At 59.9% G+C, this 197,708-nt stretch carries 165 protein-coding genes (1 of these 165 running past the window's edge); 101 read left to right on the top strand and 64 right to left on the bottom strand.

All coding sequences use genetic code 11. From position 1 onward, the window contains the following. Nucleotides 1–276 precede the first annotated feature (276 nt). The gene (gene fabD / locus AC2CHD_RS07730) at nucleotides 277–1,122 is read right to left on the bottom strand and encodes an ACP S-malonyltransferase (protein WP_484553244.1); all 846 of its coding nucleotides are present in this window, start codon (nucleotides 1,120–1,122) and stop codon (nucleotides 277–279) included. A gap of 107 nt (nucleotides 1,123–1,229) precedes the next feature. Here fabD and AC2CHD_RS07725 point away from each other — a divergent pair, with 107 nt between their 5' ends. Continuing rightward, nucleotides 1,230–1,952 carry a 4'-phosphopantetheinyl transferase family protein gene (locus tag AC2CHD_RS07725; RefSeq protein WP_484553168.1) on the top strand — a complete coding sequence of 241 codons (723 nt, stop codon included), beginning with the start codon at nucleotides 1,230–1,232 and terminating at the stop codon, nucleotides 1,950–1,952. Between the two features lie 68 nt (nucleotides 1,953–2,020). Here the strand turns inward: AC2CHD_RS07725 and AC2CHD_RS07720 are convergent, their stop codons facing one another. After that, nucleotides 2,021–6,070, bottom strand: a complete 4,050-nt coding sequence (locus AC2CHD_RS07720) for a non-ribosomal peptide synthetase (protein WP_484553167.1) — start codon at nucleotides 6,068–6,070, stop codon at nucleotides 2,021–2,023. Between the two features lie 191 nt (nucleotides 6,071–6,261). Here AC2CHD_RS07720 and AC2CHD_RS07715 point away from each other — a divergent pair, with 191 nt between their 5' ends. Beyond that, nucleotides 6,262–7,740, top strand: coding sequence for an FAD/NAD(P)-binding protein (locus tag AC2CHD_RS07715; protein ID WP_484553243.1), 1,479 nt, complete (start codon nucleotides 6,262–6,264; stop codon nucleotides 7,738–7,740). A 126-nt stretch (nucleotides 7,741–7,866) separates the two neighbouring features. Further along, a complete protein-coding gene (locus AC2CHD_RS07710; protein ID WP_229448167.1) occupies nucleotides 7,867–8,121 on the top strand; it encodes a phosphopantetheine-binding protein in 255 nt (84 codons plus the stop codon). A gap of 51 nt (nucleotides 8,122–8,172) precedes the next feature. On the opposite strand, the gene AC2CHD_RS07705 is transcribed toward AC2CHD_RS07710, so the two are convergent. Together AC2CHD_RS07705 and AC2CHD_RS07700 are read right to left on the bottom strand one after the other, a co-directional pair. Next, nucleotides 8,173–9,012, bottom strand: coding sequence for a fumarylacetoacetate hydrolase family protein (locus AC2CHD_RS07705; protein ID WP_229448168.1), 840 nt, complete (start codon nucleotides 9,010–9,012; stop codon nucleotides 8,173–8,175). A 15-nt stretch (nucleotides 9,013–9,027) separates the two neighbouring features. Beyond that, nucleotides 9,028–9,774, bottom strand: a complete 747-nt coding sequence (locus tag AC2CHD_RS07700; protein WP_484553166.1) for an SDR family NAD(P)-dependent oxidoreductase — start codon at nucleotides 9,772–9,774, stop codon at nucleotides 9,028–9,030. A gap of 144 nt (nucleotides 9,775–9,918) precedes the next feature. Between AC2CHD_RS07700 and AC2CHD_RS07695 the strand changes: the two genes are divergently transcribed. Further along, the gene (locus tag AC2CHD_RS07695) at nucleotides 9,919–10,953 is read left to right on the top strand and encodes an aldo/keto reductase (protein ID WP_484553242.1); all 1,035 of its coding nucleotides are present in this window, start codon (nucleotides 9,919–9,921) and stop codon (nucleotides 10,951–10,953) included. Between the two features lie 196 nt (nucleotides 10,954–11,149). Here the strand turns inward: AC2CHD_RS07695 and AC2CHD_RS07690 are convergent, their stop codons facing one another. From AC2CHD_RS07690 to AC2CHD_RS07680, 3 genes are all read right to left on the bottom strand, one after another. Beyond that, on the bottom strand, nucleotides 11,150–12,661 hold the full coding sequence (locus tag AC2CHD_RS07690) for a UxaA family hydrolase (protein ID WP_484553165.1): 1,512 nt from the start codon (nucleotides 12,659–12,661) through the stop codon (nucleotides 11,150–11,152). Nucleotides 12,662–12,790: 129 nt separating this feature from the next. Beyond that, nucleotides 12,791–13,120: an L-rhamnose mutarotase gene (locus AC2CHD_RS07685; protein WP_229448175.1), complete on the bottom strand. Its 330-nt coding sequence runs from the start codon at nucleotides 13,118–13,120 to the stop codon at nucleotides 12,791–12,793. Nucleotides 13,121–13,146: 26 nt separating this feature from the next. After that, entirely contained in the window at nucleotides 13,147–13,821 is a 675-nt protein-coding gene (locus AC2CHD_RS07680) for a GntR family transcriptional regulator (RefSeq protein ID WP_229448177.1), read from the bottom strand. 381 nt (nucleotides 13,822–14,202) lie between these two features. On the opposite strand from AC2CHD_RS07680, the gene AC2CHD_RS07675 reads away from it, so the two are divergent. The 6 genes from AC2CHD_RS07675 (at nucleotide 14,203) to AC2CHD_RS07650 (ending at nucleotide 21,530) form a co-directional block, all read left to right on the top strand. Beyond that, on the top strand, nucleotides 14,203–15,675 hold the full coding sequence (locus tag AC2CHD_RS07675) for a sugar ABC transporter ATP-binding protein (RefSeq protein ID WP_484553164.1): 1,473 nt from the start codon (nucleotides 14,203–14,205) through the stop codon (nucleotides 15,673–15,675). Beyond that, nucleotides 15,672–16,670, top strand: a complete 999-nt coding sequence (locus AC2CHD_RS07670) for an ABC transporter permease (RefSeq protein ID WP_229448180.1) — start codon at nucleotides 15,672–15,674, stop codon at nucleotides 16,668–16,670. The genes AC2CHD_RS07675 and AC2CHD_RS07670 overlap by 4 nt, the downstream gene beginning before the upstream one ends. Continuing rightward, on the top strand, nucleotides 16,670–17,662 hold the full coding sequence (locus AC2CHD_RS07665; RefSeq protein WP_484553163.1) for an ABC transporter permease: 993 nt from the start codon (nucleotides 16,670–16,672) through the stop codon (nucleotides 17,660–17,662). Before AC2CHD_RS07670 ends, AC2CHD_RS07665 begins: the two co-directional genes overlap by 1 nt. Further along, a complete protein-coding gene (locus AC2CHD_RS07660) occupies nucleotides 17,659–18,594 on the top strand; it encodes a sugar ABC transporter substrate-binding protein (protein WP_229448183.1) in 936 nt (311 codons plus the stop codon). Before AC2CHD_RS07665 ends, AC2CHD_RS07660 begins: the two co-directional genes overlap by 4 nt. Before the next feature lie 202 nt (nucleotides 18,595–18,796). Beyond that, nucleotides 18,797–19,846, top strand: a complete 1,050-nt coding sequence (locus tag AC2CHD_RS07655) for a MupA/Atu3671 family FMN-dependent luciferase-like monooxygenase (RefSeq protein WP_484553162.1) — start codon at nucleotides 18,797–18,799, stop codon at nucleotides 19,844–19,846. Then, complete coding sequence (locus tag AC2CHD_RS07650) at nucleotides 19,833–21,530, top strand: polyketide synthase (RefSeq protein ID WP_484553161.1); 1,698 nt, start codon at nucleotides 19,833–19,835, stop codon at nucleotides 21,528–21,530. The genes AC2CHD_RS07655 and AC2CHD_RS07650 overlap by 14 nt, the downstream gene beginning before the upstream one ends. Nucleotides 21,531–21,563: 33 nt before the next feature. Here AC2CHD_RS07650 and AC2CHD_RS07645 read toward each other — a convergent pair whose 3' ends face one another. The 5 genes from AC2CHD_RS07645 to AC2CHD_RS07625 form a co-directional block, all read right to left on the bottom strand. Next, nucleotides 21,564–25,667 carry an SDR family NAD(P)-dependent oxidoreductase gene (locus AC2CHD_RS07645; protein WP_484553160.1) on the bottom strand — a complete coding sequence of 1,368 codons (4,104 nt, stop codon included), beginning with the start codon at nucleotides 25,665–25,667 and terminating at the stop codon, nucleotides 21,564–21,566. Beyond that, entirely contained in the window at nucleotides 25,667–27,553 is a 1,887-nt protein-coding gene (locus AC2CHD_RS07640; protein ID WP_484553159.1) for a beta-ketoacyl synthase N-terminal-like domain-containing protein, read from the bottom strand. Before AC2CHD_RS07640 ends, AC2CHD_RS07645 begins: the two co-directional genes overlap by 1 nt. Beyond that, entirely contained in the window at nucleotides 27,550–29,664 is a 2,115-nt protein-coding gene (locus AC2CHD_RS07635; RefSeq protein WP_484553158.1) for an AMP-binding protein, read from the bottom strand. Before AC2CHD_RS07635 ends, AC2CHD_RS07640 begins: the two co-directional genes overlap by 4 nt. Before the next feature lie 175 nt (nucleotides 29,665–29,839). Continuing rightward, nucleotides 29,840–30,679 (bottom strand): amidohydrolase family protein, encoded by an 840-nt coding sequence (locus tag AC2CHD_RS07630; RefSeq protein WP_484553157.1) that lies wholly within the window; start codon nucleotides 30,677–30,679, stop codon nucleotides 29,840–29,842. Nucleotides 30,680–30,733: 54 nt separating this feature from the next. Continuing rightward, a complete protein-coding gene (locus AC2CHD_RS07625; protein ID WP_484553156.1) occupies nucleotides 30,734–31,627 on the bottom strand; it encodes a glycosyltransferase in 894 nt (297 codons plus the stop codon). 675 nt (nucleotides 31,628–32,302) lie between these two features. Here AC2CHD_RS07625 and AC2CHD_RS07620 point away from each other — a divergent pair. From AC2CHD_RS07620 to AC2CHD_RS07590, 7 genes are all read left to right on the top strand, one after another. Continuing rightward, on the top strand, nucleotides 32,303–33,139 hold the full coding sequence (locus AC2CHD_RS07620) for an IclR family transcriptional regulator (protein WP_229448197.1): 837 nt from the start codon (nucleotides 32,303–32,305) through the stop codon (nucleotides 33,137–33,139). 8 nt (nucleotides 33,140–33,147) lie between these two features. Continuing rightward, nucleotides 33,148–33,909: an ABC transporter permease gene (locus AC2CHD_RS07615; protein WP_484553155.1), complete on the top strand. Its 762-nt coding sequence runs from the start codon at nucleotides 33,148–33,150 to the stop codon at nucleotides 33,907–33,909. Nucleotides 33,910–33,961: 52 nt separating this feature from the next. Then, nucleotides 33,962–34,963 (top strand): ABC transporter substrate-binding protein, encoded by a 1,002-nt coding sequence (locus tag AC2CHD_RS07610; RefSeq protein WP_484553154.1) that lies wholly within the window; start codon nucleotides 33,962–33,964, stop codon nucleotides 34,961–34,963. 77 nt (nucleotides 34,964–35,040) lie between these two features. Continuing rightward, nucleotides 35,041–35,862, top strand: a complete 822-nt coding sequence (locus AC2CHD_RS07605) for an ABC transporter permease (RefSeq protein WP_484553153.1) — start codon at nucleotides 35,041–35,043, stop codon at nucleotides 35,860–35,862. 16 nt (nucleotides 35,863–35,878) lie between these two features. Further along, entirely contained in the window at nucleotides 35,879–36,730 is an 852-nt protein-coding gene (locus tag AC2CHD_RS07600) for an ABC transporter ATP-binding protein (RefSeq protein ID WP_484553152.1), read from the top strand. A gap of 9 nt (nucleotides 36,731–36,739) precedes the next feature. Beyond that, nucleotides 36,740–37,594 (top strand): sugar phosphate isomerase/epimerase family protein, encoded by an 855-nt coding sequence (locus tag AC2CHD_RS07595; RefSeq protein ID WP_484553151.1) that lies wholly within the window; start codon nucleotides 36,740–36,742, stop codon nucleotides 37,592–37,594. Next, nucleotides 37,591–38,415 carry a shikimate dehydrogenase family protein gene (locus AC2CHD_RS07590; protein ID WP_484553150.1) on the top strand — a complete coding sequence of 275 codons (825 nt, stop codon included), beginning with the start codon at nucleotides 37,591–37,593 and terminating at the stop codon, nucleotides 38,413–38,415. The genes AC2CHD_RS07595 and AC2CHD_RS07590 overlap by 4 nt, the downstream gene beginning before the upstream one ends. Nucleotides 38,416–38,442: 27 nt before the next feature. Here AC2CHD_RS07590 and AC2CHD_RS07585 read toward each other — a convergent pair whose 3' ends face one another. Together AC2CHD_RS07585 and AC2CHD_RS07580 are read right to left on the bottom strand one after the other, a co-directional pair. Beyond that, nucleotides 38,443–39,255 carry a shikimate dehydrogenase family protein gene (locus tag AC2CHD_RS07585; protein WP_484553149.1) on the bottom strand — a complete coding sequence of 271 codons (813 nt, stop codon included), beginning with the start codon at nucleotides 39,253–39,255 and terminating at the stop codon, nucleotides 38,443–38,445. Continuing rightward, nucleotides 39,249–41,213, bottom strand: coding sequence for an FG-GAP repeat domain-containing protein (locus AC2CHD_RS07580; RefSeq protein ID WP_484553241.1), 1,965 nt, complete (start codon nucleotides 41,211–41,213; stop codon nucleotides 39,249–39,251). The genes AC2CHD_RS07585 and AC2CHD_RS07580 overlap by 7 nt, the downstream gene beginning before the upstream one ends. Nucleotides 41,214–41,306: 93 nt before the next feature. On the opposite strand from AC2CHD_RS07580, the gene AC2CHD_RS07575 reads away from it, so the two are divergent. From AC2CHD_RS07575 to AC2CHD_RS07480, 20 genes are all read left to right on the top strand, one after another. Next, nucleotides 41,307–42,236: a dihydrodipicolinate synthase family protein gene (locus AC2CHD_RS07575; RefSeq protein WP_484553148.1), complete on the top strand. Its 930-nt coding sequence runs from the start codon at nucleotides 41,307–41,309 to the stop codon at nucleotides 42,234–42,236. Between the two features lie 257 nt (nucleotides 42,237–42,493). Then, complete coding sequence (locus AC2CHD_RS07570; protein ID WP_484553147.1) at nucleotides 42,494–45,502, top strand: vWA domain-containing protein; 3,009 nt, start codon at nucleotides 42,494–42,496, stop codon at nucleotides 45,500–45,502. Beyond that, nucleotides 45,502–45,729, top strand: coding sequence for a hypothetical protein (locus AC2CHD_RS07565; protein WP_484553146.1), 228 nt, complete (start codon nucleotides 45,502–45,504; stop codon nucleotides 45,727–45,729). Before AC2CHD_RS07570 ends, AC2CHD_RS07565 begins: the two co-directional genes overlap by 1 nt. Nucleotides 45,730–45,734: 5 nt before the next feature. Further along, nucleotides 45,735–47,480 (top strand): SH3 domain-containing protein, encoded by a 1,746-nt coding sequence (locus tag AC2CHD_RS07560; RefSeq protein WP_484553145.1) that lies wholly within the window; start codon nucleotides 45,735–45,737, stop codon nucleotides 47,478–47,480. An 11-nt stretch (nucleotides 47,481–47,491) separates the two neighbouring features. Then, complete coding sequence (locus tag AC2CHD_RS07555) at nucleotides 47,492–48,142, top strand: SH3 domain-containing protein (protein WP_484553144.1); 651 nt, start codon at nucleotides 47,492–47,494, stop codon at nucleotides 48,140–48,142. A gap of 200 nt (nucleotides 48,143–48,342) precedes the next feature. Next, nucleotides 48,343–50,217, top strand: a complete 1,875-nt coding sequence (locus AC2CHD_RS07550) for a serine aminopeptidase domain-containing protein (protein ID WP_484553143.1) — start codon at nucleotides 48,343–48,345, stop codon at nucleotides 50,215–50,217. A 95-nt stretch (nucleotides 50,218–50,312) separates the two neighbouring features. Beyond that, nucleotides 50,313–51,224, top strand: coding sequence for a hypothetical protein (locus AC2CHD_RS07545; RefSeq protein WP_484553142.1), 912 nt, complete (start codon nucleotides 50,313–50,315; stop codon nucleotides 51,222–51,224). A 7-nt stretch (nucleotides 51,225–51,231) separates the two neighbouring features. Next, entirely contained in the window at nucleotides 51,232–52,929 is a 1,698-nt protein-coding gene (locus AC2CHD_RS07540; protein WP_484553141.1) for a hypothetical protein, read from the top strand. A gap of 344 nt (nucleotides 52,930–53,273) precedes the next feature. Then, the gene (locus AC2CHD_RS07535; RefSeq protein ID WP_484553140.1) at nucleotides 53,274–59,093 is read left to right on the top strand and encodes an autotransporter outer membrane beta-barrel domain-containing protein; all 5,820 of its coding nucleotides are present in this window, start codon (nucleotides 53,274–53,276) and stop codon (nucleotides 59,091–59,093) included. 41 nt (nucleotides 59,094–59,134) lie between these two features. Next, the gene (locus AC2CHD_RS07530) at nucleotides 59,135–59,746 is read left to right on the top strand and encodes a L,D-transpeptidase (protein ID WP_484553139.1); all 612 of its coding nucleotides are present in this window, start codon (nucleotides 59,135–59,137) and stop codon (nucleotides 59,744–59,746) included. Between the two features lie 207 nt (nucleotides 59,747–59,953). After that, nucleotides 59,954–60,901, top strand: coding sequence for a sugar-binding transcriptional regulator (locus tag AC2CHD_RS07525; RefSeq protein WP_484553138.1), 948 nt, complete (start codon nucleotides 59,954–59,956; stop codon nucleotides 60,899–60,901). Between the two features lie 114 nt (nucleotides 60,902–61,015). Further along, complete coding sequence (locus AC2CHD_RS07520; RefSeq protein ID WP_484553137.1) at nucleotides 61,016–62,323, top strand: ABC transporter substrate-binding protein; 1,308 nt, start codon at nucleotides 61,016–61,018, stop codon at nucleotides 62,321–62,323. Between the two features lie 94 nt (nucleotides 62,324–62,417). Then, a complete protein-coding gene (locus AC2CHD_RS07515) occupies nucleotides 62,418–63,287 on the top strand; it encodes a carbohydrate ABC transporter permease (protein WP_484553136.1) in 870 nt (289 codons plus the stop codon). Between the two features lie 10 nt (nucleotides 63,288–63,297). Then, nucleotides 63,298–64,128, top strand: a complete 831-nt coding sequence (locus tag AC2CHD_RS07510; protein ID WP_484553135.1) for a carbohydrate ABC transporter permease — start codon at nucleotides 63,298–63,300, stop codon at nucleotides 64,126–64,128. Between the two features lie 12 nt (nucleotides 64,129–64,140). Further along, on the top strand, nucleotides 64,141–65,142 hold the full coding sequence (locus AC2CHD_RS07505) for an ABC transporter ATP-binding protein (RefSeq protein WP_484553134.1): 1,002 nt from the start codon (nucleotides 64,141–64,143) through the stop codon (nucleotides 65,140–65,142). A gap of 44 nt (nucleotides 65,143–65,186) precedes the next feature. Continuing rightward, entirely contained in the window at nucleotides 65,187–65,963 is a 777-nt protein-coding gene (locus AC2CHD_RS07500) for an SDR family NAD(P)-dependent oxidoreductase (RefSeq protein ID WP_484553133.1), read from the top strand. A 14-nt stretch (nucleotides 65,964–65,977) separates the two neighbouring features. After that, nucleotides 65,978–66,673, top strand: coding sequence for an HAD family hydrolase (locus tag AC2CHD_RS07495; protein WP_484553132.1), 696 nt, complete (start codon nucleotides 65,978–65,980; stop codon nucleotides 66,671–66,673). Beyond that, entirely contained in the window at nucleotides 66,673–68,274 is a 1,602-nt protein-coding gene (locus tag AC2CHD_RS07490; protein WP_484553131.1) for an FGGY-family carbohydrate kinase, read from the top strand. The genes AC2CHD_RS07495 and AC2CHD_RS07490 overlap by 1 nt, the downstream gene beginning before the upstream one ends. Before the next feature lie 174 nt (nucleotides 68,275–68,448). Beyond that, nucleotides 68,449–68,730 carry a metal-sensing transcriptional repressor gene (locus AC2CHD_RS07485; RefSeq protein WP_484553130.1) on the top strand — a complete coding sequence of 94 codons (282 nt, stop codon included), beginning with the start codon at nucleotides 68,449–68,451 and terminating at the stop codon, nucleotides 68,728–68,730. Continuing rightward, nucleotides 68,730–70,043, top strand: coding sequence for an MFS transporter (locus AC2CHD_RS07480; protein WP_484553129.1), 1,314 nt, complete (start codon nucleotides 68,730–68,732; stop codon nucleotides 70,041–70,043). Before AC2CHD_RS07485 ends, AC2CHD_RS07480 begins: the two co-directional genes overlap by 1 nt. A 17-nt stretch (nucleotides 70,044–70,060) precedes the next feature. Here the strand turns inward: AC2CHD_RS07480 and msrA are convergent, their stop codons facing one another. Next, on the bottom strand, nucleotides 70,061–70,567 hold the full coding sequence (msrA, locus tag AC2CHD_RS07475; RefSeq protein WP_229448247.1) for a peptide-methionine (S)-S-oxide reductase MsrA: 507 nt from the start codon (nucleotides 70,565–70,567) through the stop codon (nucleotides 70,061–70,063). Then, on the bottom strand, nucleotides 70,564–71,010 hold the full coding sequence (gene msrB / locus AC2CHD_RS07470; protein ID WP_484553128.1) for a peptide-methionine (R)-S-oxide reductase MsrB: 447 nt from the start codon (nucleotides 71,008–71,010) through the stop codon (nucleotides 70,564–70,566). The genes msrA and msrB overlap by 4 nt, the downstream gene beginning before the upstream one ends. A 258-nt stretch (nucleotides 71,011–71,268) precedes the next feature. On the opposite strand from msrB, the gene AC2CHD_RS07465 reads away from it, so the two are divergent. The 8 genes from AC2CHD_RS07465 to AC2CHD_RS07430 all read left to right on the top strand — a co-directional run bounded on the left by AC2CHD_RS07465 (nucleotide 71,269) and on the right by AC2CHD_RS07430 (nucleotide 81,448). Then, nucleotides 71,269–73,812, top strand: coding sequence for a heavy metal translocating P-type ATPase (locus AC2CHD_RS07465; protein WP_484553127.1), 2,544 nt, complete (start codon nucleotides 71,269–71,271; stop codon nucleotides 73,810–73,812). A 96-nt stretch (nucleotides 73,813–73,908) separates the two neighbouring features. After that, on the top strand, nucleotides 73,909–74,988 hold the full coding sequence (locus tag AC2CHD_RS07460) for a LacI family DNA-binding transcriptional regulator (protein WP_484553126.1): 1,080 nt from the start codon (nucleotides 73,909–73,911) through the stop codon (nucleotides 74,986–74,988). 33 nt (nucleotides 74,989–75,021) lie between these two features. Then, nucleotides 75,022–76,044 (top strand): ABC transporter substrate-binding protein, encoded by a 1,023-nt coding sequence (locus AC2CHD_RS07455; RefSeq protein WP_484553125.1) that lies wholly within the window; start codon nucleotides 75,022–75,024, stop codon nucleotides 76,042–76,044. A gap of 73 nt (nucleotides 76,045–76,117) precedes the next feature. Further along, nucleotides 76,118–76,945: an ABC transporter permease gene (locus AC2CHD_RS07450; protein ID WP_090328023.1), complete on the top strand. Its 828-nt coding sequence runs from the start codon at nucleotides 76,118–76,120 to the stop codon at nucleotides 76,943–76,945. After that, nucleotides 76,942–77,721, top strand: coding sequence for an ABC transporter permease (locus AC2CHD_RS07445; protein ID WP_007008938.1), 780 nt, complete (start codon nucleotides 76,942–76,944; stop codon nucleotides 77,719–77,721). The genes AC2CHD_RS07450 and AC2CHD_RS07445 overlap by 4 nt, the downstream gene beginning before the upstream one ends. Next, complete coding sequence (locus AC2CHD_RS07440) at nucleotides 77,714–78,739, top strand: ABC transporter ATP-binding protein (protein ID WP_484553124.1); 1,026 nt, start codon at nucleotides 77,714–77,716, stop codon at nucleotides 78,737–78,739. Before AC2CHD_RS07445 ends, AC2CHD_RS07440 begins: the two co-directional genes overlap by 8 nt. Nucleotides 78,740–78,755: 16 nt before the next feature. Further along, nucleotides 78,756–79,673, top strand: a complete 918-nt coding sequence (locus AC2CHD_RS07435; protein WP_484553123.1) for a nucleoside hydrolase — start codon at nucleotides 78,756–78,758, stop codon at nucleotides 79,671–79,673. Next, nucleotides 79,670–81,448 (top strand): adenine deaminase, encoded by a 1,779-nt coding sequence (locus tag AC2CHD_RS07430; protein ID WP_484553122.1) that lies wholly within the window; start codon nucleotides 79,670–79,672, stop codon nucleotides 81,446–81,448. Before AC2CHD_RS07435 ends, AC2CHD_RS07430 begins: the two co-directional genes overlap by 4 nt. 149 nt (nucleotides 81,449–81,597) lie before the next feature. Here AC2CHD_RS07430 and AC2CHD_RS07425 read toward each other — a convergent pair whose 3' ends face one another. Next, nucleotides 81,598–82,767: a M20 aminoacylase family protein gene (locus AC2CHD_RS07425; RefSeq protein WP_484553121.1), complete on the bottom strand. Its 1,170-nt coding sequence runs from the start codon at nucleotides 82,765–82,767 to the stop codon at nucleotides 81,598–81,600. A gap of 145 nt (nucleotides 82,768–82,912) precedes the next feature. On the opposite strand from AC2CHD_RS07425, the gene AC2CHD_RS07420 reads away from it, so the two are divergent. The 7 genes from AC2CHD_RS07420 (at nucleotide 82,913) to AC2CHD_RS07390 (ending at nucleotide 91,353) form a co-directional block, all read left to right on the top strand. Then, nucleotides 82,913–83,623 (top strand): phosphoribosyltransferase, encoded by a 711-nt coding sequence (locus AC2CHD_RS07420; protein ID WP_484553120.1) that lies wholly within the window; start codon nucleotides 82,913–82,915, stop codon nucleotides 83,621–83,623. A 64-nt stretch (nucleotides 83,624–83,687) separates the two neighbouring features. After that, nucleotides 83,688–85,469 (top strand): sugar phosphorylase, encoded by a 1,782-nt coding sequence (locus tag AC2CHD_RS07415; RefSeq protein ID WP_484553119.1) that lies wholly within the window; start codon nucleotides 83,688–83,690, stop codon nucleotides 85,467–85,469. Further along, the gene (locus AC2CHD_RS07410) at nucleotides 85,466–86,260 is read left to right on the top strand and encodes an HAD-IIB family hydrolase (protein ID WP_484553118.1); all 795 of its coding nucleotides are present in this window, start codon (nucleotides 85,466–85,468) and stop codon (nucleotides 86,258–86,260) included. Before AC2CHD_RS07415 ends, AC2CHD_RS07410 begins: the two co-directional genes overlap by 4 nt. A 14-nt stretch (nucleotides 86,261–86,274) precedes the next feature. Next, the gene (locus AC2CHD_RS07405) at nucleotides 86,275–87,498 is read left to right on the top strand and encodes a glycosyltransferase family protein (protein WP_484553117.1); all 1,224 of its coding nucleotides are present in this window, start codon (nucleotides 86,275–86,277) and stop codon (nucleotides 87,496–87,498) included. 174 nt (nucleotides 87,499–87,672) lie between these two features. After that, the gene (gene ftsZ, locus AC2CHD_RS07400) at nucleotides 87,673–88,686 is read left to right on the top strand and encodes a cell division protein FtsZ (protein ID WP_229448266.1); all 1,014 of its coding nucleotides are present in this window, start codon (nucleotides 87,673–87,675) and stop codon (nucleotides 88,684–88,686) included. Between the two features lie 227 nt (nucleotides 88,687–88,913). Then, nucleotides 88,914–90,164 (top strand): glycoside hydrolase family 5 protein, encoded by a 1,251-nt coding sequence (locus AC2CHD_RS07395; protein WP_484553116.1) that lies wholly within the window; start codon nucleotides 88,914–88,916, stop codon nucleotides 90,162–90,164. 25 nt (nucleotides 90,165–90,189) lie between these two features. After that, nucleotides 90,190–91,353 carry a Gfo/Idh/MocA family protein gene (locus AC2CHD_RS07390; protein ID WP_484553115.1) on the top strand — a complete coding sequence of 388 codons (1,164 nt, stop codon included), beginning with the start codon at nucleotides 90,190–90,192 and terminating at the stop codon, nucleotides 91,351–91,353. Between the two features lie 4 nt (nucleotides 91,354–91,357). Here AC2CHD_RS07390 and AC2CHD_RS07385 read toward each other — a convergent pair whose 3' ends face one another. Together AC2CHD_RS07385 and AC2CHD_RS07380 are read right to left on the bottom strand one after the other, a co-directional pair. Beyond that, complete coding sequence (locus AC2CHD_RS07385; RefSeq protein ID WP_484553114.1) at nucleotides 91,358–92,428, bottom strand: Gfo/Idh/MocA family protein; 1,071 nt, start codon at nucleotides 92,426–92,428, stop codon at nucleotides 91,358–91,360. A 79-nt stretch (nucleotides 92,429–92,507) separates the two neighbouring features. Continuing rightward, on the bottom strand, nucleotides 92,508–92,945 hold the full coding sequence (locus AC2CHD_RS07380) for an Lrp/AsnC family transcriptional regulator (protein WP_484553113.1): 438 nt from the start codon (nucleotides 92,943–92,945) through the stop codon (nucleotides 92,508–92,510). A gap of 129 nt (nucleotides 92,946–93,074) precedes the next feature. On the opposite strand from AC2CHD_RS07380, the gene rocF reads away from it, so the two are divergent. Together rocF and AC2CHD_RS07370 are read left to right on the top strand one after the other, a co-directional pair. Then, complete coding sequence (rocF, locus tag AC2CHD_RS07375; protein WP_484553112.1) at nucleotides 93,075–93,995, top strand: arginase; 921 nt, start codon at nucleotides 93,075–93,077, stop codon at nucleotides 93,993–93,995. Nucleotides 93,996–93,997: 2 nt separating this feature from the next. Then, the gene (locus AC2CHD_RS07370) at nucleotides 93,998–95,083 is read left to right on the top strand and encodes an ornithine cyclodeaminase (RefSeq protein WP_484553111.1); all 1,086 of its coding nucleotides are present in this window, start codon (nucleotides 93,998–94,000) and stop codon (nucleotides 95,081–95,083) included. Here the strand turns inward: AC2CHD_RS07370 and nadE are convergent, their stop codons facing one another. Genes nadE through AC2CHD_RS07345 form a run of 5 tightly spaced genes read right to left on the bottom strand, consistent with a single transcriptional unit; the run spans nucleotide 95,084 to nucleotide 101,023 of the window. Further along, nucleotides 95,084–96,067, bottom strand: a complete 984-nt coding sequence (nadE, locus tag AC2CHD_RS07365) for an NAD(+) synthase (RefSeq protein ID WP_229448275.1) — start codon at nucleotides 96,065–96,067, stop codon at nucleotides 95,084–95,086. Beyond that, complete coding sequence (locus AC2CHD_RS07360) at nucleotides 96,064–97,605, bottom strand: class I adenylate-forming enzyme family protein (protein ID WP_484553110.1); 1,542 nt, start codon at nucleotides 97,603–97,605, stop codon at nucleotides 96,064–96,066. Before AC2CHD_RS07360 ends, nadE begins: the two co-directional genes overlap by 4 nt. Nucleotides 97,606–97,621: 16 nt before the next feature. Continuing rightward, complete coding sequence (locus AC2CHD_RS07355; protein ID WP_484553109.1) at nucleotides 97,622–97,894, bottom strand: acyl carrier protein; 273 nt, start codon at nucleotides 97,892–97,894, stop codon at nucleotides 97,622–97,624. A 17-nt stretch (nucleotides 97,895–97,911) separates the two neighbouring features. Further along, nucleotides 97,912–99,858 carry an asparagine synthase (glutamine-hydrolyzing) gene (asnB, locus tag AC2CHD_RS07350; RefSeq protein ID WP_484553108.1) on the bottom strand — a complete coding sequence of 649 codons (1,947 nt, stop codon included), beginning with the start codon at nucleotides 99,856–99,858 and terminating at the stop codon, nucleotides 97,912–97,914. A 55-nt stretch (nucleotides 99,859–99,913) separates the two neighbouring features. Beyond that, entirely contained in the window at nucleotides 99,914–101,023 is a 1,110-nt protein-coding gene (locus AC2CHD_RS07345; protein ID WP_484553107.1) for a hypothetical protein, read from the bottom strand. A gap of 190 nt (nucleotides 101,024–101,213) precedes the next feature. Between AC2CHD_RS07345 and AC2CHD_RS07340 the strand changes: the two genes are divergently transcribed. Beyond that, nucleotides 101,214–102,107, top strand: coding sequence for a LysR family transcriptional regulator (locus AC2CHD_RS07340; protein ID WP_229448286.1), 894 nt, complete (start codon nucleotides 101,214–101,216; stop codon nucleotides 102,105–102,107). A 14-nt stretch (nucleotides 102,108–102,121) separates the two neighbouring features. Here the strand turns inward: AC2CHD_RS07340 and AC2CHD_RS07335 are convergent, their stop codons facing one another. From AC2CHD_RS07335 to AC2CHD_RS07300, 8 genes are all read right to left on the bottom strand, one after another. Then, nucleotides 102,122–103,570, bottom strand: a complete 1,449-nt coding sequence (locus AC2CHD_RS07335) for an N-acyl-D-amino-acid deacylase family protein (RefSeq protein ID WP_484553106.1) — start codon at nucleotides 103,568–103,570, stop codon at nucleotides 102,122–102,124. A 27-nt stretch (nucleotides 103,571–103,597) separates the two neighbouring features. Next, a complete protein-coding gene (locus tag AC2CHD_RS07330; protein WP_484553105.1) occupies nucleotides 103,598–104,998 on the bottom strand; it encodes an amidase in 1,401 nt (466 codons plus the stop codon). A gap of 169 nt (nucleotides 104,999–105,167) precedes the next feature. Further along, nucleotides 105,168–106,394 (bottom strand): amino acid ABC transporter substrate-binding protein, encoded by a 1,227-nt coding sequence (locus tag AC2CHD_RS07325; RefSeq protein WP_484553104.1) that lies wholly within the window; start codon nucleotides 106,392–106,394, stop codon nucleotides 105,168–105,170. Nucleotides 106,395–106,432: 38 nt separating this feature from the next. Continuing rightward, a complete protein-coding gene (locus tag AC2CHD_RS07320) occupies nucleotides 106,433–107,176 on the bottom strand; it encodes an ABC transporter ATP-binding protein (protein ID WP_484553103.1) in 744 nt (247 codons plus the stop codon). 2 nt (nucleotides 107,177–107,178) lie between these two features. After that, the gene (locus AC2CHD_RS07315; RefSeq protein WP_229448297.1) at nucleotides 107,179–107,886 is read right to left on the bottom strand and encodes an ABC transporter ATP-binding protein; all 708 of its coding nucleotides are present in this window, start codon (nucleotides 107,884–107,886) and stop codon (nucleotides 107,179–107,181) included. 4 nt (nucleotides 107,887–107,890) lie between these two features. Beyond that, nucleotides 107,891–108,772, bottom strand: a complete 882-nt coding sequence (locus AC2CHD_RS07310; RefSeq protein ID WP_229448298.1) for a branched-chain amino acid ABC transporter permease — start codon at nucleotides 108,770–108,772, stop codon at nucleotides 107,891–107,893. 22 nt (nucleotides 108,773–108,794) lie between these two features. Further along, entirely contained in the window at nucleotides 108,795–109,691 is an 897-nt protein-coding gene (locus tag AC2CHD_RS07305; RefSeq protein ID WP_484553102.1) for a branched-chain amino acid ABC transporter permease, read from the bottom strand. A 314-nt stretch (nucleotides 109,692–110,005) separates the two neighbouring features. Further along, complete coding sequence (locus AC2CHD_RS07300; RefSeq protein WP_484553240.1) at nucleotides 110,006–111,391, bottom strand: aspartate aminotransferase family protein; 1,386 nt, start codon at nucleotides 111,389–111,391, stop codon at nucleotides 110,006–110,008. Nucleotides 111,392–111,661: 270 nt separating this feature from the next. Between AC2CHD_RS07300 and AC2CHD_RS07295 the strand changes: the two genes are divergently transcribed. The 7 genes from AC2CHD_RS07295 to AC2CHD_RS07265 all read left to right on the top strand — a co-directional run bounded on the left by AC2CHD_RS07295 (nucleotide 111,662) and on the right by AC2CHD_RS07265 (nucleotide 120,151). Continuing rightward, nucleotides 111,662–112,243 (top strand): cupin domain-containing protein, encoded by a 582-nt coding sequence (locus AC2CHD_RS07295; protein ID WP_229448301.1) that lies wholly within the window; start codon nucleotides 111,662–111,664, stop codon nucleotides 112,241–112,243. 105 nt (nucleotides 112,244–112,348) lie between these two features. Then, entirely contained in the window at nucleotides 112,349–113,962 is a 1,614-nt protein-coding gene (locus AC2CHD_RS07290) for an ABC transporter substrate-binding protein (RefSeq protein ID WP_484553101.1), read from the top strand. Nucleotides 113,963–113,985: 23 nt separating this feature from the next. After that, on the top strand, nucleotides 113,986–114,975 hold the full coding sequence (locus tag AC2CHD_RS07285) for an ABC transporter permease (protein ID WP_484553100.1): 990 nt from the start codon (nucleotides 113,986–113,988) through the stop codon (nucleotides 114,973–114,975). Beyond that, nucleotides 114,972–115,805, top strand: a complete 834-nt coding sequence (locus tag AC2CHD_RS07280; protein WP_484553099.1) for an ABC transporter permease — start codon at nucleotides 114,972–114,974, stop codon at nucleotides 115,803–115,805. Before AC2CHD_RS07285 ends, AC2CHD_RS07280 begins: the two co-directional genes overlap by 4 nt. Beyond that, nucleotides 115,802–116,599, top strand: a complete 798-nt coding sequence (locus AC2CHD_RS07275) for an ATP-binding cassette domain-containing protein (protein ID WP_484553098.1) — start codon at nucleotides 115,802–115,804, stop codon at nucleotides 116,597–116,599. Before AC2CHD_RS07280 ends, AC2CHD_RS07275 begins: the two co-directional genes overlap by 4 nt. Further along, nucleotides 116,592–117,377, top strand: coding sequence for an ABC transporter ATP-binding protein (locus AC2CHD_RS07270; protein WP_484553097.1), 786 nt, complete (start codon nucleotides 116,592–116,594; stop codon nucleotides 117,375–117,377). The genes AC2CHD_RS07275 and AC2CHD_RS07270 overlap by 8 nt, the downstream gene beginning before the upstream one ends. A gap of 98 nt (nucleotides 117,378–117,475) precedes the next feature. After that, complete coding sequence (locus AC2CHD_RS07265) at nucleotides 117,476–120,151, top strand: bifunctional acetate--CoA ligase family protein/GNAT family N-acetyltransferase (RefSeq protein WP_484553096.1); 2,676 nt, start codon at nucleotides 117,476–117,478, stop codon at nucleotides 120,149–120,151. 31 nt (nucleotides 120,152–120,182) lie between these two features. On the opposite strand, the gene AC2CHD_RS07260 is transcribed toward AC2CHD_RS07265, so the two are convergent. From AC2CHD_RS07260 to AC2CHD_RS07230, 7 genes are all read right to left on the bottom strand, one after another. Then, a complete protein-coding gene (locus AC2CHD_RS07260) occupies nucleotides 120,183–121,328 on the bottom strand; it encodes an iron-containing alcohol dehydrogenase (RefSeq protein WP_484553095.1) in 1,146 nt (381 codons plus the stop codon). After that, complete coding sequence (locus AC2CHD_RS07255) at nucleotides 121,325–122,713, bottom strand: aldehyde dehydrogenase family protein (protein ID WP_484553094.1); 1,389 nt, start codon at nucleotides 122,711–122,713, stop codon at nucleotides 121,325–121,327. Before AC2CHD_RS07255 ends, AC2CHD_RS07260 begins: the two co-directional genes overlap by 4 nt. Nucleotide 122,714: 1 nt before the next feature. Beyond that, nucleotides 122,715–124,082, bottom strand: coding sequence for a glutamine synthetase family protein (locus AC2CHD_RS07250; protein ID WP_484553093.1), 1,368 nt, complete (start codon nucleotides 124,080–124,082; stop codon nucleotides 122,715–122,717). A gap of 69 nt (nucleotides 124,083–124,151) precedes the next feature. After that, nucleotides 124,152–125,204 carry a TRAP transporter substrate-binding protein gene (locus AC2CHD_RS07245; RefSeq protein WP_229448310.1) on the bottom strand — a complete coding sequence of 351 codons (1,053 nt, stop codon included), beginning with the start codon at nucleotides 125,202–125,204 and terminating at the stop codon, nucleotides 124,152–124,154. A gap of 91 nt (nucleotides 125,205–125,295) precedes the next feature. Then, the gene (locus tag AC2CHD_RS07240) at nucleotides 125,296–126,618 is read right to left on the bottom strand and encodes a TRAP transporter large permease (RefSeq protein ID WP_484553092.1); all 1,323 of its coding nucleotides are present in this window, start codon (nucleotides 126,616–126,618) and stop codon (nucleotides 125,296–125,298) included. Further along, nucleotides 126,615–127,124 (bottom strand): TRAP transporter small permease subunit, encoded by a 510-nt coding sequence (locus AC2CHD_RS07235; RefSeq protein ID WP_484553091.1) that lies wholly within the window; start codon nucleotides 127,122–127,124, stop codon nucleotides 126,615–126,617. The genes AC2CHD_RS07240 and AC2CHD_RS07235 overlap by 4 nt, the downstream gene beginning before the upstream one ends. A 65-nt stretch (nucleotides 127,125–127,189) precedes the next feature. Further along, a complete protein-coding gene (locus AC2CHD_RS07230; RefSeq protein WP_484553090.1) occupies nucleotides 127,190–127,990 on the bottom strand; it encodes an N-formylglutamate amidohydrolase in 801 nt (266 codons plus the stop codon). A 125-nt stretch (nucleotides 127,991–128,115) separates the two neighbouring features. On the opposite strand from AC2CHD_RS07230, the gene AC2CHD_RS07225 reads away from it, so the two are divergent. Then, on the top strand, nucleotides 128,116–128,967 hold the full coding sequence (locus AC2CHD_RS07225) for a MurR/RpiR family transcriptional regulator (RefSeq protein WP_229448314.1): 852 nt from the start codon (nucleotides 128,116–128,118) through the stop codon (nucleotides 128,965–128,967). Nucleotides 128,968–128,976: 9 nt separating this feature from the next. Here AC2CHD_RS07225 and AC2CHD_RS07220 read toward each other — a convergent pair whose 3' ends face one another. From AC2CHD_RS07220 to AC2CHD_RS07190, 7 genes are all read right to left on the bottom strand, one after another. Beyond that, nucleotides 128,977–129,741 carry an isocitrate lyase/PEP mutase family protein gene (locus tag AC2CHD_RS07220; RefSeq protein WP_484553089.1) on the bottom strand — a complete coding sequence of 255 codons (765 nt, stop codon included), beginning with the start codon at nucleotides 129,739–129,741 and terminating at the stop codon, nucleotides 128,977–128,979. A 110-nt stretch (nucleotides 129,742–129,851) separates the two neighbouring features. After that, entirely contained in the window at nucleotides 129,852–130,532 is a 681-nt protein-coding gene (locus AC2CHD_RS07215) for a GntR family transcriptional regulator (protein WP_484553088.1), read from the bottom strand. 202 nt (nucleotides 130,533–130,734) lie between these two features. Next, nucleotides 130,735–131,745 carry an ABC transporter ATP-binding protein gene (locus AC2CHD_RS07210; RefSeq protein ID WP_484553087.1) on the bottom strand — a complete coding sequence of 337 codons (1,011 nt, stop codon included), beginning with the start codon at nucleotides 131,743–131,745 and terminating at the stop codon, nucleotides 130,735–130,737. A gap of 9 nt (nucleotides 131,746–131,754) precedes the next feature. Next, nucleotides 131,755–132,819: a Gfo/Idh/MocA family protein gene (locus AC2CHD_RS07205; protein ID WP_484553086.1), complete on the bottom strand. Its 1,065-nt coding sequence runs from the start codon at nucleotides 132,817–132,819 to the stop codon at nucleotides 131,755–131,757. After that, entirely contained in the window at nucleotides 132,816–133,655 is an 840-nt protein-coding gene (locus tag AC2CHD_RS07200; RefSeq protein WP_229448322.1) for a carbohydrate ABC transporter permease, read from the bottom strand. Before AC2CHD_RS07200 ends, AC2CHD_RS07205 begins: the two co-directional genes overlap by 4 nt. A gap of 12 nt (nucleotides 133,656–133,667) precedes the next feature. Next, nucleotides 133,668–134,591 (bottom strand): carbohydrate ABC transporter permease, encoded by a 924-nt coding sequence (locus AC2CHD_RS07195; RefSeq protein ID WP_484553085.1) that lies wholly within the window; start codon nucleotides 134,589–134,591, stop codon nucleotides 133,668–133,670. A 64-nt stretch (nucleotides 134,592–134,655) separates the two neighbouring features. Continuing rightward, nucleotides 134,656–135,912, bottom strand: a complete 1,257-nt coding sequence (locus AC2CHD_RS07190; RefSeq protein ID WP_484553084.1) for an ABC transporter substrate-binding protein — start codon at nucleotides 135,910–135,912, stop codon at nucleotides 134,656–134,658. Between the two features lie 403 nt (nucleotides 135,913–136,315). Between AC2CHD_RS07190 and AC2CHD_RS07185 the strand changes: the two genes are divergently transcribed. The 6 genes from AC2CHD_RS07185 to AC2CHD_RS07160 all read left to right on the top strand — a co-directional run bounded on the left by AC2CHD_RS07185 (nucleotide 136,316) and on the right by AC2CHD_RS07160 (nucleotide 143,349). After that, nucleotides 136,316–137,206: a glucosamine kinase nucleotide-binding domain-containing protein gene (locus AC2CHD_RS07185; RefSeq protein ID WP_484553239.1), complete on the top strand. Its 891-nt coding sequence runs from the start codon at nucleotides 136,316–136,318 to the stop codon at nucleotides 137,204–137,206. Beyond that, a complete protein-coding gene (locus AC2CHD_RS07180; protein ID WP_484553083.1) occupies nucleotides 137,206–137,964 on the top strand; it encodes a GntR family transcriptional regulator in 759 nt (252 codons plus the stop codon). The genes AC2CHD_RS07185 and AC2CHD_RS07180 overlap by 1 nt, the downstream gene beginning before the upstream one ends. Before the next feature lie 25 nt (nucleotides 137,965–137,989). Beyond that, nucleotides 137,990–139,150, top strand: coding sequence for an N-acetylglucosamine-6-phosphate deacetylase (gene nagA, locus AC2CHD_RS07175; protein ID WP_484553082.1), 1,161 nt, complete (start codon nucleotides 137,990–137,992; stop codon nucleotides 139,148–139,150). Between the two features lie 85 nt (nucleotides 139,151–139,235). Next, nucleotides 139,236–141,482 (top strand): heavy metal translocating P-type ATPase, encoded by a 2,247-nt coding sequence (locus AC2CHD_RS07170; RefSeq protein WP_484553081.1) that lies wholly within the window; start codon nucleotides 139,236–139,238, stop codon nucleotides 141,480–141,482. Nucleotides 141,483–142,060: 578 nt separating this feature from the next. After that, nucleotides 142,061–142,969: a LysR family transcriptional regulator gene (locus AC2CHD_RS07165; protein ID WP_484553080.1), complete on the top strand. Its 909-nt coding sequence runs from the start codon at nucleotides 142,061–142,063 to the stop codon at nucleotides 142,967–142,969. 122 nt (nucleotides 142,970–143,091) lie between these two features. Continuing rightward, complete coding sequence (locus AC2CHD_RS07160) at nucleotides 143,092–143,349, top strand: hypothetical protein (RefSeq protein WP_229448331.1); 258 nt, start codon at nucleotides 143,092–143,094, stop codon at nucleotides 143,347–143,349. 50 nt (nucleotides 143,350–143,399) lie between these two features. Here the strand turns inward: AC2CHD_RS07160 and AC2CHD_RS07155 are convergent, their stop codons facing one another. Continuing rightward, nucleotides 143,400–144,206, bottom strand: a complete 807-nt coding sequence (locus AC2CHD_RS07155; protein ID WP_484553079.1) for an IclR family transcriptional regulator domain-containing protein — start codon at nucleotides 144,204–144,206, stop codon at nucleotides 143,400–143,402. A 56-nt stretch (nucleotides 144,207–144,262) separates the two neighbouring features. Between AC2CHD_RS07155 and AC2CHD_RS07150 the strand changes: the two genes are divergently transcribed. From AC2CHD_RS07150 to pcaF, 3 genes are all read left to right on the top strand, one after another. Then, the gene (locus AC2CHD_RS07150; RefSeq protein ID WP_484553078.1) at nucleotides 144,263–145,117 is read left to right on the top strand and encodes a CoA transferase subunit A; all 855 of its coding nucleotides are present in this window, start codon (nucleotides 144,263–144,265) and stop codon (nucleotides 145,115–145,117) included. Then, nucleotides 145,117–145,893 carry a CoA-transferase subunit beta gene (locus AC2CHD_RS07145; RefSeq protein WP_484553238.1) on the top strand — a complete coding sequence of 259 codons (777 nt, stop codon included), beginning with the start codon at nucleotides 145,117–145,119 and terminating at the stop codon, nucleotides 145,891–145,893. The genes AC2CHD_RS07150 and AC2CHD_RS07145 overlap by 1 nt, the downstream gene beginning before the upstream one ends. 68 nt (nucleotides 145,894–145,961) lie before the next feature. Then, nucleotides 145,962–147,167 (top strand): 3-oxoadipyl-CoA thiolase, encoded by a 1,206-nt coding sequence (gene pcaF, locus AC2CHD_RS07140; protein WP_484553077.1) that lies wholly within the window; start codon nucleotides 145,962–145,964, stop codon nucleotides 147,165–147,167. 492 nt (nucleotides 147,168–147,659) lie between these two features. On the opposite strand, the gene AC2CHD_RS07135 is transcribed toward pcaF, so the two are convergent. From AC2CHD_RS07135 to puuE, 4 genes are read right to left on the bottom strand one after another with little or no spacing between them, the layout of a single operon-like run. Continuing rightward, a complete protein-coding gene (locus tag AC2CHD_RS07135; protein WP_484553076.1) occupies nucleotides 147,660–148,259 on the bottom strand; it encodes a nucleoside deaminase in 600 nt (199 codons plus the stop codon). Further along, complete coding sequence (locus AC2CHD_RS07130; RefSeq protein WP_484553075.1) at nucleotides 148,256–148,756, bottom strand: ureidoglycolate lyase; 501 nt, start codon at nucleotides 148,754–148,756, stop codon at nucleotides 148,256–148,258. The genes AC2CHD_RS07135 and AC2CHD_RS07130 overlap by 4 nt, the downstream gene beginning before the upstream one ends. Next, the gene (locus tag AC2CHD_RS07125; protein ID WP_484553074.1) at nucleotides 148,753–149,589 is read right to left on the bottom strand and encodes a bifunctional allantoicase/(S)-ureidoglycine aminohydrolase; all 837 of its coding nucleotides are present in this window, start codon (nucleotides 149,587–149,589) and stop codon (nucleotides 148,753–148,755) included. The genes AC2CHD_RS07130 and AC2CHD_RS07125 overlap by 4 nt, the downstream gene beginning before the upstream one ends. Before the next feature lie 16 nt (nucleotides 149,590–149,605). After that, nucleotides 149,606–151,042 carry an allantoinase PuuE gene (gene puuE / locus AC2CHD_RS07120; protein WP_484553073.1) on the bottom strand — a complete coding sequence of 479 codons (1,437 nt, stop codon included), beginning with the start codon at nucleotides 151,040–151,042 and terminating at the stop codon, nucleotides 149,606–149,608. A 182-nt stretch (nucleotides 151,043–151,224) separates the two neighbouring features. On the opposite strand from puuE, the gene uraH reads away from it, so the two are divergent. The 6 genes from uraH to AC2CHD_RS07090 are packed head-to-tail and all read left to right on the top strand — an operon-like array spanning nucleotide 151,225 to nucleotide 156,801. Beyond that, on the top strand, nucleotides 151,225–151,590 hold the full coding sequence (gene uraH, locus AC2CHD_RS07115) for a hydroxyisourate hydrolase (RefSeq protein ID WP_484553072.1): 366 nt from the start codon (nucleotides 151,225–151,227) through the stop codon (nucleotides 151,588–151,590). Next, nucleotides 151,590–153,053: a xanthine dehydrogenase small subunit gene (xdhA, locus tag AC2CHD_RS07110; RefSeq protein WP_484553071.1), complete on the top strand. Its 1,464-nt coding sequence runs from the start codon at nucleotides 151,590–151,592 to the stop codon at nucleotides 153,051–153,053. Before uraH ends, xdhA begins: the two co-directional genes overlap by 1 nt. Before the next feature lie 2 nt (nucleotides 153,054–153,055). Then, nucleotides 153,056–155,398: a xanthine dehydrogenase molybdopterin binding subunit gene (gene xdhB / locus AC2CHD_RS07105; protein ID WP_484553070.1), complete on the top strand. Its 2,343-nt coding sequence runs from the start codon at nucleotides 153,056–153,058 to the stop codon at nucleotides 155,396–155,398. 29 nt (nucleotides 155,399–155,427) lie between these two features. After that, a complete protein-coding gene (gene xdhC / locus AC2CHD_RS07100) occupies nucleotides 155,428–156,231 on the top strand; it encodes a xanthine dehydrogenase accessory protein XdhC (protein WP_484553237.1) in 804 nt (267 codons plus the stop codon). A gap of 38 nt (nucleotides 156,232–156,269) precedes the next feature. Then, nucleotides 156,270–156,578: a BrnT family toxin gene (locus tag AC2CHD_RS07095; RefSeq protein ID WP_484553069.1), complete on the top strand. Its 309-nt coding sequence runs from the start codon at nucleotides 156,270–156,272 to the stop codon at nucleotides 156,576–156,578. Beyond that, nucleotides 156,544–156,801 carry a CopG family antitoxin gene (locus AC2CHD_RS07090; RefSeq protein ID WP_484553068.1) on the top strand — a complete coding sequence of 86 codons (258 nt, stop codon included), beginning with the start codon at nucleotides 156,544–156,546 and terminating at the stop codon, nucleotides 156,799–156,801. Before AC2CHD_RS07095 ends, AC2CHD_RS07090 begins: the two co-directional genes overlap by 35 nt. 3 nt (nucleotides 156,802–156,804) lie before the next feature. Here the strand turns inward: AC2CHD_RS07090 and AC2CHD_RS07085 are convergent, their stop codons facing one another. Continuing rightward, the gene (locus AC2CHD_RS07085) at nucleotides 156,805–157,725 is read right to left on the bottom strand and encodes a LysR family transcriptional regulator (RefSeq protein ID WP_484553067.1); all 921 of its coding nucleotides are present in this window, start codon (nucleotides 157,723–157,725) and stop codon (nucleotides 156,805–156,807) included. A gap of 126 nt (nucleotides 157,726–157,851) precedes the next feature. Between AC2CHD_RS07085 and AC2CHD_RS07080 the strand changes: the two genes are divergently transcribed. From AC2CHD_RS07080 to AC2CHD_RS07070, 3 genes are read left to right on the top strand one after another with little or no spacing between them, the layout of a single operon-like run. Continuing rightward, nucleotides 157,852–159,066: a urate hydroxylase PuuD gene (locus AC2CHD_RS07080; protein ID WP_484553066.1), complete on the top strand. Its 1,215-nt coding sequence runs from the start codon at nucleotides 157,852–157,854 to the stop codon at nucleotides 159,064–159,066. Nucleotides 159,067–159,069: 3 nt separating this feature from the next. After that, nucleotides 159,070–160,377, top strand: a complete 1,308-nt coding sequence (gene guaD / locus AC2CHD_RS07075; protein ID WP_484553065.1) for a guanine deaminase — start codon at nucleotides 159,070–159,072, stop codon at nucleotides 160,375–160,377. A 14-nt stretch (nucleotides 160,378–160,391) separates the two neighbouring features. Continuing rightward, nucleotides 160,392–161,663, top strand: coding sequence for a glycerate kinase type-2 family protein (locus AC2CHD_RS07070; RefSeq protein ID WP_484553064.1), 1,272 nt, complete (start codon nucleotides 160,392–160,394; stop codon nucleotides 161,661–161,663). A gap of 33 nt (nucleotides 161,664–161,696) precedes the next feature. Here AC2CHD_RS07070 and AC2CHD_RS07065 read toward each other — a convergent pair whose 3' ends face one another. The 5 genes from AC2CHD_RS07065 to AC2CHD_RS07045 all read right to left on the bottom strand — a co-directional run bounded on the left by AC2CHD_RS07065 (nucleotide 161,697) and on the right by AC2CHD_RS07045 (nucleotide 165,722). Further along, a complete protein-coding gene (locus AC2CHD_RS07065) occupies nucleotides 161,697–162,086 on the bottom strand; it encodes a VOC family protein (protein ID WP_229448350.1) in 390 nt (129 codons plus the stop codon). 15 nt (nucleotides 162,087–162,101) lie between these two features. After that, the gene (locus AC2CHD_RS07060; protein ID WP_484553063.1) at nucleotides 162,102–162,773 is read right to left on the bottom strand and encodes an RNA polymerase sigma factor; all 672 of its coding nucleotides are present in this window, start codon (nucleotides 162,771–162,773) and stop codon (nucleotides 162,102–162,104) included. Nucleotides 162,774–162,860: 87 nt separating this feature from the next. Beyond that, nucleotides 162,861–163,835 carry a WD40 repeat domain-containing protein gene (locus AC2CHD_RS07055; RefSeq protein ID WP_484553062.1) on the bottom strand — a complete coding sequence of 325 codons (975 nt, stop codon included), beginning with the start codon at nucleotides 163,833–163,835 and terminating at the stop codon, nucleotides 162,861–162,863. 3 nt (nucleotides 163,836–163,838) lie between these two features. Then, a complete protein-coding gene (locus AC2CHD_RS07050; protein WP_484553061.1) occupies nucleotides 163,839–164,921 on the bottom strand; it encodes a CobW family GTP-binding protein in 1,083 nt (360 codons plus the stop codon). 63 nt (nucleotides 164,922–164,984) lie between these two features. Beyond that, on the bottom strand, nucleotides 164,985–165,722 hold the full coding sequence (locus AC2CHD_RS07045; protein ID WP_484553236.1) for a creatininase family protein: 738 nt from the start codon (nucleotides 165,720–165,722) through the stop codon (nucleotides 164,985–164,987). Nucleotides 165,723–165,921: 199 nt separating this feature from the next. Here AC2CHD_RS07045 and AC2CHD_RS07040 point away from each other — a divergent pair, with 199 nt between their 5' ends. From AC2CHD_RS07040 to AC2CHD_RS07025, 4 genes are all read left to right on the top strand, one after another. Continuing rightward, entirely contained in the window at nucleotides 165,922–166,398 is a 477-nt protein-coding gene (locus AC2CHD_RS07040) for a MarR family winged helix-turn-helix transcriptional regulator (RefSeq protein ID WP_484553060.1), read from the top strand. Nucleotides 166,399–166,625: 227 nt separating this feature from the next. Continuing rightward, on the top strand, nucleotides 166,626–167,645 hold the full coding sequence (locus AC2CHD_RS07035; protein WP_484553235.1) for a LacI family DNA-binding transcriptional regulator: 1,020 nt from the start codon (nucleotides 166,626–166,628) through the stop codon (nucleotides 167,643–167,645). Nucleotides 167,646–167,686: 41 nt separating this feature from the next. Further along, on the top strand, nucleotides 167,687–168,685 hold the full coding sequence (locus tag AC2CHD_RS07030) for a 2-hydroxyacid dehydrogenase (RefSeq protein WP_484553059.1): 999 nt from the start codon (nucleotides 167,687–167,689) through the stop codon (nucleotides 168,683–168,685). Nucleotides 168,686–168,774: 89 nt separating this feature from the next. Beyond that, nucleotides 168,775–169,182 (top strand): hypothetical protein, encoded by a 408-nt coding sequence (locus AC2CHD_RS07025; protein ID WP_484553058.1) that lies wholly within the window; start codon nucleotides 168,775–168,777, stop codon nucleotides 169,180–169,182. Here AC2CHD_RS07025 and AC2CHD_RS07020 read toward each other — a convergent pair whose 3' ends face one another. Continuing rightward, the gene (locus tag AC2CHD_RS07020) at nucleotides 169,183–169,956 is read right to left on the bottom strand and encodes a gamma-glutamyl-gamma-aminobutyrate hydrolase family protein (protein WP_229448359.1); all 774 of its coding nucleotides are present in this window, start codon (nucleotides 169,954–169,956) and stop codon (nucleotides 169,183–169,185) included. Between the two features lie 268 nt (nucleotides 169,957–170,224). On the opposite strand from AC2CHD_RS07020, the gene AC2CHD_RS07015 reads away from it, so the two are divergent. Further along, a complete protein-coding gene (locus tag AC2CHD_RS07015; protein ID WP_229448360.1) occupies nucleotides 170,225–171,331 on the top strand; it encodes a TRAP transporter substrate-binding protein in 1,107 nt (368 codons plus the stop codon). A 65-nt stretch (nucleotides 171,332–171,396) separates the two neighbouring features. Here the strand turns inward: AC2CHD_RS07015 and AC2CHD_RS07010 are convergent, their stop codons facing one another. Next, complete coding sequence (locus AC2CHD_RS07010) at nucleotides 171,397–173,244, bottom strand: TRAP transporter large permease (protein ID WP_484553057.1); 1,848 nt, start codon at nucleotides 173,242–173,244, stop codon at nucleotides 171,397–171,399. Next, entirely contained in the window at nucleotides 173,237–173,845 is a 609-nt protein-coding gene (locus tag AC2CHD_RS07005; RefSeq protein ID WP_229448364.1) for a TRAP transporter small permease subunit, read from the bottom strand. The genes AC2CHD_RS07010 and AC2CHD_RS07005 overlap by 8 nt, the downstream gene beginning before the upstream one ends. A 343-nt stretch (nucleotides 173,846–174,188) precedes the next feature. Between AC2CHD_RS07005 and AC2CHD_RS07000 the strand changes: the two genes are divergently transcribed. Continuing rightward, on the top strand, nucleotides 174,189–175,283 hold the full coding sequence (locus AC2CHD_RS07000) for a TRAP transporter substrate-binding protein (RefSeq protein WP_229448366.1): 1,095 nt from the start codon (nucleotides 174,189–174,191) through the stop codon (nucleotides 175,281–175,283). A gap of 67 nt (nucleotides 175,284–175,350) precedes the next feature. Here the strand turns inward: AC2CHD_RS07000 and AC2CHD_RS06995 are convergent, their stop codons facing one another. Both AC2CHD_RS06995 and AC2CHD_RS06990 read right to left on the bottom strand, forming a co-directional pair. Next, the gene (locus AC2CHD_RS06995; protein WP_484553056.1) at nucleotides 175,351–176,742 is read right to left on the bottom strand and encodes a TRAP transporter large permease; all 1,392 of its coding nucleotides are present in this window, start codon (nucleotides 176,740–176,742) and stop codon (nucleotides 175,351–175,353) included. Beyond that, nucleotides 176,742–177,314, bottom strand: coding sequence for a TRAP transporter small permease subunit (locus AC2CHD_RS06990; RefSeq protein ID WP_484553055.1), 573 nt, complete (start codon nucleotides 177,312–177,314; stop codon nucleotides 176,742–176,744). The genes AC2CHD_RS06995 and AC2CHD_RS06990 overlap by 1 nt, the downstream gene beginning before the upstream one ends. 461 nt (nucleotides 177,315–177,775) lie before the next feature. On the opposite strand from AC2CHD_RS06990, the gene AC2CHD_RS06985 reads away from it, so the two are divergent. The 14 genes from AC2CHD_RS06985 to AC2CHD_RS06920 all read left to right on the top strand — a co-directional run bounded on the left by AC2CHD_RS06985 (nucleotide 177,776) and on the right by AC2CHD_RS06920 (nucleotide 196,410). Then, nucleotides 177,776–181,255: an indolepyruvate ferredoxin oxidoreductase family protein gene (locus tag AC2CHD_RS06985; protein WP_484553054.1), complete on the top strand. Its 3,480-nt coding sequence runs from the start codon at nucleotides 177,776–177,778 to the stop codon at nucleotides 181,253–181,255. Nucleotides 181,256–181,304: 49 nt separating this feature from the next. Next, the gene (locus tag AC2CHD_RS06980) at nucleotides 181,305–183,653 is read left to right on the top strand and encodes a putative bifunctional diguanylate cyclase/phosphodiesterase (RefSeq protein WP_484553053.1); all 2,349 of its coding nucleotides are present in this window, start codon (nucleotides 181,305–181,307) and stop codon (nucleotides 183,651–183,653) included. A 169-nt stretch (nucleotides 183,654–183,822) separates the two neighbouring features. Next, nucleotides 183,823–184,602: an N-acyl amino acid synthase FeeM domain-containing protein gene (locus AC2CHD_RS06975; protein ID WP_229448372.1), complete on the top strand. Its 780-nt coding sequence runs from the start codon at nucleotides 183,823–183,825 to the stop codon at nucleotides 184,600–184,602. A 61-nt stretch (nucleotides 184,603–184,663) separates the two neighbouring features. After that, nucleotides 184,664–185,338 (top strand): Crp/Fnr family transcriptional regulator, encoded by a 675-nt coding sequence (locus AC2CHD_RS06970; protein ID WP_484553052.1) that lies wholly within the window; start codon nucleotides 184,664–184,666, stop codon nucleotides 185,336–185,338. Nucleotides 185,339–185,585: 247 nt separating this feature from the next. After that, the gene (locus tag AC2CHD_RS06965) at nucleotides 185,586–187,562 is read left to right on the top strand and encodes an AMP-binding protein (protein WP_484553051.1); all 1,977 of its coding nucleotides are present in this window, start codon (nucleotides 185,586–185,588) and stop codon (nucleotides 187,560–187,562) included. Continuing rightward, on the top strand, nucleotides 187,559–188,383 hold the full coding sequence (locus AC2CHD_RS06960; RefSeq protein ID WP_484553050.1) for an ABC transporter ATP-binding protein: 825 nt from the start codon (nucleotides 187,559–187,561) through the stop codon (nucleotides 188,381–188,383). Before AC2CHD_RS06965 ends, AC2CHD_RS06960 begins: the two co-directional genes overlap by 4 nt. 19 nt (nucleotides 188,384–188,402) lie before the next feature. Then, nucleotides 188,403–189,362: a branched-chain amino acid ABC transporter permease gene (locus AC2CHD_RS06955; protein WP_065815812.1), complete on the top strand. Its 960-nt coding sequence runs from the start codon at nucleotides 188,403–188,405 to the stop codon at nucleotides 189,360–189,362. A 3-nt stretch (nucleotides 189,363–189,365) separates the two neighbouring features. Continuing rightward, entirely contained in the window at nucleotides 189,366–190,442 is a 1,077-nt protein-coding gene (locus AC2CHD_RS06950; RefSeq protein ID WP_484553049.1) for a branched-chain amino acid ABC transporter permease, read from the top strand. A 72-nt stretch (nucleotides 190,443–190,514) separates the two neighbouring features. Further along, nucleotides 190,515–191,834 carry an ABC transporter substrate-binding protein gene (locus tag AC2CHD_RS06945; RefSeq protein WP_484553048.1) on the top strand — a complete coding sequence of 440 codons (1,320 nt, stop codon included), beginning with the start codon at nucleotides 190,515–190,517 and terminating at the stop codon, nucleotides 191,832–191,834. A 77-nt stretch (nucleotides 191,835–191,911) separates the two neighbouring features. Continuing rightward, the gene (locus AC2CHD_RS06940; protein ID WP_484553047.1) at nucleotides 191,912–192,745 is read left to right on the top strand and encodes an ABC transporter ATP-binding protein; all 834 of its coding nucleotides are present in this window, start codon (nucleotides 191,912–191,914) and stop codon (nucleotides 192,743–192,745) included. 214 nt (nucleotides 192,746–192,959) lie between these two features. Further along, entirely contained in the window at nucleotides 192,960–193,187 is a 228-nt protein-coding gene (locus AC2CHD_RS06935) for an aa3-type cytochrome c oxidase subunit IV (protein ID WP_229448380.1), read from the top strand. Nucleotides 193,188–193,272: 85 nt separating this feature from the next. Then, a complete protein-coding gene (locus AC2CHD_RS06930) occupies nucleotides 193,273–194,586 on the top strand; it encodes a Re/Si-specific NAD(P)(+) transhydrogenase subunit alpha (RefSeq protein ID WP_484553046.1) in 1,314 nt (437 codons plus the stop codon). Then, entirely contained in the window at nucleotides 194,586–195,011 is a 426-nt protein-coding gene (locus tag AC2CHD_RS06925) for a proton-translocating transhydrogenase family protein (RefSeq protein ID WP_007008832.1), read from the top strand. The genes AC2CHD_RS06930 and AC2CHD_RS06925 overlap by 1 nt, the downstream gene beginning before the upstream one ends. A gap of 1 nt (nucleotide 195,012) precedes the next feature. Next, on the top strand, nucleotides 195,013–196,410 hold the full coding sequence (locus AC2CHD_RS06920; RefSeq protein ID WP_229448384.1) for an NAD(P)(+) transhydrogenase (Re/Si-specific) subunit beta: 1,398 nt from the start codon (nucleotides 195,013–195,015) through the stop codon (nucleotides 196,408–196,410). A 74-nt stretch (nucleotides 196,411–196,484) separates the two neighbouring features. Here AC2CHD_RS06920 and AC2CHD_RS06915 read toward each other — a convergent pair whose 3' ends face one another. Further along, nucleotides 196,485–196,970, bottom strand: a complete 486-nt coding sequence (locus tag AC2CHD_RS06915) for a DUF992 domain-containing protein (protein WP_484553045.1) — start codon at nucleotides 196,968–196,970, stop codon at nucleotides 196,485–196,487. Between the two features lie 140 nt (nucleotides 196,971–197,110). Then, nucleotides 197,111–197,708, bottom strand: partial view of a tetratricopeptide repeat protein gene (locus AC2CHD_RS06910; protein ID WP_229448386.1) — the 3' portion only. The gene runs 251 nt beyond the window's last position; only the last 598 of its 849 coding nucleotides appear in the window; its start codon lies beyond the right edge, outside the window — the gene reads right to left on this strand; it ends in the stop codon at nucleotides 197,111–197,113.

Here is a 197,708-nt window from a genome sequence, read left to right as displayed (position 1 = left end):
CTCTCATATAAGCACTCACTTACCCAAACGCTTCGCATCACCCCGAAGCGATCCAGCCCCCCTGGGTAGCCTCACGCCAGCTTCATTCAACCACGTGCAACAGTGAATTGCTCACCTTGTGCTCGATCCTCCATGCCTCCACGCCCAGGGGCAGCTGCAAGACAAATGATTCCGAACACACGCATCGCGAAGGCGGCGCATGCCGTGACTATCCCTTCCTCCCCTTCCATGTGAAAGCCGAGTTTTCGACGGGTGTTTGGTGTCGATGGGGCGGTTTCACGGCCGCCCTGGAATTTTCTCCACCAAACGGGTCAGCACATTGCCGGGGCCGACTTCGATGAACTCAACGCCGGTTCTGGCCTTCAGGCGGGCAATTGCGGGCGCGAACAGCACTCGGGAGGCAAGTTGGCGCACAAGAAGCGAGCGAATTTCCTGGTCCGGTTCTTTCGGATAGGGAAGCGCGGTCACATTCGATATCACCTCAACGCGCAGGGCGCGAAAGGGAATATCACGCAGGAACTGCGTTAAAGCGGCAGTGACCGGTTCCATGAAGCGGGAGTGGAAAGCAGCTCCCACAGCCAACGGGATACAGGCCATGGCCCCAGCTTCGATCAATCGCTCCGATGCTTCCTCAAGCGCTGCAACCGCACCTGAGATGACGATCTGATCCGGCGCGTTCACATTGGCGATCTGAGCGTCCGGGAACGCCTCGAGGCGCCGGCTCACCGCTTTCTCATCGAGCCCGATGACAGCCATCATCCCGCCTTCACTCTGCTCCGCCATCAATTGTCCGCGCCGGGTCACCATGCGCAAACCGGTGAGCAGGTCGAAGGCCCCGGCGGCCTGAAGAGCGTTGTATTCGCCAAGGCTGTGACCAATAAAGCAGTCCGGGCGTCGCCCCGCCGCCAGTGTTTGTTCAAGGGTGAGGGCGTTCACGATATAGAGGCAGGGCTGTGTGATCTCGGTGCGCTGGAGCGTGCTCTCATCTGCATTCAGACAGGTATCGCGAACGGAAAAGCCGGCGATCTGGTCTATTCGGCTTTCAAGCGCGCCGAAGATCCGGCTCATGTCGAACAGTTCCTTGCCCATTCCGGGGAATTGTGATCCTTGTCCTGGGAACATGAATACGAGCATGCGCGGGTTCTCTTGTGTCAGAGGGGAGAGATTTGCGGGATGACGCACGGTTTCCAGCGCAAGCGGTGCGTCACGAGCGGAAAGCAGAAGGTGCCTTGAATCCTGCATCGAATGTTGTTGATGTCTGGTGGGCGCCTCTCGAGGGTTTTGACCTGCCATCCCAGGGGACTGCGCTTGCACTTCTCGACGAAACCGAGATGTCGCGCTACCACGCTTTCAGGGCTGATGGCGCCCGTATACAGTTCCTCGCGGGTCGCGCTCTCGTGCGGCAGTGTCTGTCCCGTTACCGCGCTCTCCAGCCCACGGACTGGCGTTTTTGCGAGAATGCGTATGGCCGCCCTTATATCGCTGATGCTTGCGGGGTGGATGGCTTGTTCTTCAACCTCTCCCATACGGATGGGCTTGTGGCCTGCGCCATTGGATCGTTTCGCGAAATTGGCGTGGATGTGGAACGGCGCGACCGGCAGACCGGTATCGAGGAACTGTCGGAAACGGTCCTGGCTTCTTCGGAGAAAACGCAATTGGCGGGGCTTTCTGGCGCTGCGTACCGCGAGGCTTTTCTTAAGTACTGGACGCTCAAGGAATCCTATCTCAAGGCGCGGGGCGTGGGTCTCTCGTTGCCGATGAGCAGTGTTCGTTTTGACCTTGCTGGATCGCCACCTGCGGCCCTGTTCGACCCCGAAATTGGGGATGGCACCGACCATTGGAGCTTTCGCCTGCTGACGCTCACAGGCGAGCATGTTGCTGCTGTGGCAGCATCCGCCCCTGGCGGATCGCTTACAGTGCGTCCAATTGAGACTTCGCTTGTCCAAGCCTGATGCGCAAGAGCGCAGGGTCCGCTGATCGGACGGCGGAAGCAAGGTGCTGCGTGGGTCCTGCCGGTTCATTACCGGCTTCCGACTGTTATGCCCGAAGCTCTTCCGTCCTTAGGCCGAGGCTTTGGGGCCTTCATTTCGCCCGGAGGCCTCTTGCCGCAGTCGATCCGCGCCATGTCGTTACACAGTTGCAGCCCTATGGTTTCGCTATTGGGCGGCTGCATGATCGAATAGTGATCAGCGTCCAGATCAATAATCTCTATTTCAGGCGCCAGTGCGCGCCATTCCTGTTTGACGCGCTCAAGGTCTGGTCGCCGGGCGGCAGCAAAAAGCAGGAGCCGCGACGCCATCGTAGATGGAACGTGGTCTTCGAGAGCCGTGCTCCCAGCGTCGAAAACGCGGTAAATATCGTCAAGACCGGATGCCTCGATCGGCACCCCTGCCGTTTCCAGCCGCGCCGCAAGAAGTTTCATCCTTTCGTTCAAAGGAAGGGAAATTTGTTCTTCGCTCCAGTCATTGGGGCCGACGCCGGCAATTGCCTCGATGTCTCTTGCGAAATGGAGAAAGCGCCTTTGATCGCCTGGACCGCTGGGCTTTGCGCGTGGAACAGCGCTGTCAATCATCGCCACCGTCCCCAAGGTTGCGCCCTGACTGAGAAGGACGCGCGCCATCTCCTGCGCCACAAGTCCGCCAAGCGACCAGCCGGCAAGGTGATAAGGACCGTGCGGCTGAATTTTTCTGATTTCTGCCAGATAGTGGTCAGCCATCTTCGGGATCGAGCAAAGCGGCGTCTCAGAGCGCGAGGAAAGCCCCGGCGCGCGCAGGCCGTAGATCGGCCGTTCATCCGGCATGGAGCGTGCAAGCGCGAGATAGCACATAACGTTCCCGCCGATCGGATGGATGCAGAACAGCGGTGTCTCGTCCGGGTCCCCTTTTCTGATCGTCACCAGCAGCGCTTCGGTCTGGCCTCGGTCGTCTGCGCTTATCGCTTGCGAGAGCCCAGCGATGGTGGGGTGACTTGCAAGCATCGCGAAGGATACCGGTTTTCCAAACCGCTTCTCCATACGCGCCATAAGGCGCATTCCGGCAAAGGAGGAGCCACCGAGTGTGAAGAAGTTGTCATCTCGGCCGATCGGGCCGGTATTGTCGAGCACGTCGCGCCACATCGCCGCTATCTCAGCCTCCGCTCCCTCGCGTGGTGGGTCATACGCGCGGGTCTCTTGCATCGATGCGCCGAAATCGGGTGCTGGAAGGGCAGAGCGAACGACCTTGCCATTGTCGCTCAACGGCAGTTTTTCCAGAATTTTGAAATAGGTGGGCACCATATAGGCAGGCAGAGTTGCACGCAGCCGAACGCTCAGGGAGGGAATGTCAGGCTCAGATCTGCCGTCCGTCGGCACAATGTATGCCACCAGGTGACGGGTTCCTCGACTGTCGCTCGCTGCGGAAACGATCGCGCCGTTTATTTCCGGGTCCGAGAGCAATGCAGCCTCCACCTCCGCGCATTCCACACGGTAGCCCTGGATCTTCACTTGAAAATCCGCGCGTCCCAGAAACTCGATTTCGCCGTCGGAAAGGTAGCGGCCAAGGTCGCCGGTTCTGTAGAGACGCTCGCCGGTTCTCGGATGGCGGATGAAGCTGGCCTCGGTCTTGGTCCTGTCATTCAGATAGCCTAACGCCACGCCGATGCCGCCAATGTAAAGTTCTCCTGGTACCCAGGGAGGAGATAGCTGCAGATTTTCATCCAGAACGTGGATCGACTGGTTTTTCATGGCGTGGCCATAAGGGATGGAACGCCATTCAGGTTCGATGCGGTCGATCGGATAGAGCACAGACCAGATCGACGCCTCCGTTGCCCCGCCGAGGCTGTGGATTTGCGAGCAAGGTGCAGCGATCCGAACCTGGTCTGGGAGCGTGAGCGGAATCCAATCCCCGCTGAGCATGACGAGGCGGAGCGGTTCCAGAACAGGCCCGGTGGTGCCTTCAACGGCCAGCTGCATCAGGGCGGGAACAGAGTTCCAGACCGACACCTGATGGGCGCACACAAGTGCGCGCCAGTGCGCAGGGTCGCGCAAGGAATCCGGGGCCGGCATGACAATGGTGGCCCCGGCGGCGAGAGTGCCGAAGATATCATATACGGAAAGATCAAAGCTGAGCGACGAGAGGGCGAGAACTTTGTCTCGTGGCGTGAGAGCGAAGCGTTGGTTGAGATCGGCGATCGTGTTCCAAGCTCCTCGGTGATCGATCATCACGCCTTTCGGTGTGCCGGTCGAACCCGAGGTAAAGATCACATAGGCCAAATCCGTTGCTTTGCCGGAAGGCTGCCGCACGTTTTTCTGATGCACGGGCAGGCGGTCAATCCTGATGGGTTCGACAGTCTCCGGCCAATCGAGTTCGGTATAGAGTGCCTCACTGGTTACGGCATGGCGCGCACCGCTGCTTTTCAGAAGAAGGGCGCGCCTCTCATCCGGTAGATCCGGATCCACCGGCACATAGGCGGCACCTGCGTACAGGATGCCGAGTACTGCGGCTACCTGTTCCCAACCCTTGCGAAGCGTTACGGCCACCAGCATGCCGGGCGCGACCCCGCGGTGGACGAGCTCGGCGGAAAGGGCCAGTGCCTTCTCGCGAAGCTTTGCATAGGTGATGCTGCCTGCGGGTGAAATGATTGCTGTCCGGTCGGGCGCTGCTATCGCCTGCCGGTCGAACATTGCTTCCAGACGTTGAGGCGCCTCGGGAGATATGGAGGTGGCAGGGTCCGGGTCACGAGATGTGCCGGCGGTTGGATCGGGAAGGTCCCAGCATGCCTCATCGCCGGCAAGAGCGCTGATCAGCTCAAAATGGGCCTCACTGACGGTTTCGATAAAACCTGCCGGAAACATTTCAACGACGTAGTCCCAGTTGAACACTGCCGTTCCATCTGGTTCGAAGTGCAATTGATGATCCAGGTGAACCTGAGGCACTTCGAGGCGCGCGGTTTCATGGTGGACCTTTGCGGGGTGTGCGCCGGTGAGAGTGTCCGCAGGTGCATTCACCGCGGTGAATGTGACAGGGATGCCGATGCTCGCACCGCTTCCGGAGCGCTGTTGCAGAGCACGCGTCACGTCGATGCCGCTTACCTCAATGTGCTCGCTGTCGTGCCAAAACTGCATCTGGAGAGCGCGGGCTCGTTCCATGAAGGACTTGTCGGCCGCTGCATCGACTTCAAGCGGTATGGTTGTGCCGAAATTGCCGAACACGCGTTCGGCCTGCGGAAGGTGCTGGAAACGGCCGGAATAAAGCAAGGTGACCGCGAAATGACGGCTTCCGGAAAACCGTGAAAGCACTTCGGTATAGGCGGCGCAGGCCAGTAGGCTCGGCGTGATGCGCCGCGAGGTCGCGATGCGTGTGATCCTGTCCCAAAGATGGGCAGGGAGTTTGTGGACAAGATGACGAAAGCTCGGACGCTGACCTTGTTCGAGCCGGGGGCTGAGGGGGAGGGAGGGCGGTCCTGGAAAAGTGTCAAGACGCGCTCGCCAGTAAGACCATGCCTCCTGTCGTCTTGAGACGGCCTCCTCTCCGTGCCGGTCCTTGAGATAGTCCGAGAACCGCATTTCCAAAGGCGGCAAGGAGGCAGACGGATCAGCGGTAAGCGCAGCAAGCTCCTGGATCAGGATGTGAAAGCTCCATCCGTCCATCATCCACAATGCGATGGAAAGGTGCAGGCGCAGGCCGTTCTCTTGCTTGGTGGCGCGAATATCAAACTGTGGCCAGCTGTCTGATGCCAGTTCCTGCATCTTCATGCTCTCACGAAGCTTACGGAGGCGGGTTTCCGTTTCCGCAGGGCTGCAGTTTTCGAGACTTGTGCAATCCAGACGATAGGTCGGAACGTCCTGAAGAATATGCTGTTCGCCGTTCTCGGAGATGATTGCGCGGAGCATTTCGTGACGCTCGATCAGCGCATTCAACGCTCGCTCAACAGCGTGGTGGTCATGGCAGGCAAGATCAACCTCGACATAGTAGCGTGCCGGAATGCCGAGCTCGAGCGCGCCGGATTGGCCAACCCAGTAGGCCTGCTGAATTCCTTCCAGAAGGAAGCTTTCCTGCGCCTCTTCCGCCGTGTTTTCTATCTCCTTCGCCATGCACCGCTCCTCCCCTGTTTCCTCCATGGTCCACCCGGCTACCGCGTTGTAGCTTCGATGGATGAGGCTTGCTATGTACTAATATATTAGTGTAATTATAGCTGCAAGCTTATGGACAGCCAGACGACATCGCGATTGGGGAGGAGCGAGGAGTGCCAGAGGGAGTAGATGACCGTACCGCGCAGACTCTGATGGCTCCCTCTGCGAGTGGAGCCGCCGCTCATGACGAGGTGGCTGCTCAGGCTATAGCCTTGCGGGGCGGGTTCCCTGAAAATTGGGTTCCTGTACACAAGGGTACGGACCACGATGTCGTGATCGTGGGGGGCGGACAGTCCGGGGTCGCGATTGCTTTTGCACTCAGGAGAGCGGGTATCGCGCGGGTCAGTGTGATCGATGCAGCCCAGCGCGGGTCAGAGGGTATCTGGCGCACCACCGCCCGCATGAAGACGCTGCGTTCACCCAAACAGCTTCCCGGCCCCGAACTGGATATACCCGAGTTGAGCTTCCGCGCCTGGTACTCCGCCCGCTTCGGAGACGTGGCCTACGAAAACCTTCAAGCAATCCCCCGTCTCGACTGGGCCGATTATCTGGACTGGTTTCGGGCTATCACGGGCGTAGAAGTTCGTTATGAACACCGGCTTCAGAGAATTGAGCCCGTGCCGGAAGGATTGCGGCTTTGTTTGGAGGCCGCTGGAACGCAGCGGGTCGAGACTTGTCGCAAATTGGTGCTCGCCACCGGTTTTCCCGGAAGCGGCGGCGTGAAGATGCCGGCATTTGTGAAAGATGCGTTGCCTCAAGATTTCTACGCCCACTCTGATGCAGCTATCGACTTTTCGGCTTTAAGGGGCCGGCGCGTAGCAGTTTTCGGCGCTGCCTCGTCGGCCTTCGATGCAGCTGCTTCCGCACTGGAGGAAGGGGCAGATTCAGTACACCTGTTCTGCCGTCACGAAGATCTGGAGCGGTTCTCGCGTATGCGGGTTCTTTATTATCCTGGCTCGGTCGAACATTTCCGGCTGCTTCCGGATGACAAGAAATGGCATATCATGAACAGGTTCTGCCGCAGGGCGCAGGGGCCGGTTCCCGATACCGTTCGCCGTGCCACCCGATTCAAGAATTTTCATCTCCACCTGGGCGCGCGCGATCCTGTGCTTTGTTTCGACGGTGGGTCGGTGGCCGTGAGCGTAAACGGTCGTTCTACTGGTCTCTCCTTTGACTTTGTTATTGCCGGTACAGGCTACCGGGTCGACCTCGCCCAACGCCCGGAACTCGCAGACATTGCTGAGAGGATCGCACTGTGGAGCGATCGCTACCGCGCTCCGGAGCATGAGCGGAATGAGGAACTTGCGCGCTATCCTTATCTGACACCTGGCTTCGCTTTCACCGCAAAGAGGGAGGGTGAAGACAGTTTTGTCAAAGACATTCACCTCTTCACTGCCGGCGCGATGCTGAGCAACGGCCGCAACCCTGCCGAGGTCAGCGGATTTGGCCATGGTATTCCGCAGCTCGTGTCAGCCATTGGCGGTGATCTTTTCACTGCTGATGCCGAGCTGCATGTTGATCGGGTTATGAAGCCGGTCAAACCCATACTGAGTAGTGCTGAATTCAGGCACAGCATTCGGATGATGGACGAAAAAGGACATGAGCGGGAAAGGGCAGATGCGGGTGCGTGAGCGACCGAGGCGCTGCATAGACTTGAAGTGCGAGCTGCGCTTCGAAAACCCGGTTTAAGCATTTGTGCAGATGCGCGCTCGACCTTGTCAGCCTGCGGCAGGGGTGAGCCAACAAGGGAGAAGACCATGACCGGAGCCACCGCCATAGATGAGGCCGAAGCGCTGCGCCGGATACTCGACATCGCGGCTGCGCTGCTTAGGGCGGAAGACGTTGGCCCGGAAGATCATTTTCTTGCGTTGGGTGGTGATTCCCTGCTTGCACCAATGCTCGCTCGCAAGATCGAGGGGGTCACGGGAACAAGGCCTGCACTGGCCGACATTTTCAGCTCTTCTTTCAAGGATTTGGCAAAGATCGTAGCCTCTCGCACCCCGATCGGGTGATGGCACGCAAAAAGGGCCGCTTATGGCGGCCCTTAGTGGTCTTGGCTTCGATTACCCTTCGGAGCGCACATCCTGGCGCTGCTCACCAAGACCTTCAATGCCGAGTTCCACCACATCTCCGGCCTTCAGGTAGCGAGGTGGTTTCATGCCCTGGCCTACCCCCGGCGGCGTACCGGTCGAGATGATGTCGCCCGGATGAAGTGTCATGAAGTCCGACAGATAGCTCACCACATGAGCGACGCCATAGACCATGGTGGCAGATGATCCGTTCTGCATCGTCTCACCATTCACCTTGAGCCACATTTTGAGGTTTTGTGGATCGGAGATGTCGTCACGCGTCACGAGCCATGGCCCGACCGGGCCGAACGTGTCGCAGGATTTTCCTTTGGTCCACTGGCCTGAACGCTTTGTCTGAAAGTCGCGCTCGGAAACGTCGTTGATCACGCAATAGCCGGCGACATGGTCGAGCGCCTCCTTCTGGGAGACATGCTTGGCGGGCTTGCCGATCACGATCCCGAGTTCGACTTCCCAATCAGTGGCGGTGGAGCCGCGGGGAATGACGACGTCATCATTGGGGCCAATGATCGCTGATGTGGCCTTCATGAAAATTACCGGCTCGGGCGGGACCTCCATGCCGGACTCGGCTGCGTGGTCGGCAAAGTTCAACCCGATGCAAATGAATTTTCCCGTGCCTGCAACACAGGGGCCGAGGCGCGGTGTGCCTTCCACTAGGGGGAGGGTAGAGGGATCGAGGCTTTCGGTCCAGGAAAGGTCCGCCAGCCACTTGCCCTCCAAATCATCAACGATGCCGGAGAGATCGCGGATCTTGCCTTCACTGTCGAGAATGCCCGGGCGCTCCTGCCCCACAGGTCCGTAACGCAGTAGTTTCAATGTTGCTCTCCAAAATCAGTAGGTGGTTCGTCCGCCAGAAAGGTCAAAGGTTGCGGCGGTGGTGAAGCTGTTCTCGCGGGAAACGAGCCACGCGACCATCGCCGCTGCCTCGTCCACCTCGAGCAGGCGGCCGCGTGGAATGCGTGAACGCATGTATTCGATATGCTCTGCTGTCAGCTGTTCCAGAATCCGTGTCTGGGCGGTGGCCGGCGTGATGCAGTTCACCGCGATATTGTACTCGGCGAGTTCCTTGCCGAGCGATTTTGTCAGGCCCATCACCGCAGCCTTGGATGCCGAGTAGGCGGCCGCGTTGGGGTTGCCCTCCTTGCCGGCCACCGAGGCAATGTTGACGATCCTGCCATAGTTGCGCGCCTTCATGCCCGGTATCACGGCGCGGTTCACATGAAATGTGCCGTTCACATTGATGTCGATCACCTTCTTCCAGGCATCGATATCGTAAGTGTCGAGCGGAGCAGCAGGACCTGCAATGCCTGCAGAATTGACAAGAATAGAGATCTTGCCGCTTTCCTTTTCGGTGGCCGCGCATGCTGCCTTTACGGACGTCCAGTCGGCCACATCGGCTGTCTGTACCGTCGCTGCATCACCGAGTTCCTCACGTGCCGTTTGAAGCAGTGTCTCATCGATATCCCACAGCGTGACCGTGGCACCGGACGCTACGAAGCGGCGGGCCATGGCGAAGCCCAGACCCTGAGCCCCGCCGGTAACGACGGCATGCTCGCCGTTTAGATCAATCTTGTTCATTCACTGGTTTCCTCCGATGCATTGGTCGAGGGGCGGCAGCACTGCGCCGACCGGGCGCATGTGAAAATATGCCCCTTGAACGCATTCATTATATTAGTGTAACAGATGGAGCAAGGCTTGGTTCTTGCCGGCCGGCGTTCAGGGATGGAGGACTTTGTGAAAGCAACTGAAAGACGGAAGGTGGGGCAAACCGGCCTTGAAGTGACCAGACTGGGCATGGGGTGCGCGTCGCTGGGTGGCCTTTATGCGCCGGTCGACGCGTCGACATGCCTTGCCACCCTTCAGGCGGCCTGGGATCTGGGGCTTCGCTATTTTGATGTTGCGCCGATGTATGGACGCGGACGCTCCGAGCATATGCTTGGACATTTCCTGCGCGAGCAAGCGGCTTCCGATGACGTCGCGATCAGCACCAAGGTGGGGCGTCTTATGGTGCAGCAACGTCCGGGCCGTGAATTGCCGCCTGTTCGGGAGAAGAACCGCCTGGATTCGGGGTGGCGCAATGGGCTGCCCTTCACTGAGGTTTTCGACTACTCATATGACGCGATCATGCGGAGTTTCGATGATAGTCTTCAGCGGCTCGGCCGCGGCGGAGTGGATATCCTGTTTGTCCACGATATCGGAAAAGTCACCCATGGTGAGGTCGCTGAGGCCCACTGGGCTGACCTGACCGACGGAGGTGGTTTCCGCGCTTTGTCCGAGCTGCGCGATGCTGGAATCATCAAAGGCTTTGGGCTCGGTGTCAACGAAGCGGAGATCGTGCTGGAGGCTATGGATGAAGTCCAGCTCGATTGCACGCTGCTTGCTGGCCGCCACACCCTGCTCGAGCAAAATGCGAACGCGCTGATGCAGCGGGCGGTCAGTGACGGAATGAGCATCATGATTGGCGGGGTGTTCAATTCGGGGATTCTCGCCGCTCGGCATGGGGGGCGGAGCAAGTTTGACTATCAGGATGCGCCCGAATCCGTCATCCGCAAGGTCGAAGAACTGGAAAAGGTTTGTCTTTCCTTCGATGTACCGCTTGCCGCAGCAGCGATTCAGTTTCCTTGCCGACACGAGGCCGTGACCTCGGTGTTGATCGGGGCCAAGCACCCCGACCGGGTCCGTCAGAACGTCGGCTGGTTTGAGCAGCCGATCCCCGATGAACTCTGGCAGGCGCTCGCTGAAAAGGAGCTGGTATAGGGTCGTGCAGCCCTCATGGGCCCTGTCAACGTCCCTCGCATCATTCTCTCACGTGCCGGTTACAAGCCGGCACGTGGGATCGAGCCGTTGGCCGGTCGAGATCGGCACTGTCCAATCTTTCCCGGCGGCATTTGTCACCGTGATCAGAGCGCCGGCGGTTCCGAGAGGCCTTGCCGCAGACCGGCACAATACCTGACTACATCGTGGCTCCGAGGCTCCATGGCACAAATTCATTGTCGCCATAGCCAAGTTCTTCCGATTTCGTCCTGCCACCGGAAGCAACGCGGAGGATTTCGTTGAAGATTTCCTGACCTTTCTCGGCCAGTGACACACCTTCAAGAACGTCCCCGCAATTGATGTCCATGTCGTCGTTCATCTGCTCGAAGATGAAGGAATTGGAGGCGAGTTTGATCGAAGGGGTCGGTTTGCAGCCGAACGCCGAGCCGCGCCCGGTCGTGAAGCACAGGACATTTGCCCCTCCCGCAACCTGCCCCGTGGCCGAAACGGGATCATAGCCGGGAGTGTCCATGAAAATCAGACCATGTTCGCGTACCGGCTGGGCATATTCGAGCACCGCTCTGAGATTGGTGCTGCCCCCTTTGGCAGCCGCGCCAAGCGATTTCTCAAGGATCGTCGTCAGCCCCCCAAGCTTGTTGCCCGGAGAGGGGTTGTTGTTCATTTCCATTTCGTGCCGGGCGGTATACTCCTCCCACCAGCGGATTCGCTCAATGAGCTTCTCTCCCACTTCTCGCGTTTCAGCACGGAGTGTCAGAAGGTGCTCTGCACCATAGATTTCCGGGGTCTCCGACAGAATTGCCGTGCCGCCCTGGGCAACAAGCAGATCCACCGCAGCCCCCAGGGCCGGGTTGGCGCTGATGCCGGAATATCCGTCAGAGCCGCCGCATTGGAGCGCGAGGATGAGTTCGGAGGCCGGCTGAGGCGTGCGTTCGGCAGCGTTAACTGTAGGCAGCATGTCGAGAATCGCCTGAACGCCCGCCTCGACGGTTTTCTTCGTGCCGCCAGTCTCCTGGATTGTCATGGTGCGGAAGGTGCCGCTTTCCTGGATGTCGTAGGATTTCATCCAGCGCGGAATCTGGAAGGCTTCACAGCCCAGGCCCACCATCAGAACCCCGCCCACATTGGGGTTGGTGGCAAACCCCCATTGGGTTCGTTTCAGCACATCATAGGCCGGGCCCTTCACATCGATTCCGCAGCCGGTGCCGTGAACCAGTGAAATGACGCCATCAACATTGGGATAATCGTTGAGGACACCCGACCGGTTGATCTCTTCAGCGATGAACCGAGCGACGCTCGCCGAGCAGTTCACTGAGGTGAGCGTGGCAATATAGTTGCGAGTGCCTACCTTGCCGTTGGCCCTTTTGTAGCCCTGGAAGACCGCGCGCTGATCCTCGGCGATAAACTCCGTCGGGTGAGCGCTCGTTCCAAAAGCATAGTCGCGTTCGAATGCGCGGACATAGACATTGTGTTCATGGACCCAGTCACCGGCTGCAATGTCTTCGCGCGCGAAGCCGATCGTTTGGCCATACTTCACAATCGGATCATCCTTGCGGATTTTCCGAACCGCCATCTTGTGTCCGCGAGGGACCCTGGCCATGGCTTCGACCCCCACAAGGGTTTCGCCGGGCTTTAGCGGTTCCAGCGCCAGAACAATGTTGTCGGCATCGGATAGCTTTATGAAACGTTTCATTATCCAACTCTGCGTGAGGGGCCGGATGGATCATCCAGAATATGAAGAGATGAGTATACTAATATAATAATACAAGAGCGCGCAAGGCCTGACGCGATTTCTTGGGGTAAGGATATCAACCGGGACATATTAAGGGTGGTGAAACACCTCTTCCATGCGGGCCCACCACTCGTGGGTCGCCCGGCTTGCGAGCGGTTCCTGCATTGGGTCACACAATTCCCACCACTTCTGCATGGCCGGGGCCGCGGCCATTCGTGCTGCGTCTGCGGCGAAATCGGTGCCGTGGTATTCCCAATAGGCAAACAGCAGGTTTTCAGGTTCGCGCAGGAAAATCGAGTAATTGCGGATGTTGGCCTGGCTGATCAACTCGAGCACTTCCGGCCAGACCTCTGAATGAACGCGCTTGTAAATCTCGATCGCATCCGGCTTCAGGCCGATGCAATGGGCCATTCTCTGCATGCCGATATCCTCGTTCGGCTGGAAATTCAGTCGGTGAGATCGATCGCGACTTCGAGCGTGTTTTGCAGCGAGGTGTTCAGGTGGCTTTCCATCGCCTTGGCCGCGCCTTCGGCATCGTGTTTTTTGAGAGCCTCCAGAATAGCCTCGTGCTGCTCGATCGTCTGAGTGCCGTAGCCAGGCTTGGGAATGGCGATATAGCGGCCGCGGTCCATCTGGGCTTTCGAAATGTCAACCGCACGCCAGATTGAAGGATAGCCGCTGATCTCTGCAATGGTGCGGTGGAAAACATCATCCAGCTGGATGGCGGTCGCGTATTTGCCGCGCGCAATGGCGCGGCGGTGCGCGGCGATGTTGTCCTCAAGAGCTTCGGCCGCTGAAGCCGTAAAGTTCGCGGAGGCATGGCGGGCGCTTTCCATTTCAAGCGCACGCCGTATTACATAGGCTTCTTCCAGATCCTTGCGGCTGATCGGCGCAACATATGTGCCGGTCTGAGCGAGGATTTTGACCATCCCTTCGTCACTGATGCGCTTGACCGCTTCCCGCACCGGTGTTCGTGAAACACCGAGCGCCTCAGCGATGGCGATTTCGTTGATCGGTTCGCCAGGTTTCAGCTTTCCGCCCACAATCATGGTACGGATCATCTGATAAATCTGATCCCTGAGCGGCAGGGCGCGGTTCAGGGTGGAGGGATCGAAATCCATAGGTTCGTTCCAGTCTAGGCTCGCCTACGGCCATTATTATATTAGCGTGTCAAACACCTTATAGTATGTCAAACACATTGTTCCAGTTTGCAATGGTCGGGGACCAAAGCGCTGCGCTGCTTAAATGCGCTGTCAAATTCCACTTGTCAACGCTATTATATTAGTGCAATAGAGGCCGCGAGAGGCTGGTGGCATCTCCATTCCAAATGGGCGACGAGGGTGGTTTGGGCCACAATTGAATCTTGGACGTTGGCAAACGCGCTTGAGTTAACTGTTATACTAACATAACATGCGCTAGTCAGAGTGTTGTGGAGGCGACGCTCTGGCTTTCAAAGGGAGGGGACCAAACCGGTCATGACGGAAGCTCACTGTGCATTGGATATGCGAGGCATCACCAAGACGTTTCCCGGCGTCAAGGCGCTCTCCAATGTCAACTTCAAGGTCAAGTTTGGCACTGTCCATGCTGTGGTGGGAGAGAATGGTGCTGGCAAATCGACCCTTATGAAGGTGTTGAACGGGACCTATGCTCCGACCAGCGGCACCATCCACATCGCCGACAAGGAAGTGCGTATGAGACGACCGGCGGATGCCCAGGCTCTCGGCATCCGAATGGTGCATCAGGAGATCAACCTGGTGCCCGATCTCAGCGTCGCGGAGAATGTCTTTCTCGGGCGCATGCCGGGGCGGATGGGATATCTGCACCGCAGTGAAATGATCGCGAGAACGACCACCATACTTGAAGAGCTTGGTGCTGTTGTAAAGCCCCGCGAGCGGCTGGGCGATCTTTCGATCAGCCAGCAGCAGCTTGTCGAGATCGCAAAGGCCTACGCAGCCAATCCACGCATCATCGTTCTGGATGAGCCGACCTCCAGTCTGAGTGACCATGAGACGGCGGCACTGTTCCGGATCCTCCGCAAGATGCGGGATGACGGGATCGCGATCATCTATATCAGCCATCGTGTGAAAGAGGTCCTGCAGATTGCCGACGAAGTGACCGTTCTGCGCGACGGCGCAATGATCGAGACACGCCCCATTTCCGGCATCACATCGGCTGAAATGATACGGCTGATGGTTGGACGTGACGTCAGCAATGTTTTTCCCAAGACGCCAGCCACCGTTGGAGAGCCGGTCCTCAAGGTCGAGAATATCAGCGACGGTGTACATTTCCGTGACGTCAGTTTTGAGGTTCGCGCAGGCGAAATTCTGGGGCTCACCGGCCTTGTCGGTGCCGGACGAACCGAGGTGGCGCAGACGATCTTTGGCCTCTCGAAGCTTGTCGAAGGGAAGGTCTCCCTGAATGGGCGGACATTATCGATAGCAACACCCGCAGATGCGGTCCGGGCCGGCATCGCCTACGTTCCTGAAGATCGCAAGGGTGACGGCATCATTCCGGAAATGACGATCCGCGAGAACATAAGCCTGCCGATCCTGCGCAAGCTGAGTCGGATTGGACGCATCAGCGGAAGCGCTGATCGCGCCCTCGCCGGCAAGTATGTGAAGCAGTTCGCAATCTCTCCACCTGACGGGGAACGGCGGATCAATCTCCTTTCAGGCGGCAACCAGCAGAAAGCGGTGATCGCGAAATGGTTGGCGGCAAAGCCAAGCGTACTGATTCTGGACGAACCGACGCGCGGCGTTGACGTGGGCGCCAAGGCGGAAATCCACAACATCATCGGACGACTCGTCGGCGAAGGCATGGCGGTGCTGATGATTTCCTCGGAATTGCCGGAGGTGATGGGCGTCTGCGATCGCGTCGTGGTCATGCGGGATGGGCGTGCTTCCGCGCCGCTGTCGCGCGAAGAATTGAGCGAGGAAAAGATCATGACCCTGGCGACGGACGAGGAGGCGGCATGAGCGATCTTGTTGCCGCTGCTGAAAGCATGAAGAAGACTGAACGTTTTACCCGCGCAAACTGGGTGGCGGAACTGGCATCGCGCGCAGGTCTTCTGATCGCGATCCTTGCCGTGATCGCCTATGGTTCGATTGCCAATCCCGCCTTTTTCTCGACCGGTAATTTCGTGAATGTGCTGACCTCGATGTCCATCGTCGGCATCGTGGTGGTGGGGATGACCTTTGTCCTGGTTGTCGGCGGCCTCGCGGATCTTTCCGTGCCCGCCACCATAGCCTGTGGTGCAATCCTGTCGCTCGGCCTGCAGCCGATGATCGGGCCTGTCCCGGCATTTGTGGTCGCGATCGCGCTCGCCGGCGTCATCGGCATGTTGAATGGTGCGTTGGTTGGATATGCGGGCGTCAATCCGATCATTGCGACGCTTGGCGTCGGCACGGTCGGTCTGGGCATTGTTCAGGCGGCTGTCGGCGGCGTCATCGTCTATGGAACCAATCCTGCCTCAGCCGAACTGGTGAAAGGGCGTATCCTGGGAATTCCGACGGTGGTCATCATCTTTGCCGTGATCGCTCTGATAGGGCATTTCATCCTTTCACGGTCGTATTGGGGCCGTTGGACAACGGCGACCGGCGGCAATTATTCCGCCGCTCAGGCGAGTGCGGTTCCGGTGCGCGCGGTCAAAGCGGGTGCGTTCGTCATCACCGGAATTGCAGCAGGCATCAGCGGCGGGCTTCTTGGGCTGACCTTGCAAAGCGCGCGGCCGCTGGTGGGAACGGGATATGAGTTCAGCGCGATCACGGCTGTCGTTGTCGGCGGGGTGTCCATCATGGGGGGCTTCGGCTCGGTTCCTCGAGCGATTGCCGGGCTGATCTTCGTTCAGCTTTTGACCAATGTCATGGTGCTTGAGGGCGTGCGTACGCCGGTTCAGGGCTTCGTTCTGGGGATTCTGATTGCCGGCGCGGTTGGTATGGATGCCGCGTTGCGCAAACGAGGAGGCGGTTGATGCGATATCTTGCACTCGCTTTGCAGTATCGGGTTGGTATCATTCTTGGCCTGACGCTGTTGATCTCGGCGCTCGTTGTTCCCGGCTTTCTCGGCCTGACAACGCTCAACCTCGGCCTCGACCGAGCTTCCACCATTGGCATTATTGCCATCGGGCTCACGGTCCTTCTGATCGCCGGGCAGATTGATCTGTCGGTGGGCTCGGTCTTTGCCCTGTCGGGAGTCGTATCGATCATACTTCAACCGCAGCTCGGTATTCTACCGGCAGCCGTGGTGGGCATTCTGGCGGGAATGCTTGCGGGGGCTGTCAACGGCCTGCTCGTCGTGGGGCTTAAGGTGAATTCGCTCGTTCTCACCCTGGCCACGATGCTCATCTTCCGCTCGATTGCGCATTGGATCACCGACAGCCAGCCGGTGAGCGGTATAGACATCATGTTCTCGCTCAAGGTGTCGCAAACCTACCTGGAAATATTCTCTATTCGAAGCGCACTGTTCCTGGCGGCGATTGTCCTTCTTCACGTTTGGCTTACCCGGACGATCCCTGGCCGAAACGTGTTTGCAGTCGGTTCGAATGCCGTTGCCGCGAAGGAAAGTGGCATCGCCTCGGGGCGCATTATCTTTCTGAGCTTCATGTTCGCTGGCGGCATGGCCGGCGTGGCCGGTGTGCTCCAGAGCCTGGTGACCAATACCGGCTCTCCCGTATTCGGATCGGAACTCACGGTCATGGTTATCGCCGCCGTGGTTGTTGGCGGTACCCGGTTGGAAGGAGGCCGAGGTTCCGCGCTTGGGACACTCGGTGGTGTGCTGACCATCGGCTCGCTGACCGTGGCCATGGAGTTCCAGTCGGTGCCGGCATACATCCAGCAGGTTGTGTCAGGGTGCATCCTGATCCTGCTCGTGGTGTTGGACCGCACCGTGCATATCAGACCTGGCACGGGCCGGGAGCCCGCCAGAGCTGTTCAACCCATCACTCAAGGAGGAGGAAGTGCATGACTGGGAATAAATTCATTCTTGCCATGGCTGCAGCTGCAACGCTGGCGAGTGCCGGCTGGGCGAATGCCAAGACCGTCTGTTACGTTAACGCGGCGGATTCGCATGCCTATGCGACGCCGGCCAACGAAGCGCTGCAGGCCCGCGCAAAAGAATTGGGACTGGAAATTCTGAGCCTGAGTCAGGATTTCGACGTTCAGAAGGGTACGGAGCAGCTCAACACCTGTGTCGCGCGTGGTGTCGATGGCATCATCCTTTGGCCTCTTGATCCGCAGGCCTATATTCCGGGCCTTGCCCGCGCTCAGCAGGCCAATATCCCGGCCATCATCATCAACTCGCCGGTGAGCGATGACGCAAAGCCGTTCCTCAAATCCTTCACCGGGCCTGACGTGTACGAGGAAGGCGAGATGGCCGCGGATGCGCTCAATGAAGCCATGGGCGGCGAGGGGTCAGTGGTGGTCATTGCCGGTCAGGCCGGCAACGGCACGACGCTGGGCCGGGTCGGCGGTTTCATGGACCGTTTGAAGGAGACCGGTTCCAAGATCGAAGTTCTGGATACGGTCAATGCGGATTTTGATCAGCAGAAGGCTCTTGTGATGAGCCGCGACCTGATCACCCGTTTCGGCGACAAGATCCAGGGCGTCTACGCCAATGATGACACGATGGCGCGCGGCTTCATCGATGCGTGGAAGGAAGCCAAGCCTTCCGAGAAAATGCCTCCGATTGTCGGCATCAACGGACAGAAGGATGCGTTTGAATCCATTCGCGTCGGCGACATGTATGCAACGATCGTGCAGTCTCCTGCCGAAGACGGGAAACTGGCTGCGGAAACCATCGCCAAAATCCTCGACGGTGAAGAGGTCGATGATCGCCTGCCCATACCGTTGACCGTGGTGACTTCGGAAAACGTGGATTCGGTCGAGCCGGCATTCTGATCGGGTTTTGCCGGCCCGGTTTTCCGGGCCGGCATGTCCCGGAGCGTTGCTCTCCGGGCGCAAAAGGCTCTCTCACATTCCCTTTTGCTCGTCCGGCCAGACGAAACTTGTTCTTGTTGCATCTGCCTGTCCCGGATGGCCGATGCAGTTTCATCGGGTGTATCTGCACGCCTGAATTGCGCAACTCCTTTGGAGGGCGACGATGAAATTCAGTCTCATCTTCTTCTCGAATTCCTATCCAGAAGACGCCAGTGGCGCCTATGGGGCAATTTCCGAATTTGCGCGTTTTGGTGATGCGAACGGCTTCGAGGCCGTGTGGATCCCGGAGCGGCATTTTCATACGATGGGCGGCATCTACCCGAACCCGGCGGTAATGGCGGCTTATCTGGCCTCTATTACGGAGAACATCCGCCTGCGTGCGGGGAGTGCTGTGGTGCCGCTGCATCATCCCGCCAGCATCGTTGAATCCTGGTCCATGGTTGATCACCTGTCCAATGGCCGTGTTGATCTCGCACTGGCGAGCGGCTGGAACGTCAATGATTTCGTTCTGGCACCCAATGCCTATTCGGATCTGCGGAATATCTGGCTGGAGCGTATCGAGGAAATACGAAATCTATGGCGTGGGCGCCCCCAAAGTTATCCTAACGGCGCCGGTGCTGAAACGGAAGTGATCACCTATCCGCGTCCGGTGCAGCCCAATCTCAATCTTTGGCTCACAGCCACCAAGCAGCCTGAGACCTTTCGGAAGGCTGGCGAAATGGGCATGAACGTGCTGACCATGCTTGCCGGAATATCTCTTGACCAGCTGGCGGAAAAAACAGCGCTTTACCGTGAAGGCAGGGTCTCGGCAGGACTCGACCCGGATGCAGGGAATGTGACCCTGATGCTGCACACCTATGTGCACAACGACATTGCGACCGTGCAACGCGCCGTTCGCGAACCCTTCCTGCAATATATCCGAACCAGCCTTCTCAGCCATCTTCAGGGCGGTGCAGTCAGTGCAGGGCGGAGCCTCTCGGAAGAGGAGATTGATGGCATGGCGGAATATTCATTCGAACGCTACTTCCAAACCGCCGCCTTGTTTGGGACTGTGGAGGACACGCGCAGGTTCGCGCTCAATGCCCGTGAGGCCGGTGTCGACGAAATCGCCTGCCTTCTGGATTACGGACCCTCGCTTCCCGATATCCGCATGAGCCTCCCATTTCTGGCCGAGTTGAAAAAGAGCTTTGAAAGCGTCGATGTCTCTGCCTGATATGACGGACGCCATGGCAATCATCGGCCTGTCTTGCCGGTTTCCCGGCAGCCGGGATGCCGAGGCGTATTATCGCTCGCTGATAGGGGGGGATGCGCTCTACGCACCGCCCCCAAAAGAACGCTGGAACTGGTGTTCAGAAGATCGTGTGGCCGTACGCAGCATGGGGGTGCTCGATGACGTTTTCGATTTCGACAACGCGCTCTTCCAGTTGTCGCCGCGCGAAGCAGAAACCATCGATCCCCATCAGCGCCTGATGCTGGAAGAGGTCTGGCTGGCAATCGAGCACGCTGGCTATAGACCGGAGGCGTTTCGCGGCAGCGATACCGGCGTCTTCGTCGCCATGTATAATCAGGATTTTCACTTCTACGCTCGTGCAGGCGATTGGGACGAGATCTCGCGCATGTATCTCGCCATGGGGGGCGCGCATTCGCTCGTACCCAATCGCGTTTCCTATGCTTTCGACCTCCACGGGCCCAGCGAGGTGGTTGATACTGCCTGTTCGAGTGCGCTAGTGGCCGTTCACCGCGCTGTCGAGGCGATCCGCCAAGGCGAGTGCGATCAGGCGATCGTCGGCGGTGTCAGCCTCCTGCTGGAGCCCGGCAGGCTCGTCATGCTGCAGGACCTCGGCTTGCTGGCGGAAAATGGCGATTGCGCTCCCTTCGATGAGCGTTCTGGCGGGCAGGTCCTTGGCGAGGGAGCTGCGGCGATCCTCATCAAACCGCTCGCTCGGGCGATCGCCGATCATGACACGGTTCACGCCGTTATCCGCGCCACCGGTGTCAATCATCAGGGCGCACGGTCCGGCGGGCTGACACGACCAAGCGCAGCCGCCCAGGCCGAGCTCATCAGCAACACATATAGCCGCCATGGTATAGACCCGGCTGCGATCGGATATGTGGAGGCGCACGGCAATGGCGGTGGCGGCGATGTCAGCGAACTGCTCGCCTTTCAGCATGTGTTTCCCGCCGGCATTGCAATTGGTTCGGTCAAGGGCAATATCGGCTTTCTGGAGGCGGCAGGTGGTTTGTCGCAGATCGCGAAGCTTGTGCTTTCGATGCGCCACGAAGTGATCCCGGCAACGCGAGCCCATCGGCAAATGATCCAAAACGACGAACTTGATCCCGCCTCTTGTCGTGTCCTCACGGTCAACACGCCGCTGGATGCACTTCGGGCCCCGGAAGATCAACCATTCATGGCGGGTGTTCATGCCTATGGGCTCGGCGGCTGCAATGCACATGTCGTTCTTGCCGAAGCCTTGCCGACTGCAGACATCCCGGAACCGACTGATCCGCTTCCGCTTCTTTTCTCCGGTGAAAGCCATGTGGATCTTCGCGCGCGCGTAGAGCGTTTCATCACTTGGTATGGTGGCGAACCGTATGCATCGCTCAGAGATATCGCCTACACGCTCGCGACCTGCGGTTTCCATGAAGCACACCGCGTGGTGGTCTTTGCCTCGACGAGGGAGGAGGCTATCGCACGTCTGTCGGAATGGATGCAAGACAGTGAGCCGGACCAACACATCCTCTCCTTCGCCGATGATCACGCCCTTCTTCGGGATGCTCGCGCATGGTGCGCCGGGGAGAAACGAGACTGGAGCCGTCTCTTGGACGGGTCCAGAGTGGCAATGCCGCTGACCACCTGGCGGCGTAGACACTTTCCATTGCCTCCGCTGCGCTTGTGAAGGCCGCTTTCGCGACGTGGAAAACGGCCAGCTTCACACCCGCTCAGATCTGCAGCGCTCGATTTCTTCAGCCATGCTATCCACACTCGGATAGCGGACAAACCACTGTGGCGATATTCCGATATTGAACTGCCGCTTGAGCTCGGCGGCCAATTTGACAGCCATGATCGAATCCACCCCGATTGCGGCGAAGCGCGCATCCGCAGCAATGTCCTCGGAACGCAGCATCGCCTTGAGTTTGGCGATCAGGATTGCCGCAGTGTTGTCGTCTGATGGCGAAACTTCAATGTTGTCGGAGTTCTTGTCACCCAGAAATGCAGCCAGTTCAGCCACACTTTGATGCCTCAGCATTTCTTTTGGTGTCAGCGTGTAGCCGAGTTCCTTGTCGATCAGCACAATCAGGCGGATGGCCATAACGGAGTCGAGCCCGATGGCGGAAAATCGCGCATTGGCATCCAACGTTTCGATTTTCAGCAAGTCGCAGATGATGGTGATCAGGAGACGTTCGAGCGATTCCTCATGATCTCTTCCCCGCTTTGCGTCGCCGTCGGTTGATGCGTTGAGCGAGGCTGTCGGCAGCGAGGGCAGGCCATCGCCCTTTTCAATGGGCTGCAAGTCGGAGGAAATGGGAGTTGTGTGCGGGCTCTGTCCTCGCAGAAGGGCCCTGTCACGGTCGAGGGATGTCCAAATACGATCTTTCGCCCCATGGAGGATCAGGATCTCGCAGCCCTCGTGGATCAGTGCCTCCTGAAGGGCGGTCATTCCGGTGTTCAGGTCAATGAATGTGAAGCCAAGGTTTTCGAACCATGCATCAAACGCCGGGGTCACGTATTTGTCCCATTTCCAGCGAGACCAGCACAGTGACTTGCTTTGGCCGTGTCGTTGCCCCGCTGAAACCGCCTTCGCGCGCCATGTCGTGAAGGCATTCTGGAAGGCGCAACCATACGCATAGTCGGACCCGCCGGCCAGACCGAGCGAGGCCAGTGAAGAGAAGGTCATGAAGAAGTCGAGCTTGAGCGTTGAAGTTGCTTGATCGAGATTGACCGTGCCTTGAACCTTCGAAGCCGCTACGCGCGCAAAGTCCTGCCAGCTCTTGCGAAACAGATAGGCATCGTTGTGGGCTGTCACGAGATTCAACACCCCGTCGAGATGCCCGTGCTCCTTCACAATCTGTTCGATCAGACGCCTGGTCTGTGCGCCATCGGTGATGTCGCACTGAAGATATATGAACCGGCTTGAGTTACCGGCTGCGAGGCCTTGGATCCTCTTATGGAGGCCTCGTTCGGGGGATGTCCGTCCGCACACAATGAAAGTGGCTTCGACCGTGCCTCCCAGTTGCTTCAGAAGACGGAGGCCAAGTTCGCCCGCGCCGCCCGGAATGAGGTAGACACCGCCGTCGCAAAAGCAGGTAGGCGCGGGATTCTTCGCGGTTTCGCGGGTGATTTCAGAAAGCGATTGGACAGAGCGGGAGGGGCTATAGCGCACCGTGACCGGAGAGGCAGGCGGGCGAGCGTTGATCTCCGCCAGAAGTATCGTCAGAGCTTCTGCTCGTGTCGTTTGCCCCGGATACAGAGTATGGATTCTCAGATGCTCATTTTCCAGGAAGGCTGATTTCGCCAGAGCTGGGATGGCGTCGAGGGCCGGGTGGGCGCCGAAGTCCTCTGGCGCGACATAGAAGACATCGATTTCGCGTCCGAACGCTCTGTCCATCAGCTCCTTTGCGAGCGCAAACACCAGTTCTGTCTCACTGAGACTGTGGGCCGATGCAATTTTGCCCTCGGATGGCAAGATGATGATCACTTCGGGCTCGGCGCCCGAAAGGTGCCAGACGTCCAGCGAGGGCTGAAAGCCTGCGTTCGGTGCACGGAAGACAGAAGTGACGACTGAAGCTTTTCCCGCACACTCTCTTTCAAGATCGGGAACGAAGGCGGCGAGCTGTTCATCGCTGCGCCCGATCACCCACATGCATTTGTGCTGCCAGTTGCGCGATTGCGGATCGGCCGGTTGTTCCGTCCAGGACGGTTCAAGATAAATCAGTTCGGCGTGCGGGTGCTCGGACGGCTGTTCGTCCGAAGGGCGGGGCTCGAACCAGCATTTCCGGTCCGGCCATGGAGCAATCGGCAGAGAGAGACGCCTTGCATCAGGCATATCCGGCCAGGCGCAGTGTGCTCGATCGAGCCACTCCGAGACGTGCTCGGGCAGTCCCAACCGTGCAGCCGTCGCCGCATCGCCCACGATCGCTTCATCGGTCAAGCTTCCGGACCGGAGAGCTTCCAGTCCCGCCTCAAGCTCTTTGAGGCTGGATACGGGCAACACAATACGGCAGGGCCATTTCTCGCCGCGCTGCTGGAGTGTGAAGGCGATATCGGCCAGAAGGGTCACAGGATCGGCGGCTGCTTTCAAGGATCCTATCGCATCCGCCAATTTTGCTGCGTGGTTTGTCAGCCGAGCCATGGTTGGCGCGGCGAGAGGGACAAAGACGGGGGTAAGGTGGGCAGCATCGTGCACCCGATCTGCGGTCTGATGTTCCTGAATCACGAGTGAGGCGTTCGCGCCGCCGAAGCCAAAGGAATTGACAATGCCTGCCAACGGAAGGGAAGGGTCGTTCACAGGCCAAGGACCTGGAGCGGCCTGAAGTGTCAGTCCGTCTGTCAGAACAATATGCGGATTGAGTGACCGAAAGTTCGACAGGCCCGGCAGCATCCGGTGCCGCATCGCCATAACGACGTTGATGACACCAGCCACACCCGCAGCGGGTTCCAGATGCCCGATATTGGTTTTTACCGACCCCACAGCGCAGGGTGTCGGGGCGAGCGCCTGCGCAGTACGGCTTGCGCGAAAGGCGCTCTTGACGGCTTCGATCTCGATGGGATCGCCAAGTTCAGTGCCGGTGCCGTGCATCTCGACGTAGGAAATCTCATTCGGTGTCATCCCCGCATCCCGCAAGCCAGCTTGCATGAGCTGCGCCTGTGCGCGGCTGTTCGGGGCAGTCAGCGAGGCGGCCTTGCCACCATGGTTGACTGCGCTTCCACGGATCACGCCGTAGATATGATCCCGATCGCGCAATGCGTCGCCGTAAGGCTTGAGGAGGATCACGCCTACGCCTTCGCCCCGGACATAGCCATCAGCTTTTGCGTCAAAGGTGCGGCATTGCCCCGTTGGCGATAGGACGCCCAGCTGACGTCCCATGATGAACATGTCCGGTGAAAGCAGGAGGTTGACGCCACCTGCCAGCGCCATGTCGCACTCTCCGTGTCGGATCGCCTGGACGGCATTGTGAATGGCAACGAGGCTGCTGGAGCAGGCCGTATCGATCGCAGCGCTGGGGCCATTGACATCGAGCAGAAAAGAGACCCGATTGGCGATCATCGCATGGGCGTTGCCGGTGCAGGCCTGAGCGCTGGTGAGACCGCGCGCGTCGAGCAGTTTTTGGTAGTCCTGAAACTGGACGCCTGCAAAAACGCCGACGGATTGACCGGCAAGTTTGGATGGGTCGCGGCCCGAGTCCCAGATTGCCTCCCAGGCACTCATCAGAAACAGTCGATGCTGTGGATCCATGCACTCGGCTTCATACTGGGAGATGCCAAAAAACTCAGGCGCAAAGCACTCCTCATCCTCGATGAACGCGCCCCATTTCACGTCTGTACGCCCGTCTTCGCGCAGGGGATCGCCATCGATATCGCGCCAGTTCCATCGGCGACGTGGTATCTCGGTGACCGCATTGCGCGAAGCACGCTGATTTTCCCAGAACGCTTCCTTGTTGGCTGCGCCCGGCAGACGACAGGAGATTCCGACGATAGCGACATCATGGCGAGATGTCTGCGCCGGGCCAATTTCCTCTTCCGGAGCGGCGGGGATTTCCTGTACCCTGCCGCTTGCCGCGCCCTCCTCGCTAAGGTGGTCAGCCAGTTCGCCGAGTGTGGGAAAGGTAAACAGGGTCACCGTGTCTACAGGGTGACCAAAATGCTCGGTTATGCGTTTGGCGAACAATTTCAGGGAAGCGGAATCAAATCCCAGATTTCCGAGAGGCTCGTCTGTGTCGAGGTTGGTCTGTGCCGACTCTAGAACTGTTGCGGCAAGGCGTTCGATCTCCTGCAGGATTTGAGCCGACCGGGCGCATGACATATCGGTATTCATCAACGGTCTCCTGCCGTGAAGTGGATGCTGCTTTCGGAAGGCGCGACATCCATTTCCTCTCTTTGGTGATCGGATGAGGTTGCCTCGCCTTCTGAGAACCAGTAGCGGCTTCGCGAAAACGGATAGACAGGGGCGGAAACGCGGCCCGCGCCCCGGCCATCGTATAGCGTGCTAAAGTCTCGTTTCTGCCCAGCGACCCATTGTTGGGCAAAGGCGATGGCAAGTCTCTCCAACTCGTCATCCGACGGCGTGTCGACGTCAGGCGAAATGATGCGCGTGTCTTCGCGGCCATCGAGCCATTGGCGTAGAACTTCGTGCAGTGATGTCCATGTTGTGCCTAGAAAGGCAGCGCGCCGCGGGAGGGCAATACGGCCGACCTGAAAGGTGAACAGAAAATCCTCGAGGAGAACGGTCTTGCCAACGGCAGTGCCGGGTTCTTCCTTGCGCGCGGGGCAGCTTTGCCGTTGGGCGAAGTCTGCAAGGCTACGCACGTAGTGAGTAAGTTCTGCCTCGCTGTTGGCAGAAACTGGAAGCACGGGCAGGATATGGTCTCGGCCTGGACCGGCTGGAGGTGCCGGTGGCTCCTCCAGCACCACGTGACCATATGCACCGCCGAAACCGAATGCGCTAACCCCTGCACGCCGCGGCAGGGGAGACCCGGTTTCGTCCGTGACGCGCGGCCAATCCTGCGTCCGGTGGGCAAGGCGCAGGCGACCGCCGGCAATCTTGCACAGTGGGTTGGGTGTGGTCAGGTAAGGGTTGCCGGGGATTTTTCCATGTTTCATGGAAAGGAGAACCTTGAGAACGCCTGCCAGCCCGGAGGCTGCTTCCAGGTGGCCGACATTGGGTTTTACCGAGCCAACCAAACAGGAAGGGTGTTGCGCGGATGTCTCGCCGACAAGCAGAGCGTCGTCGGCTTTGCGGATCGCATTGAACTCGATGGCATCCCCGAGCGATGTGCCTGTTCCATGCGCCTCGACATAGGTTATCGTGTGTGGTGGGACGCATGCCCGTTGCCAGGCCTTTGTCACCAGATTCTGCTGGGCGATCGCATTGGGAGCAGTCAGCCAATTGGCGCGCCCGCCATGGGAGATTGCCGAGGCGAGCAGTAGGCCGTGAATATGATCGCCATCCGCTTCGGCTGCCCTTAACGGTTTCAACAGCAGGAAAATCACCCCTTCACCGCGGGCATATCCATTTGCCGTCGCATCGAAGCTTCGTGTCTGGAAATCGGGGCTCACCGTCCCCTCATGCGCCAGCCCCTCGGTAAGTGTGTCACTCAAGATTACATTGGCGCCGCCGACCAGTGCTGTTGAACAATCCCCATTGCGGAGGGCCTGGGCGGCAAGGTGAAGAGCTGTCAGCGAGCCGGAGCACGCGGTGTCAAGCGTGATACTGGGGCCCGTCAGCCCGAGAGCGAAGGATATGCGGTTCGCGATGATGGCGCTGGCGACACCGGTAGGCAGAAATCCGGTCGGGGTGATCCCCGCCCTGTGAATGTGTTCTTCGTAGTCCGATTTGCCGGTGGCGACAAACACGCCGGTTTCGCTTTTTGCAAGGTCACTGGGGCGCCATCCTGCTTCTTCGACACAGTGCCAAGCTGTTTCCAGAGAAAGCCGCTGCACAGGATCCATGAGCCGGGCTTCTTCCTCCGTGATGGCGAAGAAGCCGGCATCAAAGCCTGTCACGTCGTCCAAAAAACCGGCATTTGCCAGTTTGGGATGCTCCGTTCTGGTCGGGGGCAGTGGCCCCACACTGCTCTTGCAGGCGACAAGATTGTCCCAAAAAGCATCCAGGTCCGAAGCGCCGGGGAGCCGCGCGCTGCAGCCGATAATGGCGATCGGCTCGGTCGCGGTTTGGCTTGTCGGGTCAAAGGCGGTGCTCATTCAGGTTCGCTCTGACGTTCGCGGATTTCACCACCAAGAGCGTTTTTCAGGGCCTGAACCATGTCCTGTCGCGCTGAACCATCCGGCGTCTTCGGTGGGGCGATGTGATTTGTTCCAGATGCGGAAAGATGACGCGCGAGAAGGGCGGGTGTTGAGTGCTCCCAGACAATTGTCGGATCCAGCGCCAGATCGAGATCCGTATTGAGGGCGGTGACAAAGCGGGCGGCCAGAACCGAATCGATGCCGATCGCACCAAAGCTGTCCTCGGCGGAGAAACGGCCAGCCTGGTCGCCCAGCAGGGCGCGAAGCTGCTGCATCAGACCCGCCTCTATTTCACTGGCGCTCTTTGCGTGGCCCGCTGCTGGATGCGTTTCTTCACACCGTCCCTTTTTATTGGGGAGCGGCTTGATCTGACCTGCCAGATAGAGAACCCGGGTGAGGCGGCGCTGGACCTTGCCGCTCGTGGTTTTCGGAAGGGAGGCCGGGGGTATGAAAATGATGTCGGAAAGCGTGACGTCATGGTTGCGCCAAACCGCATCGCGTACCACACGCTCCAGCTCGCCAAGATCGGTCGTATGACGCGCGGTGCGCTCGATCTCGTGCACAACGGCAATTGTCTCGCCATCGTCGCCATCGATGGCAAAGGCTGCGCCGTTCACGGTGCGGAAAGCGGGGTGGCAGTCTTTCACCGTCAGTTCAATGTCCTGCGGATAGATGTTCCGCCCGCGCATGATGATGATGTCTTTCAAGCGTCCGGCAATGTAAAGCTCACCATCTTGAAGGAAGCCGAGGTCGCCGGTGCGCATGAAGTGCGGGTTGTCTTCTCCGGCAGGGCTCTGGCCAAACGTCGCTGCGCTTGCCTCGGGCGCTTGCCAGTAACCGGTGGTAATGCTGTCACCGCTGACCCACACTTCGCCGATCTCGGCGTCCTTGCAGCGCAAGTGGGTATCCGGATTGACGATGGCTATTTCCATATCGCTCGCCGGGCGACCCGAACTGACCAGTTCGACCGCGTTTCCTTCCTGGCCAACCGGTTTCAGACGGCCGGCTGCCAATGCCTCCTTGTTCACGGATAGGAGGACCGGGGGTTCCCCCACACGCGACGTGGTGCTGAGAAGTGTCGCCTCAGCAAGTCCATAGGCTGGAAAGAAGGCTTCAGGCGAAAAGCCGTAGGGGCCAAACCGATCCTGAAAGCTTCTGAGCGTGGACGCATAAATCGGTTCGGCGGCGTTGAGGGCGTTGCGCCAGCAGCTAAGGTCCACGCCGTCGAGCTGCTCGGGTCGGATGGACTTGACGCAGAGCCTGTATCCGAAATCGGAGGACATGCTTGTGGTTGCGCGGTATCGACTGATCGCTTGAAGCCAGAGTGCCGGATTGCCGCTAAAGGCGGCGGGGCTCATCATGTAGCAGGTGGCACCGACAAACAGCGTCTGGATGACAATGCCGATCAGCCCAAGATCGTGAAACAGCGGCAGCCAGCTGACGATGACCGTTGTCTCGTCATGGCCCATGTGGCGCGCGGTGAGACCGGCATTGTGCATGAGATTGCCGTGACTGACCATCACCCCCTTCGGGCTGCTCGTGGAGCCGGATGTGTATTGCAAAAAAGCGATGTCCTTCTGCGCCGGCCAAACCGGCGTCCAGTCGCTGGCTTCGTGTTCCTCCGCGAGGTCCTCAATGCACAAGAGGTCGAGCGCGCGAATGGAAGGATAGGGCTGGGACCATGCCACGATGTTGTCGCGGATCGAACGACAGGTGAGGATATAGCGAGGCTGGCAATCCGCCACGATCGCTTCGAATGTCGCCCAGCTCCGCTTGTTGGGTTTCGGCGTATGAGCCGGCACGGCGATGGCCGCCCCGAACAAGGTTGCAAGGAACCCCACCACAAACTCGGAGCCCTGTGGAAACAGGAGCATGATCCGCTCGCCGGCTGCGTTTCGCCTTTGAAGCGCCGCACCAATGCGACGGCATGTGGCGTCAAGCTCTTCATACCCAAGATGGCCCTGTTCCTCGACACCGTTTTTCAGATTCACATAGGCGGTTTTTCGACCGAGCTTTTGTGCGTTGTCGCGAACCACGTGAACGACGGATTCAGGCAAGCTGGTCTGCATGCGGTCTTCTCCTCCTGTGACCGGCCGGGCTCTCCCGCTGTCGTCCTCGCTACAGCGGGGCTTTCGGCCGCTTGACCGATCTGCCCATCAATTACACTAATATAATAGAATTATTGTTGTAAACCGCATGCATGCCGTCGGCTTGTTTTGCGGGCGGTATTCTTGAATGAGCGGGTTAGGTGACCTCGTGCTTGAGGTCGTAGAACCGGATCGCGTTCTCTCCGAAGATGCGGCGATCATGCGCCAATTCCCGCGGGAGTGCCGCCATCGTTGCAGCCAGCACGTCTGAGTAGTTTCCAGCCGTCAGACAGACCGGCCAGTCGCTCCCGAAGATGAGCCGCTCGGGACCAAACATCTTAACGGTGTGAGCAACAAAAGGGCGCAGATCGTCAACGGTCCAGCCATCAGGATCCGCTTCGGTGATCATGCCGGAAATCTTGCAGTAAACGTTCTTGAATGCCGCCACCTTTTCGATGCCGTCGCGCCAGCTGGTGCATATGCCTTTGGCGATGGGTGGTTTTGCAAGATGGTCGATGACAGCGCGCAGTTCGGGTAACTGCTCGAGCATTTTCACGATCTGCGGCAGGTGCCTTGGATAGATAAGGACATCGAAAGCGAGACCGTGCTTTGCCACCTCCCTCAATGCCCGCATGACTGCCGGGCTCAGGATCCAGTCGTCGTCGGCAATATCCTGAAGCATCGGCCGCACCCCGACGAATTTCGGTTTCCTGGCATAGTATGCGAGCCGTTCGGGGAAGGTCTCGTCTTCCATGTCCAGCCAGCCCACCACGCCGGCGATAAAATCTGTCTCTTCCGCAATGTTGAGTAGAAAATCGGTTTCCTCCTGGGTCGGTGCCGCCTGTATGAGCACCGACCGCTCGATGCCGAACCGCCCAAACAGCGGTGCAAGGTCGGCGGCCAGGTAATCCCTCTGGAGAATTTCAGGGGCGCCGTCCATCCAAGGATAGTCGCCGCGGGCCTTGGCCCATAAATGATGATGTGCGTCGACGAACATGGTCTCTCCGGGAAAACTGCAGACAGGCTGACAATTTCAGCGTTTATCCTCCTGCTATCCCCCGGCGCTGCGTTGCTCCGCCAATGCATCGTTAAGGTCGAACGATTGCACGTCGATCAGCATTTCCGTTTCCATGCGCTGGAACTTGCCATGGAGGTAGATCTTGTTTGGCCGTGAAGAGGTTGAATTGACTTCGTGGGATTTGTTGTGGGGAACATGTATGGAACTGGCGTCGCGGCAGAGCCTGAACTCAACTCCTTCCTGGAAGAGAGCCAACGCGAAATCGAGATCTTCAGCTCCCCAGGTTTTGAAATTCTCGTCAAAACGGAAGCGCTGGCCCAGTGTCTGACGGTGGATGGAAAGGTTGCAGCCCCAGGATATGGCCCATGGCGCGGGCAGATCCATAAGTCGTTCACCGAACTTCTGGTAGGTGCGCTCGCGCATATCCGGAAAGAGCCCCTGCGAGCGGAAGAGCTGAAGCGTGGCCTCAACATTGTCGAGATCGAGTGAAGCCTCCAGCGCCTCGCTTAGTTTCTCGTCGTCGTCGCCCGTGTTGCTGAAGCCAAAGACATAGCCGAGGACGAGGCGGCCAGGCTCGGAATGCGCCTCGATATGAGCCCGGATACATCCTTGCGAAACAATGACCCCGCAATCCAGAAGAACGCAGACATTTCCCTCTGCCATCTGGATGCCGAGATTTCTTGCCCGTGACAGCCGGTACCCCTCATCTTTCTGGTAGATATAGCGAATCTGGCAGTCTGCCTTCCCGATGAACTCGTGAACGAGGTCGTAGGTGCCATCTGACGAACCATCATCAACGATGATGATTTCGAAGGCGTCACTGGGCAAATCGCTCGCGAGCAGAGACTGGATTGTCTTGGAGAGCAGCTCCCTGCGATTGTAAGTCGGCACGATGACGCTCGCAGCGAATGTCTTGTTGTTCTGCATGTAAATTCTGTCCTCCCACGAACGATGATGCAGTCCTTCGCGGCGTTGATCCGGAAGGTCTCATATTGAAATTCTAATATATTAATGTGCATTTTGTGGTGCGTGTCAACGATCCTCGGGAGAGGCACACCCCCGCCAGGTTCTGCTGCACCATCGATCGGGTGGGCGGTGGTGAAGCGTTTTCGCTTATGTGGCCGCCGCGTGTGCATCGATCCGTGGAAGTGCCATCGAAGGGGTGTCAGTCCTGCCTCTTCGAACTGGTGACCACTCTTGAAACTGTTCGCTGTAGCGCGCTCTTCCCGCCGGAACACACGCGATCCCCATGACATCAAGCGGACGCAGGTGGTGTTTTCTTTTTCTTGGAGCGGAGGGAGGGCATTTCGCGAGAACGTGGCGCCGTTCGCGGCCTGTTTCGTGTTGTGGAGAAAATGCTCTGAAACGTTGAGATCTGGGGTAAGTGCGTGCGGCGATCGCTAACAGCAAACCTTCAAAGTCATGTGGGGTAGGCGTTAAACTCTCTCCCGACGGAATTGCGAATCTTCAATATGGAGCATTCTGTCGCCGTCGGAGACACATGGAAGCATCAAGTGCGCACCCATGGTTGTTTGAAAAATGGAATCGTATTCCAATTTGGAATTTGATGTTGTATAATCCAATTCGACCTGGGAGGAATGGTTGACTGTAGCCGCTATAGATCGTTGCTTGACGATGCTGGAAGCGCTCGCTGGCGAGCGCGATCCGATCGAACTGACGGATCTCGCGAACCGGCTGGGCATGCCGGCAAGCGCGGTTCATCGCACGCTGACAACACTTGTCTCTCGAGGATGGGTGTTGCAGCACAGCGGAACCCAACGTTATGCGCTCTCTCTCCGCATGAGCACTCTCGCCTTCCGCAATCTTGATGTGCGCGCGGTGCCTGACGTGGTCCAGTCGGTTCTGGACAAGCTGGCACGCGAGACGCGCGAATATTGCCGTCTGGCGATTGTCGAGGGCGAGGACCTTGTCTGGGTCGCTCGTGCCCAGGGTGCGGTCACGGGGCTGCGCTACGACCCCGAGATGGGGCAGGAGATCGTTTTGCATGCCACCGCCAACGGCAAGGCCTGGCTTTCCACTTTGCCGGAATCGGAGGCGCTGCGCATAGTCTGCTCCCGCGGGTTCGGCGCACGGCGGCCGCTGGGGCCAAACAGCGCCACCAATGTTGATGAATTCCGCGCCCGCCTCGCAGAAACGCGCGAGCGCGGATACGGGGTCTCCGTGGAAGAAGCCGAAGCGGGGACCGGCGCTGTGGCCGTGCCCTTCTTCAACGGGGTGGGGCCTGATGCGCCGGTGGCTGGAACGATGAGCGTCGCCGGCCCTCTCGTGCGCATCACGCCCGAGCGTTATGAAGAGCTTGCGACCGCTCTGAAGAAGGCTGCCGTCGAGGTTGCTGAAATCTGGTCTTTGCGCAGCCGTCAGCGCGGCTACCAACCGGCTGTGGCTGCACCGCGCTCGCCGGTCCCTGCGGACGTTTGAGGCGGAAAATGATGCGACGCAACCCGATATCGCAGCGCGTTCTGGAGCCGGTCCTCTGGTTCGCCGGTCTTTTGCTGGTGTGGGAGGTGCTGGTCAGGGCGCTGCAGGTTCCGGTTTACGTCTTGCCCGCGCCATCGCAGTTTCTCTCGCGCATCGTGGAGGATTATCAGAGACTGGGATACCACGCGCTCGTGACGACGAGGCTCATCGTCTACGGATTTGTCGCTGGTGCCATACCCGGTGTCGTGCTCGGTTACCTGATAGCGAAATTCCGTCTCGCCGAGCAGGTGCTTTATCCGCTGGTCGTGTTCATCCAGGGGTTGCCGAAGATCACTTTGGCTCCGCTGATGCTGGTCTGGTTCGGCTTTGCCGATTTCCCGAAGATACTGCTCACAGCGTTGATCACTTTCTTTCCGATTTTGGTCGACAGCGTGACCGGTTTTAAGTCGATCGATCCGCGGCAGTACTATCTCAGTCGCTCGGTCGGGGCCTCATGGTGGCAGACATTCCGGTTGTTCGAACTGCCTTCGGCGGCACCCAGCATTTTTTCAGGGTTCAAGATCACCGTTGTCATTGCGGTCACAGTGGTCATCGTCGTGGAGTGGATGAACTCGCAGAACGGGCTTGGGTATCTGGTCCTGCGTGGCATGGATGATTCCGACACATCACTCATCTTTGCGGTGCTTGTGGTCGGTTCGATGATCGGCGTTCTGCTCAGTTGGGGGATGGAACTGGCCGAACGGGCATTGCTGCCCTGGCAGCGTCGCTGAGCGGTTCGTGGTCGGCAGGCAGTCATCACGATAAACAAAAGGGAGGAAGAAAATGCAATTCAGATTGAAGCATGTGGCGGCGGGGGCGATGTTCGCACTGCTCGCCGGTGGGGTTTCCGTGTCGGCGCAGGACAAGCTGCAGATGCAGATGAACTGGACGGCGGATTCGGCCCATCTCGGTTTTGCGGTGGCTCAGTCCAAGGGAATCTATAAGGACCATAATCTTGATGTCACCTTGACGGAGGGGCGCGGCTCCGCTGTTGCAGCGCAGCTCGTGGCGACCGGGCAAACCGAGCTTGGCTATGCCGATACCGGCGCGACACTGAATGTGGCCGCCCAGGGGGCGCCGATCAGGATCATCGCCACCATCTGGAAGTCCGGTCAGTTCGGTATCCAGTATCTGGCCGATTCAGGCATCAAGGAACCGAAAGACCTTATCGGCAAAAAGCTGGCGGTTTCTGCCGGATCCGCCATGCTTCCGCTCATCCCGGTCTTCCTGCGGGCAAACGGTATCGAAGAGTCTCAGGTAGAAATCGTCTCGGCGGCTGAAAGCGCATTTATCGGCCTTTTGACATCCAAACAGGTCGACGCGGTGTCGCAAACGCCGGAAAACATTGTTGTGCCTCTTGCCGCCCAGGGCATCGAGGCGGGCAATATGTATTTCTACAACAATGGTGTTCCGATCGCGAGCCTCGCCTTGGTGGCCCGTGAAGACAAACTTGAAGCCAACCCTGATGTCTACAAACGCTTTGTCGAAGCAACGGCGCTGGGCTGGCAGGAAGCAATGAAGGATCCGGAAGCCGCCGTCGATGCGCTGCTCGAGATTTTCCCCGAGACCGCCCATTCCAAGGAGAACCTCCTTCAGTCGGCCAAGTTCAGCTTTGCCTCGGTTTGTCCAGGCGGGGCCGGTGACGCCATCGGTGTGACGGATGCGGAAACCTGGGAAACCATGTACGGGGTCATGACCTCGGCCATGAACCTTCCCGACACCAAGCCGGTAACCGATTACTATACGCTCGACTATCTGCCGGAAACGCCGGTGACCTGCCCCTGAGGCATGTCGTTCGTAACCTCCGGTCCGGGCGTGTGAGGCGCCCGGACATCACTCTCACGCGGAAAGTTTCATAAGGCATGTCGCAAACAGCTTCTGCCATGGCACCGGCACGGTCAGGTACGCGCGCGCGCTTGATGGCGGCGTTCGGCGGTTCCTATTTGTCGTCCGTTCTCATCGGAACGGTCGCGGTGTTGTTTCTGCTCGGCGCGTGGGAGATAGCGCTCCGCTTCTTCGAGGTGCCCATATGGCTCGCGCCCAAGCCTTCAGATTTCCTGGCGCGGCTTTATACAGATCGGGTGTTGATCGCCGGACATGCATTCTGGACTTCACTCACAATCGTGGAGGGTTTTGCCCTTGGTGTGGTGGTGGCGATCCCACTGGCCCTGGCGATTGTTTCGGTCGGTGCGCTGGAGCGAGGCCTCTATCCCGTCATCGTGTTTTTGAACATCATGCCCAAGACGGTGATCGGGCCCATCCTGATCATCTGGTTCGGGATTGGCCCGCTGGTGGCCGCGCTGATCGTTTTCCTGATGAGTTTCTTTCCGGTTCTGGTCGACTCCATGTCGGGCTTCCGGTTGGTCGACCGTCGCCTTTTCTACATTTCTCGGTCCATGGGCGCGAGTTCATGGCAGACGTTCTGGAAGGTCAGGCTGCCCGCCGCCATGCCTCACATTTTTTCAGGCATGAAGATCGGCGTGGTGAAGGCGGTGGAGGGCGTCATCATCGCCGAATTCATCGCTTCGAACAAAGGTCTGGGCTTCATGATCGTGCGGGCCTCGGCCTTTATGGACATGACACTGATGTTTTCCGGGCTGGTGGCTGCAGCGATCGTCGCGCTGATCTTCAACGGTGCAATGAGCATGATAGGGCAATGGCTGATGCCGTGGTCCAGACACTGAACCCGGACAAAAGACAATGACGGACACGACCATGGCAGACATGAAACCCAGCACTCCTTCCGGGCTGGTGCATCCGGTTGGCGAGGCGAACGCCACGGGCGTCTCGATCCATGCCAAGGGGCTGACAAAAGTCTTCGGAAGCGGGGAAAACGCATTCCACGCGCTCGGGCCCATTGATCTGGATATAAAGCCGGGGGAGTTCGTATCCATCATCGGACCCTCCGGCTGCGGAAAGAGCACGACCATGCTTCTCGTCACCGGGCTGGAACCACCGAGTGCCGGTTCGGTGGAGATCGACGGGAAACCGCTTACGGCACCCATTTCGGAGATCGGGATCGTCTTTCAAGATCATCTGCTTCTGGATTTTCGCACTGCCATCAACAATGTCATGCTGCAGCAGGAGATCAGGGGGCTCGATAAGGCCAAGTTTAGAGAGCGGGCTGATGCGCTGTTTGCGCGGCTCGGTCTCACAGGGGCGGAAAACCGGTATCCGTGGCAGCTCTCCGGCGGTATGCGTCAACGCGTTTCCATTGCGCGGGCACTCGTTCACGATCCCTCGATGCTGCTGATGGACGAGCCTTTCGGCGCGCTCGACGCGATCACACGCACCCAGATCCGGCATGATCTGGAAATGCTTTGGCTCGAAACACGCAAGACGGTGCTGTTCATCACCCACTCCATTGAGGAGGCGGTTGGGCTTTCGGATCGTGTACTGGTCATGTCGAAGAGCCCCGGCACCATCGTCGAGGAGATCGTCATCGATCTGCCGCGTCCGCGTCCGGCCCATCTGGGCGAGTATCCCGAGTTCTCGAAATATGCCGAAAGAATCTATCGGATCTTCGAGAAACTCGGCGTTTACAAATTCTAGCGCGGCGTCATGGTCGAAGCTTTGCAATTGCCCGAGTTCATATTCAATGAAGCGACCATCCGCGAGAAGTGGGGCCTGGAGCCGTTTCTCGAAGGATGTGCGCAGCGCGGTCTGTCGCGCGCCTCCTTATGGGGTGATGAAATCGAAAAGGTCGGCCTCCGGGAGGCGCGGCGTATGCTGTCCCGCACGGGGGTATCAACTTTCGGCTTCAATCGGGCCGGGCCTCTCCTGGGAACGGAAGGGGCCGGGCGCGCGGAATCCCTTGATCGCGCGCGTCGCGCAGTGGACATGGCTGCCGAGCTTTCAGCCGACCATGTCCTTGTCTTCTCGGGAGGGCTCCCGCACGGCAGCCGCGATCTTGCTGCGGCTCGGGGCGAGGTGGAGGAGACGATCGGGATGCTCCTCGATCATGCCCGCTCCGTTGGCATGACCCTTGCGCTGGAGCCGCTGCATCCCATGGTCGCCGGTGACAGGGCGGTGATTTTGACCCTCGGTCATGCCAATCGACTCTGTGATCAGCTGGGCGACGGGATCGGCATCGTGGCGGACGCCTATCACATTTGGTGGGATGAGCGCCTGGAGGTCGAACTCGCACGCGCCGGTTCTGCCGGCAAGATACTGGGCTTCCACGTCAGCGACTGGCTGGTGCCGACGAAACACGTTCTGCGTGATCGGGGTATGATGGGTGATGGCATCATCGATCTGGCCGGCATGTGGCGCCAGGTGCAGAGAGCCGGCTATGCCGGCCCGATCGAGATCGAGATATTCTCCGATCGCTGGTGGGGCGAAGATCCTGATCTGGTGCTCGATACGGCGCTTGCCCGATGCCGGAACATATTTTCCGGGGGGATGATCACATCATGAGCGACAGCATTCCAAATCTGGGCGGTGGATCGCGCGTCTATGCGGTGTTCGGCGATCCTGTGGCTCAGGTGCAGACACCCACTCTCATCAATCCGCTTTTTGCCGCAAGGAGCCTTGATCTCTACGCCTTTCCGTTTCATGTCACCCGGGAAAATTTCGAGGCCGCATGGGGCGTTTTCGCAGCGATGGACAATGTGGCCGGCATCGGCGTGACCGTGCCGCACAAGATTGCAGCGGCTCGTCTGTGTGACGAACTGACACCGGCCGCAGAGGCCGTCGGCGCAGTGAATTCCATTCAGCGACGAAGCGACGGCTCCATGTATGGTGCGCTTTTCGACGGGCTGGGTTTCGTGCGTGGATTGGCCGCCAATCGCAGCCGTCTGGCGGGAGCGTCGGTTATGCTCGTCGGCGCTGGCGGGGCGGGACGTGCCATCGCCCATGCCTTGTGCGGTGAGCAGATCGGCCGGCTCTCCGTGATCGACCTCGATGAGGATGCACTGCAATTCACCATCGGCATGGTCAATCGGGAGATCGGTGGGCCGGTGGCGCAACGCGGCTCCGGCGATCTGGCGGGTATCGATGTGCTGATCAACGCAACGCCGATCGGGCTGAAATCCGCAGACGCCTTTCCTGTCGATCTCCGGGATTTGAACTCTGAAATGCTGGTGGCCGACATTGCCGCCTTGGCGCGGAACACCGAATTGCTGAAGCTCGCGCGGGAGCGTGGCGCGGCTACAAGCGATGGCCGTGACATGCTTGAGGCGCAGATCGCGCTGATCGGTGGCTTCGCGGCCGGACGGGATGCTGGAACACCGCTTTGAGATCGGGTTTCGGCCGTTGCCGGTTTGTTAAGCGGCCATGTGAGCCGCAATGAGATCGATCTGCCCGTGGATCATGTGAATGCCTGAATGGATTTGCGCACCCCGCCTGCGTGCGGCCTCGAGCAGAGGTGTCACCTCAGGCTTGGCGATGACCTCGGCGATCAGCATCGTCTCGTCGATCAGACCTGCATCGAAGGGTTGCGGGTCGCTCGCCGAAAGGCCAAGCGACGTCGCGTTTATGACGATCAGGCCCGATGCGGTATGCGTTTGGCCGGACATTTCGGCGCGTGCGAAAGACCGCCCAGCGGCGCGGTTCACAGCCTCTGCCAGTTCCTCGGCTTTTTGTCGGGTGCGGTTTGCGATGATCAGGGATGCGGCGCCTTCCTCGGCAAGCGCGAACGCTATCGCGATCGCTGCCCCGCCGGCGCCGATCATGAGGCAATGCCTGCCGGTCACCGTATGGCCCTGGCGCTTCAAGCCGCGAACAAAACCCTTGCCGTCAAACTGGTAGCCCTTGAAGGAACCGTTGGATTCCCGCCGCACGAGATTGACCGCTCCGACCCGCTCGGCGAGAGGGTCCAGGCTGTCACAGAGCGGGAGCGCGGCCTGCTTGTGTGGAAGGGTGATACCGAAACCGATCAGGTTTCTGAGTGCCTTGAGCCCCGCCCATGCGGTCTCCAGCTCCTGCGCACCGATATGGAGGGGGAGGCACACAATGTTCGCCCCACGGGCCGCAAAGATGGGGTTGATCTCCGTCGGGGTCATCACCTGGGCGATGGGGTCACCAATAACACCCATGATCTTCGTCGAGCCATCGAGCGTAGCGGGAAGATCTACCATGAGAGTTCCTCCCGCTTCAGCCATACGAGACTGCCATCTTCCACGCCAACCACGAGGCCGAGCTTGCCGCTTCCATCCCAGTCCACGGCTTCCGGTGAAGCGACGTGCATGGCCATCTGGATGGTTTCGCCGCGAAACTTGAACGCTTTCGGAAAAGCGAAAACCGGCTTGTCGTTGGAGCCAATGTTCTCCAGCAGAAAGATGCCAGCCTGGCCGGTCGTGTTGCGTGGCTGGCCGCTCGGGCCGGGGGGCACGGACGCACGCGCGTGTGTCCCGATAATGAGATCGATCCGTCCATCGCCGGTCCAGTCCACGGCACAGAGTTTCACGCGTCCGCGCCCGCCGCCCACATCCTGGGTGAAACGCATTTGCGCGCCGTCCTCCCATTGCAGATGCCGTTTGTCGGCAAGTTCCGTGTCTGTTGCGCGGCGGAAATCCGACAACACGCCATCCTCGTCGAGTGCGAGGTAATGGAGCTGGCCGTTGCCCATCCAGTCAACCACGGCCGGTCGCACTCGCCAGACGGTTTTCAGTGGCTTGCCCTGCCAGATCAAGGGGCGTGGCGCTTCGAAACGGGGAGGCACGGAACCACCGTCATTGCGGTAGAAATTGTGCTCGCCGTTGACGTCGCTGACAAGCAGGTCCGGCAATCCGTCGCCATCCCAATCGGCGATGGTGGGGCAGGAATAGCCGAACATTTTCTCCGAAGGCCCCTGTATGGAGCCGGTCAGACCGGCGGCGATGCGCACGGGCTCTCCGCCCGCTTCGATCATCACTTCCCGCGCGAGCGCGGGCGCACCATTTGGGCCAAGGTTCTCGTAGAACAGAAGCTCGCCGGTGCTGTTGCCGACCACAAGATCGGGCAGGCCATTGCCCGTGAAATCGTGAGCCGCGGGTGAGGGCAGAACGCCGGCGTGTATCGATGGCTCTGTGCCCTCGACACGTCCGATCTTTTGAAAGGCTGGCCGCCCGTCAGCGCCGGAGCCGGTGTTCCGAAGAAATGTGACATAACCATCTTCTGCGCCAACCAGAATATCGAGACGCCCGTCGCCATCCCAGTCGACGGCGCAAGGCAGATGAATGCATTGGTCCAGAAGCACCGGTTCGCCGGCGGCGTCGGCGACAAGCGTGGGTTGTTCAAAGGTAAAAGGGCCGGTCTGATCGGCGAAATGCAGGATGTTCCAGAATTCGCCACACACGAGGGCGGTGCGCCCCTCACCGGAAAAATCGCCGAAGGCTGGTGCACATTGACCATACACCTCCAGCGGGGTCTCACCTCCGATGATCGGTCTGCCGCGGCCCAGCACAGGCGCGCTCAGAGTGCCCGTGTTCTTGAATGCATAGAGGAACCCGCGTAGCGGCCCACCCAGCCAGCGACCCGCCGCATCATAGGCGCGGTAGCCCACATCGTTCCATTCCAGCCCGTTCGGCCAGTAGTCATCCCATGAATCCGTGCCCACGACGAGTTCGGGAACACCATCGCCGTCAATGTCATGGAAGCGGGCCATGTGAAAATACTCGTTGCCTTTGACCCAGTCAGCTTCCAGATCCAGCGCGACCGGATCACCAAAACGCGGCTCGCGCGCAGTGCCGATGTTGGGAAACAGATAAATCTGCCGCCGCATGCGTGACACGGAGAGGAGATGAAAGCGGTCGCCATCGGGCACTGCGGTGACATAGCCGCGCACACCTTCGACAATCTGTTCGCGCCCGAGAAGGGGCGTACCATCCGGCTTCGTCCCGATTTGCTGATAAAGAAAAACGCGTCCCTCATAGCATGTATCCCAACTGGACAGGAGGAGGTCGCGTCCGCCATCGCCATCCCAGTCGACCACGTCGACGCAGGTGATGATACGGCCCGCGACCGGTGCCGAAGTCACATCGGGATGATAGCGAATGGCCTGCTCCACATAAGTCGGGCCGGTCCAGACAGACGCATCATCCTCCCATCGGGTCACGCTCAAGATGCTTCTCCTCCATTTTTGGAATCCTATTCCAATTTCATTTCGTATCATATAGCGTGGCAAATGAAACCTGCAGATGGGCAAGAAATGAAAATTGAGATTGATGGCCTCGTGCCGGTGATGCTCACGCCGTTCACGGCGACCGACCGTATCGACCAGGATGGTCTCGCACGGCTGACCGACTGGTATATTGGAGGCGGTGCACAGACCTTGTTCGCGGTCTGCCAGTCGAGTGAGATGCAGAAGCTGCAACTGGACGAACGCGTCATGCTGGCGCGCCGCACACTCGAATACGCGCATGGGCGGCTGCCGGTAATTGCTTCAGGGCACATATCCGAGGCGTTGGATGACCAGCTCACAGAGCTAAAGGCGATGGCAGAAACGGGGGTCGATGCGCTGGTTCTGGTCACCAACAGGCTGGACCCCAACAATGCTGGCTTCGAGGCTTTCCGGAATGCGCTTGAGACGATCCTGCAAGCCTTGCCAGACGATCTGCCGCTCGGGCTCTACGAATGTCCTGCTCCGTATCGCCGCCTGCTCAGTGATGACGAGTTGAAGCTGTGTCTGGATACAGGCCGCTTTGCCGTGCTCAAGGATGTCAGTTGCGATCTGCCGACGGTGGCCCGCCGCGCTGCGATGACTGCGGGGACGTCCTTTGCCATCATCAATGCCAATGCAGCGATTGCGCTTGCCGCCATGCGTGCCGGGTCACGCGGCTTTGGTGGCGTCTTTGGCAATTTCCATCCGGATCTCTATGCTTGGCTGTACGAGCATAAGGACGAGGATACGGAACTGGTGCGTGATCTTGCGGTTTTTCTCGCACTGGCCGGAATGGCTGAGGGGATGGGATATCCAAAGCTGGCCAAGCTATGGCATCTGAGGATGGGAACCTTTGCGAGTGCTCATTCCCGCGTGGTGGACTACGACCCTCTGGAGCGGCATTGGGCCGCCGCTGATCTGCTCGATCATATCGAGCGGGGCACGGAGCGTTTCCGTTCCAGGATTGCAGCAGCCTGAAAACCTGAAAATCCCACTCCATTCTCGCCCGGTGAGGGGCGGCTGGCCGGCAACTGAAACGCCGTTGACGCGAGTAGGTTTCGGGCTCCGCCGCCTTCCGGCGTCATTGACGCTCCAATCCACCGCACCTCATCGCGTAACCGTGTGATGTCACCCAAATGGGTGAGGTGCGGTTGCGAAGCAGGCGATAGTTCTTCTGGGTGTTGGCCTTTGTCCGCTTTCCCGGCGGGTGAAGGCGCACGAGAATGGAGCCCGGAATGCCTGCCAAATCGTCGTCTCGAAGCGCACCCTTTCAGCGTTTCCTTTTCCTGATGTGCAATCTCCTGGCATTCGGTCTGCCCACCAATGTGTATGCTCAGGAGGCAGACACCATCGTCGTTTTCGATGGGTCCGGTTCCATGTGGGGGCAGATCGAAGGCCGCACCAAGATCGAGATTGCGCGTGAGACGCTTTCATCGGTGTTGCGCGAAATAGAACCCTCAAGCCGGATCGGCATGATCGCCTATGGGCATCGACAGAAAGGTGCTTGTTCGGACATTGAAACGGTGGTTCCGGTGGAGCAGGCTTCCCGGTCCGTGCCTCAGATGATCTCTGTGGCCAATGGTTTGCAGCCGAAGGGCAAGACACCGCTTTCAGATGCCGTACGGATCGCTGCAAACGAGCTCCGCTTTACCGAAAATGCAGCGACCGTCATTCTTGTCACAGACGGTATCGAGACCTGCGATGCCGATCCCTGCGCTCTTGCTTCGGAACTGGAAAATCTGGGCGTTAATTTCACGACGCATGTGGTCGGGTTCGGTCTATCGCAGGATGAAGGCCGCCAGGTGCAATGTTTGGCCGAGAACACGGGCGGGCTTTACCTTGCCGCCAGGGATGCGGATGAGCTTGGCGAGGCGCTGCGCCGTACCGTTGCCAACAATGCCATTTCGCCAAATGAGGACGATTTTGGATCTGAGATCTCACTCGGTCGCCCCATACGATTCATTTTCCGCGATACGGATGCGGGAGAACAGATCGGTGTGCGCCAATTGAGCGGTGGCCTTGAGCATGCCGATGGGACGCCCGTGGAGAACGCGCAATTTCAACTCGAATATCCTGAAGCAAAGGGAAACTCTGCGACAGCGGTGCTGGAACCCGGGCAGTATGTGGCAAAACTTCAACGCGAGGGCGCAGGCGGCAGTGGTTACACGGCGCGTTACGCGTTTGAAGTGCCGGAGGGAGAGGGCGAGTATCTTGTTGAAGCCAGCCTGTCTGGCAGCCTGACCCTCAATCTGTTCATCAACCCGAATCTGCCATATGTGAAGGGAGAAGCCTTTCCGACTGCGGTGGGAGGCTCGCGACCGCGTTTCCACTTCGCGATCTATCCGATCGTCGACGGGGCCAAGGCTGAACAGCCTGCCGCAACAATTGCTGGCGCTGACGATCTGACCCGCCCGCTGCCGCCGGGTACTTATCTGATACAGGGCAATATCGACAGCGGGACCTCGGTCGAGCGCGTCGTGGAGGTTAAGCCAGCTCGACCAACCGTCTACGATTTCTCGTTCGACGCCACGCGGGTGTTTGTGGATGCTCGTGAAGCCGATGGTTCGCCAGTCAAGCGTCAGACGACATATTGGTACGACAAGGTGCCTTCAGGGCGAAACTACTGGGTTCACGGTGCGGGCGCCCGCGATGGGGATCTGCAGCCCTTCTACCTCCCGACCGGAGACTGGGTCGTCAATGTGGGTGGGGAGGGCTATGGAAAACGCCGCAGCGAGCTCGTTGTGACGGTGACCGGGGACTTCAGGGACCTTCGGCTTGAGGTTGGCGAGGGCAGGACCCTCACGGAGGCAGAAAAGGCCATGCTTGAAGCGCGTGGCAGCGGTTGTCTGGAAATCCTGCGCGTTGTTCGTGATGGATGTCTGGTCGAGAAGGCTCAGCTTTCTTCCATTGAGCCTTCGGGAGAGCAACCCGCTGCTTCCGAAACTGTGACCCAGAAGGCCAGCGTTGCTCCTTCGATTATCTTCAACAACAGAAGCACAAAGAAAACCGTTCTGTCTTTCCAGGAATCGGATGCAGGGGCGGGCCGCATGATCCTCGGTGATGGCTGGTGTGGGCGTGGTGGTTGCGCTGCCAGGGATGTCGAGGTCCCTGCAGCGCTCATGGATGCCGTTCGCAACGGACAGACCGCCACTTTCGATCTAAGCGAGAACGCCCTGCGCATCTTCACTGCGCCCGGCGGTTTCGAAGACACGTTGACGGTGATTGAGAACCCGGACTCGAACCGGCCCGTCAAAGCCGTGATGGTGCTGGCGCCCGAAGGGCAAACGATGGAACCGGGGAAGCCTGTTTCGGAGCACACCGGTGTCCGTCTCGTGTTTGGAGATGCGTTCACCGGGAAACGTTACGTCGTGATCGACTATCCGCCGGAAGCGGATGGAGCCGCTCGCATCGTGCTTGCTGAAGGCTGGTGCGGACAGGGCCTGGACTGTGCAGGTTCGATCGCCGGCCTGCCCGCAGGCATCATCGATGCGCTGGAGGAAGGGCGCACACAGACTTTCCAGGACTCCTGGGGGATCGGCACCGTGACCGTCAATCCTGAGGGACAACGCAATTTCATCGAAGTAGCGGAGAAGGGTAAGTACGGGAAATTCCAGCTGCTGGAGCGCAACGGCTCTGGTGCCGGCGACAAAAGCAGCGCTGCCCCTGCACCGTCAGGAAATCAAGCGGAGGCTTCGCAAGGAAATGCTTCTGGAACCATGTCGCCGCCGGAAGAGGTCTCGCTAGACGATCAGGTCAACAGGGTCTTCGGTGTCTTCAACATCAATCAGACAGGCGCGTCGGTGGACGAAGTGGTGGGAAACTACGCGCATGTGGATCAATGTCAGAGAGCGCCGACGGTTATCTGGCCCGACGGGACGATGGCGCGGAAGCAGTTCGTGCAACCGCAGGGTCCTGACGAAAACCCGTACAAGACGGTTGCTTCCGGGCAATGTCAGATTTCAGGCACCCAGTTCAATTGCTCCATCACCGATCGTCAGAATGGTGACGTTCAGAACCTCACCTTCAAGTCCAGGCTTCTGGGAAACAATCATTACGCACTGGAGGTGAAAGACCAGGAGAATAGCTGGCTTGCTGTTTCCTGTTTCTTCCCCGATGGCGAACTAAGGGCAGACACGGTCATGCCCAATGGAAGGTCCCTGGCCGAGCTGATCATGGAGCGGACGGATGCCCAGTCTCCAGGCATGGGCTTCGACAGGAACAACATGGCATTCCGGGGTCAGTGATGGGCAGGTTCCTCGAAACGACCTTCGCTGCCGCTGTGGGCTTGGCGGGGGTGCTGCTAACAACGTTGGCACCCCTTGCCGCACCCGCTCAGACACGGTCGGCCGGGCAAAGCCGGCTGTATCAGCAGACAATTGGTGGCGTGAGGTTTCATCCTCTGCCGGAAGGTGACGGGGCTTCCGTCGGCTTCCGATATGTCGACAACGCCACGATCGAGTTTCAGGAGTGAAGCCGATGATCGGATATTGTGTCCATCGGATTTTCCGTGCAGCGGCGTTTGCCGCATTGATGTGCTCGCCCTCCTTGAGTGCTGACTGGAACGGAGACTGGGACTCCACCTATGGTCAGCTCCGGTTGCTTCAAAACGGTGATCGCCTTTATGGAGACTATGCCGAAATCGGCACGATCGAGGGCCGCCTCGGAAAAGACGGGCGCACCGCGCGTGCTTACTTTGTTTATCACGATGGCCGTTGGGGGACTGTGGAATGGCGTATCGCCAATGACCGCCTGAGCGGACACTGGAGCTGGAGTAGCGATGGCCTGCCACAGCCAAAGGGGGGTAAAAGCTGGACTGCTACGCGCAGTTCGGCCCGCACCTCACCCTTGAAATATGCCAGCCAGACGAAGTCCGCTCTACCGAAAGATGACGCCGTAAACCAGGATCCGTTCCGGCCCTGGTTTTCGTTCGCGGCGGACAAGGCATCGCCATCTGTATCGGTTGATCCCCGCGATGGTCTTTCTCGCTGGTATCGTGGCTATGATCTCGTCAACATCGATCCGGCCTTCGAGATCGGTGTCGATGTCATTCACTATGAAGGGGCTGACACAGCCGCCGTCGACCTCAGCATCTATGTCCGGCCGGGCGGCACATGTGCGCAGACCCTCCACACCGGCTTCTGCAAGGAACTGCATGACAAGGCGGACAGCCGCGGCTTCCTCTCGGCGACCGTGACGGGGGCACGTCTCAAAAACCGCGGCTCCGTCGATGAGCTGATCGAAGCCACATTCCGCCTTCCGGGGGACAGCCACGAGCGATTGCTGCGCATCCGAGAAGACGTCACCTATCACAGTGTTTTCATCCATCACCCGCAGCGAGGGGTCGATTATGAGGGGTTCGCGCGTTTGCGTTCGCATCTCTGCGAGCAGACTCGGTGCAGCAATGACATTTTCAATGATCTGAGACAGCGGCCCGGGACCTACCGCATCAAGTTGGGCGAAGCTTACATCGCCCGCATGATCGGCCTGCCAAACCGCATCGCGGCATCGCATCAGACTTCCAAACCGCATCCCGATTCCACCAGACCGCCGCAACAGGCCGGCGGCGGCCGGCCTATGATGTCGGATCCCTGGGCCATTCTCGAAGAGACCGGTGATAATCTCGGCGAGATCTCATTCGACCAGTCTGCCGGCGGCTTGATGGCGAAAGGAAAGTTGCGCGGTTTCTTTGAAACCGACGAAGATCATCAGGTCGAATTCAAACTCGCAGGAAAGACCGATGAAGCGCTCGCCTGGGAACTCACGGTCTATTCGGGTCAATCGGGCGAACGCAAACATGGGCGCATGCTGACTGAATTGCCTTCTCATGCTCGCAGAAATCCGCGGGGCACCCTGATCGTCGGTGAGGATATCCTGCTCTTCGAGCTTGTGCGTCCCGTACGCGGACTTGATGCCTCGGAGGCCGGCGATACGCCTGCGATAGGCATTTACAGCGTGAGCTACCGGCTGCGCGATGTTCCCTTAAACCGCACCATGAACCTGCGCCAGAAGCCCAGCCGTTCGTCCGCTGTCATCGGTTCGATCTCGCCCCGCGCAACGGGTCTGCAAATGCTCAAATGCGCCGACGAGATCAATGCACAAGCATTTCAGGAGGCTGGTTTCGAGCGCCGGCTTTCGATGTTGTCAGCGACCTGGTGTCAGATCACCAACAATCAAGTGTCCGGATGGGTGCCCGGCATCTATCTCGCGCCTGAAACGTACTGAGGAGCACGCCGATGCAGCGAGTTTTTTCATATATCGTGACCGTTCTGCTCACCGGGTGGATACTGATCGCAACGGCATCTGCAGCCGACTATCTTTATGACCACAACGGTTCGCGTATGCGCGTCAATGTCGAAGGCAACAAGGTGAAAATCTACTACCAAAAGCCCAGGCAGGGGCTTGCTGGTGCCGGCGTGCGGGCAGGAACGCTCCTCTTTGATGGCAAGGTCTCAAACGGCTATCTCGAAGGCATGAGCCGGATCTTCAATCCCAATTGCGGGGAGGTCGATTACTTTGTCTATGGGGATTTCACGCCCGGCCGATCCTTCATGCTGAACGGGGCAGCTCCGGTATTGTCGAATATGAGCTGCCGGATCGTGGACAATGTCTATGAGGGGGACAATGCCAATCTGCGCTTCTCCGCAATCGGCAAATCAAGCCAGACACCTTTGTCAAAAACCAATCAGGGCGGGGCAAGCTGCGTGGTGGGTGTCAATACAAGCTTGAACGTAAGGGTGGGCCCTGGGGCAGACTATGGGCGTATTGGTGAACTGCCGGCCAATGTCTGCGGCTTGAAAATCCTCGACCGCTGTCAGGACGATTGGTGCGTGGTCGCATTCAACGATCTCACGGGCTGGGTTTCCATGCGCTACATCCGACGTTGACACTGTCGCGTGACGGAATGGTTCTTCTCGCAGGAGCCTAAAAAATCTGGTGTTCCTTTCGCCTGCAAACATTCTTCTGCAGCAACACTGCCTGTTGCATCGCGGTGTTGCGAATGTAATCTTCCCCACCGTTAGCTGAACAAGACTTTCATGGGGCATTCATGCGGGCGGGGGAAGAATGTGCGCGAAAGGAGTCGGTCATGCAGAACCGAAATCTCGTCGCGCCCGATGGTACACCGCTGATGCACCGCACTATTGTCGGTGAAGACAGAACCGGCAGGGTTGCCTATGTGACGCATTCGCAGGCACAGCATTCGCTCAATTTGCGGCCAACTCTGGAAGGAATCGCCGCCAGGGGATGGACGGTCCATTCGACCGATCTCCGTGGACATGGATTTTCCTCGGGCCCGAGAGCGCCGCTTGCCCATATGGACATCGATCAAGGATGGGAACGCCTGGTCGGGGACCTGGTTTTGGGCTTGAGTACGGCTTTCGAAGGCGTGCCTTGGGGGGATCGAATGGTCGTAGCTCCCAATATCGGGGCCGTTCTTCTGTTGGAGGCTCTCAAGGAGTGGCCGGATCTGGCGCGGAGTATTGTGTTTATTGCTCCGCCACCCAATCAACCGACCCTCCTGAAACTTGCCCGCAGCATCGTCAAGGCTCGCAGTCTCTTTCACCCGCTTGATGAGCCGGATGAACTGACACTGCATCAACTCTACACATTTCTCGGCGCGCGGCTTTCGGATCGCAAGCGCCTCATCGATGTTATCTCCAGTGACCGCGAGCTCACCGATGCTCTACTGGAAGACGAATACGCCTGGCCCACCCCGACGACCGGTTATTTCTATGAAATGTTCCGCGGAATCGAAAAGGCCTGGAAGTGGCCACAGGATCTTCAGGTAGCCGAGGGCACGCGGCTCCTCATTCTCTATGGAGGGGATGATCCGATGACGGCCAATGGAAAGTTTGTCGGGCCGATGCGCCGTCAGCTCGACACCATGGGTTTCAGGGAGATCCAGGTTCATTGCGTGGAGCAAGGCAGATCGGGCCTGTTCATAGAGGAAAAACGCCTAGGCATCTCAGAGATCATCGAGAACTGGATTTCGGGTGACGGAAACGCATTCAACCGTGCGCCAACGGCCGAACATGAGGACCTGTCGGGCATCTCCACCGGTGTTCTGAACAAGCTCGGCCTGACCGACGTCAACAGGGAGTTGAGTACCGAAGAGCTCGTCGAATTGTGCTACCACGCCATTGACGACGAGAGCCGCTGGATCGAGATGCTCTATCGTGTCACCTACGCACTGTCCGCAGATGACACGATCGACGACGGTCATCTGGAGGCGCTCGTTCACGCTCTGATGCCCCATTGGGACCGCTCGTTCCAGCTCAATCGTCAGATTATGCAGTCCGCGGCAATCGGTGCGGTGCTGCAGAATGTCCTGGACCGTTTCAATCTCGGCATGGCGATCGTATCGCCCGATATGGCTGTGACGTATTCGAACCTTCTGTTCAACCAGCGTTTGGCTTCCCTGCTCGGGGATGAAACCCTCGCTGCCGGCAATGTCGATGCTGTGTCTCGGTCACTTCGTGATTGTGTGGGCCCGGATTTCGTTTCTCGATGTCATTCAGGTTCCGGCGAAGTCTTGCTCGTCATTGGCGGTGAGGTCGTTGGCTTTCACTTCCGTCCGAAGGCTTTGCGCCAGACGGCTCTGCAGCGCGGCGGCGCTTCGGGTGTTCTTATTTTGCGCACGCGGACGCAGATGGAAGATTACCCTGCAGATCAGACGATCGAGCTTTTGCAATTTGCCTACGGGTTGACGAACAAGGAGGCCGAGGTCGCCCTTTGCCTTCTGGAGGGGTTATCCCCTGATGCCATTGCAAGGCGCAGCGATGTGACCGTCAACACCATCCGCACTCATCTAAAGCGAATCTACGAGAAAACAGGGGTTCAAGGGCAAACCGAGTTGGCCGCGCGTCTGCTCAACGGTCCGGTGGGCCTTATATTCCGGAGCGCAGGGACGACCTCATCGCCTGCCGAACACCTTCACATCGAGACCAGCGAACCGCGATAGCGTGCCAACTCACCCAAATGGGTGACGCGGGATGGTAACCCTCATGTCAGCTTGCCGGCATGGAAAGAACCGTTTGCCTTGTCCTCCGAGCCTGCTTGATCACGAGTCTGCTGTTCAGCCAGCTCGTTTCCGCTTTCGCGCAATCTGGCGGCTTCTATACAATGACCGAGTCCTACAGCACGGTCACCGCCATTGAGGAAGGTTCCCCCACCGATGGCTGGCCGGACGGCAAACCAAATGTGGTGGCGGATCCGGATGATCCGGGAAACGTGATCCTTCACAGCGGTTGGTCTGGCGAAGCGATGTTCGGCAGAGGCTGGATCAGGCTGGGGGAAACGACATTCGTCCAGCGCGACCTGACATTGCCGGAGGTCAATCTTCTTTTTCCCTATTTTTATGTGGCGGGCGACGGTTACGACCCGGATATCTTTCCCCTGGACAAGCGTTTCATTGGTCCCAGGGCACTGACATTGCTCTCGCGACGGCCTGACTTTCCGAGCGCAAGGCTTTTCTTTGAAGCCGAGCCAAGATTCGGCGAGTTGCGCGCGCTCCTGCCCATCGACGAGCATCTGGTTCAGATCTCCTTCCAAACGGTTTGGATTGAGGAGGACCTTGTTGGTGAGGCGCTCGCCACAGTGGCCGTTTTCGAGCCAGACGAGCCAGGGTTGGTTTTTTCGGAGGCTGAAGCTGATCCCTCGCTTCTCGGTGATGATCTGGAATTTACCGAGGAAGAGGCGCTGGAAGCGCTTGCAGGAGGCCCTCGTTCAGACGCGCGAGCCGATTCCCAGGATGAGGAGGGTCTGAATTTCACCGAAGATGACGTTCGCCGCTTCATCGATCAGGAAAACGACGACTACCTAAAGATATTGGGCTGTGCAGCCGGATGGCGTGCCTGCCCATACGACCTCGACCCGGAAGCGGTTCGTATCTGGATGCAAATCGAAGAAGACCCTGCCGAACTTCTCGCTGAGATCGTCAATGAGCGGCGCGCAGCGGAAGGTCGATAGAGGAGACATGACAACAATGCTCGTTCACCAGCTCAAAGCAAAATTCTGTGCGCCGCTGCGGCAATGGTCTGCTTGTTTCGCCTTGGGTTTTGGCGTCCTGTCGATCCTGTTCGCATTTGGTGCATCGGCTTCCGCTGAAACCACCGGCTATAAGGTGTTCGGGGAGGCCGGTATCGCGATATCCATCGCCGACAATCCGCTTAACGGGCGGCATGACACCAGCTTTACAGTGGTGGCCCGAAATGCCGAAGACTGTTTCAAGCTGGGTGATGGCGTTGAAGCGTTGGAACGCATCTGTGAGAAAATGGGTAAGGAGGGCCTGAGCCGTCTTGTGTTTCAAGGCAAGCTGCGCCGCGTCGAGGCGCAGACACTGGAAGGGGCGATGGCCCTGCCGGACGGTGGATTCTCCTTCGATGTGCGTTTGATGCTCAGGGGAGGCCGTGTCGCGATTGCGCAGCTCTCGTTCAATGGCGGACCGATGAGGAGCCTGCTGACAACCCACGAGGCGGCGATGTTTGAACGCCTCTCCGGCAATGTTCCGCCAGCCAACCTGCCTGCCGAAAACTGGCGCTTGCCACAGGAAAAGCTCCCGACGATCGGATTTGATCTGGAAGCCAGCTTTGTGGCCGATGGTGCGGGCTACCGCGCCACGGCCGTCCTCTGGTTTCGTGCGGAAACCGATGAGGTAAGCGGTTTTTGTCCTGATACGGATGCGTTGCGCCGCATCTGCGAACGCATCTACAAGGACGGGCCTCTTGAGATGCGCGTGAGCCTGGATAAGCCGGCGCCACATGGCACGGCTGGTTGGCATGGCACTGTCAGCTCGACGGGCTGGCCCGCAGGAACGTTTGAAGTCGATCTTTACCGTGGCAGCGCAATTGCTGATTGGGGCGATGAAGAGCCCGGTGCCTTCTACCTGCGCTTTCGCTCCCCTGGTGTTCTGCCGGGCGGTGAGGAAGTCGGTTGGTTGAAGATCGAACCGATGGGACGTGCGCCGGTGTCACTTGATGAACTGGCTGAACGGGGCACTTTTGATCGCCCACCAGCGATGCCTCCGGCGCCTCCATCCGGTGCTCAGGGCTTGGCCGGCGATGCATGCGCCGCGCTGCGGGCGCGCATGTCCGGTCTTCCGGATCGAGAGGCGCGGGAGAGAGCGGCTCAGGTGCTCGGCGAAGCGGGCTTTTGGGGTGGTATTCTACCGGGCGATCCGGAGGGGTGCCGGCGTGCCGCGGCAGCTCTTGACGCTGCAGGTGTCGCGCCTGCCGAGGGGGCTGCCCGTGACAGCGCCGAGCGGGCCAACAATCCTGCCTGGAGACATGTGAACGGTTCTGTTTGGCCGGGCCTTGAAAACGCCTTCCATATCCGCACCAATGGGCCGAACGGCCCGAAGCTGGAGCTTTCAACAGACAGAAGCGGGCGGCCAATCATTCGTATCGCACCCTTCGACGGCTGCACCCGGCAAAGTGACCGGCAAAGTGACCAGCAAAGTGAATTGTGCGCGTTGCTTCAAAGAAACCCGGGCGAGCATGCGATACAGGATGCCGCATCCAGCCGTGACATCCTTTATGGCAGGTTCAGCCTTGAGGGTGCTTCATTGCTGCTTCGCGTGACAAAATCGGCGGATGGTAAAGTTTTGGCAAATCTCTCCTACCTCGACACGCGGGCGGCCCTGACGTTCGGTGATTTCGCTGGTGGTGCTCAGTAAAGACAGGTGCCCGTATCGGCTCGCTCGGTTCCGCCCGTCCGCGGTCTGAAGGTCGTTTTAGGGCCAAGCCGCTTATCCATCGGCCACCCCGCTTGTAGTAAATGTTCTTTTAACGCCGCCCTCGCGGTAAACCCCTACTTTTCAATATCTTTTGGGTTTCAACGCCAGCAACGCGTCCAATTTTTCTGGTTCAACTCTGCAATTTACCTTTGATCACAAAAACAAGCGGTATTTGGATAGTAAAACGATACCGTTCTACTAGCCTGCCAGCTTGTTGATCGAGTGGGCGGCTGATCAAATCAAGGACGCATGCCCGCTTTCCAGGGTGGTAACCGGGGGTGCGGATGACAGGGTGCAGCAAGATCGGTCCCAGCGGCAAGCGCCGTCGAAAATTCAGACTTACCCTTCTTCTTTCCGGCACGTCCTTGCTATGCGCTCCAGCTGCAGGCCTGGCAGCCGACTTCACCCTCGGGAATTATGCTCCGGGTCACTATCCCGTTGGCGATTATGATGGGGATCCTGCGGCAGTCGTCGGGGGTCAGAACGATGATCACGTCGGCCAGACGGAGGTCAACAACGGTGTCACCAACACGCTGCAGGGCAGCTACGATACGATTGAGGGCGGTGTTCCGAACTGGACCCAGATGACCCTGGACCAGATCGAGGCTGATGGCCGCGTTCTGAACGGGGCCATTTTGCCGGATGGCGTGCTTACCACCGGCCAGCAGAATCAGACCGTCACCTATTTCGACGAGACCAACCAGGAAAACGTCACGGTCAACGTCTACAATTCCGGCAATTTCAATGTGGCGCCCGATGCCCGGACCTTCACCATCTGGGACGATGTGGACGATCAGGAAGCCTATCTGGACCCGCGTCTTGCAACCGTGAGCAATGGTTCGAGCCTTTCCGTAGTCGTGGGTACGCCTGGAGGCGACACTTCGGCTGCGGGGAACCAGCTCAACATGCCGATGAAGGCAAGCCCCAACACGGGGGGAAACATCATCAGCGCCTACAAGGTGGAGGGCAATTCCAGCCTGTCATACGACACGTCCACGCGGTTCGATCTTGGAGAATACGCAACCCCAGGCCAGGAGAACAACACGGCCCGTGTCTCCGGCGTGAATTTTGATCAGGGCGTGGTGGTTCCTGAAGGCGCCACCTGGATCAATCCTGTTTCAGGGGTGGAGGAAGCCATACCGGCCGGGCCCGTCGTCGACGTCGCTTCCTTTCAGAACTACAACAATTACCTGATCGGTCAGATCCAGAAGGGCGAGTTTTCAGTGCCCGAGGGTGTCGCTCTCGAACAGGCTTACAAGGATAAACTGGCCACCGCCTACAGCACGCACACGGTCGATGTCGAATATCGTCAGGCGGTGAAGCCGAAATATGTGCAGGACATGCCGCTTGGCCAACGCACGCTTATCCATGGAACCGACACGGCAGCGATCACCATCAAGGCAGGAGAAACCATCGAGGACGTGACCGCTGGCGGTTCGCATTCCATTGCCAATCTTGAAGACAACGCAACCCTCCAGAACAACGGCACGCTTTCCAGCCGGTACAGCGCCCACGCAATCATCGGCAAGGATGATACCGACATCCACAACACCGGAACGGGCGTGATCTCCAATTTCATTCCCGACGCATCGGGCAATGTGGATCTGGCAGGTCCCTATTCACGGGGCGTGGTGATCGATGGCAACGCCAACTTCACCAATGATGGCATCGTCAATGTCGCGGCTTCCACCAGTCTTCCCCACTGGCTTTCCCGACCGGAGAACAACCCTGACAGTCAGCGACAGGACGAGGACACCGGGTTCTGGAATGCCGGTGTGGTGATGGGGGGGAATTCCACCGCAACGAACACAAGCAGCGGCATCATCAATGTCGGCACGAATGGCGCGGGAGGCAATGTAAGCCTCGTCGACGGTGTGTTCCTTCAGGGGCAAGCGTCTTTCACCAACGAGGGTTCCATCAATATCGGCAAGACCGCGCAGCTCGAAAAGGCGGATTCGCAGACCGATACCAGCAACAACTCTGCGATACTCACGGGCATTCGTGTGCTCGGTGATGCAAAGGCCGAGAATGCGTCCGGCGCAACGATCACGATTGGTGCGAACACCGGACGGGCAGCCGCCATGTATGCCGGATCGGGTACGGCCGGAACGGAAGCCGAGGGCACGGGTGCTCTGGAGCTCATCAACAATGGTACGATCATCATCAACGGCAATCGCGGCGGTTCGCCCAACGTAAATTACGCGATGGCCGCCGAGAATGTCGAAGGCACAATCACGCACAATGGTGACATCCAGCTCAATGGTGTGAATGCGCGCGGCGTCTATCTTTATGGTACCCGCGTGGACACCCACGCCGATGTGACCGACACGTCGACCATTCTTGTTGGCGGTGGCTTCAATGCCGGAACCAACACCCGAAATTATGGTGTTTGGGTTCAGGGCAGTCACGCAACGGCCAATGTCGACGGTATCGTCAATCTGGATGGTGTTGGCGGTATCGGCGTTCATGCGCGACAGGGCGGCGTGATCGATCTTGGCAACACAGCAGAAGTCAACTTCATCGGCGGCTCGGACCAGATCGGCTACTTCATCCATGGCAACGGGTCGGCGATCAACAATGTCGCCAATGACCTTGATGTCAGCACCGATAATTCGACGCTGTTCCGCATCGAGGATGGCGCCTCTTATGATGGTGTGGGCGGTGGCAACGCCCGCACATTGACTGCTTCAGGCGCGAATTCCACCATCCTTCAGGTCACCGGCAACAACACCAACGCTGAAACAGGCGCAGGCACCTATAGCCTTACCGGCGACGGTGCTGTGGCTGTTCGCTCCGAAGGCGGTGCCCATGTGGACGTCAACGCGAACACGCAGATTGGTCTCGACGGCGACAACACGATCGGCGGTATCGTGGATGGGCGTAAGATGGATCTGGCCGGCAATGTCACGGATACGGGCCGCAACTCCGTACTGGTCAATCAGGCGACCCTTTCTTCCGCGAACAATGGTGTAACGGGTCTCATCACCCGGCACGGTGGCAATCTCACCAACGATGCCGCGATTGCCTTCACCGGCACCCAGGCCACGGGCATTATCGCTGAATCCAGCGGTCGCGGCGTGAACAATGGCGCAATCTCCATCTCGGATGGCACCGGCATTCTGGTGCGCAAGTCCGGTCGCATCACCAATCAGAACACGATCGACATTACACAGGGGCAGGGCGCGGTTGTTCAGGACCGGGGTGTGTTCGACAATGCGGATGGCGGCAACATCACGGTTCAGGATGGGACAGGCATCCTGGTTGAGAACACGGACGGAAAGACGTCCACTGCTCAGGTGACCAATGCCGCGAACATCGTGGTGAATGACGGTGTCGCAGGCATCCATGTTCGCAATGGCGCCGCTCTGGATGGGGCCGGTCTTGCCGGCACGATCACTGCTCGCAATGCGGCCCATGGCGTTCTGATCGGCAACAATGCTTCAGGGCTTTTGCTGGGTGCCACGCGGATCACCACAACCGGTTCCGGCAATGGTATCGAGAATGCCGCCGAACTTGGAAATGTCGAACTCCAGAACACGGAAATCCGGGTCAACGGATCAGGTGCGGGCATCCGCACTGGCACGAGTTTCACGGCGGCATCGAAAGCACAGATTGATGTAAACGGCACCTCGGCGACGGGTTTTTTGTTCGAACTTGCCGGTGGCGGTGCCACCAGCAAAGATCTGCTTATCACCGACAATTACACGATCAATCTGAACCCATCGACCAATGGGGCCCGCGGTGTCGACGCCAATACGTCGGGCGATGTCGAGGTGCGCAGCACACTCAACGATAAGGGAAATGGAAACACCGCAGTACATCTGACACAGGCCGGCACAGCGCATGTCGGCGGTGCCATCTCCGTCAACACGGGCTCCGGAGCAAACGGCACAGGCGTCTATGTGGAGAATGCGGAACGCGTCATTCTGGACGGTACGATCGATGTCGGCCAGGCGGGCGGCTCGGCTCTCGCTGTGGAAAGCGTCGCCACCGAAGCCGTCAATCTTGGATCGATGGTCTCCGCGAGTTCCGCGCCGGTGGTCGATCTTTCTCCCTCATCCGGCACCGCATTCAGGAATTTCGGCACCGTCAAGGCGAACGCTTTTGATGCGACAGCCGTCCTCGGCAGCAGCGGTGCCGATACGATCTCTTTGGGGCGGCTTGCAGGTTTTTCCAGCGCTGTAACCGGTATTATCAATGCCGGCGCTGGTACGGACAGCGTCCTCTGGAATGCCGGCTCGCTCATCGGCAGCATCGAGATGGGCGCTGGCAACAATGAGCAGCTCACGATCGTGGGTCGTGACTTGTCTACCGTCTACCACCTGGATGGTGGGGACGGCACCGGCGACACGCTCAATCTCGCCAATATCACCTATCACGGCGGCTCGTTCGCCCAGGATGATGCCTTCGGCCAGCGCATAAAGGGGATCAATCTCGGTCAGGATTGGGAGACCATCAACATGACCGACAATACAGATTTCACCCTGACCGGTGATCTTCTCTATGGGAACATCCTCTACCTCGACAATTTCAGCGTTCTGCATGTCGGAGACAACGTCAATGCGCGCCTCGGCCTTCCCGGATCAGTCTACCGAAACCGCGGTGTGCTCGATCTGACGAACGGGGCTTACTCGCTGACCGACACGTCCACGATATCCGGAGACTATATCGGGGCCGGCCAGAGCCAGTTATGGCTCAACACGCGGCTTTACGACGACTTCTCACCGACCGACATGCTGATCATCAACGGCTCCTCCGAGGGAACCACGTCGATCAGGGTCAATGTGGATCCGGGCAGCCCCGGCGCGCTGACATACAACGGCATCAAGGTCGTGCAGGTTGATCAGGACGCCCGATCGAACGCGGTGTTCACCCTTCAGGGTGACTACGAGTTCCAGGGCGATCCGGCTGTTGTCGGTGGTGCGTTCGCTTACCGACTGTATAAAAACGGTATCACCGATCCCACCGATGGCGACTGGTACTTACGTTCGACCATCGAAAACCCACAGGTGCCGCCGGGCGGCGGGCCGCAGATACAGCCCTCACGGCCGCTTTATCAGCCAGGCACGCCGATATACGAAAACTATGGGAATGCCCTGCTCGGTCTGAATTCCATGCCAACCCTGCAACAGCGCGCGGGCAATCGTTATTGGAATCGCAACCAACTACCCCAGACCATTTTCTGCAAGGATCCCGAGCAGAACTACCGCTGTGTGGTGAGCAGCGAGCAGGAAAGCTACTATCAGCAGGACAAGGTCATCGTCGGCGACAATGGTGTTTGGGGTCGTATCGAGGCTTCGCACGGCTCCTTTGATCCGGGCGGCTCAACCACCGGCTCGAGCTATTCGCTGGGACAGTGGAAGATGCAGGCAGGCGTAGATGGCGCTGTGGCGGAGACCGAGCATGGCCTACTGGTCGGCAGCCTTGGCGGCCACCTCGGCACCGGGCATGCTTCTGTCGACTCCTTCTTTGGTTCCGGCAAGATCGATACATTTGGCATTGGCCTTGACGCGAGCCTGACCTGGTATGGTGAAAACGGTTTCTATGCCGACGCCCAAGGAAGCTTGAATTTCTACGACACCAAACTCAGCTCCGATTTGGCGGGTGAGCTCGTCGGCGGTGCCGGGGCGTTCGGCTATGCCGCATCTCTCGAACTGGGCAAGCGGTTCACGCTGAACCCGCACTGGACCGTAATACCGCAGGCCCAGTTGCTCTATTCCTCGGTAAAGATTGACCGGTTTGAGGATCGTTTCGGTGCGGTGGTGACACCTGATGACGCCGACAGCCTGCGCGGGCGCATCGGGCTGGCTCTGGAGTACCAGACCGAGTGGACCACAGAGGACGGTCAGGAGCGCCAGGCAGCAATCTACGGCATTGCCAATCTTCATCGTGAGTTCCTCGACACACAGGCAACCACTGATGTCGTGGGGACGAAGTTCAGCAACGGCTCAGCTGATCTCTGGGGTGAAGTGGGCGTCGGTGCTTCCGTCAAGGTTTCCGAAACGATGGACGTGTTCGGCGAAGCCCGCTACGGCGCTTCTTTGCACGGTGAGGGCTCGGACCAGAGTTTCGGTGGCAATCTCGGGCTGCGTGTTACCTGGTGAACCCTTTCCTGTTGCATGGTCGGAACGGACCAGGGCCCCGCATGGAGGCCCTGGTTTCTTGGCGCGTGTTCGTTGCCTTGTTCTGTGTGGCGACGCTCACTGCCTGCAATTCAGCCCGCATCGAGTCCACGGTCCCCACAGAGAGGGCGTATGCTGGGGAGCAATTTCCCGTTCGGCTGGTTGATCGAAGCAAGTTCGACAAGTCCTATTGGCCAAAGGACGTGGTCAATGAGACGGGTCTTCCTGCCGGGACGATCCTGGTCGATACCGAAAGCAATTTTCTTTATCTGGTGAAACCCGACGCGGTCGCACGCCGCTACAGGATCGCGGTGGGTGCCGCAGGCAAGGCCTGGAAGGGCGAGGCAGTGGTGGCACGCAAAAGCAAATGGCCGGCCTGGCATCCCACGGATGACATGCATGCCGAAGCCCCCGGGCTCCCGCAGCGCATAGAGCCCGGCCCGCACAACCCTCTGGGTGCCAGAGCGCTCTATCTATACCGCGATGGCCGCGACACGCTCTATCGGATCCACGGAACCTCAGAGCCGTGGACGATCGGCACCAAGGCGTCTTCTGGCTGTATTCGTCTCTTCAATGAAGATGTGATCGAACTGTTCGATCAGGTGCCTGAAGGCACCAGGGTCATCGTTCACTAGAGCGTGGATCCACACCCGTTCTCTACGGGACCAGTGTCTTTGCCTTCTCCCTCTGCTTCACTCTGACCCGCTGATGCTGGCTGTGAAGGCCGTGTCAGTCCAGCATGTCCGAAGATGCTACGCTTGAATCATGCTGCTGGTTGTCTGCCCGATGCTTCGCTAGAGTTATGATAACTCGAGTGACAAGCAGGGCATGAGTAAAGACGTATGAGCGCACGCGGAAATCGACTGGATGACGCCGCACGGGCAGGATGGCTCTATTACGTGGCAGGGAACACGCAGGATCAGATTGCCGCGGCGCTGGGTGTTTCACGGCAGTCGGCGCAACGTCTGGTTTCTCTTGCTGTGTCGGAGGGGCTTGTTCGGGTGCGGATCGACCATCCGATTGCTGCTTGTATGGAATCGGCGCGCCGGTTGAAGGAGCGCTTCGCTCTTCAGTTCGCTGAAGTGGTGCCCAGTGATCCTGAATCGAATTCGACCACTGTGGGCGTGGCGGAGGCGACAGCGGCCCAGATTGAGCGTCATCTGCTTTCGCCGGAGCCGATTATTATGGCAATCGGTACAGGGCGAACGCTCAAGGCTGCGATCGAACAGCTGCCGCCGATGGAATGTCCTCAACACCGCATCGTTTCGCTGACAGGAAACATCGCGCCCGATGGTTCGGCGGCCTATTACAACGTCATCTTCACCATGGCGGATACCGTAAAGGCACGCAGTTTTCCCATGCCCCTGCCGGTTATCGTTTCATCCTCCGAGGAGCGAAATCTCCTTCACGAGCAGCCGATGATTCGTCCCGCGCTCGAATTGGCGAGAAGGGCGGATGTCACGTTTGTGGGTATCGGCGACATGACTGACAAGGCACCGGTGTTTGAAGACGGCTTCGTTTCTAGGCCGGAGCTGGAAGCTCTCCAAAAGGCTGGTGCTGTGGGGGAGATCGTGGGGTGGTCTTTCGGCACAGACGGTACCTTCATCGAGGGCGGTCTGAACGAGCGTGTTGCAAGCGCGCCATTGCCGTCGTCGGAAACCTCGCTCGTCATTGCAGCCGCGATGGGCGCGCGGAAACTTCCCGCCATCAAGGCTGCCGTCAGTCGCCACATCGTCAATGGGCTGATCACCGATGAGCGCACAGCGACAGCTCTGCTGGAGGCTGGCTGAGCCGAATTTTCGGGCGCGCACTTCTGTTTCGCCAGGACAGAAGGGCTTGACTTTGTGGTGAAGTGAGTATTTGCTCACTAACATAGCATTTGCTCAAATCTTTGGGAGGAGACCATGAGGGCGAAGCTTCTGGCCATGATGACGTGCTCGGCAATAACCATTGCTGTCGCGGCGCAGGCGGAAACACTGACAATCGCGACCGTGAACAATGGCGATATGATCCGTATGCAGAAGCTTGCGGGTGCGTTCACGGAAAAGCATCCCGATATCGAACTGGAATGGGTGACGCTGGAGGAGAATGTCCTGCGTCAGCGCGTCACGACTGACATTGCCACCAAAGGCGGCCAGTACGACATCATGACCATCGGCACTTACGAAGTGCCGATCTGGGCGGCGCAGAAATGGCTTGTGCCACTCGATTTCGGCCCGGAATACGACGTCGATGACCTGCTGCCCGCTATCCGGGCAGGGCTCTCGATGGATGGAACGCTTTATGCGGCGCCATTCTACGGTGAGAGTTCCTTCGTCATGTATCGCAAGGACCTGTTCGAGGAAGCGGGGCTTGAGATGCCGGAGGCCCCCAGTTGGGATTTTATCGGCGAAGCCGCGCGCAAGATCACGGACAAGGACAATGAGGTTTACGGCATTTGTCTTCGTGGCAAGGCTGGCTGGGGCGAGAACATGGCCTTCCTTACCGCCATGGCAAACTCGTTCGGTGCGCGCTGGTTCGACATGGAATGGAAGCCGCAGTTCGATCAGCCGGAATGGAAGGAAGCCCTGCAGTTCTACATCGATCTCATGAACGATGCCGGACCGCCCGGAGCCTCCTCCAACGGCTTCAACGAGAATCTGGCGCTTTTCCAGACTGGAAAATGCGGCATGTGGATCGACGCCACGGTAGCGGCATCCTTTGTCAGCAACCCGGATGAAAGCCAGGTGGCCGACAAGGTGGGGTTTGCACTTGCGCCCGACAAGGGGCTTGGCAAACGCGGAAACTGGCTCTGGGCGTGGTCTCTGGCCGTTCCCGCAGGTTCGCAGAAAACCGATGCCGCAAAGACCTTCATCGCCTGGGCGACCAGCAAGGAATACAGTGAACTCGTCGCGGAGAAGGAAGGCTGGGCCAATGTGCCGCCCGGCACGCGGACCTCGCTCTATGAAAACCCCGCCTACCAGGAAGCTGCGCCTTTTGCGGACCTGACCATTAAATCCATTCAGGCAGCCGATCCGACCAGCCCAACGGTCGAGGAGGTGCCATATGTGGGAGTGCAGTTCGTCGCGATCCCCGAATTTCAGGGCATCGGGACGGCAGTCGGCCAGCAGTTCTCGACAGCGCTTGCCGGGCAATCCAGCGTTGATCAGGCGCTCTCCAACGCGCAGGCTCTGACCCAGCGCGAAATGCAAAAGGCGGGATATCCCAAATAAGCCCGCCAACCCCCGGGATCGCGGCCGGCCCTCTCTCTCGGCTGCGATCCCGGTCTCGCCTATCGGTCAACATTCGGTTTGAAGAGGCAGGCTCATGGCCACGCTACAGACCCGCGCCAGCGCCCGGCTGATGATGACGCCCGCAGTCGTTCTGCTCCTTTTGTGGATGGCTGTGCCGCTGGCCATGACGCTCTACTTCTCGATGCTGCGCTACAACCTCTTGATGCCGGGCATGGAGGAGTGGGCAGGTTTTCTCAACTACCGGTTTTTCCTCACGGATCCCGCCTTCATCACAGGCCTGCTGAACACGCTGCTTCTGGTGGGGGGTGTGCTTCTCATCAGCGTCGGTGGTGGCATTCTGATGGCGCTTTTGCTCGACCAGCCGTTCTTCGGGCAGGGCATAGTGCGCCTGATGGTCATCGCCCCGTTCTTCGTCATGCCAACCGTCTCGGCTCTGGTCTGGAAGAACATGCTCATGCACCCGGTGAACGGGCTGTTTGCCTGGATCGCGCGCACATTTGGCCTTCAGCCTGTCGACTGGTTCGGCGAGGCACCGCTCTTTTCGATTGTCATGATCGTTTCCTGGCAGTGGCTACCCTTCGCAACGCTCATCCTGCTGACGGCTCTCCAGTCGCTCGATACGGAACAGAAGGAAGCCGCGGAAATGGATGGCGCAGGTGCGCTCTCGCGTTTTGTCTATATCGTGCTGCCGCACATGGCGCGAGCGATCACCGTGGTGGTGCTCATCGAGACCATCTTCCTGCTCTCTGTGTTCGCGGAAATCCTCGTGACCACCAATGGCGGGCCGGGCGTGCAAACAACCACGGTGACCTATCTGGTCTATGTGCAGGCGCTGTTGCAGTTCGACGTGGGTGGCGCCTCCGCCGGCGGCATCGTTGCGGTGGTGCTGGCGAACATCGTTGCCATTTTCCTCGTCCGCCTCATTGGCAAGAACCTGGAGTAGGAGAGACCCGATGGCCCGCGCCGTTTCCACCCGCACCCGTCTCACCTTCACAGTCATAGGCTGGCTCGTTGGCTTCGTGATCTTCTTTCCAATCCTCTGGACGGTGTTGACCAGCTTCAAGTCCGAGGGTGCTGCGATCGCAACGCCCCCACAATTCCTGTTCTTCGAGTGGACAGCGGAGAACTATGTCGAGGTCAACAGTCGGTCCGACTACCTGAAGCATTTCATGAACTCGGTGGTGATCTCGCTTGGTTCGACCCTGCTCGGCCTCCTCATCGCCATCCCGGCAGCGTGGGCCATGGCCTTCGCTCCGACAAAGCGAACCAAGGACGTGCTCCTGTGGATGCTGTCCACAAAGATGCTGCCGGCAGTCGGTGTTCTGGTGCCGATCTACCTTCTGTTTCGCGATGCGGGGCTGCTCGACACGCGCATCGGTCTGGTGCTCGTCCTTACCATGGCGAACCTGCCGATCATCGTGTGGATGCTCTACACCTATTTCCGTGAGATCCCCGGAGACATCCTGGAAGCTGCCCGTATGGACGGCGCCTCGCTCGCCAAGGAAATCGTCTATGTGCTGACGCCGATGGCGGTCCCGGGCATCGCCTCCACCTTGCTTCTCAACATCATTCTCGCCTGGAACGAGGCCTTCTGGACGCTCAACCTCACCGCAGCCAAGGCAGCGCCGCTCACGGCCTTCATCGCTTCCTATTCCAGCCCGGAGGGGCTGTTCTGGGCAAAGCTCTCCGCCGCATCGACACTCGCCATCGCCCCGATCCTCATCATGGGCTGGTTCTCGCAACGTCAGCTCGTGCGTGGCCTCACTTTCGGCGCCGTCAAATAAGGAACGACAATCATGGGGGAAATCCGTCTCGAAAAGGTGCACAAGGCCTTTGGCTCGACCGTCGTCATTCCCGAGATCGAACTGGAAATTGCCGACAATGAGTTTGTCGTGTTCGTCGGTCCGTCAGGCTGCGGCAAATCCACACTGTTGCGCCTGATTGCGGGCCTGGAAGACACGACAAGCGGCCGGATCCTGATTGACGGTGAAGATATGACGGCTCGCGCTCCGGCAAAGCGTGGCTTGTCCATGGTCTTCCAGTCCTATGCGCTCTATCCGCATATGAGCGTTTACAAGAACATCGCCTTCCCGCTGAAAATGGCAGGAGCGGACAAGGCGGTGATCGACGAGAAGGTGCGCAACGCCGCGCGCATTCTCAATCTGACGGATTATCTCGACCGTCGTCCCGGCCAACTTTCCGGCGGCCAGCGCCAGCGTGTGGCAATCGGCCGGGCGATCGTGCGCGAGCCAAAGGCGTTTCTCTTCGATGAGCCGTTGTCGAACCTCGATGCAGCACTGCGCGGCTCCATGCGGCTCGAGATCAGCGAGCTTCATCATCAGCTCAACACCACAATGATCTATGTCACCCATGATCAGGTGGAGGCCATGACGATGGCCGACAAGATTGTGGTGCTGAACGCGGGGCGTATCGAACAGGTCGGCTCACCTCTGGAGCTTTATCGCAGTCCGCGAAACCTCTTTGTTGCGGGTTTCATCGGCTCGCCGCGGATGAATTTCGTCAAGGGGGTCGAGGCGGAGAAGATGGGAGCGGCGACAATCGGTGTGCGCCCTGAGCACCTCCAGCTTTCCACCGAAAGCGGCCATTGGAAGGGCAAGGTCGGCGTGGCTGAGCACCTCGGCTCCGACACGTTTCTCCATGTCGACATCGAGGGGATCGGCCAGGTCACAGCGCGCGCCGACGGTGAGTTTGCATTGCGTCACGGTGAGACTGTCTATCTCACCCCATCCTCAGAGCGCCTGCATCGTTTCGACGGCGCCGGCAACGCCCTGAATTGATGGACCGGCACACAGGGTAAGCAGAATGAAGAAGGTGTTTTGAGATGTATCTGGAAAAACTCAGGCTCGATGGACGCGTCGCGGTGGTCACTGGTGCGGGGCAGGGTATCGGTGCCGCATGCGCCCGTGCGCTCGGCGAAGCCGGCGCCCATGTGGTTGTAGCGGACCTGAAAGCCGATCTGGGGGAAGCGAGCGTCGAAGCCTTGAAAAAGCTGGGCCATTCGGCAGAGAGCATCGTGCTGGACGTGACCAAGTCGGACCAGGTCAATGCCGCCGCAAATGCGATTGCGGAACGTCATGGGCGGATCGACATTCTCGTCAACAATGCAGGCGTGGCGCAGAGCGATGTGCCGGCTGAAGACACCAGCGACGAACACTGGCGCTTTCATATGGACGTCAATCTCGACGGGCTGTTCTGGTGCTGCCGAGCTTTCGGTCGCAAGATGCTGGAACGCGGCAGCGGTTCAGTCGTCAACATCGGTTCCATGTCCGGCGTGATCGTCAACAAGCCTCAGCCCCAGGCATTCTACAATGCCTCCAAGGCGGCGGTGCACCAGCTGACCAGGTCGCTCGCCGCCGAATGGGGACGGCGCGGGGTTCGCGTCAATGCGGTCGCTCCAACCTATATCGAGACACCGCTCACGGCTTTCGGCATTCAGGAAAATCCTGAAATGTATGCCACCTGGCTCGAGATGACCCCCATGGGGCGTGTCGGGCAACCCGACGAGATCGCCTCTGTGGTTCAGTTCCTTGCTTCCGATGCGTCCAGCCTCATGACTGGCTCGATCGTCATGGCGGATGGCGGTTATTCCTGCTGGTGAAGGATGTGAGCCAGGTGACAACGAAGCATGATATTGCGCTTGTGATCTTCGATTGCGACGGCGTGCTCGTGGACAGTGAGCCGCTTTCCATGCGGGTGCTGTTGGATGCGGTTGCGGAATATGGTGTGCATATCGATCCGGAGACAGCTTATGAACTGTTTCTTGGGCGCTCATTGACCACGATCAGATCGCTGCTCAGCGCCGATTTCGGCGTGGATCTCGATGAGGCCGCCCTTTCACGCATGCGTGAGAACCTCTACGCAACCTTCCGGAACGAGTTGCAGGCGGTCAGCGGGATCCAGGAGGCGCTCGACGGTCTCGGCCGGCCATATTGTGTTGCGTCTTCCAGCCAGCCGGAGCGTATCCGTGTGTCGCTCGGGGTGACGGGGCTTCTTGATCGTTTCGAACCGAATGTGTTCAGCGCGACGATGGTGCCGAACGGCAAGCCGGCTCCCGATCTTTTTCTCTTTGCCGCCCGCTCGATGGGCATCGAGCCCGCCCGCTGCGTCGTTGTGGAAGACAGCCCAGCGGGGATCGAAGCTGCGCATCGGGCCGGTATGCGGGTCCTGTGTTTTTCAGGTGCATCCCACGCTGGGTCAAAAGCACACCGTGCCATCCTGAAACGCTTGGAACCGGACCTGATTTTTGACAGGATGCAGCTGCTTCCGGAGCTTCTGGTCCGGTTGGAGGACATCCAGAGAGAGAATTGATGCGCAATTTTGTGGTGGCGGTTGACGTGGGCACAGGCAGCGCCCGCGCCGGTGTGCTTGATCGTGAAGGCCAGCTTTTAGGACGAGCCGAGACGCCGATCCGGATGAACCGGCCTGCAGCAGATTTCGCAGAGCAGGATTCGGAAAACATCTGGCAGGCGGTGTGTGCCTCGGTACGGACAGCGGTTGAGCGGGCAGGGGTGGCGCCTCAGGACGTTGTCGGTATCAGCTTCGATGCCACCTGTTCCTTGGTTGTGCGGGATCGTGATGGTGGTCAGGTAAGCGTTTCACCGGATGGAGAGCCGGGTTGGGACACGATCGTCTGGCTCGACCATCGTGCGCTTGCCGAAGCCGATGAATGTACGCAAACCGGTCACCGCGTGCTGGATTACATCGGCGGCGTCATGTCGCCGGAGATGCAGACGCCAAAGCTGATGTGGCTAAAGCGCAATCTGCCGCAATGTTGGAACGCTGCCGGTCATTTTTTCGATCTGGCCGATTTCCTGACCTGGAAAGCATCGGGTTCGCTCGCGCGTTCGCAATGTACACTGACCTGCAAGTGGACCTATCTCGCACATGAAAACTCCGGCTGGCAGAGCGATTTTTTCGAGATGGTCGGTATCCCGGACATGCTTGAACGCGGGCAATTGCCGGGGGAGGCGAGCCCCATCGGTCTGGATCTAGGACCACTGACCCCAGACGCGGCGGATGCGCTTGGTCTCACGGAACAGTGCAGGGTTGGAGCCGGGCTGATCGACGCCCATGGCGGAGCTCTCGGCGTGCTTGGCGGGTTCGCCGGTGACGCCGGCAGCATCGATCGGCATATGGCTTTGATCGCGGGGACCTCGAGCTGCGTCATGGCCTTTTCGCGTGAGGCCCGTCCCGTACCTGGGGTGTGGGGTCCCTATCTTGGTGCCGCATTGCCAGGATGCTGGCTCGCTGAAGGCGGCCAGTCCGTTTCAGGCGCATTGCTTGATCACATCATCCGCTGGCATGCTGCGGGCGGAGAACCGGATGCGCAGATGCACAAGCGCATCTGCGACCGTGTCAATGAATTGCGGGCCGTAGAAGGATACGATCTCGCTGCCCGGCTGCACGTTCTGCCTGATTTTCATGGAAACCGCTCGCCGCTGGCCGATCCCCATGCTGTCGGGGTCATATCGGGGCTGACCCTGGATGCCTCTTTCGACAGTCTCTGCCGGCTCTATTGGCGAACCGCGGTGGCCATTGCGTTCGGCATTCGTCACATTCTCGATGCGCTGAATGACAAGGGCTATGCAATTGACACGCTTCATGTAACCGGCGGCCATACGAAAAATCCGTTGTTGATGGAGCTGTATGCGGACGCTGCCGGTTGCACGGTTGAAGAGCCGGGCGCCGAGGATGCCATGCTTCTGGGGACCGGGATGGTGGCGGCTACGGCTGCAGGGCTCCACGACAGTCTGACAGATGCCTGTGTAAGCATGGCGCAGAAGGGCAGGGCGCGGAGACCGGACCCCGTTGCTCGGGAACGTTTCGATCGTGACTATCGCGTCTTTCTGGAAATGCATCGTCAGCGCAGAGCGCTGGACGCCATTGCCTCAGGGCGAACCGGCACCTGAGGCGCAATCTCCTGTCCCGCTTCTCTAGGGAAACACAATTCGGGGGAGAGGTTTGGATCGCTGAGGGATGCACTGGCCATCACGACTGACTGGCTTGTGATGTGCTCGCCACGGATCGCCAATCCAGCGTCAAAACGCCTTGTCATATCCCCTACAGGGGGATAGCATTTATCAATGTCCACGGAACCCCATCTTCACGAAACACACCCTCAAATCGTCAAGCGGCTCAAACGCGCCGAGGGGCATTTGCGCGGGGTCATCGAAATGATCGAGTCCGGCAGACCCTGCCTCGACATTGCCCAGCAGCTCCATGCGGTCGAACGGGCCATTGCGCAGGCCAAGAAGACGTTTATCCAGGATCATCTTGATCATTGTCTTGAAGATGTGGTCGGGCCGCTCGCGCGTGAGCGGCGACAGGCGCTCGATGAATTCAGGGAAATAGCGAAGTATTTGTGATGCTGGCGATCCTGAAGAATCGAACCTATCGCCATCTGTTCGGCGCGCAGGTGATCGCGTTGATCGGCACAGGGCTTGCGACCGTGGCTCTGGGGCTGCTTGCTTTCGATTTGGCTGGCGACAATGCAGGCGCGGTGTTGGGAACGGCGCTCGCCATCAAGATGATCGCTTATGTCGGCGTTGCGCCGCTTGCCTCCGCCTTCGCAGAAAGAGTGCCGCGCCGCGCAATGCTGGTGACACTCGATCTGGTGCGCGCCGGTGTCGCAATATTCCTGCCCTTCGTCACGGAAGTCTGGCAGGTTTACGTCCTGATCTTCATGCTGCAATCCGCCTCAGCGGGCTTTACGCCCACTTTTCAGGCTACGATTCCCGATATCCTGCCGGATGAGAGAGACTATACGCGGGCGCTTTCCCTTTCGCGTCTGGCCTACGATCTTGAAAGTGTCGTGAGTCCGATGCTGGCGGCCGCCCTGCTTTCCTTTGTCTCTTTTCACAACCTGTTTGCCGGAACCGTGATCGGGTTTCTCGCCTCGGCGGCGCTCGTGATGTCGGTGGCCTTGCCCAGCCCGAAACCGGCGAAACCACGCGGCATCTATGATCGGACCACGCGCGGCATTCGCATCTACCTTGCAACGCCACGTCTGCGGGGGCTGTTGGCGCTCAACCTGGCCGTCGCTTCGGCGGGGGCTCTGGTGATCGTCAACACGGTTGTCTATGTGCAAGGTGTCTTCGCCCTCGACAATCAGGCGACTGCGCTGGCGCTCGCGGCATTCGGTGGCGGGTCGATGGTGGCCGCGCTCAGTTTGCCCAAACTGCTGGAAACCGCATCGGACCGCACGGTGATGCTGGCCGGGGCGTCTCTTCTGGTGGCCGGTACGCTGGCTGCGGCGGCGCTGCCCGGCTTTGGATGGTTGCTGGCTTTATGGTTCGTGCTTGGTGTTGGATATTCAACGGCGCAGACGCCGTCGGGCAGACTGCTCAGGCGCTCGGCCAATTCGGAGGACCGCCCGGCACTCTTCGCCGCGCAGTTTGCCCTCTCTCATGCTTGTTGGCTGATCGCCTATCCGCTTGCCGGTTGGGCGGGCGCGGCTCTCGGCCTGCCCGCCACGTCGATCATCCTCTCAGCGCTGGCCGCGGTCGCCATAGGGGCCGTCCTCGCCATCTGGCCGGCCGACGATCCGGAGATTGTCGAACACAGCCATGACGACCTTCCGGAGGACCACCCTCATCTTGCTGAAGGTGGACATGGGCGCCGTCACGCCCATGTCTATGTCATTGACGACATCCATGTCGCATGGCCGCGTGAGCGTTGATCAGGAAGAGATGATGCTCACTCGGCTGCGTCGCGTTTGGGCAGTACCCAGCCCGGGCGGGGGAAATGACATGTATACCCGTTCGGGTACCGCTCCAGGTAATCCTGGTGCTCCGGTTCGGCTTCCCAGAAATCGCCTGCGGGTTCCACTTCGGTCACGACCTTGCCCGGCCAGAGACCTGAGGCGTTGACGTCGGCAATCGTGTCCTCGGCGATGCGTTTTTGTTCATCCGTCACATAATAGATTGCCGAACGATACGACATGCCGACATCGTTGCCCTGCCGGTTCACCGTCGTCGGGTCGTGGATCTGGAAGAAAAACTCCAGCAGGCGCCGATAGCTCATCTTTTCCGGGTCGAAGATGATCTCGATGCCTTCTGCGTGGGTGCCGTGATTGCGATAGGTCGCATTCGGCACATCGCCCCCGGTGTAGCCCACGCGTGTGCTGATCACGCCGGGCAGTTTGCGGATGAGATCCTGCATGCCCCAGAAGCAGCCTCCGGCCAGTACGGCACGTTCAGTCATGTCACGTCCTCCACCTGGTCGAGATAGGCACCATAACCTTCCGCTTCCATCGCGTCGCGATGGATGAAGCGAAGGGCGGCCGAGTTGATGCAATAGCGCAGGCCGCCGCGATCCATAGGCCCATCTTCGAAGACATGGCCGAGGTGGCTGTCGCCATGGGCCGAGCGCACCTCCGTGCGGATCATCCCATGGGACACATCGCGTCTTTCCTGGACATTGGCCGGTACGATGGGCTTTGTGAAACTGGGCCAGCCGCAGCCGGATTCATATTTGTCGCTGCTGGCGAAAAGCGGTTCGCCGGAAACGATATCGACATAGATTCCGGGTTCCTTGTTGTGAAGATATTCGCCCGTGCCCGGACGTTCCGTTCCGCTTTGCTGCGTCACGTAGTACTGCTCGGGGGTGAGGCGGGCCAAGGCTTCTTCAGTCTTCTTGTAACTCATTCGCAGCTCCGGCTTCCTGATTGTTCGTCTCCATCAAGATCGGGCATTGGTGAAGTGCCCCATGCCCGCAGAGCCTGATGTAGGTATCGCACCTGTGCAATCCCAATCATATTCGTGTGATCCTCAGGGGCAAACGACAATGTGGCTGAGGCTCTGCAGGAAACGTCGGAAAGGCTCGTGAATTTTCCTGCTTGACCTTCCATTGACTGGAAGGTTTAGAAGCGCAATCCTGAACAATAGTCATTCAGGGTGAAAACGATGAATACCCTTTCCGCCGGCGGCTCTCCGGTCATTGTAAAACGGTTCCGCATCGAGGGGCTGAGCTGTGCTTCCTGTGTAAGGCGCGCCGAAAACGCTATGGCAGAAGTCGATGGCGTGACGAGCGCCTCGGTCAATCTGGCCACCGAGACCGCCGAGGTTTCACTTCAGCCCGGCGTTGATTTTTCCAGCGTCGTCAATGCGGTGGAGCGTGCCGGTTACGGCGTTCCGGCCAGCCATCTCGATATCGGCATTGAGGGCATGACCTGTGCATCCTGCGTGCGGCGCGTGGAGCAGGCCATTGCCGCTGTGCCCGGAGTGTCAAAAGTCGCGGTGAACCTTGCCACCGAAAGCGCGTCCATCGATCTCATGAGTGATGAAGCGCGCAGCGGGGTGGAAGAGGCGATCCGCAAATCCGGCTACACGCCGGTTCTGCGCTCCGAGGGCGCTGCCGCGAGCGATGCGCATGAGAAGGCAAAGGCCACGGAGCTGCGCTCGCTCAAGCGCGATTTCACGCTGGCGGCAATCTTCACCCTGCCAATCTTCATTCTCGAGATGGGCAGCCATTTCATCCCGGGCATGCATGCCTGGCTCATGGGCATCGCCGACCGCAGCACGCTCTACATCGTTTACTTCGTTCTGGCGACCATCGTGCAGTTCGGGCCGGGCCTGCGCTTTTATCGCAAGGGATTTCCGGCGCTGATGCGCTTTGCGCCGGACATGAACTCGCTCGTCATGCTCGGTTCCACCGCAGCCTGGGCCTATTCGGTCGTGGCTACCTTTGCGCCCGGCGTTCTCCCGTCCGGCACGGTCAACGTCTATTTCGAGGCATCCGCCGTCATCGTTACGCTCATCCTGCTTGGGCGACTTCTGGAAGCGCGTGCCAAGGGCCGCACGGGCGAAGCCATCAAGCGGTTGATGGGCCTGCGCGCCAAAAGCGCCCGAGTTGAAAGGGATGGCAATTTTGTCGAGGTGCCGCTTGAAGAGGTGGTTGTCGGCGACCGGCTTCAGGTGCGTCCCGGCGACAAGGTGCCGGTCGACGGTCTGGTCGAAAGCGGCTCTTCCTATGTGGATGAAGCGATGATCTCCGGTGAGCCCGTCCCGGTCTCCAAGTCCGAAGGTGACGAGGTCATTGGCGGCACGATCAACAAGACCGGCAGCTTCGTCTACCGCGCCACCAAGGTCGGCTCCGACACGGTTCTGGCGCAGATCATCCGCATGGTCGAAAACGCGCAAGGCGCCAAACTGCCCATCCAGGCGGTCGTTGACCGGGTCACGGCCTGGTTCGTTCCCGCCGTCATGATCGTTGCAGCGCTCACATTCATCATCTGGCTCCTGTTTGGCCCCAATCCCGCATTGGCATTCGCACTGGTCAATGCGGTGGCGGTTCTCATCATTGCCTGCCCCTGCGCGATGGGGCTTGCAACGCCCACCTCCATCATGGTCGGCACCGGTCGTGCCGCACAGCTCGGTGTTCTCTTCCGCAATGGTGAGGCGCTTCAGAGCCTGCGAAACACAAGCGTTGTCGCGTTCGACAAAACAGGCACGCTGACACTCGGTCGCCCCGCACTGACCGATTTCATCGTCCAGGACGGATTTGACCGTGCGGAGGTTCTCTCGCTTGTCGCTTCTGCGGAAGCCATGTCTGAACATCCGGTAGCGGACGCTGTTGTGGAGGCTGCGCAAACAGCCAATCTGGCCCTCAGGACGGTCGTCGAGTTTGATGCGGTTCCGGGCTTTGGCATCGCTGCCACTGTAGGTGGTCACAGGCTTCATGTCGGCGCCGATCGCTACATGCATAAGCAGGGCATCGAGATCGGCAAGGCTTCCACAGCGGCAGAAACGCTCGCCTCCGATGCCAAGACACCGCTTTACGCGGCGGTGGATGGTCGGCTCGCGGCTGTCATCGCGGTCGCCGACCCAATCAAGGAATCGACACCGCGCGCCATTGCCGCTCTTCACGCGTTGGGGCTGGAAGTGGCCATGATCACCGGCGACAACCGGCATACGGCGCAGGCTATTGCCGCAAAGCTGGGCATCGACCGGGTCGAGGCGGAAGTGCTGCCAGAGGGCAAGGTCGAGGCGCTCAAGCGTCTGCGCAAGCAGGCAGGCCCGGTCTCTTTCGTCGGTGACGGCATCAACGATGCTCCCGCTCTTGCAGAAGCCGATGTCGGCATCGCCATCGGCACCGGCACGGATGTCGCCATTGAGAGCGCCGACGTGGTTCTCATGGCGGGCGATGTGACTGGCGTTGCCAACGCCATCGGGCTTTCACAGGCAACCATGAAGAACATCAGACAGAACCTGTTCTGGGCCTTCGCCTACAATGTCAGTCTCATTCCCGTTGCTGCGGGTGTTCTTTATCCCGCCACAGGCACCCTCCTGTCGCCCATGCTTGCCGCCGGCGCCATGGCTCTTTCCAGCGTCTTCGTGCTGGGCAATGCGCTGAGACTCAAGCGCTTTCAGGCTCCTCTTTCTGCCCGGATCACCGGGCAGGGGGCTGTGAAGGCAGCCAATACGAGGGCGGCAGAGGCTTCTGCCTGATCGCACTTTCTGGGGAAACCAAAAAACAGAGTCGACAGATTGGTTCGAGCAAGGCATATTGGTTAAACGTTTAATCTGCTTCTGAACCGGGCTTTGATGGCTTCTCGCGCCAATCTGTCCGATATTGCCAAGGCGCTTGGCGTATCGGTTGCGACCGTTTCAAACGCGATGTCCGGAAAGGGCCGCGTGTCGCAGGAACTCGGCCGGACGATCCGCGAAAAGGCAAAGGAGCTGGGCTATGTGCCGAGCCTCGCAGGCCGGGCGCTCAGCACCGGACGCAGCCATGTGCTTGGCCTTGTTCTGGCCGACATTGCTCACCCGCTCTTTCCTCAATTCGCGCAGGCGATCGAGCACGCGGCGTCCGAGGCGGGCTACGGCGTTCTTATCGGCGACAGTCGGGGTGATGTCGAGGCTCAGTCCCGCGCCATCAACCGGCTGATTGAGCGGGGCGCCGACGGCATTGTTGTGGTTCCCCGCCATGGTACGCGCATTGGCGATATTGGCCGTCCGGTTGCGGTGATCGATTCCCCCACCACGCCGGGCAACACCGTTGCCGCCGATCACTGGAATGGCGGTCGGGAGATTGGCCGGCATTTGCTTGACCTTGGCCATCGATCGGTCGCGATCATAGGTCTCCATTCGGATTCCAATGTGCAAAACGACCGCATTGGTGGCATTCGCGAGGCTTTTGCCGGGAGGGGCGAGACACGTCTGATCTGGATAGGCGAGATGGAGCGCCGCCATGGGGCCGGTTGTTCGCTCGGTCTCGTGCGGCTGGTGGAGGAGGGTGTTACGGCTTTCGCCGCGGTGTCGGATCTTCACGCCCTTCGCGCCATCACCGAACTGCAGCAGGGCGGTATCTCCATCCCGGGCGATGTCAGCGTAACCGGTTTCGATGATCTTATCTGGGCCGGCGTTATAGCGCCGAGCCTCACGACAATGCGCATGGATATGGAACGTATTGCCGAAATCGCCATTGCCGACCTCATTTCCCAGATCGAACAGGATGGTGCCGGGGCGGTTCCGCGCGGACTGAAGGCATCTCAGGGACAGAACTGCATTCCAATGGAACTCATCATTCGTCAGTCGAGCGGGCCGAAGTTGGGGCTCCCCGCTTCTGACGAGAGGACGCCGGGCCTTCGCGGCTCGGCGTCACCCACCGTCGACCAAGTCTAGAAGAAGCACCACCAGAGAAGGAAACAATTAGATATGTTCAAGAAACTCCTGGCTTCAGGCGTCGCGCTGGCCGCACTCAGCGGTGCGGCGCAGGCGGCTGATAAAAAGCTCGTCATCTCCGTCTATGGCTTCGCCCAGGACGCTTTCAAAGAGATCGTCTATGATCCGTTCGAGGCCCAGTGCGGCTGCGAGCTGGTGGTGGAGACCGGCAATTCCGTGGAGCGCCTCGCAAAGCTGGAAGCACGCAAGGACGATCCGGAAATCGACATGGCTGTTATGTCCACCCATGATGCGCTTTCAGCTGCGCGCAAGGGCATCACTCAGTCCATCGATGTCAGCCGCCTTTCGAACTATGACAAGCTCTACGACATCGCCAAGGATCCGGTCGGCGACAACATGGGTGTCGGCTACACCTTCTATGCCACGTCGATCGCTTACCGTGCCGACGAGGTGACGATTGAAAGCTGGGCCGATCTGTTCCAGGACAAGCTGAAGGGCCGCGTTGCATTTCCGAATGTCAGCACCAATCAGGGCCCGCCCGCGCTCTACATGGTCGGCAAGGCCATCGGCGACGATGCGGCAGACCTGAAAGCGGCAATCGGTGAAGTCGCCAAGAACAAGGACGATATCGTCACCTTCTACGAGCGTTCCTCGCAGGTCGCGCAGCTCATGCAGCAGGAAGAGATCCTGGCTGCACCCATTGGCCGTTTCGCCTGGGGCGCATACTCCAAGATGGGCTTCGACATGGCCTGGGCCACCCCGAAGGAAGGCCAGACTGGCGGCATGAACGTCATGATCCTGACCAAGGGCGCCAAGAACGAGGATCTCGCCTATGAGTTCATGGATTTCTGGCTCTCCACCGATATCCAGACCAAGCTTGCCGAGGCGCTGGTGGACAGCCCTGCCAACGCGGAAGTGAAGGTCTCCGACGAGGTCGCCGAAAACCTCACCTATGGCGCCGAGACCGTTGAGAGCCTGCAGCTGCTCGACCCGGCTGTCATTCTCGACAACCGCGAGACCTGGCTCTCGGAGTGGAATGCTCAGATCGGCCAGTAAGCCGTTAAGCTGATGCGATGGCTCGGGGGCGGGCGGAGGGTCCGCCCCCGAACCCAACACAAGGTTCCAACACATGTTTCAGAATCGGATGGAAGGACTGGCGCTGGCGTTGCCCGCGGCGGTCTTCGCGGCGATCGTTTTTCTCGTTCCCGTGGGCATCCTGCTTTCCGAGGGCTTTCGCGCCGAGGGAAGCTGGACGCTGGCGTCCTATGCCGGCTTCTTTGAAAGCGAGCTCAACCGCACCGTCTTCTGGCGCACGCTGAAGCTCGGCGCGATCGTCACTGCCGTGTCGGCGGTCATCGGCTATGCCACGGCCTATTCCATCGTCACGCTGCCGCCCACCGCGCGCGGTCGCATGATCGGCCTCGTCGTCATGCCGTTGATGATTTCGCCCGTCGCCCGCACCTATGCCTGGATCGTCATTCTGGGCCGCACCGGCTTCGTCAACGAGACCATTGTCTGGCTCGGTCTTTCCGACACGCCCATCCGGTTCCTGTTCACCGAAACGGCCGTCTTCATCGGTCTTCTGCAGCTCTTCCTGCCGCTCATGATCCTGTCGCTCATCAGCGCGCTGGAAAACATGCCCAAGGATGCCGTGCCCGCCGCGCGCGTTCTGGGGGCGAACTGGTTGCAGGTCTTCGTCAAGGTCATCCTTCCGCTCACCAAGGAAGGGCTCGTCATCGGCGGCACGCTGGTCTTCACCGGCTCGCTCACGGCCTACATCACCCCCGCCATTCTCGGCGGCTCCAAGGTGCTGATGCTGGAAACGCTGCTCTATCAGCGCGTCACCGTCGCCAACGATTTCGCCTCGGCAAGCATCATCGCCATGATCCTCATGGTCATGAGCTTCTCCGCCAACCTGCTTCTGAAACGCCTGGCCACCGCGAGGAACAAGCGATGACCTCCCGCCTTCTGTCCTACGTCACGCTGACGCTCGTCCTCATCTTCCTGCTCGGGCCGTTCGTCATCATCGTCGCGGCGGCCCTTTCTGGCGGCGAAACGCTCGCCTTCCCGCCGCAGGGCCTGTCGCTCAAATGGGTGATGAAAGTGTTCGAGGTGGAGAGTTTCAGGGCAAGCTTCGCGCTTTCCATGTTCCTCGCCATCTTCGGCACGCTCGCCGCCCTCGTGCTTGGCGTGCCGGTGGCCTATGCCGCCTCGCGTTATCGTCTGCCGTTCGGCGAGACCATCCGCACCATCGTTTCCGCACCGATCATCGTGCCGGGCATCATCGTCGGTCTGGCGCTTCTGCGCTATCTGGTGATCCCGCTCGATGTCAGCGTCGGTCTGGCGCTGTTCATCGCCCACACGGCGCTGATCCTGCCCTATGCAGTGCGCGTGGTTTCGGCCTCGCTCGACAATCTACGCAGCGACATCGAGGAGGCTGCGGTCATCCTCGGCTCTTCGCGGGTCGCGACCTTCTTCCGGATCGTGCTGCCCAACATCCAGAGCGGCATTCTGGCGGCCTTCATTCTGGGCTTCGTCACCAGCTTCAATCAGGTGCCGGTGTCGCTCTTCCTTTCAGGACCGGGCGTGCGCACGCTGCCTATCGACATGATCTGGTACATGGAAATCACCTATGATCCGTCGGTGGCCGCTCTCGCCGCGCTGCTCGCCTTCCTCTCCATTTCCATCGTTTTCCTCGCGGAACGTTTCCTGGGGTTCTCCCGCTATGTCTGATGAAACCTATCTCGATCTGAGCAATCTGACGCTCGCCTATGGCAAGACCGTTGCGGTCGAAAGCCTCAACCTGTCCATCCGCAAGGGCGAGCTGATTGCGCTGCTCGGCCCCTCCGGTTGCGGCAAGACCACCACCATGCGCGCCATCACCGGCCTTCTGCGTCCGGCGTCCGGCAAGATCACGCTGGATGGCGCGGACATCACCTATGTGCCGGCCAACAAGCGTCATGTCGGTCTGGTGTTCCAGTCCTACGCGCTGTTCCCGCACCTGACCGTGTTCGAGAACGTCGCCTTCGGCCTGCGCCTGAAGAAGCTCCCCACGGTGGAGATCAACCAGCGGGTCGAGGCCGGCCTCGCCATGGTCGGGCTCGGAAAATTCCACAGCCGCAAGCCGGCGGAACTCTCCGGCGGTCAGCAGCAGCGCGTGGCGCTTGCCCGTTCGCTGGTCATGGAGCCCAAGGTTCTGCTGCTCGACGAGCCGCTGTCCAACCTCGATGCGCGCCTGCGTCTGGAAATGCGCACCGAGTTGCAGCGCGTCCAGCGCGAGAGCGGCGTCACCATGGTCTTCGTCACGCATGACCAGAACGAGGCGCTGGCGCTGGCCGACCGCATTGTCGTCATGAAGGAAGGCGCAATCGAACAGGTCGGTTCGCCCGAGGATGTCTACAACCGTCCTCGTTCGCGCTTCGTTGCCGATTTCGTCGGCTTTGAAAACATCTTTGCCGTCAAGGACGGGAAGATCGTTACAGACAACGGCGCAGTGGATCTCGCCGGTGCGTCTGCCGTCAATGCGCCGGGGCTTGCCTGGCGTCCGCACATGGTCACCCTCGGGGAGGGGCGCTTTCAAGGCGAGGTGCTTGGCGCTGCCTTTGCCGGTGGCTCGCGCGAATACCTTCTGAAGAGCCCGCTCGGCCCCATCAAGGCCGAGATGGATGCATCCGCCCCCGCCTTTGAACCGGGCAGCACAGTTGCCTTCGACCTGCCGCCGGAGCGCGCTGCCGTTCTCGAACGCATGTAGAAAGGGAGTGTCCGCCTTGGTCTGGATCGACACGGATATGGGCTTCGACGACATTCTGGCGGTGATGATGGTCGCCGCCTCGTCGAAGCCGGTCGCTGGCGTCTCGCTGGTGTTCGGCAACGCGCCGATGGATGCGGTGCGCGCCAATGCCGCCGGAGCCGTATCGCTGCTTGGCTGGCGCTTCCCGATCCACACCGGCGCGGAACGCGCAATACTTGGCGGGGTGGAAACACCCGCCCATGTTCTCGGGCCCACCGGCATTCCGACCCGTGGGCGCAGCCTTCCTCAAGCCGAGGCGTTGCCGCGTACCGATGCGCTTGCGGCCCTGACCGCATGGCTTGAAGGGCTTGATGCGCCGGGCGAAATTCTGGCGCTCGGGCCGCTTACCAACATCGCGATCCTGTCGCTCGCCCGCCCGGACCTCATTTCAAAGATCGACAGCGTGACATGGATGGGCGGCGGCGCAACCCGTGGCAACCACACGGCCTCCGCCGAGTTCAACGCCTTCGCGGATCCGGAGGCCGTCGCCATCGTTCTGGCAAGCGGGATTTCGCTGCGCGTCGCCGATCTCGACCTCTGCCGCCAGGTGCTGGTCGGTCCTGAGGATGTCGACACCGTCCGCGCTGTCGGCACGCCGAAGGCCGAGATCCTGGCCGATCTCTTGGGCGCCTATGTCGACATCGCGCTCAATAGTGGGCGCAACGGCATGGCGCTCTACGATCCCACCGCCGCCGCTGCCTTCGTGGCACCTGACGCCTTCACCTTCGAAGAAGCGGAGGTGACGATGGAGCTTGCCGGCCCGCACACGCGTGGCCGCACTATTGTCGATCAACGCCCTCGCGCAAAGCCCAACGCTCTGTGGGGCATGCGCGCCGATGCCGCCCGCGTTCGCGCGATGGCGCTTGACGCCCTCGTGGAGGCTGCCCGCTCATGACCGCTGAACCCCACGACCTGAACGATCCTACACTGCGCGACCGCGCCGTTGCCGCAGCACGCGGCGATGCGCCGTTTGATCTTCTCATTCGCGGCGGCACGCTGCTTGATGCGGTGACCGGCGAACTGCGCCCCGCCGACATCGGCATTGTCGGCGCGCTCATCGCCAGCGTCCACGAACAAGGCGCGCGCGACGATGCAGCCGAAATCATCGAGGCAGAAGGGCTCACCGTTACGCCCGGCCTGATCGACATGCACATGCATGTGGAAAGCTCCATGATCACGCCTGCCGCTTATGCAGAGGCCGTGCTGCCGCGCGGCGTCACCACCGTTCAGTGGGATCCGCACGAATTCGCCAATGTGCACGGGCGTGACGGCGTCACCTGGGCGCTGGAGGCGGCAGCCGATCTGCCGCTGCGCATGATCGTGCTCGCGCCGTCCTGTGTTCCGGCAGCCCCGGGTCTCGAAATGTCCGGTGCCGATTTCGGTGGAGCCGAGCTTGCCGACATGCTGTCGCGTCCCGGCATTGGCGGCGTTGCCGAGGTCATGAACATGCGCGGCGTCATCGACCGCACCGCGCCCATGCGCGATGTGGTGCAGGCCGGCCTTGAAAGCGGCAAGCCCGTCTTCGGCCATGCCCGCAGCCTCAAAGGCGCAGACCTCAATGCCTTCATGGCCGCCGGCGTCAGCTCCGATCACGAACTCGTCTCCGGCGATGATCTGATGACCAAGCTGCGCGCCGGCCTCGCCATAGAAATGCGCGGCTCGCACGATCATCTTCTGCCGGAATTTGTCGAGGCGCTGAACGCGCTCGGGCATCTGCCTTCCATGGTCACGCTCTGCACCGACGACGTTTTCCCGGATTCACTTCTCAACGAAGGCGGGCTTGACGATGTGGTGCGCCGCCTGGTGCGCTACGGCATGCAGGCCCCCTGGGCCATTCAGGCGGCAACGCTCAACGCCGCGCACCGGCTCGCGCGCCCCGATCTCGGCCTCGTCGCCGCCGGCCGCCGCGCCGACATCGCGCTGTTTGACGATCTGGAGAATTTCCGCGCCGCCGCCGTCATCGCGAATGGCGTCGTGGTCGCGCGCGATGGCGCTTTGACGGCCCCGGTGAAGGCGCATTCCACCGCGCAGCTCAAAGGCTCCATCAAGTGCCCCACCTTCACGCCGGATGATTTCCGCATCCGGGCGGAGGGAGAGCGTGTGCGCGTCGCCACCATTCACCGCCCCCGCTTCACCGAATGGGGCGAGGCGGAAGCAACGGTGCGTGACGGCTTCGTCGTGCCGCCTGAGGGCGCGACGCTGATCAGCGTCATCCACCGTCATGGCCGCGCGCCGGCCATTCCGCGTGTGGGCTATCTCACCGGTTGGGGCTCCTGGCGCGGCGCATTCTGCACCACGGTTTCCCACGACAGCCACAACGTCACGGTCTTCGGCGGCAATGAAGAAGATGTGGCGGCAGCGGCCAACTGGGTGATCGAGGCTGGCGGCGGCATGGCCGTTGCGCAGGGCGGTCGCATCGTCGCCTCTCTGGCGCTGCCCCTGTCGGGCCTCGTCTCCGATGAGCCGCTGGCCGATGTGGCGGCGGGCTTTGCGGCCCTGCGCTCCGCCATGGACGACATTGTCGACTGGGAGCCGCCCTATCTGGTGTTCAAGGCCTGTTTCGGCGCAACGCTCGCCTGCAATGCCGGCCCGCACCAGACCGATCTCGGCATTGCCGACAATGCCCGCCCTGCCGTTCTGGAAACGCCAATTCTTGAGGTGCTGGGATAGGTTTCAGAAGCCGGCGCTCGCCCCTCATCCTCACCTTCTCCCCGTGAACGGGGAGAAGGGGGCATAGACGGGGACACTTCTTCCTTCTCCCCGCAGGCGGGGAGAAGGTGCCGGCAGGCGGATGAGGGGCGAGCGCCCCACGTCCAAAATCAGGCCGCCAGTTCCTGCTCCACCAGCGTCGTCCAGAACTTCACGCCGGTGCCGATCGCCCCGTCATTGAAGTCATAAGCCGTGTTGTGGTGCAGCGCGCCATCAACGGCCGGGCCATTGCCGAGCCACACATAGGCCCCCGGCACGTCCTGCGAGAAGAACGCGAAGTCGTCGCCCGCCGTCGAAGGCGGAAAGTCGGTGCGCACCTTGTCGCCGCAAACGGCCTGTGCCGCCGCCAGCGCACGCGCTGTCGCATCCGCATTGTTCACCACGGGGGGAATACGGCGGATGAAGCGGTATTCCGCCTCGATGCCGAACATCGCAGCAACGCCATTCGCCAGCCGGCCGATCTCTTCTTCCAGCTGGTCGCGCACACGCGGCGTGTAGGCGCGGGCGGTTCCTGCAATGTCCATGAAATCGGGGATCACGTTCAGCGCCTTGGGGTCGCCCGCCTGCACCGAGCAGGCGCTCACCACGGCTGGCTGCAACGGGTCCACCACGCGGCCGACAATCGTCTGCAGGCTTGCAAGAAAATGCCCGCCCGCCGTCACCGGGTCCTTGCCCAGATGCGGCTTTGCGCCATGGGTGCCGACACCGCGAAAACGCACCTGCCAGCTATCGGAAGAGGCAAGCTGCGGGCCGGCCACAACGGCCATCTCGTCGGTGTCGAGGCCGGGCATGTTGTGCAGGCCATAGACCGCATCGCAGGGGAACATCTCGAACAGGCCGTCTTCCACCATGCGCTTTGCGCCGCCACGGCCTTCTTCCGCCGGCTGGAAGATGAAGTGCACCGTGCCGGAGAAATTGCGCGTGCGCGCCAGTTCGCGCGCCGCGCCCAGAAGCAGCGTCGTGTGTCCGTCATGTCCGCAGGCATGCATCTTGCCGGGCACGGTCGATTTGTAGGGGCGGTCGGCGGTTTCGGGCATGGCGAGCGCGTCCATGTCGGCGCGCAGGCCGATGGTGCGCGGGCCGTTGCCCACCGTCAGCGTGCCCACCACGCCGGTGCCGCCAAGGCCGCGATGCACCTTCATGCCGGTCTCTGTCAGATGTTCGGCGACAATCTGGCTGGTCCGCTCTTCCTCGAAGCCCAGCTCGGGATGTGCGTGCAGATCGCGCCGCAATGCGACGAGAAAATCCATCTCCGCGCGAACATCCTCGTTAACAGCCATCAATACGCCCTTTCCATTTATGCGTCTGCCCGGATAAAAGGTGCCTTCCGCAACAAGGCGGCCGGCGTGGAGATATACGCTCTGTCCGGGAACAGAAATCCAGGTGAAAACAGCTCATTCTTAACGCGGGGCCTTTCGGCAGACAATGACGCATTCCGATTTCCAGATCGATCCTCAGGCATTTTGGCAGGAGCTCGAACCGGCAGGAACCTACGAGCGCGCCCCGCGCGGCGGCCACAAGGGTTTCTTCCCTGCAGAGCTGCCCGATGGGCGTCAGCTCGGCCTCCCGATCCGCGTTCTTTCAGGCGGCGAGCGGGCGCTGGCGTCGCTCATCGTCAACCAGGCGAGCTTCTCCGTCTCCGACGCGCTGGCGAAGGCGCTGGCTGAAAAGGCGTCCGCCTTCAGGCCGGATGTCGTCGTTGGCCTGCCCACCCTCGGCCTGACGCTCGCCTCGCAGGTCGCCCGCGCGCTGGGCCACAGCCGCTATGTGCCGCTCAGCACGTCGCGCAAGTTCTGGTACGAGGAAGAGCGCTCGGTTCCGCTGCGCTCCGTCACCAGCCCCGATCAGCAGAAGCGCCTTTATGTGGATCCCCGCATGCTGCCGCTCATCGAAGGGCGCCGCGTGCTTCTGGTGGATGATGTCATCAGCACCGGCAGCTCCATTCTCGCCGGTCTGAAACTCCTCAAACTGTGCAACATCGAGCCCGTCGCCATCGGTGCCGCGATGCTCCAGACGACTCGCTGGCGCGAGGCGCTTTCGGCTGAAAGCGCAGGCATCTGCGAACGCGTGGTCGGTGTGTTCGAAACGCCGGCACTGGCGCCGACGCCCGAAGGCGGGTGGCTGCCGGAAAACTGATGGCCCTTGCCATTGTCGTCGTCGCACGCCATCATGTTGCAATGCAGCATGACCGGTTCGGCACATGACGGTAACGGGAGCAGAGCGCAGGGCGCGAGCGACGACGCCCGTCAGGCTGCACAATGGTCTTAGCCAGCTCCTAGGCTCCATTTATCCTGACCAGGACCCCGTCGCGCTCGCAGAGCGGGTGCTGGCCGCGTTCTTCGGAAAGAAGGGAAAACCGCGCAGACGTGGCAGGGTCCCGGCAAACTCCCTGTGGAGCGAAAAGGACAACTACGTCATCACCTATGGCAACACGCTGGTGGATGGCGAACACAAGCCCCTCGATCTGCTGCACGATTTTTCCGAGCGTTATCTGGCGGGCGTCTTCACAGGCATTCACATTCTGCCCTTCTTTCCGTTCACCTCGGACGATGGGTTCGCCGTTACCGACTATCGCGAGGTGAACAGCCAGTTGGGCGACTGGGCCGATATTTCGCGCATCGCCGGCCACTTCCGTCTCATGTCCGATCTGGTGATGAACCATTGCTCCAGCCAGAGCCGCATGTTCTCGGATTTCCTGCAGGGCCACGAACCCTGGGACCGGTTCTTCAAGGTGGCGAACCCTGATGATGATCTGAGCGCGGTGGTGCGACCCCGTACGCATCCACTCCTGCGCGCCTTTGAGACCGACCACGGCATCAAACATGTCTGGTGCACGTTCAGCCACGATCAGGTGGATTTCGATTTTTCCAATCCGCGTGTCCTGTTTGAGTTTCTGGATATTATCCGCGAGCATATCGAGCGTGGCGTGCGCACCATTCGCCTCGATGCGGTGGCCTTCCTCTGGAAGGAGATCGGCACACGCTGCATCCATTTGCGCCAGACGCATGAGATCATCCGCCTTATCCGGCTCTTGTGCGATTATCGCGAAGAGCCGATCGTTCTCATCACCGAGACCAATGTCCCGAATGTCGAGAACCTCAGCTATTTCGGCAATCGCAACGAAGCGCACATGATCTACAATTTCGCGCTGCCGCCACTTCTTCTCCATGCGTTGTTGGGCGGCACGTCGAAATATCTCAACGCCTGGCAGATGGCGATGCCGCCGGCGCAGCTCGGCTGTGCCTATTTCAATTTTTCCGCCTCGCATGATGGCATTGGCCTGCGACCCGCCGAAGGTCTCATTCCTGAAGAAGAGATCCTGCAGGTCATCGACACGGTGCAGGGATTTGGCGGCCGGGTTTCCTATTATGCTCGCCCGGATGGCGACAGGCCCTATGAGCTAAATGTGGCGCTGTTTGACGCCTTTGCCGGAACTCATGAAGGGACCGACGATCTGCAGGTCGAGCGCTTTCTGTGCAGCCAGGCCATTGTCATGGGGTTGGAGGGCATTCCCGCTTTTTACATTCATTCCCTTCTTGCAACGCGCAACGACTATGACGGCGTCGAAAAGCTGGGCTACAATCGCGCCATCAACCGGAAGCGACTGGACTACGCGATGCTGCGCAAGGAGCTTGATGATCCAAACACGCTCTCCGCCCGTGTGCTTTCGCGGCTGAAGGAGATGGTGCGCGTGCGCTCGGCGCAACCTGCCTTCCATCCCAACGCCACGCAATTCACGCTTCAGCTCGGCGAGGCCTTTTTCGGTTTCTGGCGTCAGAGCCTTGATCGGGCGCAAAGCATCTTTGCCGTTTCCAATCTCACGGCAGAGCCGCGCTCCATTCCCTCCATGGCCCTCAATCTGATTGAGGGCGATGCATGGTGCGATCTCCTGTCGGGTGAGCCGGTGGCGCAGCTTTCCGGTGAGATAGCCTTTGCCCCGTATCAGACTCGCTGGATCTCCAACCGGCAAACGGTTTCATGATCATCAGGCCGCGCCTCGTCGTGTTCAGCGACCTGGATGGTACGCTGCTGGATCACGAGACCTATGATTTCACGCCCGCTCTGCCTGCGATAAAGGCGTTGCGCGCGCGCTATGGCGCACTCATTCTTGCTTCCAGCAAAACGGCTGCCGAAATCGCGCCGCTGCGTCGCGCTCTGGATTTTTCCCACTGTCCGGCCATTGTGGAAAATGGGGCTGGCATTCTTGCTTCCGCGCGGGGCAGTCAAAATGAGAGCGGTGGCCGCTACGAGGAGCTCATCGGCCATCTCGATGCTCTGCCTGCAGAGCTGCGGCGATGCTATTCCGGCTTTTCGGACTGGGATGAGCAGGAGGTGGCCGCGCGCACGGGCTTGAGCCTGGAGGGCGCGCAACTGGCCAAGCAGCGGGAATATTCCGAACCGGGCATCTGGAGCGGAACGGAAGAGGCGTTTGCCGCGTTCTGCCAGGCACTGAGCAGGAAGGGCATTTACATCCAGAAGGGCGGTCGGTTCGTCACGCTGTCGTTTGGTGGCACAAAGGGACAAAGGGTCAGGGAGCTTCTGGCTCGGCTTGAAGACAAGCGCGTGCCAGCGATCAGCATCGCACTTGGTGATGCGCCGAATGACAGGGACATGTTGGAAAGCGTCGACATCGCGATTGAAATTCCCAACCCTGCCCATGCGGGGGTCGGCAAGATTGCCCGTGGTGGAAGCCAGGTGCTGAGAAGAGCGCGTCTTGCGGGGCCTGCAGGCTGGAACGAAGAGATGCTCGCAGTGCTGGAAGAGATCGAATAGCGGGGAGGAACATCATGTCGGATTTCCAGCAGAGCGGCAGCGTCGCCACGCTGCACAATCTCGGCACCATTGCACCCGAAGAGATGGAGCGACAGCTCAACCTCTTCGCCGGCCGCCGCAAGATCACGCTCATCCTGCCCTCGCTGTTTTCGGAGCTTGAAGCCCCGGCGCTTGGCAAGATCGTCGATGAGCTTTGCCAGGTGGATTACATCAATCACATCGTCATAGGTCTGGACCGGGCAGACGAAGAGCAATTTCGCTTCGCCCGGGATTATTTCTCCCGTTTGCCGCAAAAGCACTCGATCCTGTGGAACGACGGTCCGCGCCTCAAAGCTGTTCAGGAGCGCCTCGCCTCTCTTGGGCTCGCGCCGGAAGAGCCCGGCAAGGGGCGCAATGTCTGGTATTGCATGGGCTACACGATTGCCTGCCAGGATAGCGACGTGGTCGCCCTACATGATTGCGACATCACCACCTATTCGCGCGAAATGCTCATGCGGCTTGTCTACCCGCTGGCAAATCCCTCCTTTCCCTATCAGTTCTGCAAGGGATATTATCCCCGTATCGCCGATGGGAAACTGAACGGTCGGGTCAGCCGGCTGTTGATAGCGCCGATTTTGCAGGCGTTGCAGCGCACCTTCGGCCACAGCGATTATGTCGAATATCTGCAGGCTTTCCGCTATCCGCTGGCGGGCGAGTTCGCCATGCGCACGTCCATCCTCCCGGACATCCGCATTCCCTCCGACTGGGGGCTGGAGATCGGCGTTCTTTCAGAAGTCTGGCGCAATCTCGGTCGTCACTCGGTCTGTCAGGTGGATATCTGCGACCGCTACGACCACAAGCACCAGCCGCTGTCGGCAGAAGATGCCGCACGCGGGCTTTCGCGCATGTCGATTGACATTTCCAAGGCGATTTTCCGCAAACTCGCGACCGACGGCATGGTGTTCAGCCAGGAGCATTTCCGCACGCTCAAGGCCACCTACTACCGGCTCGCTCTCGATCTTATCGAGCGTTATTACAACGACGCCATCATGAACGGCCTGCATGTGGATCGCCACAAGGAAGAGAAGGCTGTGGAACTCTTTGCCGCGAATATCGTGGAGGCGGGGCACACCTTTCTGGAGCACCCGATGGAAACCCCTTTCATCGCCAATTGGAGCCGTGTGCAGTCGGCTGATCCGGATGTTTTGAGGCTCCTGCGCGAAAGCGTCATTGCCGACAATGCGGGCAGCCCGTCATGACTTCGCTTGCCGGGGATTACAAAGCGTCATCAGATTTGTAGTCGAGCCGTATTGTGGCGGCATTCGAGATGTAGCGCGCACTTGAACAAGCGTGCGCACTCTGATTCCCTGATGCGGACGCGCGGGCGGAGCGATTCGTTTTCGCCGCCTGCCCCCAGGAAGGACCAAGGCCCAATGACGGACGAAAAGAAGCCCGAAATCTCTGAAATGCGCCCCAAGATCACCATCGTTGGTGTCGGTGGCGGTGGCGGCAACGCCGTCAACAACATGATCGCGCAAAACTTGCAGGGCGTGGACTTCATCGCCGCCAATACCGATGCGCAGGCACTCACCATGTCGAAGGCCGAGCGCCTCATTCAGCTTGGCGCGAACTCGACCGAGGGGCTCGGTGCCGGTTCGCTGCCAGAGATCGGCCAGGCCGCCGCGGAAGAGACCATCGACGAGATCATGGATCACCTTTCGGGCACGCATATGTGCTTCGTTACGGCCGGTATGGGCGGAGGCACGGGCACGGGTGCTGCTCCCATCATTGCCGCTGCTGCGCGCAATGCCGGGATCCTGACGGTTGCGGTCGTCACCAAGCCCTTCACCTTCGAGGGCAACCGCCGCATGGCCATTGCCGAGCGCGGCATTGAGCTTCTGCGGCAGGCAGCCGATACGGTTATTGTTATTCCAAACCAGAACCTTTTCCGCATCGCCGACGCCAAGACCACCTTTGCCGAAGCGTTCGAACTGGCCGACAAGGTTCTTTACTCGGGCGTTCGCTGCATCACCGATCTGATCGTCAAGGAAGGCCTGATCAATCTCGACTTCGCCGATGTGCGTTCGGTCATGCGCGACATGGGTCGCGCCATGATGGGCACGGGCGAGGCGACGGGCGATGCCCGCGCGATGAAGGCGGCCGAAGCCGCTATCGCCAACCCGCTTCTGGACGAAGCCAACATGAAGGGCGCACGCGGCGTGCTGGTCTCCATTTCCGGTGGCCGCGACATGACGCTGTTCGAGGTGGATGAAGCTGCTACCCGCATCCGTGAGGAAGTCGGCGACGATGCCGAGATCATCGTCGGCGCCATCTTCGACGACAAGCTGGAGGGTGTCTTCCGGGTCTCTGTCGTCGCGGCCGGGCTGGCAAGCGAGACAGATGCGCAGGCTGGAGAGAGCGGTCACGCCGAGGCACTGCGCGCCTAGATGACGCGACGATTTTCCGGGCGGCTACGTGCCGCCCGAATTTCGGAATTTGACCGGTTTTCCGTCATTCCAGAGCGAATTTCAGAATTTCAAACCGGAATTTCCAAAATTATACAGGCGCCCTGAAACACGGGTTGCCAACGTCCATCACCATGTTTCGTTAATCTGCGGCTGGTATCCGGAAGGTGCGGTGTTTGCCGCTCGGATCAGGAAACGGGGGCCGCTGGATGGCGAGCAGAACAGCATGGTTGAAGCGCGGGCTGGCAGCGGTCGGTCTTCTGGTGCTGGCCTGCGGACCGCTCGAGGCAGCGACATTCGCACCTGAGCGTGGGCTCAATCTTGACCTATGGGATACCTGGCCGAACGAGGCAGAGTGGTCGCGGGATGGCGTACTCCTGCCATATCCCGAATGGCGGCGGAAACTGAATACGAGCGACCTCACGCGCCTCAAGGAGACGGGGTTCGATTTTCTGCGCATGCCGGTCGACCCCATTCCATTTCTCTCTCCGAAGGCAAGACATCTGCGTGAGCGGCTTTTGATTTCGGTGCTGGAAGCTGTCAGATCCATCAATGCGGCCGGGCTGAAGGTGATTGTCGATCTTCATCCGATTCCGCGCGGTGCCGACCGGTTCGCCGGTGTTGAAGAGCTGCTGCGCGATGATGCGCTGTTCGAGCGTTATCTGGAACTGGTGCGCGATATGGGCCGTACGCTTGCCGGCGAAGATCCAGAGCAGGTCGCATTCGAATTGATGAACGAACCCGTGACGGGCTGCGACGGCTCTGAAGGGGCGCTCTGGGACGAGCAACTTGGACGGCTTTTTGCAGCAGCGCGTTCGTCTGCGCCGCGCACCACACTTGTTTTATCAGGTGCATGCTGGGGTTCGGCCGAAGGGCTTGCGGCCCTCAACCCGAACACCATTCCCGACAACAACATTCTTTGGGCGTTTCACTCCTACGATCCCTTCATCCTGACCACGCAGGGAGCGCTTTGGGCAGGCGATTTCATTCGCTATGTCACGGGCATTCCCTATCCTCCCCATGAACACAGGGCCGAACTGGAGCAGGCGGTGAAGAAAGCGCGGGAACGCATCCGCAACAACGCGCCCATGATGCGCCGCTCCGGAATGTTGGACTATCTCGATGAACAGATTGCAGGCGTCGATACGCCCGAGGAACTGGATGCGCAGATGGATGCACCGTTCAAGACCGTGGCGGACTGGGCGGCGCGCTATGGGGTCGATCCGAAGGACATCCTCCTTGGTGAGTTCGGCATGATCCGTCAGGAGTATCAGAATCCTGATGTGATCCTGGGAGAATGGCGGGCAGCCTATATGCGCGACATGATCGAGAAGGCCGAGGAGCGCGGCTTTGCCTGGTCCATCTGGGGATATGGTGGAGCGTTCGGCATTGTCGAGGAATTTGGCGGAAACCCCGCTGAGGACGATGTGCTGCGCATGATCCGTTCACTCGAGAAATGAGCTCAGGACCTGAGTGAGGCTTCCAATGACGAAAATCGCTTTTGTGGGTACAGGCTTCGTCGCCGACTACTACATGACCACGCTGGAAAATCACCCGGGCCTGCAATTGGCGGGTGTGTGGGACCGTGACGATGAGCGCCTCGCCCAATTCTGCGCTTTCCACAAAGTGCGCGCCTACAACAACATTGAGGCCCTTCTGGACGACCCGGATGTGGAGATCGTTGTCAATCTGACCAACCCTGAGAGCCATTATGCGGTCAACAGGGCGTGTCTTGAAGCCGGCAAGCACGTCTATTGCGAGAAGCCGCTGGCCATGCATTTTGACGAGGCAGAAGCGCTGGCAGCACTGGCCGAGAGCCGAAAGCTCACCCTTTGCTGTGCGCCGGCCAACGCCTTGAGCAAGGCGCATGGTGCCTTTGCGCAGCTGTTGTCGGAAGGCCGGATCGGCCAGCCACGCCTAGTCTATGCCGAGATGGAGGATGGTCCCGTTTTTCGGGCGGACTGGCAAAACTGGCGCAGCCGCTCGGGTGCGCATTGGCCCGGTGCGGAAGAATTCAAGATCGGTTGTACACTGGAACATGCAGGCTATGCTCTGAGCTGGCTGGCCGCTCTCTTCGGTCCGGCCGCGCATCTGTCTGCCTCTTCCGCGCTTTGCTTTCCTGACAAGGGCGTTGCCGATAGCGAAACGCTTGCACCGGACTTCTCCGTTGGGCTCATCACTTTCCAGAGTGGGGTGAGGGCACGGTTGACCTGCGGGCTCGCAGCACCTCGGGATCGTTCGCTGACCGTGCTCGGAGACAGTGGCAGCCTGATCCTGCGTGACCTGTGGGACGACAATTCCCCCATTCATTTGTCTTCGCCGGGAAATGAGAGATCGTTTCTTGAACGCGCTCTCAACTTCATCGAACACAGGTTCGGGCGCACCCTCCCGGTTCGGGTGCTTCCGGGACGGCGTGTATCCAGCCAGCCGGCAGGCAAAAAGCGGACGCTGCCATCATACCCTTCGCAGATAGACTTCATGGGCGGCATCGCTGAACAGGCTGCCGCGCTGGAAGAGGGACGAACCCCGTTTTTCTCCGGGAAAGTGGCATTGCACCTCACGGAGCTTGTCCTTGCGCTCAATGCCGGGGAAAATGACTACACGCCGAAGACCGGTTTCGATTTCAGCCCGCGCTGGAGCGGATCCTGAGAGATCAGGGCCGCCGGTTTTCTTCCCTTAGAACGGTTTCGATGATCTCCAGCGTGCGGGCGCTGTCGAGCGGGTGCATGACGGGATGTGACGTCTTGCGCGCACGGATGGCACTGGATGCCGCTTCGATCTCGAATTGAAGACCATGACCACTATAGGGAAAACTGTGTTTGCGAATGCCGGGCAGAGGCAGCCTCGATACGAGTTTGCGGATCGCACGAGCCGAGGCAGAACGTCCCGGGATCGTGGCGAGGCGCGCCGCAAACCCGGCTGAGCATTGCAAAACGTCCCGCGCAGCGATGAAGGGTGCAGGCAGTACCAGCACTCCCCTGCTTCCCTCGATGATGAAGCTGTTGTCGCCCTCGCGATCGAACGCACAGGAGAGAGTGGCGACGGCGTCATTTTTGAAGCGCAGTGTGAGGGATGCCGCGCGATCCACACCGGTCGGGGCCGCCTGCCATTCCCCGCTGATTTCGACAGGGTCTCCCATCAGAAAGCGGGAAAGCGACACACCGTAAACGCCCAGATCGAGCATTGCTCCACCGCCCCGCTCTTTCGAATAAAAGCGGCTTTCAGGGTCATAGGGATGGTGAAAGGCCAGCATGCCTCGCAGGCTTGAAACCTCGCCGATGGCGCCATTCTCGATCAGCGTTTTTGCTTTCGTGATGGCAGGCAGAAAGCGTGTCCACATGGCCTCCATCAGGAAAACGCCTCGCTCCGCAGCAAGCGCAGCCAGACGCGTGGCCTCCGCGCTCGTCGCAACAAGCGGTTTTTCCACCAGAACCCCTTTGTCACTCTCGATCGCTGCGCTTGCCGCCGCGAAATGCGTGTCGTTGGGTGTCGCCACATAGACGGCTTCCACCTTGTCGTCGGCGAGAAGGTCCGCATAGGTGTCGTGGGCGGAAACCAGGCTTCCGTGGCGAGCCGCAAAAGCGCCGGCCTTGTCTGCATGTCGTGAAGAAACCGCTGAAAGCACGGCACCGCGGCAAAGGCCGAGATCGCTGGCAAATTGCTGGGCCATCGTTCCCGTGCCGACAATACCCCAGCGAACGGGCTCCACGGATTTTTCGGACATTGTCACAGGCTCGCAGTTTACGGGTGGAGCAGGGGATTTCAGGTTAGAAGCATCAGGTTAACGCCCCTATAAGCCGAGCTCACAGCCGGGCGCGCGTGCTGCGGGGCGTTGCGAGCAACAGGCTTGTTTCGCTGTTCACGATGCCGGGGATGAGCCGGATCCGCCGTAGCACCGCATCGAGATCGGTGAGAGTGGATGCCCCAAGTTCCAGGACGATATCCCAGCGGCCATTGGTGGTGTGGATCGCCGAGACCTCCGGAAATCCTTCCAGCGCATGGATTACCCGGTCAGTGGATCGCCCTTCGATTTCCACCATGGTGATGCCGCGCACCGGGGCCTCTACCGTGTCGGCACGCAGGATGACCGTGTAGCCGACAATGTGCCCCGCCTTTTCCAACCGCTGCATGCGCGCACGCACCGTGGCACGTGAAGTGCCCAGATCCATGGCCAGATCGGAAATGCTGCGTCGCGCATCATGACGCAGCAAGATGATCAAACGTTCGTCCAGCTCATCCATGATATCTCAAAACGTTCTACAGATTGATCAAATTGATAAGCCAATATGCATTTTTTGACAAATTGGCTTGTTCGTTCTGCCGGCAATCCGGGCTCCTATAGTGCGGATTTCCGACGGGGCGGTATTGGTATGCATTGCAAGATATTGGGGGTACCGGTCCAGGACGGCGCGGGGCGCATGGGCTGCGAGATGGGCCCGAGCGCATTGCGCACGGCAGGAATGGCTGCTGCCCTTCGCGAGCTTGGCCATCAGGTCACCGATCTGGGAACGGTGGTCCCAAGGCCACAAGAAATACGCGCACACGGCAACCCGGCCCTCAAGGCTCTGCCGGAGATCGTCGCGTGGACGGCTGCGATCAGCGAAGCAGCCTATGAAGCATCTGCCGATGGCATGCCGATCTTTCTCGGCGGCGATCACAGCATGGCGGCAGGGACGCTCTCCGGTGTCGCGCGCCGCGCGGAAGAGTCCGGCAGGCCACTTTTCGTGCTGTGGCTCGACGCGCATCCCGATTTTCACACACTTGAAACCACCACAAGCGGCAATCTGCACGGTGTTCCGCTGGCCTATGCGAGCGGGCAGCAGGGCTTTGAAGGCTATTTTCCCCGGCTTCACACGGCGATTGACCCGAGCCGCATCTGCGCGATGGGACTGCGCAGCGTGGACCCTGCCGAGCGTGCGGCCCTCCATCAGGCTGGCGTGACCGTTCATGACATGCGGGCGATCGACGAACATGGCCTTGCGCCGCTGCTGCGCAGCTTCCTGGAGCGGGTGGCGGCCGATGGCGGGTGGCTTCATGTCAGCCTCGATGTCGATTTTCTCGATCCGGCCATCGCGCCGGCCGTGGGCACCACCGTGCCTGGCGGCGCCACGTTTCGAGAGGCGCATCTGGCGATGGAGATGCTGCATGACAGCGGCCTTGTCACCAGCCTCGATCTCGTGGAGCTCAACCCCTTTCTCGATGAGCGCGGCCGCACGGCCACCCTGCTCGTCGACCTCACGGCCAGTCTGCTTGGCCGGCGCATCATGGACCGGCCCACAAGGAGCCATTGAAAATGAAATACACACCCGCAAGCGACAGTTTGAACCTCGTTCCTTTCGTCAGTGTGCATCACATGATGGAACTGGTTCTGGAGATCGGGGTCGAGCGCTTCCTGGCCGAATTGACCGATTACATCGAAGAGGATTTCCGGCGTTGGGAGGATTTCGACAAGACACCGCGTGTGGCCTCCCACAGCCGTGAGGGGGTTATCGAGCTGATGCCGACGAGCGACGGCAAACATTATGGCTTCAAATATGTGAACGGTCATCCCAAGAACACGCGTGAGGGCCGGCAGACGGTGACGGCGTTCGGCGTTTATGCCGATGTGGGCAATGGCTATCCGTTGTTGATTACCGAGATGACCATCCTGACCGCGTTACGCACCGCGGCCACCTCCGCGCTGGCGGCGAAATATCTGGCGCCGGAAGGGTCGCGTACCATGGCGCTGATCGGCAATGGCGCGCAGTCCGAGTTCCAGGCGATGGCCTTCAGTGCCGCCCTCGGTGTCGACCGCCTTCGGCTCTACGACATCGATGGTGATGCAACAGAAAAATGTCTGCGCAATCTGCAAGGGTTGGGTTTCGAAATGGTCCCGTGCAGCACACCCGAAGAGGCGGTCGAAGGGGCTGACATCATCACCACGGCCACGGCCGACAAGCAGTATGCCACCATTCTGACCGACAACATGGTTGGCGCCGGCGTGCACATCAACGCCGTGGGCGGCGACTGCCCCGGCAAGACCGAGCTGCATCGCGACATTCTCACCCGTTCTGACATCTTCGTGGAGTATCCGCCGCAGACCCGCATCGAGGGTGAAATCCAGCAGCTTGCGGAGGATCACCCGGTGGAAGAACTGTGGCGGGTGATCGCCGGTAAGGTGAAAGGGCGTCGCGAGCCGCGCCAGATCACGCTCTTCGATTCCGTCGGTTTCGCGACCGAGGATTTTTCCGCACTGCGCTATGTCTATGACCGCGTGCGCGAGACCAATCACTTCATCGAGCTCGACCTTCTGGCCGATCCCGATGAGCCGCGCGATCTTTTCGGCATGCTTCTGCGCTTCCCCGGTTCGTCGCTTCTGGCGGCGAAGAAGGCTGGCTGATCAGGGTGTCGCCACATCTTCCACCGTCTGCGGCGGCAGGTGCAGATAGTGCGCCACCTTGCGTTTTGAGGCGATGTCGCGCCACACAAGGCCCACCTGCCGTTCGCTGAGGCCCGTGGCGCAGGCGACCTTCTTGGCCGGAACGTCGTGGTCGAGGCCATAAAGGCACAGGTCCATCTCGCGATAGGGCAGGGCGAAATAGAACTCTTCCTGGGATTGGGCGAGTGAATAAGTGTCGGTTGTCGGCATGCGCCGGCGGATCTCGGCAGGCACGCCCAGATGTTTTGCGAGCTGGTAGACCTGTGACTTGTAAAGATGGGCGATGGGCTTCACATCGGCGGCGCCATCGCCATTTTTCACAAAGAAACCCTGATCGTATTCCAGCCGGTTCGGGGTGCCGATTACCGCATAGTTCAGCCGGTCGGCATGATAGTATTCCAGCTGCTTGCGGGTTCGCTGCTTCATGTTGGTGGCGGCGACAATGCCGAGATATACTTCGGGTGGAAGCCGGTGTTTTTCGACCGTGCCGTCGGGCCTCCGCACAACAAGATATGAAATATTGTAGGCCTTGGTGGTGAGCGCATTGGCAATGGCAATCTTCATCGACCAGCCAGGGCCGAATTCCGGCACCACTTGGCGGATGAAGGCGTTGCGCCGTTCATAGCAGCCCATGGCTTCCAGCGTTGGGCCGATATCTTCAACGGCGCTTTGCAGCCTGAAAGTGCTGGCCACTTCCTGTCCCAACCGGAGGCTTTCCGGATCCGAGTCATATTCCGGCATGAACAGGCAAAAGACGCGTTCCGGCCCCAACGCACGGGCTGCAAGGGCTGCGCAGACGCTGGAATCGATGCCGCCCGACAGGCCGAGCACTAAACCGCGTTTGCGCAGGTTCGTTCGGAGCTGTGTACGCAAAGCCGTGATGATGCGGTCGGTTTCGGCAACGACGTCGATTTTCAGGGTGTCTGTGGAGAAGCAGATGTTCATGTGATTCTCATGGCCTCCATGGCGGCAAGGCGGCGGCTGATCTTTCCATTCGCCGTCTTTGGCAACTCCGCCTGAAAAATGAATGATTTCGGCACCATCACGTCCGGTAATCGCTGCTTGCAGAAGCGGGCAAGCTCCTGCTTGGTCAAATCGGGGGAAGCAGGCACCACGAGGGCGTTCAGCCGGTGGCCGGAGACCGGGTCGGGCGTGGTGAAGGCGATGGCCTCGCGAACGCCGGGGCAGGCCGAAAGCACGGCATCCACCTGCCTCGGCGATACTTTCTCCCCACGGATCTTAACCACTTCGTCTTTGCGGCCGATGAAATAGAGGAACCCTTCCGGGTCGCGTTTGAACAGATCGCCCGTGTAAAGAAACTTGCCTTTGCCGCCCGGTCCAGCGCGCAGAGCGCGGGCGGTTGCGTTTGGATCGTTCCAATAGCCTTGCATGACATGAGGCCCGCGGATGATCAGTTCGCCGGGAATGTTTGGCGCGGCCTCATTTCCGTTTTCATCCACGACAAGGGCCTCTGTGCGCGGGAGAGCCTTGCCAACGGATGTAGGACGTCGGTCGAGCTGCTCCGGGTCGAGAAACGTTGCTCTCGCGCATTCCGTGAGCCCGTACATGGAGTAAAGGCGCGCAGCGGGGAAGAGAGCGCGGAGTGCTTCGATATGGGCGGGCGGCAGATGCGCCGCAGCATTGGTCATGTAGCGCAGTGCCGGCAGACGCTCGGGACCCACTCCCTTGAGCACGGCAAGCATAGCCGCCATGGTGGGCACCAGAGGAAAACCGGTGACACCCTCGACACACGCCTTTTCGAGGATTGCATGAGGATAGGCGAAGCTCTTTTCCAGAACGAGCGTCGCGCCACTGCGTATCGCGACGAGGAGCTGATAGAGCCCGTAGGTGAAAGACAGTGGCAGCGCCGATAGCACCACATCGTGATCGCGGTTGCCCAGGTAGCCGGCGATGATTTCTGATGCCGCGTCGACATTGCGGTGGCTCATCATGACGCCTTTAGGCATGCCGGATGAGCCGGAGGTGTAGATCAGAAAGGCGAGGTCGTGGTCATTCTCCTGACCGACGGGTAATGGCGCTTCCAATTCGAGGCAAGTCTCGAACGCAACGGCGTCGTGCGGAACCAAAGCGCCCGACCGCGCTATGATTGAGAGGGGTTTGTGGCCCGCTGCCACAGTCGCCTCATCACAGAACTTGACGTGCCTGGCTTCGCATACCAGGACCTTGGGCAGGCAGTGACTTAAAACGTGGGCGAGGCCCTGCGCCCTCACTCCGGGATTAACAGGAACAACAACTGCGCCTGCCTTTAAACCCGCGAAGATGGCGACGGCCATCTCGGAGAGATTGTCCATGAAAAGGACGATCCGGTCCCCTGGTTCTACCGCATGAAGGCCTAAGGCACCCGCCATGCGCTCGGACAGATGATCGAGATCGGCGAAACTTAACCGCTCAGACCCTGCTACAAGAGCCGTGGCAGAAGGGGCAATGGCTGCCCGGGCCCGCAGGAAAGCCTCGACGCGCATTGGAGTGCCTCCCGACCTAGGTGCTCGCGGCGGCTTTCGCCTTGCTCTTCCCGGCGACAAATGCGGTCAGGCGGGCAATCGTGTCAAAGTTCTCGGGCACGATTTCCGGATCTGCCACCTCAACCGAGAAATGCTCTTCCAGAAAAGACACCATCTCCAGAATGCCGGTGGAATCAACAATATCGTTCTCGATGAGAGACGCATCGTCGTCGGGAATCTCGCTCTCATCGCCAAACAGAAAGTTTTCGACGATGAATGCGCGAATATCGGCGTTGATCTGCTGTGGCATGGTGCTTCCTTTCACGGTCAGACAGGAACCGCCAGGGTCTCGTCCGTTCTGCGAAACTGCCTGGCGAAATGCTGGGACCAAAGCTGCGTTGAGAGGATGCCGACAAAAGCGGCGTTGTCACGAAAACCGGTGAAATTACTTAGCCGGCTTTTTTTAAACAATCTGGTCGATTTTTCAACGTCGAAGACGCCGGTTTCTTCCAGGGCTGTTTTTTCGAATGCGGCTTTGACGTAATCGGGTGCCTTCGCCGTGAAGGCATTGGCTTCCGGCGCGCGGTAAGGCTGCTTCGGCCGCTCGGCGATCCGTTCGGGTATCGTGCCGCGCATGGCCTCCCGGAGAAGATGTTTTTCCCGAAGTCCCCGGAGCTTGATGTCTGCCGGAACGCGTGCAGCTTGTTCCACCAGCCGGTGGTCGAGAAAGGGGAAACGCGTCTCGATGCCATGCGCCATGGCCATGCGGTCGCCCTGGCTGGAAAGAATATAGCCAGGCAGAAGAAAACGGGTCTCTAGATACTGTGCTTGGTGCAATGAGTGCCATTCGCGAAACGCCTCTGGCAGCGTGGATGCAAGCTCATCGGCGGCGCTGTAGTCGCCCAGCTTTTTCTTTATGGCTTCCGAGAAAAAAAGCTTCGTGCCCGCGGTGCTCCGCAAGCGTGGCCGGTGGGAATAGAGCGGATCATCAAGGCAATCCGTGGTGATGCCGAAATAGGCCGCCAGATAGTCCGGCGTCTGGCGTTTCAGATTGGCGAGATAAGGGTAGATGCGGCGAAACAGATGCGGGCGCAGCTGCGAGCCGGGCTGCCGTGCACAAAAACGGCGGATGCGCGCTTCCTTGAAAATGTCATATCCGGCAAAGATCTCGTCGGCACCTTCGCCGGAAAGGACCGCTTTGATCCCCTTTGATCGCACAAGAGAGGAGAGCCGGTAGAGGGGGGCGGGGCCGGTTCGCAGGATCGGCAGTTCGGCGTGCCGGATGACTTGCGGAAAGACAGAGGCGATCTCATCAGTGTTGCAGTCCACCGTATGGTGAGCGGTTCCCAGGACATCCGCCATCTCGTTTTGAAAACCGCTTTCATCGAAAGCGGGGTCGGAAAACGTTACGGCGAAGCTTGATAGACCGGCCGGTGCCATGCGTTTGGCGAGGGCAGCTATGAGGGATGAATCAAGTCCCCCTGAAAGATAGGTCCCGACTTGCACGTCGGCGCGCAGACGTATGCGTGTGGCGTCTTCCAACAGCGCGCGTGTTTCTTCTCTCATCCGATCTTCGGAACGATCGTGATGGATATCGGAGAAATCCAGGTCCCAGTAGCGCTGAATCCGCGCTGCACCGTTATCCACGATCATCCGGTGCGCAGGGGGCAGTTCGCAAATTCCCTCGAATGCCGTGCGTGGCGGAATGGGGGCCCAAAGCGTAAAAATCTGGTCGAGTGCCAGAGGGTCGAGGTGCGCTTCGATACCGGGCACGGCCAAGAGTGCCTTGATTTCAGAGGCGAAGTAGAAGCACCCGCGATGCCATGTGTAAAACAGGGGGCGCACACCGAAGCGATCGCGTGCTAGAAAAAGCCGCTCGTTCTGGGTGTCGTGGATTGCAAAAGCGAAATCGCCGTTCAGCTTTTCTACGCAAGCTGGCCCGAGGTCGCTGTAAAGGTGGAGAACCACCTCGGTGTCGCTTTTGGTGCGAAAATGGTGCCCGCGACTTTCCAGATCCTGTCGCAGTTCGAGGTAATTGAAGATTTCGCCATTGTAGGTGATGTGCAGTCGTCCGTCGGCGCTTGCCATGGGCTGCTGACCATCGGCGAGAGCGATGATCGCGAGACGGCGATGGGCCATGCCGGCACGGTCAGCAATGTGAATGCCAGCTTCATCGGGGCCGCGGTGAGCAATGGCAGCAGACATGGCCGTCAGGAGCATCCTGGCTTCCCGAGGAGGAAGGCCCGCGCCGCAATATCCTGCGATTCCGCACATCGATGTCTTTACCCCCGAAGACTCAACTGCCCAGTCTCCAATTCCTGGATGTGCTTCAGTCGAAGCGATCCCCGAGGAGCCGGGTCCAGGATTCTCCCGCAAAGCCGTTGAGAAAAGCTTGTCCGGTGACAAACGGCTCGAGAAGCGTCCTGTCCTTTGCATGAACAATACTGGAGGAAGCATGAACAAACGCAAAGCGACGGCCGAGCATGGCGTTTACGAGTGCAGGTTGACCGCGACCGCGCATAGCGACCAGACCGCGTTTGGTGGCGTCGTCCAGCAGCGTGTCGAGCACGGAGCCTTCGTGTCCCGGCAATGACAGGACCTGAATGACACGACCGATGCCGCCTTTGTTTCCGTAATACACAAAGAACCCGACGGTTTTGCCGCCGCGGGAGAGCACCTTGCGACGCACCATCGTGCCGTAATTGGCTTTGCGTTGTGCTTCAACGACCATCCGTTCCAGCTCGCTTTGCGACCATTCGGGATGAAGGGCGAAAGTGGTAGCGAATGTCCGGATCAGCGACACAGTCTCCGCGATGTCGGTGTCTTCGCTTACCAGAGCAGTTTGCGCAAATTCGCCATCGGCCACATGCGTCCATTGTGGTGGAGAGCCTCTGCGGCGCAACAGGGCGTCAAAAGGGCGGGCCAATGGGCGCGCAAGGGCGGCCGGAGCGAAAGCGTTCGCCGCTATGGCGGCCATGAAGCCGGCCGGGCGAAGGATGCGCAGCCATTCCAAGCTATATTCGGTCAGGATCGTTCCGCGCAGCCGGCGCCACATCGCGGTCGAGACATCATTGGCGGTTTCCGTGAGAGAAAGGTCCTGTGGGCCCGACTGGAAGGCCCGAAGGAGGCGTGCGCCGGCATAGGGGTCGTCTTCGTGTCGGTCGACCATGAAGCTTCCGCCTATAGCGCTTCTGAGTGTCTTTCCCCGATAGGTGAACCGCATGGGAAGCACGCCCATGAAGCCGTTGACCTTTCCATCCTCACGGAGATGGACCAATGAATGGATTCCGTCGGCCCGGCATGGGGGATCGAGAAACAGCTCTCGAAGATAGTCGCGCATGCCCTGTGGAGCGGGGGCACGCCTGTTGCGCAATATGCGCTGAAGCATCTCAGACACCGCAGGAATGTCGTCCTGTTCCAATGGGCGAATATCACTCATGGAAAAAACACGACAATTCGCGCCCCGGTTGAACATTGTGTACTCGGGACACAGTCTGTGACCTAAAGTTGTTTACGAAGTCTTTTGCCTCAAAAAGTTTTTGTGCAAGGCGGAACACCGACCGTGTATCATCACAAGCAAGGCAGCCAGAAGACTGCAAACGGGAACACGAACAACAACACCGGGCTTAATGAATCTTCGTCATATAGAGGTTTTTCACGCCATCCGACTTGCCGGCTCCATCAATGCGGCAGCAGAGCGCCTCAACGTGTCACAGCCGGCATTGAGCCGCACACTAAAACACGCAGAATCTCTCCTTGGCTTCAAATTGTTCGATCGGGTGAAGCAGCGCCTTGTGCCGACCCGAGAGGCGGAGCTGCTCTTCTCGGAAGCCGTGGATGTGCACGGTGCTCTGGAACGGTTTCGCACGCTCGCGCGCAATCTGGGTCGTAATCCGGACGATGTTCTGCGCGTTGGTTTTCTTCCCAGTCTGGGCGTGGGGCTTGCTCCGAGGGTCGTTTCGCATCTTCCCAAGCATTGGGAGGGGTTCAAGGTCGAGCTCTTCACCCATCATTATGATGTCTTGGTCAGACGCCTGCGCGCGCTCGATCTCGACCTTGCCGTGGCTTTCAATATCATGGAGACGCCAGGCATCAATTCCATCCCGGTGGGCACGATGAGCCTCACCTATCTTGAGACTGACGATCCTGCAGTTCCCGCAGCGGCGACACCCGTCTCATTGGGGGAAATCGACATGCAGACCTTTGTGGGGCTGGAGAAGGAATCGCCTGTCGGCACCTTTCTAAAGTCTGCATTCGATGCGGAAGGTGTTCCCTACGAACCGCGCATATCTGTCCATACCTATTCCGTAGCTGCAGCTTGTGTGAGTGAAGGCGTCGGCTGTGCCATTGTGGACGAGTTCTCCGCGCGTTTCACGAGAGGTGTGCGGCTGCGGCCGCTCAAGCCGGACCTGAAATTCACGATTACCGCCTTGACGTCGGAAAATCGCGCCGTGTCCAATGCTGAGGAAATGTTCATCAAGATCCTGAAACTGGCCTGTCAGGAACTTCATCGGGAGACCTGAACAGGTAAGGCGGCTCAGGTCTCTCCGCGCGCCACGAACTGACCGCCGCGAGCGCCGGTCACTTCACCATTGGCAAGCACCGCCACTCCGTTGACAAAGACATGCTCTATACCGGCGGAAGCGCGGTCAGGCGTGTCATAATCTGCCAGATCGAGGACGGTGTCGGCATTGAAGGCGACGAGATCGGCGTAAAACCCCTCCTGCAGCCTCCCGCGACGGGCGAAGCCAAAAATCTGGGCGGGCAGAGACGTCATTTTGCGGATCGCTTCTTCAAGCGGCAACACGCCATCCTCGCGTACATATCGGCCAAGAACACGCGGAAATGTCCCCCAGAGGCGCGGGTGAGCTTGCGGGCCGGGAATGCCGTCAGAGCCGATCATTGTGCGCGGGTGCTGCATGATGCGGTTGATATCTTCAGGCGACATCTGGAAATAGATGCCGCGCGCAGGGGCGAGCCTACGGGCAGCCTCCTCCTGATCGCAGCCCATCTTCTCGGCGACTTTGGAGAGCTCCATCCCATTGCATTCGGGATGGCTCCCTGAATCGATAACCAAAATGCGTTCTGCATGGCGGGTCAACTCTGGCAGAAGCACCGTGGAACTGGCTTCGTAAGGATAGACATCCATCGCGATATCTTGCTGTTGCAGTGCCTTGTCGATCATTGCCAGTGTCTTGACTGACCGGCCATAATTCTGGCGACCGATGCATTTGTGATGTGAAATGACGACCGGAACGCCGGCGGCTTGGCCAATGGCAAGGGTTTCTCCGACGGCCTCCTCGACCCCGTCGCGCTCGTCCCGCATATGCGTGACATAAAGTGCTCCTGGGAACGCCGCGAGGGTTCGGGAGAGGGCTACCACCTCCTCGGTGGGCGCGTGCCGTGCAACGGGATAGGCAAGGCCCGTGCTCAAACCCAGAACGCCCGCCTCCAGTGCCTCTTCCAGAAGTACGCGCATGATGGCGATCTGGCCTTCTGAGGCGGGTTTTCCGGTATCTTCGAGCGTCATGGCGCGAAGCGTGCCATGACCGGCAAGAGCGGCAACGTTGACTGCGACATTGGCTGCGTCGACCGCACTGCGATAAGCAGCGAAGGAACCAAAACGGTAGTCTTCCGCTGTGCCGAGAAGGCCAAGCGGCGGCACCAGTTCGGCAGGCTTTTCATAGGGCGCGAGGCTGATGCCGCAGTTGCCGACGATCACACTGGTCACGCCTTGTGTGATCTTGGGTTCCATCGCGCTGTCGTTCAGCACTGCAAGATCGTCATGCGTGTGAACGTCGATAAACCCGGGGGCAAGGCTGAGACCGTCAAGGTCAATGGTTTGGCTGCCACTCCAGCCGGAAACGTCACCGACCGCGGCGATGCGGCCATTGCAGAGTGCCACACCGCCGCGGGTCGGTGGCCCCCCCAGGCCATCGAACAGCAAGGCGTTTTTCAAAAGCGTGTCGCATGTGGTTTGCGTCATCGGGAACTCCTTGCCGATTGTTGTTGCCTAGGCAGCCGAGAGGTCGGGCTGCCGGTTTGTGGTCGAGAGGCTCTTTTCGAGAGCTGTGCCCATTGCGAGCAATTGTTCCTCGCCAAAGGCGCGTCCCATGAGCTGCACGGAAAGGGGCAGACCATCTGTGGTGAAACCTGCAGGAAGGGCGAGACCACAAGCTCCCACGTAGTTCGCGGGCCGGCCATAGGCTGCGAGCGGTACCGTGGCCTCGTCCACCTCCGCTAACGGTATCGCGGGGAAGGGGAGCGACGGCGTGAGCAGAGCGTCGAACGGCTTCATGAATTCGGCATAGACCGCTTTCATGCGCCGGTGATCAGCGAGGGTCTCGATGTAATCATTGGCGCTGATGGCTGCGCCGGCAAGCACACGCTGCCGGACATAGGGCCCGATCGGGACGCTTTCGTCATGGATGTACTCACGGTGAACCGCGTAGGATTCCGCCGCGATGATCCGCCCGTTGCGTTCGGTCATATCGTTGAAGGAAAAGGGCAGATCGGCGGGGACGAGCTTGACGCCTAGCCCTGCCAGCGCTTCCTTTGCACGGTCATAGGCGGCCTGGCTTTCGGCATCGAGCGCAAGCGGAAAATCCTCCTCGCGCATGACGGCAACCTGCATGCCCTGGGCGCGCATTTCCTTCCATGCGCCGGAGATGAGCGGTGGTGCGAGGCGGGTGGCCGGGTCCTCAGATTCGGTTCCGGAAAGTGCTTCAAACAATAGAGCCGCATCCTCGATGGTGCGCGTCATCGGACCGATGGAATCGAGCGTGGCTGAGAGCGGGAAACACCCCTTGAGGCTGATGCGCCCAAAGGTCGGTTTCAGGCCAACAAGCCCGTTGAGGGCGGCGGGGATGCGCACGGACCCGCCCGTATCGCTGCCAAGGGCGGCGGGGGCAAGCCCGGCCGCCACCGCCACACCGGAGCCGCTGGAGGAGCCGCCGGGAATACGGTGTGTCTTCATGTCCCACGGGTTGCGTGGCGTGCCGCAAAGCGGATTGGTGCCCCAGCCGCCGAAGGCGAACTCCACCATGGCTGTGCGCCCGATGGGGATCATGCCGGCGGCGAGCAGCCTGCGCATGACGATGGCGTCGCCGGTGGAGCGTCGGTCCTTCCAGGCCTTGCTGCCCACCGTGCAGATTTCATCCTGCCAGTCGATGAGATCTTTCACGGCGATGGGTAGGCCGTGAAGGGGGCCGTAGACCACACCAGACGCGCGCAGCCTGTCCAGCCCCTCCGCCATGGATAGCGCCCGATCGGCATCCACATGCACAAAGGCGCCGAGGGCCTTGTCGTGCCGGGCTATGCGCTCCAGAAAATGCCGGGTGATCGTGGTGGAGGTGAGCGAGCCTTCGCTCAACGCTTTTGAAAGGTCTGCAAGGGACGCGAATGACGGATCCATGATGTTCTTTTCTTGGAAAATGCGCCCGACCTCGAGGGAGACGTTTCGAAAGCCGGGCGCCAAGTGGCTAGAGCATCGGTGTGAAAACTGGAATCCGGTTTTCCGGCATTCCGATGCTCCATAGTTAATCCAGATCGTCCTTTGTGTGTCCGGACGGACGCAGGGCGATCTAGTCGCGTTGATCCCAACCAGGGATCGGGTAGATGGGCTCGGCAACGGCGACTTCTTTAGGCCACACGGTCACGAGCCCCTTGCCCGGCTGCAACTGCACCACCGGGAAAGGCATTTTGAGCTGCTTGCCGGTTTCGTCGATCGCGTAGGGACCGGCGAGAACCGTCAGATTGTCGCTGAGTTCCATGGCCGCCTTCTTGAGGTCGGCAGCGTTCAGGCTTTCCGCGTTCTCGATGATTTCTCCAGCGATGACGCCGGCGCCATAGGCGAGAACGGTCTGGAAGTCGGGCTCATAGGAAACGTCCGGGAAGAGCTTTTCGTATGCGGCGAGGAAACCCTCACGATCAAGCCCTGCATCCACTTCCCAGTTGATGGTGGGGTGGAAGTTGGTGTGGCTGTAGATGTACTGCGCATCGTCGCCGATCTCGATGAACTGCGGCGTCGAGGCGTAGACCATGAACGAGAACGGGAAGTTCACATTCATCTGGCGCATCTGCCGCACCATCGAGATGAGATCGCCCTCATAGCTGGTCGGGAAGAACACGTCTGCTCCGGCGGCACGTGCCTTCTGCAGAAGCAGGCTGAAATCCTTCGTGCCCTTCGGATAATCCTCCTTCAGGACCACTTCCATGCCGAGCTTCTCGGCGATGGCTTCGGCACCGTCGGCAAGGCCGGCGGGGAAGGGCTCATCCACATTCACAATGGCAACCTTCTTGCCGCCCAGCGCTGCGGCGGCCTCGAGACCGGCCGACGGCATGCGCGAGACCGGCATCTGGGTTGCCGACACGATGTTCTTGAAGCCCTGGTTGTAAAGTGCATCGGAGGCGGCGGACCAGATGACCATGAACTTGTCGAGCCGCTCGGTCACGGTGGCGGCGGCGGCCGTCAGGGTGGAGCCGAAAGGCGCCATCAGAAGGTCGACGCCCTCATTGGCGATGAGATCTTCGTAAACGCGGGCAACCATCTGTTTGTCGGAGCGATCGTCGCGCTTCACGAGTTCGATGAGACGCTTCTCGCCATTCACTTCCAGGCCGCCATTGGCGTTGACTTCATCGACCCAGATTTCCACGCCACGCACGCCCGATTGCGATGCGAGGGCGAAGTTTCCGGACGACGAAACCGTCATGCCGATCTTGATCTTTTCCTGCGCCTGGCCGGCCACCGGCAGTGCAAGGCCGGCAAGCAGCGTGCCGGCCATGAAGGTACGTTTGATTATGGTCCACATGGGCATTCCCCTTTTGTTGCTATTGGAAAGACGACGCCTCACACGTCGATCTTGTAGTTCATCCACTCGGCGACCATCTCCTTGAGCTGTCCGTCGGTGGCAAAATCCTCCCGGCTCCCCTCCGCCTTGTTGCGGCCAAGCTCCAGGATGTAGAGCTTGTCCGAAATGGTTGCGCATTGCCGCACGTTCTGATCGACGAGGATGATGGTTGCCCCCTGGTCTGCGAGATCGCGGGTGAGCGCGTAGATGTCCTTGGAAATCTTCGGCGCGATCATGGCCGTGGGCTCATCGAGCAGGATCACCTTTGGCTCGGTGACGAGCGCACGCGCGATTTCCAGAAAGCGCTGCTGGCCACCGCTCATGGAACCGGCCAGGCTGGAGCGCTTTTCCTTGAGGATCGGGAACCGCTCGAAAATGCCCTCGATGGCGCGGTCGATGCGGGCCTTGTCCTTCCGGAAGGGCCAGCATCCGAGAAGTAGATTGTCGTAGACCGACAGACCGGCAAAGGCGCTGCGGTTCTGCGGCACAAAGGACACGCCCTCGAGCGCGCGCTGGAACGCCTTGAGACTGGTAATGTCGCGACCGCCCATGCTGATCGTGCCGGATTTGGTGGAGAGAAGGCCGAAAATCGTCTTCAGAACGGTCGACTTGCCGGCCCCGTTCGGCCCGATAATGCCGGTGACCTCTCCGGGTTTGGCCCGCAGCGCCACGTCCTTGAGAACCGTGATGTCTCCGTTATAGGCGACGGAGATGTTCTCCATGCTCAGTTCAACGCCATGCATGGTCAGGCTCCCAGATAGGCTTCGATGACGTCCGGGTTCTTCTGGATCGCTTCGGCATTGCCCTCAGCGAGGACATGGCCTTCGTGCATGACCAGAATGTTGTCAGACAGTTCGTAGACGGATGTGAGATCGTGGCTGACGAGCAGCACCGAGCAGCCCACCTCCTGCGGCATTTCGCGGATAATGTTGATGAGGAGCAGCGCGAGGCTCGGATTGACGCCGGCGAAGGGTTCGTCGAGCAGCACCAGCTTCGGATTGGCCACCATGATGCGGGCGAGTTCCAGAAGCTTCTGCTGGCCGCCGGAAAGCTCTTCCGCATAATTGTGACGCAGCCGGTAGAGCTCCACTTTCTTGAGCCAGTAGGCGCTGACCTCGGCGATCTCGGCGTTGCTCATCCCTTTGTTGAGGAGCGCGACCGAGAGGTTTTCCAGGAGCGACATTTGAGGGAAGATCCGTGGCACCTGAAAGGTGCGGCCAACGCCCTCGGAAAAGACCGCATGAGGGGCTTTGCCGATGAGGCTCACACCGTCCAGCGTGATCTTCCCGGATGTGGCGTCATAAAGACCGTTGATGCAGTTGAGCATCGTTGTCTTGCCGGAGCCGTTCATGCCCAGAACGCCGAGGATCGACCGGTCGGGGAGGGTCAGGCTGATGCCGTCGAGCGCTGTGACGCCACCGAATTTCTTTACGAGGTTTTCGACTTTCAGCATGACGTCACCGCGAGTTCTGCACGCCGAAGAGGCCGGCGGGGCGAATGAGAATGACGGCGATCAGGAGCACGAAGCCGAGGAGCATCGCCACGGTTCCGCTGAAGAACACCATGGCCGTCTGCTCGGCGAGGCCGAACAGGATGCCGCCGGCGACTGCGCCGATCGGATGGCCGAGGCCGCCCAGAACGATCACGATGAAGCCGATCAGGGTGTAGTCCTGGCCGATGAAGGGGGAGAAGGAGGGGAAGATCATCGACACGAGGATGCCGGTGATGCCCGCCAGGCCAAGGCCGAGACCGAAGGTCAGGGCCGAGAGGTGGTTCAGGTCCACGCCGACGATCTGGATCGCGTCACGGTTCATGATGATGGCGCGCAGCGCCTTGCCCGGCAGCGTGCGGTAGAGGAAGAACGCCAGCGCTCCGGTGACCACGACCGCAACCGCAAGGCCAAGCAGCTTGGTGGTCGGCAGGATGATGTTGCCGAACATCAGGAAGGGCGGGTCGAGCGTGAAGTTGAGCGAGCGTGCATCCGCCTCGAAGGCGAGCAGCATCAGCGCGCCCAGCACGAGCGACAGGCCGAACATGACCAGAAGCGAGGCGTGCTCGGGATCGTTGGAGCGCGCAAGACGCTTCACCAGCACGAAGTAGAGCCCATAGCCCATCAAACCGAAGACGATGAAGATCAGCGGCAGGGCAAGCAGGGGGGACAGGCCAAGCCAGGCCTGGGCAAAATAGGCGCCATAGGCCCCCAGCACGATGAATTCGCCATGAGCGAAGTTGACGACGCGCAGGACGCCGAAGATCACGTTGAGGCTGACGCCGATCAGCGCGTAGATCAGCCCGACGACGATGCCGTTGACCAGGCCTTGAAGCAGAAGTTCGTTCATCTTTGTTTCAATCCTGTGGGTCTTACGGAATGAAGCGCCGGAAGCGCGAGAAGCGCTGGGCGAAGGCCCCGACAATGCCCCGCGGCAGGAGCAGCATCAGTGCTATGATGACCACGCCGAGAATGAGCAGGTTGAGGGTCGGGAAATGCCGCCAGATCAGCTGGTCGATGCCATAGAGAGCCGAAGCGCCGATGATCGGGCCGACAAGGAAGCCAAGTCCACCGGCCATGGCGTAAACGATGCTCTTGGCAGTGACGAGAAGATTGAAGGAGGAATCGAGGTCGATAGCGTTGGTGTACCAAGCTTCCACGCCGCCCACGAGGGCGGGAAACATGGTGGCCATGATCCAGGCCTTCAGCCGGGTGGCCACCACGTTGACGCCAACCACCTCGGCCGCCTCGCTGTCATCACGGATGGCGCGAAGCGCCGTACCGAGACGCGACATGGATAGCCATGTGCCTGCCGCAAGCGCGCCCATCAACACGATGAACATGGCGTAGTAGGCTGCCACCGGATTGTTTGCCGCGGACAGAATGAGACCGAGGCTGCCGCCTGTAATCTCACTTGGCATGAGTGAGATCACAAGCTTCATCGCCATGGCCAGTGCAAGGCTGACAATGCCGAAATAAACGCCCTTGAGCCGCAGTGTGGGCGCGACCAGGAGACCGATAACAATGCCGGCAACGGCAGCACCTGCAAGGGCTACGGGTATGGGCAGCCCGAACGTCTTGTAGAGAACGCCGGTGGCGTAAGCGCCAACGCCATAGAACGCCACATAACCAAAAGGCATATACCCAGCCATGCCTGCGACGAAGTTGAACGACGTCGCCATGGTCAGCCACAGCATCATATAAAACAGAAATGACAGATTGCTGGCGAAGAGTGGAGCCGGCAAAAAGATGGCAACAATCACTGCCACCACGATGCCCCATATCAAGAATTTGATATGATTTGATTTTTCAGTACTTCCTTGGGGCGCGGACAACGATACATCTGTACCCTCCCGCGTCTCCTGAGCTTGATCTGTCACTGTGGGACCTCAATAGGGAACGCTTTCCACGACCCTATAGCGCAAGAAAAGCGCTGTCCTATCGCAATTTCAGACTCAATTATAACGAAATGACATAATTGATTTTGACGGCGCGAGAACGCACCGTATCCGGGTGTTGGATACGGTGCTTTGATCTGATGCCCGGCGAAGGCCGGGCAAGGGTTTCTGGTAAGCTCCGGTGCTTAGGCCGACAGTGCGTCCCTGGGCAGTTCGGCGAGCGCCTTGTCGAGGCCGGTCTTGAAACGGGCGAGCAGGTCGTCGACTTCACCCTCTGAAATGATTAGGGGCGGGCAGAACGCCATCGCGTCGACCATGGCGCGGCTGATGAGGCCGGCCTCCTGAAGATGCGCGTTGACCAGTGCGCCAAGCGCGCCGGGCGTTTCGAGCGCTGTCTTGTTCTCCTTGTCTGTAACGAGCTCGACGGCGGCGATGAGACCGACACCGCGCACTTCGCCAACCAGCGGATGATCGGCCAGCGCGGCAAGCCCGTTGCGCAGGCGTTTGCCCATGCGTGCGGCATTGCCCACCAGATCGCGCTCCTCGATGATCTTGAGGTTTTCAAGCGCAACGGCTGCGACAACCGGATGGCCGCTTGCCGTATAGCCATGACCGAGCGTGCCGATGCGGCCACTTTCTTCCATGATCGGCTCGAACACCCGGTCGTTGATCATCAGGGCCGAGGCCGGCAGGTAGGACGACGAAAGCTGCTTGGACATGACCATGATGTCCGGCTTGATGTCGTAGGTGGTGGAGCCGAACATGGTGCCTGTGCGGCCAAAGCCGCAAATCACTTCGTCTGCGACCAGCAATATGTCGTATTTGCTCAGGACGGCTTGCACCTTTTCCCAGTAGGTGGCCGGCGGGACGACCACGCCGCCGGCGCCCTGCACCGGCTCGCCGAAGAAGGCGGCAATCGTTTCCGGGCCTTCAGCCAGGATCGTGTCTTCCAGTTCCTTTGCAAGGCGGGTTGCGAAATCTTCCTCGCTTTCGCCCGGCATTGCTTCACGCCAGTGATGCGGCGCGGTCATGCGCAGCACGTTCGGCACGATCAGATCGAAGGATTTGTGGTTTGCCGGCAGGCTGGTGAGGCATGCGCCGGCGATGGTCACGCCGTGATAGGCGCGGTTGCGGACGATGATCTTCTTCTTTTCCGGCTTTCCGAGCGCGTTGGAGCGGTACCAGATCAGCTTCAGCGCCGTGTCGATGGCTTCCGAGCCGGAATTGGTGAAGAACGCCTTGCTCATCGGCACCGGGGCCATGCCGATCAGCTTTTCGGAAAGCTCGATCACCGGTCCGTGCGATTTGTGCGTGAAGGTGTGATAGTAGGGCAGCTTCTCCATCTGCTCCGTCGCCGCCTTCACAAGGCGCTTTTCATTAAAGCCGACGCCGACGCTCCAAAGGCCGGCCATCGCCTCGATATACTGCTTGCCATTGTTGTCGTAGACAAACACGCCTTCACCGCGATCGATGATCAGCGGCCCGGCTTCAAGGTGTTTTTTCGCATTCGTGTAGGGGTGCAGGTGATAGGCGATATCGCGCGCTTCTGGGGAATTGGGCTTGTCGGTCATCAGCTTGTCCTGCGTGTGAATGCGGTTATCGTTGTTGGATGATCCGGTTTCCGGATCTCTTCCCATGTCCTCTAGCGGTAGCACTCATTTTTCGACCAGGCAATTATGCGTTCAATATTTTGAGCGTCATTTAAAAGCCCGGGCTCCAAATTCGAAGAATTTCCGATGTTTTTGCGTTGTATATTGATTTCAAGGGCAATATCTTGAACGATATATTGCGCTGCGCAAAACATGATCAGGTTCGCGCAAGACGAAACGAGCGAAGGACATATGGACGATTTCGACATCGGATCGCGCCTCAGGGCCATGCGCACCGCAGGCAATCTTTCGCAACGCCAGCTTGCCGAACAGGCCGGTGTTCCTCATGCACAGATTTCCAACATCGAGAAGAACAAGATCAGCCCCTCCATTTCGACCCTGCGCAAGGTGCTTGGAGGGATGGGCGTCAGCATGGCGGATTTCTTCGAGCCCGAGCGGGAGGACAATCCCGGTCCGTTTTTTGGCAGGGATGATCTGATCGACCTCACGTCGCGGGTGGCGATCAATGCAAAAGCGCCTGAGAGCGGGCTTCTTGTCCTGCGGCAGATCGGCGATGCGCGGCTGCACAATCTCCAGATCCTGCACGAGGTCTATGAGCCTGGGGCGGACACGGGCGAGACCATGCTCCAGCATGCCTCGAGCGAGGGCGGCTATGTGGTGGAGGGGGAGCTGGCGCTGACCGTGGGTGACGAAATGCGCATTCTGAAGGCTGGTGAGGCCTATCTGTTCGACAGCCGTCAGCCGCATCGTTTCCAGAATCTCTCCGACAGGCGCACCATCGTCGTTTCCGCCTGCACGCCGCCTTATCTCTAAGGAAGACGTCTTCAACAGGCTGGACCAACGCAACGCCGTTATGGCCCTGTTCCTGCCGGCGGCGGATCTTACACTTTCTTTGGCTTTAAGGCGCGAGGATTTCCAATGGCCGGTCTTTTGATCTCGAGACGCAATCTTCTTCTTGGCGCGGGCGGTGTGCTGGCGACTTCCGGCCTGCCGCTGCACATGGCATGGGCCGACGATGCGCCACGCGGCGGGCGGCTGGTTGTGGCGGCGGATTCCGAGCCGCGCACGCTGAACCCGGCAATTGTCGCGTCGAATGGCGTGTTTTTCATCGCCAGCAAGGTGATCGAGCCGCTTGCGGAAGCCATGATGGATGGCGAGGGCGGGCTTGCGCCACGCTTGGCCACGAGCTGGGAAGGCTCCGAAGACGGGCTTTCCATCACCTTCAGACTGCGCGAGGGCGTGACCTGGCACGATGGCGAGCCGTTCACTTCTGCGGATGTGGCCTTCTCCGCGATGGAGGTCTGGAAGCCGCTGCAAAATCTCGGCCGCGTGGTGCTTGCAAACCTCGACACGGTGGAAACGCCCGATGCGCACACCGCCATCTTCCGCTTTTCCGCGCCCACACCGGTTCAGCTCATTCGCAATGCGCTGCCGGTGGTGACGAGCGTGTTGCCAAAACACCTCTATGTGGGCACGGACATTGCCGCCAACCCGGCCAACAAGGCGCCGGTGGGGACGGGGCCGTTCAAATTCGCCGAGCACAGGCCCGGCGAATATTACCGCCTTACCCGCAATGACGCCTATTGGGGCGAGGGGCTGCCGAAGCTGGACGAGATCATCTTCCGCGTTCTGCCAGACCGCGCGGCGGCGGCTTCCGCGCTGGAGGCAGGCGAAATCCAGCTTGCCGCCTTCTCGCAGGTGCCGCTGGTGGATCTGGAGCGCATTGCCAGCGTGCCGGGGCTGAAAGTGGTGACGGAAGGCTATGAGGCGCTGACCTATCAGCTTGTGGTGGAGATCAATCACCGCAACGAGATCCTCGCCAACCGGAAGGTGCGGCAGGCCATGTCGCACGCCATCGACCGGGATTTCGTGGTCGATACGGTGTTTCTTGGCTATGCGCAGGCGGCCACCGGCCCGGTGCCGCAGAACGCGCCGCAATTCTACAATCCCGATGTGAAACCCTATTCCTTCGATACCGAGCGGGCCAACGCGCTTCTCGACGAGGCGGGGTATCCGCGCGGCGAGGATGGCAAGCGCTTCTCGCTGCGGCTTCTGCCGGCGCCCTTCTTCAGCGAAACGCGCCAGTTCGGCGATTATCTGCGTCAGGCGCTCGGCAAGGTGGGCATCGACGTGACGCTGGTGAACAACGACACGCCGGCGCATCTGAAGGCCGTCTACACGGATCATGATTTCGACATCGCCGTTGGCTCGCCCGTGTTCCGCGGCGATCCGGCCATCTCGACCACGATCCTCGTTCAGTCGGGCATCCCGGATGGCGTGCCGTTTTCCAATCAGGGCGGCTATGCCAATGCCGAACTCGACACGATCATCGATCAGGCGGCCGAGACCATCGATACGGAAGCACGCACCGCGCTCTACAACGATTTCCAGCGCATCGTGGTGGAAGACCTGCCGCTGATCAATGTGGCCGAGTGGGGCTTTACCACGGTTGCCAGTGACACCGTTCTCAATGTGGGCAACAATCCGCGCTGGCCCGTTTCCAGCTGGGCTGATACTGCACTCGCTTCCTGAGAACGCAAGGAACACGCACTGGCATGCACCGGGCCCTGACTTTGACGCGGCGGCGTATCGTCAGCAGCATTCCGGTGCTGCTGATTGTCATAGTGGGCACGTTTTTGCTTCTGGAAGCAGCACCGGGCGATGCGGTGGATGCCTATCTCTTATCACTGGGCGGCGGCGATGCGGGCCTCGTTGCGGAGCTTCGCCAGAGCTATGGGCTCGACCAGTCGCTTGTGAAACGGCTGACGCTTTATGTGGGCGCGCTTCTGCGGTTCGATCTCGGCTGGTCGGTGACCTTCGACCGGCCGGTTCTCGACCTCATCGCGGAGCGCTTGCCCAACACGCTCTGGCTCATGGGCGCGGCGACGGCGCTTGCCTTCTCGCTTGGTTCGCTTCTGGGCATTGTTGCGGGCGCACGGCCCGGCAGCCTGACGGACCGGGCGCTTTCCATCGGATCGCTGGCGCTCTATGCGGTTCCGAGCTTCTGGCTTGGCCTTGTGCTGGTTCTGGTGTTCGCGGTCGATCTGCGCTGGTTTCCCACGGCGGGCATCGAAACCATCGCCTCCGGCAAGACGGGGCTGGCGCGCGTGGCCGACATTGCCTGGCATCTGGTGCTGCCGGTTTCCGCGCTCGGCTTCATTTACCTCGCTCTTTTCCTGCGCATGATGCGGACCGGCATGGCGGAAGCCTGGCGGCAGGATTTCGTGCTTTTTGCGCGCGCCAGGGGGCTGGCGCGGCGGCGCATCGTGCTGCGCCACGTGGCGCGCAATGCGCTTCTGCCGCTGGTCACCATGCTTGGCCTGCAGGCGGCGGCCATGCTGGGCGGCAGTGTGGTGGTGGAAAGCGTGTTCGCCATTCCGGGTTTCGGGCGGCTTGCACATGAAGCGGTTTCAGGCCGCGATGCGCCGCTTCTGACCGGAATCATCATTGTCAGCGCGGTGCTCGTGATCGTCGTCAATCTTCTGGTGGACATTGCCTATGCGGCGCTCGACCCGCGTGTTGGCAGCGGGGAGGCGTCGTCATGAACCGCGTTGCGGGCCGTCTCTTGCGCTCGCCCGAAGGGGTGGCGGGGCTTTGTCTTCTGGTGCTGCTTGCTGCCATGGCGCTTGCAGCACCGCTTCTCTTCCCGGGCGATCCGCTGGTGATTGTCGGGCGACCGATGACTGCACCCTTCACCGATCCGGCGCTTCCGCTTGGCACGGACCGGCTGGGGCGGGATGTGGCTGCGGGCCTGATGCATGGCGCGCAGACATCGCTTCTCGTCGGGCTCGCCACGGCGCTGGTCGCGCTCACCGCCGGGGCGCTCGTCGGCACGGTTGCCGGGCTTGCCGGAGGGCTGGTGGACGAGGCGCTGATGCGGGTGGTCGATGCGTTTCAGATCGTGCCGGGCTTTCTTTTGGCGCTGGCTTTTGTCAGCGTCACTGGGGCGTCGCTTCCGGTGATCATTCTCGCCATTGCCCTTGGCGCGTGGACCGGGCCGGCGCGACTGGTGCGGGCGGAAGTCCTGTCGATCCGCGAGCGCGACTATGTGGCGGCGGCGCGGGTGATCGGCATGCATCCGGCAGAAATTGCGCTGCGCGAAGTGCTGCCCAATGCGCTGCCGCCGGTTCTGGCGCTGACGGCGGTGATCGTCGCCACGGCGATTCTGGTGGAGGCCGCACTTTCGTTTCTCGGGCTTGGCGATCCCAATGTGGTGACCTGGGGCTCGATGATCGCCGAGGGGCGCAATGTGCTGCGCACCGCGCCGCATCTTTCCATCGTGCCGGGGCTGGGGCTCGTGGCCACGGTGCTTGGCGTTTATCTTCTGGGCGAGGGGCTGGCGGATGCGATGGCAGGCCGCACGGGGCGCGGATGAGCGCGCCGCTGGCCGAAATCCGGGGGCTCTCGGTTTCCTACGGGTGTGACGATGCGCGAAGCTTTGCGCTTCAGGACGTCGATCTCGACATTGCGAAAGGCCGTCGCCTGGCGGTGATCGGCGAGAGCGGGTCGGGCAAGAGCACGCTGGCGCTGGCGCTCGCGGGGTTGCTGCCGCCGCAGGCGCGGATTGAAGGCAGCATTGGCTGGCCGGGCCTTGCGCATCCGCCTGTGGCGGGGCGCGACATCGGCATGGTGTTTCAGGATCCCGGTGGCAGCCTCAACCCGGTTCTGACCATTGGCGAACAGGTGGCGGAAGGCGCGGTGCGTCATCTGGGGCTTGGCTGGCGCGCAGCGAACACGTACGCGCTGGCGCTGCTTGAGCGGGTGCGCATTCCCGATCCGCAGGCCGGACTCCGCGCCTATCCGCATCAGTTTTCCGGCGGGCAGCGCCAGCGCATCGCCATTGCCGCAGCCATTGCGGCAAAGCCGGGGCTGCTGATCGCCGACGAGCCCACAAGCGCGCTCGATATGGTGGTGCAGGCCGAGATCGTGGCGCTGCTCGACGAACTGGTGCGCGAGGCGGGCATGACGCTGATCTTCATCACGCATGACATTGCGCTCGCCTCCGGCTTTGCCGACGACATTGCCGTTTTTCAGCGGGCGCAGCTGGTGGAGAAAGGCGCGGCGCAGGCGGTTCTGACGAAGCCGACGCATGCCTATACGAAACACCTTCTTGCCGCGCAGATCGATTTTTCAACACCGCGCCTGATCGACGGGGCGGCCGATGCCTGAGCCGCTTCTCGTTGCGCAGAACCTTTGCAAGACCTTCACCAGCCGGGGGCGCAGGGTGACCGCGCTTGACGATGTGAGCCTGACGCTTGCTCCGGGCGAGACGCTGGGTCTGGTGGGCGCGTCCGGCAGCGGCAAGTCGACGCTCGCGCGGGTGCTGCTCAGGCTTTTGCGGGCCGATGCGGGGGCGGTGCGGCTTCAGGGTGAAAACTGGCTTCAGCTTCGCGGGCGGGCGCTGCGCAGGCGGCGCCGGGCAATCCAGATGGTGTTTCAGGATCCGCTTGCGGCCTTCAATCCGCGCGCGACCATTGACGGCGTGCTGGCGGACCCGCTGCGCATCCACGGTCTCGCGGATCGTGCGGCGCGCCCGGTGCGGGTGGGCGCGCTTCTGGAGCGGGTCGGGCTTCCCGCAAGCTATGCCGCGCGCGGCGTCCATGAAGTGTCGGGTGGCGAACGCCAGCGGGTCGCCATCGCGCGTGCCTTGGCTGCGCGCCCCTCGCTGATCGTGTTCGACGAGCCTGTCTCCGCGCTCGACCAGTCGATACGTGGAGATATCCTGAAACTCATCGCTGATTTGCAGAAAAGCGAAGGCCTCTCCTACCTCTTCATCGCGCATGATCTCGCTGTCGTGCGTCTTGTTTCCCACCGGGTGGCTATCATGGAGAGCGGCCGTATTGTCGAGACGGGTCCGACTTCGCAAATCATCGACAGCCCGCAATCGCCGGCGGGGAGGGCGCTCGTGGCGGCGGTGCCACGGCTGGAGTTTCCTCGCGCTCAATAGGCTGAGGGCAACCGCATATCGCGGGTTGCGCAGTTGCTGCGCCATGCCGCTATAGTGATGCGGAAACGCACAACTCGCGCGAACCGGAGCCATCGTTCATGACGATCCGCAATCTTGAATTCGCCGCCCGTCCACGCTCTGTTGCCGTCATCGGTGCTTCAAAGAGGCCCGGCGCTGTCGGCCATATCGTGATGCAGAATTTGCAGGATGGTGGGTTTGACGGCGAGATCTGGCCCGTCAATCCGAAATACAGGGAAGTGGCAGGCCGGCGCTGCTACAAGCGCGCTGCCGACATTCCAGGCATTCCGGACATTGCCGTCATCGTCACGCCTCCCAAAACGGTGCCGGGGATCATCTCCGAGCTTGGCGAGAAGGGAACACGCACCGCTGTCGTCATCACAGCCGGGCTGACACGGGAGAACGGGTTGCGTCAGGCCATGCTCGACGCGGCAAAGCCCTATCTTTTCCGCATCATCGGTCCGAACACGGTGGGGCTGATGGTGCCGCCGATGAATTTCAACGCCAGCTTCGCGCATATGCAGGCCAGGCCCTGCGGGCTCGCTCTGCTTTCGCAGTCAGGTGCGATTGCCACGTCGCTCGTGGACTGGGCAGCGGCGGAAGGCGTTGGCTTCTCGCATATCGTTTCGCTGGGCGACATGGCCGACGTGGATGTGGGCGACTATCTGGAAATGCTTGCCGGCGACGGGCGCACGCGCGGCATTCTCATGTATCTCGAAACAATTCCCAATCCGCGCAAATTCATGACCGCCGCCCGGGCGGCGGCGCGGCTGAAGCCGGTGATCGCCATCAAGGCCGGCCGCCATGCGCAGGCCGCACAGGCGGCAGCGACGCACACCGGCGCGCTTTCGGGCGCGGACAGGGTGGTGGAGGCGGCGCTGCGCCGTGCCGGTATTCTGCGCGTGCTCGATCTTGGCGAACTGTTCGATGCCGCGGAAGTGCTCGCCCGCTTCCGCCCCCTGCAGCGGGCCCATGTGGGCATTGTCAGCAATGGCGGCGGGGCGGGTGTTCTGGCCGTGGACCGGCTCAACGATCTCGGCGGCACGATGGCAGAATTTTCGCCCGAAACCATCGCCCGTCTGGACCGGGCGCTGCCGCCCAACTGGTCGCATTCCAACCCCGCCGACATTATCGGCGATGCGCCGCCGGAGCGTTATAGCGAGGCGCTTCTGGCGGTGGCTGACGATCCCGACATCGATGCGGTTCTGGTGTTCAACTGCCCGACCGGGCTTGCCTCGCCCTCCGATGCGGCCCGCGCGGTTGCGGCCCATGCCGACAAGGGGCGCGTGAACGGCAAGCCGCTCATCACCTGCTGGCTGGGAGAGGAGACCGCGCGGGAGGGGCGTCGCATCCTGCAGGAAGCGGGCATTGCAAACTTCAGCACCCCGTCGAGCGCCACCGCGGCGCTTTCCTATCTGGGTGAATGGTCCCGTGCCCAGAAGGCGTTGACCCGTGTGCCTTCGAGCCGCAGCGAGGATGTACAGGGAGACCGCGAAAGCCTGCGCGCCATCCTTGAAAAGGTCGCTGCCGAAGGCCGTCGCATGCTGACGGAACCCGAAGCCAAGGCGGCCATTGCCGCTTACGGAATTCCCGTGCCTGAAACCGTGATTGTCGAGACACCAGAAGCAGTGAGTGAGGCCACTGCACGCTTGCTCGAAAGCTCGGAAAGGGTTGTCGTCAAACTTCTTTCCAGAACCATCACGCACAAATCGGATGTCGGCGGCGTGGTGCTTGGCCTCAAGACGTCGGAAGCGGCGCAGAAGGCCGCCGAGAACATCATGAAGCGGCTGGACGATGCGGGCATGGCCGACGGGCTTGAAGGCTTTGCCGTTCAGCCCATGGTGGTGCGCAAACACGCCCATGAGCTCATCCTCGGTGTTAGTCAGGATCCCATCTTTGGTCCCGTGGTCCTTTTTGGAGCAGGCGGCACGGCGGTGGAGGTGATGGAGGATACGGCCATTGCGCTGCCGCCGCTCGATGACGTTCTGGCCGGCGACCTGATGGCGTCGACCCGCATCGGAAAACTGCTGGCTGGATACCGCGATCGCGCGCCCGCCGACAGTGATGCGATTGCTGGCGCCCTCAACGCCGTATCGCAGATGATCGTCGATTTCCCCTGCATCAAGGGCATGGACATCAACCCGCTGCTGGCCGACGCCGATGGTGTTGTGGCGCTCGATGCACGCATCGAGATCGAGCCTGCGGAGATCCACCGCAAGGGTCCGAACCCGGACCTTGCCATCCGCCCTTATCCGTATGGCTGGGAAAAGGATGTAAACCTGGAGGGGCACCGCTACCATCTGCGTCCGATCAAGCCTGCGGATGTGGCGTTGTTTCCGGATTTCCTGGCGCGCGTTTCGCCGGAGGATATCCGGTTCCGCTTCCTCGCCCCGCGCAAGCACTTTCCAGACGAAATGCTGGAACGACTGACCCAGCTCGACTACGAGCGCGACATGGCCTTCATCGCGCTACGCGAAGAGGATGGCGAGATGGCGGGCATTGGCCGCCTTTCGGCTGATCCCGACAAGGAGATCGCCGAGTATGGCCTGCTTGTGCGCACCGATCTTCAGGGCCACGGGCTTGGCTTCGCGCTGCTGAAGCAGCTCATCGACTATGGCCGGGAAGAGGGCATTGGCGCCATCGAGGGCATTGTCCTGAGCGACAACACCAAAATGCTCGCCATGTGCCGCGATTTTGGCTTCGTGGTGAAGGACAGCGGCGAGGCCGGCGTGACAACGGTGGTGCTGGAGCTCTAGGCAGGCGGATGAGGGGCGGGTGCGCCAGACCTCAGATGCAGGCTTCGAACAGCGCCTTCGTGTTGGCTGCGGTCAGCTTGACCGGGTTGCCTCCACCACTCGGATCTACCAATGCCATCTCCACCATCTCGTCAATGCGATCTGATCCGACGCCCATGTCGCTGAGGCGGTCGGGAATTCCGAGTTCTTCGCGGAGCTGCATCACGAAATCGAAGAATCCGTCAAACCCGCCCGCAATGCCCAGATAGGCTGCGGCGGCAGCTATGCGTTCCTCGATCTCCGGCCGATTGAGTTTCAGCACAGCCGGCATCACCACTGCATTCGTCGTGCCGTGATGGGTGTTGTAGAGCGCCCCGACCGGGTGGGAGAGTGCGTGGATGGCACCCAGGCCCTTCTGGAACGCGACCGCGCCCATGGCGGCGGCGCTCATCATGTGCGCGCGGGCCTCGAGGTCTGTGCCATCATGGTAGGCACGGGGAAGGTACTCTTTCACGAGCCGAAGCCCTTCAAGAGCGATGCCCTGGCTCATCGGGTGGTAGAAGGCCGAGGAATAGGCCTCCAGACAATGCGCAAAGGCATCCATGCCGGTGCCGGCGGTGATCGCCTTGGGCATGCCCACGGTCAGTTCCGGATCGCATATCACCACAGAGGGAAGCACCTTCGGATGGAAGATGATTTTTTTGACATGGGTTTTGGAGTTCGTGACAACGCCCGCGCGCCCCACTTCCGAGCCGGTGCCGGCAGTTGTGGGGACGGCCACGTTTGGTGCGATTTTCGACGCATCCGCGCGGGTCCACCAGTCGCCAATGTCTTCGAAATCCCAGACCGGTCGCGTCTGACCGGCCATGAAGGCGATCAGCTTGCCGAGATCGAGGCCTGAACCGCCGCCGAAAGCAACAACGCCATCATGACCGCCGTCCCTGAAAACCTTCACACCGGCATCGAGGTTCTTGTCGTTGGGGTTGGGGTCAACCTCTGAGAATATGGCCCGGCCAAGGCCCGCGGCCTCCAGAATGTCGAGCGCATTCTTCGTGATGTCCATGCCGGCAAGGCCGCGGTCGGTCACCAGAAGCGGCTTTGAAATGCCGGCTGCCTTGCAGGCTTCGGCCAGTTCCCTGATGCGCCCGGCGCCAAACCGTACAGCGGTGGGATAGGACCAGTTTCCTTCGAGCTTCATGCCTGTTTCTTTCTCATGTGGTAGGATTTCGGGCGGGTCAGATTGTGGTAGCCGATTTCGGAAAGCGCGCCGCCGCGCCCGGTGTTCTTACAGCCGGTCCAGCAAAGGGCCGGGTCGAGATAGTCGGCACGGTTCAGGAACACGCTGCCCGTTTCGATGTCTGCACCGATAGCCGCCGCGCGCTCGGGATCGGATGTCCACAGCGAGGCGGTCAGGCCGAACTCGCAATCATTCATGAGGTCGAGCGCTTCGGCATCGTTCTTCACCGGCATGATGCCGACAACGGGGCCAAAGCTTTCCTCGCGCATCACCCGCATCTGGTGGTTCACGTCCACGAGGATCTGCGGCATGAGATAGGTGCCGCCATCATCTTCCGGGAAGGTTTTCGGATCGACCAGCGCCTTTGCGCCCTGCGCCAGCGCGTCTTCGGTCTGGCTGCGCACTTCGGCCGCAAACCGCTTGTTGGCCATGGGGCCGATGGTGGTGTCCTCGTCCAGCGGATTGCCGAGTTTCAGCTTGCCCACCCAGTCCACGGACTTCTCGACAAAACTGTCGAAATGCTTCTCCGCGACATAGATACGTTCGATGCCGCAGCAGCACTGGCCGGCATTGAACATTGCGCCGTCCATCAGCACATCGACGGCCCAGTCGATATCCGCATCGTCCATCACATAGGCGGGGTCCTTGCCGCCGAGTTCCAGCCCGAGCCCGGTGAAGGTGCCGGCAGCCGCCCGCTCGATGGCGCGTCCCCCGCCGACGGATCCTGTGAAATTGATGAAGTCGAAGGAGCGCTTTCCGATCAGCTTTTCCGTGCCGGCATGGTCAAGGAAGAGATTGACGAACAGCTCTTCGGGAATGCCCGCTTCATGGAAGGCGCGCACGATGCGCTCACCCACGAGCAGCGTCTGCGTGGCGTGCTTGACCGCGACGGCATTGCCGGCAATGAGGGCGGGAACGATGGTGTTCATGGCCGTCATGTAGGGATAGTTCCACGGCGCGATGACGCCGACCAGCCCGTGGGGAACGCGTTCGATGCGGCGCGCGAAGCTTTCCGAATCCTCCAGAACGATGGGTGCGAGGGCACGCTCGGCAATCTCCGCCATATAGGCGGAGCGCTCGTTCATGCCGCCGAACTCGCCGCCATAGCGCACCGGGCGGCCCATCATGTGGGCAAGCTCCGGCACCACTTCGTCTTTCATCTCGTTGAGGCGGGCAACGCCGGCATTCACCAGCTTGATGCGCTCATCGAGCGGACGTGCGGCCCAGGCCTTTTGAGCATGGCGGGCATTGGCGAGAAGCCTGGCCGCCTTGTCGGGGTCCATCACCGGGCGCTCGGCAAAGACCGTGCCGTCGATGGGGGAAATGCATTGCAGGGTTTTCGTCATGTCATGCTCTCTCAAAACCGCGCCTGACCTCCCAGTCGGTGACGCGGCGATCATATTCGGATTGTTCCCAGCGGGCTGCATGGACATAGTGATCGACAACGTCGTCACCAAAGGCCGCACGCAGCATTTTTGAACCGTCGAGCGCGGTGGCGGCATCGCGCAGGGTTTTGGGGATCTCGCGGATGCCTTCGCCCTCATACGCGTCGCCGACAAAGGCCGGCTCCAGCTCTCTCTTGTTTTCGATGCCATCAATGCCTGCCGCGATCAGGGCCGCGAAGGCAAGATAGGGGTTCAGGTCGGCGCCGCCGACCCGGCATTCCACGCGCACCGCTTTCGTGTTCTCTCCGCAGACGCGGTAGCCCGCCGTGCGGTTGTCGAACGACCAGATCGCTTTGGTGGGGGCGAAGGTTCCGGCCGCGAAACGTTTGTAGGAATTGATGTAGGGCGCGAGGAAATAGGCAATTTCGCCGGCATGGGCGAGCAGGCCCGCCATATAACGTTTCATCATGTCCGACATGCCGTGTTCGCCCGCAGGGTCGAAGAAGAGCGGCTTGCCATCGAGCGTCCAGAGCGATTGATGGATGTGCGAGGAATTGCCGGCTGCCTTGTCGTCCCATTTGGCCATGAAGCTGATGGCGCGACCGGCCTTCCAGGCGATTTCCTTGCAGCCGTTTTTCACGATGGCGTGGCGGTCGGCCATGGTGAGCGCGTCGGTGTATCGGACGTTGATCTCCTCCTGACCGGCATCCGCCTCGCCCTTGGAGTTTTCCACCGGCACATCCGCGCCGTTGAGGCCGTTGCGGATCGCCCGCATCACATCTTCTTCCTTGGTGGTCTGGAAGATGTGGTAATCCTCGTTGTAGGCGCTGATGCGCTCCAGCCCGCGATAGCCTTTCTCTGCGGCTTCCTCGAATGTGTCGCGGAAGAGGAAGAATTCCAGTTCCGAGGCCATCATCGCCTTCATGCCCATGGCGTCCAGCCGCGCGACCTGCTTTTTCAGGATGGCGCGTGGCGAATGGGGCACGTCTTCATGCGTGTGGTGGTCGAGCACATCGCATAGAACCAGCGCCGTGCCTTCCAGCCAGGGAATGCGCCGCATGGTCGAGAGGTCTGGCTTCATCGTGTAGTCGCCATAGCCTGCCGACCAGCTCGTCGCGCGATAACCCTCGACCGTGAACATCTCCATGTCGGTGGCGAGCAGGTAGTTGCAGCTATGGGTTTCCTCGAATGCGCTTTCGAGGAAGAAATCCACATGGAACCGCTTGCCCATCAGGCGCCCCTGCATGTCGACCAGCGCGACGAGCACCGTGTCGATCTCGCCGGCCTCCGCTGCCGCCTTGAGGCTTTCCAAAGTCAGTTTGCCCGCCATTCAACTCGTCCTGTTGGTGGTTTTGGATATGGCCCCGGCAATGACGCCGGGGCCATGATTTTGTTCTGATCAACCGTAGCGATAGGGAGGACCGGCCTTCTGCATGAGCGTGCGGTAGTCGCGCAGGATTTTCACCACACGCTCCTTGCGCCCGCCTTCGGCAGCAATCTCGTCCCAGAATTTTTCCGCCTCGGCTTCCACCGTCGCCCATTCGGCGTCGGGGATGGTGGTGAGTTCCATCTTGCCGCCATTGACGCGCAGATCCGCTTCGCCGGCCCAGTACCAGTGCAGGCGATAATAATGCGAGGAGTCCATCGCCAGCCGGAAGAGCTGCTTCAGGTGGTCCGGCACCTCGTTCCAGCGGTCGGAATTGGCGAAGAAGGAACCAACCCAGGCACCGCAGATATTGTTGGTGAGCAGATAGGGCGTCACGTCAGCCCAGCCCACCGTGTAATCCTCGGTGATACCCGACCAGGCGATGCCGTCGAGCTCGCCCGTCTGCACGGCAACTTCCACGTCTTCCCATGGAAGCGTAACGGGAACGACACCGAAGCGGGAAAGGAACTTGCCGGCTGTCGGGAAGGTGAAGACACGCTTGCCCTTCAGGTCTTCAAGGCTCTTGATGGGTTCCTTGGTGTTGAAGTGGCAGGGGTCCCATGAACCCGCCGAAAGCCATGTAACGCCTTCGACCTCGCCATAGGCCTCTTCCCAGATCTCGGCCAGGCCATGCTTGTAGAAGAGCGCCTGCACATCGAGCGAATAGCGCGTGGCAAAGGGGAAATAGCCGCCGAAGACCGACACATCGACCGGCGCTGCCATGGAATCGTCGTCCGACTGCACGGCGTCGATCGTGCCATTCTGCATGGCGCGGAAAAGCTCACCCGTCGGTACGAGCTGGTCGGCATAGTAGAGCTCGATTTCCATCTCGCCATTGGCCGCCTTGTTGAAGGCGTCGATGGCCGGTTTGACGACATGTTCGGCAAGGGCAGCGCCGGCATAGGTCTGCAGCCGCCAGCGGATCGGGCTTTGCGCATGAACATAGGGCGTTGCAAGGGCCGTGGTTCCGGCTGCTGCCGCCGATGCCATGCCCGCTTTCTTGAGAAAGTCGCGTCTGTTTTGCATCTTCGTTCACTCCTCTGGTTGTTGTCCCGGTCGTTGTTGCCGGGCATTGCCGCAGGCTTGTTCTGGTCGTCACCTCCTTGGTTGTGCGTTTTCAGCGCGCATAGACATGCTCCGGGAGCCATAGCGCGATCTGTGGGAAGGCCATGACAATGATCAGCGCGAACACCATGACCGCCACGAAGGGCACAATGGACCGGTATATGTCTCCGAGCTTGATTTCCGGCGGCGCCATGGCCCGCATCAGGAACAGATTGTAGCCGAAGGGCGGGGTCATGTAGGCGATCTGGCAGGTGATCGTGTAAAGCACGCCGTACCAGATGAGGTCGAAACCGAGCAGCTTGACAAGCGGCACGTAGAGCGGCGCGACGATGACCAGCATCGCCGTGTCGTCCAGAAACATGCCCATGATGAGATAGGAAAGCTGCATCAGGATCAGCACTTCCCAGGGCGACAGGCCGAGCTGATCGAGAAAGAATCCCTCGATGGCCCTGACGGCACCCAGTCCGTCAAACACCGCGCCGAAGCACAGTGCGGCCAGGATGATCCACATGAACATGCACGAGACGGAGAGCGTCTTGCGCACCGTGTCGTGGATCACCTTCAACGTGAGCCGGCCACGGATGGCGGCGGCGGCGGTCGCCGAGACGGCGCCGATGGCAGAGCTTTCGACAAGGCTGGTAACGCCCATGACGAAAAGCCCGGTCATCAGGAAAAAGATCATGAAGGGCAGAATGCCGGCCGATAGGAGCTTGAGCTTTTCGGACATCGGGATGCGGCGCTCTTCGGCAGGAAGCACAGGCCCGAGATTGGGCTGCAGCCAGCACCGGATCGCGATGTAGAGAACGAAAAGCCCGGCCATGAGCAGGCCCGGAAACACGCCTGCAAGCCAGAGCTGGCCGACCGGCTGGCGCGCGATCATGGCGTAGAGCACCAGCACCACGCTGGGCGGCACGAGGATGCCGAGCGATGAACCTGCCTGGATGACGCCGGTCACCATGATCTTGTCGTAGCCGCGTCTGAGCAGTTCCGGCAGCGCGATTGTCGCGCCGATGGCCATGCCGGCGACGGAGAGGCCGTTCATGGCGGAAATAACCACCATGAGCGCGATCGTTCCGATGGCAAGCCCGCCGCGCACCGGGCCGAACCACACATGGAACATCTTGTAGAGATCGTCGGCAATGCCCGATTCCGACAGCATGTAACCCATGTAGATGAAGAGCGGCAGCGTCAGCAGCGCGTACCATTTCATCAGTTTCATGGCGGCGGAAAAGGCGATCTCGGAGCCACCCGTGCCCCAAAGCAGCAGCGCGAAGGCCACCGCAATGAAACCGATGGCGCCAAACACGCGCTGGCCCGTCAGAAGCAGGCCCATCATGCCGGTGAACATGAGGATCGCTGTCAGTTCATAGCTCATGACAGCTCCTCCCCGCGCACCCGCGCAATGTCCCTGAAGAGCTGGGCAACGGCCTGAAGCAGCGTCAGTGCGATGCCGATGCACATGATGATCTTGATGGGTGCCATGTAGGGCGACCATGCCGAATAGCTGGTCTCACCATATTTCAGTGCATAGGAGGTGGAGGAAAAACCGCCATAGAGCAGAAGCGAGAGATAGAAGATCAGGAACAGAACGGTGATGGAATCGACAAGCGCCTTCGTGCGGGGCGACCATCGGGCATAGATCAGGTCCATGCGCACATGCGCGTCGTTCTGCAATGCCCAGCCGCCGCCGACCATGTAGTAGGCAACCATGGCAAACTGGGCCATTTCAAGCGTCCAGAGCGGCGGAATGGCCACGGTTTTCATGATCGACGAATAGAGCAATATGCCGATCATCAGGAAGATCATGTACATGACCACCAGGCCGACATAATGATTTGTACGATCGATCAGCCGCACATAGCGCCTTATGGCATTCGGCATCGCTTCCCGTCTCCCATTTTATCTCCTCTGTCTTCCCGCTCTGGTTCTGCGCCGGCCTTTTCTTGTCAGGCTTGTTGTGGTCCGGCTGCGTGTATGTCGATGTGAAAGCGCTCCAGTGTCGTCTCAAGCAGCTTTGCTGTACGCTTTGCCCATTCATCCTGTCCCTGTTCCGTATCGATCAGATCGCTGCAATACTCGATCATGACGTTGAGGAGGCCGTTCTGGACTGCGTGCAGGCGCAGAGTGTGTGTCACACCATCCTCCGGCCCGTAGGGATAATTGCGCATCGCATTGGAGATGCCCTGCTCTTCTGCCAGTTGCAGCATGGCATCGGCGAGCCGGCGGTCCCGGTCGTGCAGAAGCCCGATCGCGCGATGCCGGGCGATGCCGAAATAAACGCGGGTGAAGGAATGGATTGTGACGATGACCGGTTGTCTGGATGGAGCCGTCCGTGCTGCGATGAGCTCCGCAAGGGCCTGACGAAAAGGCTCGTAAATCTCTGTGACACGCTGTCTGCGCGCTTCGTCCGAAAGATTGCGATTTCCCGGGATGGCGTGAATCTCGCTCCTCTCCGGGATTGCATCCTGCGCATCCGGGGGACGGTTGCAGTCGTAAACAAGCCTTGAGAAGCGTTGATGGATGAGGGGAGCATCCAGAAGTTCGGAGAGTTTTCGAGCTACGGCCAGAGCCCCAATATCCCAGGCTGCGTGGCTGGTTAGCGTCTCAGGTTTTGCTCCAAGATCGGAAAGGGTCCGGGGAATGGTGCGAGAGGCGTGTTCACAGACGAGAATGACCGGCGACCGCCCATCGGTACGCTCGATCTCGAATGGTTCGCCCTCGGATGGGTCAAGCAGCACTCTGACCATCAAACCTCCACACACCCGCCCGCGCCCCTGCGGTTTATCTGTAATATTGATTAGCATTGCGGATAATTTGTCAATTGTGTAATTTTTATTACGGACACGAAGTCGGCAATGCGGGAGAGTGGCGTTTGGGTACGAAAGAGCTTGTGCATGGCGCGCTCGGTCAGATGACCGATGCGGAACGCAAGGTGGCCCATGCGTTTCTCGCCAACTATCCAAGCACCGGCCTTTCCACGGTTGCCGAGTTTGCCGGGCTGGCCGGTACAAGTGCGCCGACGGTTCTACGCTTCGTGTCGCGGCTCGGCTTTTCCGGTTATCCAGAGTTTCAACGCGCGCTGAGGACCGAGATCCAGGCGGAATTGCTCTCGCCCTTGGAGAAAGGAGACAGTTCTGCTGCGCGAAATATGGATGGTTCGGCACTCGGCTCCTACTTTTCCCGTGCCACGGCCAACATTCAGGCGACGCTTGAAGCAATTCCTGAAAGCGAGTTTGAAGCCGCCTGTGCGCTTCTCTCCGACCCGAAGACAGCCTGTTACACGCTCGGTGGCCGTTTCAGCGATGCGATTGCCCGCTATATGGCTTCGCATCTGCGCATCGTGCGACCCAATGTGCGCCGCTTTCAAGACCAGACATCCACCTGGGACGATCAGTTGCTCGACGTGAAGGCGGGTGACGTGGTGGTGTTGTTCGATATCCGTCGCTATCAGCGCGACCTGGTGCATTTGAGCGAGCTTTTATGCGAACGCAAAGCGCGCATTGTGTTGATCACCGATAGCTGGCTGTCACCGATTTCGCGCTATGCGAAGGTTGTCCTGCCCTGCGCCATCGATTCAGGCCGAACCTGGGATTCGGGCGTTGTTCTGCTGGCGCTGGTGGAGGCTATTGTAGACCGTGTAACCCACGGAGATTGGGACACGGCCCGGGAACGCATCCAGGCGCTGGAGCATATTCACTGGAACAAACCGGCTGCAGGGGAGTGAACCGGGGTTTTATCCGTACACGGCTGCTGCAGCGTCCTTCAGCGACGCCATCGCCGCCCGGTAGGGCCCGGGGCCATGGCTGATACGGGCCACCCCCAGCTGCCCAAGTGTCGCGGCATCCGGCGCGCTCTTCATGGCCATGATGTTGACGGGCAGGGACGAGGCGTCGCAAAGGTCCTCAATCAGCACCTCGTCCACCAAGGCGGGGGCGAAGAAACCGCTGGCGCCCGCGTCCGCAAAAGCCTTCGCGCGTTCCTTGGCTTCTTCGATCAGGCCTGAATGACGGTCACGCTCGCTCTCTTTGAGGAAAAGGTCGGTCCGGGCATTGATGAAAAGGGGCACGCCGCGTGCCTCCGCCATCGCCCGGATGGCTGCAATACGTTTTGCCTGATCGGCGATCGTATGCAGGCCGCTGCCACCGACGATCTGATCCTCGAAATTGATGCCCACCGCACCCGCGTCGAGAATGCGCGAGACATTGTCAGCAGCACCTTGCGGATCGGTTGCATAGGCACCTTCGAAGTCGACAGAGAGCGGCAGGTCGACCGTCTCCACGATGCGGCGGGCCACCTGAGCCAAGAACTCGACGGGGATTTTCTCGCCATCGCCAAAACCATGGGCGGCGGCGACCGACCAGCTTCCGGTCGCAAGGGCCTTTGCGCCAGCCTCGGCTACCGCTGCCGCAGAACCTGCGTCCCAGATATTATAGAGGACGAGAGGACTGCCTTTGACGTGAAGAGCGTGGAAGGTATGAGCCTTGTCGGTCTGTTGCATGACCGGTCTCCATGAGAAATGGGGTGGATCCGACTTCAGCTTTTCACATTCTTTGGCGGCGCGCTTGCTCCAAAGCGTGCTGTGCCGCGGGCCAGTGCCCCAAGGTCAGATCAGTCACAAAGCGGACGAAGCAGCGTTTGAGTCGCCTTGATGTCTTCGCTGATGGCATCGCACACGCCCGCTGCATCGCGCTTGCGCAGTGCCGCGATCACATCGTGGTGGTGGCGCGCGTAGGTTCCGCCTTCGCGTGAGCGCAGGGTCGGCTCGAGATGACGTGTCAGCATGCGCATATAGGGTCCGAAGCGCAGCCATAAGGACTCGGCCAATTGCAACAAAACTTCAGAGCCGGAGCTCTGGTACAGGGTGAAGTGGAACTCCTGGTTCTTCACCAGCATCGTGTAGATGCTTTCCTCGTGACTTGACGTCTCGTGCGCTTTCACCAGTTCTTCAAGCGCTCCGATGTCAGCCGCGCTGCAGTTTGGGGTCGCGAGCTCTGCGGCCAAGCCTTCGACGGCAATCCGAGCGCGGCAGAGATCGTCAAGCCGTGCCTTGCTGATGGCGGGGACACATGCTGAGCCGTTGGGTGCGATTTCCAGCGCGTTTTCCGCAGCCAGGCGACGTAGCGCCTCCCGGACCGGCATGTGACTGGTGCCGAAGGAGTCCGCCAGAGAGGCAATGGTGAGCGTCTGGCCCGGGTCGAACCGGCCGACCATCAGCGCGTGACGAAGTTGCTGGTAAACACCGTCCTGTATGGTGACGCGTCTGGACACCGGAACGAATTCGCCTTCCATCGCCCTGCCACCCCTCGTCAGTCTCGTCTTTGCCGATACAGCTTCTATGTGTATCGGTTAACGATCGACTAAGCGCGTACTTCTTGTGATGCAAGGTTTTCGGGCGGTGGAATGCTTCAAGTCACATGATTTCGTCACAAAATGGAACAGTGTTGTTTGGCAGGCGGCGAAAAAGTCCCGCCGCCAATATTGCTTTACCGTCTCAATTGGTAGGGCGGATTGCCTGACCCTTTTCGTCGAAACGGAAGACGCGAGTTTCATCGAACTTGGCATGCACCATGCTGTCGATCTCGAAATTCTGCTCGCCGAAGAGGCGGGCGCAGACCAGTCCGGCGGCACCGCAGTCGAGATAGACATTGGTGTCCGCGCCCAGATGCTCGACGTGAGAGACGCGGCCGGAAATGTCTCCACCCGAAGGCACGATGGAAATGTGCTCCGGGCGTATACCGATCGTCTTGGCATCCTCGCGGGAGAGGTGGCCGGCCTCGATGAAATTCATCTGAGGTGAGCCGATGAAACCGGCGACGAAAAGATTGGCCGGGTCGTTGTAAAGCTCCATGGGCGTGCCCACCTGCTCGATCTTCCCGCCATTCAGAACGACGATGCGGTCTGCGAGCGTCATGGCTTCGGTCTGATCATGGGTTACATAGACCATGGTGGCGCCCAGTTCCCGATGGAGGCGCGCGATTTCAAGCCGCGTGTTGACACGCAATGCCGCATCGAGATTGGAGAGCGGCTCGTCGAACAGAAAGAGCTTGGGCTTGCGCACCACGGCGCGGCCGATGGCGACACGCTGGCGCTGGCCACCGGAAAGTTCCGCCGGACGCCGGTCGAGATAGGGTTCGAGCGACAGCATCTTCGACGCAAAGTCCACACGTTCGGCAATGTGTGCGGCCGGGTGTTTTGCCTGTTTCAGGCCGAGGCTCATATTGTCGCGCACGGTCAGGTGCGGATAGAGCGCATAGGTCTGGAACACCATGGCGATACCGCGCTTCGAGGGGGGCGTCGAGCTCACCTCCGAACCGTCGATCTCCACGCTCCCGCCGCTGGCATCTTCAAGCCCCGCGATGATACGTAGAAGGGTGGATTTGCCACAGCCGGACGGGCCGACGAAGATGACGAATTCGCCGTCCTGAACTTCGAGGTCCACGCCCTTGATGACGTCGACCTGGCCGAACGATTTGGTGATGTTCTTGAGTGCGAGTGAGCCCACGGTTTCGTCCTAGAGTTCGATTTCCTTGCCGCTTCGCACGCTTTCGTCGGCGGCGAGGCAGATGTTGAGGGATTGCACGGCGTCATGCATGTGCCGTGAAAGGTCGATGTCTTCGCAGATGGCTTTCAGGACGAAGGCCTGTTCGCGGTCGCACAGTTCCTGATGCCCCGGCTCGCCTTCCATCGACAGAAGCGTGTCCTCTTGGGCGAAACGACCGCTGGCGTCGGTCTCGGCCCTGTGGATGCGGATGCGCGAGGTCTGTGTGTGCGCGTCGATGTCATCCGACTTCGCGCCCTCGTCCATCACGATGGAAACGCAGCCATTGGGGGAGATGATGTCTTTCACGAAGAAGGCCGTCTCCGACATCATCGGTCCCCAGCCGGCCTCGTACCAGCCCACCGAGCCATCGTCGAAAATCACCTGGAAATGTCCGTAATTGTACATGTCCAGGGCGATCTCCTCGGAAAGCCGAACCCCCATGCCGCGCACCTTGACCGGCTTCGCATCGGTGATCTGGCACATCACGTCCACATAGTGCACGCCGCAGTCGACGATGGGTGGCGTCGTCTGCATGAGCTGTTTGTGCGTCATCCAGGTTGGACCGGAGGATTGCTGGTTGAGGTTGAGCCGGAACACATAGGGGCCACCGAGTCCGCGCGCTTCCTCGATCAGCTTCACCCAGGAAGGGTGATGGCGCAGGATGTAACCCACCACAAGCTTGCGCTTGTGCGTTGTCGCCGTCTCCACCACGCGCCTTGCGTCGGAGACATTCGTGGCCAACGGCTTTTCCACGAACACATGCGCACCAGCCTCCATGGCGGCAATCGCATAGGGGGCATGGCTGTCAGAATACGTGTTGATCGAAGCCAGATCCGGTTGTGTTTCGGCCAGCGCCTCTTCGAAATCGGTCGAGTGCCGATATCCCTTCAGCGCATCTGGCAGGTCCGGCTTTGAACGGCTCACGAGCCCCACAATCTCGAAGCCGGGATTGGCGTGATAGGCGAGCGCGTGGCTCATGCCCATATTGCCGAGGCCTGCAACCAGCACCCGGACGGGTTTGTCCTGTGCACTCATTTCACCGCTCCCGATGTGATGCCGCGGATCAGCTGGCGCGAGAAGATCAGGTAAAGAATCAGCACCGGCAGAATGGCGAGCGACAGGGCCGCCAGAACCGCGTTCCAGTTGGTCACAAACTGGCCGATGAAGACCTGCGCGCCGAGCGTGATGGTTTTCGTTGCCTCGGCTGGCGCCAGGATCAGGGGGAACCACAGATCGTTCCAGATCGGGATCATCGTGAAGACCGCGACCGTCGCCATGGCGGGCCGCACCAGCGGCAGGACGAGGCGGAAGAAGATGCGGTATTCGCTGAGCCCGTCGATGCGACCGGCATTCTTCAGATCATCGGAGACCTGCCGCATGAACTCCGAGAGAATGAAGATGGCCAGCGGCAGCCCCTGAGCCGTATAGACAAGAATCAGCGAGGTCAGCGTGTTGACGAGGCCGGAAGCGGCCATCATCTGGAGGATCGCCACCGTGCCGAGCCGGATCGGGATCATGATGCCGAGCGCCAGATAAAGCCCCATCAGCGTGTTGCCCTTGAAGCGGTATTCGGCAAGCGCAAAGGCGGCCATGGCCCCGAAAAGCAACACCATGAACAGCGATACCACGGTGACGACGAAGCTGTTCTGGAAATAGAGCAGGAAGTCGCCCTGTTTCAGAACCGTCTCGAAGCCGACCAGGCTGAAGGTTTCCGCATTGGGTAGCTCCAGCGGCGTGCGGAAGATCGCCTTGCGCGATTTGAAGGCGTTGATGACGATCACGAACACCGGAAAGAGCGCGATGATCGTGTATGTCGCCAGCACCGCATGGGCGGCGATAGAACGGACGGGGGAGTGCCTGGCTGTGCTCATCGGTCTCTCCCCTCAGAATTGGTAGCGGCGCAGCCGCGTCTGGATGCCGAAGAGATAGATCGACACGCCGACAAGAATGATGGCGAACATGGCCGTCGCAATGGCTGCGCCGAGGTTCGGATCACCGAGTTGAAGCTGGAAGCCAAAGAAGGTGCGGAACATGAAGGTGCCCAGAATGTCGGTGGAGAAATCCGGTCCAGCCAGCGCGCCCTGTGTCGCGTAAATCAGGTCGAACGCATTGAAATTGCCGACAAAGGTCAGGATCGAGATGATGCCAATGGCCGGCAGGATCAGCGGCAGCTTCACCTTCCAGAATTGCGACATGCCGGTGATGCCGTCGCATTCGGCCGCTTCCAGAAGCTCGTCGGGAATGGAAAGAAGCGCTGCATAGATGAGCATCATCGGAATGCCGACAAACTGCCAGACAGAGATCAGCGCCAGCGTGGTCAATGCATAGGCTTCCTTGCCAAGCCAAGGCTGGAACAGGCTTTTCAGGCCAACGAGATCAAGCAGGTTGGGCGCCACGCCCCAAAGCGGGCTCAGGATCAGCTTCCAGGCGAAACCTGCAATCACGAAGGAGAGGATCGTCGGGATGAAAATGGCTGTGCGATAGAAGGAGCGCATGCGGAGCCGCGGGCTCGACAGAAGGGCAGCGAGCAGTATGCCGATCGGGTTCTGCACGATCATGTGCACGATGAAGAACCAGGTATTGTTCTTGAGCGCGTTCCAGAACTGGTCCGACCATTGCGGATCTCCAAACAGGGCCCGGAAGTTCTGAAGGCCGACAAAGACCTGGCTGTTTTGCACCTCACTGTACAAGGCAAGTTGCAACGTGCTGAACAGCGGGATGATCATGATCGCCGTGTAGATCAGAACGGCAGGCGCCAGAAACACGGCAATGTGCCAGCGTCGGGGCTTCTTTGTGGCTTGGGCCATGGAACGTCTCTCTATGATCCGGGCCCGCGCGAGAGGCGGACCCGGTTTTGTTCAGAGCTTGCGCTTACTGCTGTGGCTCGTACCAGCCGGCCAGACCGTCCTGAAGCTGCTTTGCGCCGTCTTCAGGTGTCTGGGCGCCACGCAGAACGTTGGCGGAAACGTTCCACATCTCGTTCCACAGGTTCGGCGTGCCGCGCGAGAGAATCTGGTGCGCGGGACGGATGGTGGACTTGCAGTTCTCACGCCAGGAGACGAATTCCTTGGCCAGCGGATCTTCCATCTCCACGGTTTCGTTGGACAGAGAGAAGAAGCCCGGCAGCGAGTTGGCATACAGTGACGCGAACTCCGCGGAGCCGACCCAATTCAGGAAGGTGCGGGCGGCTTCTGGATGTTTGGTCTTGGCGTTCATGCCGATGCCGATATCCGTGTGGTCGGAAATGTAGCACTCGTCGCCCGCATTCTGCACCGGCGGCGGGAATGCGCCCAGTTTGAAATCGGCCTGCTCGTTGAAGATGGCGATTTCCCAGGAACCAGCGGGGAAGATGGCTGCACGACCAAGCGTGAAGAGGTTCTGGCTGTCGGGATAGGCCTGCGCCTCATAGCCGTCACCGAGATATGGTGCCCATTTGGCGATCTCAGCGAGCGGTGTGACCCACTGCTCATCGGTGAGCTTTTGCTTGCCGGCGATCAAGGCCAGTCGGCCTTCCTCGCCCTTCCAGTAGTTCGGACCGATATTGGTGTAGCCCATGGTGGCGGCTTCCCATTGATCCTTGGCGCCCATGGCCATCGGGATATAGGTGCCGTCTTCCTTGATTTTCTCGAGGACCGCGTAGAATTCCTCATTGGTTTTCGGCGGTTCGATGCCAAGCTCTTCGAAGGCATCGGCATTGTAGATGAAGCCGTGGATCACGGAAGCCATCGGTACGCAGAAGGTGGCCGAGCCATCGTCCGTGCTCCATGCTGCCTTGGCCACGTCGGAGAAGTTCGACATGTTCTCAAGGTCCTTGAGATCCGTCAGATGGCCTTTTTCATAAAGGCTGAGCGAGGCATCGAACGGGCGGCATGTGACGAGATCGCCAGCCGTGCCGGCGTCGAGCTTGGAATTGAGAACGGCATTGTATTCGGTCGGCGCGCTCGGTGCGAAGTTCACCTTGATGCCGGGGTGCTTGGCTTCGAAGGCCGGGATCAGTTTTTCCTGCCAGATGGTCAGGTCGTCATTGCGCCAGCTTTCGATGGTGAGTTCGGCATCCTGTGCCATCGCCGTGCCGGTTGCACCCAGCATGGTGGCGGCAAGCAGTGCCAGTCTGGTGGATTTCATCATGGTAGTCTCCCTGTTTTGCTCAAGAGGCATCTCCATGGCTCGGCATGCAAACATGGAGCGCGCTCCGGGCGCTGCTGAACTTGTCTGATGGAGGCAATCTTGGCAGGGCCGTGGGCCCTACAAAGCCTTGTCAGCGCTTCCGGGTAGTCTGTGCGTGTACGGGATTCTTCTTGTGTGCCCTTATACGCGCCGCTCCCCGGACCCCTCTGCATCCTCCAATGGAGAAATTAAAGGCCAAAAAGATACCATTTGTCCAGAGTGAATTCTGAGTATTCCCGAGTGGGCTTTGAAGATTCCCATTTTTAAGCTTTTTTATCATGCACTTAAAGTCATAATGATGGGTGTTGATTTTTTGTTGTTCCCTGGAGGTATCTTTTTGGTATTATGTTCCAGAGGAGTGATCATGAGCGAATACGTGATAGCGATAGATGGAGGGGGAACCAGTTGCCGGGCTGCGTTGGCGGATCGCCACGGGCGCGTGGTGGGACGCGGCAAACAGGGATCCGCCAATATTTTCACCACGTCGGATGCCATCGGCGCGAACATCATTGCCGCCGCAGGGCAGGCTTTGAAAGATGCAGGCATCGAGGGGAGCAAACTTTCGGAGATACCCGCCTTCTTAGGACTTGCAGGAATCAATGTTGGAGAACGTCAGCGGGAACTCGCAAAGGCTCTTCCTTTTGCGGACACCCGGTTTGTTCATGATGGCCTGATCGCGATGCAGGGCGCGCTGGGTGATGAGGACGGCGTGATGGCCATTCTGGGCACCGGCTCGGTTTACGTTTCCCGGGTGGACGGGACCTTGCGCAATGTTGGCGGCTGGGGGTTTGCCATCGGGGACCAGGCAAGTGGCTCATTCATCGGCAGAACACTGCTGCAACAGACGCTTCTTGCCCATGATGGAATTCGTGAACCCACGCCGCTGAGCCGCGCAGTGATGGCGCGTTTCAATGATGACCCAGAAGCCATGGTGGAATTTGCACAGCAGGAAGCGCGTCCTGCCGATTATGGCGCTTTCGCTCCAATGATTTTTGAATACGATACCGAGTGTGACCTGCTCGCCAGGGACATCCTGCTCGATGCCGTGCGGGACATCACCATGGCGCTCGATGCCGTTGTTTTCGAAGGCTGTGAAAGGCTTTGTCTCCTTGGAGGGCTGGCCCACGAATATGCCAAGCGGCTTGCGCCGCGTCATAGAGCGATCCTGGCCGAACCCCAAGGCGATGCCCTTGCAGGTGCGGTGCAATTGGCGTTGCGTACGTTTCCGCTTGAGACGGCCGGGGAGAAGCGTTGATGACAGCCCCGGGCCTTTTTTCCGCAGATCGGGTGGCGGCCATGGGGTCAGGCCCCCTTTATCTTCGTTTGCGGCGTTTGCTCGAAGACGCAATTGCCGGCGGGATATTGCGCGAAGGCGAGGCTTTGCCGACTGAGCGAGACATTGCTGAGCTGACGGAGTTAAGCCGCGTAACCGTGCGCCGTGCCGTCGATGATCTGGTGAAGCAGGGGCGGCTTATCCGCCGGCACGGGTCGGGCACGTTCGTGGCGCCTTCGGTGTCCCGTGTTGAACAGTCTCTCTCCCTTCTGACTTCGTTTACCGAAGATATGGCGCGGCGGGGTCTCACGTCACGTTCTGAATGGCTGGAGCGCATCGTTGCAGCGCCATCCCCTGATGAAATGATGGTGCTGGGCCTTTCGATGGGCGATACGGTCGCAAGACTGGAGCGACTACGCATCGCCGACGATGTGCCGATGGCCATCGAGCGCGCCTCAATCATCGGCAGTTTCCTGCCGGATCCGGCTTCGGTGACAGACTCCCTCTACGATGCGCTTGGTAAACGGTCGGCCCGGCCATGCCGTGCCACTCAGCGAATCTCGGCCCGAAATGTGGATGAGCGGGAAGCTTCGCTTCTTAACGTCGCTCCCGGGGAAGCCGCGCTCTATATCGAACGCGTTTCCTATCTGCCCAATGGTCGGGTCATCGAATTCACCCGTTCTGTCTATCGCGGTGACGCGTATGATTTCGTCGCCGAACTGAAGATTCCCGAGCGCTGACGCGCTCTGACAATTGGAACGTAGCATGTCTTCTTTCGCACTTGCCGGCGCGCGTATTTTTGACGGGGAAACCTGGTTCGACGATCACATCCTGATGGTCGACGATGGCCGGATTTCAGCCATCGAGACGCGAGAAAACGCCTCTCGCGATCTGCCCGTCCGTGATGCCGGCGGCGCCATGATTGTCCCTGGCTTCATCGATCTTCAGGTCAATGGCGGTGGTGGGGTGATGTTCGACGGAAATTGCGGAGTGGAAGGGCTTGGCACGATCTGCCGTGCGCATGCGCGGTTCGGGACCACCGGTCTCTTGCCGACTTTGATTACCGACACGCGAGAAGCAACAGCCGTTTCAGTCGCTGCCGGGTTGGAAGCTGCACGGTCGCGCATGCTGGGATTTCTCGGTTTGCATCTGGAGGGGCCGCATCTTTCTGTTGAACGGAAGGGCGCCCACGATCCGGCTCTTATCCGGCCGATGGAAGACAGGGATCTTGCCGCCTTGATAGAGGCGCGGAAAGGGCTGCCCTCGCTGATGGTGACGCTTGCCCCGGAAAACGTGACAGCCGACCAGGTTCGGGCCCTGGTGGACGCAGGCGTGAAGGTCAGCCTCGGCCACACCAACACCACTTGCGAAACCGCGCTGGCCTACGCGGAGGCTGGGGCGTCGCTCGTCACACATCTTTTCAACGCAATGAGCCCGCTTGCGCATCGTGAGCCGGGCGTTGTGGGGGCTGCGCTGCAGAGCGGGCAACTCTGGGTGGGAATCATCGCCGATGGCGTGCATGTCGATCCGGTGGCCATCGGTGTTGCTCTGCGTGCCAAGAATGGCCCGGCGCGCCTCTTCGCCGTGACGGATGCCATGTCGACGATCGGGACGGACATGACGTCTTTCACGCTGAACGGGCGGACCATCATGCGGGAAAATGGGCGCCTGACACTGGCGGATGGCACTCTGGCTGGCGCAGATATCGATATGATTTCCACGGTTGTCTATCTTCACCGCACGGTAGGCTTGGCGCTTGAAGAGGCGCTGCGCATGGTGAGCGTTTATCCTGCACAGGCCATAGGGCTCGATCACTCCAAGGGTGGTCTTGCGGTGGGAAAGGACGCGGATTTCGTCGTACTCGACGATGATCTAGGTGTCGTTTCGACCTGGATCGGCGGTGAAGCGGTATATTCGCTCCTCTGAGCAGAATCTTTATTTTTCCTCTTGAAGCTCTAGTGACTAGAGCTCCTATCCTTGCTGTCATTGATTGACTGCAAGGAGAATCATCGTGTCCTTGAAACAGGATGATAACGCCGCAAACACCCATTCCTGGACCGTGGGCGGCATGGACTGCGCAAGCTGCGCTGGCAAAATCCGGACAGCGCTTGAGCGCCTTCCGGGCGTAAGCGACGTCAAGGTTTCGGTCATGTCCGAGACGCTGGCGCTTGCCCTTGATGAGGGCAAGACCGGACGGGAAACAATTGAACGCACGGTCGAAAAGCTGGGCTACAAGGTTTCCGCACGTCAAAAGTCTCGGACGGATGCTGGTGGAGATGCCAGCGTGGACGCATGTTGTAGTGGTAAGGAGGGGCAGCCTCATCCGGCTTCTGGGTCATCGGAACCTGGGCATGGTAGCGCCGGTCATGTGCATAGCGCGGATGAGGGCAATAAAAGCTGGTATCGCACCGGGAAAGGGCATCTGGTTATTCTGACCAGTCTTTTGCTGGCCGCTGCCTGGGGCGCTGAATTCCTTCTGCCGGGCGACCTGGGCATGTGGGCTTTCGTGGCCGCCTGCCTGATCGGTGTCGCGCCGGTCGCGCAACGCGCTTTCGCGGCCCTGCGCGCCGGCATGCCTTTCACGATTGAAATGCTGATGACGGTGGCGGCTGCGGGTGCGCTGTTTATCGGCGCGGCCGAGGAAGCTGCGCTGGTGGTTTTCCTGTTCGCTGTCGGTGAATTGCTGGAGGGCGTGGCTGCAAACCGCGCCCGCGCCGGCATCAGGGCCTTGGGAGACCTTGTCCCTAAAACAGCTCTGATCGAAGAGAATGGCGCGACCCGAAAGGTGCAGGCATCAGAGCTCGTTATTGGGCAGATCGTGGTCGTGCGACCGGGTGACAGGATTCCCGCCGACGGCGAGATCGTTGATGGGACTGCAGGCATCGACGAAGCGCCCGTGACGGGAGAATCTGTCCCGAAATCGAAGGGGGAAGGGGAGGAGGTGTTTGCCGGATCAATCGTTACCGACGCGGTGATCAGGGTTCGCGTAACACGCGCGCCGGAAGACAACACCATAGCCCGCATTATCCGGCTGGTTGAGGAAGCTCAGGAGGCGCGTGCGCCCACCGAGCGCTTCATTGATCGGTTCAGCCGCTACTACATGCCCGCGATCGTGGCCCTGGCTGTTCTGGTAGCGGTGGTGCCGCCATTGGCAGTGGCTGCTCCCTGGGATGTATGGATCTATCGGGCGCTGGCTTTGCTTTTGATCGGCTGTCCATGTGCACTGGTGATTTCGGTGCCTGCTTCTATTGCATCCTCCCTTTCGGCTGGTGCTCGTCGCGGTCTTCTCTTGAAAGGTGGGGCGGTTTTGGAGGCTGCTGCACGGGTCGATCTGGTGGCGCTCGACAAGACAGGCACGCTGACGGTGGGGCGGCCTGCGGTAACGGATATATGGTCGCCTGACAGCGAAGAACGTCGCCTTCTGTCTCTGGCAGCCAGTGTCGAGGCGGGGTCCAATCACCCCCTCGCGGAGGCCATTTTGAGATTTTCTGAGAATCTTGGGGTCTCGTTTGAGCCGGCAAGCGATGCTCGGGTCATTCCGGGTCGCGGGGTGGAAGCGCGTATAGAGGGGCAGACTGTGTTTGTGGGGTCGCCGCGGCATGCGGAGGAGCAAGGGGCCATGACACCCGAAGCCAGCCAGCGCATCGAAGCATTGGAAGCTCAGGGCAAGACGGTTGCTGCGGTGTTTCAGGCCAATGAGCTTTGCGGGCTGATCGCCTTGCGTGACGAACCTCGTGAAGATGCCGCTGGGGCGATGCGAGAACTGGCGCAAATAGGCGTGCGGTCTGTAATGCTTACTGGAGACAATGCCCGCACGGCCGAAGCTATAGCCGGAAGCCTGAATATGGAGTTTCGTGCCGAGCTCCTGCCTGACGACAAGGTTTTTGCCATTCGCGAGCTGACTGCAGATCACACGGTGATGATGATTGGCGACGGGATCAATGATGCGCCCGCACTCGCCACAGCCGATGTCGGGGTGGCGATGGGATCGGGCACTGATGTCGCTCTGGAGTCGGCGGATGGGGCTCTTCTGCGAAACCGTGTGAGCGATGTGGGAGGGATGTTGCGGCTGGCGCGGGCGACGATGACCAATATCCGTCAGAACATCGCCATCGCCCTCGGCTTGAAGGCTGTGTTCCTGGTGACAACTGTGCTTGGCATCACTGGATTGTGGATCGCTATCCTCGCCGACACGGGCGCTACCGTGCTCGTGACGCTCAACGCTTTGCGGCTTCTCGGCTTTCGCGCTGAGCGTTGAATCCAACAGCGGATCGGAGTGTCTCCCGACTTGCGCGCGCCGGCCTTTTGGCCGGCGTTTTCATACGTGGTTGTATACGTATATATCGGGCATTTCAGGCGTCTGCGCAGGATGCGATGTCTCTGGTCTCTTTGGGGTTATGTTCTACTATCCTGTTGTAAAATAATAATTATTTTTCTTTCTATAATTTTCCGTAGTGCCGGTGGTAGAAAGATATCCACATAAACCACTATAGGTTGTATATGTAATCGGAATACGCTATCGTTTAGCCAATCTGGTGATTGGAGGGCGTTGCGGATTCTGGGGGAAAGAGTGTTTCAGCGGACAAGTGTTTAGCGCTGCGAAGATCTCCGTCTGAGGTCATGAAGACCCTGGATCTGGTGGATTGGCGAGGTATTGGCAGAGGTTTTTCTGCCGGTGTCAGGCGTTTCCCGCGGGGCGGCGGAACTGCATTGCGCAGATGAGATGCGTGATGCGGACGGACGGATTGTGCCGTCTTTCAACAGTGTTGCGTGCCGCATTCGCGGCGGCGTCCTTCGGGTCAGATTTCCACTCTTATCAAGCGAGGCGTAGAGCATATGGGCATGCACAAACAGGATGGACTTTCATTCGCAACCTTGCGAGCCGCGGAAGCGGTTATCGACACGCGCAGCCTGACCGGCGCGGCGCAGAAGCTGGGCATCAGCCAGCCAGCGGTCAGTATGCATCTGGGGCGCCTGGAGCGGGCAATAGGAACACCTCTTATCAAGAAGCTCGGCAATCGCATTGTCGTGAAAGAAGAAATATCGGGCCTCATTCGGCAGATGCTCGATCTCGAACGCCGGCTTCGTACGGTCGGTTACGAGAAGAATGTCTCCAAACTCAAAGTGGGGATCTGCACCTATACAGCCCCGCTGCTTCTGGGTGGTCTCGGGCGACTGGGCAAGATCAAGGAAACCGTGAGCTGGCGTATTTCCGATTCCAGGCGTCTGGAGGAAATGTACGATCTGGGGCAGGTGGATGCCGCATTCCGCGCGCTCTACCCCAATGAACTGGGCCCCGATCTGGTCTGCGACTACTCCATGCGTTGGATGGGCGCGCGTGAACTGAGCGACCAGGTCAAGCGCAACTCCGCCGCGATCCCTGTGGTACTTGCAAATCCACAATCTCCTTTGGGCATTATGGCGCGTGACTGGCTTCGCCAGCGCAACGTACCCTATGAGGTGATCGGCGAGGTGGATGATCTCACAAGTGCCATGAAGCTTGTGGTCGGCGGTGTTGCCGTGTCTCCGTTGCCGGGTTTTGTCTTCGAAGGAAACTCCTCATCGCTGGAGGATTGCGCAGAGATCATCCCTGGTGGACTCGATATTCGCTACGGTATGTTCTTCGATGACAAGCGTTTCAATCTGCGGCTGGCGATGGATATTTTCGAGCTTCTGCAGGGAGAGCTTCACCGGCTCACACCGCCACCCTCCGCGTATCAGGGGCACAGTCTGGCCCGTCAATAAATTCCCACCCATGCCTGACGCCGCGCAGCCTCCTGCGCGGCGTGGTTATGCCTAGAAACTGTCGTCAAAATTTCACCCAGCCGCCGCTTTGCCGTCAGGTTCGGCGCGCAAGATTCCAAACCATGAGCAGATCGATTCACAACGCCCGCCCGGACGCACAAACCGATGCGCAAATTGAGGCTCTCCTGTCACCACAGGACGAGATATCCATTGTCGATTCTCTCTTCGCAATGTCGAAGGCGCACACGCTGCCTGGATCACGCGATGTGCTTGAACGTGTTCTCGCAGCCCGGCTGGAGGCGCGACTTGCGCGCCGCATGCGCCAGACAATCGAGCAGTCTCCCGATCAATCTGACAGAGCATCAAGGAGTGCGGCATGACACGCCATAGTCTCCCCGGGCAAGAGTTGACCGCCCGCGACGACAACGCACTACTGCAAAGCGAGAAAGTCTTCGATCTCGCGCGCGCCCGCCCGCAGATGGGGCAGGATTGTCTGTTCCATCTCGACGCAGGTGAACCGGGCCGACTGGGTGGAAACGTTGAGCGCAGCCGCAATGCGTCCCGTCTTGTCGCGAACCGGCACCGCAATCGACCGCAGACCGAGTTCCAGTTCCTGGTCGACAATGGCGTAGCCGCACGCGCCGGCCATTTTCACGGCTTCGGCGAGTGCGGTCCGGTCCGTCAACGTTCGCTCGGTCTTGGAGCTGATCGACGCCTGCGCGAGAAAACGGGTGAGTTCGGCCGTGTCCAGGTCTGACAGAAGGACCCGGCCCATCGAGGTGCAATAGGCCGGCAGGCGTGTGCCGACATTGAGCGCCACCGAAACGATGCGTCGTCCGGCCACCCTGGCGACGTACACCACCTCTTCGCCTTCCAGAACCGCTGCTGAGCAGGATTCGCCAAGCGTTTCAGAAATCCGCCGCATGATGGGCTCTGCATAGCGCCAGAGCGCAGCCCCACCCATCCATGTGCGTGCCAGGCCAAGCAGTCTGGCGGACAGCAAGAACTGTCGGTTCTCCTGACGGGCGTAACCGCTCGCCACCAGCGTGAGCAACAGGCGCCGGGCGCCCGCGCGCGTCAGCCCTGCTTCCGTCGCCACTTCCGTCAGCGTCATGCCATCCGGCGCATTTGCCAGAATTTCCAGAACGCCAAGCCCCTTCTGCAGCGATCCCACGAGATCGCGCGAAGCCTGGGCGTCAGCTGCGGCGGGGGCATTTGACTCAGTTTCAATCTCCATCTAATAAGTATCGCATATAAAACTTATGTTCGCAATACGAACTTTTGAGGAATGCCATGGCGCGTTTTGTTCCGCTGTCGCAGGCGGTCGCGGAGAACCTCGGCAATGGCGACAGTGTCGCTTTCGAGGGGTTCACGCATCTCATCCCCACGGCGGCTGCCCATGAGGCGATCCGCCAGGGTTTTAGAGATCTCACCCTGATCCGGATGACCCCAGATGTGGTCTATGACCAGATGATCGGCATGGGGATGGCCAAAAAGCTGGTCTTCTCTTACGCGGGCAATCCGGGGGTCGGGCTTTTGCGACGCCTGCGTGATGCGGTTGAAAACGGCTTTCCGCACCGGATCGAGATCGAGGAACATTCCCATGCCGCCATGGCCAATGCCTATGAGGCGGGTGCGGCCGGGCTTCCCTGTGCGATTTTCCGGGGTTATCGCGGCGCGGAGCTGGCCCGTGTGAACCCGAACATCAAGTTCATCGAGTGCCCCTTCACCGGCGAGAGCCTGGCCGCCGTCCCGGCGCTCCGGCCCGATGTCACCTTCATCCACGCCCAGAAGGCGGACCGGAAGGGCAATGTTCTGGTCGAGGGTATTGTTGGCATTCAGAAAGAGGCGGTGCTGGCGGCGAAACGCGCTGTCGTTACCGTGGAAGAGGTTGTCGACGATTTCTCCGACCTGCACCCCAACCTCACCATCCTGCCCCACTGGACGGTGACCGATATTGCCGTGGTGCCGGGTGGCGCGCATCCCTCCTACACCCATGGCTATTACGCACGTGACAACGCCGAATATCTGAAATGGGACAAGATCGCCGCAGACCGCGACCTTTTCCGCAACTGGATGCAGAAGAATGTTCTCGATGCGACGCCCGAGGATTTCGCAGGCCGCGTCGAGAAGCTGAGGGACGCATGATGAGCAAGCCCGAATTCACCCCCAATGAAATGATGACGATTGCCGCCTCGCGCGCGCTGAAGAATGACGATGTGTGCTTCGTCGGCATCGGCGCGCCGTCTGCCGCCTGCAACATTGCGCGCCTGACGCATGCGCCAGATATCACACTGATCTACGAATCTGGCACCATCGGCACCGCGCCCGATGTGCTGCCGCTCTCGATTGGCGATGGCGAGCTGTGCGACACCGCGCTGACCACGGTGCCGGTGCCGGAGATGTTCCGCTACTGGCTGCAGGGCGGGCGCATCACCATCGGCTTTCTGGGCGCGGCCCAGATCGACAAATACGGCAACATCAACACCACCGTCATCGGTGACTATGACAGCCCCAAGACGCGGCTTCCCGGCGGCGGTGGCGCTCCGGAAATCGCAACCTCCTCGCAGGAAGTCTACATCACGCTCGCCCAGTCGAAGCGGGGCATGGTGGAGAAGATCGATTTCTACACCTCCTTTGGACATGGCGATGGCGGCGACCACCGCGAGAGACTTGGCATCGACACCAAGGGCCCCACGCTGCTCATCACCGATCTGGCGATCTGGAAGCCCGACCCGGTGACGAAGGAGTTCACTGTCGTGTCGCTGCATCCGGGTGTGACGCGCGATCAGGTGCAGGAAACCTGCGGGTGGAGCGTAGAGTTTGCAGACGGTGTGGAGGAGACGCCGCCGCCCACCGAACTGGAGCTTGCGACACTGCGCGACTTGAAAGCCCGCACCGATGCGGCCCATAAGGGCGCATGATCTTTTTGGCCCGCGTGCGGCGCGGCAACCGGGCGCTGCCCGGTATTGATGGTTAGGAGACCTTACTCATGGCTGAAGCTTTCATCTGCGATTACATCCGCACGCCGATCGGCCGTTTTGGCGGCACGCTTTCCTCCGTTCGCGCCGACGATCTGGCAGCCCTGCCGATCAAGGCGCTGATGGAGCGCAATCCGAAGGTCGACTGGGCGGCGCTGGACGATGTGTTCTATGGCTGTGCCAATCAGGCCGGTGAGGACAACCGCAACGTGGCGCGCATGGCCGTGCTTCTTGCGGGCCTGCCCATCGAGGTGCCGGGTTCCACGGTGAACCGTCTTTGCGGTTCGGGCATGGATGCGATCACCATTGCAGCCCGCGCCATCAAGGCGGGCGAGGCGGAGATCATGATCGCCGGCGGTGTGGAATCCATGAGCCGCGCCCCCTTCGTCATGCCGAAGGCCGAAACGGCGTTTTCCCGCAACGCCGAGATCTACGACACCACGATTGGCTGGCGCTTCGTCAACAAGGTGCTCAAGAAACAGTATGGCATCGATTCCATGCCGGAAACGGGCGAGAACGTGGCGGCGGATTTTTCCATCAGCCGCGCCGATCAGGATGCTTTTGCCGTGCGCAGCCAGGACAAGGCTGTCGCCGCGCAGGAAAACGGGCGTCTCGCCAAGGAAATCATCCCCGTCACCATTCCCCAGCGCAAGGGCGATCCGGTGGTGGTTGACAGGGATGAGCATCCGCGCCCTGGCACCACGGTTGAAAAGCTCGGCAAGCTGCCGACGCCTTTCCGCGAGGGTGGCACAGTGACCGCCGGCAACGCCTCCGGCGTCAACGACGGTGCGGCCGCGCTCATCATCGCTTCGGAGGAAGCGGCGAAGAAATACGGTCTGACGCCGATTGCCCGCATTCTTGGCGGTGCGACGGCTGGCGTTCCGCCGCGTATCATGGGCATCGGCCCGGCACCTGCGACGAAGAAGCTCTGCGCGCGGCTTGGTCTGAAGCCCTCGGATTTCGACGTGATCGAGCTCAACGAGGCGTTCGCCTCGCAGGGCATCGCCGTTTTGCGCGATCTCGGGATTGCAGAAGATGCGCCGCATGTGAACCCGAATGGCGGCGCGATCGCGCTTGGGCATCCGCTCGGCATGTCGGGCGCGCGCATTTCCGGCACGGCAGCACTAGAGCTGCAGGCCACCGGCGGCAAACTGGCACTCGCCACCATGTGCATCGGTGTGGGTCAGGGCATCGCACTGGCGATGGAACGGGTCTAAGCGTCGGCAAATCACAGCCCTCATCCTGAGCCTCTTGAGCTTGCCGAAAGGCAAAGGGCGAGGGCGGCATGACGTGCTCAGGTGGGGACGTTGGCGCGTGCCTTCACCCCGCCCTTCGACAAGCTCAGGATGAGGTGAAGGCAGGGGGATGTGGGGCGCTTGTCTTGTCTTGCCCCGCCTTGGGTTGCCTCGCTTGGGTTGCGTTGCAGCGCTTTGTGATGCCGTGGGACGCTTGTTTGTCTCTCCCAGATCATCAGCGCTTCCGCATTGTCTTGGTTTTTGAAGCGCTCAGAGCATCGTCTCGCGCGGCGACTTCGTCAACACAGCCCTCATCCTGAGCTCGTCGAAGGGCGAGGGCGGCATGACGCGCGCAGGAGGTGATGTTGTGCGTGCCTTCACCTCGCCCTTCGACAAGCTAAGGATGAGGTGAAGGCAGGGAGGTGTGGGCGCGTCTAAGCGGTCGGTCGGAGCAGACCAGCCCAGCCATCCCCGTCAGTTCAGCGGAATGTCGTTCTCCGCCTTGCTGTCCTGATAGCGCTTGGAAAGGGCGGCATAGGCTGCGGCGAGCGTTGCCATCCGAGCTTTCACCGCTTCCGCATCAGCCGCTGGCAGTGCGGTAGCCAGAGCGGGCAGGGCGTAGCTTTTCCAGAAGGCGTTTTCGGCGTTGTAGCCGCCGGGCTCCAGCGTGAAGACCTCTTTCAAAATCTTCAGATCGTGCGGGATCGCGAAGGCGTCGCGCGAATCTTCATGGGTGAACAGATAGTAGAAATTGTCGAAGCCGGTCCAGGTGATCGCCGAAAGACACAGCGAGCAGGGCTCGTGCGTGGACAGGAAAATGCAGTCCTTCGTGTCGGGGCGCGCACCCTTCGGCAGTTCGTAGAACCGCTTCAGCGTATGCACCTCGCCGTGCCAGAGCGGGTTTTCCAGCTCATTGTTGGTCTCGGCAAGCACCAGCGAAAGATCGCTTTTCTTCAGGATGGCCGCGCCGAAGAGCTTGTTGCCATGGGCAACGCCTTCTGCGGTTTTCGGCAGGATGTCCTGTTCGATCACGTCGAGCAGCCGGTTGATGAGATGAATGTCGGGAGCGGTCATGGGAGGGATGGCACCGTGATTTCATAGGGGGCGGGGAAGTGGAACTCTTCCAGATTGTTTCCGTCGCCACCCCGGTCGACCACGACGAAATCCTGAGGCTCGCCGATGGGCGTCAAAACGCCATGCCAGGTGCCGCGCGCATAGTTCACGCCCTGTCGGGGATGCGTGATAAAGGCGCGGGGTTCGCCGGGTTTTCCGCCCTCATCCGGGCACACAATCACTAGAAAGGGAGCTGGCGAAAGCGGCATGAAGGCCTGGCTTCCAAGCGGGTGCCGTTCGACCATCGAAAGCTTGAGCGGCAGCGCATAGGGTGTGCCGCGAAAGATGTTGATGAGCACGCGGGCGTTTTCGCCCGCCGTTTCGACCGTCGCCAGATCGTGAAAGCGGCGGCACTTGCCGGCATTGATGAGGAAGCTCTCCGCGCCTTCGGTCTCGATCACGTCGCCGAAGGGCGCGAAGGTTGCACCTGTAAGCTTTTCAGCTTCGATCCGTTTCATCGCGCGAAGCTGCCACCCAGCCGGGCGTGCCGGTTGACATCCTTGTAGAGCAGGTAGCGGAAATTGCCCGGCCCACCCGCATAGCAGGCCTGTGGGCAGAAGGCGCGCAACCACATGAAGTCGCCGGCTTCCACTTCCACCCAGTCCTGGTTGAGCCGGTAGACGGCCTTGCCTTCCAGCACATAGAGACCGTGTTCCATGACATGCGTTTCGGCGAATGGGATCACCGCGCCGGGCTCTAGCGTGACGATAGTTACATGCATGTCGTGGCGCAGATCAGCCGGGTCGACAAAGCGCGTCGTTGCCCATTTGCCATCCGTTCCCGGCATGGGAGAGGGCGCGATATCGGCCTCGTTCAGGAAGAGCGGATCAGGCGTGTCGAGGCCGTTGACGGGCTCATAGGCCTTGCGGATCCAGTGGAACCGCGCCGGTGCATTTCCCCGGTTGTGCGCGGTCCAGCCGCTCGATGGCGGCAGATAGGCGTAGCCGCCGGGCGTCATATTGTGCGTCTCGCCGGCGATCTCGACGGTCAGCTCGCCCTCGACGATGAAGAGCACGCCTTCCGCAGTCTCATCGAGTTCGGCCCGGTCGCTGCCGCCGCCGGGCTGAACCTCCATGATGTATTGCGAAAAGGTTTCTGCAAAACCGGAAAGCGGCCGCGCGATGATCCAGCAGCGGGTTTTTTCCCAGAACGGCAAAAGGCTGGTAACGATGTCCTGCATGACGCCCTTTGGCATCAGCGCATAGGCATCTGTCAGAACCGCGCGACCGGTCAGGAGCTGGGTCTGTGGCGGATGCCCGCCATGCGGGGCGTAATAGGTGCGGGCGCTCATCTTCTTTGTCCTGAACTCATGCGGGAAGGATGTCGTTGAGCCGCAGCCGGGCGATCCGCTCCACCTGCCGGCAGGCGGTGGCGAATTCCTCGTCGCGGCTGTTCTCTAACCGGGTTTCGAAGGCCTTCAGAATGCTGTCCTTGGTGTTGTCCTTGACGGCGATGATGAAGGGAAACCCGAATTTCTGCGTATAGGCGGTATTGAGTTCGGTGAAGCGGGCGCGCTCGCTGTCGGTCAGCGCATCGAGCCCTGCCGAAGCCTGCTCCCTGCTCGATTCCTTGGTCAGCCTTTTGGCTGCCGCCAGCTTGCCGGCAAGGTCCGGGTGGGCTTTGAGAACGCTGAGGCGCTCGTCTTCGCTGGCGGAGCGGAAAACGCGTGCCAAAGCATTGCTAAGGCCGCCAGCCGTGTCATGTGCGGGGCCCAGCTCCAGCTTTGCCGCGCGCTCGGCGATCCAGGGCGAATGCTCGTAGATGCTGCCGAACCGCTCGATAAATTCCGGTTCGCTCATGCGGCTCGGGCGCAGGGCCGGCGCTTCATAAGGGTGCTTCTCGCGCCAGTGCCGGGCGATCTCGCCACGCGTTGCCAGCCACACATGATCATGGCTCTTCACATAGTCGATGAAGCGCTGGAGGGCCGCGGCGCGTCCCGGTCTGCCTGCGAGCCGGCAATGAAGGCCGATGCTCATCATGCCCGGTCGTCCTGCTTCCCCCTCGGCGTAAAGCGTGTCGAAAGCGTCTTTCAGATAGCTGAAGAACTGATCGCCGGAGTTGAAGCCCTGTGCGGTGGCAAAGCGCATGTCGTTGGCGTCGAGCGTATAGGGAATGACCAGCTGCGGCTGCGTGCTGTGCCCATGGCCGTCATGGTCGATCCAGTAGGGCAGATCGTCGTCATAGGTGTCCGAGATCCAGTCGAACCCGCCTTCCTCAATGGCCAGTTTCACCGAATTGACCGAGGTGCGGCCGAGATAGAGGCCGCGCGGGCGCTCGCCCACCACTTCGGTGTGCAGCCGGATGGCCTCCAGAAGGTCGGCGCGCTCGCTTTCCTCCGTGTGTGCGCGGTAGTCGATCCATTTCAGGCCATGCGAGGCGATCTCCCAGCCGGCGTCCTGCATGGCGGCAAGCTGGTCGGGGCTGCGGGCAAGTGCTGTGGCAACACCGAAAACGGTGACGGGCACGCCGGCTGCCGTGAGCATGCGGTGGAGCCGCCAGAAGCCGGCGCGCGCGCCGTACTCATAGATCGATTCCATGTTCCAGTGACGCATGCCGGGCCATGGGGCCGCGCCCACCACTTCGGAAAGAAAGGCTTCCGAGGCCTCGTCGCCATGCAGGATGCAGTTTTCGCCGCCTTCCTCGTAATTGACGACGAACTGCACCGCGACTTTTGCGCCGCCGGGCCAGTCGGCGTTCGGTGGTGTCTGGCCATAGCCGATCATGTTTCTCAGGTAGCGGGTCATGCAATCTGTCCGAAATTCGCCATTGGCAAGGATAATAGATGGAATGTGGGAGGTACTTTCCTGAAAAATTTGAAAGAGTTTTGTTGTTCTTCCTTAGCGCGTCCTCTTATGCTCGCAATCAATTTGCCCCACAATCAAGTGGTAGACGCGCAGTGGCTTGAGTGAATTCAAAGGGAGGCCGCATGAGCAATGCGGGTAAGGGTCGTCTGACGACCCATGTGCTGGACACGGCCAGCGGAGAGCCGGCTGCAGGGCTGGAGATCGCGCTCTATCGTCTGGAGGGCGAGACGCGGGTTCATGTGAAAACCGTCAGAACAAATAGCGATGGTCGCTGCGATGCGCCGTTGCTCGAAGGTGAGGCGTTTCGCACCGGTTTTTACGAACTGGTGTTTGAGGCCGGTTCCTATCTGCGGGCCCACGGTGCCGATCTGCCGGCCCCGGCCTTTCTCGATCAGGTGCCGATCCGCTTCGGCATGGCCGAGCAGGCGCATTACCACGTGCCATTGCTTCTCTCGCCCTATGGCTACTCCACCTACAGGGGAAGCTGATGAAAGCGCGTTCTGAAATCCGCTTTCTGTTGAACGGCGCGCCTGTCTCCCTAACCGATGTGCGGCCGGACGAAACGCTCCTCGATTATCTGCGCCTGCGCCAGCGTCTGACAGGCACCAAGGAAGGCTGCGCGGAAGGCGATTGCGGCGCCTGCACAGTTCTTGTCGGGCGGTTGCGCAAAGGCGAGATCGTCTACGAGGGCGTCAATGCCTGCATTCGCTTCCTCGGTTCGCTCGATGCCTGCCATGTGGTGACGGTGGAGCATCTGAAACGTGCCGATGGCAGTCTGCACCCGGTTCAGCAGGCGCTTGTGGATCATCACGGTTCGCAATGCGGCTTCTGCACACCGGGCTTTGTCATGTCGCTTTATGCGCTCTGGATGCGAGCACCGCAGCCCACCGAGCGCGCTGTCGAAAAGGCGCTGCAGGGCAATCTCTGCCGCTGCACCGGCTACGAGCCCATCGTGCGCGCGGCGCTCGCCGCCTCCACCTATGGCAATGCGGCGTCGGATCCGCTGGCGACGGAGCGCGCTGCGGTGATCGCTGCGTTGGAAGGTATGAAGGATGGCGCGCGGGTGGAGATCGGCTCGGGCCGCGAGCGCCTGCTTATCCCGGCCGACGTCGATGATTTCGCCGCGATCCTCGAAAACGAGCCAAAGGCCACCATCGTTGCCGGTGCCACGGATGTAGGCCTCTGGGTCACGAAGTTCATGCGCGAGATTGCGCCGGTGGTGTTCATTGGCGGGCTCGATGAATTGCGCGAAATCCGCGAAGACAATGGCACGATCCATATTGGCGCCGGCGTCAGCTATTCCGATGCGTTCGCGCTTTTGGCAAAGCGCATTCCTCCACTTGGCACGCTGATCGACCGTATCGGTGGCGAGCAGGTGCGCAACATGGGAACGATCGGTGGCAACATCGCCAACGGCTCGCCAATCGGCGACACGCCTCCGCCACTGATCGCGCTTGGCGCAACGCTCACGTTGCGAAGGGGCAAGGCCCGCCGCACGATTCCACTGGAAGATTTCTTCATCGACTATGGCAAGCAGGACCGTGCGCCCGGCGAGTTCGTCGAGGCGGTGCATGTGCCGGTGCCCGATGCGGCCTCCCGTTTCGCGGTCTGGAAGATTTCCAAGCGCCGTGACGAAGACATCACCGCCGTTCTCGGCGCGTTTGATCTGCGGATCGCCGATGGCCGGGTCGATGCCGCGCGCATCGCCTATGGCGGCATGGCGGCGACACCAAAACGCGCCAAAGCCGTTGAGGCAGCGCTTGTTGGAAAGCCGTGGACTGAGGAAACTGTCGAGGCAGCACTTTCGGCCTATGAGGAAGATTTCCAGCCGATCAGCGACATGCGTGCCTCCGCCGGCTATCGCATGATGGCCGCGAAAAACCTGCTCCGCCGCTTTTACCTTGAAAGCACCGGCGGCTCGGCAAACCTCTCCAGATATGAGGCGGCCTGATCATGACACGGCACGAAACGCTTGATCTGGACAAGGCAAGGATCGCTGGGGGCGTCGCCAGCGACCAGAAGCACGATTCCGCGCACAAGCATGTCAGTGGCGAGGCGGTCTATATCGACGACATGGCGGAACCGGCGGGCACGCTGCATGCCTGTCTCGGCCTTGCCGAAGTGGCGCATGGCACGATCACGAGCATGGACCTCTCGAAAGTGCGTGCCGCGCCCGGTGTTGTCGCCGTTCTGACGGCAGACGATATTCCCGGCGAAAACGACATCAGCCCCACCGGCCTGCATGACGAGCCGATCCTTGCCGGAGAGCGTGTTCAGTTCTTCGGCCAACCGGTCTTTGCCGTCATTGCCGAAACGCGCGATGCGGCGCGGCGCGCCTGCCGTCTGGCGAAGATCGTGTATGCGGAAGAACCGGCACTGATCGACATTGCCAATGCGGGCGCCGATGCGCGGCTTGTCACCGCACCGCTGAAACTTGAGCGCGGCGACAGTGCCGCGGCCATCGCCGCCGCCCCGCGTTCCATCAAGGGCCAGATGCGCGTCGGCGGGCAGGATCATTTCTATCTGGAGGGCCAGATCGCCTTCGCCATGCCCGGGGAGGATGGCGATGTGACCGTGTTTTCCTCCACCCAGCACCCGAGTGAGGTGCAGCACATGGTGGCGCATGCGCTGGGCGTTTCCTCCCACGCCGTCACCATCGAGGTGCGGCGCATGGGTGGCGGGTTCGGCGGCAAGGAAACGCAGGCCAATCTGTTTGCGGTGATTTCGGCCATCGCGGCCAAAAAGCTCAACCGCCCCGTCAAGCTGCGTCCCGACCGCGACGACGACATGACGGCGACCGGCAAGCGCCACGATTTCCTGATCGACTACGAGGTCGGCTTTGATGACGAGGGTGCCATTCTCGGCGTCGATTTCACCTATGCCGCGCGCTGCGGCTATGCGGCCGATCTCTCCGGTCCGGTGACCGACCGGGCGCTCTTTCACTGCGACAACACGTATTTCTATCCCGCCGCGCGTGCCATCTCACGCCCGCTCTACACCAACACCGTGTCCAACACCGCGTTTCGCGGTTTCGGTGGGCCGCAGGGCATGGTCGGCGCAGAGCGCATCATCGATGAGGTGGCCTTTGCGCTTGGCAAAGACCCGCTCGAAATCCGCAAGAAAAACCTCTACGGCACCGACGACCGCAACGTCACACCCTACCACCAGACGGTGGAGGACAATGTTGCCGAACGGGTCATCGCGGAACTGGAGGCAAGTGCCGATTATGCCGCGCGTCGGCGTGAAATCTTGGCCTTCAACGCGAAAAGCCCGGTCATCAAGCGCGGGCTGGCGCTGACGCCGGTCAAGTTCGGCATCTCCTTCACGGCCACCCATTTCAATCAGGCCGGCGCGCTGGTGCATGTCTATACGGATGGTTCCGTGCATCTGAACCACGGCGGCACCGAGATGGGGCAGGGGCTCTACACCAAGGTGGCGCAGGTGGTGGCCGAGGAATTCCAGATCGACATTGATCAGGTGAAAATCACCGCCACGACCACCGGCAAGGTGCCCAACACCTCCGCCACGGCGGCCTCCTCCGGTTCCGATCTGAACGGCATGGCCGCGCAGGATGCGGCGCGGCAGATTAAGACCCGGCTGATCGACTTCGCGTCCGAAGCCCATGACGTGCCGAAGGATCAGGTCGTGTTCCTGCCGGGCCGCGTGCGTATCGGAAACCGCGAAATCCCCTTTGCCGACCTCATCCGCGAGGCCTATATGGCCCGCATCCAGCTTTCGGCCGCCGGTTTCTACAAAACGCCTAAGATCCACTGGGATCGCGACAAGGGCGAGGGGCGGCCGTTCTATTACTTCGCCTATGGCGCAGCCTGTGCCGAAGTCTCCGTCGACACGCTGACCGGCGAATACATGGTCGAGCGCGTCGATATCCTGCATGAGACAGGCCGCTCGCTGAACCGCGCCATCGATATTGGGCAGATCGAAGGCGGTTTCATTCAGGGCATGGGCTGGCTGACGACCGAAGAACTGGTCTGGGACGGCAAGGGGCGGCTTCGGACCCATGCGCCTTCCACCTACAAGATCCCGCTCGCGTCCGATCGCCCAAAGGTGTTCAACGTGGCGCTTGCCGACTGGGCGGAAAACGCCGAACCGACGGTCCATCGCTCCAAGGCCGTGGGCGAGCCGCCCTTCATGCTCGCCATGTGCGTGCTTCACGCGCTGTCCGATGCGGTGGCGAGCGTGGCCGATCACAAGGTCTGCCCGCGTCTCGATGCGCCGGCCACGCCCGAGCGTGTGCTGATGGCGGTGGAGCGGGTGAGGGCGGAAGGCGCGCGCTAGGGCCAGGACCTACTGATATGGCCGCACCGATGACCCATTCAACCGCTGCCCTCAGGGCCTTTCTGCAAGCCTCGCCGTCCGTCGCGCTTGTCGAGGTGCGCGAGGCGAAAGGCTCCACCCCGCGCGAGGAGGGCGCGTGGATGCTGGTTTCGCCCGAGGGGATTTTCGGAACCATCGGTGGCGGCCAGCTCGAATTTCTGGCGATTGCCAAGGCACGGGAACTCATCTCGGACAATCTCGCAAACGGAAGCCTCGACATTCCGTTAGGTCCTGAAATCGGCCAGTGCTGCGGCGGGCGCGTCGCTCTGGACATTCGCATTGCCGATCGTGTTGAGCGCAGCACGCTCCTAAAGCGAGCTGGCGACGAGGCCGCTTCCTTCCCGCAGGTGATCCTGTTTGGCGGGGGGCATGTCGGCCATGCGCTGGCGGCAGCGCTGACCCCGCTGCCCGTGCGGGTCCTGGTGGTCGAGACCCGCAAGGAGGCGCTTGAAGGGTTTCCCGAGAGCGTCGAGACGCGCCTTGCGGCCCTGCCGGAAGAGGCGGTGCGTTCAGCCCCCGCCGGAACCGCCTTCGTGATCCTGACCCACGATCACGCGCTCGATTTTCTGCTGGTTGCCGAGGCGCTGGCACGTGACGATGCGGCCTATGTCGGCATGATCGGCTCGAAGACCAAACGCGCGACCTTCAAGAGCTGGTATCTCAAGAATGGCGGCGATGAAGACTGTTTTTCGAAGCTCGTCACCCCCATCGGCGGCGATGCCGTACACGACAAACGCCCCGCCGTCATCGCGGCGATGGCGGCTGCGGAGATATTGACGGCTTTGCAGCCGTGATGTTGACATTTGTATGTACAAACATACATACTTGATGAATGAAGATCGCGGGCTTCGACTGGGACACCGGAAACTGGCCGAAATGCGCAAACCATGGTGTCTCAAAGGACGAGATCGAACATGCGCTTCTTCATGACCCGCTGATTGCGCCGGACCCGGCACATTCCGGGCACGAAGACCGCTACATCGTCATAGGACGCAACCCGCAGGGGCGCGCCATGTTCATAGGCGTGACCTTTCGGGTGATCGATGGGCAGCGTCTTATCCGTCCCATCACAGCGCGCTACATGCATGCCAAGGAGGTGAAACGCTATGAAACGCAGCGTTCCCAAACTGAAAACCGATAAGGATGCGGAAGACTTCCTCGATCAGGATCTTTCCGATCTGGATTTTGGCGCGTTCAAACCCGCCGGGTTCGAGTTCGAGAACAAGGCGGCAAGGGTGAATATGCGCATGCCGCAAAGCCAGTTGGATGCCGTGAAGGCTGAGGCGAAGAAGCGCGGCGTTCCCTATCAGCGGCTCATGCGCGAGCTTGTTCAACGCGGTCTGGAAAGTCTGCGTGCAGACTGACCATTATTGCTCCGACAGGGTCTCGCCGATCATCTTCTGGCAACGGCTTGCCATGAAGTCGACCAGCAACCGCACTTTCGGGTCCTGAAATTTCTTGTGCGGGTAGAGCGCGGCTAGTTTCACCGGCACCGGCGGTGTGTTGGGCAAAACCACCTGAAGCCGTCCGTCGCGCAGGAATGGCTCGATCTCGAAGCGGGGCTTGTTGACGATGCCGCGTCCGGCAAGCGCCCAGTCGGTGATCACGTCGCCATCGTCGGAATCGAACGGGCCACCAACCTCGAACTTTCGCGCGCCCTCCGGCGTCTGCAACACCCAGAAATGCTCGCGTGCGCCGGGAAAGCGCAGCATCAGGCAGTCGTGCCGCTCATCGATCAGCGCTTCGGGCGTCTTCGGTTCGCCGCGCCGTTGCAGGTAATCAGGCGCCGCCGCCAGAACGCGCTCGCAATCCATGATGCCGCGCATGCGGAAGGAGGAATTCTCCAGAATGCCGAGCTTGAAGGCAACGTCGATGCCTTCGCGCATCATGTCCACCTCATGGTCTGAAAGCCTGAGGCGAACCTCGATCTCGGGATATCGGTCACGAAATTCGGGAATGCCGCTGGCAATCAGCCGCTTGCCGATGCCGAGTGGCGCGGTGACGCGGATCGTGCCGCGCGGCTGGCCGGAAAGATCGGCCACCGAGGCTTCGGCTTCCGCCACCGCTTCGAGAACCTTGCGCGCGCCCTCATAGAAGACGCGACCCTGCTCGGTCGGGGTCAGTTGCCGCGTGGTGCGGTTGAAGAGCCGCACGCCCAGGTGCTTTTCGAGCTCCTTCACCCGGTTCGAGGCAACGGCCGGTGAAAGCCGCATGTCGCGTCCGGCAGAAGATAGGTTGCCGAGCTCCACCACGCGGACAAAAACAGCGATGTTGTCGAGATAGGCCATGCACTGCCCCCAGAAGTTTCGCGCGCATTATTTTCCAAAAATTTTTGAAAGTCATCGTGATCTTATCCGCTTTCCGTTTATATCGGGTTCCGTCACCCTGCGCCCGGTGGAGTTGAGGAAACTGGCATGAACGAATACGCGGTTTTGTGGGACTGGCTGTCCTTTGGCGTGCGCTGGCTGCATGTGGTCACGGCCATCGCCTGGATTGGCTCATCCTTCTATTTCATCGCGCTCGATCTGGGGCTCGTTAAGCGGCCGGCTCTGCCCGAGGGCGTGCATGGCGAGGAATGGCAGGTCCATGGCGGCGGTTTCTACCACATCCAGAAATACATGGTTGCGCCGGCCTCCATGCCCGAGCACCTGACCTGGTTCAAATGGGAATCCTACTCCACCTGGCTGTCCGGCTTCGCGCTGCTTGCCATCGTCTATTATGCGGGTGCGGATCTTTATCTTATTGACCGCAACGTGCTCGATGTGCCGGCCTGGGGCGGCATCCTGATCTCGCTCGCCTCCATCGGGCTTGGCTGGCTGCTATACGACCTTCTGTGCAAATCGCCGCTCGGCAAGAACGACACGGTGCTGATGCTGGTGCTCTACGCGATCCTTGTGGCGATGGCGTGGGGCTATACGCAGCTTTTCACAGGCCGCGCCGCCTTCTTGCATCTGGGCGCGTTCACCGCGACGATCATGACGGCGAATGTCTTCTTGATCATCATCCCCAATCAGAAGATCGTGGTGGCCGATCTGAAGGCGGGAGGCACGCCCGACCCAAAACTTGGCTTGCAGGCCAAGCAGCGTTCGCTGCACAACAATTACCTGACGCTGCCCGTCGTCTTCCTGATGCTGTCGAACCATTATCCGCTGGCCTTCGGCACCCAGTTCAACTGGGTGATCGCATCGCTCATCTTCATCATCGGCGTGCTGATCCGCCACTATTTCAACACGGTGCATGCCCGCAAGGGCACGCCGCACTGGACCTGGGGGCTGGCGGGTGTTCTCTTCATCATCATCATGTGGCTTTCCACCGTGCCGCAGGTTCTGACCGGCGAAACGAAGCTTTCGGCGGCGGGCGAGACCTTTGTCGCCTCGACCCATTTTCCGGCCGTGCGCGACACGGTGATGGGGCGTTGCGCCATGTGCCATGCCGCGGTGCCGGGCTATGAGGGCGTACCTTTCCCGCCGAAAAATGTTGTGCTCGACACGGATGCCTCCATTGCCGAGCACGCGCGCGAAATCTATCTGCAGGCAGGCCGCAGCCACGCCATGCCGCCCGGCAATGTCTCGGGCATCACTGAAAAGGAGCGGCGGTTGATCGTGACCTGGTTCGAGGAGGCGCGCTAGCGCATGGCACAGAAACTCATCCGTGGCAGGCTCCTGTCCTTCAAGACCGAACCGCGGAGCATCGACGATCACGATTCATACCTCTTTGAAGAGGATGGCGCGGTTCTGGTCGAAGACGGCGTTATCCTCGCTGCCGGCAGCTTTGCCGAGGTTGTAGCCGGCGCCGAAGCGGGGCACGCGGTGGTGGATCATCGCCCGCATCTCATCCTGCCGGGCTTCATCGATGCCCATGCGCATTTCCCGCAGATGCAGGTGATCGCGAGCTATGGCGCCGAGCTTCTGGACTGGCTGAACAACTACACCTTTCCCGAAGAAACCAGATTCTCCGACATTCAGCACGGTCGGCACATCGCACGGCTGTTCTTCGATGAGCTGCTGCGCAATGGCACGACCACAGTGGCGGCCTATTGCTCGGTTCACAAGGAAAGCGCGGAAGCGTTTTTTGAGGAAGCGCTGGCGCGCAATATGTGTGTCGTCGGCGGCAAGGTGATGATGGACCGCAACGCGCCGGCAGCGCTCACCGACACGCCACAATCCTCCTATGACGACACGAAAGCGCTGATCGGCGCATGGCATGGCAGGGGCCGGCTCCACTATGCGGTCACGCCGCGTTTTGCCATCACCTCCAGCCCCGGGCAGCTGGAGATGGCGTCTATGCTGATGCGCGAGTTCCCCGACCTCCACATGCAGACGCATCTGTCTGAAAATCACGACGAGATCGCCTTCACGCTGGAGCTTTATCCAGATGCGCCGGACTATACCGGCATCTACGAGCATTACGGCCTGCTTGGCCCCAAGGCGCTGCTCGGCCATTGCATTCATCTCTCCGAGCGTGAAGCGGATGTGCTTTCGGACACGGGCTCGGTCGCCGTGTTCTGCCCCACGTCCAACCTCTTCCTCGGCTCTGGCCTGTTCGACTATCAGCGCTATCGCAAACGCGAAAAACCGCTGCGGCTGGCCTCGGCGACGGATGTGGGTGGCGGCACCAATTACTCCATGCTGCGCACCATGGATGAGGGCTACAAGGTGATCGCGCTCAATGGCGAGAAGCTGAACCCGCTCGCTTCCTTCTGGCAGATCACGCGCGGCAATGCCGAGGCGCTTTCCCTGTCGGAGCGCGTGGGCACGCTGGAACCGGGCACCGACGCCGATATCGTGGTTCTGAATGCGCGCGCGACGCCGGTCATGGAGTTGCGCATGGAGCGTGTGGAAACTCTCGCCGAGGAGCTTTTCCTGCTTCAAACGCTTGCCGACGACCGCGCAATCGTAGAAACCTATGTCTCAGGAAAGGCGGTCAAAAGCGCCTTGTAAATGAGGGGGCGCATTTGAACCGCAGCATCGATCCGAAAGCATTTTTCACAACCCTGTTCGAGGCTGCCGTCTCTGCCGCCGACCCGTCCAAGACCATCCGAACGTTCCTCCCGCCAAAGCCGAAGGGCCGCACCATCGTTGTCGGTGCAGGCAAAGGGGCGGCGCAAATGGCGGCAGCGCTCGAGGATGCCTGGGACGGCCCGCTTGAGGGGACTGTCGTAACCCGCTACGGATACGGTGCGCCAACCCGCGTCATAGAAGTGCTGGAGGCAGCGCATCCGGTGCCGGATGAGGCAGGCCTTGCCGGCGCGAAACGTCTCATGGAAACAGTTGCCGGTCTCGGGCCGGATGACTTGGTGATCGCGCTGGTGTGTGGTGGTGGCTCGGCTTTGCTTCCTGCACCTGCAGGCTCCCTGACGCTCGCCGATGAGATAGCCGTCAACGAGGCGTTGCTTGCCTCCGGTGCGCCCATCTCGGCCATGAACACTGTCCGCAAGCATATTTCCACCATCAAGGGAGGCCGGTTGGCGGCTGCCGCACATCCTGCCCGTGTCGTGTCGCTCGTGGTCTCCGACATACCGGGGGACGACCCGGCTCTTGTGTCTTCCGGGCCCACCGTTCCCGATTCTGCAGGCCGCGCCGATGCGCTGGCCATTGTGGAAGCCTTCGGCATGGATCTGCCCGAGGCCGTCATGCAGCATCTTGCTTCGCCGCAGGCCGATGCTCCATCTCCCGATGATGAGCGATTTGCGCAGAATGAGGTCCACGTTATTGCCTCGGCCGCCCGTTCGCTCGAAGCGGCGGCTCGCGAAGCCGAGAAGCAGGGCGTGCCGGCCGTGATCCTGTCTGATGCGATAGAAGGCGAGGCGCGAGAAGCGGGTGGGTTTCACGCGGCAATCGCGCGTGAGATCGCCGTGAAGGACCGGCCTTTCCAGAAGCCGGTCATGCTGTTGTCCGGGGGGGAGACCACGGTGACGCTTTCTGGCAAGGGAGGCCGTGGCGGTCGCAACACCGAGTTTCTGCTGGCCCTTGCGCTTGGCATCGAGGGTGTTCCGGGTGTTTGCGCCTTTGCTGCCGACACGGACGGCATAGACGGTTCCGAAGACAATGCGGGTGCCTTTGCGGATCACCACACCGCCGCGCGGCTGCGTCAGGCGGGGCACGATCCCAAGGCACTTCTGGCCAAACATGACGCCTGGGGCGCGTTCGACACGCTCGATGATCTGTTCGTGCCGGGTCCTACCGGCACGAATGTCAATGATTTGCGTGTGGTTCTGGTACGCTAATCCCGGCCACTCGACCGGATTGGCCGAAATATTCTACACACGGTTCCGAGGGCGCTCCTCCGGCTGATAGACGGACAGGACATGTCCATCCGGGTCGGCAAACTCTGCCGACCAGCCGCCCGGCGCGTGACTGACAGGCGTGACGATGGTTGCGCCCTTTTTCGCCAGCCCCGAAACCACATCGTCGATGCCGCCTTCCGAAAGATCGAACACCACGATGGGCGTGTTGCCGGGCCGGGATTCCATCTGAAAGAAGATGAGTTCGATATTGTTCTCGATGCTGGCGAGCAGCCAGTCGCCCGATTCTTCGTCTCCTGCCATCCGCTGAACATCGAGCCCGATCACATCGCGATAGAACGCCTCCGTGCGGTCGATGTCGTTGACGTAGTAGCAGATATTGCCGATGCGGATGTTGGAAAGCATGTGGGTCTCCTGATGTTACACTGCTGGTTCTGCTTCCCTATTGCCGCAGAAATCCGTTTCGTGAGCTTTGGAAGAAGAAAAACTGACCGTGAAGAGATGTCCGTCCGGGTCATGGCTTGCCAGGAACGCCACATTGCGACGGGTCAAAGGAAGGAGGCTCTGCCGGATGGCGCCGAAAGCGAGCGTGCCTGACAAATGCTCCTTGCCCGGTTGATCACCGTCATCTGCCGCGTTGCGGCAGCGCGCGCGCAGCCCGGCAATGCGCTGCCGCAGACTTTCATCCGAGATACGCAGCAAATGGCGAATTTCCTTGCGCGTGTGCCCTCCCAGAGCAAGAAGAGCAACAATTCTTTGGCTCTTCGGCAGGCTTGCGAGGAATTCGGCTGGGAGAAACGGCACGGCGCCGTTCCCGGAAACGTCCGTGGTGCTCTCGCGATTCATGCGGCGATAGGCAGAGCGCCGCTTTGTCGCTGCCACATTGCGCATCACACCCTGCAGCCAGGCGCCACTGGCCACTTCCGGTCGCTTGGATGCTGTCAGCGCCACGATGAGCGTTTCATGGAGCAGGTCTTCCGCTTCCACGAGGTGTGAAGCGTGGCGACGCGCTGTCTTCAGCAGGTGATTGTAGGTGGCGGTGGTGAGGTCGAGCCGGGCAGGCGCGTCCTTTGTTTCTGTCCTGCTGTCCACCTGGGGCTCCCATCGGTTCTTGAGCAGATCAACGCTAAAGGTCGTGACGCGCTCTGCAAGAGAGGGACGTGTGGCGGGCGTGAGGGGTCAGCCGGCGATATCGATCACGCCGCTTTCGCCGCTTTCCGTGCCAAAGGCGAGGCGCCGTCCCTCATCGTCCCAGGCCATGGCCGTGATCGCACCCTTGCCCTGTCGGCGCAGCAGCACCTCTTTCTGGTCTGCAAAGCGTCCGGCCAGGATCATGCCGTCGGCATAGCCTATCGCGACGATTTCCTCCGTGGGATGGCAGCAAACCTGCGTCACCATTGTGTCGCCGCGTGTGCCGAGCTCCAGCGGTGCCTTGCCCATCGGGCCGTCCTTGGCCTGGAATGGCCAGATGATGGCGGCTGGGGCGCCAGACGTAGCCAGCCATTTGCCCTTCGCACTCCAGGAAAAACTCTTCACCTTGGCTGGATAGCCGGCCATGCGCATGTGCTTTCCGTCGGCGAGTTTCCAGCCATGCAGGGCATTTTCCTGCATGGTGGTGACAAGGAACTTTCCATCGGGAGAAAAGGTGATGCCGGTGTGGGCTCCGGTCCATTCCAGCTCCGTCGGCTTGCCATCGGTTGCGGGAAAATGCAGCGTCGCGCCATTGTAGCGAGCGATGGCGAGACGCATGCCCTTCGGCGCGAAGGCAATGCCTTCCACCGAGCGCGGGTGCTGAAACTCGCGCTGTTTTCCATCGGCAAAGCGCACATGGGCTGAGCGCCCGACCGCGAAACCGACGGCGCCCTGCGGACCAGCCGCTATGCTGGTCACCCATTTGCGCCCGATTTCGGCCAGCGTTTCCATCGCCCCGTCGGATGAAAGCCGCGCCACGCGCCCGTCTTCGCCTCCCGTGATGAGGCAGGCGCTGTCCTGACCGGTGCAGGCGGCCAAAAGCCCGTCATGAAGCTCAGTCCATTTGTGGCCATTGTCGAGGCGATGTACCACGCCATCGGCCAGGGCGAAATGCGGTATGTTGTTCAGCCACGCGGCAGCAATGCAGTGGCTGTCGAGATCGAGCGGTGCGACTGTTGGCATACGTCAGGCCTGACAGGCTTCGAAGGTGCGTTGCAGGCGCTCGGTATCGAGACCCCGCCCGATGAAGACGAGCCGTGTCTCGCGTTTCTCGTCGTCGCGCCAGGGGCGCTGGTGGTCTCCTTCGACGATCATATGCACGCCTTGCACGACGAAACGGTCGGGATCGTCCGCAAACGCGATAATGCCCTTGAGGCGCAGAATGTTCGGTCCGTCGATCTGTGTGGTCTTTTCCAGCCATGGAAGAAACTTTTTCGGATCCATCTCTCCCGCACGCAGCGAAAGCGATTTCACGCCTGCATCATGAATGGGCGACGCTTCGCCGTGATGGTGATGATGCCCGTGATCATGATCATGGTGGTGATGATCGTGATCGCAGTCGGGGCCGCAGACATGATCGGGATGATCCTGATCGAGGAAGTGCGGGTCATTGTCGAGCACGCGCTTCAGGTCGAAGGCGCCCCGATCGAGCACTTCGGACAAGGAAACGCTCGCACGTTCGGAGCGGTGGATGCGCGCCATCGGATTGATCGCGCGGATCGTCGCCTCCACGGCGGCGAGTTCTTCAGGTGTGACAAGATCGGTCTTGTTCACGATCACGACATCTGCGAAGGCGATCTGGTCTTCCGCCTCATTGGAATCCTTCAGGCGCAGGGGCAGGTGCTTGGCGTCGACCAGTGCCACAACGGCGTCAAGCCTGGTCTTGGCCCGCACATCGTCATCCATGAAAAAGGTCTGCGCCACCGGTGCCGGATCGGCCAGCCCCGTGGTCTCCACGACAATGGCATCAAAGCGCCCTGCACGTCTGGTCAGGCCCTCAACGACCCGCACCAGATCGCCGCGCACCGTGCAGCACACGCAGCCATTGTTCATTTCGTAGATTTCCTCGTCGGATTCCACGATCAGGTCGTTGTCGATGCCGATCTCGCCAAACTCGTTGACGATCACTGCATAGCGTTTGCCGTGATCTTCGGTAAGGATCCGGTTCAGAAGGGTCGTTTTGCCTGAACCAAGATAGCCGGTCAGTACCGTTACGGGGATTTGCTTCGCTTCGGCTTCGCCGGGTGTCTCAGTCTGCACGTCGGACATGATTTCTCGCAAAACTAGAATGGTGTTTCGACTATATAAGATGGAGGCGCATCGATTGCACGGTCAGCGCTCGAAATGACCGGTATCGAACCGATGCACATCCTCGAGCAGTTCAAGGAAGCCGGCAACGCTGTGGGCGATGATACGGTGCCCGGCCTCAGCACTCGCTGCAGACGCGTCCCCAGTAACGCCTTCTGGGGCGAGGTCGCTCATCATCCATCCAAAGGCGTGCGGTCCATAGGCCCGCAGATGCTTGAACCGGCTTTGGAATTCTTCCTGGGCGGATTTGAAATCCGCGGCCTTTTGCATGTCCACAAGATCTGGACGCAGGGCAAGCATGACCGAGGTTTCGATAAAGCCTCCGTGAATGCCCAGAGCTCGCTCCTTATCAGAAACCAGGCCCTGCGGGTAGCCGAACCGGGTCCAGCTTGTGGCGGCAGCCAACATGCCGAATCGCACGCGAAGCTCTGTCGTCACAATGGTGAGCAGCGGCGAGTTCCCTCCATGGGCGTTCAATATGACCAGTTTTCGCACACCGGCTTTGAATTGCCGGGCACCGATGTCGATCCACCGGTTCGCAGCCTCCTCGAATGGAATGCTTCGGGTTGCGCTGGAGTCGGAGTGCTCGACCGAATAGCCAATCTTCTCGACGGGAAGAAAAACGACATCCAGATGCTCGGGGATTTCTTTTTTGACTTCTTCTACAATGCCTTGCGCGATGATCCAGTCGGTATCAGGGGACAGATGCGGGCCATGTTGCTCTGTCGCTCCAATTGGCAAGACCGCAATTTTCTCTGCGATAGCGTGGGTGTTATCTTGTGTATTCACAGCGTCCCCCGCGATGTATCAAGAAACTTGTCCGGCAAAACTCTTATCCAAAAGTAGTGGATAATTATTTGTCTAAACAAGAGCAATCTATGGTTGCAATGGGAATCGTTAGAGCTATTTTGTGTACGGGGCGTTCTATCTCATCGTTAAGGATGTCTAAAGGGGAGTTTGTATGGCCAAAGCTGCAAAAGGCGCGACAATTGGCTTATTACAGTCGGCCGCCCGGCTTTCACGTACCGCTCTGGCCGAACGGCTTTTAGAGCACGGGCTATATGCGGGGCAAGACAAGCTGATGCTGGCACTGTCGGTGGAGAATGGGCAAACGCCCAGTCAACTCGCCAATCTTCTGGGGGTCCGTCCGCCAACAATCACGAAAACCATCAACCGCCTGACGAATCAGGGGTTTCTCGAAAAGCGATTATCTCAGGAAGATGGGCGCCGAGCCTATGTCTTCCTGACCCGGGAAGGTGAAGAGGCTATTCGCTCCATCGAGAAGTCGGTGCGCAAGACAGAAAAAATCGCGCTCAAAGGATTCGATAAGAAGGATCGTCAGGTCCTGACGGATCTTCTTTCCAAGATCGAAGCCAACCTCAATGGTACCGGTTTTGAGGGGGTCGATGACGATGAAAATGTCGACGTTGATGCCTAGCCCCTGAGTTTCCTCTCCATATTCCCACAAAACTGACCGATTTTTCCGGAACAGGACGTTGCGGGCACGCATCCTGATTGACCTTTCAGTCATCCGTGGCGTAATCAGGTCTTTAAACAGTTTAGGCAGGGTGCATTCGCGAGGCCGATCTCCAGATGAATAGAGGGAGTGATCGCGGATCGGCCATGTCTGGCATCGACGGCCATCCGCATGTGGGGGAAATCAGGCTGGCGCAGAAGATCAAGCTTTCTACCATCGCCGAGGCGCTTGGCGTCTCCACGGCCACTGTTTCTCTGGCGTTGCGTGACAGCCCGTTGGTTGCGGATGGCACGCGCCAGCGGATCAAGGAACATGCGCGCGAGATCGGTTATATCTACAATCGACGCGCAGCCAGCCTGAGAACGTCGCGTTCGGGCATTATCGGGGTCGTTGTGCATGACATCATGAACCCGTTCTTTGCCGAAATTTTGCGCTCCATCGAAACCGAGCTCGATCGATCCCGGCAAACCTTTCTTTTGTCGAATCATTACGATCAGTTGGAAAAGCAGCGCACCTTCATCGACACGCTCCTTCAACTCGGCGCAGATGGTGTGATCATGTCGCCGGCTATCGGTACGCCGCCACAGGATATCCGCCTTGTGGAGGAAAATGGTTTGCCGACAGTGCTTATTGCGCGATCCGTCGAAGGCGCGCGCGTACCGGTGTTTCGCGGTGACGACGCCTATGGAACCGGTCTTGCGACCAACCATCTGATTTCGCTTGGCCACACACGCATCGCTATGATCGGCGGCACGGACCAGACTTCGACCGGACGTGACCGGTATCAAGGCTATGTGGATGCGATGGGCAAGGCCGGGCTTGAGATCAAACCGCAATGGCGTTTTCCGGGGCCGCGCACAAAGCAGGCCGGTTTTGAGATTGCCGGTGCTTTTCTAGCGCTCAAGGACAAGCCGACAGCTGCGGTGTGCTGGAACGATCTTGTCGCAATCGGCCTGATGAACGGTATAGCCCGTGCAGGTCTGGTGCCGGGAGTCGATATTTCCGTCACGGGTTATGACGATCTCGAAGAGGCGGCGATCGCCACACCGGCGTTGACGACCGTATGGAATGGACAGCGCGATGTGGGGCGGCGGGCAGCACGCGTTCTGCTCGACAGGCTCAACGGGGCCGAGGTGAACCCGGCGCAGGAGCTAATCAAGCCGGAGTTGCATGTGCGTCAGTCAACCGGCAAACCTGTCGAACGCTGATCTCATTGGTGAGATGTTCGCCGGCTTACCCGATCAGGAGAATGGAATTGGCAGAGACAAGCAAAATCGCAATCCTGGTGCCTGGGAAACTGCATCCACACGCGGCAAAACGCATCGATTCACGTTTCGAGCTCCTGACGATCGAGAAAGCCGATGCGTCGCTCGTGACGGGGGAGGTCGCGGCAAGGGTGCGCGGGATGGCTGCAATGACCGTTGTGGATGCGGCCTTCATTGATGCATTGCCCAATCTCGAGATCATCGCCAATTTCGGCGTTGGCTATGATGCTGTCGACGCCGCGCATGCCGGTCGGCGCAACATCATGGTCACCAATACGCCCGACGTTCTCACCGAGGAGGTTGCCGATACCGCGGTGGGGCTTCTGCTCAATACCGTTCGCGAGTTCCCCCGGGCGGAGGCGTGGCTGCGTGAGGGGCGTTGGGCGCGGGAGGGGGGCTACCCGTTGTCTCGCGGTTCATTGCGCGGTCGGACCGTTGGCATTTTCGGCATGGGACGTATCGGTCGTGCCATTGCCCACCGCCTTTCTGCCTTCGGTTTGCCGATCGCCTATCACAACCGCAGGCGACTGAATGACGTATCCTATGCCTATCATGAAACGCTTGTCGGGCTGGCTGCAGCGGTCGATACATTGATCTGCGTTGCTCCGGGAGGTGCGGAAACGCACAAGGCGGTCAACGCCGACGTCTTGAAGGCGTTGGGCGAGAACGGCGTGTTCGTGAACATTGGACGCGGCAGCACGGTCGCTGAAGCTGCCCTGATCACTGCCCTGAAAGAAGGCACCATCTTCGCCGCGGGACTGGATGTATTCGAGAATGAACCTCAAGTGCCGGAGGCTTTGGTCGCTTTGGAGAATGCGTCCCTCCTTCCGCATGTGGGCTCGGCTTCGGTCGTGACCCGCGAGGCGATGGCGGATCTGGTGGTCGACAATCTCATTTCCTGGTTCACACACAATCGCGCAATAACGCCAGTGCCTGAAACCAGCCATGTGAAGCGAGAAGGTATTTCCTCATCAGTGGAATGACGCCTTAAAGTTGTATTTTTAGCAAACGATTAACCAGAACATTGGAAGCTCTCGGAAAGACATTCCGTTGGCGATGGAGCTCCCGATTTATGAAACTAATTGCGTCAGGCGCTCTGGTGTTCGCTCTTGTGGGAGCGTTCGGCTATTTTTCTGATGTGCGGGTGGCAGAGATGGCTGCAGCTCCGGGTGAGGAGACGACCGCGTCTCAGAAAGATACCGTTTCGGAGTACACCCTGACAGGGGTGGGGCTGAATGACATCTGCCGCGTCCGCCACGCGCCGGGACCGGAGAAGACGCCACTTGATCTTGATGGAAGCTGTGCCCGCTTGATGCCAAGCCTTGTGGAGGCGCGTATCTGGGAGGAGCGCGAAGACGGGACGGTCGCTTTTGTCTCAGCGACCGGAGAGGCACTGGTGGAATTCTATCCCGGCGACGGCGCAGCCTATGAATCACTGCGGCCCGGTTCGCCGCTGCTCAGCATGTACCCCGGAAACTGACTACTCTGCGGCGATGTGTGCGTTGCTGCGCTTGGCCGCGTGCTGGCGAACCGCGTTCCCGAAGGCTTCAAAAATGCGGGCCGAGGCGCTGTCCTTGTGAGCCCAGTATTCGGGATGCCACTGGACGCCGACGGCAAAGCCCGCCGCATCCTTGACCGAAACGGCCTCCACCGTTCCATCATCCGCCACAGCTTCGATCTCAAGGCGCGGAGCGGGCGTGTCCACGCCCTGCCTGTGAACTGAGTTCACGCGGACCTCTGACGTATCGAAGATGCGAGCGAGGCATCCATCCGGCGCCACCTTCACCGTCTGTCGAATGGCGAAACGCGTGTCCTGGTCTGCCTCCTGCGGGCCCCGATGGTCGAACGCGCCTTCGCGTTCGTGGATTTCCGTCGCCAACGTGCCTCCCAGCGCGACGTTCAATTCCTGGATACCGCGGCAGATGGCCAGAAGCGGCACACCGCGTTCAACAGCCTTGCGGATCAAAGGAAGCGTGGTGGCATCGCGTGCGTGGTCGTAGGGGCCGTTCTCTTCGCTGGCTTCGCCGCCGTAGAGCGCCGGATAGACGTTTGACTTCGACCCCGTCAGCAATACGCCGTCGACAGTGTCCAGCAGGCTGTCCAGGTCGAGCTTTTCGCCGAGCGAGGGGAGCAGAACCGGCAGAACGCCGGCGGCGGCGATCGCTGCCTCAAGATATGCTTGTGGCGTGGCATGCCAAATATATTTCTCGAAATCCTTTGCATCGGTCGAGACGGCGATCAGTGGCGTGCGCATTCGAAAATCCATTGGTTTGCAGTCGCTCTTCAGACAGCGAATGTAGAGATTTCTCGCGCCTTTCCAATGGGCAGTCCGAGGATTTCGCTGGGCCTTCGACATTGGTCGCAGACAGGGTCCATTTGCTGGACTTGGGGCGCCATGCATGCATTGATACCAGTGGTTTTCGGCGCCTGACAAAAAGCAAACAGCAGCGGGCGGCGAGGCCGGCATACAGCCGGGTGCCAGCGGCACTGCGGCGGACGGTTCCAGAATGGGAGGAGTACATATGGACCGCAGAACCTTCTTCAAGAAGGCAGGTATTGCAGGGACGGGCGTTGCCGCCGCGTCGGCACTTTCTGCACCTGCCATTGCCCAGTCGATGCCAAAAATCACGTGGCGTTGCACGTCTTCGTTTCCGAAGGCGCTCGACACGATCTATGGCGCGGCCGAAACGATGGCCGAGTTCGTGAAAGGTGCAACGGACGGCAATTTTGAGATCCAGGTCTTTGCTGCCGGCGAGATCGTGCCGGGGCTTCAGGCCGCGGACGCGGCAGCCGCCGGCACTGTCGAGATGGCGCACACAGCGTCCTACTACTATTGGGGCAAGGACCCGACCTATGCGTTGGGCACGGCTATTCCGTTCGGCCTCAACTACCGCCAGCAGAATGCGTGGTTCTATTATGGCGGCGGCAATGATCTCATGAACGAGTTCTACCACACCGAAGGGCTCCACACATTGCCCTGCGGCAACACAGGTGCCCAGATGGGAGGCTGGTTCCGCAAGGAGATCAACACAGTTGAGGATCTCAAGGGCCTCAAGATGCGCATCGGCGGCATGGGCGGCAAAATCATCGAGAAGCTCGGTGTGGTGCCCCAGCAGATTGCCGGCGGCGATATCTACCCCGCGCTTGAAAAAGGCACCATCGACGCAACCGAGTGGGTCGGGCCCTATGACGATCAGAAGCTCGGCTTCAACAAGGTCGCACAGTATTATTACTACCCTGGATGGTGGGAAGGTGGGCCGGTCCTCAATGCCATGTTCAACAAGGCAAAGTGGGATGAACTGCCCGCGGCCTATCAATCGGTGCTCGACGCGGCATGCCGCGCGGCCAATGCCGACATGATGGCGAGTTACGACTACAAAAACCCGTCGGCTCTGCGGCAGCTGGTGGCGGATGGGGCACAGCTGCGCCCCTTCAGTCAGGAGATCCTTGAAGCGTGCTATAACGCCGCCATGGAGACCTATGAGGAAATCAACGCCTCAAACCCCACCTTCAAGAAGATCTACGACAATCAGCAGGCCTTCAAGAAGGATGCATATCTCTGGGCTCAGTTGTCCGAATATACGTTCGACACTTTCATGATGATTCAGCAGCGGGCAGGCAAACTCTGACCTGTTCTGATGTTGCAGGAAAACCCCGGGGTAGGTGCCCCGGGGTTTTTTATTGGGTGAATGCGTCAGTTGAAACTTGGAGGCTGACTGAGATCTGGCAGTGCCGGCTGTTCAGGCGAGCGTTCCTCTTCAGCGTCCTTTGATGATGTGCCAAGTGGCGGGAGCCCGCCGAGCCCCGGTAGCTGCAAGCCGTTGTCTTGTTGGTCGTCCCTGTCATCCTGCGGGGACGGTGGGGAGCCGAAGGGTGAGCCACCCAATGCGCCCGGCAGTCCAAATCCCGGTCCCCCGGAACCATTGTTCCCGAAAGAGGGAATGTTGATTTCCACCTCGTTCGGGTCGACCGTGCTCTCCTGCTTGTAGTGCGTGACAAGACCGGGAAACGAAATCACCAGAATGATCATCAGAAACTGGATTATGATGAACGGTATGGCACCCTTGTAGATTTCCGTTGTCTTGACGGCGGGCAGGATGCGTCCGGAAACCTCGTCTTTCCATTCCTTCATCGGTGCGATGGATCTCAGGTAGAAGAGCGAAAAGCCGAAAGGCGGCGTCAGGAACGACGTCTGCAAATTAATGCCGAGAATGACCCCGAACCAGATCAGGTCGATGCCAAGCGTTTCGGCAGCCGGCACCAGAAGCGGGACCATAATGAAGGCGATCTCGAAGAAGTCGAGAAAGCAGCCCAGAATGAACACGATGACGGTCACGGTCAGAAGAAAACCGATCTCCCCGCCAGGCAGTGCCAGAAGCAGTTCCTCGATCCACACATTGCCGTTGATACCGTAGAAGGTCAGGCCGAACACCCGAGCGCCGATCAGGATAAACATCACGAAGGCTGCAAGTTTCGTGGTGGCGTCGAGTGCCTGTTTGAGGACAGAGAAGGATAGTCTGCGCTTGACCAGAGCCAGAACGAGCGCGCCGGTAGCACCCATTGCACCGCCTTCCGTCGGCGTCGCAATGCCGAGAAAGATGGTTCCCAGAACGAGGAAGATCAGCGCCAGCGGCGGTATCAGGACGATCACCACCTGTTCGGCGAGCCGGGACAGGATGTTCAGTTTGAGGTAGCGGTTGGCCAGGCTGAAGGCGAGCGCGAAGAGCGTGGCAGCCGTTGCTGCCCAGACCAGCCTCACCTCGCTGCGCATGTCGGCGAACAGCGTGTGATAGGTGGCGAAATAGATTGCAACTGATGCAGCAAGAAGGACGACCAGCGAGGTGACGCCGCCACCGAGCGTGCGGGTTTCAGGGGGCAAAGCCGGTGCCCAGTGAGGCTTGACGATAGTGACGGCGAAGACCAGAAGGCAGTAGGCGCCAATGATGGCGAGCGCCGGCAAAAGCGCGCCCACATACATATCCCCCACGGAGCGCCCAAGCTGATCGGCCATGACGATCAGAACGAGCGAAGGAGGCACGATCTGCGCCAGCGTGCCGGATGCGGCGATGGTGCCGGTCGCAAAGCCGCGATTGTAGTTGTAGCGCATCATGATCGGCAGTGAGATGAGGCCCATGGCGATGACCGATGCTGCGACCACACCCGTTGTCGCGGCAAGCAGGGCCCCCACCAGCACGGCCGCATAGGCAAGCCCGCCACGCACCGGGCCAAAGAGCTGACCGATCGTGTCCAACAGATCCTCTGCCATCCGGGAGCGCTCCAGGATCAGCCCCATGAAAGTGAAAAATGGAATGGCGAGCAGGGTGTCGTTGTACATGATCCCGTAGATGCGCTCGGGATGTGACTGGAGCAGGGGCCAGAAAAGACGGATCTCGCTTGAGATGTGCGAGAGTTCAACGCCGAAAACAAAAAAGAGAAGGCCGCCGGCGGCAAGCGTGAACGCTACGGGGTAGCCGATCAGCAGCATCGCCATCACGGTCACGAACATGATGGGCGCGAGATTATGCGCGATCAGGTCAATCATCGCGCTTCTCCTCCATCTCAATGGCTGCTTCAGCGGCCGGATGAATATCGTGTTGAGGGTTGGGCTCGTCGATCAATCCCCGCAGAACCGCGTATCGTTTGACGATCTCCGAGATGGCCTGGGCCGTGAGAAGCACGAACCCGGCAAGCACCATGAATTTGGCGGGCCAGATGATCAGACCGCTTGCATTGGCTGAAATCTCGCCGGAGATGAACGAGCGCTTGAACCAGGGCCAACTCAGCCAGACGATCAGAGAGACGAAGGGTAGCAAAAAGAATACGTGGCAGAAGAGATCGATCCAATCTCGGGTTCGCTTGGAGAACAGGCTCGAAACGATATCGATGCGAATGTGTTCATTGCGCTGCAACGTATAGGCTGACGCCAGCATGAACACGGTGCCGTAGAGGTACCACTGCAGTTCAAGCAGGCTATTGGAAGCCCTTGGTATCGGCAGATAGGCAGGCAGGCCGTCGCCGAGAAACCGAATGATGGCGTTATAGGCCGATACAAGAACGGCGACCAGGATTAGCCATGAGACCTGTTTGCCGATGAATTGGTTGACAGCGTCGATCAGGCGCGAAAGGCCAAGAAGCCCCGCCATGCTTTCCTCCCAGCAATGTGTTCCCCCCGGATCGTTTTTGTGATTCTCGGGTCTTATGCTTTGTCTTGCATCTGCAGCCTGCCTTCAAGTGAGCCAAAAGTCGACATTGAAGACGCAGCCAAGGCAATCCAGGGCAGGTTCGAAGCTTGCAATGGGAAAACACGGCCAGATCGAACAGATTGCAAATCGTCTCCCCCCGCAGATAGCGGTCTGGACAGTTGTGCTTGTGCGTGTATTGATAAGTTTCCGCTGCGCCGGGGAGGTTGTTACCGGCGCTGTAGTAAAGTCGAAGAGGCCGTTCTGCGGCCCTTTTTTTCGCTTGATGTTCTTTTGGGAGGTATTCATGGATCGTCGTTCTTTCCTCGGGAAAGCGGGGCTGGCCGCTGCTGGGGCGGGTGCAGCCGCATTAGCGACGCCTGCCATCGCGCAGGGCAACCAGACCTGGCGCATGGTCACCACTTGGCCGAAGAATTTTCCCGGCCTGGGTGTTGGCGCACAGCGGCTTGCGGATCGCATCACGGCCGCTTCCGACGGTCGGCTGACCGTGCAGGTCTATTCCGCAGGCGAACTCGTTCCGCCGCTGCAGTCGCTGGATGCCGTTATCGATGGTTCGGCCGAGATGAGCCACGGTGCGGCGTATTACTGGCAGAACAAGAGCCCGGCCCTGTCATTCTTCACGGGTGTGCCCTACGGCATGACCTCGCGTGAAATGGCGGCGTGGGTCCGCTATATGGGCGGTCAGGAGATCTGGGACGAGATCTACGACCAGTTCGGGGTTCAGGGCTTCCTGTCCGGCGATACGGGCACCCAGGCCGGTGGCTGGTTCCGCGAGGAACTGACGGGCCTCGACTCCGTCAAAGGTCTGCGCTTCCGTACGCCCGGCCTCGGCGGTCGGGTATGGGAGAAGCTTGGCGCGACGGTGACCAACATGGCTGCCGGCGAAATCTTCCAGGCACTGCAGTCGGGCACGCTTGATGCGGCCGAGTTCGTCGGCCCCTACAATGATCTGGCGCTCGGCTTCTACCAGGTTGCCAAGAACTATTATTTCCCGAGCTTTGTGGAGCCGGGTCTGGCAACCGAACTGGTGGTCAACAAGGCGAAATATCAGGAACTGCCCTCCGACTTGCAGGCGATCGTCAAGGATGTCTGCCAGGCGGAATATGACCAGGTGGCTTCGGATTTCTATGCCAATGACCCGCGGGCGCTGAAAACGCTCGTCGATGAGCATGGCGTCAATGTTCGCCAGTTCCCCGACGATATTATCGAGGCAGGTGCGAAGGCCGCGACCGAAATCCTCGGTGAGCTGCGCGATTCCGGAGACGCCCTGACGAAAAAGACGACCGAGAGCTTCATCGAGTCGCTCAACATTCTGCGCACCCGTACAGAAGGCACAGACGGTGCCTTTGTCGAGGCACGCAAGAAATACTTCTCGATCTGATCCGGATTGCGATCTACGAAAAAGCCCGGCTTGTGCCGGGCTTTTTTGTTGCCTGTCGTTTGTGATCCTAGCTGTAGATCGCTCTCGGCAACCAGGTGGCGATCTCCGGGAACATGAACATGATGGCGATAGCCAGGAGCTGAAGCAGCACGAAGGGCAGAACCCCCTTGTAGATCATCGATGTCTTCACTGAATCCGGGGCAACCCCGCGCAGATAGAACAGTGCGAAGCCGAAAGGCGGGGTGAGGAAGCTCGTCTGCAGGTTTACGCCGACAAGAACGCCAAGCCAGACCGGATCCACATCAAGAGCCAGCAGGATCGGTGCGGTGATCGGGATCACGATGAAGATGATCTCGAACGTGTCGAGAATGAATCCCAGAAGGAACATGATGAACATCACAACAGCGACCGCCGCTAGCGTGCCGCCGGGCAGGTTGGCGAGGAATTCGTGCACCAGGTTGTCGCCACCCATCAGGCGGAAAACGATAGAAAACACTGAAGCGCCGAACAGGATGATGAACACCATGCAGGTGATGGAGGCTGTGGCGATTGCCGTTTCCCTCAGCACGGCAAAGGAGAGCCGCCAGCGTAAGGCCGCAAGCACCATCGCGCCGACGGCGCCAACGGAGGCGGCTTCCGTCGGCGTTGCAATGCCACCGAGAATGGAGCCGAGAACGGCCATGATCAAAAGAAGCGGCGGCAAAAGTGCGACAGCGACCTCTCCCAAAAGCTCCTTTTTCTCTTCCGCGGGAACTGGCGTGGCTGGACAGGAGGCTGGATCGAAGATCGCCTTCAGGATTGTCCAACCGAGATAAAGGCCCACCAGCAGCACACCCGGCAGAAGGGCGCCTGCGAAGAGGTCGCCTACCGATACAGGAACCGGGGCGAAGTTGCCCTTGGCCATCTGCACCTGTGCGTTGATGCCCGAAAGCATGTCTCCCATGAAGATGAGAACGGTCGAGGGCGGGATGATCTGCCCGAGTGTGCCAGAGGCGCAAATGACGCCGGTTGCAAGCCGGGGATCGTAGTTCGCGCGCAGCATTGCCGGGAGCGAAATCAGGCCCATGGTGACGACTGTGGCGCCCACCACGCCGGTGGATGCGGCCAGAAGCGCCCCCACGATGATGACTGACATGCCAAGTCCGCCACGCAGATTGCCGAACAGCTTGCCCATGGTCAAAAGCAGTTGCTCGGCGATCTTGGAGCGCTCCAGCATCACGCCCATGAAGATGAAAAGCGGGACCGCCACCAGCACTTCATTGGTCATGTAGCCGATATAGCGGTTTGCCAGGCTGCCGAAGTTCGAGGGGTCGAATACGCCGAACCACATGCCGACGAGACCGAACATGAGCGATACGCCTGCCAGTGTGAAGGCTACGGGAAAGCCCAGAAGAAGAAAGCCGATAATCCCGAAGAACATGAGCCCCGAAAGGAGCTCGCCAATCAGAACCGGATCCATCAGACGTTTGCCTCCGGCTGCTCTTCGTCATTGGTTTCGTATCTCAGGTGCTGCGGAAGCAGGTCTTCCCTGTCGCTCAGGACCAAGACCGAACGCAAGGCCATCGCAATGCCTTGCAGCGCAAGCAGAACGGCAAAGCCAAGTATGAAGGCCTTGAGAATGAACAGGCCCGGCATGCCGCCTACATTGGCGGATGCTTCTCCCAATCGCCAAGCACGGCTGACAAAGCTCCAACCGTAGTAGAAGACGATCCAGGAGAAGGGGAGAAGAAAGAGGATCACACCGATCAGATCCACGGTCGCCTTACGCCGCGTGCTGGCCGGCCGGTAGAAAATATCGACCCGCACATGATCATTTCTGAGGAGTGCGAAGCCGGCCACGGCTGTGAACATCGCTCCGTTCAGCCAGATATAAAGATCCTGCATCCACACAAAGCTGGTTGAGAACACGTAGCGTTGCACCACAACGGTGAAGCAAACCAGAACGATGGCCAGGGACAGCCATGAAAAGACATTGCCGACAAGGGCGTTCAGACCGCTGATTGCGCGGACCAGGAAAGCGATCGCGCGCACGGTCAGTTGCCTCCGCCGTTGGCGCGCGCGGCGTGCAGCGCTTGATGGTATGCCATGTGGCCCTCTTGCGTTTCCCCGATGCGGGCGGAAGTTGTTTCCTGTCCTACCCTTCAACCTGACAACCAGGCAGCGCCTGATTAGCAGCTTTGTTTCAGGTGAAAAAGTAACCGGGTGGGAAAACTCGCCATTTTGCCTGTCGAAACGCAGTCCCGACCCTAAATAATCAGGTGAACAGGCTCTGTCGCTTGCTGTGCTTGGGTGGGAGGCAGGTATACTCAGGTCAGATTCGTGCGTTGTGTATGCGGTTCAGCTAATAAAATGTCCGGGGAAATACCGGTTCCTGTGTCGGCGTTGCTCATTGTTGCAGAGCTCGCAAATTCGTTTGACGGGATGCCGGGCGGATAGAAAACTACCCTTGCGGAAACGTTTCCAACCGTGATCCGCAGAGGAGGAATTGTTATATGACGCTTCACGACGTCACGCTCGATGACAAGTTCGATTTAACGAAGGAGCGCATCTTCGTATCCGGCGCGCAGGCCATCGTGCGGATGCTTTTGATGCAGCGTGAGCGTGATCGACGTGCTGGGTTGAATACGGCCGGCTTCGTGTCCGGCTATCGGGGATCGCCCATTGGCGGTCTCGACCAGCAGCTTTGGAAGGCGAAAAAGCAGCTCGAAGCGTCGAATGTGATTTTTCAGCCCGGGCTGAACGAGGAGTTGGCGGCCACCGCATGTTGGGGGTCCCAGCAGACCGAGCTTCTTGGCGAAGGCAAATATGACGGTGTCTTCAGCGTCTGGTATGGCAAAGGCCCCGGCGTCGACCGTTCCGGTGATGTTTTTCGCCATGCCAACCACGCCGGCTCCTCAAAGCATGGTGGTGTGCTGGCGCTGATGGGCGATGACCACACAGCCGAATCCTCGACGGTTGCCAATGCCAGCGAGTTTGCTTTCGTCGATGCGATGATCCCGATCCTGAACCCTGCCGGCGTTCAGGAGCTGATAGACTATGGTCTCTATGGCTATGCGCTGTCGCGTTTTGCAGGGACCTGGACGGCCATCAAATGCGTCAAGGACAACATTGAATCGACAGCCGCCGTGGATGTGTCGCTTGAGCGGCTGAACATCGTCACACCCGAATTCGAGATGCCGCCCGGCGGTCTGAACATCCGCAACGAGATCAACATGCTGGGGCAGGAGGCACGGCTCTACGATTTCAAGCGCGCTGCGGCCGCCGCCTTCGTCCAGGCAAACAATCTCAACCGCATCATCTATTCGGGCGGGGCCAAGGCAAAGATCGGCATTGTCACGCTTGGCAAGAGCTACCTCGACACGCGTCAGGCCTTGGATGATCTCGGGATCGATGAAGCACGTGCCCAGCAACTTGGCATCCGTCTGTTCAAAGTGGCATGCCCCTGGCCTTTCGATGTTGAGCATATGCGGGAATTCGCGCGCGGGCTCGACATGGTGATCGTGGTCGAGGAAAAGCGTTCGCTCATTGAAGTGCAGTTGCGGGAAAATCTCTACGGCACAGCCAATCAGCCGGAAATCATTGGCAAGGTGGATGAAGGAGGGAGTCGGCTTTTCGCGCCCACGGCAGCACTTGATCCCAATGAAATTGCCATCGCGATTGGCGAGCGCATCCTGCGCGTTATCGGACCGTCGGAGGAAATCTCCGCTCACGTGTCACGACTGCGCCAGTTTCAGGCGATGCTCGCGGATACGCAGGACGTGTCAGGCCGCACGCCCTATTTCTGCTCCGGCTGCCCGCACAACACCTCCACCAATGTCCCCGAGGGCTCGATTGCCGGTGGCGGGATTGGCTGTCATTTCATGGCCACCTGGATGGACCGTTCCAATATAGGCTTCACCGCGATGGGCGGTGAAGGAGCGCAGTTCATCGGCCAGGCACCGTTCTCGAAACGTGAGCATTTTTTCCAGAATCTCGGCGACGGCACCTACAACCACTCCGGCTCCATGGCGATCCGGTTTGCAATCGCTTCGGGCGCCAACATCACCTACAAGATCCTCTACAATGATGCCGTTGCCATGACGGGTGGCCAACCGCATGAGGGTGGGCTCACCGTCGACATGATCGCGGATCAGGTGCGTGCGGAAGGTGTGCAACGCATCGCCGTGGTCAGTGATGAGCCAGAGAAATACGCCGGGGTTGTAAGCTTTCCGCCGGGCACCACGATCAATCACCGCGACGATCTCGATCAGGTTCAGCGCGATCTGCGCGAAGTGAAGGGCGTTTCCGTTCTGCTCTACGATCAGACCTGCGCTGCCGAGAAACGTCGTCGCCGCAAGCGTGGCACTTTCCCTGATCCGGACAAGCGCGTCTTCATCAACGAACTCGTGTGCGAAGGCTGTGGTGATTGCGGGGTCAAGTCGAACTGCGTTTCGGTGCAGCCGCAGGAAACCGAGTTCGGCCGCAAACGCCGGATCGATCAATCGAGCTGCAACAAGGATTTCTCCTGCGTAAACGGATTTTGCCCATCTTTCGTGACGGTGCACGGGGCCAAGCTGAAAAAGGCAAAAGCCGCAACCGGCGCCAGTGATCCGCTGGAAGGCGTTCCAGAGCCGCAACTTTACGGTCTCGCGCGCGGCTGGTCGGCGGTGGTGGACGGGATAGGCGGCACCGGTGTTGTCACCATTGGTGCGATCGTCGGCATGGCCGCACATCTGGAAGGCAAGGGTGCGGGTATCATCGACATGGCGGGGCTGGCGCAGAAGGGTGGTGCGGTTTTCACTCATCTTCGCGTCGCCGAAACACCGGAAGATATCCACGCGATCCGCGTCTCCGCCGGGGAGGCAGATCTCGTTCTTGGTTGTGATCTGGTGGTTTCCGGCGCTAAGAAGGTTCTCGCAGCGGCCCGTCAGGGGCACACGCTTTTTATGGCCAATACGGCAGAAGTTATGCCGGGAGATTTTGCCCGCTCAGCCGATTTCTCGCTCCCGACCGAGCGTCTGAAAAAGGCAATCCGCGCTGCGGTCGGCGAAGATAAGGCGCATTTCTTTGATGCCACGCGCACGGCCAGCGTTCTCTTTGGCAATTCGGTGGGCGCCAATATGCTCATGCTTGGCATGGCCTACCAACTTGGAGGTCTGCCAATCTCTGCCGAAGCCATCGAGAAAGCGATAGAGCTCAATGGTCAGGCGGTGAGCATGAATGTATCCGCATTCCGTTGGGGACGGCGTGCGGCACATGATCCCGAGTTTGTGAATCAACTGGTCGCGAAATCATCCAATGGCGATGTCCGACAACCTGTTTCCCGGTCGCTTGATGAGATTATTGATCGGCGCGCAGCTTTTTTGGCCGGGTATCAGAACCAGGCATATGCCGAGCGCTATCGCAGCCGTATTACCCGTTTGCGTGCCGCAGAGGAAAAAGCTGTGCCGGGTTCCACCGCCGTGACGGAGGCAGCGGCGCGGAACCTGTTCAAGCTCATGGCCATCAAGGATGAGTACGAAGTGGCGCGCCTCTACACCGATGGGAGCTTCAAACGCCAACTTGCGGCGGAATTTGAAAGCTATGATCGTCTCGAATTTCATCTTGCTCCGCCGATCCTCGGTCGTCGCGATGCTGCCGGCCATCCCAGAAAGTCGAATTTTGGGCCTTGGATGATGACTGCCTTCCGCCTGCTTGCGCGCATGCGCGGCCTGCGGGGCACGGCTTTCGACCTTTTCGGCCGCACCGAAGAACGCCGGATGGAACGACGCCTGCTCACCGAATATGAAGGAGATCTCGATCGCATCGAGGCGCTGCTTTCTCCGGAACGGGCGGATGCCGCGGTGGCACTGGCATCGGTGCCGGCTCTCATTCGCGGGTACGGGCACATCAAGGAGGCCAACGCAGCGAAAGCGGCGCAGGAGCGTGCGAGATTGATCCAGCGCCTGGAAGGTGGTGAAAAGGAAGATCCGTTTCTAAAGGCAGCAGAATAGCCGGCTTTCTTCAAGCAGCCGGCTCAAAAACTTTACTAAACCTTTCTTAATGCTGTTGTGGCATATCTTGCCCGTCAATCGGGCTCATGCGGTGAAAAACAGCAATAACAGCATACCGGAAGACGTCTATGTTGGGTACATCCGTTCGTTGTTTCAAGACGTCGGCGTGCTCCCCGTGGGCGCGGCGTGCTATGGTCTGATTGCAGTTCTTCTTTTTTACAAGACCGGCCAGCCTGCCTTCCTTGCTTTTGGACCGGCGATGTTCATTGCGGGTGTCTGGCGCTATTTCAAGATTACGCGCGTCGATCATGCGTTGATCTTCGACTATCCGTCAGCACTTGCATGGGAAGCGCGATATCTCTGGTGGGGCAGCATCCACGGATTTGTTGTCGGAGCGTTCGGCTTCTTTGCCACGATGTGGTCGAACGACAATTTCAGCGAGCTTGCAGCCGTCTCGGCCATCCTCAGCGGAACGATCACGATTGCCGGACGCAATTACGGCTCCCACAAAATGGTGTCGATCCTGACCCTGACGATTGTGTTTCCAATGGCGCTCGGCCTGATGTTGAAGGGCGATTTATATCATTTCGTGCTTGGACTTTTTATCGCGCCATTCATGCTGGTCGTGACCAAAATGGCAGATCTGGTGCGCACGGTCCTCTTCACTGCCATCAGTGAGGAAAAGCGCTCCACTCGGCTGGCGCAGCGGTTCGATCGCGCGCTCAATACGATGCACCACGGCCTGCTCATGTTGAACAACGAGGAGCGGGTGGTGGTGAGCAACACCCAGGCGGCAGAGATGCTTGGGTTCAAGTCCTCCGAACAGATGCTCGGTCGGACGTTGAAATCACTGCTCATGCGTGGTGTGGCGAGTGGGCTGCTTTCGGAGCGCGATTACGCTTATGCCGAGGAGCAGCTTTCGCGGGCGCTACGTGAAGGGCGTAACCGCAAGGTGCTGCTGCGCATGACCAACGGGCGGCATTTTGAGTTCGCTGCTCGCGAGGGACATGATGAGGTGGGAGTGCTCACCTTTGAGGAGGTGACAAGTCGCGTCGAAGCAGAAGAGAAAATCCGTTTCATGGCGCGCTATGACAGTCTTACCAGTCTGCCCAATCGTGCGTATTTTCACGAGAAGGTAACGGAGGCGATGGCGGCGGGCGATCAGGATCGCCTCTGCGGTCTCGCGGTTCTAGATCTGGATGATTTCAAATCAGTGAACGATACGCTCGGCCACCCGGTCGGGGATGGTCTGATCTATGCCGTGGCAGAGCGCCTTTCTGCGTTTGCGAACCCCAATGTCCGCATCAGCCGGTTCGGCGGCGACGAGTTCATGGTCTATTTCAATCAGGTGGCTGATGAAGACGAGTTTTCCCGACAGTTCGAGGAAATTTTCGCATCGCTCGCCGGTGAGGTCGATGTTGCGGGACATGCAATGCGCATTCAGGCCAGTGGTGGAGCCGTGGTCGCGCCTGTTCGTGCAAGTGATGTGGACTCCATGATCGTCAAGGCGGATCTGGCGCTCTTCCGGGCCAAGGAATTGGGCAAGAATGCCTGGAGCCTGTTCGAAACCGAGATGGATATCGCCTTCCGAAACCGGCAGGTGATGAAAGCGGATCTCCGCAACGCCATTGAAGCGCGCAGCCTGCGTGTCGTCTATCAGCCGATCGTCGACGCTGCCACAATGCGGATTACGAGTTGTGAAGCGTTGTGTCGCTGGGACCATCCGGACCTGGGACTTGTCTCACCAGCAGTTTTCATACCTCTCGCCGAGGAGATGGGGCTCATCTCCGAGATCAGCACGATTGTGCTTGAGGCAGCCTGCCAGGAATGCGTCAAATGGCCAGAGCATGTGGGTGTGTCGGTCAATTTGTCGGCGAAGGATTTTCGCTCTGACGCGGTTATCGGCAAAGTGGAGCGAGCACTCAACGGCGCGGGGTTGAAGCCGGATCGTCTCGAGATAGAAGTGACGGAGACCGCACTTTTGAACGACACGGAAGCGACGGTTCGCTACATCAACAGCTTGAAGACGCTCGGCGTGCGTATCGCTTTGGATGACTTCGGGACCGGGTATTCCTCGCTTAGCTATCTGCACACTCTGCCGCTCGATAAAATCAAGATCGATGGTAGCTTTGTCGCAAATCTGAAGGAAGGCGAGCGCTCGCTTCACCTTCTGCAGGGGGTGGTCGAACTGTCCCGCAAGCTGGGCCTCGCTGTAACGGTTGAAGGCGTTGAGCGGTTTGATCAGCTGAAGCTGCTCGAAAGCTCGGTCAAGCCCGATCTCTTGCAGGGATTTTTGTTTGGTCCGGCCCTGACAGCCTCGGGCATTGAAACCATGGCCGAAATGAAACAGCTTTATTCACCCGCTCAGCTTGAGCGCCAGGAACGTCTTTCCAACTGACTTTTCGAAGCTTTTTCTTATGCAAGTCCAATGCGCAGAAACCCTTTGTTAAGGTTAATAAAACCTGAACAGTTTGATTACGAGTTTCAGCTTTACATCGCTGGTCATGCGGCTACCCTTGACTATATGAGAGGTGGTAGAAGTCGACGTGGGGCATGCGGCAATGGTCATGAGTACCGGCCTGGTCGGACTGAAACCGGGAGCTGAACGCTTCGTTCGCGAACCGTCAAAGAAATCTTCCAGCTTCATCGATAGCGTCATGGCGCTTCTCGAACGCACGGAGTATCGCCGGTGCGAGACCGGTGAAGATCGTGAAGAGATTTTTCATCTGCGATACCGATCCTACCGCGCGCATGGTTTCGTGCCCGAGACGGAAGGACAAATCGTCAAAGACGATCTCGATGATCTTCCCAATTGTTACAATTTCGCCGTTTACATCGACAAACGCCTTGTCAGCACGGTGCGGCTGCATCAGATCGACCGGGAAAACCCACTCGGTCCGGTAACCAAGGGGTTTGGAGATATTATGTCGCCTCTGATCGAGCAGGGTGACACTTGTATCAACCCCAGCATGCTCGCTGCAGATCCGGAGCTTGCGCGCGATTACCGGGCATTGCCCTACGTGTCCTTGCGGTTGGTGATTGCTGCCTATGAACATTTCCGCTCAACTTATTGCGCCTGTCTGATCCGCCAGGAACACACCGCATTCTACCGACGGATTTTCGGCGCGCGCCAGATGAGCCCGGAGCGCATCTATCCGCCTATCAGCATTCCGCTGATGTTGTTTGGAGGGGTTTGCGCGAAAGAGTTCGGCCCCATCGTGGAACGATTTCCGTTCTTTCTTTCGGCGCGGTCGGAACAACGGCTTCTGTTTGAACGTGGCAGCGCCCGTCTTGCGCCCCCTCTGACCATTCTCCCCACGGCCAAATACTCGGCGCACGCGGCCTGACACGCACTCTCGTTACGCCCGACTGCTTGCCGCCCGCGGGAAGCCGGGTTATCGAAGTGGTATGAGCACAAAACGGGACACGGTCGCAGATACCATCTGGGCTGCCGAACTCACCGATGACGAACTCGACCGCGCCCGTCGCGGACTGACGGAACGAACCTTTTCCAAAGGCAGCTATATCTGCCATCGGGGAGACCGGCTCGACCACTGGACGGGTGTTACCGAAGGGCTCATCAAGATCAGTGCCATTTCGGCTGCCGGTAAGGCGATGACCTTCGCCGGCGTGACGGATGGCGGCTGGTTTGGAGAAGGATCGGTGCTCAAGAACGAACCCCGGCAATATGATGTGGTGGCGATCCGCGATACGCGACTTGCCATGCTGTCCCGCTCAAGCTTCCTGTGGCTTTATGAGAACAGCACTGGTTTCAACCGCTTTCTCGTGCGCCAGCTTAACGAGCGTATGGGCCAGTTCATCGCGACGATAGAATACGATCGCATTCTGGGGCCGACGGCGCGTGTGGCGCGCAACCTCTCCTGGTTCCTTAATCGAACGCTTTATCCGCGTGCGGGCACCACGATCGAGATCAGCCAGGAGGAGCTCGGTCTTTTGGCCGGCGTCTCGCGCCAGGTTGTCAATCGCGCTTTGCGTGCGCTGGAAGAGGAAGGTCTGCTGAAGGCCGAGCATGGCCGCATCACAGTGGTGGATGCGGGTGCACTGAGCCATTACGAGTCCTGATCCCGAAGGCTCCATCATTCTTCTAGATTGATGCTTTAGACTTTGGTCGGAGCAGGGGCCTTGCGCCTCTGAAACACTCGCATCCGCGCACAGAATTCCGTTAGTATAAAGGCAAACTGATCGCCTGTCTGTCAAGGGGCGTGTTGATCGGTTGTGGGTTTCGTGGAACCCTCGATCCAATCAAGAACCGGTTCTGGGAGGAGCCGGGAAAACAGCGGGTCTACCGCTGACAGTGGGAGGAAGCGACTTGGCGCATCATGACGCGTCTAAGGATACGTTTGCCAAATATCTGCTCTGGAATGCCGAGCGGTTTCGTGACCGGCCGGCCATGCGCTTCAAGGATTATGGCATCTGGCAAAGCTGGAGCTGGGCCGAGCAGCTTGAGGAAGTGCGGGCCTTTGCGCTCGGCCTGCAGAAAATCGGCCTCAAGCGTGGCGACAAGATAGCCGTGATTGGCTCCAACCGGCCAAGGCTCTACTGGACCTTTGCCGCCGCCCAGTCTCTGGGTGCAGTGCCGGTCCCGGTCTACGCCGATTCTGTCGCCGAAGAGATGGCCTATGTTCTGAACCATGCCGAAGTCACCTTCGCTGTGGTGGAGGATCAGGAACAGGTCGACAAGGTTCTATCCATTTCCGACGAAGCGCCGCTTCTGACCGAGATCATCTATGACGAGGAGCGGGGTCTGCGCGATTACGATCACACCCATCTCCATGCTTATGATGACCTGCGTGAAGAGGGCAAGCGTCGGCTCGCCAAGGAACCGGAGGCGAATGCGAACTGGCTGGCCGAGATCGACAAGGGGCGGGGCTCCGATCTTTCGGTGATGCTCTACACATCCGGCACCACGGGCCGCCCCAAGGGCGTGATGCTGTCGAACGACAATTTCGTCCGTTCCGCCATCAACGGCAATGCCTTCGACAATCTGACCGAGAACGAGACGATCATCGCCTATCTGCCGCTGGCCTGGGTGGGCGATCACCTCTTCTCCTACGCGCAGTCCTACACGGCTGGCTTCTGCGTCGCGTGTCCCGAAAGCCCCGAAACGGTGAACGAGGACCGCCGCGAGATCGCGCCGACCTATTTCTTCGCGCCGCCGCGTGTTTTCGAGGCCATGCTGACCGCGATCATGGTGCGGATGGAGGATGCCGGAAAGATCAAGAAGGGCATGTTCGACTATTTCCTCGCCCACGCCGCAAAGGTCGGCGAGCGCATCCTGAACGGTGAGCAGGTGGGGTTTCTCGACCGGCTGAAATACGGGCTCGGAGAGTTCATGGTCTATGGCCCGCTGAAAAACCGCATGGGCTTTTCGAAGATGCGGGTCGGCTATACGGCCGGCGAGGCCATCGGGCCGGAGCTTTTCTCCTTCTACCGCTCGCTCGGTCTGAACCTGAAACAGCTCTACGGCCAGACGGAAGCCACCGTCTACATCACCGCGCAGGAAGACGGAAAAATCCGTCCCGACACGGTGGGCCTGCCATCGCCGGAGGTGGAAATCCGCATCGCCGAGAGCGGCGAGGTCATGTATCGCTCGCCGGGCGTTTTCGTCGGCTACTACAAGAACGACGAGGCCACCCGCGAGACCAAGACCGAGGATGGCTGGGTGCATACGGGTGACGCCGGCTTCTTCGACACGGACGGCCAGCTCAAGATCATCGACCGGGCCAAGGATGTCGGCAAGCTCGCCTCGGGCGCGCTGTTTGCGCCGAAATACATCGAGAACACGCTAAAGTTCTTCCCCGACATTCAGGAAGCGGTGGCGTTCGGCCATGGGCGCGAGTTCTGTGCGGCCTTCATCAACATCGATTTGCAGGCGGTCGGCAACTGGGCCGAGCGCAACAACATCGCCTATGCGTCCTATCAGGAACTGGCAGGGCATCCGCGCGTCTACGAGACCATCGCAGCCCATGTGAACGAGGCCAATCGCAGGCTCGCCCGCGAGCCGCTGATGGCGGCGTCGCAGATCAGGCGCTTCCTCGTTTTGCACAAGGAACTGGACGCCGACGATGGCGAACTGACCCGCACCCAGAAGGTGCGCCGCAAGTTCATCGCCGAGCGCTATGGCGAGCTGATCGAGGCGCTTTACGATGGCTCGTCGGAGAAATTCGTGGAAACCCAGGTCACCTATGAGGATGGCCGCAAGGGCATCATCCGCGCGACAGTGAAGATCGTCGATGCAGAGACCCACGCGGTTCCGGCCGAAAATGTCCGGGAGGCTGCCGAATGAACCCGCGCCCCGATCCCAGTCAGCTCACCGCGCCGGATGATGGCATTGCCAGGGGCGGTGTGCTTCTCGACGTGAAGAATGTCTCGCTTTCCTTTGGCGGCGTGAAGGCGATCACCGACATTTCGCTGGATGTGCTGAAGGGCGAAATTCGCGCCATCATCGGCCCCAACGGTGCCGGCAAGACATCGATGCTCAATGTCATCAACGGGTTCTACACGCCTCAGGAAGGCACCATCATCTTTCGCGGGCGCGAGCGCCGCTCCATGAAGCCGCACGAGGCGGTGGGGCAGGGCATTGCCCGCACCTTCCAGAACGTTGCTCTCTTCAAGGGCATGTCGACGCTCGACAACATAATGGCGGGTCGCTCGGTCATGATGAAGCGCAATATCGGCTGGCAGATGCTCTGGCATGGGCCGGCGCTGCGCGAAGAGATCGAGCACCGCGAGAAGGTCGAGGAGATCATCGACTTTCTGGAGATCCAGCACATTCGTCGCACACCGGTGGGCAAGCTGCCCTATGGCCTGCAAAAGCGTGTCGAGCTTGGCCGCGCGCTTGCCATGGAGCCGACGCTTCTTCTCCTCGACGAGCCCATGGCGGGCATGAACCTTGAGGAAAAGGAAGACATGAGCCGCTTCATCATCGACGTGAACCAGCAGCGCGGCACCACGATTGCGCTGATCGAGCACGATATGGGCGTGGTCATGGACCTGTCCGACCGTGTGGTGGTGCTCGATTACGGCAAGAAGATTGCCGATGGCCCGCCCGATGAGGTGAAGAACAATCAGGATGTGATCGACGCCTATCTGGGCGTCCCGCACTAGGGGCAGGACGGAGAAACGCATGGAATTCTTGAACGATGTTCTGGTGCAGCCCTTCGCCGATATGGCGGCGGCCCCCGATTTCCTGCTTCAGGTGCTCTGGGAAGGGCTCGTCGGCGGGGTGCTCTACGCGCTGATCGCGCTCGGCTTCGTGCTGATCTACAAATCCTCGCGCATCTTCAATTTTGCGCAGGGCATCATGGTGGTGTTTGCTGCGCTGACGCTGGTGGGCCTCTATGAAAAGGGCGTTCCTGCCCTGCTTGCGCTGCCGCTCACGCTGGCCGTAATGCTGGTGCTTGCCATGACGATCGAGCGCGTGGTGCTGCGGCCGCTGGTCAACCAGCCCGACATCATCCTGTTCATGGCGACCATCGGTATCACGCTGTTCCTGATCGGCTTCGGTGAACTGATCTTCGGCGGCGAGAACAAGGTGATGATCACAGAGCAGCTGTTCATCCCGACAGGCAGCATCGTGTTCGAGCCGTTTGGCGGCTTCGTCTCCATCGAGGAAAAGGATTTGACGGCGGTCATCGGCGCCATGGTGCTGGTGGCGGCTCTTCTGGTCTTCCTCAACAAATCCAAAATCGGCCGCGCCATCCGCGCGCTTGGCGATGACCATCAGGCAGCTCTCTCGGTCGGCATTTCGCTTTCCACCATCTGGGTGATCGTCTGGTTTATCGCCGGTGTCATCGCGCTTGCCACGGGCATTGTCTGGGGCGCGCGGGCCGGTGTGTCCTTCGCGCTGGAGGTCATCGCCTTCAAGGCGCTGCCGGTGCTCATGCTCGGCGGTCTGGAAAGCGTCATGGGCGCGATCATCGGCGGGCTGGCCATCGGCATTCTGGAAAAGCTCTTCGAGATTTATTGGGGCCAGCCGCTGCTTGGCGGCAACACCGAAGCCTGGTTCGCCTACATGCTGGCGCTGCTCGTGCTTCTCTTCCGCCCGCAGGGGCTGTTTGGCGAAAAAATCATCGAGCGGGTATAATTCATGTTCTACCGCACAGCAGGCCAGTTCAAGACGAGTTATGAAGCCGATCACGCGCTGTTTCCGGTGCGGCAGGATGCGTTTCTGCTCGGCGTCGTCCTCGTCTTCGCCTTTGTCATCTTCCCGCTTACGGCGAGCGAATTCACCTTCCGCGCGCTGTTGATCCCGGTATTGATCTATTCGCTGGCAGCCCTCGGCCTCAACATTCTCACGGGTTATGCGGGACAATTGTCGCTCGGCACCGGGGCCTTCATGGGCGTGGGCGCCTATGCCTGCTACAAGCTCATCACCATCTTTCCGGAAATGAACATCGTGGTGGCGATTGCGATGTCCGGCTTTTTTTCTGCCGCCATCGGCGTGCTGTTCGGCCTGCCTTCGCTGCGCATCAAGGGGTTCTACCTCGCCATTGCCACGTTGGCCGCGCAGTTCTTTCTCGTCTGGCTGTTCCAGAAATGGGCATGGCTCTACAATTACAACGCGTCCGGCGCGATCCAGGTGCCCAATATCGAGATGTTCGGCATCACTGTCGCCGGTCCGCGTGCCACGGCTATCACGCAATATTACTTCGTTCTCTGCGTTGTCTGCGTGATCACCTTCTTTGCCATCAACATCACGCGCGGGCGCATCGGCCGCATGTGGAAGGCGGTGCGCGACATGGATATCGCCGCAGAGCTTGTGGGCATCAATCTGATGCGCTCCAAGCTCATGGCCTTCTTCGTTTCATCCTATGTGGTGGGCATTGCCGGCGCGCTGTTCGTGTTCCTGTGGCGTGGTGCGGCGGAGGCGAACCTGTTCGACATTCCATTGTCGTTCCGCGTCCTGTTCATCGCTATTATTGGCGGGTTGGGTTCGATCCTCGGCAATTTCCTCGGCGCCATCCTTATCGTTGCCCTGCCGGTCATCATCGGCAGTGTGCCGCAAGCCTTCGGCCTCCCGCTCGATTCAGCCATGGTCGAGCATTTGAACATCATGATCATCGGTGCGCTCATCATCGCCTTCCTGATCATCGAGCCGCACGGGCTCGCGCGATTCTGGGCGATGATCCGCGAGAAATTCATTCTGTGGCCTTTCCCGCATTAGGCGGAAAAGGTGTCTGAGACGGGGATTGTTCGCCCCTTCCTTTCGGAGAACGGAACAAGTGGAGGAGAGAGTATGAAGAGAATGCTCAGAAATGCGATCCTGTCGTCAGCCCTTCTTGCTGCCGCCTGCTTCGCCGTCCCTGCTGCCGCGCAGGACGAGGCCATCTACATTCCAAACCTGGCCTACCGCACGGGCCCCTTCGCGGCCACCGGCACACCGCTCATGAACGGCCAGCGCGATTACATCACGCTGTTAAACGAGCGCGATGGTGGGCTGAACGGCGTCAAACTCGAATATGACGAGTGCGAAACCGGTTACAACACCGAGAAGGGTGTCGAGTGCTACGAAAAGACCAAGGCGCGCGCCGTGGTCACGCAGCCCTGGTCGACCGGCATCACGCTTCAGGTCCTGCCCAAGTCGAATGTCGACAAGATCCCGATCCTCGCGCCCGGCTATGGTTTCTCGCCCATGGCCGACGGAAAGGTGTTCCAGTGGGCTTACAATCCGCCGTCATCCTATTGGGATGGCGCGTCGATGATCCTGAAGAACATCTCGGATGGCAATCTCGACAGTCTGAAAGACAAGAAGATCGCCTTCCTGCATCTCGATCATCCGTTCGGCAAGGAGCCTCTGCCCCTGCTTGAAGTGCTGGCCGAAAAGCATGGCTTCAACCTGGTTCCGATCCCGGTCGGTTTGACCGAAATGCAGAACCAGTCGGCGCAGTGGCTGCAGATCCGCCGCGAGCGTCCCGATTTCGTGGTGATGTGGGGCTGGGGTGCGATGAACGCCGGCGCCATCACCGAAGCGGTAAAGACCAAATATCCGATGGACCAGTTTGTCGGTGTTTGGTGGTCCGGCCATGATGGTGACCTCAAGCTGGTCGGCGACCAGGGCAAGGGCTACCGTTCCATTTCCTGGAGCGTGCCGAATTCCGAGGCTCCGCTCATGGCCGACATCAAGAAATATGTTGTCGATGCCGGCAAGTCGCAGATCAACCAGTCTGAAGGCGAGTTCGATTCCGTCTTCTATCAGCGCGGTTTGATGATCTCCGTCATTCTGGTCGAGGGCATCAAGGCCGCTCAGGAAGAGTTCGATGTGCGCAATCCCAGCCCGGAGCAACTGCGCTGGGGGCTGGAAAACATCGATCTCGATGAGGCGCGGCTGAAGGAGCTCGGTGCCGAAGGCATGCTCGTCCCCTTCAGCACCTCATGCGCCGATCACACCGGCCATGGTGGCGGCTGGATGCTGCAATGGGATGGTGCCAAATTCGTCAAGGCATCGGATCTGCTGACACCCGACCGTGCCGAGATCGAAAAGCTGGAAGCTGAAAAGGCCAAGGAATACGCGGAAGCCAACGCGCCCTGGCCGGTCAATGAAGAGTGCAGCATGTAGGCGCTTTTCGCCACGGCTCCCCGCTGCGTGCGGGGAGCAATTCTCCGAGACGTCTCCGAGACATGGGAACCGACGGCATGACGACATCAGCGCCCGCGCCGCAGACAGACGAGCAGATCCTCGAAGTCAACAATATCGAGGTCATCTACGATCACGTCATTCTTGTTTTGAAAGGCGTTTCGCTCTCGGTGCCGCGTGGTGGCATCACCGCGCTGCTTGGAGCAAATGGAGCGGGCAAGACCACGACCCTCAAAGCCATTTCCAACCTGCTCCATGCGGAGCGCGGCGAGGTGACCAAGGGCTCGATCCTGTTCGGTGGTGCCGAAGTCCAGAACCTTTCGCCGAACGATCTTGTGCGGCGTGGATGCATCCAGGTCATGGAGGGGCGGCACTGTTTCGGCCATCTCTCGGTGGAGGATAATCTGCTGACGGGCGCCTTCACCCGGCGCGACGGGCAGGCAGCGATCCGCGAGGATCTGGATCTCGTCTACTCCTATTTCCCCCGCCTGAAGGAACGGCGCAACTCGCAGGCCGGCTACACCTCAGGCGGCGAACAGCAGATGACGGCAATCGGCCGGGCGCTCATGTCGCGACCGAAGATGATCCTGCTTGACGAACCCTCCATGGGGCTTGCACCGCAACTGGTCGAAGAAATCTTTGAGATCGTCAGAAAGCTGAATGAGGAGCAGGGCGTCTCCTTTCTTTTGGCAGAGCAGAACACCAATGTGGCGCTGCGCTATGCCAAATACGGTTACATTCTGGAATCGGGCCGGGTCGTGCTCGATGGTGAGGCGAAGGCGCTGCGCGAGAATGAGGACGTGAAGGAGTTCTATCTCGGTGTCGGCGGCGAGGGCCGGCGCTCTTTCCGGAACGTCAAACACTACAAGCGGCGCAAGCGCTGGCTCTCGTGATTCATGCGTTTTTTGGAGCGTAGCGTCTGAATTGTGGAACACCATTCCACGTCGAACGAACTGATTTTTCCACATTCCGTACCGTTTCCGTGAAATCAGTTCTGTTCTGGTGCCTCAAACCGCATTGGATTGTTCATGCGGCAATCCTCCCATTGCCCTTCCGTCATCTTTTCGCTATCTCCCAAGACCAATTCTATTCCCATGGGGTTTTGAGATGGCAGAGAATTTGCCGGCCGGACCGGCCGAAACGGGCGCGGAAATGGACTACGCCGAACACGAAAAGACCTATGATCTTTTCCTGGCCGTCATCAAATATTCGAGCGTCGTGGTTGTCGCCATTCTGATCGCAATGGCATTTGGTTTCTTCACCTCCGCTGGTTTCTTCTCCAGCACCGTTCTCTTCATTCTGATCTCGGTGATCGGCAGCTGGCTGCTGCGCTAGGAGCCATTCTGCCGTGACGTGACGTGCGGAGCCGCTCCCTCGGCTCCGTGAATTGGGGGGACGGTCCAACCGAAAGGATATGACGGTGGGACAAAGCATATTTGTGCCTAAAGAAATTGACGTAACGGAAGGCCGTGTTGCGGTCTCTCCGGAAACGGTCAAGCGATTTGTAGGTCTCGGCTTCGACGTGATCGTCGAGAAAAACGCAGGCGAACAATCGCGCATTGTCGACAGTGAATTTGAAAAGGCCGGCGCAAAGATCGGCAAGGCGTCCGATGCCGGCAAGGCCGATGTCGTCCTGAAGCTGCGCCGTCCGACACCTGCCGAGGTGAAGACCTACAAAAAGGGTGCGCTCGTCCTCGCCTCCATGGATCCATATGGCAATGAGGGTGACGTCGCCGCGATGGCATCAGCAGGCGTCACCGCTTTCGCCATGGAGTTTATGCCGCGCATCACGCGCGCCCAGTCCATGGATGTTCTGTCCTCGCAGGCCAACCTTGCCGGTTACCGCGCCGTGATCGATGCCGCCGCCGAATATGATCGCGCGCTGCCGATGATGATGACCGCCGCCGGCACCGTGCCTGCCGCCAAGGTGTTCGTCATGGGCGCCGGCGTTGCCGGCCTTCAGGCCATCGCCACGGCGCGCCGTCTGGGTGCTGTCGTCACCGCCACCGACGTGCGTGCGGCTGCAGGCGAGCAGGTCCAGTCGCTCGGCGCGAAATTCATCATGACCGAGGCCCTGAAGGATGCTTCGGGCGAGGGCGGGTATGCCCGCGAACTGACCGACGAAGAAAAGAAGGCCCAGGCCGAACTCGTCGCCGAACACATCGCCAAGCAGGACATCGTCATCACCACGGCGCTCATTCCGGGCCGGCCTGCGCCGCGTCTTGTCAGTGCCGATATGGTCAAGTCCATGAAGCCCGGCTCCATCATCGTCGACCTGGCAGTCGAGCGCGGTGGCAATGTGGAAGGTGCAAAGGCCGGAGAGGTCGTCACAACGGCCAATGGCGTCAAGATCATCGGCCATCTCAATGTGCCGGGCCGCGTTGCCGCATCCGCATCGCTTCTTTATGCGAAGAACCTCTACACCTTCCTGGAGACCATGGTCGACAAGGAGAAGAAGGTGCTCGCCGTCGATATGGAAGACGAGCTGGTGAAGGCCACCATGCTTACCCATGACGGCAAGGTCGTGCATCCCAATTTCGTCGACACCGCAAAACCCGCTGCCAAGGCCGCCGCGCCGAAAAAGGCGCCAGCCCGCAAGGCGACGCCGGCGCGCAAGCCCGCAGCCAAGGCTGCTGCCGGCTCCGCCGCGGCGAAGAAAACGGCAGGAAAGCCGGCTGCTGCGTCCAGCGCTGCCGATAAGCCTGCCGCAACCAAATCGGGGGGAGAATCCTGATGGAACCAACCGCACTAGAAAAGGCGCTCGACCAGCTCGACAGCGCCGCGGCGAGCGTTCGCGCCGCCATTGAAGGCATGCAGGCGGCCGAAGTCGCCGATGCCGCCGGCGCGCTTGCGCATGGCGCATCCGGTGGCGCGATCGACCCGTTCGTCTTCCGCTTCGCCATTTTCGTTTTGGCGATTTTCGTCGGCTACTACGTGGTCTGGTCGGTAACGCCGGCGCTGCACACGCCACTCATGTCGGTCACCAACGCGATCTCGTCGGTGATTGTCGTTGGCGCGCTGCTGGCCGTGGGCATTTCCGCTTCCGGCCTTGCCACCGGCTTCGGCTTCATCGCGCTCATCCTGGCGTCGGTGAACATCTTTGGCGGCTTCCTCGTGACCAGCCGCATGCTTGCCATGTACAAGAAGAAGGACAAGTGACGTGAGCGCCAATCTTGCATCCTTCCTCTACCTCGTTTCCGGCATTCTCTTCATCCTTGCGCTGAGGGGCCTGTCGCATCCCACAACCAGCCGTCAGGGCAATGTCTACGGCATGGTCGGCATGGCCATCGCCATCGGCACCACGCTGCTCTACGCAACGCCGTCCTTTGGCGGGTTTGTGCTCATCGTTGTTGGCCTCGCCATTGGCGGTGGCATCGGCGCGGTGATTGCCAAGCGCATCGCCATGACCGCCATGCCGCAGCTCGTGGCGGCCTTCCACTCGCTTGTCGGCCTTGCCGCCGTCATGGTGGCTGCTGCCGCCCTCTATGCGCCCGAAAGCTTCGGCATCGGCGAACTGGGCGCGATCCACGCCCAGGCGCTTGTCGAGATGTCGCTCGGTGTCGCCATCGGCGCGATCACCTTTACCGGTTCCATCATCGCCTTCCTGAAGCTTGATGGTCGCATGTCCGGCAAGCCGATCATGCTGCCCATGCGGCATGTGGTGAATGCGGGCCTTGCCATTGCGCTGGTCGTCATGATCGTGTTGCTCGTCACCACGCAGAGCACGACCATTTTCTGGCTGATCGTTGCCGCCTCTTTGGTGCTGGGTGTTCTCATCATCATCCCGATCGGCGGCGCAGACATGCCGGTCGTCGTGTCGATGCTCAACTCCTATTCGGGCTGGGCCGCAGCCGGCATCGGTTTCACACTCGGCAATCTTGCGCTCATCATCACCGGTGCTCTGGTCGGCTCTTCCGGTGCGATCCTGTCCTACATCATGTGTAAGGGCATGAACCGCTCCTTCATCTCGGTCATTCTCGGTGGCTTCGGTGGCGAGACGGCTGCCGCCGCCGATGACGGGATCGACCGCACCGTCAAGCAGGGCTCCGCCGACGATGCGGCCTATCTGATGGCGAATGCGCAGAAGGTCATCATCGTGCCGGGTTACGGCATGGCGGTCGCGCAGGCGCAGCACGCTCTGCGTGAATTGGCCGACAAGCTGAAGGAAGCAGGCGTCGAGGTGAAATACGCCATTCACCCGGTCGCAGGCCGCATGCCCGGCCACATGAACGTGCTGCTCGCCGAGGCGCAGGTGCCTTATGACGAGGTGTTCGAGCTCGAAGACATCAACTCCGAGTTCGCCCAGGCAGACGTTGCCTATGTCATCGGCGCCAATGATGTGACCAACCCGGCCGCGCGCGACGACAAGTCCTCGCCGATCTATGGCATGCCAATCCTTGACGTGGACAAGGCGCGCACCTGTCTCTTCGTCAAGCGCTCGCTCGGCTCCGGCTATGCCGGCATCGACAATACGCTGTTCTACAAGGATGGCACGATGATGCTGCTGGGCGACGCCAAGAAGATGACGGAAGACATCGTCAAGGCGATGGATCACTGACACAAAAGACTGGCATCAAAGAAAAGCCCGGCGCGAAGCCGGGCTTTTTTGTTGCCGGGTGGGGCAGGGGATGATCACTCGGCAGCAGATGTGGAGCGCAACTGAAACTCGCTCACGCCCAGCGCGACATTGATGCCGGTCTTGCCTTCAAGGCTCACAGGCTGGAGCATCAGGCTCTGGCTGTCCTGGGTAACGAGAATGTTCGCGCCAGCGCCAAGACCGGCTGCGACCTCCGCGCTCACACCAGCATAATCGCCTTCAAGTGCGCCCGGAGCATAGGCATCAGCCGTGGGAGCCATGACCAGCCACTGCATCTGCGTGGCGTCCTTGACGCCCACATCCAAACCGAACTTGTTCACGACACCCACATAGGTTTCAGGCGGACGGCTGTCATCGGCCGGCTCGAATGTGCATGCCAGTTCCTGGGAGGAGGCGATCACCACGCCGGCACCGCCTTCGATGACACAGTCGAGGACACCGACTTCCACACGCTCTTGGGAAAGGGCAGGTGCGGCGGCTGCGGCCGTCAGGACGGAAGCGAGAATGATTGCTTTTTTCATCACTGGAACTCCTTTTGTGGTCCGGGCTCAAAACACGCCACTGCAAAGAAGGTTCCAGATAAATTTGTGCACACATTGTGAGGGCAAAAAAAAGCCCCGGCTTAGATGGTCGGGGCTAAGATTCTGATAAATATGAGAAATCAGATGCGTGTGCGGGCCAGACCATCGCGGGCGGGCATATATTCCGGATCGAGCTGAAGGGCGCGTGCGTAGGATTTCGCAGCCTTCTCCTTGTCACCACGCTTTTCGTAAACGAGAGCCTGATTTGCCCAGCTTTCGGCCAGATCATCATCAAGCCGAATGGCTGTGTTGAAATCGGAGAAGGCGTTTTCATCGTCGCCTTGCGCCAGATAGGAGAGCCCGCGCCCATTATAGCCGTAAGGAGCATCCGGCGAGAGCGAGATCGACTTGGCAAAATCCTCAATGGCAAACTGATGCTGGCCGCTTGCCTGATATAGCAGACCGCGACGGTAATAGGCCCGTGGATCCGTCGTGTCGAGCTGGATGGCCCGTTCCAGATCTGCAAGAGCATCGGTTGACCGGCCAGAGAGGCGATAGATTTCTGCACGCCCGATATAGGCGGTGTCATAGTTGGGATCGAGTGAGATCGCCTGATTGTAGTCCGCCAGCGCCTGCTGATTGTTGCCCATGTAGCGATGGATCAAGGCACGATTGGCATACGTGTTCGGTGAACGTGGGTTCAGCGAGATTGCTTTGTCGAAGTCCTTCAGCGCGTCC

The organism is Nitratireductor sp. ATLC21 (assembly GCF_057196525.1).
Note: the sequence above shows the minus strand (reverse complement) of the source record. Positions and strands in the feature narration are given on the sequence as shown.

Coding starts and splice junctions, on each gene's coding strand:
- fabD (WP_484553244.1), bottom strand. CDS start 1,122: ATGTTCCCAGGACAAGGATCACAATTCCCCGGAATGGGCAAGGAACTG.
- AC2CHD_RS07720 (WP_484553167.1), bottom strand. CDS start 6,070: ATGGCGAAGGAGATAGAAAACACGGCGGAAGAGGCGCAGGAAAGCTTC.
- AC2CHD_RS07715 (WP_484553243.1), top strand. CDS start 6,262: ATGGCTCCCTCTGCGAGTGGAGCCGCCGCTCATGACGAGGTGGCTGCT.
- AC2CHD_RS07710 (WP_229448167.1), top strand. CDS start 7,867: ATGACCGGAGCCACCGCCATAGATGAGGCCGAAGCGCTGCGCCGGATA.
- AC2CHD_RS07700 (WP_484553166.1), bottom strand. CDS start 9,774: ATGAACAAGATTGATCTAAACGGCGAGCATGCCGTCGTTACCGGCGGG.
- AC2CHD_RS07695 (WP_484553242.1), top strand. CDS start 9,919: ATGGAGGACTTTGTGAAAGCAACTGAAAGACGGAAGGTGGGGCAAACC.
- AC2CHD_RS07690 (WP_484553165.1), bottom strand. CDS start 12,661: ATGAAACGTTTCATAAAGCTATCCGATGCCGACAACATTGTTCTGGCG.
- AC2CHD_RS07685 (WP_229448175.1), bottom strand. CDS start 13,120: ATGCAGAGAATGGCCCATTGCATCGGCCTGAAGCCGGATGCGATCGAG.
- AC2CHD_RS07680 (WP_229448177.1), bottom strand. CDS start 13,821: ATGGATTTCGATCCCTCCACCCTGAACCGCGCCCTGCCGCTCAGGGAT.
- AC2CHD_RS07675 (WP_484553164.1), top strand. CDS start 14,203: ATGCGAGGCATCACCAAGACGTTTCCCGGCGTCAAGGCGCTCTCCAAT.
- AC2CHD_RS07670 (WP_229448180.1), top strand. CDS start 15,672: ATGAGCGATCTTGTTGCCGCTGCTGAAAGCATGAAGAAGACTGAACGT.
- AC2CHD_RS07665 (WP_484553163.1), top strand. CDS start 16,670: ATGCGATATCTTGCACTCGCTTTGCAGTATCGGGTTGGTATCATTCTT.
- AC2CHD_RS07660 (WP_229448183.1), top strand. CDS start 17,659: ATGACTGGGAATAAATTCATTCTTGCCATGGCTGCAGCTGCAACGCTG.
- AC2CHD_RS07655 (WP_484553162.1), top strand. CDS start 18,797: ATGAAATTCAGTCTCATCTTCTTCTCGAATTCCTATCCAGAAGACGCC.
- AC2CHD_RS07650 (WP_484553161.1), top strand. CDS start 19,833: ATGTCTCTGCCTGATATGACGGACGCCATGGCAATCATCGGCCTGTCT.
- AC2CHD_RS07645 (WP_484553160.1), bottom strand. CDS start 25,667: ATGAATACCGATATGTCATGCGCCCGGTCGGCTCAAATCCTGCAGGAG.
- AC2CHD_RS07640 (WP_484553159.1), bottom strand. CDS start 27,553: ATGAGCACCGCCTTTGACCCGACAAGCCAAACCGCGACCGAGCCGATC.
- AC2CHD_RS07635 (WP_484553158.1), bottom strand. CDS start 29,664: ATGCAGACCAGCTTGCCTGAATCCGTCGTTCACGTGGTTCGCGACAAC.
- AC2CHD_RS07630 (WP_484553157.1), bottom strand. CDS start 30,679: ATGTTCGTCGACGCACATCATCATTTATGGGCCAAGGCCCGCGGCGAC.
- AC2CHD_RS07625 (WP_484553156.1), bottom strand. CDS start 31,627: ATGCAGAACAACAAGACATTCGCTGCGAGCGTCATCGTGCCGACTTAC.
- AC2CHD_RS07615 (WP_484553155.1), top strand. CDS start 33,148: ATGATGCGACGCAACCCGATATCGCAGCGCGTTCTGGAGCCGGTCCTC.
- AC2CHD_RS07610 (WP_484553154.1), top strand. CDS start 33,962: ATGCAATTCAGATTGAAGCATGTGGCGGCGGGGGCGATGTTCGCACTG.
- AC2CHD_RS07605 (WP_484553153.1), top strand. CDS start 35,041: ATGTCGCAAACAGCTTCTGCCATGGCACCGGCACGGTCAGGTACGCGC.
- AC2CHD_RS07600 (WP_484553152.1), top strand. CDS start 35,879: ATGACGGACACGACCATGGCAGACATGAAACCCAGCACTCCTTCCGGG.
- AC2CHD_RS07595 (WP_484553151.1), top strand. CDS start 36,740: ATGGTCGAAGCTTTGCAATTGCCCGAGTTCATATTCAATGAAGCGACC.
- AC2CHD_RS07590 (WP_484553150.1), top strand. CDS start 37,591: ATGAGCGACAGCATTCCAAATCTGGGCGGTGGATCGCGCGTCTATGCG.
- AC2CHD_RS07585 (WP_484553149.1), bottom strand. CDS start 39,255: ATGGTAGATCTTCCCGCTACGCTCGATGGCTCGACGAAGATCATGGGT.
- AC2CHD_RS07575 (WP_484553148.1), top strand. CDS start 41,307: ATGAAAATTGAGATTGATGGCCTCGTGCCGGTGATGCTCACGCCGTTC.
- AC2CHD_RS07570 (WP_484553147.1), top strand. CDS start 42,494: ATGCCTGCCAAATCGTCGTCTCGAAGCGCACCCTTTCAGCGTTTCCTT.
- AC2CHD_RS07565 (WP_484553146.1), top strand. CDS start 45,502: ATGGGCAGGTTCCTCGAAACGACCTTCGCTGCCGCTGTGGGCTTGGCG.
- AC2CHD_RS07560 (WP_484553145.1), top strand. CDS start 45,735: ATGATCGGATATTGTGTCCATCGGATTTTCCGTGCAGCGGCGTTTGCC.
- AC2CHD_RS07555 (WP_484553144.1), top strand. CDS start 47,492: ATGCAGCGAGTTTTTTCATATATCGTGACCGTTCTGCTCACCGGGTGG.
- AC2CHD_RS07550 (WP_484553143.1), top strand. CDS start 48,343: ATGCAGAACCGAAATCTCGTCGCGCCCGATGGTACACCGCTGATGCAC.
- AC2CHD_RS07540 (WP_484553141.1), top strand. CDS start 51,232: ATGACAACAATGCTCGTTCACCAGCTCAAAGCAAAATTCTGTGCGCCG.
- AC2CHD_RS07535 (WP_484553140.1), top strand. CDS start 53,274: ATGACAGGGTGCAGCAAGATCGGTCCCAGCGGCAAGCGCCGTCGAAAA.
- AC2CHD_RS07530 (WP_484553139.1), top strand. CDS start 59,135: ATGGAGGCCCTGGTTTCTTGGCGCGTGTTCGTTGCCTTGTTCTGTGTG.
- AC2CHD_RS07525 (WP_484553138.1), top strand. CDS start 59,954: ATGAGCGCACGCGGAAATCGACTGGATGACGCCGCACGGGCAGGATGG.
- AC2CHD_RS07520 (WP_484553137.1), top strand. CDS start 61,016: ATGAGGGCGAAGCTTCTGGCCATGATGACGTGCTCGGCAATAACCATT.
- AC2CHD_RS07515 (WP_484553136.1), top strand. CDS start 62,418: ATGGCCACGCTACAGACCCGCGCCAGCGCCCGGCTGATGATGACGCCC.
- AC2CHD_RS07510 (WP_484553135.1), top strand. CDS start 63,298: ATGGCCCGCGCCGTTTCCACCCGCACCCGTCTCACCTTCACAGTCATA.
- AC2CHD_RS07505 (WP_484553134.1), top strand. CDS start 64,141: ATGGGGGAAATCCGTCTCGAAAAGGTGCACAAGGCCTTTGGCTCGACC.
- AC2CHD_RS07500 (WP_484553133.1), top strand. CDS start 65,187: ATGTATCTGGAAAAACTCAGGCTCGATGGACGCGTCGCGGTGGTCACT.
- AC2CHD_RS07490 (WP_484553131.1), top strand. CDS start 66,673: ATGCGCAATTTTGTGGTGGCGGTTGACGTGGGCACAGGCAGCGCCCGC.
- AC2CHD_RS07485 (WP_484553130.1), top strand. CDS start 68,449: ATGTCCACGGAACCCCATCTTCACGAAACACACCCTCAAATCGTCAAG.
- AC2CHD_RS07480 (WP_484553129.1), top strand. CDS start 68,730: ATGCTGGCGATCCTGAAGAATCGAACCTATCGCCATCTGTTCGGCGCG.
- msrA (WP_229448247.1), bottom strand. CDS start 70,567: ATGACTGAACGTGCCGTACTGGCCGGAGGCTGCTTCTGGGGCATGCAG.
- msrB (WP_484553128.1), bottom strand. CDS start 71,010: ATGAGTTACAAGAAGACTGAAGAAGCCTTGGCCCGCCTCACCCCCGAG.
- AC2CHD_RS07465 (WP_484553127.1), top strand. CDS start 71,269: ATGAATACCCTTTCCGCCGGCGGCTCTCCGGTCATTGTAAAACGGTTC.
- AC2CHD_RS07460 (WP_484553126.1), top strand. CDS start 73,909: ATGGCTTCTCGCGCCAATCTGTCCGATATTGCCAAGGCGCTTGGCGTA.
- AC2CHD_RS07455 (WP_484553125.1), top strand. CDS start 75,022: ATGTTCAAGAAACTCCTGGCTTCAGGCGTCGCGCTGGCCGCACTCAGC.
- AC2CHD_RS07450 (WP_090328023.1), top strand. CDS start 76,118: ATGTTTCAGAATCGGATGGAAGGACTGGCGCTGGCGTTGCCCGCGGCG.
- AC2CHD_RS07445 (WP_007008938.1), top strand. CDS start 76,942: ATGACCTCCCGCCTTCTGTCCTACGTCACGCTGACGCTCGTCCTCATC.
- AC2CHD_RS07440 (WP_484553124.1), top strand. CDS start 77,714: ATGTCTGATGAAACCTATCTCGATCTGAGCAATCTGACGCTCGCCTAT.
- AC2CHD_RS07430 (WP_484553122.1), top strand. CDS start 79,670: ATGACCGCTGAACCCCACGACCTGAACGATCCTACACTGCGCGACCGC.
- AC2CHD_RS07425 (WP_484553121.1), bottom strand. CDS start 82,767: ATGGCTGTTAACGAGGATGTTCGCGCGGAGATGGATTTTCTCGTCGCA.
- AC2CHD_RS07420 (WP_484553120.1), top strand. CDS start 82,913: ATGACGCATTCCGATTTCCAGATCGATCCTCAGGCATTTTGGCAGGAG.
- AC2CHD_RS07415 (WP_484553119.1), top strand. CDS start 83,688: ATGACGGTAACGGGAGCAGAGCGCAGGGCGCGAGCGACGACGCCCGTC.
- AC2CHD_RS07410 (WP_484553118.1), top strand. CDS start 85,466: ATGATCATCAGGCCGCGCCTCGTCGTGTTCAGCGACCTGGATGGTACG.
- AC2CHD_RS07405 (WP_484553117.1), top strand. CDS start 86,275: ATGTCGGATTTCCAGCAGAGCGGCAGCGTCGCCACGCTGCACAATCTC.
- ftsZ (WP_229448266.1), top strand. CDS start 87,673: ATGACGGACGAAAAGAAGCCCGAAATCTCTGAAATGCGCCCCAAGATC.
- AC2CHD_RS07395 (WP_484553116.1), top strand. CDS start 88,914: ATGGCGAGCAGAACAGCATGGTTGAAGCGCGGGCTGGCAGCGGTCGGT.
- AC2CHD_RS07390 (WP_484553115.1), top strand. CDS start 90,190: ATGACGAAAATCGCTTTTGTGGGTACAGGCTTCGTCGCCGACTACTAC.
- AC2CHD_RS07385 (WP_484553114.1), bottom strand. CDS start 92,428: ATGTCCGAAAAATCCGTGGAGCCCGTTCGCTGGGGTATTGTCGGCACG.
- AC2CHD_RS07380 (WP_484553113.1), bottom strand. CDS start 92,945: ATGGATGAGCTGGACGAACGTTTGATCATCTTGCTGCGTCATGATGCG.
- rocF (WP_484553112.1), top strand. CDS start 93,075: ATGCATTGCAAGATATTGGGGGTACCGGTCCAGGACGGCGCGGGGCGC.
- AC2CHD_RS07370 (WP_484553111.1), top strand. CDS start 93,998: ATGAAATACACACCCGCAAGCGACAGTTTGAACCTCGTTCCTTTCGTC.
- nadE (WP_229448275.1), bottom strand. CDS start 96,067: ATGAACATCTGCTTCTCCACAGACACCCTGAAAATCGACGTCGTTGCC.
- AC2CHD_RS07360 (WP_484553110.1), bottom strand. CDS start 97,605: ATGCGCGTCGAGGCTTTCCTGCGGGCCCGGGCAGCCATTGCCCCTTCT.
- AC2CHD_RS07355 (WP_484553109.1), bottom strand. CDS start 97,894: ATGCCACAGCAGATCAACGCCGATATTCGCGCATTCATCGTCGAAAAC.
- asnB (WP_484553108.1), bottom strand. CDS start 99,858: ATGTGCGGAATCGCAGGATATTGCGGCGCGGGCCTTCCTCCTCGGGAA.
- AC2CHD_RS07345 (WP_484553107.1), bottom strand. CDS start 101,023: ATGAGTGATATTCGCCCATTGGAACAGGACGACATTCCTGCGGTGTCT.
- AC2CHD_RS07340 (WP_229448286.1), top strand. CDS start 101,214: ATGAATCTTCGTCATATAGAGGTTTTTCACGCCATCCGACTTGCCGGC.
- AC2CHD_RS07335 (WP_484553106.1), bottom strand. CDS start 103,570: ATGACGCAAACCACATGCGACACGCTTTTGAAAAACGCCTTGCTGTTC.
- AC2CHD_RS07330 (WP_484553105.1), bottom strand. CDS start 104,998: ATGGATCCGTCATTCGCGTCCCTTGCAGACCTTTCAAAAGCGTTGAGC.
- AC2CHD_RS07325 (WP_484553104.1), bottom strand. CDS start 106,394: ATGTGGACCATAATCAAACGTACCTTCATGGCCGGCACGCTGCTTGCC.
- AC2CHD_RS07320 (WP_484553103.1), bottom strand. CDS start 107,176: ATGCATGGCGTTGAACTGAGCATGGAGAACATCTCCGTCGCCTATAAC.
- AC2CHD_RS07315 (WP_229448297.1), bottom strand. CDS start 107,886: ATGCTGAAAGTCGAAAACCTCGTAAAGAAATTCGGTGGCGTCACAGCG.
- AC2CHD_RS07310 (WP_229448298.1), bottom strand. CDS start 108,772: ATGAACGAACTTCTGCTTCAAGGCCTGGTCAACGGCATCGTCGTCGGG.
- AC2CHD_RS07300 (WP_484553240.1), bottom strand. CDS start 111,391: ATGACCGACAAGCCCAATTCCCCAGAAGCGCGCGATATCGCCTATCAC.
- AC2CHD_RS07295 (WP_229448301.1), top strand. CDS start 111,662: ATGGACGATTTCGACATCGGATCGCGCCTCAGGGCCATGCGCACCGCA.
- AC2CHD_RS07290 (WP_484553101.1), top strand. CDS start 112,349: ATGGCCGGTCTTTTGATCTCGAGACGCAATCTTCTTCTTGGCGCGGGC.
- AC2CHD_RS07285 (WP_484553100.1), top strand. CDS start 113,986: ATGCACCGGGCCCTGACTTTGACGCGGCGGCGTATCGTCAGCAGCATT.
- AC2CHD_RS07280 (WP_484553099.1), top strand. CDS start 114,972: ATGAACCGCGTTGCGGGCCGTCTCTTGCGCTCGCCCGAAGGGGTGGCG.
- AC2CHD_RS07275 (WP_484553098.1), top strand. CDS start 115,802: ATGAGCGCGCCGCTGGCCGAAATCCGGGGGCTCTCGGTTTCCTACGGG.
- AC2CHD_RS07270 (WP_484553097.1), top strand. CDS start 116,592: ATGCCTGAGCCGCTTCTCGTTGCGCAGAACCTTTGCAAGACCTTCACC.
- AC2CHD_RS07265 (WP_484553096.1), top strand. CDS start 117,476: ATGACGATCCGCAATCTTGAATTCGCCGCCCGTCCACGCTCTGTTGCC.
- AC2CHD_RS07260 (WP_484553095.1), bottom strand. CDS start 121,328: ATGAAGCTCGAAGGAAACTGGTCCTATCCCACCGCTGTACGGTTTGGC.
- AC2CHD_RS07255 (WP_484553094.1), bottom strand. CDS start 122,713: ATGACGAAAACCCTGCAATGCATTTCCCCCATCGACGGCACGGTCTTT.
- AC2CHD_RS07250 (WP_484553093.1), bottom strand. CDS start 124,082: ATGGCGGGCAAACTGACTTTGGAAAGCCTCAAGGCGGCAGCGGAGGCC.
- AC2CHD_RS07245 (WP_229448310.1), bottom strand. CDS start 125,204: ATGCAAAACAGACGCGACTTTCTCAAGAAAGCGGGCATGGCATCGGCG.
- AC2CHD_RS07240 (WP_484553092.1), bottom strand. CDS start 126,618: ATGAGCTATGAACTGACAGCGATCCTCATGTTCACCGGCATGATGGGC.
- AC2CHD_RS07235 (WP_484553091.1), bottom strand. CDS start 127,124: ATGCCGAATGCCATAAGGCGCTATGTGCGGCTGATCGATCGTACAAAT.
- AC2CHD_RS07230 (WP_484553090.1), bottom strand. CDS start 127,990: ATGGTCAGAGTGCTGCTTGACCCATCCGAGGGCGAACCATTCGAGATC.
- AC2CHD_RS07220 (WP_484553089.1), bottom strand. CDS start 129,741: ATGCAACAGACCGACAAGGCTCATACCTTCCACGCTCTTCACGTCAAA.
- AC2CHD_RS07215 (WP_484553088.1), bottom strand. CDS start 130,532: ATGGAAGGCGAATTCGTTCCGGTGTCCAGACGCGTCACCATACAGGAC.
- AC2CHD_RS07205 (WP_484553086.1), bottom strand. CDS start 132,819: ATGAGTGCACAGGACAAACCCGTCCGGGTGCTGGTTGCAGGCCTCGGC.
- AC2CHD_RS07200 (WP_229448322.1), bottom strand. CDS start 133,655: ATGAGCACAGCCAGGCACTCCCCCGTCCGTTCTATCGCCGCCCATGCG.
- AC2CHD_RS07195 (WP_484553085.1), bottom strand. CDS start 134,591: ATGGCCCAAGCCACAAAGAAGCCCCGACGCTGGCACATTGCCGTGTTT.
- AC2CHD_RS07190 (WP_484553084.1), bottom strand. CDS start 135,912: ATGATGAAATCCACCAGACTGGCACTGCTTGCCGCCACCATGCTGGGT.
- AC2CHD_RS07185 (WP_484553239.1), top strand. CDS start 136,316: ATGAGCGAATACGTGATAGCGATAGATGGAGGGGGAACCAGTTGCCGG.
- AC2CHD_RS07180 (WP_484553083.1), top strand. CDS start 137,206: ATGACAGCCCCGGGCCTTTTTTCCGCAGATCGGGTGGCGGCCATGGGG.
- nagA (WP_484553082.1), top strand. CDS start 137,990: ATGTCTTCTTTCGCACTTGCCGGCGCGCGTATTTTTGACGGGGAAACC.
- AC2CHD_RS07165 (WP_484553080.1), top strand. CDS start 142,061: ATGGGCATGCACAAACAGGATGGACTTTCATTCGCAACCTTGCGAGCC.
- AC2CHD_RS07160 (WP_229448331.1), top strand. CDS start 143,092: ATGAGCAGATCGATTCACAACGCCCGCCCGGACGCACAAACCGATGCG.
- AC2CHD_RS07155 (WP_484553079.1), bottom strand. CDS start 144,206: ATGGAGATTGAAACTGAGTCAAATGCCCCCGCCGCAGCTGACGCCCAG.
- AC2CHD_RS07150 (WP_484553078.1), top strand. CDS start 144,263: ATGGCGCGTTTTGTTCCGCTGTCGCAGGCGGTCGCGGAGAACCTCGGC.
- AC2CHD_RS07145 (WP_484553238.1), top strand. CDS start 145,117: ATGAGCAAGCCCGAATTCACCCCCAATGAAATGATGACGATTGCCGCC.
- pcaF (WP_484553077.1), top strand. CDS start 145,962: ATGGCTGAAGCTTTCATCTGCGATTACATCCGCACGCCGATCGGCCGT.
- AC2CHD_RS07135 (WP_484553076.1), bottom strand. CDS start 148,259: ATGACCGCTCCCGACATTCATCTCATCAACCGGCTGCTCGACGTGATC.
- AC2CHD_RS07130 (WP_484553075.1), bottom strand. CDS start 148,756: ATGAAACGGATCGAAGCTGAAAAGCTTACAGGTGCAACCTTCGCGCCC.
- AC2CHD_RS07125 (WP_484553074.1), bottom strand. CDS start 149,589: ATGAGCGCCCGCACCTATTACGCCCCGCATGGCGGGCATCCGCCACAG.
- puuE (WP_484553073.1), bottom strand. CDS start 151,042: ATGACCCGCTACCTGAGAAACATGATCGGCTATGGCCAGACACCACCG.
- uraH (WP_484553072.1), top strand. CDS start 151,225: ATGAGCAATGCGGGTAAGGGTCGTCTGACGACCCATGTGCTGGACACG.
- xdhA (WP_484553071.1), top strand. CDS start 151,590: ATGAAAGCGCGTTCTGAAATCCGCTTTCTGTTGAACGGCGCGCCTGTC.
- xdhB (WP_484553070.1), top strand. CDS start 153,056: ATGACACGGCACGAAACGCTTGATCTGGACAAGGCAAGGATCGCTGGG.
- xdhC (WP_484553237.1), top strand. CDS start 155,428: ATGACCCATTCAACCGCTGCCCTCAGGGCCTTTCTGCAAGCCTCGCCG.
- AC2CHD_RS07095 (WP_484553069.1), top strand. CDS start 156,270: ATGAAGATCGCGGGCTTCGACTGGGACACCGGAAACTGGCCGAAATGC.
- AC2CHD_RS07090 (WP_484553068.1), top strand. CDS start 156,544: ATGAAACGCAGCGTTCCCAAACTGAAAACCGATAAGGATGCGGAAGAC.
- AC2CHD_RS07085 (WP_484553067.1), bottom strand. CDS start 157,725: ATGGCCTATCTCGACAACATCGCTGTTTTTGTCCGCGTGGTGGAGCTC.
- AC2CHD_RS07080 (WP_484553066.1), top strand. CDS start 157,852: ATGAACGAATACGCGGTTTTGTGGGACTGGCTGTCCTTTGGCGTGCGC.
- guaD (WP_484553065.1), top strand. CDS start 159,070: ATGGCACAGAAACTCATCCGTGGCAGGCTCCTGTCCTTCAAGACCGAA.
- AC2CHD_RS07065 (WP_229448350.1), bottom strand. CDS start 162,086: ATGCTTTCCAACATCCGCATCGGCAATATCTGCTACTACGTCAACGAC.
- AC2CHD_RS07055 (WP_484553062.1), bottom strand. CDS start 163,835: ATGCCAACAGTCGCACCGCTCGATCTCGACAGCCACTGCATTGCTGCC.
- AC2CHD_RS07050 (WP_484553061.1), bottom strand. CDS start 164,921: ATGTCCGACGTGCAGACTGAGACACCCGGCGAAGCCGAAGCGAAGCAA.
- AC2CHD_RS07040 (WP_484553060.1), top strand. CDS start 165,922: ATGGCCAAAGCTGCAAAAGGCGCGACAATTGGCTTATTACAGTCGGCC.
- AC2CHD_RS07030 (WP_484553059.1), top strand. CDS start 167,687: ATGGAATTGGCAGAGACAAGCAAAATCGCAATCCTGGTGCCTGGGAAA.
- AC2CHD_RS07025 (WP_484553058.1), top strand. CDS start 168,775: ATGAAACTAATTGCGTCAGGCGCTCTGGTGTTCGCTCTTGTGGGAGCG.
- AC2CHD_RS07020 (WP_229448359.1), bottom strand. CDS start 169,956: ATGCGCACGCCACTGATCGCCGTCTCGACCGATGCAAAGGATTTCGAG.
- AC2CHD_RS07015 (WP_229448360.1), top strand. CDS start 170,225: ATGGACCGCAGAACCTTCTTCAAGAAGGCAGGTATTGCAGGGACGGGC.
- AC2CHD_RS07010 (WP_484553057.1), bottom strand. CDS start 173,244: ATGATTGACCTGATCGCGCATAATCTCGCGCCCATCATGTTCGTGACC.
- AC2CHD_RS07005 (WP_229448364.1), bottom strand. CDS start 173,845: ATGGCGGGGCTTCTTGGCCTTTCGCGCCTGATCGACGCTGTCAACCAA.
- AC2CHD_RS07000 (WP_229448366.1), top strand. CDS start 174,189: ATGGATCGTCGTTCTTTCCTCGGGAAAGCGGGGCTGGCCGCTGCTGGG.
- AC2CHD_RS06995 (WP_484553056.1), bottom strand. CDS start 176,742: ATGGATCCGGTTCTGATTGGCGAGCTCCTTTCGGGGCTCATGTTCTTC.
- AC2CHD_RS06985 (WP_484553054.1), top strand. CDS start 177,776: ATGACGCTTCACGACGTCACGCTCGATGACAAGTTCGATTTAACGAAG.
- AC2CHD_RS06980 (WP_484553053.1), top strand. CDS start 181,305: ATGCTGTTGTGGCATATCTTGCCCGTCAATCGGGCTCATGCGGTGAAA.
- AC2CHD_RS06975 (WP_229448372.1), top strand. CDS start 183,823: ATGAGTACCGGCCTGGTCGGACTGAAACCGGGAGCTGAACGCTTCGTT.
- AC2CHD_RS06970 (WP_484553052.1), top strand. CDS start 184,664: ATGAGCACAAAACGGGACACGGTCGCAGATACCATCTGGGCTGCCGAA.
- AC2CHD_RS06960 (WP_484553050.1), top strand. CDS start 187,559: ATGAACCCGCGCCCCGATCCCAGTCAGCTCACCGCGCCGGATGATGGC.
- AC2CHD_RS06955 (WP_065815812.1), top strand. CDS start 188,403: ATGGAATTCTTGAACGATGTTCTGGTGCAGCCCTTCGCCGATATGGCG.
- AC2CHD_RS06950 (WP_484553049.1), top strand. CDS start 189,366: ATGTTCTACCGCACAGCAGGCCAGTTCAAGACGAGTTATGAAGCCGAT.
- AC2CHD_RS06945 (WP_484553048.1), top strand. CDS start 190,515: ATGAAGAGAATGCTCAGAAATGCGATCCTGTCGTCAGCCCTTCTTGCT.
- AC2CHD_RS06940 (WP_484553047.1), top strand. CDS start 191,912: ATGACGACATCAGCGCCCGCGCCGCAGACAGACGAGCAGATCCTCGAA.
- AC2CHD_RS06935 (WP_229448380.1), top strand. CDS start 192,960: ATGGCAGAGAATTTGCCGGCCGGACCGGCCGAAACGGGCGCGGAAATG.
- AC2CHD_RS06925 (WP_007008832.1), top strand. CDS start 194,586: ATGGAACCAACCGCACTAGAAAAGGCGCTCGACCAGCTCGACAGCGCC.
- AC2CHD_RS06915 (WP_484553045.1), bottom strand. CDS start 196,970: ATGAAAAAAGCAATCATTCTCGCTTCCGTCCTGACGGCCGCAGCCGCC.